215 protein-coding genes, 2 tRNA genes and 1 pseudogene (2 of these 218 running past the window's edge) are annotated in these 230686 nt (G+C 56.4%); 100 read left to right on the forward strand and 118 right to left on the reverse strand.

What is annotated here, in order from left to right:
• The 14 genes from ABGT65_RS03590 to ABGT65_RS03655 all read left to right on the forward strand — a co-directional run.
• Window positions 1-197 carry the 3' end of a hypothetical protein gene (locus ABGT65_RS03590; protein WP_346699806.1) on the forward strand. 1081 nt of this gene lie to the left of the window's left edge, so the window shows 197 of its 1278 coding nt (coding positions 1082-1278); its start codon lies off the left edge, out of view; its stop codon occupies window positions 195-197.
• Window positions 191-1153, forward strand: a complete 963-nt coding sequence (locus ABGT65_RS03595; protein WP_346699807.1) for a hypothetical protein — start codon at window positions 191-193, stop codon at window positions 1151-1153. The genes ABGT65_RS03590 and ABGT65_RS03595 overlap by 7 nt, the downstream gene beginning before the upstream one ends.
• Entirely contained in the window at window positions 1137-2033 is an 897-nt protein-coding gene (locus tag ABGT65_RS03600; protein ID WP_346699808.1) for an ATP-grasp fold amidoligase family protein, read from the forward strand. Before ABGT65_RS03595 ends, ABGT65_RS03600 begins: the two co-directional genes overlap by 17 nt.
• The gene (locus ABGT65_RS03605) at window positions 2005-3057 is read left to right on the forward strand and encodes a sugar-transfer associated ATP-grasp domain-containing protein (protein ID WP_346699810.1); all 1053 of its coding nucleotides are present in this window, start codon (window positions 2005-2007) and stop codon (window positions 3055-3057) included. The genes ABGT65_RS03600 and ABGT65_RS03605 overlap by 29 nt, the downstream gene beginning before the upstream one ends.
• Window positions 3029-4168 carry a glycosyltransferase gene (locus ABGT65_RS03610; protein ID WP_346699812.1) on the forward strand — a complete coding sequence of 380 codons (1140 nt, stop codon included), beginning with the start codon at window positions 3029-3031 and terminating at the stop codon, window positions 4166-4168. The genes ABGT65_RS03605 and ABGT65_RS03610 overlap by 29 nt, the downstream gene beginning before the upstream one ends.
• Window positions 4168-4785: a CatB-related O-acetyltransferase gene (locus ABGT65_RS03615; RefSeq protein WP_346699813.1), complete on the forward strand. Its 618-nt coding sequence runs from the start codon at window positions 4168-4170 to the stop codon at window positions 4783-4785. The genes ABGT65_RS03610 and ABGT65_RS03615 overlap by 1 nt, the downstream gene beginning before the upstream one ends.
• Window positions 4785-6011: a glycosyltransferase family 4 protein gene (locus tag ABGT65_RS03620; RefSeq protein WP_346699814.1), complete on the forward strand. Its 1227-nt coding sequence runs from the start codon at window positions 4785-4787 to the stop codon at window positions 6009-6011. The genes ABGT65_RS03615 and ABGT65_RS03620 overlap by 1 nt, the downstream gene beginning before the upstream one ends.
• 4 nt (window positions 6012-6015) lie before the next feature.
• A complete protein-coding gene (locus ABGT65_RS03625) occupies window positions 6016-7056 on the forward strand; it encodes a hypothetical protein (protein WP_346699816.1) in 1041 nt (346 codons plus the stop codon).
• 1 nt (window position 7057) lies between these two features.
• Window positions 7058-8092: an acyltransferase gene (locus ABGT65_RS03630; protein ID WP_346699818.1), complete on the forward strand. Its 1035-nt coding sequence runs from the start codon at window positions 7058-7060 to the stop codon at window positions 8090-8092.
• Between the two features lie 13 nt (window positions 8093-8105).
• A complete protein-coding gene (locus tag ABGT65_RS03635) occupies window positions 8106-9272 on the forward strand; it encodes an ATP-grasp domain-containing protein (protein WP_346699820.1) in 1167 nt (388 codons plus the stop codon).
• A gap of 204 nt (window positions 9273-9476) precedes the next feature.
• Entirely contained in the window at window positions 9477-10130 is a 654-nt protein-coding gene (locus ABGT65_RS03640; RefSeq protein WP_302581858.1) for a sugar transferase, read from the forward strand.
• A gap of 18 nt (window positions 10131-10148) precedes the next feature.
• On the forward strand, window positions 10149-10826 hold the full coding sequence (locus ABGT65_RS03645; protein WP_346699822.1) for a PIG-L family deacetylase: 678 nt from the start codon (window positions 10149-10151) through the stop codon (window positions 10824-10826).
• Between the two features lie 92 nt (window positions 10827-10918).
• Window positions 10919-11317 (forward strand): WbuC family cupin fold metalloprotein, encoded by a 399-nt coding sequence (locus tag ABGT65_RS03650; RefSeq protein ID WP_346699823.1) that lies wholly within the window; start codon window positions 10919-10921, stop codon window positions 11315-11317.
• Between the two features lie 210 nt (window positions 11318-11527).
• Window positions 11528-12523 carry a transposase gene (locus ABGT65_RS03655; RefSeq protein ID WP_149873922.1) on the forward strand — a complete coding sequence of 332 codons (996 nt, stop codon included), beginning with the start codon at window positions 11528-11530 and terminating at the stop codon, window positions 12521-12523.
• 219 nt (window positions 12524-12742) lie between these two features.
• On the opposite strand, the gene ABGT65_RS03660 is transcribed toward ABGT65_RS03655, so the two are convergent.
• On the reverse strand, window positions 12743-13798 hold the full coding sequence (locus tag ABGT65_RS03660; RefSeq protein WP_346699824.1) for an IS256 family transposase: 1056 nt from the start codon (window positions 13796-13798) through the stop codon (window positions 12743-12745).
• A gap of 276 nt (window positions 13799-14074) precedes the next feature.
• Here ABGT65_RS03660 and ABGT65_RS03665 point away from each other — a divergent pair, with 276 nt between their 5' ends.
• The 9 genes from ABGT65_RS03665 (at window position 14075) to ABGT65_RS03705 (ending at window position 25033) form a co-directional block, all read left to right on the forward strand.
• Window positions 14075-15211 carry a site-specific integrase gene (locus tag ABGT65_RS03665; RefSeq protein ID WP_346699826.1) on the forward strand — a complete coding sequence of 379 codons (1137 nt, stop codon included), beginning with the start codon at window positions 14075-14077 and terminating at the stop codon, window positions 15209-15211.
• 25 nt (window positions 15212-15236) lie between these two features.
• Window positions 15237-16394, forward strand: coding sequence for a tyrosine-type recombinase/integrase (locus ABGT65_RS03670; RefSeq protein WP_346699828.1), 1158 nt, complete (start codon window positions 15237-15239; stop codon window positions 16392-16394).
• 210 nt (window positions 16395-16604) lie between these two features.
• The gene (locus ABGT65_RS03675; RefSeq protein WP_117816661.1) at window positions 16605-16904 is read left to right on the forward strand and encodes a helix-turn-helix transcriptional regulator; all 300 of its coding nucleotides are present in this window, start codon (window positions 16605-16607) and stop codon (window positions 16902-16904) included.
• Window positions 16905-16926: 22 nt separating this feature from the next.
• Window positions 16927-19752 carry a type I restriction endonuclease subunit R gene (locus ABGT65_RS03680; protein ID WP_249052635.1) on the forward strand — a complete coding sequence of 942 codons (2826 nt, stop codon included), beginning with the start codon at window positions 16927-16929 and terminating at the stop codon, window positions 19750-19752.
• A 3-nt stretch (window positions 19753-19755) separates the two neighbouring features.
• The gene (locus ABGT65_RS03685) at window positions 19756-20298 is read left to right on the forward strand and encodes a hypothetical protein (protein WP_249052633.1); all 543 of its coding nucleotides are present in this window, start codon (window positions 19756-19758) and stop codon (window positions 20296-20298) included.
• A gap of 17 nt (window positions 20299-20315) precedes the next feature.
• Window positions 20316-21257, forward strand: a complete 942-nt coding sequence (locus ABGT65_RS03690) for a DUF4268 domain-containing protein (protein ID WP_087207622.1) — start codon at window positions 20316-20318, stop codon at window positions 21255-21257.
• A gap of 2 nt (window positions 21258-21259) precedes the next feature.
• Entirely contained in the window at window positions 21260-22810 is a 1551-nt protein-coding gene (locus tag ABGT65_RS03695) for a type I restriction-modification system subunit M (RefSeq protein ID WP_346699830.1), read from the forward strand.
• Between the two features lie 52 nt (window positions 22811-22862).
• On the forward strand, window positions 22863-23801 hold the full coding sequence (locus ABGT65_RS03700; RefSeq protein WP_346699832.1) for an ORF6N domain-containing protein: 939 nt from the start codon (window positions 22863-22865) through the stop codon (window positions 23799-23801).
• The gene (locus tag ABGT65_RS03705; RefSeq protein WP_346699834.1) at window positions 23801-25033 is read left to right on the forward strand and encodes a restriction endonuclease subunit S; all 1233 of its coding nucleotides are present in this window, start codon (window positions 23801-23803) and stop codon (window positions 25031-25033) included. The genes ABGT65_RS03700 and ABGT65_RS03705 overlap by 1 nt, the downstream gene beginning before the upstream one ends.
• Here ABGT65_RS03705 and ABGT65_RS03710 read toward each other — a convergent pair.
• Window positions 25026-25562, reverse strand: coding sequence for a restriction endonuclease subunit S (locus tag ABGT65_RS03710; protein WP_346699836.1), 537 nt, complete (start codon window positions 25560-25562; stop codon window positions 25026-25028). The two genes, ABGT65_RS03705 and ABGT65_RS03710, sit on opposite strands and share 8 nt — an antisense overlap.
• A gap of 97 nt (window positions 25563-25659) precedes the next feature.
• On the opposite strand from ABGT65_RS03710, the gene ABGT65_RS03715 reads away from it, so the two are divergent.
• On the forward strand, window positions 25660-26244 hold the full coding sequence (locus ABGT65_RS03715; RefSeq protein ID WP_346699838.1) for a restriction endonuclease subunit S: 585 nt from the start codon (window positions 25660-25662) through the stop codon (window positions 26242-26244).
• Here ABGT65_RS03715 and ABGT65_RS03720 read toward each other — a convergent pair.
• Window positions 26237-27409, reverse strand: a complete 1173-nt coding sequence (locus ABGT65_RS03720; RefSeq protein ID WP_346699839.1) for a restriction endonuclease subunit S — start codon at window positions 27407-27409, stop codon at window positions 26237-26239. The two genes, ABGT65_RS03715 and ABGT65_RS03720, sit on opposite strands and share 8 nt — an antisense overlap.
• A gap of 99 nt (window positions 27410-27508) precedes the next feature.
• Between ABGT65_RS03720 and ABGT65_RS03725 the strand changes: the two genes are divergently transcribed.
• Window positions 27509-28435 carry a tyrosine-type recombinase/integrase gene (locus ABGT65_RS03725; RefSeq protein ID WP_177609160.1) on the forward strand — a complete coding sequence of 309 codons (927 nt, stop codon included), beginning with the start codon at window positions 27509-27511 and terminating at the stop codon, window positions 28433-28435.
• A gap of 9 nt (window positions 28436-28444) precedes the next feature.
• Here the strand turns inward: ABGT65_RS03725 and ABGT65_RS03730 are convergent, their stop codons facing one another.
• The 6 genes from ABGT65_RS03730 to ABGT65_RS03755 form a co-directional block, all read right to left on the reverse strand.
• Window positions 28445-28981, reverse strand: coding sequence for a hypothetical protein (locus tag ABGT65_RS03730; protein WP_177609158.1), 537 nt, complete (start codon window positions 28979-28981; stop codon window positions 28445-28447).
• A gap of 22 nt (window positions 28982-29003) precedes the next feature.
• Entirely contained in the window at window positions 29004-30263 is a 1260-nt protein-coding gene (locus ABGT65_RS03735; protein WP_177609156.1) for a relaxase, read from the reverse strand.
• The gene (locus ABGT65_RS03740; RefSeq protein ID WP_177609154.1) at window positions 30260-30709 is read right to left on the reverse strand and encodes a plasmid mobilization protein; all 450 of its coding nucleotides are present in this window, start codon (window positions 30707-30709) and stop codon (window positions 30260-30262) included. The genes ABGT65_RS03735 and ABGT65_RS03740 overlap by 4 nt, the downstream gene beginning before the upstream one ends.
• Window positions 30710-31001: 292 nt before the next feature.
• A complete protein-coding gene (locus ABGT65_RS03745; protein WP_177609152.1) occupies window positions 31002-31436 on the reverse strand; it encodes a hypothetical protein in 435 nt (144 codons plus the stop codon).
• Between the two features lie 255 nt (window positions 31437-31691).
• Entirely contained in the window at window positions 31692-32183 is a 492-nt protein-coding gene (locus tag ABGT65_RS03750; RefSeq protein WP_177609150.1) for a hypothetical protein, read from the reverse strand.
• 27 nt (window positions 32184-32210) lie between these two features.
• Window positions 32211-32543, reverse strand: a complete 333-nt coding sequence (locus tag ABGT65_RS03755) for a helix-turn-helix domain-containing protein (RefSeq protein WP_177609148.1) — start codon at window positions 32541-32543, stop codon at window positions 32211-32213.
• A gap of 879 nt (window positions 32544-33422) precedes the next feature.
• Between ABGT65_RS03755 and istA the strand changes: the two genes are divergently transcribed.
• The 3 genes from istA (at window position 33423) to ABGT65_RS03770 (ending at window position 36693) form a co-directional block, all read left to right on the forward strand.
• Window positions 33423-34997 (forward strand): IS21 family transposase, encoded by a 1575-nt coding sequence (istA, locus tag ABGT65_RS03760; RefSeq protein ID WP_346699841.1) that lies wholly within the window; start codon window positions 33423-33425, stop codon window positions 34995-34997.
• A gap of 20 nt (window positions 34998-35017) precedes the next feature.
• Window positions 35018-35737 (forward strand): IS21-like element helper ATPase IstB, encoded by a 720-nt coding sequence (gene istB / locus ABGT65_RS03765; protein WP_346699843.1) that lies wholly within the window; start codon window positions 35018-35020, stop codon window positions 35735-35737.
• A gap of 581 nt (window positions 35738-36318) precedes the next feature.
• Window positions 36319-36693, forward strand: a complete 375-nt coding sequence (locus tag ABGT65_RS03770) for a hypothetical protein (RefSeq protein ID WP_346699845.1) — start codon at window positions 36319-36321, stop codon at window positions 36691-36693.
• 283 nt (window positions 36694-36976) lie between these two features.
• Here ABGT65_RS03770 and ABGT65_RS03775 read toward each other — a convergent pair.
• From ABGT65_RS03775 to ABGT65_RS03805, 7 genes are all read right to left on the reverse strand, one after another.
• Window positions 36977-37064, reverse strand: a tRNA-Ser gene (locus ABGT65_RS03775).
• 224 nt (window positions 37065-37288) lie between these two features.
• A complete protein-coding gene (locus ABGT65_RS03780; protein WP_346699846.1) occupies window positions 37289-37903 on the reverse strand; it encodes a flavodoxin family protein in 615 nt (204 codons plus the stop codon).
• A gap of 364 nt (window positions 37904-38267) precedes the next feature.
• Window positions 38268-38498: a hypothetical protein gene (locus ABGT65_RS03785; protein WP_346699848.1), complete on the reverse strand. Its 231-nt coding sequence runs from the start codon at window positions 38496-38498 to the stop codon at window positions 38268-38270.
• A gap of 104 nt (window positions 38499-38602) precedes the next feature.
• A complete protein-coding gene (locus ABGT65_RS03790) occupies window positions 38603-39070 on the reverse strand; it encodes a hypothetical protein (protein WP_346699850.1) in 468 nt (155 codons plus the stop codon).
• A gap of 1 nt (window position 39071) precedes the next feature.
• Window positions 39072-39593, reverse strand: a complete 522-nt coding sequence (locus tag ABGT65_RS03795; protein ID WP_346699852.1) for a hypothetical protein — start codon at window positions 39591-39593, stop codon at window positions 39072-39074.
• Window positions 39590-40306: a bifunctional demethylmenaquinone methyltransferase/2-methoxy-6-polyprenyl-1,4-benzoquinol methylase UbiE gene (gene ubiE / locus ABGT65_RS03800; RefSeq protein WP_346699853.1), complete on the reverse strand. Its 717-nt coding sequence runs from the start codon at window positions 40304-40306 to the stop codon at window positions 39590-39592. Before ubiE ends, ABGT65_RS03795 begins: the two co-directional genes overlap by 4 nt.
• Window positions 40303-41547 (reverse strand): FtsX-like permease family protein, encoded by a 1245-nt coding sequence (locus ABGT65_RS03805; protein ID WP_346699855.1) that lies wholly within the window; start codon window positions 41545-41547, stop codon window positions 40303-40305. The genes ubiE and ABGT65_RS03805 overlap by 4 nt, the downstream gene beginning before the upstream one ends.
• Window positions 41548-41623: 76 nt before the next feature.
• Here ABGT65_RS03805 and ABGT65_RS03810 point away from each other — a divergent pair, with 76 nt between their 5' ends.
• The 5 genes from ABGT65_RS03810 to ABGT65_RS03830 are packed head-to-tail and all read left to right on the forward strand — an operon-like array spanning window position 41624 to window position 46937.
• Window positions 41624-42373 carry an SDR family NAD(P)-dependent oxidoreductase gene (locus tag ABGT65_RS03810; RefSeq protein ID WP_346699856.1) on the forward strand — a complete coding sequence of 250 codons (750 nt, stop codon included), beginning with the start codon at window positions 41624-41626 and terminating at the stop codon, window positions 42371-42373.
• Window positions 42374-42385: 12 nt separating this feature from the next.
• A complete protein-coding gene (locus ABGT65_RS03815) occupies window positions 42386-43147 on the forward strand; it encodes a zinc metallopeptidase (protein ID WP_346699858.1) in 762 nt (253 codons plus the stop codon).
• A gap of 7 nt (window positions 43148-43154) precedes the next feature.
• Entirely contained in the window at window positions 43155-44756 is a 1602-nt protein-coding gene (locus ABGT65_RS03820; protein ID WP_346699859.1) for a hypothetical protein, read from the forward strand.
• Window positions 44753-46258 (forward strand): MBOAT family protein, encoded by a 1506-nt coding sequence (locus tag ABGT65_RS03825; protein WP_346699861.1) that lies wholly within the window; start codon window positions 44753-44755, stop codon window positions 46256-46258. The genes ABGT65_RS03820 and ABGT65_RS03825 overlap by 4 nt, the downstream gene beginning before the upstream one ends.
• A gap of 7 nt (window positions 46259-46265) precedes the next feature.
• Window positions 46266-46937, forward strand: a complete 672-nt coding sequence (locus ABGT65_RS03830; protein ID WP_346699863.1) for a phosphatase PAP2 family protein — start codon at window positions 46266-46268, stop codon at window positions 46935-46937.
• 102 nt (window positions 46938-47039) lie between these two features.
• Here the strand turns inward: ABGT65_RS03830 and ABGT65_RS03835 are convergent, their stop codons facing one another.
• On the reverse strand, window positions 47040-49205 hold the full coding sequence (locus tag ABGT65_RS03835; protein WP_346699865.1) for a DNA/RNA non-specific endonuclease: 2166 nt from the start codon (window positions 49203-49205) through the stop codon (window positions 47040-47042).
• Between the two features lie 153 nt (window positions 49206-49358).
• Here ABGT65_RS03835 and lysS point away from each other — a divergent pair, with 153 nt between their 5' ends.
• The 3 genes from lysS to ABGT65_RS03850 all read left to right on the forward strand — a co-directional run bounded on the left by lysS (window position 49359) and on the right by ABGT65_RS03850 (window position 52946).
• Window positions 49359-51083: a lysine--tRNA ligase gene (gene lysS / locus ABGT65_RS03840; RefSeq protein ID WP_346699866.1), complete on the forward strand. Its 1725-nt coding sequence runs from the start codon at window positions 49359-49361 to the stop codon at window positions 51081-51083.
• Between the two features lie 381 nt (window positions 51084-51464).
• Window positions 51465-52223, forward strand: coding sequence for a triose-phosphate isomerase (tpiA, locus tag ABGT65_RS03845; protein WP_346703050.1), 759 nt, complete (start codon window positions 51465-51467; stop codon window positions 52221-52223).
• A 258-nt stretch (window positions 52224-52481) separates the two neighbouring features.
• On the forward strand, window positions 52482-52946 hold the full coding sequence (locus tag ABGT65_RS03850; RefSeq protein ID WP_346699868.1) for a MaoC family dehydratase: 465 nt from the start codon (window positions 52482-52484) through the stop codon (window positions 52944-52946).
• A gap of 102 nt (window positions 52947-53048) precedes the next feature.
• Here the strand turns inward: ABGT65_RS03850 and ABGT65_RS03855 are convergent, their stop codons facing one another.
• The 36 genes from ABGT65_RS03855 to rpsL all read right to left on the reverse strand — a co-directional run bounded on the left by ABGT65_RS03855 (window position 53049) and on the right by rpsL (window position 73175).
• Window positions 53049-53489, reverse strand: coding sequence for a PepSY-like domain-containing protein (locus ABGT65_RS03855; RefSeq protein WP_346699870.1), 441 nt, complete (start codon window positions 53487-53489; stop codon window positions 53049-53051).
• A gap of 174 nt (window positions 53490-53663) precedes the next feature.
• Entirely contained in the window at window positions 53664-53957 is a 294-nt protein-coding gene (locus ABGT65_RS03860) for a hypothetical protein (RefSeq protein WP_346699871.1), read from the reverse strand.
• A 139-nt stretch (window positions 53958-54096) separates the two neighbouring features.
• The gene (rplQ, locus tag ABGT65_RS03865) at window positions 54097-54693 is read right to left on the reverse strand and encodes a 50S ribosomal protein L17 (RefSeq protein ID WP_346699873.1); all 597 of its coding nucleotides are present in this window, start codon (window positions 54691-54693) and stop codon (window positions 54097-54099) included.
• Between the two features lie 4 nt (window positions 54694-54697).
• Window positions 54698-55690, reverse strand: a complete 993-nt coding sequence (locus ABGT65_RS03870; protein WP_346699875.1) for a DNA-directed RNA polymerase subunit alpha — start codon at window positions 55688-55690, stop codon at window positions 54698-54700.
• Between the two features lie 21 nt (window positions 55691-55711).
• Complete coding sequence (gene rpsD / locus ABGT65_RS03875) at window positions 55712-56320, reverse strand: 30S ribosomal protein S4 (protein ID WP_346699877.1); 609 nt, start codon at window positions 56318-56320, stop codon at window positions 55712-55714.
• Window positions 56321-56374: 54 nt separating this feature from the next.
• A complete protein-coding gene (gene rpsK / locus ABGT65_RS03880; RefSeq protein ID WP_022307380.1) occupies window positions 56375-56764 on the reverse strand; it encodes a 30S ribosomal protein S11 in 390 nt (129 codons plus the stop codon).
• Between the two features lie 13 nt (window positions 56765-56777).
• Window positions 56778-57158: a 30S ribosomal protein S13 gene (rpsM, locus tag ABGT65_RS03885; RefSeq protein WP_087263403.1), complete on the reverse strand. Its 381-nt coding sequence runs from the start codon at window positions 57156-57158 to the stop codon at window positions 56778-56780.
• Between the two features lie 31 nt (window positions 57159-57189).
• The gene (gene ykgO / locus ABGT65_RS03890) at window positions 57190-57306 is read right to left on the reverse strand and encodes a type B 50S ribosomal protein L36 (RefSeq protein WP_010262443.1); all 117 of its coding nucleotides are present in this window, start codon (window positions 57304-57306) and stop codon (window positions 57190-57192) included.
• Window positions 57307-57322: 16 nt separating this feature from the next.
• Window positions 57323-57541, reverse strand: coding sequence for a translation initiation factor IF-1 (gene infA / locus ABGT65_RS03895; protein WP_009597667.1), 219 nt, complete (start codon window positions 57539-57541; stop codon window positions 57323-57325).
• A 6-nt stretch (window positions 57542-57547) separates the two neighbouring features.
• Complete coding sequence (gene map, locus ABGT65_RS03900) at window positions 57548-58324, reverse strand: type I methionyl aminopeptidase (protein WP_346699879.1); 777 nt, start codon at window positions 58322-58324, stop codon at window positions 57548-57550.
• A gap of 34 nt (window positions 58325-58358) precedes the next feature.
• The gene (gene secY / locus ABGT65_RS03905) at window positions 58359-59735 is read right to left on the reverse strand and encodes a preprotein translocase subunit SecY (RefSeq protein ID WP_346699880.1); all 1377 of its coding nucleotides are present in this window, start codon (window positions 59733-59735) and stop codon (window positions 58359-58361) included.
• 21 nt (window positions 59736-59756) lie between these two features.
• Complete coding sequence (rplO, locus tag ABGT65_RS03910; protein WP_087263400.1) at window positions 59757-60203, reverse strand: 50S ribosomal protein L15; 447 nt, start codon at window positions 60201-60203, stop codon at window positions 59757-59759.
• A 28-nt stretch (window positions 60204-60231) separates the two neighbouring features.
• Window positions 60232-60417, reverse strand: coding sequence for a 50S ribosomal protein L30 (rpmD, locus tag ABGT65_RS03915; protein ID WP_087311265.1), 186 nt, complete (start codon window positions 60415-60417; stop codon window positions 60232-60234).
• 11 nt (window positions 60418-60428) lie between these two features.
• Window positions 60429-60947: a 30S ribosomal protein S5 gene (gene rpsE / locus ABGT65_RS03920; protein WP_346699883.1), complete on the reverse strand. Its 519-nt coding sequence runs from the start codon at window positions 60945-60947 to the stop codon at window positions 60429-60431.
• Between the two features lie 6 nt (window positions 60948-60953).
• Window positions 60954-61316 (reverse strand): 50S ribosomal protein L18, encoded by a 363-nt coding sequence (gene rplR / locus ABGT65_RS03925; protein ID WP_346699885.1) that lies wholly within the window; start codon window positions 61314-61316, stop codon window positions 60954-60956.
• Window positions 61317-61332: 16 nt separating this feature from the next.
• On the reverse strand, window positions 61333-61920 hold the full coding sequence (gene rplF, locus ABGT65_RS03930; protein WP_087263396.1) for a 50S ribosomal protein L6: 588 nt from the start codon (window positions 61918-61920) through the stop codon (window positions 61333-61335).
• 18 nt (window positions 61921-61938) lie between these two features.
• Entirely contained in the window at window positions 61939-62337 is a 399-nt protein-coding gene (rpsH, locus tag ABGT65_RS03935; protein WP_346699888.1) for a 30S ribosomal protein S8, read from the reverse strand.
• Between the two features lie 467 nt (window positions 62338-62804).
• On the reverse strand, window positions 62805-63101 hold the full coding sequence (locus ABGT65_RS03940; RefSeq protein ID WP_346699890.1) for a hypothetical protein: 297 nt from the start codon (window positions 63099-63101) through the stop codon (window positions 62805-62807).
• A gap of 54 nt (window positions 63102-63155) precedes the next feature.
• Window positions 63156-63452: a 30S ribosomal protein S14 gene (gene rpsN, locus ABGT65_RS03945; protein ID WP_162612048.1), complete on the reverse strand. Its 297-nt coding sequence runs from the start codon at window positions 63450-63452 to the stop codon at window positions 63156-63158.
• A gap of 3 nt (window positions 63453-63455) precedes the next feature.
• Entirely contained in the window at window positions 63456-64013 is a 558-nt protein-coding gene (gene rplE, locus ABGT65_RS03950) for a 50S ribosomal protein L5 (RefSeq protein WP_346699892.1), read from the reverse strand.
• Entirely contained in the window at window positions 64013-64330 is a 318-nt protein-coding gene (gene rplX / locus ABGT65_RS03955) for a 50S ribosomal protein L24 (RefSeq protein ID WP_346699893.1), read from the reverse strand. Before rplX ends, rplE begins: the two co-directional genes overlap by 1 nt.
• Before the next feature lie 20 nt (window positions 64331-64350).
• Window positions 64351-64716 carry a 50S ribosomal protein L14 gene (rplN, locus tag ABGT65_RS03960; RefSeq protein ID WP_018696462.1) on the reverse strand — a complete coding sequence of 122 codons (366 nt, stop codon included), beginning with the start codon at window positions 64714-64716 and terminating at the stop codon, window positions 64351-64353.
• A gap of 2 nt (window positions 64717-64718) precedes the next feature.
• Window positions 64719-64973, reverse strand: coding sequence for a 30S ribosomal protein S17 (gene rpsQ / locus ABGT65_RS03965; protein ID WP_009597655.1), 255 nt, complete (start codon window positions 64971-64973; stop codon window positions 64719-64721).
• An 8-nt stretch (window positions 64974-64981) separates the two neighbouring features.
• Complete coding sequence (gene rpmC / locus ABGT65_RS03970) at window positions 64982-65173, reverse strand: 50S ribosomal protein L29 (RefSeq protein ID WP_346699895.1); 192 nt, start codon at window positions 65171-65173, stop codon at window positions 64982-64984.
• Window positions 65174-65185: 12 nt separating this feature from the next.
• Window positions 65186-65614, reverse strand: a complete 429-nt coding sequence (rplP, locus tag ABGT65_RS03975; protein ID WP_087263390.1) for a 50S ribosomal protein L16 — start codon at window positions 65612-65614, stop codon at window positions 65186-65188.
• A 27-nt stretch (window positions 65615-65641) separates the two neighbouring features.
• A complete protein-coding gene (gene rpsC / locus ABGT65_RS03980) occupies window positions 65642-66406 on the reverse strand; it encodes a 30S ribosomal protein S3 (RefSeq protein WP_346699897.1) in 765 nt (254 codons plus the stop codon).
• Between the two features lie 5 nt (window positions 66407-66411).
• Window positions 66412-66822, reverse strand: coding sequence for a 50S ribosomal protein L22 (gene rplV, locus ABGT65_RS03985; protein WP_346699899.1), 411 nt, complete (start codon window positions 66820-66822; stop codon window positions 66412-66414).
• Between the two features lie 7 nt (window positions 66823-66829).
• Complete coding sequence (rpsS, locus tag ABGT65_RS03990) at window positions 66830-67099, reverse strand: 30S ribosomal protein S19 (protein WP_009597568.1); 270 nt, start codon at window positions 67097-67099, stop codon at window positions 66830-66832.
• 16 nt (window positions 67100-67115) lie between these two features.
• Entirely contained in the window at window positions 67116-67940 is an 825-nt protein-coding gene (rplB, locus tag ABGT65_RS03995) for a 50S ribosomal protein L2 (protein WP_346699902.1), read from the reverse strand.
• Window positions 67941-67945: 5 nt separating this feature from the next.
• Window positions 67946-68236, reverse strand: a complete 291-nt coding sequence (gene rplW / locus ABGT65_RS04000) for a 50S ribosomal protein L23 (protein ID WP_087263386.1) — start codon at window positions 68234-68236, stop codon at window positions 67946-67948.
• A gap of 14 nt (window positions 68237-68250) precedes the next feature.
• Complete coding sequence (gene rplD, locus ABGT65_RS04005) at window positions 68251-68877, reverse strand: 50S ribosomal protein L4 (protein ID WP_346699903.1); 627 nt, start codon at window positions 68875-68877, stop codon at window positions 68251-68253.
• 1 nt (window position 68878) lies between these two features.
• Window positions 68879-69493, reverse strand: a complete 615-nt coding sequence (gene rplC / locus ABGT65_RS04010) for a 50S ribosomal protein L3 (protein WP_346699905.1) — start codon at window positions 69491-69493, stop codon at window positions 68879-68881.
• Between the two features lie 333 nt (window positions 69494-69826).
• Window positions 69827-70132 carry a 30S ribosomal protein S10 gene (rpsJ, locus tag ABGT65_RS04015; RefSeq protein WP_004329464.1) on the reverse strand — a complete coding sequence of 102 codons (306 nt, stop codon included), beginning with the start codon at window positions 70130-70132 and terminating at the stop codon, window positions 69827-69829.
• Window positions 70133-70143: 11 nt separating this feature from the next.
• Window positions 70144-72258: an elongation factor G gene (gene fusA, locus ABGT65_RS04020; RefSeq protein WP_346699906.1), complete on the reverse strand. Its 2115-nt coding sequence runs from the start codon at window positions 72256-72258 to the stop codon at window positions 70144-70146.
• Between the two features lie 15 nt (window positions 72259-72273).
• Window positions 72274-72750 (reverse strand): 30S ribosomal protein S7, encoded by a 477-nt coding sequence (gene rpsG / locus ABGT65_RS04025; RefSeq protein WP_346699908.1) that lies wholly within the window; start codon window positions 72748-72750, stop codon window positions 72274-72276.
• 44 nt (window positions 72751-72794) lie between these two features.
• Window positions 72795-73175 carry a 30S ribosomal protein S12 gene (gene rpsL, locus ABGT65_RS04030; RefSeq protein WP_346703051.1) on the reverse strand — a complete coding sequence of 127 codons (381 nt, stop codon included), beginning with the start codon at window positions 73173-73175 and terminating at the stop codon, window positions 72795-72797.
• 505 nt (window positions 73176-73680) lie between these two features.
• Here rpsL and ABGT65_RS04035 point away from each other — a divergent pair.
• The 9 genes from ABGT65_RS04035 to ABGT65_RS04075 all read left to right on the forward strand — a co-directional run bounded on the left by ABGT65_RS04035 (window position 73681) and on the right by ABGT65_RS04075 (window position 83543).
• On the forward strand, window positions 73681-74271 hold the full coding sequence (locus tag ABGT65_RS04035) for a leucine-rich repeat domain-containing protein (protein WP_346699910.1): 591 nt from the start codon (window positions 73681-73683) through the stop codon (window positions 74269-74271).
• 310 nt (window positions 74272-74581) lie between these two features.
• A complete protein-coding gene (leuS, locus tag ABGT65_RS04040) occupies window positions 74582-77338 on the forward strand; it encodes a leucine--tRNA ligase (RefSeq protein ID WP_346699912.1) in 2757 nt (918 codons plus the stop codon).
• Window positions 77339-77640: 302 nt separating this feature from the next.
• Window positions 77641-78483, forward strand: a complete 843-nt coding sequence (locus tag ABGT65_RS04045; RefSeq protein WP_346703052.1) for an alpha/beta hydrolase — start codon at window positions 77641-77643, stop codon at window positions 78481-78483.
• Between the two features lie 126 nt (window positions 78484-78609).
• On the forward strand, window positions 78610-79695 hold the full coding sequence (gene prfA, locus ABGT65_RS04050; RefSeq protein ID WP_346699914.1) for a peptide chain release factor 1: 1086 nt from the start codon (window positions 78610-78612) through the stop codon (window positions 79693-79695).
• A 60-nt stretch (window positions 79696-79755) separates the two neighbouring features.
• The gene (locus ABGT65_RS04055) at window positions 79756-80310 is read left to right on the forward strand and encodes an energy transducer TonB (protein ID WP_346699915.1); all 555 of its coding nucleotides are present in this window, start codon (window positions 79756-79758) and stop codon (window positions 80308-80310) included.
• Between the two features lie 50 nt (window positions 80311-80360).
• On the forward strand, window positions 80361-81272 hold the full coding sequence (menA, locus tag ABGT65_RS04060) for a 1,4-dihydroxy-2-naphthoate octaprenyltransferase (RefSeq protein WP_346699917.1): 912 nt from the start codon (window positions 80361-80363) through the stop codon (window positions 81270-81272).
• Window positions 81272-82534 (forward strand): exodeoxyribonuclease VII large subunit, encoded by a 1263-nt coding sequence (xseA, locus tag ABGT65_RS04065; RefSeq protein WP_346699919.1) that lies wholly within the window; start codon window positions 81272-81274, stop codon window positions 82532-82534. The genes menA and xseA overlap by 1 nt, the downstream gene beginning before the upstream one ends.
• Window positions 82535-82572: 38 nt before the next feature.
• On the forward strand, window positions 82573-82773 hold the full coding sequence (gene xseB / locus ABGT65_RS04070; protein ID WP_346699920.1) for an exodeoxyribonuclease VII small subunit: 201 nt from the start codon (window positions 82573-82575) through the stop codon (window positions 82771-82773).
• On the forward strand, window positions 82770-83543 hold the full coding sequence (locus ABGT65_RS04075) for a methyltransferase domain-containing protein (protein WP_346699921.1): 774 nt from the start codon (window positions 82770-82772) through the stop codon (window positions 83541-83543). Before xseB ends, ABGT65_RS04075 begins: the two co-directional genes overlap by 4 nt.
• 86 nt (window positions 83544-83629) lie before the next feature.
• Here ABGT65_RS04075 and ABGT65_RS04080 read toward each other — a convergent pair whose 3' ends face one another.
• On the reverse strand, window positions 83630-84286 hold the full coding sequence (locus ABGT65_RS04080; protein WP_346699923.1) for a hemolysin III family protein: 657 nt from the start codon (window positions 84284-84286) through the stop codon (window positions 83630-83632).
• Between the two features lie 81 nt (window positions 84287-84367).
• Here ABGT65_RS04080 and ABGT65_RS04085 point away from each other — a divergent pair, with 81 nt between their 5' ends.
• The 11 genes from ABGT65_RS04085 to ABGT65_RS04135 all read left to right on the forward strand — a co-directional run bounded on the left by ABGT65_RS04085 (window position 84368) and on the right by ABGT65_RS04135 (window position 96589).
• Entirely contained in the window at window positions 84368-86569 is a 2202-nt protein-coding gene (locus ABGT65_RS04085; RefSeq protein WP_346699924.1) for a RelA/SpoT family protein, read from the forward strand.
• A 37-nt stretch (window positions 86570-86606) separates the two neighbouring features.
• Window positions 86607-87227, forward strand: coding sequence for a GNAT family N-acetyltransferase (locus tag ABGT65_RS04090; RefSeq protein ID WP_346699926.1), 621 nt, complete (start codon window positions 86607-86609; stop codon window positions 87225-87227).
• 23 nt (window positions 87228-87250) lie between these two features.
• A complete protein-coding gene (gene argG, locus ABGT65_RS04095; protein ID WP_346699928.1) occupies window positions 87251-88465 on the forward strand; it encodes an argininosuccinate synthase in 1215 nt (404 codons plus the stop codon).
• Entirely contained in the window at window positions 88462-89424 is a 963-nt protein-coding gene (gene argC / locus ABGT65_RS04100; protein WP_346699930.1) for an N-acetyl-gamma-glutamyl-phosphate reductase, read from the forward strand. The genes argG and argC overlap by 4 nt, the downstream gene beginning before the upstream one ends.
• Before the next feature lie 51 nt (window positions 89425-89475).
• Entirely contained in the window at window positions 89476-90606 is a 1131-nt protein-coding gene (locus ABGT65_RS04105; RefSeq protein WP_346699932.1) for an aminotransferase class III-fold pyridoxal phosphate-dependent enzyme, read from the forward strand.
• Between the two features lie 94 nt (window positions 90607-90700).
• Complete coding sequence (locus ABGT65_RS04110; protein WP_346699933.1) at window positions 90701-91657, forward strand: N-acetylornithine carbamoyltransferase; 957 nt, start codon at window positions 90701-90703, stop codon at window positions 91655-91657.
• Window positions 91654-92427, forward strand: a complete 774-nt coding sequence (argB, locus tag ABGT65_RS04115; RefSeq protein ID WP_346699935.1) for an acetylglutamate kinase — start codon at window positions 91654-91656, stop codon at window positions 92425-92427. Before ABGT65_RS04110 ends, argB begins: the two co-directional genes overlap by 4 nt.
• A 53-nt stretch (window positions 92428-92480) precedes the next feature.
• Window positions 92481-93545 carry a M20 family metallo-hydrolase gene (locus tag ABGT65_RS04120; protein WP_346699937.1) on the forward strand — a complete coding sequence of 355 codons (1065 nt, stop codon included), beginning with the start codon at window positions 92481-92483 and terminating at the stop codon, window positions 93543-93545.
• A complete protein-coding gene (argH, locus tag ABGT65_RS04125; RefSeq protein WP_346699939.1) occupies window positions 93542-94870 on the forward strand; it encodes an argininosuccinate lyase in 1329 nt (442 codons plus the stop codon). The genes ABGT65_RS04120 and argH overlap by 4 nt, the downstream gene beginning before the upstream one ends.
• Window positions 94867-95022, forward strand: coding sequence for a 3,4-dihydroxy-2-butanone-4-phosphate synthase (locus tag ABGT65_RS04130; RefSeq protein ID WP_346699941.1), 156 nt, complete (start codon window positions 94867-94869; stop codon window positions 95020-95022). The genes argH and ABGT65_RS04130 overlap by 4 nt, the downstream gene beginning before the upstream one ends.
• Window positions 95023-95479: 457 nt before the next feature.
• Window positions 95480-96589, forward strand: a complete 1110-nt coding sequence (locus ABGT65_RS04135; protein WP_346699942.1) for a hypothetical protein — start codon at window positions 95480-95482, stop codon at window positions 96587-96589.
• 73 nt (window positions 96590-96662) lie between these two features.
• On the opposite strand, the gene efp is transcribed toward ABGT65_RS04135, so the two are convergent.
• Together efp and ABGT65_RS04145 are read right to left on the reverse strand one after the other, a co-directional pair.
• Window positions 96663-97229: an elongation factor P gene (gene efp, locus ABGT65_RS04140; RefSeq protein WP_346699944.1), complete on the reverse strand. Its 567-nt coding sequence runs from the start codon at window positions 97227-97229 to the stop codon at window positions 96663-96665.
• Between the two features lie 105 nt (window positions 97230-97334).
• On the reverse strand, window positions 97335-97943 hold the full coding sequence (locus tag ABGT65_RS04145; RefSeq protein ID WP_346699946.1) for a polysaccharide deacetylase family protein: 609 nt from the start codon (window positions 97941-97943) through the stop codon (window positions 97335-97337).
• Window positions 97944-98019: 76 nt separating this feature from the next.
• Between ABGT65_RS04145 and ABGT65_RS04150 the strand changes: the two genes are divergently transcribed.
• From ABGT65_RS04150 to cls, 3 genes are all read left to right on the forward strand, one after another.
• Complete coding sequence (locus ABGT65_RS04150; protein ID WP_346699948.1) at window positions 98020-99033, forward strand: DUF4837 family protein; 1014 nt, start codon at window positions 98020-98022, stop codon at window positions 99031-99033.
• Between the two features lie 27 nt (window positions 99034-99060).
• Entirely contained in the window at window positions 99061-99249 is a 189-nt protein-coding gene (locus ABGT65_RS04155) for a hypothetical protein (RefSeq protein ID WP_346699949.1), read from the forward strand.
• Between the two features lie 66 nt (window positions 99250-99315).
• Window positions 99316-100731 carry a cardiolipin synthase gene (cls, locus tag ABGT65_RS04160; RefSeq protein WP_346699951.1) on the forward strand — a complete coding sequence of 472 codons (1416 nt, stop codon included), beginning with the start codon at window positions 99316-99318 and terminating at the stop codon, window positions 100729-100731.
• A 110-nt stretch (window positions 100732-100841) separates the two neighbouring features.
• Here cls and ABGT65_RS04165 read toward each other — a convergent pair whose 3' ends face one another.
• The 3 genes from ABGT65_RS04165 to surE all read right to left on the reverse strand — a co-directional run bounded on the left by ABGT65_RS04165 (window position 100842) and on the right by surE (window position 103330).
• On the reverse strand, window positions 100842-101477 hold the full coding sequence (locus tag ABGT65_RS04165; protein WP_346699953.1) for a response regulator transcription factor: 636 nt from the start codon (window positions 101475-101477) through the stop codon (window positions 100842-100844).
• A gap of 1 nt (window position 101478) precedes the next feature.
• Complete coding sequence (locus ABGT65_RS04170; protein WP_346699955.1) at window positions 101479-102456, reverse strand: ATP-binding protein; 978 nt, start codon at window positions 102454-102456, stop codon at window positions 101479-101481.
• 67 nt (window positions 102457-102523) lie between these two features.
• On the reverse strand, window positions 102524-103330 hold the full coding sequence (gene surE, locus ABGT65_RS04175) for a 5'/3'-nucleotidase SurE (RefSeq protein WP_346699957.1): 807 nt from the start codon (window positions 103328-103330) through the stop codon (window positions 102524-102526).
• Window positions 103331-104012: 682 nt separating this feature from the next.
• On the opposite strand from surE, the gene rplS reads away from it, so the two are divergent.
• Entirely contained in the window at window positions 104013-104393 is a 381-nt protein-coding gene (rplS, locus tag ABGT65_RS04180; RefSeq protein ID WP_346699958.1) for a 50S ribosomal protein L19, read from the forward strand.
• Between the two features lie 218 nt (window positions 104394-104611).
• Here the strand turns inward: rplS and ABGT65_RS04185 are convergent, their stop codons facing one another.
• Window positions 104612-105901, reverse strand: a complete 1290-nt coding sequence (locus ABGT65_RS04185; RefSeq protein WP_346699960.1) for an MFS transporter — start codon at window positions 105899-105901, stop codon at window positions 104612-104614.
• A 33-nt stretch (window positions 105902-105934) separates the two neighbouring features.
• Window positions 105935-106924, reverse strand: a complete 990-nt coding sequence (locus ABGT65_RS04190) for a polyprenyl synthetase family protein (protein WP_346699962.1) — start codon at window positions 106922-106924, stop codon at window positions 105935-105937.
• Window positions 106925-107011: 87 nt separating this feature from the next.
• Between ABGT65_RS04190 and ABGT65_RS04195 the strand changes: the two genes are divergently transcribed.
• The 10 genes from ABGT65_RS04195 to ABGT65_RS04240 all read left to right on the forward strand — a co-directional run bounded on the left by ABGT65_RS04195 (window position 107012) and on the right by ABGT65_RS04240 (window position 119449).
• Window positions 107012-109543 carry a YfhO family protein gene (locus ABGT65_RS04195; protein ID WP_346699964.1) on the forward strand — a complete coding sequence of 844 codons (2532 nt, stop codon included), beginning with the start codon at window positions 107012-107014 and terminating at the stop codon, window positions 109541-109543.
• Entirely contained in the window at window positions 109533-110414 is an 882-nt protein-coding gene (locus ABGT65_RS04200) for a permease-like cell division protein FtsX (RefSeq protein ID WP_346699966.1), read from the forward strand. The genes ABGT65_RS04195 and ABGT65_RS04200 overlap by 11 nt, the downstream gene beginning before the upstream one ends.
• Window positions 110415-110672 (forward strand): DUF3098 domain-containing protein, encoded by a 258-nt coding sequence (locus tag ABGT65_RS04205; RefSeq protein ID WP_346699968.1) that lies wholly within the window; start codon window positions 110415-110417, stop codon window positions 110670-110672.
• Window positions 110673-110691: 19 nt separating this feature from the next.
• Window positions 110692-111483 carry an undecaprenyl-diphosphate phosphatase gene (locus tag ABGT65_RS04210; RefSeq protein WP_346699969.1) on the forward strand — a complete coding sequence of 264 codons (792 nt, stop codon included), beginning with the start codon at window positions 110692-110694 and terminating at the stop codon, window positions 111481-111483.
• Entirely contained in the window at window positions 111483-112199 is a 717-nt protein-coding gene (gene truB / locus ABGT65_RS04215; protein WP_346699971.1) for a tRNA pseudouridine(55) synthase TruB, read from the forward strand. Before ABGT65_RS04210 ends, truB begins: the two co-directional genes overlap by 1 nt.
• A 62-nt stretch (window positions 112200-112261) precedes the next feature.
• Window positions 112262-113311 (forward strand): tRNA preQ1(34) S-adenosylmethionine ribosyltransferase-isomerase QueA, encoded by a 1050-nt coding sequence (queA, locus tag ABGT65_RS04220; RefSeq protein WP_346699973.1) that lies wholly within the window; start codon window positions 112262-112264, stop codon window positions 113309-113311.
• Window positions 113312-113350: 39 nt separating this feature from the next.
• Entirely contained in the window at window positions 113351-114157 is an 807-nt protein-coding gene (locus ABGT65_RS04225) for a glycogen/starch synthase (protein ID WP_346699974.1), read from the forward strand.
• Window positions 114141-115862: a DUF4270 family protein gene (locus ABGT65_RS04230; RefSeq protein WP_346699976.1), complete on the forward strand. Its 1722-nt coding sequence runs from the start codon at window positions 114141-114143 to the stop codon at window positions 115860-115862. The genes ABGT65_RS04225 and ABGT65_RS04230 overlap by 17 nt, the downstream gene beginning before the upstream one ends.
• A 73-nt stretch (window positions 115863-115935) precedes the next feature.
• Entirely contained in the window at window positions 115936-118233 is a 2298-nt protein-coding gene (gene topA, locus ABGT65_RS04235; RefSeq protein WP_346699977.1) for a type I DNA topoisomerase, read from the forward strand.
• Window positions 118234-118252: 19 nt separating this feature from the next.
• Window positions 118253-119449 (forward strand): C1 family peptidase, encoded by a 1197-nt coding sequence (locus ABGT65_RS04240; RefSeq protein WP_346699978.1) that lies wholly within the window; start codon window positions 118253-118255, stop codon window positions 119447-119449.
• A 452-nt stretch (window positions 119450-119901) separates the two neighbouring features.
• Here the strand turns inward: ABGT65_RS04240 and ABGT65_RS04245 are convergent, their stop codons facing one another.
• The 22 genes from ABGT65_RS04245 to ABGT65_RS04350 all read right to left on the reverse strand — a co-directional run bounded on the left by ABGT65_RS04245 (window position 119902) and on the right by ABGT65_RS04350 (window position 145636).
• Window positions 119902-120483, reverse strand: a complete 582-nt coding sequence (locus ABGT65_RS04245) for a 4'-phosphopantetheinyl transferase superfamily protein (protein WP_346699980.1) — start codon at window positions 120481-120483, stop codon at window positions 119902-119904.
• A 170-nt stretch (window positions 120484-120653) separates the two neighbouring features.
• The gene (gene gldE / locus ABGT65_RS04250) at window positions 120654-121934 is read right to left on the reverse strand and encodes a gliding motility-associated protein GldE (RefSeq protein ID WP_346699981.1); all 1281 of its coding nucleotides are present in this window, start codon (window positions 121932-121934) and stop codon (window positions 120654-120656) included.
• A gap of 17 nt (window positions 121935-121951) precedes the next feature.
• A complete protein-coding gene (gene ftsZ, locus ABGT65_RS04255; RefSeq protein ID WP_346699982.1) occupies window positions 121952-123283 on the reverse strand; it encodes a cell division protein FtsZ in 1332 nt (443 codons plus the stop codon).
• Window positions 123284-123465: 182 nt separating this feature from the next.
• A complete protein-coding gene (gene ftsA / locus ABGT65_RS04260; protein WP_346699984.1) occupies window positions 123466-124968 on the reverse strand; it encodes a cell division protein FtsA in 1503 nt (500 codons plus the stop codon).
• 12 nt (window positions 124969-124980) lie between these two features.
• The gene (locus ABGT65_RS04265; RefSeq protein ID WP_346699986.1) at window positions 124981-126078 is read right to left on the reverse strand and encodes a hypothetical protein; all 1098 of its coding nucleotides are present in this window, start codon (window positions 126076-126078) and stop codon (window positions 124981-124983) included.
• Window positions 126079-126107: 29 nt separating this feature from the next.
• Window positions 126108-127490 (reverse strand): UDP-N-acetylmuramate--L-alanine ligase, encoded by a 1383-nt coding sequence (gene murC / locus ABGT65_RS04270; protein WP_346699988.1) that lies wholly within the window; start codon window positions 127488-127490, stop codon window positions 126108-126110.
• Window positions 127490-128590: an undecaprenyldiphospho-muramoylpentapeptide beta-N-acetylglucosaminyltransferase gene (gene murG, locus ABGT65_RS04275; protein WP_346699990.1), complete on the reverse strand. Its 1101-nt coding sequence runs from the start codon at window positions 128588-128590 to the stop codon at window positions 127490-127492. The genes murC and murG overlap by 1 nt, the downstream gene beginning before the upstream one ends.
• Window positions 128591-128686: 96 nt before the next feature.
• Complete coding sequence (locus tag ABGT65_RS04280) at window positions 128687-130228, reverse strand: YifB family Mg chelatase-like AAA ATPase (protein WP_346699992.1); 1542 nt, start codon at window positions 130226-130228, stop codon at window positions 128687-128689.
• Between the two features lie 43 nt (window positions 130229-130271).
• Window positions 130272-131861, reverse strand: a complete 1590-nt coding sequence (gene dnaB, locus ABGT65_RS04285) for a replicative DNA helicase (RefSeq protein WP_346699994.1) — start codon at window positions 131859-131861, stop codon at window positions 130272-130274.
• Window positions 131862-131994: 133 nt separating this feature from the next.
• Window positions 131995-132717, reverse strand: coding sequence for a phosphoribosyltransferase family protein (locus ABGT65_RS04290; protein ID WP_346699996.1), 723 nt, complete (start codon window positions 132715-132717; stop codon window positions 131995-131997).
• On the reverse strand, window positions 132701-134959 hold the full coding sequence (gene priA, locus ABGT65_RS04295) for a primosomal protein N' (protein WP_346699998.1): 2259 nt from the start codon (window positions 134957-134959) through the stop codon (window positions 132701-132703). Before priA ends, ABGT65_RS04290 begins: the two co-directional genes overlap by 17 nt.
• Window positions 134959-135855: a YitT family protein gene (locus tag ABGT65_RS04300; protein WP_346700000.1), complete on the reverse strand. Its 897-nt coding sequence runs from the start codon at window positions 135853-135855 to the stop codon at window positions 134959-134961. Before ABGT65_RS04300 ends, priA begins: the two co-directional genes overlap by 1 nt.
• 109 nt (window positions 135856-135964) lie before the next feature.
• On the reverse strand, window positions 135965-136921 hold the full coding sequence (locus ABGT65_RS04305; protein ID WP_346700002.1) for a TIGR01212 family radical SAM protein: 957 nt from the start codon (window positions 136919-136921) through the stop codon (window positions 135965-135967).
• Window positions 136922-136931: 10 nt separating this feature from the next.
• The gene (locus ABGT65_RS04310) at window positions 136932-138410 is read right to left on the reverse strand and encodes a DNA/RNA non-specific endonuclease (RefSeq protein ID WP_346700003.1); all 1479 of its coding nucleotides are present in this window, start codon (window positions 138408-138410) and stop codon (window positions 136932-136934) included.
• A gap of 69 nt (window positions 138411-138479) precedes the next feature.
• The gene (locus ABGT65_RS04315) at window positions 138480-139397 is read right to left on the reverse strand and encodes a DNA/RNA non-specific endonuclease (RefSeq protein WP_346700005.1); all 918 of its coding nucleotides are present in this window, start codon (window positions 139395-139397) and stop codon (window positions 138480-138482) included.
• Between the two features lie 5 nt (window positions 139398-139402).
• Window positions 139403-139855: a D-aminoacyl-tRNA deacylase gene (dtd, locus tag ABGT65_RS04320; protein ID WP_346700006.1), complete on the reverse strand. Its 453-nt coding sequence runs from the start codon at window positions 139853-139855 to the stop codon at window positions 139403-139405.
• Window positions 139856-139876: 21 nt separating this feature from the next.
• Window positions 139877-140563 (reverse strand): RNA pseudouridine synthase, encoded by a 687-nt coding sequence (locus ABGT65_RS04325; protein ID WP_346700008.1) that lies wholly within the window; start codon window positions 140561-140563, stop codon window positions 139877-139879.
• A 6-nt stretch (window positions 140564-140569) separates the two neighbouring features.
• Window positions 140570-141025 carry a cytidine deaminase gene (locus tag ABGT65_RS04330; RefSeq protein WP_346700010.1) on the reverse strand — a complete coding sequence of 152 codons (456 nt, stop codon included), beginning with the start codon at window positions 141023-141025 and terminating at the stop codon, window positions 140570-140572.
• Between the two features lie 278 nt (window positions 141026-141303).
• Window positions 141304-141993, reverse strand: coding sequence for an SIMPL domain-containing protein (locus ABGT65_RS04335; RefSeq protein ID WP_346700012.1), 690 nt, complete (start codon window positions 141991-141993; stop codon window positions 141304-141306).
• A 210-nt stretch (window positions 141994-142203) separates the two neighbouring features.
• Window positions 142204-143613 (reverse strand): 23S rRNA (uracil(1939)-C(5))-methyltransferase RlmD, encoded by a 1410-nt coding sequence (gene rlmD / locus ABGT65_RS04340; RefSeq protein WP_346700014.1) that lies wholly within the window; start codon window positions 143611-143613, stop codon window positions 142204-142206.
• A 37-nt stretch (window positions 143614-143650) separates the two neighbouring features.
• Window positions 143651-144784, reverse strand: a complete 1134-nt coding sequence (locus tag ABGT65_RS04345) for a hypothetical protein (RefSeq protein ID WP_346700016.1) — start codon at window positions 144782-144784, stop codon at window positions 143651-143653.
• Window positions 144785-144811: 27 nt separating this feature from the next.
• Complete coding sequence (locus tag ABGT65_RS04350) at window positions 144812-145636, reverse strand: alpha/beta hydrolase (protein ID WP_346700018.1); 825 nt, start codon at window positions 145634-145636, stop codon at window positions 144812-144814.
• Window positions 145637-145816: 180 nt separating this feature from the next.
• Between ABGT65_RS04350 and ABGT65_RS04355 the strand changes: the two genes are divergently transcribed.
• From ABGT65_RS04355 to ABGT65_RS04390, 8 genes are all read left to right on the forward strand, one after another.
• Window positions 145817-146485, forward strand: a complete 669-nt coding sequence (locus ABGT65_RS04355; RefSeq protein WP_346700020.1) for an MBL fold metallo-hydrolase — start codon at window positions 145817-145819, stop codon at window positions 146483-146485.
• Complete coding sequence (locus ABGT65_RS04360; RefSeq protein WP_346700022.1) at window positions 146485-147216, forward strand: FkbM family methyltransferase; 732 nt, start codon at window positions 146485-146487, stop codon at window positions 147214-147216. Before ABGT65_RS04355 ends, ABGT65_RS04360 begins: the two co-directional genes overlap by 1 nt.
• On the forward strand, window positions 147206-147883 hold the full coding sequence (gene trmD, locus ABGT65_RS04365) for a tRNA (guanosine(37)-N1)-methyltransferase TrmD (protein ID WP_346700024.1): 678 nt from the start codon (window positions 147206-147208) through the stop codon (window positions 147881-147883). Before ABGT65_RS04360 ends, trmD begins: the two co-directional genes overlap by 11 nt.
• A gap of 155 nt (window positions 147884-148038) precedes the next feature.
• Complete coding sequence (gene lpxB / locus ABGT65_RS04370) at window positions 148039-149175, forward strand: lipid-A-disaccharide synthase (protein ID WP_346700026.1); 1137 nt, start codon at window positions 148039-148041, stop codon at window positions 149173-149175.
• On the forward strand, window positions 149172-149804 hold the full coding sequence (locus ABGT65_RS04375; RefSeq protein ID WP_346700028.1) for a fumarylacetoacetate hydrolase family protein: 633 nt from the start codon (window positions 149172-149174) through the stop codon (window positions 149802-149804). Before lpxB ends, ABGT65_RS04375 begins: the two co-directional genes overlap by 4 nt.
• 77 nt (window positions 149805-149881) lie before the next feature.
• The gene (locus ABGT65_RS04380) at window positions 149882-150478 is read left to right on the forward strand and encodes a Maf family nucleotide pyrophosphatase (protein ID WP_346700029.1); all 597 of its coding nucleotides are present in this window, start codon (window positions 149882-149884) and stop codon (window positions 150476-150478) included.
• A complete protein-coding gene (locus ABGT65_RS04385) occupies window positions 150475-152448 on the forward strand; it encodes a S46 family peptidase (RefSeq protein WP_346700031.1) in 1974 nt (657 codons plus the stop codon). The genes ABGT65_RS04380 and ABGT65_RS04385 overlap by 4 nt, the downstream gene beginning before the upstream one ends.
• Before the next feature lie 252 nt (window positions 152449-152700).
• Window positions 152701-152789 (forward strand) — tRNA-Leu (locus ABGT65_RS04390).
• A gap of 243 nt (window positions 152790-153032) precedes the next feature.
• Here ABGT65_RS04390 and ABGT65_RS04395 read toward each other — a convergent pair.
• The 4 genes from ABGT65_RS04395 to ABGT65_RS04410 form a co-directional block, all read right to left on the reverse strand.
• Window positions 153033-153212 (reverse strand): hypothetical protein, encoded by a 180-nt coding sequence (locus tag ABGT65_RS04395; protein WP_346700033.1) that lies wholly within the window; start codon window positions 153210-153212, stop codon window positions 153033-153035.
• Window positions 153213-153215: 3 nt separating this feature from the next.
• Window positions 153216-153431, reverse strand: a complete 216-nt coding sequence (locus ABGT65_RS04400) for a hypothetical protein (RefSeq protein ID WP_346700034.1) — start codon at window positions 153429-153431, stop codon at window positions 153216-153218.
• Between the two features lie 3 nt (window positions 153432-153434).
• Window positions 153435-153752: an SH3 beta-barrel fold-containing protein gene (locus ABGT65_RS04405; RefSeq protein ID WP_346700035.1), complete on the reverse strand. Its 318-nt coding sequence runs from the start codon at window positions 153750-153752 to the stop codon at window positions 153435-153437.
• Between the two features lie 113 nt (window positions 153753-153865).
• A complete protein-coding gene (locus ABGT65_RS04410; RefSeq protein WP_346700037.1) occupies window positions 153866-154159 on the reverse strand; it encodes a hypothetical protein in 294 nt (97 codons plus the stop codon).
• 156 nt (window positions 154160-154315) lie between these two features.
• Between ABGT65_RS04410 and ABGT65_RS04415 the strand changes: the two genes are divergently transcribed.
• Together ABGT65_RS04415 and ABGT65_RS04420 are read left to right on the forward strand one after the other, a co-directional pair.
• Window positions 154316-154567 carry a helix-turn-helix transcriptional regulator gene (locus ABGT65_RS04415; RefSeq protein ID WP_346700038.1) on the forward strand — a complete coding sequence of 84 codons (252 nt, stop codon included), beginning with the start codon at window positions 154316-154318 and terminating at the stop codon, window positions 154565-154567.
• Between the two features lie 19 nt (window positions 154568-154586).
• A complete protein-coding gene (locus ABGT65_RS04420) occupies window positions 154587-155168 on the forward strand; it encodes an ORF6N domain-containing protein (protein WP_346700040.1) in 582 nt (193 codons plus the stop codon).
• 50 nt (window positions 155169-155218) lie between these two features.
• Here ABGT65_RS04420 and ABGT65_RS04425 read toward each other — a convergent pair whose 3' ends face one another.
• The 10 genes from ABGT65_RS04425 to ABGT65_RS04470 all read right to left on the reverse strand — a co-directional run bounded on the left by ABGT65_RS04425 (window position 155219) and on the right by ABGT65_RS04470 (window position 165571).
• Window positions 155219-155605 carry a terminase small subunit gene (locus ABGT65_RS04425; protein WP_346700042.1) on the reverse strand — a complete coding sequence of 129 codons (387 nt, stop codon included), beginning with the start codon at window positions 155603-155605 and terminating at the stop codon, window positions 155219-155221.
• 106 nt (window positions 155606-155711) lie between these two features.
• A complete protein-coding gene (locus ABGT65_RS04430; protein WP_346700044.1) occupies window positions 155712-156365 on the reverse strand; it encodes a hypothetical protein in 654 nt (217 codons plus the stop codon).
• A 122-nt stretch (window positions 156366-156487) separates the two neighbouring features.
• Window positions 156488-157504 carry an AAA family ATPase gene (locus ABGT65_RS04435; RefSeq protein ID WP_346700045.1) on the reverse strand — a complete coding sequence of 339 codons (1017 nt, stop codon included), beginning with the start codon at window positions 157502-157504 and terminating at the stop codon, window positions 156488-156490.
• Window positions 157504-157929 (reverse strand): hypothetical protein, encoded by a 426-nt coding sequence (locus ABGT65_RS04440; RefSeq protein WP_346700047.1) that lies wholly within the window; start codon window positions 157927-157929, stop codon window positions 157504-157506. Before ABGT65_RS04440 ends, ABGT65_RS04435 begins: the two co-directional genes overlap by 1 nt.
• Window positions 157907-158386 (reverse strand): hypothetical protein, encoded by a 480-nt coding sequence (locus ABGT65_RS04445; protein WP_346700049.1) that lies wholly within the window; start codon window positions 158384-158386, stop codon window positions 157907-157909. Before ABGT65_RS04445 ends, ABGT65_RS04440 begins: the two co-directional genes overlap by 23 nt.
• Before the next feature lie 35 nt (window positions 158387-158421).
• Entirely contained in the window at window positions 158422-158739 is a 318-nt protein-coding gene (locus ABGT65_RS04450; protein ID WP_346700051.1) for a helix-turn-helix domain-containing protein, read from the reverse strand.
• Between the two features lie 11 nt (window positions 158740-158750).
• Complete coding sequence (locus ABGT65_RS04455; protein ID WP_346700053.1) at window positions 158751-159062, reverse strand: helix-turn-helix domain-containing protein; 312 nt, start codon at window positions 159060-159062, stop codon at window positions 158751-158753.
• 244 nt (window positions 159063-159306) lie between these two features.
• A complete protein-coding gene (locus ABGT65_RS04460; RefSeq protein ID WP_346700055.1) occupies window positions 159307-160632 on the reverse strand; it encodes a phage integrase SAM-like domain-containing protein in 1326 nt (441 codons plus the stop codon).
• A 347-nt stretch (window positions 160633-160979) separates the two neighbouring features.
• Window positions 160980-161309 carry a DUF5131 family protein gene (locus ABGT65_RS04465; RefSeq protein ID WP_346700056.1) on the reverse strand — a complete coding sequence of 110 codons (330 nt, stop codon included), beginning with the start codon at window positions 161307-161309 and terminating at the stop codon, window positions 160980-160982.
• Window positions 161310-161596: 287 nt separating this feature from the next.
• Window positions 161597-165571 carry a response regulator gene (locus tag ABGT65_RS04470; RefSeq protein WP_346700057.1) on the reverse strand — a complete coding sequence of 1325 codons (3975 nt, stop codon included), beginning with the start codon at window positions 165569-165571 and terminating at the stop codon, window positions 161597-161599.
• Between the two features lie 224 nt (window positions 165572-165795).
• Here ABGT65_RS04470 and ABGT65_RS04475 point away from each other — a divergent pair, with 224 nt between their 5' ends.
• The 8 genes from ABGT65_RS04475 (at window position 165796) to ABGT65_RS04510 (ending at window position 178356) form a co-directional block, all read left to right on the forward strand.
• Window positions 165796-166941 carry a glycoside hydrolase family 130 protein gene (locus ABGT65_RS04475; RefSeq protein ID WP_300255417.1) on the forward strand — a complete coding sequence of 382 codons (1146 nt, stop codon included), beginning with the start codon at window positions 165796-165798 and terminating at the stop codon, window positions 166939-166941.
• Window positions 166938-167804 carry an endonuclease/exonuclease/phosphatase family protein gene (locus ABGT65_RS04480; protein ID WP_346700059.1) on the forward strand — a complete coding sequence of 289 codons (867 nt, stop codon included), beginning with the start codon at window positions 166938-166940 and terminating at the stop codon, window positions 167802-167804. Before ABGT65_RS04475 ends, ABGT65_RS04480 begins: the two co-directional genes overlap by 4 nt.
• Window positions 167805-167902: 98 nt before the next feature.
• Window positions 167903-171196: a TonB-dependent receptor gene (locus ABGT65_RS04485; protein WP_087259919.1), complete on the forward strand. Its 3294-nt coding sequence runs from the start codon at window positions 167903-167905 to the stop codon at window positions 171194-171196.
• Window positions 171197-171206: 10 nt separating this feature from the next.
• On the forward strand, window positions 171207-172964 hold the full coding sequence (locus ABGT65_RS04490; protein WP_346700061.1) for a RagB/SusD family nutrient uptake outer membrane protein: 1758 nt from the start codon (window positions 171207-171209) through the stop codon (window positions 172962-172964).
• Window positions 172965-173005: 41 nt separating this feature from the next.
• Window positions 173006-173866, forward strand: coding sequence for an endonuclease/exonuclease/phosphatase family protein (locus ABGT65_RS04495; protein WP_346700063.1), 861 nt, complete (start codon window positions 173006-173008; stop codon window positions 173864-173866).
• Between the two features lie 25 nt (window positions 173867-173891).
• Window positions 173892-176147, forward strand: coding sequence for a DUF5689 domain-containing protein (locus ABGT65_RS04500; RefSeq protein ID WP_346700065.1), 2256 nt, complete (start codon window positions 173892-173894; stop codon window positions 176145-176147).
• 68 nt (window positions 176148-176215) lie between these two features.
• On the forward strand, window positions 176216-177583 hold the full coding sequence (locus ABGT65_RS04505; protein ID WP_087260495.1) for an MFS transporter: 1368 nt from the start codon (window positions 176216-176218) through the stop codon (window positions 177581-177583).
• 5 nt (window positions 177584-177588) lie between these two features.
• Window positions 177589-178356: an endonuclease/exonuclease/phosphatase family protein gene (locus ABGT65_RS04510; protein ID WP_087259927.1), complete on the forward strand. Its 768-nt coding sequence runs from the start codon at window positions 177589-177591 to the stop codon at window positions 178354-178356.
• A gap of 28 nt (window positions 178357-178384) precedes the next feature.
• Here ABGT65_RS04510 and ABGT65_RS04515 read toward each other — a convergent pair whose 3' ends face one another.
• The 14 genes and pseudogenes from ABGT65_RS04515 to ABGT65_RS04580 all read right to left on the reverse strand — a co-directional run bounded on the left by ABGT65_RS04515 (window position 178385) and on the right by ABGT65_RS04580 (window position 199803).
• On the reverse strand, window positions 178385-179155 hold the full coding sequence (locus ABGT65_RS04515) for a hypothetical protein (RefSeq protein ID WP_346700067.1): 771 nt from the start codon (window positions 179153-179155) through the stop codon (window positions 178385-178387).
• A gap of 24 nt (window positions 179156-179179) precedes the next feature.
• On the reverse strand, window positions 179180-180136 hold the full coding sequence (locus ABGT65_RS04520; RefSeq protein WP_346700069.1) for a plasmid mobilization protein: 957 nt from the start codon (window positions 180134-180136) through the stop codon (window positions 179180-179182).
• Window positions 180137-180239: 103 nt separating this feature from the next.
• Window positions 180240-181271: a toprim domain-containing protein gene (locus ABGT65_RS04525; protein WP_346700071.1), complete on the reverse strand. Its 1032-nt coding sequence runs from the start codon at window positions 181269-181271 to the stop codon at window positions 180240-180242.
• Window positions 181272-181452: 181 nt separating this feature from the next.
• A pseudogene (locus tag ABGT65_RS04530) lies at window positions 181453-182742 on the reverse strand (DUF5906 domain-containing protein).
• The gene (locus tag ABGT65_RS04535; protein ID WP_087260500.1) at window positions 182732-183037 is read right to left on the reverse strand and encodes a helix-turn-helix domain-containing protein; all 306 of its coding nucleotides are present in this window, start codon (window positions 183035-183037) and stop codon (window positions 182732-182734) included. The pseudogene ABGT65_RS04530 and the gene ABGT65_RS04535 overlap by 11 nt, the downstream one beginning before the upstream one ends.
• Before the next feature lie 220 nt (window positions 183038-183257).
• A complete protein-coding gene (locus ABGT65_RS04540; RefSeq protein WP_346700073.1) occupies window positions 183258-184010 on the reverse strand; it encodes a hypothetical protein in 753 nt (250 codons plus the stop codon).
• Between the two features lie 36 nt (window positions 184011-184046).
• The gene (locus ABGT65_RS04545; RefSeq protein WP_346700075.1) at window positions 184047-185450 is read right to left on the reverse strand and encodes a site-specific integrase; all 1404 of its coding nucleotides are present in this window, start codon (window positions 185448-185450) and stop codon (window positions 184047-184049) included.
• Between the two features lie 413 nt (window positions 185451-185863).
• Window positions 185864-187102 (reverse strand): hypothetical protein, encoded by a 1239-nt coding sequence (locus ABGT65_RS04550; RefSeq protein WP_346700077.1) that lies wholly within the window; start codon window positions 187100-187102, stop codon window positions 185864-185866.
• Window positions 187103-187144: 42 nt separating this feature from the next.
• Complete coding sequence (locus tag ABGT65_RS04555) at window positions 187145-189778, reverse strand: TonB-dependent receptor domain-containing protein (protein ID WP_346700079.1); 2634 nt, start codon at window positions 189776-189778, stop codon at window positions 187145-187147.
• A gap of 455 nt (window positions 189779-190233) precedes the next feature.
• Window positions 190234-191658: a D-xylose transporter XylE gene (gene xylE, locus ABGT65_RS04560; protein ID WP_346700081.1), complete on the reverse strand. Its 1425-nt coding sequence runs from the start codon at window positions 191656-191658 to the stop codon at window positions 190234-190236.
• Window positions 191659-191803: 145 nt separating this feature from the next.
• Window positions 191804-193117, reverse strand: coding sequence for a xylose isomerase (gene xylA / locus ABGT65_RS04565; protein WP_346700083.1), 1314 nt, complete (start codon window positions 193115-193117; stop codon window positions 191804-191806).
• Window positions 193118-193128: 11 nt separating this feature from the next.
• Window positions 193129-194625 (reverse strand): FGGY family carbohydrate kinase, encoded by a 1497-nt coding sequence (locus ABGT65_RS04570; protein WP_346700085.1) that lies wholly within the window; start codon window positions 194623-194625, stop codon window positions 193129-193131.
• Window positions 194626-194665: 40 nt separating this feature from the next.
• Window positions 194666-195412: an NrtR DNA-binding winged helix domain-containing protein gene (locus ABGT65_RS04575; protein WP_346700086.1), complete on the reverse strand. Its 747-nt coding sequence runs from the start codon at window positions 195410-195412 to the stop codon at window positions 194666-194668.
• Between the two features lie 368 nt (window positions 195413-195780).
• Window positions 195781-199803, reverse strand: coding sequence for a two-component regulator propeller domain-containing protein (locus tag ABGT65_RS04580; RefSeq protein WP_346700088.1), 4023 nt, complete (start codon window positions 199801-199803; stop codon window positions 195781-195783).
• Window positions 199804-199979: 176 nt separating this feature from the next.
• Between ABGT65_RS04580 and ABGT65_RS04585 the strand changes: the two genes are divergently transcribed.
• From ABGT65_RS04585 to ABGT65_RS04635, 11 genes are all read left to right on the forward strand, one after another.
• Window positions 199980-203126 (forward strand): TonB-dependent receptor, encoded by a 3147-nt coding sequence (locus tag ABGT65_RS04585; protein WP_346700089.1) that lies wholly within the window; start codon window positions 199980-199982, stop codon window positions 203124-203126.
• Between the two features lie 13 nt (window positions 203127-203139).
• Window positions 203140-204798 (forward strand): RagB/SusD family nutrient uptake outer membrane protein, encoded by a 1659-nt coding sequence (locus ABGT65_RS04590; protein ID WP_346700091.1) that lies wholly within the window; start codon window positions 203140-203142, stop codon window positions 204796-204798.
• 34 nt (window positions 204799-204832) lie between these two features.
• On the forward strand, window positions 204833-205990 hold the full coding sequence (locus tag ABGT65_RS04595; RefSeq protein ID WP_346700092.1) for a SusE domain-containing protein: 1158 nt from the start codon (window positions 204833-204835) through the stop codon (window positions 205988-205990).
• Between the two features lie 11 nt (window positions 205991-206001).
• Window positions 206002-207258, forward strand: coding sequence for a glycoside hydrolase family 76 protein (locus tag ABGT65_RS04600; RefSeq protein ID WP_346700093.1), 1257 nt, complete (start codon window positions 206002-206004; stop codon window positions 207256-207258).
• 13 nt (window positions 207259-207271) lie between these two features.
• A complete protein-coding gene (locus ABGT65_RS04605) occupies window positions 207272-208447 on the forward strand; it encodes a SusE domain-containing protein (RefSeq protein ID WP_346700095.1) in 1176 nt (391 codons plus the stop codon).
• 8 nt (window positions 208448-208455) lie between these two features.
• Window positions 208456-209874, forward strand: coding sequence for a glycoside hydrolase family 125 protein (locus tag ABGT65_RS04610; protein ID WP_346700097.1), 1419 nt, complete (start codon window positions 208456-208458; stop codon window positions 209872-209874).
• 59 nt (window positions 209875-209933) lie between these two features.
• Complete coding sequence (locus ABGT65_RS04615; RefSeq protein WP_346700099.1) at window positions 209934-212261, forward strand: SusE domain-containing protein; 2328 nt, start codon at window positions 209934-209936, stop codon at window positions 212259-212261.
• Entirely contained in the window at window positions 212254-214011 is a 1758-nt protein-coding gene (locus tag ABGT65_RS04620; protein ID WP_346700101.1) for a family 43 glycosylhydrolase, read from the forward strand. The genes ABGT65_RS04615 and ABGT65_RS04620 overlap by 8 nt, the downstream gene beginning before the upstream one ends.
• A 150-nt stretch (window positions 214012-214161) precedes the next feature.
• Window positions 214162-216165 (forward strand): glycoside hydrolase family 97 protein, encoded by a 2004-nt coding sequence (locus ABGT65_RS04625; protein ID WP_346700103.1) that lies wholly within the window; start codon window positions 214162-214164, stop codon window positions 216163-216165.
• The gene (locus ABGT65_RS04630) at window positions 216162-217859 is read left to right on the forward strand and encodes an arylsulfatase (protein WP_346700105.1); all 1698 of its coding nucleotides are present in this window, start codon (window positions 216162-216164) and stop codon (window positions 217857-217859) included. Before ABGT65_RS04625 ends, ABGT65_RS04630 begins: the two co-directional genes overlap by 4 nt.
• A gap of 5 nt (window positions 217860-217864) precedes the next feature.
• On the forward strand, window positions 217865-220387 hold the full coding sequence (locus ABGT65_RS04635; protein ID WP_346700107.1) for a glutaminase domain-containing protein: 2523 nt from the start codon (window positions 217865-217867) through the stop codon (window positions 220385-220387).
• A 77-nt stretch (window positions 220388-220464) separates the two neighbouring features.
• Here ABGT65_RS04635 and ABGT65_RS04640 read toward each other — a convergent pair whose 3' ends face one another.
• On the reverse strand, window positions 220465-222237 hold the full coding sequence (locus ABGT65_RS04640; protein ID WP_346703053.1) for a sugar-binding domain-containing protein: 1773 nt from the start codon (window positions 222235-222237) through the stop codon (window positions 220465-220467).
• Window positions 222238-222567: 330 nt separating this feature from the next.
• Between ABGT65_RS04640 and ABGT65_RS04645 the strand changes: the two genes are divergently transcribed.
• Window positions 222568-223137 carry a GNAT family N-acetyltransferase gene (locus ABGT65_RS04645; protein ID WP_346700109.1) on the forward strand — a complete coding sequence of 190 codons (570 nt, stop codon included), beginning with the start codon at window positions 222568-222570 and terminating at the stop codon, window positions 223135-223137.
• A 132-nt stretch (window positions 223138-223269) separates the two neighbouring features.
• On the opposite strand, the gene ABGT65_RS04650 is transcribed toward ABGT65_RS04645, so the two are convergent.
• From ABGT65_RS04650 to ABGT65_RS04675, 6 genes are all read right to left on the reverse strand, one after another.
• Window positions 223270-224355 (reverse strand): YeiH family protein, encoded by a 1086-nt coding sequence (locus tag ABGT65_RS04650; protein ID WP_346700111.1) that lies wholly within the window; start codon window positions 224353-224355, stop codon window positions 223270-223272.
• Between the two features lie 103 nt (window positions 224356-224458).
• Window positions 224459-225346 carry a LysR family transcriptional regulator gene (locus tag ABGT65_RS04655; protein ID WP_346700113.1) on the reverse strand — a complete coding sequence of 296 codons (888 nt, stop codon included), beginning with the start codon at window positions 225344-225346 and terminating at the stop codon, window positions 224459-224461.
• A gap of 5 nt (window positions 225347-225351) precedes the next feature.
• The gene (locus tag ABGT65_RS04660) at window positions 225352-226383 is read right to left on the reverse strand and encodes a DHH family phosphoesterase (protein ID WP_346700115.1); all 1032 of its coding nucleotides are present in this window, start codon (window positions 226381-226383) and stop codon (window positions 225352-225354) included.
• 180 nt (window positions 226384-226563) lie between these two features.
• Window positions 226564-227217, reverse strand: a complete 654-nt coding sequence (gene nth / locus ABGT65_RS04665) for an endonuclease III (protein WP_346700117.1) — start codon at window positions 227215-227217, stop codon at window positions 226564-226566.
• Window positions 227214-228194 carry a glycosyltransferase gene (locus ABGT65_RS04670; RefSeq protein WP_346700119.1) on the reverse strand — a complete coding sequence of 327 codons (981 nt, stop codon included), beginning with the start codon at window positions 228192-228194 and terminating at the stop codon, window positions 227214-227216. Before ABGT65_RS04670 ends, nth begins: the two co-directional genes overlap by 4 nt.
• A 5-nt stretch (window positions 228195-228199) precedes the next feature.
• Window positions 228200-230686, reverse strand: the 3' portion of a protein-coding gene (locus ABGT65_RS04675) for a UvrD-helicase domain-containing protein (RefSeq protein ID WP_346700121.1). It continues 150 nt past the right edge of the window; 2487 of the gene's 2637 nt are visible here — the last part of the coding sequence; the start codon falls outside the window, past its right edge; it ends in the stop codon at window positions 228200-228202.

Genomic DNA, 230686 nt, shown 5'->3' on the forward strand with positions numbered 1-230686 from the left:
CAAAATTGACCAGTGCTGCTTTACGTATGTTTCGAACTAGCAGAGACTTGAGTTCTGGAATCGTATTTATAATCTTAGCGAATATGCTATTGTTCATGTTTGCGAATAACAACTATTTGTCATCTGTATTCTATTCTTTTATGTTCATCTTTCCATACTGGTTTTTTAAGAAATATAAACATATTCGGAAATGGTAGATTTACTGTATAAATTATATTCTATCTTTTGCAATGATAGCAATATCTTAGAAAAGACAAAGATTAATTCGGTCTTTAGATATATTATTCGAAGATGTGCGAATATACTAGTACCTTTTTGGTATAAAATGACAACTAACAATCCTCATTTTAAAATAAATCCTACTCTGAAAACTGAAGGCAGAATAATAGCCTCTCTTACAACATTTCCGGCTCGCATTGATAACATATGGATTGTTATTGAAAGCATTTTAAGGCAATCTCAGAAACCTGATATGTTGTTTCTTTGGTTATCCAAAGAGCAGTTTTCATCAATCGATGTATTGCCGAATCGGTTGAAGGCCCTTCAAAATCGCGGCCTTCAGATTCAATTATGTGATGATGATTTGCGATCTCATAAGAAATATTATTATGTATTAAGAGACTATCCTCACGATCATTTGTTTACGTTTGATGATGATTTGATATATCCAACCAATACAATATCATCTGTCATGTCAGCTTCAACAATATATCCAGATTGCATTGTAGGTAGGTATTCTAATCAGATAGAACTAGACAAAACAGGCAATGTACATTTTACTCGCAATAGAAAACGAGACATTGCATTTCAACCATCATGGACGACGTTCATTGGGAGCGGAGGTGGAACATTATTTCCAGCTGGATTCTTACCTGAAATAGCTAAGGATAAAAATACCTTTATGGCTATCTGCAAAACAGCAGATGATGTATGGTTAAATACCATGTGTCGCTTTTCTGGTCATAAAGTCATTGCAATCATGAACAAATGTCCATTGCTTGAAATAATCAATAAGAATAATTCAACACTTACAAGCATAAATGTTGGATATGAGAACTATCGACAGCAAATGACCGTAAGAGAATTCTGCATCGCCAATGGCAAAGATCCATTTGAACCCTTAATAAATAACAAGTATGGAATCATTGAATAAGTTTATATCGAGAATTGTATCAAAATTATCTCCAAGGATGCACTTCTGCTTAGCATATTATCACCATCGGCACAAATGGCCTAATCTGAACAAGCCGAAAGATCTTTCAGAGCTATGGATCAAGAGATTGCTTGATGGTCGCATCAACCAATATTATCAACTTGCAGATAAATATTTAGTTCGTGAATATGTGAAACAATGTGGGTGTGCTGACATATTAACTGGTCTGGTTAAATGTTATTCCACAAGCGATGAACTTGTCTATTCAGAATTACCTCAAAAATTTGCACTCAAGGCAAATTGGGGAGCAGGAATGAATCTAATCTGCACTGACAAATCTCAATATACAGAAAATGATCTTCGTAATCAAATTGGCCAATGGCTTGCATCACCAAAATTCGCGTTTTCAGAACGCCATTATAATTTGATTTCAAGAAAAGTTATATGTGAAGAATTTATAGATGATGGCACAGGGGGCTTCCCTATAGATTATAAGTTTATCTGTCTCAATGGAGAAATCAAGGCAATTCTCGTTTGCAATGATCGTGAATCCGGCCATGCTGATTATATCCCTTACGATATCAACTGGAAGCCGTTGTTTGATTACTGTATAGCAACACACAAAGAAAGCGAATTAGTAAGCCGACCTGCCAATCTGACACAAATGCTTGAATGTGCGAAAAAACTGGCATCAGGAATAGATATGATCAGAGTTGACCTCTATTCAAATGGGAGCAGAATCTGGTTTGGCGAAATGACGCTTACTCCAGATGGCTGTATTTTCCGCAGATGGACACAGAAAGCTATAGATGAAATGGGGGCATATTACAGAACACATAAAATTCCGACACATGAAACTAAGCATCAAGCAACTAATTAAGTCAAATTATTTGGGGAAACAAATATACTGGTATTATAGATTAAAACGAGATTCCAAAATAGTCTTCAAGAATTTTGGAATTAGGGCTAATTTTGCCGTAGAATTTAAGAAGATAAGAGCAGCTCACTCACTTTTCGGATGGCTTCCTGATGAGTTCTACTTATATCATTATGAATCCTTGTCAAATGCAGAACGCCAAGCCTTTATTTGTGAAGACGAGCATGTTGTTGTTGCTGATTTTTTGAATACAGCAGAAGCAAGAACAATTCTCGGCGACAAATGGAATACATATAAAGAATTTTGCACATTCTTCGATCGAAAAGCATGCTGCATTACCAACAAACCTCAGGAGAAAGAGGAATGGGACACTCTTTACGACCTTTTCGACACATATGGCAAATTAATAATTAAGCCTCTTGATGGTTCTTTTGGAAAAGGAATTCAAATTGTAGAATGCACCTCTGACAAAAAGTCATTAAAGCAGAGGTTACAGACCTATTACCCTAAAGGATTCATCGCAGAAGAAATTATCAAGCAAGACGAGCGCATGGCTGTATTACATGAAAAATCAGTCAACACATTACGAATCCATACCATTTGTTTTGATGGGGATGTAACCATATTCCACCCATACATACGTATTGGTAGAAAGAATAACATTGTTGATAATGCCGGTAGTGGAGGAGTCTTCACGTCTTGCGATCCCGAAACTGGTGAAATATTAACTGTGGTCGATGAATTCGGCAATACATACACCAACCATCCAGACACAGGGTTTCCTTTAGTCGGCTTCAAGGTTCCTTGCTGGAACAAAGCTTTCCAAACAGCAAAAGAATTGGCTCTACACAATCCTAATATTCATTATGCAGGTTGGGACTTAGCCCTTACAAAAGGGACATGGGTATTGATAGAAGGGAACCCTCGTGCGCAATTTCTTTTCCAGATTTCAGAGCAGAAAGGATTCCGTCAAGAATTTCATAATATCCTAAATAAATATGGTAAAGTCTACAAAACAAGGTACTAGTACGCATAAAATCTGTGTTATATATAATACAGCTCCTCGCTACAGAGAGGCTGTATTCCGCGCAATTGACAAAGAATATGATTGCGATTGGTACTTTGGTAAAACAAAGTCAGATATCAAGGAAATGGATACGTCATTACTAAAGAATGTGACGTATTACAAAACATACGGTAATCCCCAGAAATGGTATTGGAAGCGCAATTATTTGCGACTGCTTTTCAGAAGAGACTACAAGAATTATTTAATTCTTCCCGAAACGCGTTCTATCAGCGATTGGATCTTTTTTATATTAGCATACACTTTTTTTAGAAAAAAACATTTCTACCTATGGACCCACGGATGGTACGGTAAAGAGTCTGGATATGAGGCAAAGATGAAACTCTGGCTATATCGCAATGCATCAGGTACATTTGTGTATGGTGATCGCGCCAAAATGTTACTAATCGAACAAGGTATTCCTCAGGAGAAACTCTTTGTCATCCACAACTCTCTAGACTATGACATTCAAAAAGTTCTTCGTGAAAATATTAAAACGTCGAGTATCTACAATGATCATTTCCAGAACAGTTCTCCCACTATCATTTTCATTGGCCGTTTAACCAAGGTAAAGAAACTTGACATGATAGTGGATGCTCTTGCTCGTCTTCGCAACAAAGGAGAAAAGTACAATATGGTATTTGTGGGAGATGGTAGCGAAAGCGATAACCTAAAAGTAAAAGTCAAAAGCCTTGATTTGAATGATCAAGTTTGGTTTTACGGCGCTAGTTATGATGAAAAGACCAATGCAGAACTCATCTATAATGCAGACCTTTGTGTTTCTCCAGGCAATGTCGGATTAACTGCAATGCACGCTTTAATCTTTGGATGTCCCGTCATTACTCATAATTGTTTTGAATGGCAGATGCCTGAATATGAAGCCATTCATGCAGGCGAAACCGGCGATTTTTTTAAAATGGATGATATAGATGATTTGATTGCTACTATCAGCAAATGGTTTGCAGTGAAATCTGACAAACGAGAAGAAGTTCGCAATGCTTGTTTCAAAGAGATAGACACCAACTGGAATCCATATTACCAGATGGACATAATCAAGAAAAATATCAAGTTCTAATGACTCTAAGTTATTTATATGCTAGGTTCTTCAAAAAAATACTGCGTGGAAAGTCGATCCTGAACAGTCAGATAGATAAGACTGCCAAGATCTACTCCGGCACGGAGTTCTACGATTCTTCCATAGGTCGTTATTCATATATCGGTTATGATAGTGAAGTTCATTCATGCGATATTGGTTCCTTCTGTAGTATAGCCAACGGCTTTGTAGTAGGAGGTGCAAAGCATCCGTTAAATTGGGTTAGCACCTCACCAGTCTTTTACAATGTAGGTGGTGGAACCGGAGTTCATCTTGGTGATCTTAATATCGAACCTCTCAAGCGTACAACTATTGGCCATGATGTATGGATTGGCAATCGAGTAACCATCATGCAAGGTGTAACTATTGGAACAGGGGCAGCTATTGGAGCTGGAACAATCGTCACGAAAGATGTACCTCCCTATGCAATAGTGGCAGGTTGCCCCGCAAAAGTAATTAGATACCGCTTTGACGTTGTAACGATTGAGAAATTGCTGAAATCGAAATGGTGGGAGTTGGATGACATGACCCTAAAAACGTTGTCTGGGCTGGTATCTACCCCTGAAGAGTTCTTGAAGAATTTAGATAAAATAGCATAATGAAGATACTGATAGTGTCGCAATACTATAATCCCGAGCAGTTCCAGATTAATGATATTGCACCGGAATTAGTGAAGCGAGGACACGAGGTTACTGTACTTTGTGGCGTGCCGAACTACCCCAAAGGAGTGGCATTCACTGGCTATGAGAATGAAGAAAGCAGAGTAAATAAAGAGAAAGAATACCAAAAGCTGACGGGAGTACGAGTGGTACATGTGGATCAGACACCAAGAGGTAACGGATCTCTGAAACTAATCAGAAATTATATTTCTTTCGCATTGTCCAGTAAGAAAAAAGTGAAAGAGATGATAGCTGATGGAGAGAAATACGATGTTATTCTTGGCTACCAGTTGAGTCCTATCACCTCGATGTTTGCAACTCTGGAATACAAAAAGTTAGCGGGTACACCAGTGGTATTCTATACATTAGACCTGTGGCCTGTATCTGCTGAAGGAATGCTCAAGAGCAAAAAGAACCCACTGATGTGGCCAATAAACAAGATAAGTCGAAAATTGTATCAAGCCGCTGATCGAATATTGGTAACATCTCGCCCGTTTATCGACTATTTACACAAAGTGAACGGTGTACCGATGGAACGAATGGCATATCTGCCACAACATGCTGATATGGCTATGCTGGATATGGACATGACGGCTGATAATAACGGAGTGGCAGATTTCATGTTTGCCGGAAACATAGGCAAAGGGCAACGAGCCGATGTAATCATCAAGGCAGCAAAGATTCTTGGCAAACGCAAAGACTATAAGATCCATATGGTAGGCGATGGTCGGATGCGAGAGGAATTAGAGCAAATTGTACGAACAGAAGGATTAGAAGAGAATGTAGTCTTCTACGGTAATCAGAAGCGTAATGAGATGCCTAAATTCTACAAAATGGCAGACGTGTTACTTATCACCCTCCGTGGTAACAACGAGGTTGGCGACACCATCCCGGGCAAAATGCAAATGTATATGACCACAGGCAAAACAATCCTTGGAGCCATCAACGGTGGAGCTAAAGAGGTCATCAGAGAGGCGCACTGTGGCAGTTGTGTGCCGGCCGGAGACTATGAAGGATTAGCCAGGCTGATGCAGACCTACATTGAAAATCCACGAGACTTTGACCAATGCGGCACAAATGCACGTGAATATTTCAAAAAACATTTCACTTTGGAGCATTACATGAATGGTCTCGAACGTGAATTACAAAGTGTCATCAAGAACTAAAATCATGATACAGTTCAAGAAACTGATGAATGGCCGAGCGTTGTATCAGGAACCAGATAAAATATGGGTAGCCAAGGGCAGGCATTTCTTTGCAGTGGATTACGATGGCAGGCGTATGAGTCGCGTATTCACGGTGCCTGGGGGACTAAAGGACCGTTTGATGACTTGTGGCCGCATTCTGACCCAAGGCACGCGCAACGATATTCGCATCCTGCTCCCTCTGAAAAACGACAACATATTGATTGCGGCAAAGAGAAAGGTACTCATCTTCTCACCTTCTGGCAAAGTAGTGAATATATGGACAGACTTCCAAGGCAACAAACCGGGACATCAAGGTGCGTGTGTAACACCTGACGGTACGGTTTTTTTCACCGAATACCTGCTCAATCCAAAACGGGACCACGCAATCCGTCTTTGGCGTTCAAAAGACCACGGCATGACTTGGCAGATTGTAAAAGAGTTTATTCCAGGAGACATTCGGCATCTTCATTTCATAAAGTGGGATGTATATGCAAAATGTCTGTGGATGGGGACGGGCGATTATGGTGAGGGCGGATGCGAGAACCGTTTATATCAGAGCAAGGATAATGGTGAAACTTGGCGTATGGTCGGTCAAGGTAGCCAGGACTGGAGAGCAATTGGAGTCTGTATGACCGAAAATGCACTTACCTGGGGAACAGATGCCGGAAGTTGTCCGGACACTGTACATTTCGTGCGCTTGGACCGTAAAACTGAGCGTCTGGAGGTTTTGGAAGACATGGAAGGTCCTTGCCATGGCATGGCCTCGTTTGCAGACGGTCGTACCTTCTACTCGACAGGAGTTGAGGGCGGAGAGAATGAAAAAGACAACATCGCTCGCATGAAGATGCTGAGGCCAGACGGTAAGTTGCAAACTGTGTGGGAGTGCAAAAAAGACTGCCTCCCACTCATCATACAGTATGGTGTAATGCGCTTCCCGCTGGGAACGGACAACTGCAAACGTGTGGTATTTACAACAATGGGGCTTTCTGGAGGACATGGCGAAGCAATCATAATGGAGAAATAACATGGCTAATAATAAAAATAATAAATTAATGGCTCTACTGTCGGTCTGGGGCATTATTTTGGTTCTCATAGGGCACAGTGGGTTTGAAGAATCAGAAATACAGCAAAAATTACATGTACTGCATGGATGGATATATAGTTTCCACATGCCGCTGTTCTTTATGATTTCTGGGTATCTATTTTCGTTGACAAACAAAAACTTTACAGGAATCAAGACCGGAAAGTTCTTACAGAAAAAAATCACGAGACTCATAGTACCATACCTGACTTTAGGTACAATATTATGGGGCATCAAGTATACTTTCTCTGGGTTTTCGCACGCTACGAGAGATTTTTCGACTGGAACGTTCCTAAAAATGTTCATTGCCCCCGGATGTGATGGTAGCACAATGGGCTACTTATGGTATGTATTTACGCTATTTATGATATTTTCAGTCGTAGTGGTACTGAACAAGATACATATTGACATGAAAAAGTCAGGATGGTGTATCGGAGTGATGTTGGTCTTCTGGTTGATGTGGGGACTTTTCCCAAAAATTATATGGGTGAATTGGAGTATAGTCTGTCGTGATTTACCATTCTTCGTCGCTGGAATATTGTTGCATAAATATGAGCCTAAAATTCTGACCTTGATAAACAAGGGGGGGGGAAAGTGTAATTTAATCATATTAAGCAGCTTTAGCATATGCTTGCAATTCTTCGACCTCCCTGTTGGCACTACAATAAATTATATTTTCAAAGCCTTTGTCGGTTTGATAATGAGCATACAGTTGTGCTCGATGTTGCTTAAATACAAGTGGGTGGAAAGATACCTATTGCCTTTGGGGCAATATACCTATAGTATATATTTGCTTTCATGGTTTGGGCACTATGCCGCCAAGATATTATTAGTAAATGTATTACACATGCATTGGGGAATCGTAATGCTCGGAATGTTTATTGGCGGGTTGCTATTACCTCTCATAATTTGCAGGATAGTGGATAAGTCAGACTGGCTCAGCAAACAAAAATGGCTGAGAATAGTGATAGGATATTAAGAAAAAACAAAGAATGAAGAAAGTATTGATTTTGGATGGTGGTGCTGCTCATGCCATGGCCATTGCCGAATGCCTACAGAAGACAGGGTATTGGGTAGCCGTAATGTGCGATGAGAAGACGGAGTATGGCTACCATACGAAATTTGCGAACGAACGTTTCCTTGGCATTGGCAGTCACAAGCCGGAGTATGCAGAATACATGTTGGCATTTCTGAAGGAACATCATTTCGATGTGCTGATACCTACGTCTGATAAGTCGGCAGAATTTATGAGTTTCCACAAAGAGAAACTGCAAAAAATAACAGGGATACTGATGCCTGACCGTCAAGTGTTTGAGATGGGGTACAACAAAAACAATCTGATGACCGTGTGCAAAGAGAATGGTTTTCCACATCCATTTACAATAGATTTGGCAAAGGTCGGAGGATTGGAGGTAAAAGAGCTCAAAGAATTTCCTTACCCTGGACTCTTAAAACCGAACCTGACCAGTGGAGGTCGGGGAATGACATTGGTGAACTCCCTGGAAGAATTAACGGCTGTTTACCCCGCAATTCATGAGCAGTATGGAGAGTGCCATCTGCAACAGTTTATAAAGTCTGGCGGTAAGCAGGTGAAAGTACAAGTAATGACCGACACTGATGGCGAACCAAGGTACACAAGCGTAATTTGGAAGCAGCGATACTATCCAGTAAATGGAGGTTCAAGCTGTTGCAACGTAACTATCGACAACCCAGAAATAGCGGATATATGCTGTCGTGTACTGAAAGCTATTGGATGGATAGGATTTGCAGATTTTGACTTGATAGAAAACCCCGATACTGGGGAGTTGCTGATCATGGAAATCAATCCTCGTATTCCAGCTTGTGTGCGTTCTGCTTTCAAAAGCGGCATGGACTATGCTACAATGATAGCAGATGCTACAATAGGCTTACCGCTACGGGAGTACCAGTATGAGAGCGGCAAACGTTTGCGCCACTTAGGCTTTGATGTTTTGTGGTTTTTGAAATCACCAAACCGTTTTAAAACCAAGCCATCCTGGTTTAAATTCTTTGGTAAGAACTTGTATTATCAAGATTGGATATGTGGCGATTTTCCTGCATTCTTTTGGGGAACCTGGGGAAATTTTAAGAAACAGATGAATCCGGAGTTCAGGAAAGCAAAGTCTGGAGTAAAGATGTAATAAGTCTTTTTCCGAAAAACTTAAGACCGGACATTGGTCTACCAATATCATACTCCTCAGAAACCTGCGCGTACAATTCTGCATATCATAAACATACGCAGGAAAGAGGACTAAATCAAGTGCAGACCTTGCACAAGATACATCCCACAACAACCATCCCTTCTTTATTATAATCAAACTGGTTAATTAGACACAAGAAAGATTATGATATACCGATTCTTTAAGCGTCTGTTTGACGTGATTTGTGCCTTTATTGGCATTGTGGGCACCTCGCCTATCTGGATTATTTCAATTATCCTGACTGAAATCAGTGATCCCGGACCGTTATTTTACTTCGCCAATCGCGTGGGAAAGGATAATAAGAGATTCAAAATGTGGAAATTTCGGTCTATGCGTGTAGCACGTGGTGCAAATGAAGCGTCTCTCCGACCAGAACAGGATCGCATTTTTTGGTGGGGAAAAATTATGCGCAGACTGAAGATTGACGAGCTGCCTCAACTTATCAATATCTTGAACGGAACCATGTCCATAGTAGGCCCGCGACCTGCAGCTGTCGATCAGGTAGAGATCACCCGTGGCGGAGAGAATGCGATTGCAGCAACAGTTCCTTGTGGACTCACCAGCCAGTCCAGCCTTTGGGATTACATCTATGGCGATCAGTTTCCCGACGAAAATGAATATAATGACAAAGTGCTGCCAATTCGCCTGAAGTTGGATGTGTATTACGTAAAGCACGCATCTTTCTTCGGTGACATCCGCCTTATTTGGTGGACCGTGCTTGCAATTTTATATACAGCATGCGGTAAATACCCTCAATGGATGCATGATAAGTTGGTTGAATACTCTAAAACCGTATAACACTAAATATAAAAAACGATGAAATACTTACTTGTCGTGGCTCATCCCGATGATGAGACGCTCGGTGCAGGAGCTTCGATGTGGAAATGGTCACATCAAGGCAATACCGTGGACGTATGTATCATGTGCACAGAAGCAAAGGCTCGCGCGTTCCGTCCTTCAGACGAAGAACTCGGCGACGACACAAATGAGTCTAATAAATTTCTGGGGGTAAATAAAATTTATGAGGGGACGTTTCCGAATATTGAGATGAACACAGTTCCTCATCTTAAGTTAGTGCAGTTTATTGAAGCTGCCATTAAGGAAAGCGAGCCGGATATCATCATTACACATCATCCAGCAGACACGAACAATGATCATCTGCAGGCCTCAATGGCCTGCCAAGAGGCAATTCGTCTCTTCCAACGTCGGCCAGAAGTAAAGCGCGTGAAAGAGTTTTGGTATATGGAGGTTCCGTCATGTTCGGAATGGAAAATAAATAACGCCATGAACTCTTTTAATCCCAACTGCTATGTAGAGACGGGAAAAGATGGCATTGAAGCTAAGATTAAGGCACTTTCAATGTATCGTGGCGTAATGCGTCCGTATCCACACCCTCGTTCCGCCGAGTTTATAACGGGACTTGCCGCCTATCGTGGCGGGCAATGGGGGCTCAACTACGCTGAAGCTTTTGAAGTTGTTTTACGGGCCTATTAGTTGCCTTCCGGGAAATTCCCAACAGGCTTTCTAACTTCCCATAAAACAATAACAACCATAGATTTATCAACCTTAGATCTATGCATTGAGATATGACTCATATAAAACTCGATAACAAATTTTTTGACTGCATCCAGGAGCAGGCAGAAAACTCTCCTCGTCGCAGGATGAATTATGATCTGAGAACTTCAGCCGAGGATTCTTCCCAAAGAATGATCAATGTCTTGATGTCTGACACAGTCATTCCGATCCACCGGCATACGGACACATCTGAGACAGTGGTCATCTGCCGCGGCGCGATCAGAGAGGAGTTCTACGATGATCAGGGACATAAGACAGAGGAATTTATTCTTCGCGCCGGCGGAGAATGCCCTGCGATCCAAGTGCCCAAAGGAGTGTTTCACACTACGGTCTGCCTGGAGGATGGCAGCGTCATCTTCGAAGCCAAGGACGGAGCCTATAAGCCAATCTCACCCGAGGACGTTTTATAGATCCAAACTCACCCGCGTTATACGGCCCGGAAGAATGATCTTTCGGGCCGTATTCATATTCCATATCCAACACCCCCGCAAAACGGTAGTGTTTCAAGGTAATGATGCCAAAAGTGGTTGGTGGTATAAAATGTAACCGACATAATATTTGGTAGTTATAAGGATAAAATAGAGATTAGTAGAAACGGGTTTCTACTAATCTCTATTTTTATGTCAAAAAAACGAAAAATACGCTGTCCTCATTGTGGCTTTTTAGAGACAATAAAATGGGGTACTCGTAGCGGTTGCAGCCGCTATTATTGTAAGAATTGTGGCAGCTATTTTACGGATCGTCGAGACTGGATTTCCGATAAAAACAAGTTTATATGGTTCGCGCGTTGGGTTCGCGGTAAACAGCGTATTTGTGACCTTGCGAGTGAGAGCGGATACAGCGAACGCACCCTAAAAAGATACTTCTATCGGCTCTTGCCCCAGTGCCCTTTATGGCAGATACAGCGACGCGAGAAGGTAAATCTTCTGATCGACGGCACCTACTTCTCAAATAAGATTTGTCTGGTTGTATATCGGGATCACAACATCAAGATGACCCTCCTCTATCGCATAACCAGGAGTGAAACGCTGCGGGATTTGAAAGCAGACCTAACGGCTATACGCGATGTCGGCATTCAAATTGAGAGTGTCACCTGTGATGGATCTCCCAATATCATAAAAGCGGTGCGGGAAGTGTGTCCGGAGGCGATCTTGCAGCGTTGTACGGTACATGTAGCGCGAGAGATAGAGACGTGGATTACACGCAAACCACAGACCGTAGCGGCACAGGAACTCCTCGAACTGGTGCACTTGTTAAATGGAGTACAAACACATGATGAGGCACAGTTATGGATACGGGCTTTTATTGACTGGTATCGGCGACACGAACCATTTATCAATGAAAAAACCGTAGATGAGCTGTCGGGAAGATGGTGGTTTACGCATAAGATGCTGCATCGAAGTGTCTCGCATATCAAGCGTGCCATACCCGATCTGTTTTCATACACGCGATACCCTAATGTACCTAAATCTTCAAATTCTATTGAGTCGTTCTTCGGTCACTTGAAGGATAATTTAAGAATCCATCGTGGACTCTCGGAACAACATTTTAAGGACTTTGTAAAGTGGTATCTTTTCCTGAACAGCAATGATGGAATTATTAAGAAACGCAAATGACCAGAATCGTACAATTCTGGTCATTTGATCCAATACGACACCAACCACTTTTGGCATCATTACCTGTTTCAAAAAGTGTGTCTGTGCAGGCGCCTTGGTAGTGTTTCAAAAAGTGTGTCTGTGCAGGCGCCTTCAGATTCTTCAGATATGCAAATATAGCGATTCTTGATTTAGAACAACACGCCGCGGCGTGTTGTTCATATTTTTGTGTTATAGTCTTCACTCGGGGAATAATTCCCGATCCAGGTCGATCCGCGGCACCGGCCTCAGGTAGGACTTCTTATCCATGGCCGTTTTACCCATCAGCAGCAGTACCGACTCCTCGCTGGGCATGGCTCCCCGCATGCGTGTAACCCGTCGAAAATCCTTCTGCAGACGCTCGATCCAGTTCGTCGTGTAGATCATCGACTGAATCCTTGCCTCGTAATTCAGATAGGTGAAGTAGGCTTTGTAGGCTGGGTCTTCGCCCCGTCGTCGAAAACTGCGATAATCCTGACCCCATTTCTCACAGAGCGCCTGCCATTGTTCCCAGGCTCTCTCCACCGTATAGCTGCGATCCCCCGTACGGAAGACCTGTCGCAGATCCTCGGCCAGCTCGCCCTTGTCGCCGTTGCGCACGCAGCTCAGCAGATTGCGTTTCAGGTGCGTCGTACAGCGTTGTAGCGGGGTTCCGGGAAAGACCGCACTGATGACATCCTCCAGACCCTTCAGCCCGTCGGCACACACCAGGCCGATCTTCCGAACGCCTCGTTCCTGCAGCTCTGTGAGCATCTCGCCCCAGCCCAGGGCGCTCTCCGTGGGCTTGTTGAAGATCCCCAGCACTTCACGCCGCTTGTCTTCACGCACAGCTAGCACCACATAGAAAGCTTCTGTTTCTACGCTCCGCTTGCGGTGGATCTTCATGTGTACGCAATCGATGAAGACGATCGGATAATAAGCCTCCAGAGAGCGCGTGAGCCATTGCGAAACATCTTCACGAAGGTAGTCCAGCATCCGCGAAATACTCGCCTTGCTGTAGTGCTCGCCATAGATATCCTGGAATACCTCGCCGACCTGTTCCTGCGTAAGACCTTTCGTATACAGCGTTCCGGCAAGGCGTTCGCATTCATCCTCCTGATGGCGCAGGATCGCCAGAATCCGGGGATGAAAATTCCCGTAGCGATCTCGAGGTATCCGGAACGTCAGCGTTCGGCCATGACCGTAACTATGCCCCGGGCTGGCGATTTCGGAGCAAAGGCCCCCAGAAAACCGATGATTATTTCGGAGTAAAACCACCCAATTATTACAGATGGGTAAAAACATAGGAAACCAAATATAACAAAATCGGCTAAATCACACTGATTTATAGTTAGTTATGAATAAAGTCCGATTTTTGATTAGACCGTTATATTTGCCTAAATTGAGATATTTTCGCGCGCTTTTTGTCCCGTTTTTGTCCCTTTTGGATTTATCTTTGCGAAGTGCATAAGTGACTGATAAACAATATAGTAACAAATCCAAGAATCGGATAATACAGAAAATAAAATGGGACGAAAGAAGAAAGAAATCAAAATGAAAGAGCCTGTCCGCATACGCGAGAAGAGGCTCAACGACGGCAATGTAAGTCTGTATCTCGACATGTATTACATGGGTGCAAGGAAAAAGGAGGGGCTGAAGCTCTACCTCGTTCCGGAAGTGAACGCTGCCGCCAAATTACAGAACCGGAATACGCTCAAGCTTGCCGAGCAAATCAAGGCGGAGCGTATTCTCGACATTCAGCAACATGGACTTGTAAATTGGGAGAGCGTGAAAAAGGGGCGGATGACGCTTGCCACATGGGTGGAGAAGTACACGAAAGATGAGAACGGCCTTACTCCTGCAAGCATGAGGTCGAAACGGAACGCGCAGGCAAGGGTGGAACAATACCTATTATATATAGGGAAGCCCAATCTTGCATTGAAAGAGGTGGACAAGGATTTCTGTAAGGGCTTCATCGCCTTCTTAAAGACCTGTACGTTCAATAACGGGAAAAAGACATTGGGCAGCACCACCTGCCGTATCTTCATGAATCGTTTAGCTGCCGCCTTGAACATGGCTGTCCGTGAGGGGCTGATTGACAACAACCCGTTCAAGCTGTTGGACGCAAAGGAGAAACCGCAAAAGAAAAGCGCCATGCGCGAGTTTCTGACCATAGAGGAACTGCGGACGCTGATTGCCACGCCGTGCCGCTATGAGATTGTAAAAAAGGCTTTCCTGTTTTCTTGTTTTACAGGCTTGCGGTACAGCGACATGATGGCATTGAAGTGGAACGAGATACACAAGGCGGCTGACGGTAAGACGCTCTACATCGAGCATGAGCAGGTAAAGACCAAGAACATGGTGACGATACCGCTTTCCAACGAGGCCTTGAAATGGATGCCAAGAAAGTCGAAAGGGGACGAAAGAGTGTTCCACCAACTCCGTATCACCTCTACCACGGTTGAAGTGGTGTTGGGCGAATGGATGCAGGAGGCCGGAATACAGAAGCACATCACCTATCATTGCTCACGGCATACGGCGGCAACCCTGTTGCTAACCCTCGGCGCAGACCTCTATACAGTGAGCAAGATTCTCGGACACCGGAGCATAAGGATGACGGAAGTCTATGCCAAGATAGTGGACAAAAAGAAAATCGAGACGATGAACCTCGTGAACAATATGTTTGTATAACTTAAAAATAAAAAGGAAGAATTTTATGAAAGTAGAAATCAAAGCAAGAATGTTGACAGCCGGAAACCGTAGCCTTTATTTGGAGTATTACGAAACCGGCTTCCGCAAGAGGGAGAACCTGCACCTGTACCTTATCCCCGATGACGCTCCCAATGCAAGAAAACTCAACGAACAAACCTTGCGAAAGGCACAGGAGATACAGGCACAGCGCATCCTTACACCTCCGTCTTTCGAGAAGAAGGAAAAGAGGGAAGAAAACGAACAGAACAAGACCATGACTTGGCTTGGGTGGTGCGATGACTATGTGCGTTGTGCCATGACAGATGGAAACTGTAAAAAAATGATACAACATAAGGATGTTGTGCGCAGGCGGATTGAAGCCTATTTGAAACGTGCAAAGAAAACGGATGTCTTGCTGAAAGATGTGGACAGGGATTTGGTAAGCGGCCTGTTCGGGTATATGCGAAGTTATCGTAACCGTAAGCAAATAAGGACGAATGGCGGCAGGCTGGCCGCTTATACCCTCGTGCTGTTCGAAGAGACAGTAAAGGCCATTTTCAACAAGGCGGTGCGTGACGGTCTGATTGCGTACAACCCTATTCAAGACTTATCCAAAGAAGAACGCTTTCATGCGCCGGACAAGCACCGTGAATACCTGACGGCTGACGAACTGAAACGTTTTCTCTCGGTAGAACCGCAAACCTTTATGGAAGAAGTCGTGCAAAGGGCTTTCGGCTTTTCCTGCATGACGGGGCTTCGGCTCGGTGATATGCAACGGTTGCGCTGGAGCGACATCAAGGACGTAAACGGCGTGCTGATGGTTTCCCTTATCCAACACAAGACCAAGAGGCCTGTCGCCGTGCCGCTTAACGCTTTAGCCATCTCGCTACTTCCTCCAAGACCTGAGGATGGCAAGGATGGTATTATTTTCCCGTTGGTGAAGAAACCAGATAACGTGGCAAAGTACGTGCGCCGCATAAAGAACAAGGCAGGGATAGAAAAAGACTTCACTTACCACAGCAGCCGTCATTCGGCGGCAACACTGGCGATAACGGCAGGAGCAGAGCTATACTCTGTCAGCAAGATTTTGGGTCATGGCAGCATCGCATCCACGCAAGTTTACGCAAAGGTAAATATGGAGAAAAAGGTTGAAGCGATGAACCTGACAAACGGTGTGTTCTAACTTGAATGATAGTTCAAACAAGGGGTGTTGAAATGACATCCCCCTATGTTTGAAGTGGAAGTTGTTTAGGGGGCGCTAAATCAACGCCCCCCTATAATTATTCAAATTTATGGAGAAGAAAAACATTTTTGCAAAAACACAACTCGTTGGTTGTGCTTTCTTGAATATTTGTATTACCTTTGCATTCAGACAAGATAAGGTAATCTTTCAATGAATACAACGACAGATAAAATGCCTTGTATGGCTTTGGAAGCTGTAAGGCAGGAAACTGATGTGAAACAGGATAAAAAGGATTGGGCGGAATATTCGCAGTTGATTGCCACCGCCATGTCAAAACGGATGACGGAACTCGGTTTGACGCAACAGATGCTTGCCGAAAAGATGAACTGCACCCAGCAATACATATCCAAAGTGCTGAAAGGCAAAAAGAATATGTCGTTGGAAACCATCTGTAAGATAGAAAACGCATTGGGCATTGAGATTATCAGAAGTCTGAACGATAATAAGTAACACAAAAAGGCAGAACAGGAATATGTCTATACAAAGTGAAGCGGCATTGGAAGCCGGACTTATCGCCACGCTCCAGCAAATGGACTATGAATATGTCCAGATTGCCGAGGAAGAGAATCTTCAAGCCAATTTCAAGCGGCAGTTGGAGATACACAACCATAAGCGGTTGGCAGAGCATGGCCGTACCGAATTTACGGATGAGGAATTTGACAAGATACTCATCTACCTTGAAGGAGGCACCCGCTTTGAAAAAGCGAAGAAGCTCCGCGACCTTTATCCGCTTGACACGGCGGACGGTAAACGCATCTGGGTGGAGTTCCTTAACCGCCAACAGTGGTGTCAGAACGAATTTCAGGTTTCCAACCAAATTACGGTGGAAGGACGTAAGAAATGCCGTTATGATGTGACCATTCTTATAAACGGTCTGCCTTTGGTACAGATTGAATTGAAACGCCGGGGCGTAGAGTTAAGGGTAGCATACGACCAAATCCAACGTTATCACAAAACTTCTTATCATGGTTTGTTTGACTATATCCAACTGTTTGTTATTTCCAACGGTGTCAACACACGCTATTTCGCCAACAATCCCAACGGTGGTTATAAGTTCACGTTCAACTGGACGGATGCGGCCAATGTGCCGTTCAATGAATTGGATAAGTTCGCAGCCGCATTTTTAGAGAAATGTACGCTCGGCAAAATCATAGGCAAATACATTGTGCTGCATGAGGGTGACAAGTGCCTGATGGTGCTTCGTCCGTACCAATTCTATGCCGTGGAGAAAATTTTGGATAAGGTAAAGAACTCCAACGACAACGGCTATATATGGCATACAACAGGAGCCGGAAAGACATTGACTTCATTCAAGGCGGCACAGCTTGTTGCGGAGTTGGATGATGTGGATAAGGTGATGTTCGTGGTTGACCGCCACGACCTTGACACCCAAACCCAATCGGAATATGAAGCCTTTGAACCGGGTGCAGTGGATGGCACGGACAATACGGACGAATTGGTGAAACGCTTGCACAGCAACTCCAAGATAATTATCACCACCATACAAAAGCTCAATGCCGCAGTCAGCAAGACATGGTACAGCAACAAAATTGAAGCCATACGCCACTCACGTATCGTGATGATATTCGATGAGTGCCACAGAAGTCACTTCGGGGAAAGTCACAAGCGGATAATGAAGTTCTTTGACAACGCCCAAGTGTTCGGCTTCACTGGTACTCCCATCTTCACGGAAAATGCCGTTGACGGGCATACCACCAAAGAGATATTCGGTAACTGCCTACACCAATACCTTATCAAGGATGCCATAGCCGATGAAAATGTTTTGGGCTTCCTTGTGGAGTATTATCACGGAAGCGAAGAAGTGGAAAAGGGCAATGCCAACCGCATGGAGGAGATAGCCAAATTCATCCTTAATAATTTCAATAAGTCAACCTTTGACGGTGAATTTGATGCGTTGTTTGCCGTGCAGTCCGTACCGATGCTTATCCGTTATTATAAGATATTCAAGTCCTTGAAGCCGAAAATCCGTATCGGTGCAGTGTTTACATACGCTGCCAACAGCAGCCAGGACGATGAACAGACGGGGATGAATACGGGGCAGTATGTCAGCGAGAGCACAGGCGAGGCGGACGAATTGCAAGCTATCATGGATGACTACAATGAAATGTTCGGCACAGCGTTCACGACCGAGAATTTCCGTGCTTACTATGATGACATCAACCTGCGCATGAAAAAGAAGAAAGCGGACATGAAGCCGCTTGACCTCTGCCTTGTCGTGGGTATGTTCCTTACGGGTTTTGACAGCAAGAAACTCAACACGCTCTATGTGGATAAGAATTTGGAGTATCACGGATTGCTGCAAGCATTCAGCCGAACCAACCGTGTACTGAATGAGAAAAAACGTTTCGGGAAGATTATATGTTTCCGTGATTTGAAAAACAATGTAGATACGGCCATCAGGCTTTTCAGTAACTCCAACAATCCCGAAGAAATAGTACGACCTCCGTTTGAGGACGTGAAAAAGGAATACCAGCAGTTGGCAACTGACTTCTTGCAGAAATACCCCGAGCCAAGCAGCATAGACCTGTTGCAGAGTGAAAAGGACAAGAAAGACTTTGTACTGGCTTTCCGCGACATCATCCGCAAGCACGCCGAGATTCAGATATACGAGGACTACAGCGATGATGCGGACGACCTCGGCATGACCGAACAGCAGTTCATGGACTTCCGAAGCAAGTACCTTGACATTCACGATACGTTTGTTCCATCGGATATACCTTCACCCTCTCCAAACGGCGGCGATGAAACGCCAAGCGATGAACGGTTGGAAGATGTGGATTTCTGCCTTGAACTCCTGCACAGCGACATTATCAATGTGGCGTATATCCTCGAACTGATTGCCAATCTTGACCCGTACAGCACGGACTATGCAGAGAGGCGCAAGAACATCATTGACACGATGATAAAGGATGCCGAAATGCGTAACAAGGCGAAACTCATTGACGGTTTCATTCAAAAGAACGTGGACGAGGATAAGGAGAACTTCATGATGCAGCGGCAAAAGGCGGACGGTACAAGTGAACTGGAAGAACGATTGAATAACTATATCACGACCGAGCGCGAAAAGGCCGTGAACTCTTTGGCACAGGACGAGGGACTTTCTTCTGATGTACTCGACCATTACTTGAAAGAATATGACTACCTGCAAAAAGAGCAGCCGGAAATCATACAAAAGGCTCTCAAAGAGAAGCACCTCGGACTGATTAAGACACGAAAGGCTTTGACAAGGATAATGGATAGGTTGCGCAGTATTATCAGAACTTTTAGTTGGGATTAAATTATGGACGAAAATGTTTTTCTTGTAAAGTGGTATGGCCCATTTGCTACTTCAGAGGAAGAAAGATTATGGGAAAAAGAACAATCATTCAAGTGCTCTTTATATTTACTACATGGCAAATTAAAATACGCAAAGTCACGTGAAGTCTATTATTGCGGGGAATCCACACGGAACGTATATAAAAGACTTTGTGATAAAGGGCACCATATCGCCGAGATAAAAGAGCGTTTGAACTCAATTTATGTAGGTCGTATATCCAACATCAAACATCCTACAAGAAGCCAAATAATGTTAGTAGAAAAGACTATTACAGCATATTTGGCTGAAGAGCTTGGAGAGCAGAATCTACTTAATGCAACAAATTTCTATTATTCAAGCCAAAATGTATATGTAATTAACGAGTGGTGGAAAATAGATGGTGTATCCATGTGGGCACGTCAACCCATAAATGCACCATCCCATATTGTGCCAGATGTAATATGCTCTCATTGTACGGAGAACAAAGATATAGAGCTGTATGGTTGTAAGAAAATGAAACGGTTGTAACCAATAAAATCTCAACAATGAAGTTAGGCAAATTAGAACAAGTAACAGACCTCCGCTCTGTTTGGAAGCACGAAGCTAAGGATTTCACTCCTTGGCTGGCCAAAGAAGAAAATTTAGAGATTCTTAGTGAAGCGGTGGGCATAGATATAGTTGTCGAAGAACAGGAATCCAATGTAGGCGATTTTAGTGTTGACCTGTACGCTACAGAGGAAGGGACAGGGCGGCGAATTATCATAGAGAACCAACTGGAAGAAACTAATCACGACCATTTGGGTAAGATTATTACGTATGCTTCGGGTAAAGATGCGGAGGTGATTATTTGGATTGTCAAGAAAGCACGTGACGAGCATAAACAAGCCATAGAATGGCTGAATCAACATACAGATGACAAATTTGAGTTTTTCCTAATAGAGATTGAATTATGGAAAATCAACGATTCTGAACCAGCTCCTAAGTTCAATATCGTAGAACGCCCCAATAATTGGGCAAAGGCTATGAAAAAGACTGCTGGACTTTCGGAAACTGAAAGTCTGCAACTCGCTTTTTGGGAACAATTCAACAATGAAGCTCCCAAATATTCTGCTTTTATGAAGAATTTCAAATTACGAAAGCCGCAAGCTCAACATTGGTATGACCTTGGGATGGGGTCATCCGCATATCATCTTTGCATGACATTGAATACTAAAAATAACAGTCTATCTGCAGGATTGTATGTTCACGAAGACAAAGAAATTATTGCAAAATTCAAGGCTAATGAAGAACTTGTCACCAAGATTTTAGGTATATCAGACCAAAATGAAATCGAATGGCGTTTGAATGATAACAAAAAGTCAAGTCGTTTCTTAGTCCTTCATTCTATGGGAGATATGAATGACAAAGATAATTGGAATAGAGGCTGTGCATGGCTTTGTGACATGTGCATAAGAATAAAACAAGTAGTTAAAGAGATACTAAAATAGATATGAGCGAAGAATTACAACAGAAACTCCGTGACCAACTTTGGGAAGTGGCCAATAAGTTGCGCGGTAATATGTCGGCCAGTGATTTCATGTATTTCACTTTGGGCTTCATCTTCTACAAATACCTTTCGGAGAAGATAGAGGCATACGCCAACAATGCTTTGGTGGATGATGAAGTGTCATTCAAAGAATTGTGGACTATGGAGGGCGAGGATGCCGCCGAACTGCAAGAGGAACTGAAAAAGCAATGCTTGGAGGGTGTCGGCTACTTTATCGAACCGACTTACCTTTTCTCATCGGTGATAGACCGGATAAAGAAGAAAGAGAACATATTGCCCATCCTTGAACGCTCGTTGAAGCGGATTGAGGACAGCACATTGGGGCATGACAGTGAGGAAGATTTCGGTGGTCTGTTCTCTGATATAGACCTTGCTTCACCCAAGCTGGGCAAGACGGCTGATGACAAAAATACCCTCGTCAGCAATGTACTGTTGGCATTGGATGATATAAAGTTTGGCGTGGAAGCCTCGAATGAGATAGATATTCTTGGCGATGCCTACGAGTATATGATTGGCCAGTTCGCTGCTGGAGCCGGAAAGAAAGCCGGGGAGTTCTATACTCCGCAAGAGGTCAGTCAGATATTGGCAGAAATCGTGTCTATCGGTCATGCGCGGCTTCGCAATGTGTACGACCCGACTTGCGGTAGCGGCTCGTTGCTTCTTCGTGCGGCAAAGGTCGGTCACGCGGTGGATATTTACGGACAAGAGAAGAATCCGACCACTTACAACCTTGCCCGGATGAATATGCTGCTGCACGGCATCAAGTTCAGCAACTTCAAGATTGAGAACGGTGATACATTAGAATGGGATGCCTTTGGCGATACGCAGTTTGACGCGGTTGTGGCAAATCCTCCTTTCTCTGCAGAATGGAGTGCCGCAGACAAGTTCAATAACGATGACCGTTTTAGCAAGGCCGGACGGCTCGCGCCGAAAAAAACAGCCGACTACGCCTTTATCCTCCACATGATTTACCACTTGAATGAGGGTGGCACGATGGCTTGCGTAGCTCCGCATGGTGTATTGTTCCGTGGCAATGCAGAGGGTGTAATCCGCCGTTTCCTCATAGAGAAGAAGAACTATATAGATGCTATTATCGGTTTGCCAGCCAACATCTTCTATGGTACAAGCATACCAACCTGCATCCTTGTGATGAAGAAGTGCCGTAAGGAGGATGACAATATCCTGTTCATTGATGCCAGCAAGGAGTTTGAGAAAGTCAAAACCCAAAACAAGCTTCGTCCGCAACACATCCAAAAGATAGTCGAAACCTATCGTGACCGTAAGGAAATAGAAAAGTACAGTCACCTTGCCACGCTGCAAGAGATAGCCGACAACGATTATAACCTGAACATCCCTCGTTACGTTGATACGTTTGAGGAAGAAGAACCGATTGACATCAAGGCAGTAATGGCGGAAATCAAAGAATTAGAGACTAAACGTGCCGAGTTGGATAAGGAGATTGACGTATATCTGAAAGAGTTGGGAATTGTATAATTCTGAATGTGTAATTTGAAGTCGCAAATTGCGACATCAAGGTTTATAAGCTATGGCGAAAGACAGGGAAAAGATAGAGGGTAAGGCAAGCGAACAGGTCGCAAATTGCGGCCAGTTACCAGAGGTTATTGACATAAAGCCGATGATTCGGGTAATCAGAGGCCAACAAGTCATAATTGACAGGGATTTGGCTCTGTTATACGGTGTGGAAACCAGAGTGTTGAACCAAGCTGTAAAACGAAACAGTGAGCGATTCCCAGATGACTTCATGTTTCAACTCAGCAAAGAGGACGTTGAAATCTTGAAATCACAAAATGTGACTTCAAGTTGGGGCGGCGACAGAAGATTGCCTTACGCATTTACAGAACAAGGTATTGCCATGCTTAGCTCTGTCTTGAAATCACAAACTGCCGTAGATGTGAATATCCGCATTATGCGAGCCTTTGTGTCCATGCGCCGTTTCATTGCCACTAATGCTCAACTGTTCCAGCGGCTTGAAACGATAGAATACCATCAACTGGAAATGAAACAGCATCAAGAGGTAACGGACAAGCGCATTGACGAGGTTTTCAAGCGACTTGACGCAAACATTCCACCCATACAAGGCATATTCTATGATGGACAAGTGTTTGACGCTTACCGTTTCGTGTCTGATTTGATGCGAAAGGCCAAACGTTCAATCGTGCTTATTGATAACTATGTGGATGACACCGTGCTTACCTTGCTTGACAAGAGGGAGAACGGAGTGACGGCAACCATCTACACACAACGTATCAGTAGCCAGTTTCAGTTGGATGTTGACCGTCACAATGCCCAATATCCACTCATAGAGATAAAGCTATTTAATAAAGCGCATGACCGCTTCTTGCTTGTGGACGATGAGGTTTACCACATAGGAGCATCCATCAAAGATTTGGGTAAAAAGTGGTTTGGCTTTACCCTAATGCGTGACATCACGGCAACCGAACTTATCAACAAAATTAAAGAGTAATGACTATGGCAGACAATAAAGATAAGAAAGTCCTTAATGTTCCGGCTTTGCGATTTCCGGAGTTTACGGATGAATGGAAAGAAGTACTTTTTGCAAGTAATCTTGAAAGATTGGAGAATGGAGCGACCTATAACACAAATGATAAAGATGGCGTTCCGATGTCCCGTATAGAAACAATATCAACAGGACGTATAGACTATACAAAAGTTGGTCATTGTTCTACTCCTCAAAAAATAGAACATTATATAATGCGATATGGTGACATTCTTTTTAGCCATATCAATAGCCTAAAGCATATAGGAAAGACCGCATATTATAGTGCAGAAGAACCTTTATATCATGGGATGAATTTGTTATTATTTCGTTGTAAGAACAATGTCGATTCTAAATTTTTCTTTTTCCTCATAAATAATACCCATTTCATACGTAAATGTCAAATTTTAGCAAAACAAGCCGTAAATCAAGCAAGTATTAGTACCTCCGATTTGAAGAAGATAAAAGTATATATCCCCGATATAAATGAACAATCAAAAATACAGAAATTCCTTTCTCTGATTGAAAAACGTATTGAGCTGCAAAACAAAATCATTGAGAAATACGAATCCTTAATTCAGGCGATATGCGATACCTTGATTGAACAAGAAACGCAGCAAGTCACATTATCTTTTAGTGACTTTGGGCAATCATATTCAGGGTTATCAGGAAAAAGCGCAGATGATTTTGGTGAAGGTTATCCGTTCATAACATACATGAATGTCTATCAGAATCAAATCATTGATTTAACAGATGTGGGGCTTGTAAAAATCAATGAAACAGAACAACAGTCTGTTGTTCGTTATGGCGATATTCTTCTTACGTTATCTTCTGAAACGCCGGAAGAAGTTGGAATGGGTGCAGTGTATTTGGGAGAAACTTATCCTTTGTATCTGAATAGTTTCTGCTTTGGTATTCATATAACCGATGAATCCAAGATATATCCTCCATTTTTGGCTTATTATGTTTCATCACAATCATTTAGAAAAGCCGTGTATCCATTGGCACAGGGCAGCACACGCTTTAATTTGCAGAAAAGTGACTTTATGAAGAAAAAGTTTTCTTTTCCAGTGATAGAAAAGCAACACAAAATATACTCAATCCTCAAAATCTATTCCGACAAACTAATTGTTGAAAAACTGATAATGAGATTGCTTTGTAATCAAAAGTGTTATCTGTTACGCCAGTTGTTTATATGAACATCTGACGTAACAGATACTCTTTCTCTTTGGTGTATGATTGTAACAAATTTTTCTCTATCTCAATCTTTGCTTGGATAGTTTTCAAGATTCCAGCTATAGTGTTGGCCTCACTTTTTGAAATAGGAAGAGGAACGGAATTTTCCAAAAATCTTCCATTGGTTATGTTTATAGTGTTCTTTGCACCTTTTTGTATGAGCGGATGAAGATAGTTGAAAGCATTACTTGGTTGCATAAAATAGAAATGCAAAATTACGCCTACACTATCACTTGCAGGAATATAAACTCCATACAAAGGTGAAACAGCTACATCTTCTCGAATATCGCTACGCTTTATTATACCATACGGGAAATCACCAGTCGGACTTTTCGTATAAACAATATCTCCGTATTTGACAATATTATAGTGACTTGTCTGTTTCGCTGCAAAAGAACGTCCAAGATATTCAATTTGATTTACAACCCCTTGGCTGACAGACACAGAACAAATGGTTCTTCCATCAACATTCTTCTCATTCCGCTCTTGCAAAACCTTACATAGGTCTATTCTTCGCCACGTACCCTTGCTTATCCCATCCATCTTTGCCTTATAAATAATCGCCTGAATTAAGGATGATAATACGGCAATGTCAGCCCTTGCAGATAAACTCTATTCATCTACGAAAGGCGAAACTTATTCTTTTCGACAGCTCTTTGATGTGGTTAATGAGAGGAACAAGAAACTTACATACTCCAATGTTTTATCAGCCAGTCAAGAATTGGGGATGATTGAACGGAGCGATATAAACATAGACATTAAATTTGAGCAAGATAGCATCAGTAAATATAAGATTGTCCGCAGAGGTGATTATGTAGTTCATCTTCGCTCATTTCAAGGTGGTTTTGCTTTTTCAGATAGAACTGGAATATGCAGTCCTGCATATACAATCCTGCGCCCCCATGATATGGTAGTATATGGTTATCTTTCCTATTTTTTTACGTCAAAACCATTTATAAAGTCACTCAAACTTGTTACATACGGTATTCGTGACGGACGTTCAATCAATGTAGAAGAATGGTTGGATATGACGGTAACACTTCCAACAAAACGTGAACAGTCACACATTCTTGCAATCATAAATGCAATAGATAACAAATTGCACAATGAAAATCAGATACATAATTATATGTTTCGACAAAGGACATACTTGCTGAAAACGATGTTTATATAAACATATTGCGTAATAAATAGTTTCGTTGCATCACCAGACTTTGCATAATGCGTTGTTCACAAGACAATTTTAAGGATAACGAGTTGAGAATTTTCGCTATACGTTTTTGCTCGTCTATATTAGGTATGCGGTGAGTTGTATTAAAAAAATCAATCACAGAAATGTTAAGTAATCCATGATTCCTTGCACCTTCACCTGCTATATCAGCAACACCTTTATACCATTTCTTGGATTCAAAGTAATGTGCAAGAAAGTCTGCATCTACCTTGCTTGAATCAGGTCGAAAACAGATATACAAAGGGGATAATACGCCTTTATCATACCGTTCCAATCGTTTTATTGCACCCCATGTGTAATCACCCGAATAACTTTTATTATAGGCAAAATCCCCTTTCTGTAAAAGATAATATCCTTCCAAATTTTCACTTGCAACAGTCTTATTGAAGAAATCTTCTTGGTTGACAAGTCCATATTGCGCCGCAATAGTCAAAACTTGTCTGCATTGTCTACCTATATTTTTAGTTTGAATCCTTTGGCATATATCAGAAAGTTTAACCAATTTCCACTCCTTGCTGTATGGTGATAACCTTTTAGCAGGCATTGATTCTTTGGGAGTACAGAATAGAGTTTCTGCAATGGCTGACTTTAATTTCTTCAAATCCTCAATGATTTTGTTCTGAGTTGAAATACGGTCATCTATTAACTGTAATAAAGTTGCAATTTTAATTTGCTCATCTTGCGCTGGTTTATATATTGGCATATCAAAAAACACGTCATCTTTAATGCTTACTCGGTCAAATCTAACCCCAGAATCACCATGAGAATATACATATGAATGCCAAGCAGAACTCTTAAAACGGTAATAAAGGAATTTGGGAAATATGTTATGTACAGAAAAACAGAGGTATAAGGGTGATATTATTCCAGCATCTTCCCCCTCATAGATATTAACAGGACCAAATGGAGCTGCGGTTGATTTTCTTGGATTATAAACAAAGTCACCATTACATATAACATAATACCCATCTGTATTTTCCGTATTTGCAATTTCTCTATCGAAGTAATTACCTTGCGGAACAAGACCTAAGTTTGCAGAATTACACAAAACATTCTTAACTATATTCCCTTTGTTTTTCTTCGTAATCTTTGTAGCGAAATCACTCAATCTCAATTTTTCCCATTCACCGCTAAACTCCGGGAATCGCAAAGCCGGAACATCGCACACTATATTTCTCTAATTATAAGAACCAATTATTTAGAAATCATGATTCATAAAACAGTTAGAGAAATTGCGGCGGCTTGGAAAGAATACAAGCGTCCTTATGTGAAGCAGTCCACAATGGCAGCTTATGTGTTAATCTTGGAGAACCACGTTCTTCCTTACTTCGGGGATGGTGATTCGCTCCACGAACAGGAGGTGCAGGCTTTCGTCTTGCAAAAGTTGGAACGTGGTTTGAGTGTCAAAACAGTCAAGGACATTCTGATTGTCCTTAAAATGGTGATGAAATTCGGGGTCAAAAATGAGTGGATGACCTATTATGAATGGGATATAAAGTATCCCACGACCTCCACCAACAAGGAACTGGAAGTGCTGTCTGTCGCCAATCATAGAAAGATACTAAACTACATCCAAAGCCACTTCACTTTTACCGGGCTTGGCATCTATATCAGTCTTAGTACCGGGCTGCGCATCGGAGAAATTTGCGCATTGAAATGGAGCGACATCAATGTAGCAGACGGCACAATAACAGTAAGTCGCACGATTGAGCGCATCTATATCATTGAGGGAGAGAAAAAGCATACAGAACTTATCATCAACACGCCTAAAACCAAAAACTCCTGCCGCGAAATTCCTATGAGCAAGGAATTGTTGGCTATGATTAAACCGTTGAAAAAGGTGGTCAATGAAGATTTCTATGTGCTTACCAACGATGAACGTCCCACAGAGCCACGCACGTATCGCAACTATTACAATGGCTTGATGGTAAAGCTCGACATCCCCAAACTGAAATATCACGGTCTGCGTCACAGCTTCGCCACCCGTTGTATTGAAGCCGGATGCGACTATAAAACTGTCAGTGTATTGTTAGGCCACTCCAATATTTCGACCACGCTCAACCTTTATGTTCATCCCAATATGGAACAGAAGAAGCGTTGCATTTCCAAAATGTTCAAATCATTGGGAAAGTAGAAGTTGTATTCATCTTCTGAATACAGCCCATAGAATTACGGCAAGATAGCTGATGAGCAAAACTATCACCACAAATATGAGCCAACGGTTGGAAAGCCAAATGCCTTCATTGCTTTGGAGGCGTTTGGCCATTTTATTGCTGTGCTTCTCCAACAGCTCTTCTTCGGCCTTGATGTGTTTGGCTGTGCATTGATGCACTTTCGCCAGTTCATCGGTGCCAATTTTGGCATGGATGACGGTGTGCTGTTCCGCCTTGACAATGGCACGGTTGATGCCGTCCACGATATTGTCCGCACTGTCCTTTGCCGCAAGCAAGGCATTGAAAGCCGTCCGTTCCCGTTGGACGGTATGCTTCAAGCTGCCGTGTATGCCGTGCAGTTCTTCCTTTAGCGCATTGATTTCTTTCAGCAAATTACGAAGTTCAATCAGTTGGCAGTTGACTTCCTGAAGCAGTCCGTCAAGTTCCCGTTTGTCCTGCTCCAGTTCATCTTCGGATGTATAATTGGCAAGCCTCTCACGTAGAGCCGCCGTATCGGGTTGTTTCATTGCGTTGCTGTTTTTAGGTTTGTCATTTCCGTTTTATTCCGCCTTTGGGATGTCTGCCGATTCTGTTTGAAGCGGCTTGCGCACATCTACGGGCAAATTCTATCTCATCCTCTTTTGGGTCGCGTCCCCATTTCAAGTCTGACTGCGAACCGCCGCCACCTCCGCCCGATGTCACATCATAGGGAGAAGTTATAAGAGTGAAGTAAGCCATCGCCAAGTTCTGCAAGTCCTGCCAGTTGGCCAGTTCCCGGTAGTCGAACTCGTCATTGAAAAAGTCAAGCACCTTGTCCGGGAGATAACGCTTGTAGGTCTTGCCGTCATGCTCAAACTCCGTAGGCTGACGATTCGGTTTATAAGTGGTATAGTTCTCGAATATCAGGTTACTTTGGTATATAACAGGCTGTGGCTTTTGTTGCGTACCAATGGGAATGGACGGCTTCGATGTCGCTACAACAGGCTGTTTGGTTGCCGGACGGACTTGTTGCGCCTTACCTTGATGCAGTTTTTCCCATGTTTGCCTGATACGGGATGCAGTCAGGTTGCGCCCCTTTCCAAGTTCCGATGCCTTGAACTTCGTGTTGCCTTTGAGAAGCACATAACCACGTATGACATCTTTCTTGTCCTTGCGCAGATACAAGTCGTAGCCTTTGGCGGCAAGCCTTTCTTGGTAGCCGTCCCAAGACCACTTGTCAAGCTCGCGCAAGACTTCCATGCAGTCGGCACTGACTTTCGGGATGTTGGTTTCATGGATGTGCTGCGCCGTAGTCCATCCCCTTTGTCGGGCTATCATTTCAGCCGCCCGTTGTGCGCGCAGGTGTATGGCGTGGTCGTTGTTGATGTTCCCGTCCTCGTCCACACGGCTGACGATGGCATGAAGATGGGGTATGCCGCTGTCGGATTCCTCATGCAACCATACAGACGATTTGCTGCCCGATATGTTCGTCCGTGCGGAAACTATCTTGCCGTCCTTGTTGCGGATTTCCTGCATGTCGAAAGCGGCGGCGAAGTCCTGCCACAGTTGCCGCCAATCCTCCAAAGTGAAGTTTTCGGTATTCTCCATCGCCGGGCTTATCTCCATGCGGATGACATTGTTCTTGATATTCGGATGGTTCATCGTGGCAAACTTCATTTCCGTAAAAATACCTGTCGCATCCATACCCTGCGGCATGAAGTTGTCGCAGATACGGGTAATCCTTTCTGGATGCTTCTTGTTCCTTGACTCACCCGACACATAGAGCATCGCCCTGATGCCGTGGGCTACGGCCTTTGCCTTGGCTATCATGCTCCGTCCTCCTTAGCATTTTCGTTTGTTGTTCCTGCCGGATAACTGTTGGCCGTCTGTGCGGACTGCAAGAAGTCGGTGACACGGTTTGTGACAAATGCCACTTTCTCGTACCAGTCAAGCATGATAGGCTGCTGGCGGAAAAGGCGTATCTTCTCGTTGTCGGTCAGTCCGTGCAGGGCGTTGGCGAAGTTCACCATGTCAGTCCTGCAAGCCGCAAGTTGCCGCAATCCGTCCAAATCCTTGTCGGAAAGCCTTTGCCGTGGCTTGTAGCCGAGTGCCCTCGCACGGATGAAATTGCTGCGTGTCATGCCGCACTGGTCAGCGGTACTTTTGATTTGTGCAAGCTCCTGTTCCGTGACTTTGGTGACCACCACCTTGTCACGCCTTACAACAGGCTTCTCCTGCCCGGATTGCTGTTTGGAAGTATCTTCTTCGTATGCCATAAACAAAGTTCTTAGAATGGTTGTAAAAACGGTTTCTATAAAAGGGATGGTGCGAGCCTGCGAGCGGCACGGACAACGGTCTGCCAAGCCGTTGCGAGGGCGTCGTGGTAATACCGTCCGAAGGCGGTAATACCTCGGCATATCTCGCAACTGAACGCTACCGCTCCATGCCAATCCAACCCTCCGCTTGCCACAGCCAGTACAGACTAGTGCCAGTAGGAGTGCCGGAGAATGGAACAACAGAAAGCGTTTGTTTGTACTATACCGTTGTCGGCTCGGCTTCTGACGGCTCTTATTCTTCTCTCTGTTCGTGGATGGATGGGGCGGCTATGCGGCCATTCTCCGCTATTTCCCATTGCAGTAGGCACGGAAAGCTCATCACGGACGCTACCCTTGAACGGCAGGTGTCGATAAGCCCCATGCCCGTAAGCGTGGCAAGCAGGTTGCGTATGCGTTTCCTGCCCATGTTCCATTGCGATGAAAGCTGTTCCTCGGAATACTGCGCCTGACCTGCGGAAAGCATGAGCGGTCTGTGGAAGCCATTGGCAACACCGTCCGTTAAAGCCATCCTCGCCAACAGGTCGCCGAACAATGCGAAGTTGCCTATTTCCCTGCCGTTGTCATCGGTCGTTGTTCCGCACAGCCATTGCATCGCATGGTCGGAAAAACTGAAAGAGAATGATGCAATTCCTGACGGGTACATGAACCTGTATGTTTCCTTGTCCATAAAATCTATGACTTTATAAATGTGATACTGTTTTTATTTGAATGGAATGAAGCCATGCAGGTATCTGTATAGAAATACCGACTTGCTTTTTGTTGTACCCTGCACGGCTTGAAATAGTTGAATTGCGTATAAGTAGAAAGGTATTTGGTGAAAGCCACGCATCAGCCGGTCAATAAGCCCTGTCCCGAAATAAGGGAAGAAAATAAACTGCATGGACAGACACCTAACATACTCCTTTCCAGCTTTAGCACACGGTCACTTGTTTGCTCCGTTGCTGTTAGCGTTGCCCGAAAACGGTTGTCCGGGTGCAGGCCGCTTGTCAAGGCTCGACACGGCACGGCTGATATCCGTCGCGTTCACCGCAATGGAAAGCAATGCCTTGTTGACAGTTACCAACTGCCGCTTGTCGCAAAACTCCGCCACACGCTCCAGCAATCCGAACGCACGGTTCAACCGATGTCCCTGTATGTTGTCCGCTGTCAACCTGTCGTTGTCCGTGCCGCTGTTTAGATAGCGGTTGAGCGCAAGGCGGTCATCCGCCGAAATGCTTTCTGCCGTTGCCTTGCCGTCAGCGATGACTATGCTCACGCGCAGTGCATCCGCTTCGTAGATACCAACACTCTCCAAGAATGTGCGGATTGCCTGTACGTCCTTGCCGCTAACTTCACGCTTACGGCTCTCGTTCTTCTTTACGGTCGGAACAGACGAAGCTGCTTCGGACTGTTCCATGTTCTTGTTCATTTCCATAATACAGTTTTAATGTGAATAAAAAGTTCATTGTCTTTCGTTCATTTCCTGAATCTTGGCAGCCGCTTCCTCCTTGATTTCGTCAACTGACTTTGATTTTGCGCCATGCACCCATTCAATCAGTTTCTTTTTCTCAAAGAAAATGAGTTTGCCCGCAGGCTTGAAGTACGGCAGTTGGTTCAAGTGCGTCATCTTATATAGGGTGCTTTTGGCAATGCCGAGAAAGTTAGCCGCTTCCTCTAAGTTCAGTACTTCCTTGGCCGCATAGCAAAGGTTTTCCAGTCGGTTCACCCGTTCCTGAAGCTCAGCAATCTTGCGCTCCTGTTCGAGATTCATTTTTGATGTCTTGTTTTCTGTCATGATGTTGTATTTTATGAGTTTGTTAATCAATTTCGACCACAAATGTATATGGTTTGATTTGTAGAATTGCAAGTCAAATGATTGATTTATAATCATTTATCATATTGAAAATCAGCATTTTCCGCTCATTGTACAACTCTGAATATGTCGCTTTGTCCGGCTATGTAGCCATGCGGTATTTTTTGCCAACTTACTGATTGGACACACATTCAGCATTGCTGATAATGGCAGGTGGGTTGTACATTTGTCCAAGACAGTGTGCAACGGCAGAAATGCCATAGTGTACAAATGACATAAAACAGATTTTAACAGACCTTTGGAATAAGCAACATAAGTCTGTGTGTGAGGCATTTGCTGTATCTTCCTGAAAATGCCCGTGTGATATAAATGGTTGATTGACAACATATTTATAAGAAATTGCTTGCTTTTCACGGGACAAAATCGTACCTTTGCAGAGGAAAGAGAAGTCCATGACAAGGGATGCCGGACTTGAAGCGTTCTTGATTTTATTTTCCTGTGGTTTTGTCCCGTTTTTGTCCCGTCCGGGATTTGTCTCACGGAATAATATCTTGCAAATAGCTGGTTTACAGAAGGTTGCAAGTGAAAGAAAGCGTAAAAATACGCTAACCACCAGTAACCACCAAAAAGGACCCTATTATAAATAAAAAAGGCATGGAACTCGGCTCGCGGGCTTCAATTTTTCGGAGCATTGCCACCCAGTTGTCCTGACGAGGTCAGGAATAGCCCCGGCCGCCCATCCTTTTCGGAGCAAATGCACCCAGTCTGAGAGATGAACAGACTGGCCATCAATGTCTTTCGGAGCATTGCCACCCACCAGGATCTGTATCTTTGCACCTCAATGATAAAATTGAGGGAAATATGGCAGGCAAACGAACAGAGATGAGCAAGATCAAACAAATACTATTACTTCACAAGGACGGCATGTCCAACCGGAAGATTGGGGAACGGCTTGGTCTTTACAAAGAAACGGTGAACAAATATGTCAATGCGGCGAAGTCAGACAGCAAGAGCATCGAAGAACTCATAAAGATGGACGAGCCAGAACTCCAGCACCGTTTCAGTGCAGGAAATGCCGCCTACACGGACAAGCGCTTTGATGCGCTGCAGGAAGATCTGGAGTACTATGTCAGGGAGTTGGAAAGGCGGCATGTCACCATGTACCTTCTATGGGAAGAATACCGGCAGAAACATCCGGACGGTTATGGATACACTCAGTTCTGTTACCATCTGAACCAGCACAAGGCCTCGGCAGCCCCTGAAGTGTCATTGCCGAAGAGCAACTTCAGGGAAGGTGGCAACGAGCTCTTCATCGACTTGGCAGGAGACACGATGTCGTATGTGGATCTTGATACGGGGGAAGAAGTCAAATGCCAGATCTTCGTTGCATGCCTCCCGGCATCAGACTATGGCTATGCGATGGCCGTACCAAGCCAGAAGGTGGAAGACTTCCTCCATGCGCTCTCCAGCTGTCTCAGACATATAGGAGGCGTCCCCAGGATACTTGTCACAGACAATCTGAAATCTTCTGTCGCAAGGCCTGACAGATATATGCCGGAGCTGAATGTGATAATGGAGGACTTCGCCAATCATTACGGCTGCGTAACGATACCGGCACGTTCCGGACATCCGAAGGACAAAGCCCTGGTAGAAGATCAGGTACAGATCGTCTACAGACGGGTATATGCACCTTTGCGCAATAAAATGTTCCACTCAATCCGGGAGCTGAACATGGCAATAGCCGAAAAGATGAAACAGCATAACCAGAAACGGATGCAGAGACTGCCTTTCACCAGGGAGGAACGGTTCCTGTCACTGGACAAGCCAAGACTCCGGGAGCTGCCGGAAAAGGACTTTGAGATCATATACAGGACAGAGCTTCTTGTACAGAACAGCAGTCACATCTATATGGGCAGGGACAAGGTATATTACTCTGTCCCGTATCATCTTACAGGCAAGAAAGTGAAGGTCATCTACACACGCTCCCTGGTAAAGGTCTTCTCTCCGGAAGGGGAACGTGTAGCCGTACACATGAGATGCACTGTCCCCGGACGCTACTGCACAGTGGAAGCCCACATGCCATCATATTACAACGACTATGTGAATCTGTCACCCCAGAAGTATATCGACCGTGCGGCAGCAGTGTCAGAGACACTGGCCACCGTCATCAGAAAGATCTTCGGAAACAACCCCTATACAGTTCCGGAGCAGTACTATAAATCATGTGACGGGCTGTTCCATCTCCAGCGGACCACAAACCCGGAACTCTTCGAAAAGGCATGCAGGGCTGCGATAGAGTTCGACGCATGCCGCTATCCCTTCATCAAAAACCTCATCGAAAGCAAATGCGCCGGTCTGGACAATGATGAAGAATCCACTCTGTTCCCCGAAGCACATGCAAACATAAGAGGCAAAGAATACTTTGCCGACAAATAACCCACTAATACAAACAAATCATGAACGATCAAATCTATCAGGACTTGAAAAGTCTTCACCTTAGCGGCATGGCCCAAAGCTGGATGCTGCTCCATGAAACCCGCAAACTTGGAGAACTGACACTGCAGGACGGAATGGCCGTGCTTATCCAGGCCGAACATGACCAGAGAACAAACAACAGGACCGCCAGACTGCTCTCTCAGGCAAGGTTCCGCTACAATGCCTCAATTGAGGAACTTGCCTTCAATACGGCTCAAGGAAGAGACAAAAACCAGATCCTGTCACTGGCAACATGCGAATACATAAAACAAGGCGCATCTGTACTTGTGACAGGCCCGGCCGGAGTCGGGAAAAGCTTCATCGCTTCCGCTTTGGGATATCAGGCCTGCTTCGCCGGATACAAGGTCAGATATGCCAATATGCAGAAACTCCTGGAGGATATGCATATGGCAAGAATAGAATCCAAGGCTGCCCGGTTCTTTGACAAGATGGCTGCACTTGACCTGCTTATCATCGATGACTTCGGAATGAAGATACTTGACGGACAGCAGTTGCTTGACTTTATGGAGCTTATAGAAGACAGGCACGGGAGAAAGTCGACAATCATAGCCAGCCAACTTCCTGTCAAGAACTGGTATGATATACTTGCTAAGAATCCGACAATAGCGGATGCCATACTCGACAGAGTAGTCAAATCTGCATATAGAATAGATCTCAACGGAGTGAGTATGAGAAAATAGATATATCTTTGCCATATATCCAGAGATACAGGTAATCTTAGTGGGTGGTTATGACTGAAATCCCTGGGTGGCTATCGACCGAAATACGCAGTCCAGGTCCGATCTCCGACCCTCCGGCCTCGAAAAGAATCATTTACAGACATTTTTTACAATAAAAAGAGTTGCATGCATATTATATTTTATATATTTGCAATATATAATACTCTTTTAAATATATAAAATATGTTTTTCAACCCTAAACTTCAAGATTCCAATTGCTGAAATGTACAGGAATCCGCATTTTTGTTCATGAGATAATCCAGGGCGGCAGCGATAGCGATGCCAGCAGCCATGACGGCAGAGGCAGGGATGGCAGCGATTGTGGCGGCAGCGATAGTAGCAGCGGCCGCGGACAGTGGTAATGGCGATCATAGAGACAGAGACAGAGGCGACAGAGATAATGGCCGCGGCGGCCCCATGATTCCACCCGGCGGCATGGTCGCGGCAGAAGAATCCGCAACCGTCGGACCGTCCGGCACAAGCGCTGTTTGAACCCGGAAATCTCTTACGGCAGAGCATACGAACCCTCAAACACCAACATCATGTACGTTCCCGATCATCTGAAATGGCGGATACTTCTGGCTCAGGAGCTGAAACGGTTCTATTTCGAGCGAGAAAATGCCCATCGCAACTGCAAGCGTATCTTCGAACTTTACGGCCGCTACCTGTTAGGCACAACCTATGACACGTTTTTAAGCTATCTCAACCAGTTGAAATACGAGATCGGCAACCTCAAGCTGCCACCCTACATTATCGCGGCGATCGGCCTGCTCGAACCGCTGCGGATTGCCAGCGAACGCCTCCGTTACCGGAAGATGAACGGTTCCTGGAGTTTGCTGGAGATTGTCGAGGAGACCCTGGCGGTACTTCGGGAACGAACGGGTTCATCGCGGAACTACCCGAACCGCATCGCCTGATGACACCCCCGTAATGGCATCCCATAATGCCATCCCCGTAATACCGTCTCCGTAATGGCACCCCGAATGGTACCCCCGTAATGGCACCTCCGCAATGCAGCCCGCCCCATCGACGGAATGACAACCCGCGGTTAGCGGCCCCGCATCGTCACCCTCCCATCTCCCATCTTTTCCTGCCTCCACAAAGGGAAGAGCGTATAAACCGAATTCACCCCTGCCACAAAACCTTGTGACAGGGGTGAAATGCGAATTCCGAGACCTCAGCGGCCGGGTTCCGGATCAGCGGAAAGAAGGGGATTCGAACCCCTGAAACCCTTTTGAGGTTTACTCGCTTTCCAGGCGGGCCAGTTCAACCACTCCTGCATCTTTCCGTAAGGTGCTGCAAAAGTACGCAATATTTCCGGAATCTGCAAATGACGGCGATTTTTTCTGCACCAAAAGCCCGGGGAGAGACGCAGCATCCACCGAGCCGGTCCTCCACCAACCAACGGGCGCCTGCCCGGCCGCTGCCGTCTCCTGCATCCGGAAGCGGCCGCTCCTCTCCCTGCAATCCGGCACAGCACCGGCCGCCTGCACCTCTCCCTGCAATCCGAAGCTACCGGATATAGCTCGTCACGATGCGCGGTTCGGGTTCGGGGCGTTTTTCCGACGCCGTCAGCCCGGCCTTCAGCACCCGGGCCATGTTCCGTCCGAGGACCCGCATGATCTGCAAACCCTCCAGATCCTGCGCCGCCTCGCCGGGCTGACGCCCGTGCACACTGTTCCAGTACTGCGACGAGACGACCGGCATGTTCGAGATCGTGAAATATTTGTTCAGCCGGTCGAATGCGGCACTGGCGCCCCCGCGGCGGCACACCACAACCGCAGCTGCGGGTTTGTAGGCCAGCCGGTCCGTGCAGGAGACGAACAAGCGGTCGAGCAGGGCACACAGCGAACCGTTGGGCCCGGCAAAGTAGACCGGCGACCCAACGATGAGGCCATCGGCCTGGGCGAGTTTCTCCCGGACCAGCATATAGAGGTCGTCCTCGAATGCACAGCAGCCGGTCTGGGAACAGGACCAGCAGGCGATACATCCGGGAACGGGTCTGGTACCCAGCGGAATGATTTCGGTTTCGATGCCCTCGGCTTCGAGCGTGCGGGCCACTTCTCGCAACGCGATGAAGGTATTCCCCTCACGATGCGGACTTCCATTGATCAGCAAGACTTTCATGGGTTCAATCAGATAAGGTAACCACAGCGTTCCGGACGACATACGACGACAGGGTTTCTCTCCCGGCCCGACGCCCGAAAGCGCCGTCCGACGTACACTCCGCCCGGAAGGCAGAACAAAGATACAAAATCCGCCGCAAATTCCGAAATCGGAATTCCGTCCCCACGCCGGGCAGTCGGATTGGGGGGGGGTGCAACCTGCAACAATCTGCGTCCCGGAGCACGGATCATCGGATTGAACGAAGGAGTGCGCGGCCCCCCTGTTTCCGCTCCGCACAGAAAAAGACAGCCCGAACAAATCGGGCTGTCTTTTTCTGGCGGGAAGATTCCGCATCGGAACCACCTCCGGTCCGCGCCTCCGCAAATTATTTCGCAGCTTCAGCGGTCTCGGTGCAAGCATTGCAAGCGGCAGCCGAATCGCACTTCTCGGCGCAGCAGGCGGCGTTCGAGTCGCACTTCCCGCAAGCGGCAGCCTCAACGGTAGCGGCAGCTTCGGTAGCAGCGGCCTCAGCGGCAGCCTTCTTGTTGTTGTTTCCACAGCAGCCTACCATAGCGACGGCAGCCAGAACGATGACAAAAGAGAAAATCTTTTTCATAGCGTCAAACGTTTAATTATTAATAATTCTTATAAACATCGCAAAGATAGATATTCGCGGGAAAAAAGCAAAGAAAAACGGGGATTTTCAAAAACGGAAGGAATTTATTCCAAAAGGTCCGCGACGGAGATCACCTCGTTCTTGAGGAATGCCTTCGGGAATGTTGCCGACACCCTACCTTTCAGGATAATAGCCTCTTCGGTCGTGAGGCAGTTTCCGACCGAAACCGAGAACCAGGGGCTTTCATAAACCATGTATACCTTGATCCCGGGGAATGTCTCCTCGAAGAGTTCCTTGGCGGCGATCGCCCCGCTCCGGGCATCGGGGCCGTTGTCAAAGAAGATGCAGACGCGGTGTCCCTTGTAGGAGAGGCGTTGAGCGGCCTGCGCGGCCTGAGCGACGGCCCGTGCGGCATCGCCGTGTTCGGAGACGAGCACCCGGGCCGGGTCAAAGAATGCGGAACCGGCCGTCGGCCGGGCCAGCCGCTGCTTGAAGGCATCGAGCGACTGCGCGTGGGTCCCGGAAGCCGCCGCAAGGAGTATCCAGGTAAGGATCAGCGGGATGAATCTCATTTTATTTCAGATAATTTTCGACATCCTGAATCGACAGTCCAAAGGTATTCAAAAAATCGGACAACGGCATCTTTTCACGCGAAAATTTCACGGGAGCAGGTCCCCCGCGCCCCTCGACGGCACACGAGACGAACACCTGCCCGAACTCTCCGGCTCTGGCCTTCCGGGCCAGCAGATAGATCGCCAGTGGGTCGGAGATCTGCAGCCGCCAGCGGGTTGCGAAGCTCTGGAGCGTGCGCCGGGGCACCGTCACGGGATCGCGCAACACGACGGTTCCGACGCGGGAGTTGCCGTAATAGATTCCGATTTCGGCCGACGAGAGGGTGAGATTGTATCCCGAGCCGTTGTCGATGCGCACAACCACCTCGGCACCGGTCAGCCCCTGCCGTTCGACCTTCTCCACCCCGAGGAAGCGGACCTTGTCGGCAGCCTTCTCCACGGCCCGGCGACAGGAACCGGCCGACAGGGCCACAGCGAGGATCATCAGCGCCGGCAACCACTTTTGCACCTTCATCTTCATCATCGTTCTCCGGTATAAATTTGGGCAATTCCGCAGCTTTGGCTCCGGGCCCTGCAGTTTTTGAATCCGGCGGCCTCCAGCCGACGGAGGAACTCCGCGGGGAGCGGGAACTCCCCGACCGAAGCGGGGAGATACTCGTAGGCTTTGCGGTCATGCGAGACCATGCCCCCGATGCGTGGCAGGATCCGATAGGAGTAGAATTCGTAGACGGCGCGGAACAGCGGGTTCGCGGGTCTCGAAAACTCCAGGATCACGACCTTTCCACCGGGTTTGACGACCCGAGCCAGCTCGCGGAGCCCGAGATCGAGGTCGCCGAAGTTGCGCACGCCGAAAGCCACGGTGGCCACATCGACGGAGGCCGGGGCCAGATCGAGGTGTTCGGCATCCCCGTGGTCGAGGACGATCCGTCCGTCGAGCCCCCGGACCTCGACCTTGCGGCGTGCAACGTCGAGCATCCGCTCCGAGAGGTCCACGGCAAGGATCTGCACATCCTTGATCCGGCGGGCCATGGCGATGGCCAGGTCTCCGGTTCCGGTCGCCACATCGAGGATCCGGCGGGGTTTCGCCCGGCGCACGATCCTCACGACGTGGCGGCGCCACAGGCGGTCGATGCTCATCGAGAGCGTATGGTTGAGCAGGTCGTATTTCGGCGCGATATGGTCGAACATCTCGCGGACCTCCTCCTTCTTGGTTTGATCGGTATTGTAGGGTTTCATTCGTAACGGATGGTTTCTTCGGGTTTGACATGGGCGACGACGGCCGTCGGGATCACCAGCAGGGCGACGATGGCGGCGACGAATCCGACATTGAGCGCCAGCCACCAGCCCCAGTCGAGCGCCACGGGGACTTCGGAGAGGAGATAGCCTTCCGAGTCGAGTTTGACCAGGTGGGTCCAGTGCTGGATCAGGCAGAGGCCGACGCCGACGATATTTCCCCAGCAGAGGCCGCGCAGGGTAACGAACGCGGCCCTCCAGAGGAAGATGCGGCGGATCTCGCCGTTGCGCATTCCGAGGGCCTTCAGGAGTCCGATCATGCGCGTGCGTTCGAGGACGAGGATCAGCAGCGCCGAGGTCATGTTGAAGAAAGCCACGACGAGCATGATGACGATGATGACCGCGGCATTCACGTCATGGGCCTTGAGCCAGTCGAAGATGTTGGCGTAGCGCTCCGTGACGCTCTCCACGGCGAGGTTTTCCGTACCGTCGCCCTCGTCGTAGAGGAGTGTGCGGCCGAGCGTGCGGGCGAACGCCTCGGCCTCATCGAGCGATCGGGTGCGGATCTCGTATCCGGAGATTTCGTCGGGGGACCAGTCAGCGAGGCGCTGTACGTTGCGGATGTCGGTTATGACCAGCGCACGGTCCATCTCTTCCATGCCGGAGTCGAAGATTCCGGCAATCTTGAAACGGTCGCGGCGGGGCATTTCGCCAGATTCGACGAAGAGCATCTCGACCTTGTCGCCGACGCCCAGCTGCAGGCGGTCGGCCAGGACGCGGGCGAGGAGGATGTCCTTCGTGCGGATGGAGTCCCCCACGCGGGGCAGTTCACCGTCGACGAGCCATTCGCGGAGGCTGGACCAGTCGTACCCGGCCTCGACCCCCTTGAGGAGGACCTCGCCCACGGCCTCCGGGGTGCGGACGATCCCGCCCTTGACGGCATAGGGATCCATGCGGACGAACCCGTCGGTTTCGCGGATCAGGTTTTCGAGGTGTCCGTTCCGATGCACGGGTTGCGAATCGAGAGCCTCGACGCCGCGGATATCGGTCACGGCGACATGGGCGGCCAAACCCTCCATCTTGCGGGCGACCTCGCGCTTGAATCCGATGACGACGGCCAGCGCCAGGATCATCACCGCGACACCGATGGCGACCGATCCCACGGCAATGCGCTCCATGACCCCGGGTTTGTTTTCCGGAGTCGGCAGCGCCATGCGGCGAGCGATGAAGAAGGCCAGATTCACGAGCGCACTATTTTGTCGGAAATTTATGCAAAGAAACACATAAATTTCGTATTTTTGCCCGAAATACGGGAATTTCATGAAAAAACAGGCACTCATCACGGGTGCGACCTCGGGTATCGGGCGCGCCACGGCGTTGCGGCTTTCGGCCGCGGGCTATGCGGTTATCGCCACGGGACGGCGCGCCGAACGGTTGGCCACGCTGAAGGCCGGGATCGAAGCCGCCGGGGGCAGCTGCACGACGCTTGTCTTCGACGTGCGCTCCGAGGAGGAGGTGCGCCGCCACCTGGAGCCGCTCGAACGGGTGGACCTGCTGGTCAACAACGCGGGTCTGGCGGCCGGGCTGGAGCACATCGACCGCGGCGACACGCGCGACTGGGACGCCATGATCGACACCAACGTCAAGGGGCTGCTCTACGTCACGCGGGTGATCGCCCCGAAGATGGTCGCAGCGGGCAGCGGGCATATCATCAATCTCGGCTCGATCGCCGGCACGGAACCCTACGAAAACGGGGCGGTCTACTGCGCGTCGAAACACGCCGTGCACGCCATTTCGCAGTCGATGCGCGCCGACCTGCTCGCCTCGGGGATCAAGGTCACGGAGATCCGCCCGGGGATGGTCGAGACGGAGTTCTCGGAGGTGCGCTTCCACGGCGACCGGGCACGTGCCGCGGCGGTCTACGAAGGGGTCGAACCCCTCACCGGCGCGGATATTGCGGAAGCAATCGCATGGGTCGCACAATTACCGGCGCACATGAACGTTAATGATATGGTATTGATGCCGAGCCGACAGGCCGGTTCGTACTATACGTACCGCAAAAAACAATAAACACATACGACCATGTATCAACCCCTTATCGTCCTGCTTCAGGCAGGTTACTACACAGAGTCGCACGCCGCGCGCTACGACGCCGCGACGATGGGCATGTTCTTTCTGATCATCGCCATCGGCGTGATCGGATTTCTGGTGCAGGCACGCCTGCAGTCGGTTTTCAAGAAGTATTCGAGAGTCCAGTTTCCGGGCGGCCTGACGGGCGCCGAGGTCGCCGAGAAGATGTTGCGCGACAACAACATCCACAACGTGAAGGTGACGCACGTCGGCGGGCAGCTCACGGACCACTTCAACCCGCAGACGATGACCGTGAACCTGAGCGACTCGGTCTATTCGTCGACGAGCGTGGCCGCGGCGGCCGTCGCGGCCCACGAGTGCGGCCATGCCGTGCAGCACGCCCGGGGCTATGCGCCGCTGGTACTCCGTTCGCAGTTGGTTCCGGTGGTGCAGTTCGCCTCGTCGGCCGCGACATGGGTGATCATCCTCGGGCTGGTGATCCTCGCCACGACGCAGAACGAGGTGCTCTGCTGGATCGGCGTGGGTCTGATCGCCATGTCGGCGCTCTTCTCGATCGTGACGCTCCCCGTAGAGTACAACGCCTCGGCGCGGGCTCTGGAATGGTTGCAGGCGAGCCGCACGATGCAGGGCATCCAGCTCACGCAGGCCAGGGAGGCCCTTTCGTGGGCGGCCCGGACCTACCTGGTGGCCGCATTGAGCGCCATCGCCTCGGTTCTCTACTACGTCTTCCTGATTCTCGGGCGACGCGACTGACACACGAATGGAGACCCCGGAAAAAGACTATACCCATCGCACCTGGCTGGCGGCCGCGGCACTCATTGCAGTGCTCGTGGCCGTAAGTTTCATTCCCCCGCAGAGCATCGGGGGGATCAGCCTGCGGCGTGCGAACATCCTCTCGGACCTGGTGACGTTCGACGATTCGGCCGCAGAGGAGGTGTCGGAGAGCCCGGAGCTTTACGACGAGGAGGAGTTCCGGATCGACCTTGCGGAGGTGGCTTCGCGCATCGAGGCGGACACGACGCCGCGGGAGGTCCCCACCTGCTACGAATGGCGGCTTCCGGCGGAATTCGCCCCCTACGAGATGCGGGAGCCGGACTCGGCACGATGGGTGGAGACGCTGACGCCGATCGAGGATTACAGCGACAGCGGCCTGCTGCGGGCCTTCTGCGACACGCTGCTGACGGCCCGGCGCCCGGTGCGGATCGCCTTCCTCGGGGACTCGTTCGTCGAGGGCGACATCCTGACGGCGGACCTGCGTGAACGGCTCCAGGCAGCCTTCGGCGGGCGTCCCGGCGGCGGGACGGGCTTCGCACCCATGGCCTCGCCGCTGACGGCCTTCCGGCGCACGGTGAAGACCCAGGCGAAAGGCTGGACGACCTACAACATCATGCAGCGCAAGGCGGCTCCGGAGTTTCTCCGCGAGCACTTCTATGTCTCGGGCTGGGTGAGCCAGCCCGCCGCCGGTGCCTCGACCCGCTGGGAGAATACCGACTACCGCAAGGGGCTGGACGGCGTGACCGACGCCCGGATCCTCTTCCTCTCGCCGCACGACAGCCGCGTGGAGGTGACGCTGAACGACACGCTGCGCCGGGAATTCGCCGTGGCGGGCGACGCCTCGGTGCGCCAAATCGCCGTCACGGCCCCGCACATCCATTCGCTGGGCTTCCGGGTCCTCTCCGGGACGGATCGCTTCATCGGCTACGGGGCCATTTTCGAGGGGCGCGGCGTCGTGGTGGACAACTACTCGGTGCGCAGCAACAACGGCCAGGCGATGTTCTGGACCAACCCGTCGGTGAACGCCCGGATCCACTCGTTCGCCCCCTACGACCTGGTGATCCTCCAGTACGGGCTGAACATCATGCAGGCCGGCGTGAAGAGCTACCGCGGCTATGCGTCGCAGATCGAAAAGATGGTGGCCTACGTGCGCCAGTGCTTCCCGGGGGCTGCGGTGCTGGTGCTGGGCGTGAGCGACCGCTCGGTGAAGACCGACGCGGGCTTCGAACCGATGGACGCCATCCCCTACATGCTGGAGAGCCAGCGCGCGGCGGCCCGGAATACGGGCGCGGCGTTCTGGCCCACGAGCGACGCGATGCGGGCCCAGGGCGGCATGGCGGAGTTCGTGCGGAACGGCTGGGCCGGAAAGGACTACACGCACATCAACTACGCCGGCGGGCGCCGCGTGGCATGGGCGCTGTTCGACGCCCTGAATGCCGAAGCGTGCCGGGCCTATGCCGAGCGCCGGGCGGCGGAACTCCGCCGTGCGGAGGCTGCCGAGGTGATGGACTCCCTGCAACGGGCGCGGATCGAGCAGGCCCTGCTCCCGGCCGCCGGACCCGAAACCCATAACCTGCCACGCCCATGACACTCCCCGCCACAGACGGATTCTGGGAAAAACTGCAGGCGCTCCTGACCTACGACGCCACCTCGCCGCTGATCTTCAGCAGCGGGCTTTTCCTGTTTCTGTTTGCGGGATTTCTGCTCATCTACAGTGCATTCCGGCGGGCCCCGATGGCGCGTATTGTCTACGTGGTGCTCTTCTCGCTCTACTTCTACTACAAGTCGAGCGGCATCTACTTCCTGCTGCTGATCTTTGCCGCGGCGAGCGATTTTCTGATTGCCAGGGGCATCCACCATGCCGAACGGCGCCGGACGAAACGGTGGCTCGTGGTGCTGAGCGTGGCGGTGAACCTCGGAATGCTGGGCTACTTCAAGTACACGAACTTCCTGATCGACATCTCGAACCAGCTCTTCGGACAGGGGTTCCTGCAGTTCCAGAACATCTTCCTGCCGGTGGGCATCTCGTTCTTCGTCTTCCAGTCGATGAGCTACACGATCGACGTCTACCGGGGTCAGCTGAAGCCGCTCACCAACTGGCTGGACTACCTCTTCTACCTGTCGTTCTTCCCGCAGCTGGTCGCCGGGCCGATCGTGCGGGCACGGGACTTCATCCCGCAGATCCGCCAGAACCCGATCCGCATCACGCGCGAAATGTTCGGAACGGGGGTCTTCCTGATCCTCACGGGCCTCTTCAAAAAGGCGATCATCTCGGACTATATCTCGCTGAACTTCGTCGACCGCGTCTTCGACGAGCCGCTGCTCTACTCGGGCTTCGAGTGCCTGATGGGCATCTACGGCTACGCGCTGCAGATCTACTGCGACTTCTCGGGCTATTCGGACATGGCCATCGGCATTGCGCTGCTGCTGGGCTTCCGCTTCCCGAAGAACTTCGACGCCCCGTACAAGTCGGCGACGATCACCGAATTCTGGCGGCGCTGGCACATCTCGCTCTCGTCGTGGCTACGCGACTACCTCTACATCTCGCTGGGCGGCAACCGCAAGGGTCGCCTGCGCACCTACTGGAACCTGCTCCTCACGATGCTGCTGGGCGGGCTGTGGCACGGTGCGGCGATACGTTTCATCCTCTGGGGCGGGCTGCACGGCGTGGCGCTGGCGCTGCACAAGCTCTGGATGAGCGTCGTGCCGGGGGCCAAGGCCCTGGGGTCGCAGATGCACTGGTGGAGCCGTGCGGCGGGGATCTTCGTGACCTTCAACCTGGTCTGCTTCGGCTGGCTGATGTTCCGGGCCGAATCGATGCAGACGGTCTCGCTGATGCTGCACCAGATCTTCGAGAACTTCAACGCCGCGATGATCCCGCAGGTCATGGCGGGCTACGCCGGGGTCTTCGCGCTGATCGCCGCGGGTTACGTGCTGCACCTGCTGCCGGGACGAGTCGACGCCGCGGCGCAGCAATTGGTGGTCCGGGCGCCGCTGGTCATGCAGGTGCTAATGGCCGCCGTGATGATCTGGTGCGTCATGCAGATCAAATCGAGCGACATACAGCCCTTCATCTACTTCCAATTTTAAATGACCGATGCAGAACCTTGACCGGCAACTCTTTCTGGCACTGAACTTCGACGGCGGACCGACGTGGGACCGTGTGATGCTCACGCTCTCGGGCACGACGATGTGGATCCCGCTCTACGTGCTGATTCTCTGGCTCGTATGGCGACAGGCCGGATGGCGGGGAATGGTGTGGTTTCTGGTGCTGATGGCGGCGGCCGTGGCGCTGGCCGACATGATCGCGGGAATCTTCAAGCACAACGGCCTGTTAGGGGGCCTGCTGCCCGATTTCGAACCGCGCTGGCGACCGATGTTCACCCCCTCGCTCGAAGGGCTTGACATCGCACCCGACTCGCTGCGCGTGCTGCGGCGCCTCTCCCCCGAGGCATTGGCCGCAGCGGGCTATTCGGGCGACTGGGCGGTGCACGTCCCCGTCGAAGCGGTCAGCGGCCGCTACGGCAGCGTCTCGGCACACGCTGCTACGATCGTGACGCTGGCGCTCTTTGCGGCCCGGGTAATCCGCCGGCGGTGGTTTTCGATACTGGTTACGCTCTGTGCCCTCATGATCTGCTACTCGCGCATCTATCTCGGCAAGCACTTCCCGATGGACCTCGTCTGGGGCGCGCTGGTCGGCGCGACCCTGGGGTGGGCGGTCTGCATCGCCTACCGCCGCCTGACCAAAGGAAAACAGGCGGACAAGTAACCGTGCCGCCTCGGCCGGAACAGGCGGACGATCCCAAAGCATACGAAGAGAGGGAGCGCTATTGTGCGCTCCCTCTCTTTTTGACCGGCCCTCCGGTGAGGATCAGAATCCCCAGTCGGCAGGGTTGCACTGCTGCTTGACCTCTTCGGGCACGTCGGGGAAGAAGGTGAAGCCGGTCTGCTGCTCGATCTCGGAGACTGGAACGGCAATCTCCCGCAAAACGGTCCGGGCGCTCGAAGCATCGAGTTGAGTGAAGGTATTCAACCAGAATCCGACACACTGCAACTCGTCGGCCGAACACTCCTGGATGGGTTTGCCGGTATTTCCGCTGCGGGTGCGCAGCAGCACTTTGTACTGATGGGTGGGCATCACGCAGAGTTTCTGGTTCGGATCGGGAGTCGGCTGGTCGTAGTTCGATGAATCGTAATCGGTCCAGTCGTCGTGCTGATAGTAGCATCCGGCCACCACGAAGAGTGTATCGGCCACGATGTTCATATTGGTCGAGTTGTCATCGGCCGTGATGTCGTTATTCCGGTTACCGGTTCCCGAGATCAACGCTTCGATGTAGCCCCAAACCTCGCCAAAGGTACTGCCCGAAGTGTTGGGCTGCGGAGCGACGTTGGTCGGATAGAAGGTCTGTCGGTTGATCTCCGTATCGGGACCGCCCCGTTCGCGCGACATGCAGAGGTGGCCCTTGGTCCAACTGCCGGAAAGTCCCAGGCTGGACAGGGTGTTCGTTGACCAATATTGGTAGGGATCGCTGCCGTTCGGGCCGTCGGACTGATAGATCTTCGACTGATAGCTTGCATCGAGCGCCGGATCGGGAGCCCACGGATCGGGCGAAGTACGATCGAAACCACCCTCGCCGTAGACCGCATGCATCGGATAGGCGACCCAAATGGGGTTGTGGCGGCGCGTATCGTAGCAGTAGGAGTAGTTGCGGACCACCTTGTTGCTGCGGACCGAGCGGGTCCAGTGGGTATAGAAGGCGTAATCGCCCGAGATCGTCGCCCGGTCGGAAGTGGGAGCCACCCAGTTTCTGGGCAGCTCGGCCCAGCGGTACTCCTTGCCGGACGCACCGAAGTCGATCTGCTGACCGCCGCCTCCGGCCGTCAGGACAATATCGTCGAAATTCAGCCCGTACTGGCGGTCCACACCCGTCGGAACCAGCCGGATGCTGAGTTGCGAGGCGGGCTCCGCAAGGGTAAAGCCCACCGAGGTTTTTGCCCAGGTATTATAGACCGATGCTCCGGTATAGACGAGCGGCTTCCAGACCGTCCCGTCGGCACTGACTTCCAGAGTCATGTCTCCGGCCGGGAAGATCGTTCCGAAAGAGAGCGTATAATCGGTCTGCCCGGCGGGAAGCGTAATATGCCGAATCTCGAAATAATCCGTCTCAGGATTCTCATACATACGGGCATAACTGCCGCCCGAAGCTCCGGCATACTTCCCGGCGCTTCCATAAGGGCTCGCAATCTGCACGTTGTAAAGGGAGTAGGAAACAGTCGACGCACCCGTACCGGTTTGGGTCTTCCACGCTTCATTCTGATTGGCCCAGACCCAGTCGGAGCGCTCCGGACCAAAATCGAGGCTGAAGAGCGTCTCGCCGGAACTTTCGGCACTCCGCAAGATCGTCACCGTGGCTTTTTTAACGGTCGAGCCCTCTCCGGCCGTAACGGTCAGCGTCGAGGTTCCGACCGGAGCCGCCGTGACGGTGATCGTCCCGTTGCCGCTCCCGGCCGCAGGGCTGAAGGCCAGGCCCGGATCGGATGCCGTCACCGTCCACGACGCATTCGAAGTCACGGTGATCCGGTTGGTCCCCGCGGCATCGAAAGTCAGCGTTTGGGGCGCGACCGAAAGGGTCGCCGCATCCGGTTCGGCAGCGGGCCGCGTCACCGTGGCATAGGTCGGGACGGACTTTCCCGAAACGGGTTTCACACCGAACTGGAGGGTCTCTCCCTCAGGCATCTCGGTCACGCAGAAGGAGCCGTTGCCCGATCCGGTCGCCGGGGAGACGGAAACGCCCGCAACGTCCGGGGTCCAGTAGACCTGCCACGCCGTGTTGGCCATGACCTGAACCGTATTCTTCGCAGGGTCCGATTCATCGAAAGTAAACGTCACGGGCTGAACGGCCGCATAGAGGTCGTCGTCCGCAGAGTCGTCACCACACGCCGTGAAGAGCGACAATACGGCAGCCGGAACTCCCAAAAACAACATTGGGAACCTCCGGATGCCGGACAGAAAACGCAGAGAGAGAATTTGTTTCATAACACGAATTTAGTTAGATGAGAGGGTTAAATATAAAAACATTTTGTGAATAAACAAAATCGTCCAAGAATTGAAACGCCTGCCGGGTTGCGATTTTGCGTGTTTTTCACTATTTTTGCGGGGATATACCACGAAACATCAAAAACTGACGACATGGCAATCGAACTCAGCGAACAGGAACAGCTTCGCAGACAGTCGCTCAAGGCCTTGCGCGACCTGGGCATCGAACCCTACCCCGCCGCCCGCTACGAGGTGACGGCCACGGCGCGCGAGATCGCCGAGGGTTACGACGACAACGCGAAGAACTTCCAGGAGGTCCGCATCGCGGGCCGCATCATGTCGCGCCGCATCATGGGCAGCGCCTCGTTCTTCGAGCTGCAGGACCACACGGGCCGCATCCAGGTCTACATCCGCCGCGACGACATCTGCCCCGAAGGGGACCCGACGCTCTACAATACGGTCTTCAAGAAACTCCTCGACATCGGCGACTTCATCGGGGTCGAAGGGTTTGCATTCCGCACCAACACCGGCGAACTCTCCGTACACTGCAAGCACTTCACCGTGCTGTCCAAGTCGATCCGCCCGCTACCCGTCGTCAAGGAGAAGGACGGCAAGACCTTCGACGCCTTCACCGACCCGGAGGTGCGCTACCGCCAGCGCTATCTCGACCTGATCGTCAACCCGCAGGTCAAGGAGACCTTCGTCAAGCGCGCGAAGATCATCTCGACGATGCGCGAGTTCTTCAACTCGAAGGGCTATGTCGAGGTCGAGACGCCGATCCTGCAGCCCATTCCGGGCGGAGCCTCGGCGCGTCCCTTCATCACGCACCACAACTCGCTCGACATCGACCTCTACCTGCGCATCGCCACGGAGCTCTACCTCAAAAAGCTGATCGTCGGCGGATTCGACGGTGTCTACGAGCTGGGCAAGAACTTCCGCAACGAGGGCATGGACCGCACGCACAACCCCGAGTTCACCTGCATGGAGATCTACGTCGCCTACAAGGACTACCGCTGGATGATGGAGTTCACCGAGCAGTTGCTCGAACGGATCTCGATGGCCGTGAACGGCACCACGGAGCTGACGATCGACGGACGGCAGATCTCGTTCAAGGCGCCGTTCCGCCGCCTGACGATGACCGACGCCATCCGCGAGAAGACCGGCTACGACATCACGGGCCAGACGGAAGAGCAGCTGCGCGAAGCCTGCAAACGGCTCAACGTCGAGATCGACGACACGATGGGCAAGGGCAAGCTCATCGACGCCATCTTCGGTCAATACTGCGAGGAGGAGCTCATCCAGCCGACATTCGTCTGCGACTACCCGATCGAGATGTCGCCGCTGTGCAAGCGCCACCGCGACAACAAGGAGCTCACGGAGCGTTTCGAGCTCTTCGTCAACGGCAAGGAGCTCTGCAACGCCTACTCGGAGCTCAACGACCCGATCGACCAGCTGGAGCGCTTCCAGGAGCAGCTGCGCCTCTCGGAGAAGGGCGACGACGAGGCGATGTTCATCGACATGGACTTCGTCCGCGCACTGGAATACGGCATGCCGACCTGCTCGGGCATGGGCATGGGCATCGACCGTCTGACGATGTTCATGACGGGTCAGAGCTCGATTCAGGACGTGCTCTTCTTCCCGCAGATGCGCCCCGAGAAGAAGCCCGTGAACGATCCCGTCGAGGCCTACACCGCCATCGGGGTTCCCGAGGAGTGGGTTCCGGTGATCCAGAAGATGGGCTACCTGACGGTCGACTCGCTGCGCAAGCTCGCCCCGGGCAAGTTCTTCAACGACCTCTGCGGCTTCAACAAGAAGAACAAACTCGGCCTGAAGGCCCCCTCGATGGAGGAGGTCAAGGCGTGGTGCACGAAGGAATAGGATCCCGGAGCGATGAAAGGCAGCGAAAACACACCGGTCCGCCAGCAGCCCATCGGGCTCATGCCCGGGAGCCTCGCGGCCTTCGCCCTGTGCGGACTGACGATGAGCGGACTGCTGCCCGGCATCATCTGGAAACTGGTCTCCATCCTCCTCTGCGGAATGATCTGGTGGCAGGCCTCGCTCAACGTGATGGCCAAAATGGCCCGCCGCCAACGGATCATCTACCTGGCGCTGTGTTGTGCCGGAGTGCTCCTCATGCCGCTCGTCGGGGCCGAAGAGCTGGCACGCCTGGAGCACTTCGCACTGAAATTCACCGGAGTTTTCCTCTGGGCACTGATTATTGCAATTATCTACAACATTATTTATAAAAACAAACCGAAAATGAGAAAGAAAATCGTTGCCGGCAATTGGAAGATGAATACGCTTCCCGCCGAAGGAGTCGAACTGGCAAAAGGCGTCGTTGCAGGACGCGGCGAGGTATGCTCGTGCGTGAACTTCATCGTCTGCCCGCCGTTCACCCACCTTGCGATGGTTGCCGAGGCCCTGAAGGGCTCGGACGTCGAACTCGGAGCCCAGAACTGCGCCGCCGAGGCCAAGGGTGCCTACACGGGTGAGGTCGCCGCACAGATGATCGCCGCCCTGGGTTGCAAGTACGTGATCCTCGGACACTCGGAGCGCCGCCAGTACTACGGCGAGACGTCGGAGACGCTCAACAAGAAGATGGCCCAGGCCTATGCCAACAACCTGACGCCGATCTACTGCGTGGGCGAAAACCTCGATGAGCGCGAGGCCGGCAAGCACTTCGACGTGGTGAAGGCCCAGATCGAAGAGGTCGTCTACAACCTCTCGGAGGAGCAGTTCAGGAATCTCGTGATCGCCTACGAACCCGTCTGGGCCATCGGTACGGGCAAGACCGCCACGGCCGACCAGGCTCAGGAGATCCACGCCTACATCCGCAAGGTGCTGGCCGACAAGTTCGGAGCCGCCGCTGCCGAGTGCCCGATCCTCTACGGAGGTTCGTGCAAGCCCTCGAACGCTGCCGAAATCTTCGCCAAGGAGGATGTCGACGGCGGTCTGATCGGCGGTGCCGCCCTGAAGGCCGAGGATTTCCTCGCTATCGGCAAGGGATTTCAGAAATAGGAATCTCCGTCAAGCAAGTCCCGGAGCGGTAGAGAGCCGCACCGGAATTTCGAAAAAAGCGGGCCCGAACGGTTCGGGCCCGCTTTTTCATGCGAATGCGGAACCGGACGGGCACTCCGGAACCCCCGACGCCCCGGATTTTCGGCCGTTCGGCTCAAAGCAGGGAAATCCGAGGAAATTCAGGAGACGAAAACTGGATGTGGAAGCAAAAATTTTTGCTATCTTTACAGAAGATACCGGAAACCAACAACCATACCCATGAGCAAACTGATCATCCACGATTTCGACGATTTCGCCCGCTACACGGGCCAGGAACTGGGCGTATCGGACTACCTGAAGATCACCCAGGAGCAGATCAACCTCTTTGCGGACGCCACGCTCGACCACCAGTGGATCCACGTGGATCCCGAACGGGCCCGGACCGAAAGCCCCTACAAGACAACCATCGCCCACGGCTATCTGACCCTCTCGCTGCTGCCCTACCTCTGGGGGCAGGTCGTAGAGGTCGAGAACGTGAAGATGCTGGTCAATTACGGCATCGAAAAACTGCGTTTCAACCAGGCGGTTACGGTCGGCAGCGAAGTGCGCCTGCGGGCCACGCTCCTCTCGCTGACCAACCTGCGCGGCATCGCCAAGGCCGAAATCAAGGTCGCCTTGGAGATCCGCGACTGCCCCAAGACGGCCATGGATGCCACGGTAGTTTTCCTCTACCACTTCAAGTAACGCCCGGAACCGCCTCCCGGCAACGGACAAAAAGCCGGGCCCGTCTTGAAACGGGTCCGGCTTTTTCATCCCCGTTCGGTATCGGGGCGCAGTCGCACGGGATCAGTCGTCAATATCGATCACCCGGAAATCCTTGTCGAATTCGATTTCGATGCCGTTCGAAAGCTCGATCTCCCAGGTATAGGAGTTGCGTTCGATCTTCTTGATGAATTGGTTCGGGAAGCTGCTCTTGGCTACGTAAGCGCTGATCTGCGTCGGGACGATCGAGGCCGGAACGGCCGCATACTTGCGTACCACGGAGGACCACTCGCCATTCGAACGGAACTCGACCTCGGTGCGGTCGGTATAGGTCACCTCATACTCCGAGCCGACCAGTTTGGGGTCCTCGACGGCATAGGCGAGGGTCAGATCGGCAAAATGGGTCTTCAGAAAGGTCTGGGCCGGAGCGGGCAGCTGTTCGAGCGTAATCGGGCGGTCGTTGTCAGCCAGCGAAACGGTAATTCCGGCAAAGAGAAGAGCGACGGTAACAAAAATCTTTTTCATAATCGTAATTTTTAATTGTTAAACGTTTTCGGTTTTATTTTACGATACAAAGATCGGGGGCAATTCTGAACGGAATCTAAAATTGCACCCTCCCGCGCGTTTTTTTCGCAAAAAGTTCTCGAGATTCCGGCTTCCGGACCCCATTTCCCGGATTTCGGTCCTTTCGACGCATTGTTACGGTTCCGATCGCAGGGCTTCAATCCGCTCCACGGAGAGCGTCGGATCCCAGCGGCACGGAATCCCATATACCGCCTCCACCATCCGGAGATACGTCTCGATCGGCTCCAACTCCATTGCATTTCGCAGCGAATCGACCGCCGGCGGTGTCTGTTGCGAAAGTCGGATGACCTCGGCGCGAACCGCCTGATCACGATCATGAACCACACGCAGCAGCGAATCCAGGTTCCGGGCCGGAAGATGGAGGCTCCAACCGAGGAGTCCCGTCCACAAAAGCAACATGCATTTCATCATCAGCAGCATTTAAGGTTAGTCATTCGAACGAAAAACCCCCGAAAGGAGGTCTGTCTGAGCATACCTTCTTCGGGGATTTCGGGGCACAGGTCGGAGTGGGAGACCTTGGACTCCCCCCCCCTCCACCTATGTGGAATTACATCTTCTTACCCACGTTGGTCTTCTTGGCAGCCTTCGGAGCGGCAGCCTTGGCGGCCGTAGCCTTCGGGGACTTCGGAGCCGCAGTCTTCTTGGCCGGAGCCTTCTTGGCCTCGCCCTCGACTACCGTAGCATCCTCGACAGCGTCGGTCTTCTTCGCAGCGCTCTTGCGCGAACGGCGCGTCTTGGGTTTCGCCTCAGCGGCGGCTGTCGGCGTGATACCGAGCGTGTAGGCCTCGTTGAAGTCCACGAACTCGATGATGCACATGTCGGCGGCATCGCCCAGCCGGAAGCCGGTCTTCAGGATACGGGTATAACCGCCCGGACGCTCGGCAATCTTCGGGGCGATCGTGCGGAACAGCTCCGTCACGGCCTCCTTCTGCTTCAGGTACGAGAATACGACGCGGCGCGAGTGGGTCGTGTCCTCCTTCGACTTGGTCACCAGAGGCTCCACGAACTGCCGAACGGCCTTTGCCTTCGCAACGGTGGTTTCGATGCGTTTGTGCAGAATCAGCGACGAAGCCATGTTCGAAAGCATCGCCTTGCGGTGTCCTGCCTGACGGCCGAGGTGGTTGAAATTCTTATTGTGTCTCATTTAATTAATCTTTGTCAAGTTTGTAGATTGATACGTCCATTCCGAACTTCAGGTTCAGAGAGGCCAGCAGCTCGTCGAGCTCCGTAAGCGACTTCTTGCCGAAGTTGCGGAACTTCAGCAGGTCGTTGCGGTTCAACTTCACCAGATCGCCCACCGTGTCGACATCGGCAGCCTTCAGGCAGTTCAGGGCGCGGACGCTCAGATCCTGATCCGAAAGCTTCGTCTTCAGCAGTTGGCGCATGTGAAGCACATCCTCGTCGAACTCTTCAGCACCGCTCGTGTCCTCCATGTTGACGGTGATCTTCTCGTCGGAGAAGAGCATGAAGTGCTGGATGAGAATCTTCGCGGCCTCCTTGAGCGCCTCTTTGGGGTGAATCGACCCGTCGGTAGTAATTTCCAAATTCAGCTTCTCGTAGTCGGTCTTCTGCTCGACGCGGTAGTTCTCGATCGAGTACTTCACGTTCTTGATCGGCGTGAAGATCGAGTCGATCGGGAGCGTCCCGAACTCGCAGTCGGCGGGCGTGTTCTCCTCGGCGGGGACATAACCCCGGCCCTTGCCGATCGTAAGCGTCATCTGCATCTTCGTCCCCGGGGCCAGGTGGCAGATCACCAGATCCGGATTGAGGACCTTGAAGAACGACAGGTAATTCGAGATATATCCGGCAGTCAGCTCCGTCACACCCGCAACGTTAATGGACACTTTTTCGGCATCCTGGTTGTCGACTGTGCGGATAAAGCGAACCTGTTTGAGATTGAGGATGATGTTCAACATGTCCTCCATCACACCGGGGATAGCGGCGAACTCGTGGTCGACACCGGCTACCTTGACAGTCGTGATCGCATAGCCTTCGAGCGAGGAGAGCAGGATACGACGCAAAGCGTTACCGACAGTCATCCCGAATCCGGGCTCCAGCGGTCGGAATTCGAACTTCCCGAACGACGAAGTGGATTCGAGCATGATAACCTTCTCAGGTTTCTGGAATGCTAATATTGCCATAATGCGTGAATTGTTTGATTACTACTTCGAGTACAACTCGACGATAAGCTGCTCCTTGATGTTTTCCGGAATCTCCTCACGCTCGGGACGCTGGAGGAATTTGCCGCTCATCGTGGCGTTGTCCCACTCCAGCCAGGCGTAGCGGCTCTTCGACGAACCGGCCAGGGAGGTCGTAATCACTTCGAGGCTCTTCGACTTCTCGCGAACCGACACGATGTCACCCGCACGCAGCGAGTACGACGGAATGTTGACGACCTTTCCGTTGACACAGATGTGGCAGTGCGAAACAAGCTGACGGGCTGCAGCGCGCGTCGGGGCGATACCCAAGCGGTAAACCACGTTGTCCAGACGGCATTCGAGCAGTTTCAGCAGGTTTTCACCCGTGATACCGCCCATACGGGCTGCCTGTTCGTACGTGCGCGAGAACTGCTTCTCCAGCAGACCGTAGGTATATTTGGCCTTCTGCTTCTCGCTCAACTGCGTGCCGTACTCCGACACTTTTTTGCGCTTGCGCGCCAGACCGTGCTGTCCGGGGGGAACATTGCGCTTTTCGAGCACCTTGTCCGCACCATAGATAGCCTCGCCGAACCTGCGGGCGATTTTCGATTTAGGTCCTATGTATTTTCCCATTTTAGTGACGATTTTAATAACTTGAAAACATTTCCTTCACCAAACCGGCGGCGCTTATACACGGCGGCGGTTGGGAGCACGGCAGCCGTTGTGCGGCAGCGGGGTGACGTCGATGATCTCCATCACCTCGATCCCCGCACCGTGGATGGTGCGCACGGCCGACTCACGGCCGGCACCCGGACCCTTGACATAAACCTTCACCTTGCGCAGGCCCATGTCGTAAGCGACCTTCGCGCAATCGGCGGCCGACGTCTGGGCGGCATACGGCGTATTCTTCTTCGAACCACGGAAACCCATCTTACCGGCCGACGACCAGCTGATGACATCGCCCACCTCGTTGGTGATGGTGATGATTACGTTGTTGAAAGTGGAGTGTACATAGGCGTTACCCACGGCACCGACCTTAACAACCTTCTTCTTGACTGTTCCAGTTTTCTTTGCCATAATTCTCTAAAGATTACTTCGTTGCCTTTTTCTTGTTTGCGACGGTCTTCTTGCGGCCCTTGCGGGTACGCGCGTTGTTCTTGGTCGACTGGCCGCGGACCGGAAGGCCCAGACGGTGACGGATCCCGCGATAGCAGCCGATATCCATCAGGCGCTTGATATTCAACTGAACCATCGAGCGGCATTCGCCCTCGACCTTGATGCCCATTTCGGCGATCTGCGAACGGATGGCGCCGACCTGATCGTCGGACCAGTCCTGAACTTTGACGTCGTAGCTGATGCCTGCGGCGTCGAGAATCTTGCGAGCCGTCGAGCGACCGATCCCGTAGATATAGGTCAGGCCGATCTCGCCTCTTTTGTTTTTCGGTAAATCTACACCGACAATACGTGCCATATTGAAATTTTCTCTTTTTTAACTTGTTAAACTAACCCTGGCGCATTTTGAACTTGGGATTCTTCTTGCAAATCACGTACAGTTTGCCTTTACGCTTTACAATCTTGCAATCCTCGCTTCTCTTCTTGATGGATGCTTTAACTTTCATTTTTCAAGCGTTCTAATTATTTGTACCGGAAAGAGATACGTCCTTTCGTAAGGTCGTAGGGCGTCATCTCCACTTTGACCTTATCCCCGGGCAGGATCTTGATGTAGTGCATCCGCATCTTGCCGGAGATATGAGCGGTAAGCACGTGACCGTTGTCCAGTTCGACGCGGAACATCGCGTTCGAAAGGGCTTCGATAATCGTGCCGTCACGTTCGATAGCTGCTTGTTTTGCCATAGAGTTTCAGTTGTTAATTGCCTGTTCGATGATACTGAAGTCCGTAAGGACATCCGGTCCGGACTTGCGGACCGCCACGGCGAACTCGTAATGAGCCGCGGGTTTGCGGTCGCGGGTGCGGACCGTCCAGCCATCCCGTTCGAACACCACCGCCTTGGTCCCCATGTTGATCATGGGTTCGATGCAGATGACCATGCCCTCCTTGAGCAGAGGTCCTCTGCCGCGTGCGCCGTAATTGGGGACACCGGGGTCTTCGTGCATTTTCCGACCCAGTCCGTGTCCTTCGAGTTCGCGCACCACGCCGTAGCCGAAGCTTTCGGCGTACTCCTGCACGGCCGCCGACACGTCGCCCACGCGATTGCCGGCCTTGGCCTGTGCCGTACCTTTATAAAGAGCCTCTTTGGTGACCTCCATGAGCTGTCGTACATCCTCCGACACCTCGCCAACGGCGAACGTATACGCCGAATCACCAACAAACCCCTTCATAAACGTACCGCAATCGACCGAAACGATGTCGCCCTCCTTGAGGACGCATTTCGAGGATGGGATACCGTGAACTACCTGTTCGTTAACCGATATGCATAACGAAGCGGGAAATCCCTGATATCCGAGGAAAGCGGGAACTGCTCCGTGCGCGCGGATGAACTCCTCGGCGATACGGTCCAATTCCAGGGTCGTGACCCCCGGGCGGATGTGACGACCCACTTCCGCCAGGGTCTGCGACACCAGAATATTGTTTTCGCGGAGCAGTTCGATCTCCTCGTCTGTTTTCAAATAGATCATTTATCCTTCGCTAAAAACTCCTTCGGAAAAACTCCTAATGACGACCCTGGATACGTCCGGTCTTCATCAGACCGTCGTAGTGGCGCATCAGCAGGTAGCTCTCGATCTGCTTCAGAGTGTCGAGCACCACGCCGACCATGATCAACAGCGATGTTCCGCCGTAGAAGTAGGCGAACGACTGCTGGATGCCGAGGAACTTCATGGCCAGCGCCGGCAGGATTGCCACAATGGCCAGGAAGAACGATCCCGGGAGCGTGATGCGCGTCATGATGGTATCGATGTAGTTCACGGTCTGCTTGCCGGGTTTCACGCCCGGGATAAAGCCACCGTTTCGCTTCATGTCATCGGCCATCATTTGAGGGTTGATGATGATCGCCGTGTAGAAATAGGTGAAGGCGATCACCAGCACTGCCAGCGTAAAGTTGTACCAGAAGCCGGTCATCGAGCTGAAGGCAGCGGCGAAGGCCGTTCCGGAGAACAGCGCGGGGATGAACATCAGCGCCTGGGCAAAGATGATCGGCATGACGTTGGCCGCATTCATCTTCAGGGGGATGTACTGACGCACTCCGCCGTACTGTTTGTTACCGACGATACGCTTGGCATACTGTACAGGGACCTTGCGGACGGCCTGTACCAGGGCTATCGTTGCCATGAAGACAAGGAACAGGAGCACCAGCTCGAGGATCAGCATGATGGCGCTGCCCGAAGCCGTCTGGAAACGGGCGTTGATCTCGGCAAGCAGCGCGTGCGGGAGTTGTGCCACGATACCGATCATGATGATCAGCGAGATACCGTTGCCGATACCCTTGTCAGTGATCTTCTCTCCGAGCCACATGATGAACATGGTGCCGGCGATGAGGATCGTCGTCGCATAGGCAATGAAGCCGAACGTGTTGCCGTAGACGAACGCACCCGGAACCTGGTGATAGAGGTTCGCGATGTAGGCCGGGCCCTGGAGGATCAGCACGCCGATCGTCAGGAAACGGGTCCACTGGTTCATCTTGCGGCGGCCGCTCTCACCCTCCTTCTGCATTTTCTGGAAATACGGAATCATCATACCCATCAGCTGGATGATGATCGAAGCGGTGATGTACGGCATGACTCCGAGTGCAAAGATCGCCGCATTGCCGAATGCGCCGCCGGAGAATACGTTCAACAGACCCAGCAGTCCGTTGCCTTCCAGCTGGCTGGCATACGCCGATCCATCGCCCAGGGCGTTGGGGTTGATACCCGGAATCACGACGAAACTGCCCAAGCGGTATACAAGCAGCAACCCGATCGTGTACAGGACACGTTTGCGGAGCTCCTCGATCTTGTAGATGTTCTTGAGCGTTTCAACTAATTTCTTGTTGGTCGCCAGAAGAGCGATGACCACTATAAAGACGATACCAACAACGAGATACTGGTTCATAATTTTCGGGTTCTAAGGTTCCTACAGTTTTTCAACGCTGCCGCCGGCGGCCGTGATGGCAGCCTCGGCGCTCTTCGAGAAAGCGTGGGCCTTGACGGCGAGGGCTTTCGTAAGGGCGCCGTTCCCGAGGATCTTCACCTTGTCGTTCGACGAGATGAAGCCTGCGGCGATAAGCGTTTCGACCGTAATCTCCGAGAGCTGCTTCTTGGCAGCCAGGTCCTCCAGGGCGCCCAGGTTGATGGCCTTGAACTCCACACGCTTGAGGTTCGTGAAACCGAACTTCGGAAGGCGGCGCTGCAGCGGCATCTGACCGCCCTCGAAACCGAGTTTGCGCGAGTAGCCCGAACGCGACTGCGCACCCTTGTGACCACGGGTGGCGGTTCCGCCGTGACCCGAACCGGCACCGCGACCGATTCGTTTGTCGTGGTGCGTTGAACCCTTTGCAGGTTTGAGATTATTGAGTTCCATGTTGCTTAAAAATCGTTAGCCGTTAAACTTATTGCGCTACGACCTCGACCTTGACGAGGTGTTTCACGCGCTCGATCATCCCCTTGATGATCACCGAGTCGTCGTGCTCGACGCTGGCGTTGATCCGCTTCAGGCCCAGGGCGTCGAGGTTCTTGCACTGACGCTCGGTGGCACCGATGCGGCTTTTGATCTGGGTGATTTTCAATCTTGCCATTTCCTGAAGAATTAACCGTTAAACACCTGGTCCATCGAGATACCGCGCAGGCGGGCGATGCTGGCGGCGTCGCGCAGCTCGCAGAGGGCCCCGATGGTAGCCTTGACGAGGTTGTGGGGGTTCGACGAGCCCTTGCTCTTGGCCAGCACGTTCTTCACGCCCACCGACTCAAGCACGGCACGCATGGCACCTCCGGCAATGATACCCGTACCGGGGGCGGCCGGACGAATCATCACCAGCGAACCGTCGTAACGGAACTCCTGCTTGTGAGGGATCGTACCGTTGATAATGGGGATCTTGATCAGATTTTTCTTGGCATCCTCGACGCCCTTGGCGATGGCGGCCTGCACTTCCGAAGCCTTACCCAGACCGTAACCTACGACGCCATCCTCGTTACCTACGACAACGATGGCCGAGAAGCTGAAGGTACGACCTCCCTTGGTCACCTTCGTAACGCGCTGGATGCTGACGAGACGGTCCTTGAGTTCGAGATCGCTCGTGCGAACTTTCTTTATGTTGGTATTTGCCATGATCGATTAGAATTTAAGACCGCCTTCGCGTGCAGCTTCGGCCAACTGTTTTACTCTTCCGTGATAGAGGTATCCGTTACGGTCGAAAGCCACGGCCGAGATGCCTTTTGCGGCGGCACGTTCGGCTGCGAGTTTGCCGACCAGGGCAGCCACTTCGCACTTGGTTTTACCGGCTGCGGCTGCGGCGACCTCCTTGTCCAGCGACGAGGCCGTAGCGAGGGTAACCCCGGCCTGGTCATCGATAAACTGCACATAGATCTGCTTGTTGCTGCGGAATACAGTCATACGAGGCTGCTCGGGCGTACCGCTGACGATTTTGCGGATACGCATCTTGATCCGCTCTCTTCTTTCTATCTTGTTCAGTGACATAATTTCAGACGATTAACTATTTTGCACCTGCGGACTTACCGGCCTTGCGACGCAGTTGTTCTCCGACGAACTTGATACCCTTGCCCTTGTAGGGTTCCGGCTTGCGCAGCGAGCGCAGTTTGGCAGCGACCTGACCGATGAGCTGCTTGTCGATGGACTTGAGCGTCACGATCGGGTTACCCTTCTTTTCGGTAACGGCCGTAGCGGTCACCTCTTTCGGAAGGAGGAAGTGGGTATCGTGCGAATAGCCGAGGCTCATTTCGAGGACCTGGCCCTTGACTTCGGCCTTGAAGCCGACGCCGACGAGTTCCTGTTTGATTTCGTAGCCCTTCGAGACACCGATGACCATGTTGTTGATCAGGGCCCGGTAGAGGCCGTGAAGCGACCGGTGGCGCGGCTGGTTCGTCGGACGGGTCACGAGCACGGCCGGGATTTCCTTACCGGTGTGGGGATCCGTGTGCGTGCCGACCTCTACCTTGATATCCGAGTCCACCTTCTGACTCAGCGTTCCAAGCGGCCCTTTCACGCTTACCGTATTGTCGGGAGCGACCTCGACGGTTACTCCGGCAGGCAAGTTTACAGGTAATTTACCAATTCTTGACATTGCGTTGATTTTTAATTATTAGTAGATGTAGCACAGCACCTCGCCGCCGACGTTTTCCTTACGTGCCTTGGCGTCGGTCATGATGCCTTTGGAAGTCGAGAGGATGGCGATACCCAGACCGTTCAGGACGCGGGGCATGTCCGAAACCGACGCATAACGGCGAAGACCCGGGCGGCTGACGCGCTTGAGGTCCTTGATGGCGTTGGATTTCGTGGCGGCATCCCACTTCAGCGCGATCTTGATCGAAGGATGGCCCTTCTCATCGGTGTCGAACTTGTAGGCGAGGATGTAGCCCTGCTCGTAGAGGATCTTGGTGATCTCCTGCTTAATTTTTGAACCGGGAGCTTCAACCACCTTGTGGTTGGCTTTCACCGCGTTTCTAATTCTGGTCAGAAAGTCCGCAATAGGATCAGTCATAACGAATAGAAGTTAAAAATTAAAGTTTTTATTTAATAATACTTTGGTTTTCAAAGCGTTGCGCCGATTCTTCAAGACAATTTGCAGAAGCGCCGACGCCTGTTCACCCGCGCATACGAGCGCCCAAAGCGCGCAAATATACGCATTATTTCTCAAACGGCCAAGATGATCGCCTGATTTTTAGCGATTTTCGGGGTCATGCGGAAATACGGAAATGTTAGCACACAACGGTTGCTAACATGACTCCGTACAGAAACTCCCGTAACGACACCCCAAAACCGGTCTCCGACACCCCGCCGGAAGCCGTTCCGGCCTCTTCTCCGACGGGATACCCGATTCCGGCCTCGTGGTCCGAGAAATCTGTAACCCAGTGTCCGACTTTTCGGTACGCCCCACATATCGGGAAGTTACCGCTTGCGGCGGCACTTTCCCCGATACTGTGACGTATCTACGCGGGTCGTACACCCCTATCGGCCCCGGTTCCTCCGCGACTTGCGCCGCACAGGCTCTTCACCTTCCGGATTCCGGAACCACCTTTTATCCCTTTTCAACTCGCGCGGCGGGTTCGAAATCGCGCAGGTTCCGGGATCTCCCCATCCTCTGCTCTCGATCTCTCCTCTCTCGCGGATTCCGGGATCTCCCCATCTTCCGCTCTCGATCTCTCCTCTCTCGCGGATTTCGGGATCTCCCCATCCTCCGCTCTCGATCTTCTCTCTCTCGCGGATTCCAGGATCTCTCCCATCCTCCGCTCTCGATCTCTCCACTCTCGCGGATTCCGGGATCTCTCCCATCCACCCCCCCCCTCGCGGGCTCCGGGACTACCAGCTGGCCTTCGTAACGCCCGGGATCAACCCCTTGGAAGCCATCTCGCGGAACTGAATACGGCTGATGCCGAACAGGCGGATGTATCCTTTGGGACGGCCCGTGATCTTGCAACGGTTGTGCTGGCGGATGGGATTCGAGTTGCGCGGCAGCTTCGACAGGGCCTGCCATGCCTCCTCATGGTCCATTTCGCCGCTCTTCACCTTCGCAGCGATCTCGTCACGCTTGTGCTGATAGCGCTTGGCGAGTTTCGCACGCTTCACCTCGCGGGCTTTCATCGATTCTTTTGCCATAGCTTAGTTCTTTTTAGCGTTCTTGAAAGGAAGTCCGAATTCGCGCAACAGGGCATAGGCCTCTTCGTCGGTCTTGGCCGTGGTCACGAAGGTGATCTCCATACCGAAGATCTTGGTGATCTTGTCGATGTCGATCTCCGGGAAGATGATCTGTTCGGTGATGCCGAGGGTGTAGTTACCCTTGCCGTCGAACTTCTCGTTGATACCCTTGAAGTCGCGGATACGCGGCAGAGCCACGGCGATCAGACGCTCCAGGAACTCGTACATCTTGTTGTCGCGCAGCGTGACACGCACGCCGATAGGCATTCCCTTGCGGAGCTTGAAGTTCGAGATGTCCTTCCGCGAACGGGTCTGCACGGCCTTCTGACCGGCAATCTGGGTCAACTCGGCTTCGGCCACGTCGATGAGTTTCTTGTCGGCAACGGCCTGGCCCATTCCCTGATTAATGACGATCTTGGTGAGCTTCGGGCACTGCATGACGCTCGTGTAACCGAACTCTTTCATAAGGACAGGCTTGATCTGCTCCTTATACTGGGTCTTGAGTGTAGGTACGTAAGCCATTATTTGATCTCCTCCCCTGATTTTTTAGCGTAACGAACTAATTTACCTTTGGAGTCGAGTTTGCGACCGACCTTGGTGGGTTTGCCCGACTTGGGGTCGATGAGCATGAGGTTCGACACATGGATCGGGGCCTCTTTCTCGACGATGCCGCCCTGGGGGTTCTTGGCGTTGGGCTTGGTAGCCTTCTTGCAGAGGTTGACCCCTTCGACGATGGCGCGCTGCTTGGAAACCTCGACCTTCAGGACTTTGCCCTGCTGGCCTTTGGAGTCACCGGCAATGACCTGTACCTGATCCCCTTTCTTAATATGCAATTTCATATCCGACAGAGTTTTTATGATTACAAAACTTCGGGTGCGAGGGAGATGATCTTCATGTACTGGTCACGCAGCTCGCGGGCTACGGGGCCGAAGATGCGGGTTCCGCGCATTTCACCCTGGTTGTTAAGCAGCACCACGGCGTTGTCGTCGAAACGAATGTACGAACCGTTGGCACGTCTGATTTCCTTCGTGGTGCGGACCACGACCGCCTTCGACACGGCACCCTTCTTGACGTCGCCCGAAGGGGTGGCGCTCTTGACAGCTACCACGATTTTGTCGCCGATCGATGCGTAGCGACGCTTCGTACCGCCGAGCACGCGGATGCAGAGAACCTCCTTGGCACCGCTGTTGTCGGCTACTACGAGTCTACTTTCCTGTTGTATCATAACTACTTGGCTCTTTCAATGATTTGTACTAATCTCCAACGCTTCGTCTTGCTGAGCGGGCGGGTCTCCATGATCCGCACGGTATCGCCCTCCTTGCAGGTCTCATCCAGCGATTCGGCGACGAACTTGGTGGTCTTGTTGACGAACTTGCCGTAGATAGGATGCTTGACCTTGCGTGCAACGGCAACCACAATGGTCTTCTCCATCTTGTTGCTGACAACCACACCGATACGCTCTTTTCTAAGATTTCTTTCCATGGTTCTACTTATTTAGCGTTTTTTTGACGCAGAATCGTCAGCATACGAGCTATATCTCTGCGGTTTTTCTTGATGATCGACGGGTTTTCGACGGGGGACACGGCATGCTGCACCTTCAGCTTGGCAAGCTGTACCTTTTCGGTCTCGATGCGCTCCTGCAGGTCCTTGATCGAAATATCCTTGATTTCTGCACTTTTCATGTTGTGTCTCCCTTAAATTGTGGTTTCGACGTAGTCACGCCGTACGATGAACTTGGTAGTGATGGGCAGTTTCTGGGCTCCCAGGCGGAGAGCCTCCTGCGCTACGGCCAGGGGCACCCCTTCGGCCTCGAAGAGAATACGGCCCGGCGTCACGGGGGCTACGAATCCTTCGGGATTACCCTTACCCTTACCCATACGCACCTCGGCGGGCTTCTTCGTAATGGGTTTGTCGGGGAAGATGCGGATCCAGAGCTGACCCTCACGTTTCATATAACGGGTGATGGCCTGACGAGCCGCCTCGATCTGCCGACCGGTGATCCAGGTGGACTCCAGCGCCTTGATTGCGAACGATCCGTATGCAAGTTGGTTACCTCTTTGAGCGAGACCTTTCATACGGCCTTTCTGCATTCTTCTAAATTTGGTCTTTTTCGGCTGTAACATGTTAGTTCTGCTTTAAAAAGGTCCTACTTACTGATTGTTGTTGCGACGGTCGCCCCCGCGGCGTCCACGGCGGTCGCCGCGGCGGTCCCCGCGACGGTCACGACGCTCGCCGCGCTCTCCCGACGGAGCCTGGGCCGAAGCGCTTGCGATTTCGAACAGGTCACGCTTGCCGTAGACGATACCCTGGCAGATCCACACCTTGACACCGAGGATACCCACTTTCGTGAGGGCTTCGGTCAGGCAGTAGTCAATATCTGCGCGGAAGGTATGCAGCGGAATACGTCCCTCCTTGACGGTTTCGGTACGGGCCATTTCGGCTCCGCCCACACGGCCGGCAACCTGGACCTTGATACCTTCGGCGCCCATGCGCATGGTCGAAGCGACGGCGGTCTTCACGGCGCGGCGGAACGAGACACGGCCCTCCAGCTGGCGGGCGATGTTCTGGCCCACGATCACGGCGTCGACCTCGGGACGCTTCACTTCGAAGATGTTGATCTGGATCTCCTTGCCGGTGAGCTTCTTGAGCTCCTCCTTCAGTTTGTCGACCTCCTGGCCGCCCTTGCCGATGATGATACCCGGGCGGGCCGTCGAGATCGTAACCGTCACGAGTTTGAGCGTACGCTCGATGATGATCTTCGAGATCGACGCCTTGGCCAGACGGACGTTCAGGTACTTGCGGATCTTGGCGTCTTCCACGAGCTTGTCGGAGAAGTCCTTGCCGCCGAACCAGTTGGAATCCCAACCGCGGATGATCCCAAGACGATTTGCTATCGGATTAACTTTCTGTCCCATCTGTTTTACTTGTTTTCTACGGTTACCATTTTGTCAACAACGATCGTTACGTGGTTCGAACGCTTGCGGATCCGGTGAGCGCGGCCCCGGGGGGCAGCCTGGATACGCTTGAGCATACGGCCACCGTCTACGAATACCTCCTTGACGCAGAGTTTCGTATCTTCGAGACGCTCGTTTTCGTTCTTGGCCTCCCAGTTGGCGATAGCCGACTTGAGGAGTTTCTCCATGCGGATCGAGGCCTCCTTCTTGGAATAACGCAGGATGCCCAGCGCCTTGTTGATCTCCACACCGCGGATGATGTCGGCCACCAGGCGCATCTTGCGGGGCGAGGTCGGGCAGTCACGCATGATGGCGATTGCCTTCTGCTTCTTTTCGGCCTTCAGTTTTTCGGCCATATTTGCTTTTCTTGCACCCATTTTCTACCTATTTTTTCTTGTTACCGGCATGACCGCGGAAGTTGCGGGTGGGAGCGAACTCCCCGAGTTTGTGTCCTACCATGTTCTCAGTCACGTAGACCGGAATGAATTTGTTTCCGTTGTGGACAGCGATCGTCTGGCCGACGAAGTCGGGAGAGATCATGCTTGCACGCGACCATGTCTTGATTACCGACTTCTTGTTTCCCTCGGCCTGGGCTACGACCTTAGCCTCAAGTTTGGGGTCGATAAACGGTCCTTTTTTCAGTGAACGACTCATTATGTACTCTTTTTAATTATTTTTTCTTCTTGGAAATAATGAACTTCGAGGTCGTCTTCTTGGGATTACGGGTCTTGTAACCCTTGGCAAGCAGACCCTTGCGCGAACGGGGGTGACCACCCGAAGCACGGCCTTCGCCACCACCCATCGGGTGATCGACGGGGTTCATGACGACACCGCGGTTGCGGGGACGGCGGCCGAGCCAACGCTCACGACCGGCCTTGCCCGACTGCTCGAGGCTGTGGTCGAGGTTCGAAACCACGCCTACCGTTGCGCGGCAAGTTACGAGTACCATACGAGTCTCGCCCGAAGGCAGCTTGATGATGGCGAATTTGCCCTCACGAGCCAGCAGCTGGGCGTAGGAACCGGCCGAACGGGCCATTGCGGCGCCCTGACCGGGGTAGAGTTCGATGTTGTGGATGACGGTTCCCAGGGGGATCTCGCTCAGGAAAAGCGTGTTGCCGACCTCCGGAGCGACGCCTGCGCCGCTCATGACGGTCTGACCCACCTGAAGTCCGTTGGGTGCGATGATGTAGCTCTTCTCACCGTCGGCGTAGACCAGCAGGGCGATACGTGCCGTGCGGTTCGGGTCGTACTCGATCGATTTTACAGTTGCAGCGATGCCGTCCTTCGTGCGTTTGAAGTCGACGTTACGATACATCTGCTTGTGGCCGCCGCCGATGTAGCGGACGGTCATCTTACCGGCGTTGTTACGGCCGCCCGTGCTCTTTTTGGGGCTGAGGAGCGACTTCTCCGGCGTCGACTTGGTGATCTCGTCGAACGTGCCGATAATCTTATGTCTCGTACCTGCGGTTACAGGTTTAAATTTTCTTACTGCCATCTTCGTTAGATATTACTGTAAAAATCGATCTTGTCTCCATCCTTCAAGGTGACGATCGCCTTCTTGAAGTTGTTCGCGCGACCTTCGAGCAGCCCGGCCTTCGTATAGCGGCTCTTGAGTTTGCCCATGTAGTTCACGGTGTTGACATCCGTCACCACGACGTTGTACATCTGCTCGACGGCATTGCGGATTTGCAGTTTGTTAGCCCTCACGTCAACGATAAAACCGTAGCGATTCAACTTTTCGCCCTGAATCGTCATTTTCTCGGTCAAAACGGGCTTAATAATAATGTTCATTGTAACTTGCGTTTTTAAGCTAACATCGTGTTCAATACATTCTCGGCGCCCTCGACCATGACGATTGCCGAAGCGTTCATCACATCGTACGTGCAGACGTTCTGTGCGAGCACGGGCTTCACGTAGGGAAGGTTGCGGCACGAGAGCTGCAGGTTGACGTTCGATTCGGGCAGGACGAGCAGCACCTTCTTGTCGTCGACCTTCAGGGCCTGGGCCAGGGCGGCTACCGACTTGGTCTTGGGGGCATCCAGCGAGATGGCCTCCACGACGCTGATCACGCCGGCCTGTGCCTTGTAGGTGAGCGCGCTGCGGCGGGCGAGCTGCTTGAGCTTCTTGTTGAGTTTGAAGCTGTAGTCGCGGGGCTGGGGACCGAATACGCGGCCGCCGCCCGGGAAGAGGGGCGAAAGGATGCTGCCGCAACGGGCACCGCCGGTACCCTTCTGACGCTTCAACTTGCGCGTCGAGCCGGCAACTTCGTTACGCTGCTTTGCCTTGTGCGTACCCTGACGCTGATCGGCCAGGTACTGCTTCACGTCGAGATAGATGGCGTGGTCATTAGCCTCCACGCCGAAAACGGCATCCGAAAGGACTACCTTGCGACCCGTTTCTTGACCCTGGGTGTTCAATACAGCTAATTCCATACTACTTCTCAATCGTTAAATAAGCACCTTTGGCTCCCGGAATCGAACCCTTCACGAGGATGAGGTTGCTCTCGGGAATCACTTTCAAAACTTTCAGGTTCAGCACCTTAACCTGCTCGCCGCCCATTTGTCCGGGGAGACGTTTCCCCTTGAACACGCGCGAAGGATAGGACGAAGCGCCCAGCGAACCGGGTTTGCGCTGACGGTTGTGCTGGCCGTGGGTCTGGCCGCCGACGCCGCCGAAGCCGTGGCGTTTCACAACGCCCTGGAAGCCTCTACCTTTCGAGATCCCGGTCACGTCGACCCAGTCTTCCTCCGAGAAGAGATCTACGGTCAGCGTGTCGCCGAGTGCCACTTCGGGCATCCCCTTGAACTCCGCCAACTTGCGTTTCGGGGTCGTGCCGGCTTTCTTGAAGTGACCTAACAAACTGCTGGTGGTGTGCTTTTCACTTTTCTCGTCATAGGCAATCTGAACCGCCTCGTAAGCATCCTTCTCGACGGTTTTGATTTGCGTAACAACGCACGGACCAGCCTCAATGACAGTGCATGGTATATTCTTACCCTCGGCACTGTAAACGGAAGTCATTCCGATTTTCTTTCCAATAAGTCCTGACATTTGTTGTCAATTGTTTGTTATAAATGTGTAAAGTGAAGTTTTCTTCCAACCAAGGGTCTCCGCGGAGGCCATTTTCGGGAGGGTATCCGACCGGCCCGAATGCCGGCCGGATACCTCCGAAACGGTTTGGTGCAGGGATCGTCCGGTCCGGATCTCAGCGTGCGGGTCCTCTTTCAAGCCCTGACCGCACCTGAAAGGGGATTCTCTCGCTCCCTCTCTCTCGCCCCCTCTTCCGGCCTTCTTCCGGCCTTCTTCCAGCCTTCTCTTCCGGCCTTCTTCCAGCCTTCCGACCTTCTCCGTCCGGCCCCCCTCCTCGGCCTTACGGCCGCAGGATCAGACCTTGATCTCGACCTCGACGCCCGAAGGAAGTTCGAGTTTCATCAGCGCGTCGATCGTCTTGGGGGTCGACGAGTAGATGTCGAGGATCCGCTTGAAGGTGCAGAGCTGGAACTGCTCGCGGGCCTTCTTGTTGACGAACGTCGAGCGGTTGACCGTAAAAATCTGCTTGTGCGTGGGCAGGGGCACCGGGCCGCTGACAACGGCTCCCGTACTCTTCACGGTCTTGACGATCTTTTCGGCCGACTTGTCGACCAGATTGTGATCGAACGACTTTAACTTGATTCTAATCTTCTGATTCATATCGCGTTTTCTTATTCTAAATCCTTACGTTTACCGCTTGCTTTCTCGATGATCTCCTTGGCGAGGTTTGCAGGTACCTCCTCGAAGTGCGAGAACTCCATCGACGAAGTTGCACGACCCGACGAGATAGTACGCAGCACGGTGACATAGCCGAACATCTCGGCCAGCGGCACCTTGGCCTTCACCACGCGGGCGGTACCCTTGGTCTCCATACCGGTGATCTGACCGCGGCGTTTGTTCAGGTCGCCGATGATGTCGCCCATGTTCTCCTCGGGGGTAACGACCTCCACGGACATCACGGGTTCGAGGATCACCGAACCGGCCTTCGGAGCGGCGTTGCGGTAACCGTTGCGGGCAGCGATTTCGAACGACAGCTGGTCGGAGTCGACGGGGTGGAACGAACCGTCAAGCAGCGTGATCTTCATCGAGTCCATCGGGTATCCGGCGAGGGCACCGTTGGCCATGGCCGACTCGAAGCCCTTCTGAACCGAGGGGATGAACTCCTTGGGGATATTTCCGCCCTTGACCTGATCGACGAACTCCAGGCCCATCTTGCCGTCGTCGGCGGGACCGATTTCGAAGATGATGTCGGCGAACTTACCGCGACCTCCGGTCTGCTTCTTGAATACCTCACGGTGCTGAACCGTCTTGGTGAGCGACTCCTTGTAGTTGACCTGGGGAGCGCCCTGGTTGATCTCGACGCCGAACTCGCGGCGCAGACGGTCGACGATGATGTCGAGGTGCAACTCGCCCATACCGCTGATGACGGTCTGACCCGAATCCTCGTCGGTATGGACCGTAAAGGTGGGGTCCTCCTCGGCCAGCTTCGCCAGAGCGATGCCCAGCTTGTCGAGGTCCTTCTGGGTCTTGGGCTCAACGGCCAGGCCGATCACCGGCTCGGGGAAGGTCATCTGCTCCAGGACGATCGGGGCGTTCTCGGCGCAGAGCGTATCGCCCGTGCGGATCTCCTTGAAACCTACGGCAGCGCAGATGTCTCCGGCACCGACGGTCTCCAGCGGATTCTGCTTGTTGGCGTGCATCTGGTAGATACGGCTGATGCGCTCGCGCTTGCCGCTGCGGGCGTTGAGCACGTAGGAACCGGCATCGAGCTTGCCCGAGTAGACGCGGACGAAAGCCAGACGCCCTACGAAGGGGTCGGTAGCGATCTTGAAGGCCAGGCCGCAGAAGGGATCCTCCTCCGTAGCGTGGCGCACCTCTTCCTGGTCGGTCTTGGGGTTGATACCCGTCACGGCGGGCACGTCCAGCGGCGAGGGCAGGAAGGCCATCACATAGTCGAGCAGCTTCTGCACGCCCTTGTTGTGGAACGACGAGCCGCAGAGCATCGGCACGAGCTGCATGGAGATCGTAGCCTTGCGGATAGCGGCGAGCAGTTCGTCGGGGGTGATCGAATCGGGGTCCTCGAAGAACTTCTCCATCAACGCGTCATCGGTGGAGGCAACCTCCTCGATGAGTTTGGCACGCCACTCGGCAGCCTCGGCCTTCATCGACTCGGGGATCTCGCGGATCTCGAAGTTGTCGCGGACGGTCTTGTCGTCGAAGTAGTAGATCGCGTTATTATATATAAGGTCTACCAGCCCCTCGAACTTGTCCTCGGCACCGATCGGCAGAACGACCGGAAGGGCCGTAGCTCCGAAGTGCTCCTTGATCTGGGCGCACACCGAGAGGAAGTCGGCACCCGTGCGGTCCATCTTGTTGACGTAACCGATACGGGGGACGTTGTACTTGTCGGCCTGACGCCATACGGTCTCCGACTGGGGCTCGACGCCGCCGACGGCACAGAACGTGGCGATTGCACCGTCCAGGACGCGCAGCGAGCGCTCCACCTCGACCGTAAAGTCGACGTGTCCCGGGGTGTCGATCAGGTTGATCTGGTACTGATGACCTTTGTACTGCCAGAAGGCAGTCGTTGCGGCCGAGGTGATGGTGATACCGCGCTCCTGTTCCTGGACCATCCAGTCCATGGTGGCGCCGCCCTCGTGCACCTCGCCGATCTTGTGGGTTTTACCCGTATAGAAAAGAATTCGCTCGGACGTAGTGGTCTTACCGGCATCGATGTGGGCCATGATACCGATATTTCGAGTATAATGTAAGTCTCTGGTTGCCATCTTTCGGTCCTGTGTTTAGAATCTGAAGTGAGCGAATGCCTTGTTGGCCTCGGCCATGCGGTGCATCTCCTCCTTGCGTTTGAAGGCGGCACCTTGCTGGTTGTAGGCGTCTACGATTTCAGCAGCGAGCTTGTCAGCCATGGTTTTGCCGGCGCGCTTGCGCGAATAGAGGACAAGGTTTTTCATGGAAATAGAAATCTTGCGCTCCGGACGAACCTCCATAGGAACCTGGAACGTTGCGCCTCCGATACGCTTCGATTTCACTTCGACTTGGGGCGTGATGTTCTCCAGGGCCTGTTTCCAGATTTCCAGCGGAGATTTATCAGCATCCTTCATCTTCTTGCCGACGATTTCCAGCGAGTCGTAGAAAATCGTGTAGGCAATACTCTTCTTACCATCCAGCATAAGGTTGTTCACGAAACGGGTCACGGCCACGTCTCCGAACTTCGGATCCGGAAGTAGAATTCGCTTTCTTGGCTTAGCTTTTCTCATTGCTATTTACTGTCTAAAAAAATGTTTCTCGGGTGAGTTTCGGGTTATTTGCCTGCCTTGGGGCGCTTGGCACCGTACTTGGAACGACGCTGGCGACGGCCGTCGACACCTGCGGAGTCGAGGGCACCGCGCACGAGGTGGTAACGAACACCGGGGAGGTCCTTGACACGACCGCCACGAACCAGAACGATGGAGTGCTCCTGGAGGTTGTGGCCTTCTCCGGGGATGTAGGCGTTGACCTCCTTGCCGTTGGTCAGGCGCACACGAGCCACCTTACGCATAGCCGAGTTAGGCTTCTTGGGGGTCGTGGTGTACACACGGGTGCAGACGCCACGGCGCTGGGGACAAGCGGCCAGGGCGGGGGACTTGGATTTGTCCTCCATAGCGACGCGGCCGTTTCTCACTAACTGTTGAATAGTTGGCATTGTAAAACTGTCCTTTAATTTGTTTAAAAATCTATTTCCATTGTCCAAAATGGACTGCAAAGGTACGCATTTTTTTGGAAATACAATATATAAGCCCATCTTTTTTGGCCTTTTTTCAGGAATTTGCGCCTTTTGCAATTCTTTTTACTGATCGTTTTTATAAAACTATATGAAATTACTTATATATATTCCCGTAATCCCCTGTTCATCATCCGCTTATACGCTGCGCGCGAAATCCCGTGAACAGAGCCCGGCAAACCGGGGAAATCACACGCCATCCGCATCCAAACCGCCGGAAATCTTGCAGAATCCAGCCGAAAAACCTATATTTGTCAACAACAAACACTCCGACACATCCGCAAAGAAAACCCTAATAGCTCAACTTCATGAAAAACACAATCTTACTGCTATCCCTGGCCGTGCTGGCCACAGGGTGCGACAGGGGGGGGGAGACGCTGACCCTCAACCCGTAACGTTCGAAAACACGGTTTTCGAAAACTATTGTGTGAGCCAGTACGACGCCAACGGCGACGGAGTGCTCACGACCGACGAAGCCGCCTCGGTGAAAGAGTTGACCCTCGACGCCAACACGGACAAAACACTCTCGGGCCTCAACTCGCTGGCCGGAATCGAGTATTTCACCGGACTGGAGGTGCTCTCCTGTACCATGTGCGATTTCACATCGATCGATTTGAGCCGCAATACCCGCCTGCAGAGTTTGAGTTTGATGTACGGGAAACTGGAATCGCTCGACGTGAGCCAGCTTTCCGAACTGGAGACCCTCAACTGCAACAACAACGCTCTGACTTCAATCGACCTGTCCCACAACCCGGCGCTGCGATTCCTCTACGTACAGGGCAACCAGCTCACGGCACTCGACGTAAGCCATAATCCGGAGCTCGAATACCTCTATGTCAGCATGATACCGAACTTCACCAACCTGATCGAGACCCTCGACGTGACGAAAAATCCGAAACTCACGCAACTCTACGCCATCAATATGACCTCTCTGAAGGAGTTGCGCATGTTGCAGGCCCACAAGGACGCCAACATCTTGATGTCGGTCCCCGAAACGACCCAGATCATTTACGAATAGTCCGAATCCCGGCCCGCTCTCCGCATAACGGTCCGGGAACGGAAATACGAGACGCAGCCTGACGGGGCTGCGCCTCTTTTTTACGATCAGCAGCCTTCCGGCTGCGGGCGTCCCTCCCCTGCCGCACCCGCAGCCGGGAGCCCGCCAACGGGATTCCGACGACACGGCCTTTTCCGGGCCGTGTCGTTTTTCCGCCCCTTCCGAAGAGCCGCCCGGCCCTCGGGCCATACAAAGAATCCCCGAAAAGGGTTCAATCTGAAAAACTTTTCGTATTTTTGCCTGCAAAATCGAAAAACAATCAAAATCAGATATGGAGTACAATTTCAAGGAGATCGAGCCGAAGTGGCAGCAGCGTTGGCGCGAACGGAAGACCTACAAGGTCGAGACGGACCCCTCGCGTCCGAAATTCTATGTCCTGGACATGTTTCCCTACCCGTCGGGGGCGGGGCTTCACGTCGGCCACCCGCTGGGCTACATCGCCTCGGACATCTATTCGCGCTACAAGCGGCTCAAGGGCTTCAACGTCCTGCACCCGATGGGTTACGACGCCTTCGGGCTTCCGGCCGAGCAGTATGCCATCCAGACGGGTCAGCACCCGGCCGTGACGACCGAACAGAACATCGACCGCTACCGCGAGCAGCTGGACAAGATCGGTTTTTCGTTCGACTGGGACCGCGAGGTGCGCACGTGCGACCCCGCCTATTACAAGTGGACGCAGTGGGCCTTCCTCGAAATGTTCTCCCACTACTATGACAACCACCGGCAGCAGGCGCGGCCCATCGAGGAGTTGCAGGCCGCCTTTGCGAAATCGGGCACCGAAGGGATCGACGCAGCCTGCACCCAGGAGCTTCACTTCACGGCCGACGAGTGGAACTCGTGGGATGAGAAGCGCCGCGAACAGGTGCTGCAGAACTACCGCCTGGCGTTCCGCGCCGACACGATGGTCAACTGGTGTCCGAAACTCGGAACGGTGCTGGCCAACGACGAGGTGCACGACGGGCTTTCGGTGCGCGGCGGCTATCCGGTCGAGCAGAAGCGCATGAAGCAGTGGCTGCTGCGCGTGACGGCCTATGCCCAGAGGATGCTGGACGGGCTCGACAAGCTGCAGTGGAGCGACTCGCTGAAGGAGATCCAGCGCAACTGGATCGGCCGTTCGGAAGGCGCCCAGGTCTTCTTCGACATCCAGGGCTCCGAGAAAAAGCTGGAGATCTTCACGACGCGTCCCGACACAATCTTCGGCGTGACGTTCATGGTCATCGCCCCCGAGCACGAGTGGGTCGACGAGCTGACGACCCCGGAAAACCGGGCCGCCGTCGAAGAATACATCCAGCAGACGAAGAAGCGCTCGGAGCGCGACCGCATCGCCGACACGAAGCGCGTGAGCGGCGTGGCGACGGGCTCCTGTGCCATCAATCCCTTCACTGGCAAGGCGATTCCGATCTACATTTCGGACTACGTACTGGCGGGTTACGGAACGGGGGCCATCATGGCCGTTCCGGCGCACGACTCGCGCGACTACGCCTTTGCGCGCCACTTCGGGCTGGAGATCATCCCGGTGGTCGAGGGCGGCGACCTTTCGAAGGAGTCCTATGACGCCAAATCGGGCAAAGTAATCAACTCGGATTTCCTCAACGGCATGGATGTAAAGGAGGCGATCCGGGTGATGTTCGACGAAGTCGAGCGACGCGGATTGGGCAAGAGGCTCGTGAACTACCGTCTCCGGGACGCCATTTTCTCGCGCCAGCGCTACTGGGGCGAGCCCTTCCCGATCTACTACAAGGACGACACGGCCTACCCGCTGCCGATGGACAAGCTCCCGCTGGAGCTGCCTCCGATCGAGAATTTCGGACCCACGGAGCAGGGTGAACCGCCCCTGGCCCGCGTGAAGGGGTGGCAGACGCCCGAAGGCTATCCCTACGAACTGTCGACCATGCCCGGATTCGCCGGATCGTCGGCCTACTACCTGCGCTACATGGACCCGCACAACGACCGGGCGCTCGTGAGCCGCGAGGCCGATGAGTACTGGCGCAGCGTCGACCTCTACGTCGGCGGCATCGAGCACGCCACGGGCCACCTGATGTACTCGCGGTTCTGGAACATGTTCCTCTACGATCTGGGCTACGTCTGCGAGGAGGAGCCCTTCAAGAAGCTCGTCAACCAGGGCATGATTCAGGGGCGTTCGAACTTCGTCTACCGGGTCGTAGGAACGAACAAGTTCGTCTCGCTCGGGCTGCGCGACCGGTATGAGACGCAGGAGATCCACGTCGACGTGAACATCGTGAAGAACGACCTGCTCGACCTCGACGCCTTCCGGGCGTGGCGTCCGGAGTTCCACGACGCGGAGTTCATCCTCGAAGATGGCAAGTACGTCTGCGGCTGGGCCATCGAAAAGATGTCGAAGTCGATGTACAACGTCGTGAACCCCGACTACATCGTCGAGACCTACGGCGCCGACACGCTGCGCATGTACGAGATGTTCCTCGGGCCGCTGGAACAGTCCAAACCGTGGGACACGAACGGCATCGACGGCGTGCACAAGTTCCTGCGGCGCTTCTGGCGGCTCTTCTATGACCGCGACGGGCGTTTCTGCGTCACGGACGAGAAGGCCACCGAGAAGGAGTTGCGCACGCTGCACAAAACGATCAAGAAGGTGACCGAAGATATCGAAAACTTCTCGTTCAACACCTCGGTGGCCGCCTTCATGATCTGCCTCAACGAGTTGGGCGACTGCTCGAAACGCGAAGTGCTCGAACCGCTGACGGTGCTGATCGCCCCCTTTGCGCCGCACATTGCCGAGGAGCTGTGGGAGGCCCTGGGCAAGGGCGGCTCGGTATGCGACGCGCAGTATCCGGTTTACGACGAGAAGCACCTCGTGCAGAATTCGTTCGAGTATCCGGTTTCGGTCAACGGCAAACTGCGCTTCAAGAAGGAGTACGCCACGTCGATGACCCCGGCGGAGATTCAGACGGATGTCGTCACGGCTCCCGAGGCGCAGAAGTGGATCGAAGGCAAAACCCCGAAGAAGGTGATCGTCGTCCCGGGCAAGATTATAAATATCGTGATTTGAATCCGGGGGGGGGTGACGGTCGGTTGAGAAGGTTCCGACCGCCGCCACCCGCCGCCTGCGGCGCCGTATTCAAATCTGACCCACCCCCGCCTCAGGCAGGGGCTTTATGGAGGCCGTTTTCGGGGAGTCCGGAACGTTGAATTACCCGGAAGCGGGAGCCGCAACGCCAAATTCACATTCTCCGGAAGCAACACGGGAACCCGAACCTCTCGAAAACCTCAAAACCAATACATAACCCCACATATCCCGAAAAACTGCCCAACATGAACCGAACCATTCTATTCACCGCCTTTTTTCTGCTTATGACCACCACCGTATCGGCACAGGACTATGGACAGGCTGCCACGGTCCGCATCTGGGACAACGCCACGGCGCCCCATAGCAACGGCATCACCTCGCCCGAACAGGAACCGGAACCCTACCGGATTGCCAACACCTCGACGGCGGAACTCTTCCTCTATCCGGCCGATACGACCCGGACGCCCGGTACGGGGCTGGGAGTGGTGATCTGCCCCGGCGGGGGCTATGCCCGCCTGGCCATCGACCACGAGGGATTCCAGGTAGCGCAATGGCTGGCAGCGAACGGCATTACGGCTGCCGTCCTGAAATACCGGATGCCGAACGGACATCCGGAGGTCCCGCTCGAAGATGCCGAACAGGCGCTGCGGATGCTGCGGGGCGATGTCCCGGGCGCCGAAATCTGCCGCTGCGCCAAGGTGGGGATCATGGGGTTCTCGGCCGGAGGCCATCTGGCGGCCTATGCCTCGACGATGGGCTCGGCCAAGCCCGACTTTTCGATCCTCTTCTACCCGGTCATCACGGCAAACCCGGGGCATCAGGGATCGTTCAACAACCTGATCGGTGCAGAAAACCGCACGGCGGAGAACGACGCCCGCTACTCGCTGGAGAATCAGGTGACGGCACAGACGCCCCCGGCCCTGCTGCTGCTTTCGGACGACGACAAGTCGGTGCCTCCGGTGAGCAGCACCCGCTACTACAACGCACTGAAGGATAAGGGGATCGCAGCCTCGATGCACATCTACCCGACGGGGGGCCACGGCTGGGGATTTCGTGACAATTTCCGCTACAAGGCCCGGTGGCAGGAGGCCCTGCTCGACTGGCTGGAACGTTTCCGGCAGGAGTAGCTTCCGAGCCTGCAACCGTACCACACGGCGGGCCGCTCCGCAAGGGCGTGCCCGCCGTGTGATTTTTGACCGGGGCCTTGCCGTTTCCCGATTATTCCGTATCTTTGTTCCCAAAATACAACATTCATGGCAGACAACACCATACTGACCCGTCTCGACGGGCTGAAGCTCAAGTACGAGGAGATCGGGCAGAAGCTCACAGACCCCGAAGTGATCGCCGACGTCAAGCAGTTCGTGCAGCTCAACAAGGAGTACAAGGAGCTCGAACCCATCATCGAGACCTCGGAGCGCTACCGCACGGCCCTCGCGAACCTCGCCGAGGCCAAGGACACCTACGCCAACGACAAGGACGAGGAGATGCGCGAAATGGCGCGTGAAATGATCACCGAACTGGAACCCCAGATCGCACAACTGGAGGAGGAGATCAAACTGCTGCTGATCCCCAAGGACCCGCAGGATTCGAAGAACGCCATCGTGGAGATCCGCGGCGGTACGGGCGGCGACGAGGCCGCGATCTTCGCCGGAGACCTCCTGCGCATGTACACCAAGTACATCGAGTCGAAGGGCTGGAAATACGAAATCACCTCCTCGTCCGAGGGTGCCGCAGGCGGCTACAAGGAGGTCGTCATGAAGGTTACCGGGCAGAACGTCTACGGAACGCTCAAGTACGAGTCGGGCGTGCACCGCGTGCAGCGCGTGCCGCAGACCGAAACCCAGGGCCGCGTCCACACCTCGGCCGCATCGGTTGCGGTGCTGCCCGAAGCCGAGGAGTTCGATGTCGAGATCTCGATGAACGACATCCGCAAGGATATCTTCTGCGCCTCGGGACCCGGCGGGCAGTCGGTCAACACGACCTATTCGGCCATCCGCCTTACGCACATCCCCACAGGTATCGTCGTGCAGTGCCAGGACCAGAAGTCGCAGCTGAAGAACTTCGACAAGGCCTTCGAGGAGCTCCGCACGCGGGTCTTCAACCTCGAATACTCGAAATACCTCGACGAAATCGCCTCGAAACGCAAGACGATGGTCTCGACGGGCGACCGCTCGGCCAAGATCCGCACCTACAACTACCCGCAGGGGCGCATCACCGACCACCGCATCAACTACACGATCTACAACCTCGCGGCCTTCATGGACGGCGACATCCAGGACTGCATCGACCACCTGATCGTCGCGGAAAATGCCGAGCGCCTGAAGGAGAGCGAACTCTGATCCCGCCCGGCGGGCAATATTCCGGGGCGCAGGGACGTTTTACAGGAAATTTCCGGTATGATGAAACGACTGACCATGCTGCTGTTGCTGGCGGGCGTGCTCGTTGCGGGCACGGCCGGAGCTGCCGTGCCGAAACCCCGGCCGCTCTACATCGTCAACGGCAAGGTGATGGATGAGATCCAGCAAATCCCGCCCGAAGAGATCGAACGGGTCGAGACGCTTCCGGCCGACGAGGAGACCATCGCCCGCTACGGAGAACGCGCCGCGCACGGCGTGATCCTCATCACGCTGCGCTACGACGAACCGGCCTCGTTCCCGGCCGATACGACCTTCGGAAGCTACATCGCCCGGCAGGTCCGCTGGGAAGACAACGATCCCGTTGCGCGGGTTGTCCTGCGCTATACGGTCACACCGGAGGGCATCGTCCGGATCGACGAAACGCTGGAATCCACAGACAACCGGCTCAAACGCCGGGTCCTGAAAGCCGTGGAGGAGTCCCCGCGCTGGCAGCCGGCCCTGAAGAACGGGCGCCCGATCTCCAGCGAAGGGGTCCTGAGCATCCAGCTGCCCGAAGGACGGCGGATGCCGCGGCAGGTGGAGCTGGTCTACCGCTGACGGAGGGGGGGGGCATTTCACCTATCCATCACCTTAAAAACCGGATACTTATGAAGACCAACTCCTTTGCAGCCTGGACCGTGGCAGTCCGCCCCTACAGCCTGGGCAATGCCGTCATCCTGATCCTTGTGGGGTCAGCCCTCGCCTGGACCGACGGATCGTTCCACTGGCTTCCGGCCCTGCTGTGCCTCGTGTTCGCCTTGCTGATGCAGTGCACGGCCAACCTGGTCAACGACCTGTGGGACTTCCTCAAGGGCGCCGACCAACCCGACCGGCTGGGGCCCGACCGCGCCTTCGCCAAGGGGTATATCACCCTCAACGCCATGAAGGCCGGAATTGCCGCCTTCACCGTCGCGGCATGCGCCGCCGGAATCGGCATCCTCGGCTGGGCCCTGCGCCACGACATGCTGGCCTGGGGCGGCTGGGAACTCGTCGCCGTCGGTGCCGCCTGCATCCTCTTCGCCTACTTCTACACCGCGGGACCGTGGCCCCTGGCCTATCACGGACTGGGTGACGTGGCCGTCATCCTCTTCTTCGGCCTCGTACCCGTCGGGGTTACCTACTACGTCCAGACCGGCATGTGGAACTGGGAGACGATCGTCACGGCCCTGGCCTGCGGACTGGTGATCGACACCATGCTCATGGTCAACAACTTCCGCGACCGCGAGGAGGATGCCCGCTGCGGAAAACGCACCGTGGTCGTCTGCCTCGGAGCGAAATTCGGAAGCTGGAGCTACTTCGGGCTCGGAGCCGCCGCCGCGGTGCTGTGCCTGTCGCTGCTGGCCGGAGGCCGCACCTGGGCCGCGCTGCTGCCGCTCCTCTACCTCGCAGGGCACATCGCCACCTGGCGCAAGATGGTCCGCATCGACCACGGCGACCAACTCAACATCTGTCTCGGCGAGACGGCCCGGAACATCATGCTCTTCGGGGCGCTCCTGACAATTGGAATTCTGCTCGGCTGATGGCTGAAAATCCACATATTACCCTGCGGGAACTCCAGCGCCGCGTGAAGTCGGTGCTCGAAGGCTCCTTCGCCCTGCCCCTCTGGGTGAGTGCCGAGATCTCCGACATCAAGGTCAACTACTCGGGCCACTGCTATCTGGAACTCGTCGAAAAGGCCGAAAAGGGTGGCGACAACGGAGTCCCAACGGCCCAGGCCCGCGCCGTAATCTGGAAATCACACTTTCCCCGCATCGCCGCATATTTCGAGGCCGAAACAGGCCAGCGGCTCGCCCCGGGGTTGAAGATCCTGGCCAAAGTACTGGTCTCGTACCACGAATTGTACGGTTTCTCGCTGCAGATCACCGACGTGGACCCTTCGTTCACGCTGGGCGATCTGGAGCGTCAGCGACAGCAAACCATTGCGCAGCTGCAGCAGGACGGTGTCTGGGAGATGAACCGCGGAGTGCCGATGCCGACGGTCGTGCAGCGCGTGGCCGTCGTGTCGAGCGCCCAGGCCGCCGGGTATCAGGACTTCTGCAAGGAGCTGGCAAAGAGCCCCTACCGGTTCGAGGTGGAGCTCTTCGACGCCTTCATGCAGGGCGAGGCGGCCGAAGGGTCGATCATCGATGCCCTGTGCCGTGTGGCCGACCGGCTGGAGGAGTTCGACGCCGTGGTGATCATCCGCGGCGGCGGCTCGCGCAGCGACCTGAACTGTTTCAACGCCTACCGCATCTGCTCCTACGTGGCCCAGTTCCCCCTGCCGGTCATCACCGGCATCGGGCACGACAAGGATACGAGCGTCGCCGATATGGTGGCCCATACCGCCCTGAAGACCCCGACGGCCGTGGCCGGATGGCTCGTCGAACGGATGGACCGCATCTGCGGGTGGCTCGACGCCGCCGCGCTGCAGTTGCACGACGGCGTGCTGCGCCTGTCCCGCACGCAGCAGGTGCGGCTCGAAGAGCTGGCGGGCGACGTGCGGCACCTTTCGCTCGGGCTGCTCCGGCAGCGCGGACTTGAGTTGGGGAGTCGCGAGGAGGTTTTCCGGCAGGCCGTCGGGAGTTTCCTCCGTCAGCAGAGGCAGCAGCTTGCCGCAACGGGCGAACTGGTCGAGAGCCGTTCGCCGCGGCACATCCTTCGCATGGGATTTGCCGTGGTGCGCAGCGGCGACCGGGCCGTAACGTCGGTCCGGCAAGTGGCGGCCGGCGAACGGCTCACGATCAATGTCGCCGACGGGCGCTTCTCCGCCGAGGTAAAGGCCGAAAAGAGATCCGAAAAATAATACAAACCCAGAGCCGGGTCGGCCCGGCCCCAAAGATTATGGCAAAGAAACAACAGCAGGAACCGAGTTACACCGAGGCGATTGCCGAGATCGAACGCATTCTCGGCCGCTTCCGCAGCGAAGAGATGGATGTGGACAGCCTCGCCGCCGAAGTCCGGCGCGCCACGGAACTCATCGCCGTCTGCAAGGCCAAACTCCAAAAGGCCGAAGAGGAGGTGAACAAAATTCTCGAAGCATGAAAAGGCTGATTCGCTGGGCCCTGAACCACATCCCGCGGCCCGTGCTGCAGCGCATGGCCTCATGGACCGTGCCCGTCATGGGATTGTTCTACCGCGGGCGCGGCGTGGAGTGTCCCCTCTGCGGTTCGAAATACCGGAAATTCCTCCCCTACGGGTATGTGCGGTCGCGCGCCAACGCCCTCTGTCCGAAGTGTCTGTCGCTGGAGCGCCACCGGCTGCTGTGGCTCTATCTGACACGCGAAACCGATCTGTTGACCGCCTTCCCGCGCACGCTGCACATTGCTCCCGAGGTGTGTATCATGCGTCACCTGAAGTCCCACTTCAAGTCCCGGCCCGGGCAGTACCTGACGGCCGATCTGGAAAGCCCGCTGGCCGACCTCCATTTCGACGTGCAGCAGATTCCGCTGGAGGACAACTCCGTGGATGTCGTGCTCTGCAACCACATCCTCGAACACGTCGCCGATGACCGCAAGGCGCTGCGCGAGTTGCACCGCATCCTCAAACCCGGCGGCTGGGGAATCCTCCTCTCACCCGTCGACCGCGACTACGAGCAGACCTTCGAGGACGATTCGATCGTCGATCCCGACGAACGCACCCGCATCTTCGGGCAATACGACCACCGGCGCATCTACGGGCAGGATTACATCGACCGCCTGCGCGAAGCGGGTTTCGAGGCCGCCGACATCGACTACGCCGCCGCGCTCCCCGAAGCGGAGCGGCTCCGCTACGCCCTCCCCGAAGACCATATCTACGTGGTGTACAAATACTGACGTCGCGACCTCCGCACGAAAAAGCCTCCCCGCACCCGCAAGGTCCGGAGAGGCTTTTTCGTGGGTGTTTGCCGCGTTCAACAGAGTCAGTAGAGATAGAAGACGATTCCGATGAAGTGGCACACCACCGCCAGGTTGATCAGCAGGTGCCAAACCATGTGGTGGTACCGGAACCCCTTGCGCGCGTAGAACCACGCTCCCAGCGTATAGAGCACCCCGCCCGCCGCAATCAGCCACAGCAGCTGCGTCGAGGCGTGACGGATGAACAACGGCAGGAAAAAGAGGATCGTCCAGCCCATCACCAGGTAGATCGTCAGGCTCACGGCCGGAATTGAACGCCGCGACAACGACTTGTAGAAGATCCCGAAAACCACCATCGCCCATTGCAGGATCGTGATGAAAAGGCCCTGCCAGCCTCCGATCACCGACAACGCAATCGGCGTATAGCTCCCCGCAATGGCCACGTAGATGAAAATGTGATCCAGGATGTGGAACACCTCCTTGTGCCGCGAGGCCGGATTCATCGAGTGGTAGAGTGTCGACGCCAGGAACATCAGGAAGATCGAAATCACGAATACCGAAACCGAAACCGAGGCCAGAACCCCCTCGGAATCGTGAACATAGGCCCACACCGCAGCAAACGGCAGCGACAACAGCGACAAAAACGACATCACCCCGTGAGACACCGAATTGGCAACCTCCTCGCCCAAAGTCGGAATGTAATTCTTCTTTTTTCTCTCCATAACGCAACCATTTGATTCAACGTGCCAAATTTATAATTTTTTTCATTATCTTTGCCAACAATAGGTATACGGTTAGGTAAAATGGACTTTTCGCGCTACGAAAATCTCCGCTCTCTCGTGCGGACGAACTTCTCGGAGCAGACCCAGCGTCTGGTCGATGAAGCGCTCGAATATGCCGAAGCAAAACTCGGCAGTCTCGTGCGCTACGACGGTGCACCCCTGATCGATCACGGTGTCGCCGTAGCCGAAATCGTCATCTCCGAAATCGGACTCGGAAGAAATTCGACCCTCTCGTCGATCCTCCACGACGTCGTCCGCATCGCCCACAAGCAACTCCCCGCAGAGGAGTTCCTCGCCCTGACCGCCGACATTCAGAACCGGTTCGGAGAACAGGTCGTCGGAATCACCATGGGGCTCTCGAACATCTCCGAACTCCGCCTCAAGGTCGCCAAGGAGCAGGCCGACAACTTCCGCGACCTGATCGTCAGCTACTCCGAGGATCCCCGCGTGATCCTCATCAAACTCGCCGACCGCCTCGAAGTCATGCGCTCGCTTGACATCTTCCCCCGCGAAAAGTGGCGCAAGAAGAGCTGGGAGTCCATGAACCTATATGCCCAAATCGCACACAAGCTGGGCCTATACTCGATCAAGAGCGAACTGGAGGATATAGCCCTGAAATATCTCGAACCGAAGGATTACGAACATATCGTCACCAAACTCGAAGAGAGCGCCGACGAACGCCGCGCCTTCATCGCACGCTTCCTCGTGCCCATCGAGCAGCGGCTCAACCAGCTCGGCATCCACTACCACATCAAGAGCCGCACCAAGTCGATCTTCTCCATCTGGAACAAGATGCAGAAGCAGCACGTACCCTTCGAGGGCGTCTACGACATCTTCGCCATCCGCATCATCATCGACTGCCCCCGCGAGCAGGAAAAACAGCTCTGCTGGACCGCCTACTCCGTGGTCACGGACTTCTACACGCCCAATCCGAACCGGATGCGCGACTGGATCTCGATCCCCAAGTCGAACGGATACGAGTCGCTCCATACGACCGTCTCGGCCGAGGGCCGATGGGTCGAGGTGCAGATCCGAACCGAACGCATGGATGCCGTCGCCGAACGCGGTATCGCCGCACACTGGCGCTACAAGGGCGTCGCACAGGGGGCACAGACCAGCGAACAGTGGCTGAGCCGCCTGCGCGAGCTGATGGAGGACACCACCCACTCGCTGGCGCAGCGTTTCGATGCCAAACCCGCCTCGGGCGAGATCTTCGTATTCACCCCCAACGGCGACCTGCGGAAACTCCCCGAAGGGGCCACGCTCCTCGACTTCGCATTCGATATTCATACGAACCTCGGCTCGACCTGCGTCGGCGGAAAGGTCAACAACCGCGCCGTCTCGATCCGCGAGCAACTCAAGAACGGGGACATCGTCGAGATTCAGACCCAGAAGAACCAGACCCCGAAGTCCGACTGGCTGAATGTCGTCGTCACCTCCAAGGCCCGCAACAAGATCAAGTCGTTCCTCCGCGAAGAGCAGGCCAAGCATACCCGCATGGGCCGCGAAGAGCTGGAGCGGAAACTCAAAAACTGGAAGATGGCCATCTCGATCGACGAGGCCGTGGCCTATCTCGCCCGTCACTTCAAACTCCGGCTCGGAAGCGACGTGTACGGGCTGATCGCCACCCAGAAACTCGACTTCGGGACCATCAAGGAGCTGCTCTCCCGCCACCTCTCCGGAGAAGCCGCCGAGGAGCGGCGCGCCGCGGCCGCCGAGGTCGAACGACAGAAGGCCGCTCAACACGCCGCTCAGGAGAAGGCCGCGCCGCAGGATGCCCTGATCATCGACGACGACATCTCGAAGATCCAGTACAAGCTGGCCAAGTGCTGCAACCCCATCAAGGGCGACGACGTCTTCGGGTTCGTGACGATCAACTCCGGAATCACCATTCACCGCTGCGACTGCCCCAATGCCAAGCGAATGTGCGAAAACTATCCCTATCGGGTGGTCGAAGCCCGCTGGCGGCAGTCTGCCGAAGGGGCCTTCCGCGTCTCGATCCGCATCGTCGCCGCCGACACCACCGGCATGGCAAACCACATCACCGAGGTCATCATCCGCGACCTGAAACTCAACATCCGCTCGATCAACTTCGCCGCGGCAGGAAACGGGTGCATCGCCGGAACCGTCGCCGTCGAGGTCCCCGGATCGGCCGTCGTCGATACGCTCATCCACCAGATCATGCGCATCAAGGGCGTACAGCGCGCCTACCGCATCAACTGATTCGAAAACAACTTTTTACCCACACTATCATCGATCAATGAATAACAACTCAATCAGCGTCGTTTTTGCCGACTCGTCGCACGCGCACTACGCTCCGCGTATCTGCCAGCTGATCTACGAGTCCGCATTGCAGCGGGGAACGGGTATCGCCAAGCGGTCCCCGGAGTACATCGCTGCAAAAATGACCGGTGGCAAGGCCGTCGTGGCGCTGGACGGTGAAAAACTGGTCGGGTTCAGCTACATCGAGTGCTGGGGGCATGGCGACTTCGTCGCAACCTCCGGCCTGATCGTCGACCCCGAGTACCGGCACATGGGACTCGCGGAGCAGATCAAACGACGAACCTTCGAACTGGCCCGACGACGATTCCCGTATGCCAAGTTATTCAGTATCACTACGTCGCTCCCCGTCATGAAACTCAATTCACGCATGGGATACGTCCCCGTCACCTTCTCCGAACTGACCGAGGACGAGGAGTTCTGGAAGGGTTGCGAAGGCTGCTGCAACTACGACATCCTCCAGCGAAACAACCGTCGCATGTGTCTCTGCACCGGAATGCTCTACGACCCTGCCAAGGAGCCGCCTCAGAAGCACTCCCGTTTCGCCCCCTACGTCATGTTCCTCAAGAACAAAATCAAAAAAATCTTCCATCTGAAATAAAAATAAAAATACGATATAAAGCCATGGATACCAAGAAAAAAGTCGTGCTGGCGTTCAGCGGTGGGCTGGACACCTCGTTCTGTGTGAAATACCTCTCCGAGGAGAAGGGTTACGATGTCTACACGGCCATCGCCAATACCGGAGGCTTCTCCAAACCCGAACTCGAACGCATCGAGAAGCGTGCCATGGAGCTCGGGGCCGTCAAGCACGCCACACTCGACATCGAACAGGAGTACTACGAGAAGAGCATCCGCTACATGGTCTTCGGGAACATCCTCCGAAACGGGACCTATCCCATCTCGGTGAGCTCCGAGCGCATCTTCCAGGCCATCGCCATCATCGAGTACGCCAAGCAGATCGGGGCCGATGCCGTGGCGCACGGTTCGACCGGCGCCGGAAACGACCAGGTACGTTTCGACCTGACGTTCCAGATCCTCGCTCCCGGGATCGAGATCATCACCCCGACCCGCGACATGACCCTCACGCGCGAATACGAAATCGACTACCTGCGCAAGCACGGCATTACGGCCGACTACAAGAAGATGGAATACTCGATCAACAAGGGCCTCTGGGGCACCTCGATCGGCGGCAAGGAGACACTCCATTCGGAGCAGACGCTCCCCGAAGAGGCCTACCCCAGCCAGATCACGGCCGAAGGTGAGGAGCATCTCAAACTCTCGTTCGAAAAGGGCGAGCTGTGCGCCGTGAACGGGAAGCCCTACGCCGACAGGGTCGAGGCCATCCGTGCCGTCGAGGCCATCGGTTCGAAGTTCGGAATCGGGCGCGACATGCACATCGGCGACACGATCATCGGCATCAAGGGCCGCGTCGGATTCGAGGCCGCCGCCCCGATACTCATCATCGCCGCACACAAGATGCTCGAAAAGCACACCCTCACCAAGTGGCAGATCTACTGGAAGGATCAGGTCGCCACGTGGTACGGCATGTTCCTCCACGAGGCCCAGTATCTCGAACCCGTCATGCGCGACATCGAGGCCATGCTCCTCTCCTCGCAGCGCAACGTCACGGGGACCGTCGAGCTGATCCTCCGCCCGCGGAACTACACGCTCGTCGGCGTCGAGTCGTCGTATGATCTCATGAAGACCGACTTCGGCGAGTACGGAGAGGTCAACAAGGCCTGGACCGCCGACGACGTGAAGGGTTTCACGAAGATCCTCGGCAACCAGATCAAGATCTACTACAACGTCCAGAAACGCAACGAAAAACCGGAAAAATGATCCGCGCGGGAATCATCGGAGGAGCCGGATATACGGCCGGAGAACTGATCCGCCTGCTGGTGAACCACCCGCAGGTCGAGATCGCCTTCGTACACAGCACCTCCAACGCCGGGAACCTCCTCACGGAGGTCCACGGCGGGTTGGAGGGCGAGACGTCGATGCGCTTCTGCGAGGCGTATGACCTCGCGGCGGCCGATGTCGTCTTCCTCTGCTCGGCACACGGGCAGAGCAAAGGCTGGCTCGCGGAGCAGCAGCTGCCCGAAGGGTTGCGCATCATCGACTTGGCGCAGGATTTCCGCGACGAGTCCGAAGGGTTCGTTTACGGGTTGCCGGAGATGAACCGCGAGCGCATCCGACAGGCAAGGCGGGTCGCCAACCCCGGCTGTTTCGCTACGGCCATTCAGCTGGCGCTGCTGCCGCTGGCCGCCGCAGGGCTGCTGCAGGACGAAGTGCACGTCACGGCCGTCACGGGGTCGACCGGCGCCGGCGTGAAGCCCTCGGCCACGACCCATTTCAGCTGGCGGTCGGACAACCTCTCCGTCTACAAGGCCTTCTCGCACCAGCATCTCCTGGAGATCGGCCGCAACATCCGCCTGCTGGAGCCCGCGTTCGACCGCGAGATCAACTTCGTACCCATGCGCGGCGACTTCACCCGCGGCATCCTGGCCAGCGTCTACACGACGTGTGAACTCGACGAAGAAGCGGCCCGGAAACTCTACGCAGACTACTACGCCGAAGCCGCCTTCACCCATGTTGCGGAGCGCGGGGTCGATCTCAAACAGGTTGTCAATACCAACAAGGCCTTGGTCCATGCGGCCAGGCACGGATCGAAGCTGCACATCGTTTCGGTGATCGACAACCTGCTGAAAGGAGCCTCGGGCCAGGCCGTGCAGAACATGAACCTGATGTTCGGGTTCGACGAGAAAGAGGGGCTGCGGCTCAAGGCCTCCGCATTTTAACAAGCAGAGAGCCGTTCCGTCGCGGGACGGCAAAACAAAAAAAACGGATCCATGGAACTTTTCAACGTATATTCACTCTACCCGATCGAACCCGTGCGGGGAAAGGGGTGCTTCGTCTACGACGAGGCCGGAACCGAGTACCTCGACCTCTACGGCGGACACGCCGTCATCTCGATCGGACACACGCAGCCCGACTACGTGAAGGCCGTTTCGGAACAGGTCGGAAGGCTCGGGTTTTACTCCAATTCGGTCATAAACTCGCTGCAGGTCGAGCTGGCACAGCGGCTCGGACGCGTGTCGGGGTACGACGACTACAGGCTCTTCCTCTGCAACTCCGGCGCCGAGGCCAACGAAAACGCCCTGAAACTCGCCTCCTTCCATACGGGGCGCAGCAAGGTCCTGGCCGTCGAACGCGCCTTCCACGGACGCACCTCCGGAGCCGTGGCCGTCACGGACAATCCCGCCATCTCGGCACCCTTCAACCGCACGCCCAACGTCGAGTTCACCCCGCTGAACGACCTCGAAACGGCCCGCACGAAACTCGCCACACGTGAGTATGCCGCCGTCATCGTCGAGGGCATCCAGGGCGTGTCGGGCATCCACTGTCCCACGGACGAATTCCTCCGCGGATTGCGCGAGGCGGCCTCCGAGACCGGCACGCAGCTCATCCTCGACGAGATTCAGTCGGGATACGGACGCACGGGGCGCTTCTTCGCCCATCAGCAGGCCGGGATTCGCCCCGACCTGATTACCACCGCCAAAGGCATGGCCAACGGTTTCCCGATCGGCGGCGTGTTGATCGCCCCCCACTTCGAGGCACGGCCCGGGATGCTCGGAACCACCTTCGGAGGCAACCACCTCGCCTGCGCCGCGGCGATCGCCGTCCTAAAAGTCATCGAGCGTGAAGGGCTCGTCGAAAATGCCGCCTCGGTCGGGCAATACCTCCTCGATGAACTGCACGCCATGGAGGGGCTGAAGGAGGTGCGCGGGCGCGGTCTGATGATCGGCATCGAGATCGAAGGCTCGGGATCGGAACTCCGCAAGCGGCTCCTCTTCGAGAAGCACATCTTCACCGGAGGCGCCGGAGCCTCCGTCGTCCGGCTGCTCCCCGCGCTGTGTCTCTCGCGCGAACTCGCCACGCGCTTCCTCGAAGCATTCCGCGACACGCTGCGAAACAAATAACCCGTTCGGGGCGGGCTCCGGGGTGCGGCGGCGGAAGTCGCCGCAGCCTCGGAGCCCCGGCAAAGACCCCGGCACCCCAAAACATGCACAAGAAATGAAAAAATTCACCTGCGTACAGGATATCGGCGACCTCAAGACTGCCGTCGCCGAAGCCTTCGAAATCAAACGCAACCGCTTCCAGTTCACCGGGCTGGGCCGCAACAAAACCCTGCTGATGCTCTTCTTCAATTCGAGCCTCCGCACCCGCCTCTCGACCCAGAAGGCCGCCATGAACCTCGGCATGAACGTCATGGTCCTCGACGTCAACCAGGGCGCCTGGAAACTCGAAACCCAGCGCGGCGTCGTGATGGACGGCGACAAGGCCGAACACCTGCTCGAAGCCATCCCCGTCATGGGCTCCTACTGCGACGTGATCGGCGTGCGATCCTTCGCCCGTTTCCAGGACAAGGCCGAAGATTACGAGGAGCGCGTCCTGGAGCAGTTCATCCGCTACTCGGGACGTCCGGTCTTCTCGATGGAGGCCGCAACCCGGCACCCGCTGCAGAGCTTCGCCGACCTGATCACCATCGAGGAGTACAGGACCACGGAGCGTCCGAAGGTCGTCATGACCTGGGCCCCCCATCCCAACGCCCTGCCGCAGGCCGTGCCCAACTCCTTCGCCGAGTGGATGAATGCCGCCGGGTATGACTTCGTCATCACCCATCCCGAAGGCTATGAGCTCGATCCGAAGTTCGTCGGCGGCGCCCGCGTCGAGTATGACCAGCGCAAGGCCCTCGAAGGCGCCGATTTCGTCTACGCCAAGAACTGGGCCGCCTACACCGATCCCAACTACGGAAAGGTCCTCTCGCGCGACCGTGCATGGACGGTCGATTCCGAGAAGATGGCGCTGACGAACAACGCCTGGTTCATGCACTGTCTGCCCGTGCGGCGCAACATGATCGTCACGGACGAGGTGATCGAATCGCCCCGCTCGCTGGTGATCCCCGAGGCCGCCAACCGCGAAATCGCGGCTCAGGTCGTACTCAAACGCTTGCTGGAAGGACTGGAATGATGGAAAAGATCACGGTAATGAAGATCGGCGGGAACGTCATCGACAATCCCGAAGCCCTGAAGGCCTTCCTCGCGGAGTTCACCGCGGTCGAGGGCCCCAAGATCCTCGTCCACGGAGGCGGAAAACTCGCCACGCGGCTCGCTGAACGCCTCGAACTCAAGGTTCAGATGGTCGACGGCCGGAGGATCACCGACAAGGGGACCCTCGACGTCGTGACGATGGTCTACGCCGGGCTCGTCAACAAACAGGTCGTCGCCGGGCTGCAGGCTGTCGGCTGCAACGCCATCGGGTTGTCCGGGGCCGACGGAAATGCCGTCACCGCACACCGAAGGGCACCGCAGCCGATCGACTACGGATTTGTCGGCGACATCGACCGCGTCGATGCGGAGTTGCTCGCGCGGCTGCTGGAAGGCGGGCTGGTGCCCGTCTTCTCGGCCATCATGCACGACGGCCACGGCACGCTGCTCAACTGCAACGCCGACAGCGTCGCTTCGGCCGTGGCGCTCGGCGTCGCAGCCGTCGCCCCCACCGATCTGGTCTTCTGCTTCGAGAAGGCCGGCGTATTGCGCGATCCCGAGGACGAAGCGTCGGTGATCCCCGAGATCACGGCTGCAAGCTACGCCCCGCTCAAGTCCGACGGGACGGTCAGCAAGGGAATGATTCCCAAGATCGAAAACGCACTGAAGGCCGTCGAGCAGGGCGTGCGGAGCGTCACGATCCGCAGTTCCGCCCACCTGGACAACGGCATCGGAACCGTCATCCGCAGGTAAAACCCGGGCTGCCCGATGGAATCCGGATGTTTGACCCCTTTCCCCCGAAAAGCATGAAGCCGAAAACCGCAGAAGCCGTCGCGTTGTTGCAGGCGTTGATCGCAACGCCGTCGCTGTCGCGCGACGAAGCCCGCACGGGCGACCTCCTCTTCGCCTTCCTCGCGGAGCACGGAGCCGCGCCCGAACGGCTGCACAACAACGTCTGGGCCCGGGCCGAAGGATTCGATCCCGCGCGGCCGACCCTGCTGCTCAATTCGCACCACGACACCGTGCGCCCCGCGGCCTCCTACACCCGCGATCCGTTCACACCGTCGATCGAGGAGGGATGTCTGTACGGGCTCGGAAGCAACGATGCCGGGGCTTCGGTCGTCGCACTCGCCGAGACCTTTCTCACGTTCCGCCGCCGCAAACTCCCCTTCAATCTCGTCGTCGCCCTCTCGGCCGAGGAGGAGTGCATGGGCGAGCACGGGATGCGGGCGCTGCTGCCCGCTCTGGGGAAGATCGACATGGCGCTCGTCGGCGAGCCTACCGGGATGCAGGCCGCAACCGGTGAGCGCGGGCTGGTCGTCCTCGACTGCACGGCCCGCGGCAAAAGCGGGCACGCCGCCCGAAATGAAGGGGTCAATGCCCTCTACATCGCCGCGGACGACATCGCCCGGCTGCGCGGATTCCGCTTCGAACGCGAATCGGCGCTGTTGGGACCCATCGGTATCGCCGTGACGCAGATCGAGGCCGGGACACAACACAACGTCGTGCCCGACGTCTGCCGTTTCGTCGTCGATGTCCGAACCACCGACGCCTACTCGAACGAAGAGACGGTCGAGATCCTCCGCGGAGCGTTGCAATCCGAAGTCGTGCCCCGCTCGACCCGCATCCGCGCCGCCGCCGTCGGAGACGACCATCCCCTCGTCCGCGCCGCAACGGCCGTCGGCCGGAGCACCTTCGTCTCGCCGACGACCTCCGACCGCACGCTGATGCCCTTCCCGTCGCTCAAGATGGGTCCCGGCGAATCGGCCCGATCCCATGCCGCCGACGAGTTCATCCGCATCGACGAGATCGACCGGGCAATCGCCATCTACGAAAAATACATCGAACAGTTAGCACTTCTATACGCATGAGCACCACCAAACTTTGGGACAAGGGTTTCGAACCCGACAAGATGATCGAAGAGTACACCGTCGGCAACGACCGCAACCTGGACCTGCAGCTCGCCCGCTACGACGTCCAAGGCTCGCTGGCCCATATCGCCATGCTCGAAAAAATCGGACTGCTGACCGCCGAAGAGCTCCGCACGCTGACCGCCGGACTGCAGGAGATTGCCGCCGAGATCGAGGCCGGGCGTTTCGAAATCGAACCCGACACGGAGGATGTCCACTCGCAGGTCGAGCTGATGCTTACCCGGCGGCTGGGCGACGCCGGAAAGAAGATCCATTCGGGCCGCTCGCGTAACGATCAGGTGCTGGTCGACCTGAAACTCTTCCTGCGCGACGAACTCCGGCAGGTCGCCGCCGAGGTCAAGGCCCTGTTCGACCGGCTGCAGGAGTTGAGCGAACGATACAGGGAGGTGCTCATGCCCGGGTACACCCATCTCCAGATCGCCATGCCCTCGTCGTTCGGGCTGTGGTTCGGGGCCTATGCCGAAACGCTCGTCGATGACATGCGCCTCCTCGCCGCAGCCTGGCACATCGCCAACCAGAACCCGCTCGGGTCAGCCGCCGGGTACGGTTCGTCGTTCCCCCTCGACCGCACGATGACGACCCGTCTGTTGGGCTTCGAAACGCTCCACTACAACGTCGTCGCCGCCCAGATGAGCCGCGGAAAGAGCGAACGCGCCGCAGCAGCTGCCATCGCCGCCGTCGCCGCCACCGTCGGACGGCTGGCCATGGACGCCTGTCTCTTCATGAGCCAGAACTTCGGGTTCATCTCCCTGCCCGACGAACTGACGACCGGTTCGAGCATCATGCCCCACAAGAAGAATCCCGACGTCTTCGAGATCATGCGCGGACGCTGCAACCGACTGCAGTCCGTCCCGAACGAAATTGCCCTGCTGACCGCCAATCTCCCGGTCGGATACCACCGCGATCTGCAACTCATGAAGGACATTCTCTTCCCGGCCCTCACCGAAATCCGCCGCACGCTCCGCATGTGCGACTTCATGCTGGCTCACGTGCGCGTCAACGAGCATATTCTCGATGACCGCAAGTACGACTACCTCTTCACCGTGGAGGATGTCAACCGCCTCGTCCTCCAGGGCGTGCCCTTCCGCGAGGCATACCGCCAGGTCGGCATGGCCGTCCAGCGCGGCGAGTACCGCCCCACGCGCGAGGTTCATCACACCCACGAGGGAAGCATCGGGAACCTCTGCACCGCGGAGATCCGCCGCAAGATGGAGACCGTCATGCAGGAGTTTGAGACCCCGGGGATGCAGGAGGAGTTGTCATGAAAAGAGTGGACGGGGTGGAGCCCTGTGCCGTGTTGTGCGAGTTGATGAACCCCGACGGCACGATGGTCCGGCGGCCCGAAATCGAGGCATTCGGGCATTGGCACCGTTGTCCCGTCGTTTCGGTCGCCGACCTCATCCGCGCTGTCGCATGACAGAAGCCGGGAAGTAAAAAAGAAAGAAAATCGTCCGTTCCTGCACCACGGAGATCCATTGCAAAGAAAGTCCTCATACAAGCCCTTTCCCGAACGGGAAAATCTGTATCGGGCAGGTAAAAGAGTCACAAGACAGCGCGGCATATCCAAATTATTTTACCTATCTTTGCAAACAGGGATTTCTCTTCAGAAGAAATCCAAGATTCGAAAATGAATTAGAGACATATAGACATATCGTTTACAAGGCGTTAGCTTTCATTCTTGTTCTTGAAACTTCGACACTTTCAGAGCAACCAAGAGTAAAGCGGGAACGCCCACGAGAACGTGGGCTTTACTCGTTTATTTGGTTGCAAGGTAGTCGAAGACCTCAAGAACAGATAAAAGTACTGTCCCACGTCTTTTTTTATCGTATTCAGTCCTGCAGGGGCAGGCGGGACAAATTAACAACTAATCCGACATGAAGAAATTTCTGTTTTTGGGATGGCTCCTCGCCGCAGCATCGCTGACCGCCTGCGACAAGGACAACGAACAAAACGGTGACGGGCCCTGTCCCGTCACCGACATCGAACTCCCGCAATCAAGCGAACAAACGCCAATCGTGCCCGGCAGCACAATCGAAATCCGCGGAAACGGATTCGAAGACGACTGCGAAATCTGGCTCTTCGAAGAGACCCGGACCGCAGCATCCGCAGGGGTAAAGGCCGAAATCCTCGAAGTCTCCGCTTCCATCGTCCGGTTCACGGCTCCCGATCTCTCCGGAGCCCAAAGCATCGAACTTCGGCAAAATAACGGCGCATGGAGAATCGGCACACTGGTATTTCCCGAAGAAGAGGAGGAGACGCCGGTCGAGATCCTCCCCCGCCGGATCTCACACATCAAAATCACCTATCCGGACGACTTATCCTTCGTCCAGCAGTTCGCCTACGACGAACAGGGCCGCATTGCCTCCATCACGGAGACGGACCAGCAATACGCCTATCCCGGAACCACGGCCCAGGATGAAGTGACAAATTTCGCATATGAAAGCGACCGCATCGTCATCACCGAACCCTCCGGCGCACAGTCGATCCTCACATTGGTCGACAACAGAACCACTGCCATTACCGGCGTTGCTCACAATGATCACTACACCGACGACTACGCCTTCTCCTATGATGTAAATGGCTACATCGCCACCAGCACCTGGACCCAGAATCCCGACAAAACCTACTCTGCAAAAAGCATCTACACCGTCGTAAACGGATGTATGACTCAAGTCCGGGAAGATGAAGATTCCGAGGAGTGGTACGGAGGCAATGCTTCCTACACAAACAACCCCGAACAGACAAACAACCTCAACATCGACCTGTTCGGCATCAGCGACTTCATCACCACGACCGATCTCGACCGGATCTATCTGGTCGGCGCCGGAGGAAATCGGCTGAAAAAACTCCCCTCCACGATCGATTACGGGGAGAACGGAATTGACACCTATCGCTATACGATGGAGGGCGAATACATCTCGAAAATCGAAATCGACGAGGACGGTGAACCTCTCACGATACTGGAAATCTTCTACGAGGATTGACAGTCCGAATCCGACCGCAAAAAAGGGCCCCGAAAATTCGGGGCCCTTTTTCATGGATGACGGGGTTCGCGGACTACTTGATGCGCTCGTAGTATTCGCGTGTGCGCGTGTCCACGCGGATCTTGTCACCCGTGTTGATGAACAGCGGCACGCGGATCGTCGCTCCCGTATTCACCGTCGCAGGCTTCAGCGAGTTCGTCGACGCCGTGTCACCCTTCACGCCCGGCTCCGTATAGGTTACCTCCATGTCCACGATCGGGGGAAGCTCCGCCGAAAGAACCGTCTCCTTCTCCGTGTGGAACATCACCTCGACAATCTGACCGTCGGCCATCAGGTCGTAGTTGTTGATCAGGTTCTTGTCGATGTTGATCTCCTCGAACGTCTCCGTGTGCATGAAGTGCATACCCAGGTCATCCTCGTAGGTGAACTGGTACGGACGCCGCTCCACGCGAACCGGCTCGATCTTCACGCCCGCCGAGAACGTGTTCTCCAATACGCGGCCGTTCTCCAGGTTCTTCAGTTTCGTGCGCACGAAAGCGGGACCCTTGCCCGGCTTCACATGCTGAAAGTCGATGATCTGGAACGTCTTCCCGTCCAGCTCGATGCACATGCCGATCTTGATGTCTGCGGTTGTTGCCATAGTATCTGTTTTTTTAAGTGTTCTTCGCGGCCGCAAAGGTAACAAAAACTTCCCGAATTTCCTAATCCCCGGACCACGCAACGTTTCCCGCCCTATCCGGCTGGGCTACAATTCGATCGACTTGCACCGAAGGCCCAACTGACGGATCTTCTCCAACGTCCGGGGAAGCGCGTAGCGCATGTTCCGGAAAGCCTTCTCGCTGTCGTGGAAAACGACGATGGCGCCCGGAGCCAGGTATTTCGTCACGTTCTTCAGGCACGTCCGGGGAGACAACTGCCGGTTGTAGTCCCGGGAGATGATGTCCCACATCACCAGCTTGTAGCGCTGGCCCAGCAGACGCGCCTGCGCCGGCGTAATCTGCGCGTAGGGAGGCCGGAACAACTCCGTATGGAGCAGGTCGTTCGCAAAATCGACATCCTCCGTATAGCGCTCCAGGCTCATCCCCCAACCCTTCTGGTGCGAATAGGTGTGGTTACCCACCTTGTGCCCCGCATCCAGGATCCGCCGGTAAAGGTCCGGGTACATCTCCACGTTCTTGCCCAGCACGAAGAACGTGGCCTTCGCGTCGTACTTCTCCAGCGTCGAGAGAATCCACTCCGTAATACCCGGCGTGGGCCCGTCGTCAAAGGTCAGGAAAACCCCGTCCGGGTCGTCGATCTCCCAGATCAGGTCCGGCATCAGGCGCCGGATGAGTTTCGGTGGTTTCAAGCGCATACGCCCGCAAAATTAATCATTTTCCGTGCCTTTTGGAAAAATAGTTGTATATTTGTAAATATTCAATTCTTACTCCATGACCATGAAAACGCTTTGCCGTGGCATATTCGCCCTGATGATCGCCGCCGCTGTGGCCGGATGCGACGCTTTCCATACCCTCAACAAGAAAAAAACCGCTCAGGGGCGACCCTACGAGCTCATCGTCGTATGCCCGCAGATGGAGTGGAACGGAGAACTCGGGGACTCCCTGCGCGCCGTCTTCACGGCCCCGGTCCCCTATCTGAACCAGGTCGAACCCCTCTTCGATGTCCTCCGGGTCACCGAACGCGGGTTCAAGGACATGATCGCAGACCATCGCAATATCCTCAAGATCGTCGTTGACCCCGAGGTCCGGCAGGCGGAAGCGGCCGTCGAGTACAATGTCACTTCCGAACCCCAGATCGTCGTCACGCTCCAGGGACCCGATGACAAGGCCGTCGTCGGATACCTCTCCCAAAACCGCGACAACCTGCTCCACGTCCTCGAACAGGCCGAACGCGACCGGGACGTCCAGACGTACACCTCGTTCAACAACCCCGGAATCGAAGCCGCCATCCGGGAACTCTTCGGCATGGAGATCAAGGTCCCCAAAGGGTACGTTCTCGCCAAACAGACCGACGATTTCCTCTGGGCCCGATATGAATACCCCACGGCAAGCCAGGGATTCTTCGTATACTCCTATCCCTACGAAGGCCCCGAGTCCCTCTCGCTCGATGCCCTGATCAAGGCCCGGAACAGGTTCGCTGCCCTGATTCCCGGACCCTCCGACGGCTCCTACATGATCACATCCGACGCTTTCGAACCCGGCTATCGGCTCTTCCGCCTCGAAGGACGGCTCTGGTGCGAACTCCGCGGCTTCTGGGACGTGGAGGGTGACTTCATGGGCGGTCCATTCGTCAGCTACACGACCGTCGATACCGAAACCAACCGCATATTCACCCTCGACGGTTATGTTTACGCCCCCGACCTCAACAAACCCCGCAAGCGGAATTACATCCGGGGCATAGAGCATCTGCTCTACACGATCCATTTCCCCGAGCAGCAAAAATAACCGCAGAAGGGGGGGGGCCGGAAGAGGATGAGGGAGAGGAAGAGAGGAAGAGAGGAAGAGAGAGGCAAGAGAAGCGAGAAAAGAAGAGAGGGCAAGAGAGGGCAGGAGAGGGAAGATAGAAGCAAGAGAAGCAAGAAAAGAAGAGAGGGGCAGGGAGGGAAGGAGAGGGCCGGCAGAGAAGCAGAGAGAGAAAAGGCTGAGGAGCTGAAAAAGTAGGCCGCAAAAACAGACACGAATCCCGCCCCGAGAAACAGTCGATAAAAACGGCAGCCGTAACACCGTATGCAGCAAATTCTGACATACATCTTCATTGCACTCTACTCGGTGACGATCCTCAGCGTCATTCTGGTCATCATTACCGAAAACCGGAACCCGCTGAAGACCCTCCCCTGGATTATCGTGCTCATCTTCGCACCCGTGGTCGGACTCCTCTTTTACTTCTTCTTCGGGCAGAACCTCTCCAAACAACGGATCATATCCCGAAGAACCCGGAAACGAATCACCATGCACCTCGCCGAATCCGACGAATCCGGACACCCCGAAATCCCGGAAACCTGGAAACCCCTCGCCAAACTCCTCAAAAGCACAATCCACGCCGTACCCCTGTACGGCAGCCGAATTACCCCCTATACCGACGGAGCAGCCAAAATGGAGGCTCTGCTCGATGAAATCAAACTCGCACGACACCATATACACCTCCAATACTACATCTTCTGCGACGATGATACCGGGAAGCTGCTGCGCGACGTCCTCGTCGAAAAGGCCCGGAAAGGCGTACGGATCCGGATCCTCTACGACGATGTCGGATGCAGCGGCGTCAAAAAGGCATTCTTCGATTCCATGAGAAACGTGGGTATCGAAGTCCACGCCTTCCTCCATGTCCGTTTCCCTCGCTTCACCAGCAAAATCAATTACCGGAACCACCGCAAAATCGCCGTTATCGACGGCCGGGTGGGATTCATCGGCGGAATGAACATCGCTGACCGATATGTCCACGGACCCGGATGGGGTACCTGGAAAGACTCCCACTTCCGAATCGAAGGAAACGGAGTCGCCGGACTTCAGGCTTCGTTCCTCAGCGACTGGTCCGCAACCACCAAACACCGCATCACGGGACCCGAATACTATCCCCTGGCCAAACGATATACGGACGGAATCCTTCAGATCGTCCCGAGCGGGCCCTTCGGAAAGTGGAGAACACTCCTCCAGGGGGACAGCTACGCCATCGAGAACGCCAGAAAACGGGTCTGGATACAAACCCCCTACTACCTCCCCTCCGACGTCCTCAACTCCGCACTCCAGGCTGCCGCACTCGCCGGAATCGACGTGAGAATCATGCTCCCCGCACGCTCCGATTCGCGCGTCGTAGACCTCGCATCGCACTCCTTTCTCGACGACATGATGAAAGCCGGAGCGAAGATCCTCTTCTACACCCCGGGATTCCTCCACGCCAAACTCCTGATCATCGACGACGTCCTGACCATAATCGGTTCCGCAAACATGGATTTCCGAAGTTTCGAGCACAATTTCGAGGTCAACGCCTTCGTCTACGACGCCGATTTCAATGCGCAAATGTCCCGCATATTCACCGACGACACCGCCCGGTCCCACGCCCTGACACCCGCCGAATGGTTCAACCGCCCCCGGTCGCGACGATGGGCGGAATCCCTGATGCGCGTATTCTCGCCCCTGCTGTAACCCGAAGAAAAAGAGAGCAGAAGGAGAGGGGGGGGCGGAAAATGGAAAATGGAAAATGGAGAATCGGGGGAGGGATAATGGGGGAAATGGATGGGTAAACCGCAGGCGGATCAGAGCTCCACGATGCCGTGGCGGATCGCATAGACCACCAGCGAGGCCGTATTCTTGCAACCCGTCTTTTCAAGGATATTCGCACGGTGCTTGTCCACCGTCCGCTTCGAGATGAAGAGCGAATCGGCAATCTCCTGATTCGACAAACCCTGGCAAACGGCAACCAGAATCTCCCGCTCCCGCGACGAAAGCGGTTCGTCCGGGACATCCTCACGCGTGCGCATGCGCCCCGTCAGTGACGAGAGCAGCTGCGGCGAAAAGTAACTCCCTCCCGCCATCACCGTATCGATCGCCTCCAGCACATCGCCGATATCCGAATCCTTCAGCAGGAAACCTTTCGCCCCGGCCTTCACCATCCGCGAATAGTAGCTCTCCTCACCGAACATCGACAGCGTGATGATCCGCAACTCCGGACGCCGGGCCAGGGCCCGCTCCGTGGTCTGTGCGCCGTCGAGCCCCGGCATGGCGAAATCCATGAAGACGATATCCGCCTCCACGGCATCCAGCATTCCCAGAAACTCCTCGCCGCTTCCCGCTTCGCCTACAACCCGGCACTCCCCGCAATGCTCCAGCAAACCCCGCAGGCCGTTGCGGAAGAGCGAATGGTCGTCGACAAGGATGATCCGCCGTTCCATATCAGCGGCGGCGTTTACGGTTGCGCTTTGCAGGGGCCGGCTCCTGCTGTGTGTTCACGCGGATCGCAGCCCGCATCCCCTTGCCCTTCGACGAGGTGATGTCGAACGTCCCGCCCAGCGAATTGATCCGCGAAGCGATGTTCGAAAGGCCCATTCCGCAGTCCATCATCGCCTGCGGGTTGAAGCCCCGGCCGTTGTCCGAATAGTCCAGCGCCAGCTCCGGACCGTTCTGAGACAGCGACAGGTTCACCTCCGTACAGGCCGCGTGTTTGAGCGAATTGTTGATCAGCTCGCAGATCACCCGGTAGAGGATCACCTCGATATCCGTATCGTAGCGCTCGCCCCGCAGGTTCGTCGTGAAGCGGATCTTCACGTCGTGCATCGCCGCACTCTTGTCGATGAAGTTCTGCACGCCGCGCGCCAGTCCGAAGTCGTTCAGCACGTGCGGCGACAGGTTGTTCGAGATCTCGCGCAGCGAACGGATCGCCTCGTCGATCACGTAGGTCGTATTGGCGATGATCTCTCGCTGCTCGGCGTTGTGCTCCTCGCGCGAAAGGGCCGTCAGCGACATCTTCGCGGACGACAGCAGCGGCCCCAGGCCGTCGTGGAGCTCCTTCGAGAAGCGCGAGCGCGCCTTCTCCTCCGTACGCAGCACCGCCGTCAGGATCCGTTTGTTCAGCAGCGACCGCTGGCGGTTCAGCCGCTCGATATACTTGAAGAGTTTGTGCGCATACATCACGCCGATCGACAGGCAGACCGAAATCACGATGCCCAGGTAGGCGAACCACCACCGAGCAATCACCTCGACGCCCGACTCTACGAGCAACTGGATCAGGCGCTCCACCGAAAGCAGCGAAAAGCCCACGATGAAGAGAATCCACACCGAATTGTACTTCGTGGTGCGCACCAGCCGCAACGCATAGCCCGTAGCTACGCACTGGATAACGATCGAAATGACTAACAGGATCTTGATCAGCATAGAGCGGTGTTTTTTCTGTTTTTACAAAGATACGAAACTGCGGCCAATCAACCGCACGATTCCGCCGCTATTTTCGAGAGGCAGGGTCCGAATCGCACGCCGAAGGAAAGGACCGGCGCAGATTCCGCAACTGCCCATAGTCCGTCAGGTCGGTCTGAACAGGGACCACCGCCACGTATTTGTTCCGAAGCGCCCACTCGTCGGTATCCTCCGCGTCGGGTTCGCTGTTGACAAAGGCGCCCGTGAGCCAGAAATACTCCCGACCGCGCGGATCTTCGTGCCGGTAGAACTCCTCCCGCCAGAATCCCCGGTTCTGGCGGCACAGACGGATGCCCCGCAGCTCCTCGGGACGACCCGCGGGGACATTCACGTTCAGGCACAGCGGCAACTCGACCGGACCGGAGAGCAACGCCTCGACGACCTGCGTCCCGTAGTGCACCGCGGCCTCGAAATCCGCATCCGCACCGTGGTCGTCCAGAGAAAGGCCCACCGCCGGACAGCCGTAAAAACTCCCCTCGATGGCCGCACCCATCGTCCCCGAATAGAGGATGTTCACCGCCGAGTTCGAGCCGTGGTTGATCCCCGAAATCATCAGGTCGACACGCTTCTCGCGCAGCAGGTAGTCGAAAGCCATCTTCACGCAGTCCACCGGCGTTCCCGAAAAGGAGTAGACATCGACCCCTTCTTCCTCGCGGACCTTTCGCAAATAGAGCGGGTTATACATCGTAATGGCCTGGCTCATGCCGCTCTGAGGCGTCTCCGGAGCCACACCGACAACCCGGCCGAAGCGCCGGGCTACTTCAATGGCGGCGGCAAAACCTTTCGAGGCGTAGCCGTCGTCGTTCGTCACCAATATCAATCGTTCGTTCTTCATCGTTCCGGTTTTTCGGCAGAGTGCGCTTCGGAACGGAATCGGAGGGTCGTTCGGGCATCCCGAAGGGGGTTCCGCAGTGCACAACGCAAGCAAAGGTACGAATAAATCTCTCTTTTTTCACGCATAATTTGCATCATATCGTTTTTTCTCTTTATCTTTGCACTCCCCATCAGGGCGTATATCGACCTCTTTCATTGGGCGGTACGGCAAACGCGGGGGGGGGCCGTGAAACGGGGGGGGGTGAAGACCGAACTCCGGAAGCGGGAGGGGTGAAAGCCAAACTCCGACGGGCGAGAGGGCAAACTCCGAGAGGAGGAGAACCGAACTCCGGCAGCGGGAGGGGTGAAAACCAAACTCCAACCGGGCGAGAAGGCAAACTCCGAGAGGAGGAGAACCGAACTCCGGCAGCGGGAGGGGTGAAAACCAAACTCCAACCGGGCGAGAAGGCAAACTCCGAGAGGAGGAGAACCGAACTCCGGCAGCGGGAGGGGTGAAAACCAAACTCCAACCGGGCGAGAAGGCAAACTCCGAGAGGAGGAGAACCGAACTCCGGCAGGAGCGGGCAAGAGCCAAACTCCGACGCAAAGGTCCCCCGATTCGCAGGATTATCGGAAAAAATCCGGTATGGTAGTCCGACTGCAGCGGGAATGTCGAGTGCGAAACTTAAAAATTTGTTGCAACAATGAACAAAGACGCAATCATCAAGCTCGTAAACGAGCAGATGTGGCCCAAGACGGATGCCGATGTTCCGTCGTTCAAGGCCGGTGACACCATCACCGTATCCTACCGAATCATCGAGGGTAACAAGGAGCGCGTACAGAGCTTCCGCGGCGTGGTGATCCAGATCAAGGGTTCGGGAAAAACCAAGATGTTCACCATCCGCAAGATCTCCAACGGTGTAGGCGTAGAGCGTATCTTCCCCCTCTACTCCCCCCACATCGACAAGATCGAGGTCAACAAGATCGGTGTCGTTCGCCGCGCCCGCATCTACTACCTCCGCAACCTGACCGGTAAGAAGGCACGCATCAAGGAGAAGCGTATGACCCGTTCGGAGGAGAAATAATCCCCCGCGCGTCGAAGAAAAAAGGATGTCACCCCAAAGTGGCATCCTTTTTTCATGCGGCACAACATCCCGGCCCCTCTCCGGCCGGAACCGCGGACTAACATTCCGCCCCGTCCGGCCAACAGCTCCATCCGCTCTGCCCCCCTCCCTACTCACGAAAAAAAACGGGGCGGAGACCCCAAGTCCCCGCCCCCGCATGTCGGAATCAAACCGGAAAACTAATCCACCGGAATGTCCTTGTTCACGTTCTTCGAGCCAATCAGCGCATAGTAAAGCATATACGCCAAACCGGCAATGATCACCCAGTAACTGGTCAGATAATTCGATACGTCGGCCACATAGCCCTGGATCAGCGGAAGAATACCGCCGCCGCAAACCATCATCATGAAGATACCCGAACCCATCGAGGTGTACTTGCCGATACCCTCGACTGCCAGGTTGAAGATGCTGCCCCACATCACCGACGTGCAGAGTCCGCACAGCGTGATGAACATGATGCCGATCGGAACCTCAATCATCGCAAAGCCCGTACCCGTGAAGACCGGCATACGGCCCGTAATCGTCGTCGGAGCAAAAATACCCAACAGAATGAAGATGATTGCGGCTACGCAGACAACGGACAGCTGAACCCGGCTCGAAACCTTCGCGCCGATCATTCCGCCGATCAAACGCCCGCACATCATCAGGAACCAGTAGGTCCCGACCAGCGAGCCGGCGGCAGCGGCAGCCATACCCATACCGCTCGTTGCGGCATCCGGAGCGGCCGTCAGGAACAGGTTCATGAAGTTCGGAATACCGACCTCGACGCCCACATAGATGAAGATCGCTACCGTACCCAGCACGAAGTGGCGGAACGACAGCGCACTGTGCTTGTCCTTCTTCTCCGATTTCGCCTCCTGGATCGCATACGGCTCCGGAATGTTGACGGCCAGCAGCACCACAAAGACCAACGCAAAGATACCCATGGCGATGAAGAGCGCGGGAGCGGCGTCGCTGATCGTCGCATTGGCCGCATTACCCATCAGGTAGCCCACCAGGATCGGAACGATCGTCGCGGAAATCGAGTTCAGTGATCCGCCGAACTGGATCAGCTGGTTACCCTTCTTGCCGCCGCCCCCAAGCGTATTCAGCATCGGGTTCACGACCGTGTTCAGCATACACATCGAGAAACCCGAAATGAAGGCTCCGGCAAGATAGACTCCGAAACTCCCCGCCTCGCCGGCCAGGAACTGGATACCGACGCCGATAAAGCCTACTGCGATGGCGACCAGCGCCGTCTTCTTGTAGCCGATGCGTTTCAGCATCAGACCCGCGGGAAGTCCCATGAAGGCATAGGCGATGAAGTTGGCGGCATTGCCCAGCTGCGACATCCAGTTCGCCACCGAGAACTGGTTCTTCACGATTACGCCCAGCGGGTTCGTAAGGCCCGTCACGAACGAGATCATCGCAAACAGCGCGAACATCATGATGATGGGCAACGTGTAGTTTTTCTTTTGCGTTTGTTCCATTAGTTTTATAAATATTAGGTTAATGAGTTCGAGTTATCGGTCCCTCTCCGCAATATACGCGCAGAGGTTCACCAGCGCCGAACGGTACTCCGAATCCCCGTAGTCCGAAAGCATCGCTGCAGCTCGGGCTATATAGTCCTGCATCACCTCCCCGGCATACGTCAGGCCCCCCTCCGCCTCAACCGTCGAGCGGAGGTACTCCACGGCGGAATCATCCTCGTAACAGCGCGAAAGCCGCTCGACCAGTTCGTTCCGGCGGCTCTCCGGTAGACGCTCCAGCACACTCAGCAGGGGCAGCGTGATCTTCCCTTCCCGAAGATCATTGCACGCCGGTTTCCCCGTCCGGGCCGTCGGCGTGTAGTCCAGGATGTCGTCCCGGATCTGGAAAGCCATCCCTACGGCCTCACCGAAACGGCGCATCGTCGTCACCTTGTCGCGCGTCGCGCCAACGGCCAAAGCGCCCGCCGAAGCACTCACGCCCAGCAGGCACGCAGTCTTCTTGTAGATGATATCGAAGTAAGATTGACGTGTCATCGTCCGGTTGGCAGCACACTCGTCCTGCAAAACCTCTCCCTCACACAGTGCAGCCATCGATCCGCAAATGTGCGTCACCAGGTCGAACTGCCCGCTCTGAAGCCCGATATTCATGTTCCGGGCCAGAATGTAGTCCCCCAGGATCACGGCCTTGTGCGACTGCCACCGCGCATTCACCGAGGCACGGCCCCGTCGCGTATCGGCTTCGTCGATCACATCGTCGTGGATCAGCGACGCTACGTGGATCATCTCAACCAGCATCGCAGCCAGGCACGCGCGCCGACCTGTCGAGGCCCCCTTCACCGAGGCGTTCATCGCCGCGGAAAGCATCACCAGCGTCGGCCGGATCCCTTTCCCGCGCGACGACAGCGCATAACGCAACATGTCGGACAACAACTCTCCCTCCGCCGTAAACTGGCGATCGACGAACTCGCCGAATGCTGACAACTCCGTTGTGACGGGCTTGCGAATCTCTTCAAGTGTAATCATAATCGCAAAGATAGTCATTTTTCCCTTTCAAGGCACGGACTATCCCGCTTTTTTCGTACCTTTGGCCTTCGGTAAAGAGCAGGTAAAATGGATTTTCTCAAAGCAACCCTTGCGAAAACAGCCCCCGCCCTCGTCGCAATCGCGGTATTCTTCATCGCGGCGGCCGTCTATTTCGCACCCCAGTTCCGCGGCGAAGTACTCCCGCAGCACGACGTCATCCAGTACCGCGGAATGTCCAGCGACATCTACGAATCAAGAGAACAGTCCGGCGAAGATCCGCAATGGACCGGACGAATGTTCGGAGGCATGCCTGCCTATCTGATCAACATCCAATACCCCGCGATGTTCGTGAAAAACTACGTCGGGAAGATCGTAACCTGGATCGACACCCCCGCAGCATTCCTCTTTTTCGCCATGCTCGCATTCTGGATCATGCTCCTCATCGGGAAGGTAAACCCATGGGTCGGCATCATCCCGGCGCTCGCATACGGATTCTCCACCTACTTCCTGCTGATCATCGCCGCCGGACACATCACCAAAATGTGGGCCCTGGTCTACGCCCCCTTGATGATGGGCGGTGCGTGGATGACCCTCCGCCGCAACGTCTGGGCCGGAATGGCGCTCACGGCACTCGCCACATCCCTCGAAATCGGGGCAAACCACCCGCAGATCACCTACTATTTCCTCCTGGCCATGGCCGCTCTCTGGGTCAGCGAGGCCGTTTTCGCAATCCGCGAGAAGCGGATCAGGGAGTTCGCCCGACGCACCGCAGCCCTCGCCGCGGCCGGAATCCTCGCCGTGGGATCCAACTTCGCACCCCTCTGGTACACCGCACAGCACTCCCTCGAGACCATCCGGGGCGGTTCGGAGCTCGCCGAAGCCTCCGAAGCCTCCGAACAAGGCGGACTCGACCTCGATTACGCAACGGCCTGGAGCTACGGAAAAACCGAAAGTTTCAACCTGCTGATTCCCGACTTCATGGGGCGCGACTCCGCAACCGGACTCCCCGCCGACGGCCAGACCGCCGCAGAACTCACCGATATCGGACGCCAGCTCGGAGCCCCGTCGCTCGCCGGCTGGGCCCGCCAGCTGCCCGCCTACTGGGGCACCCAACCCTATACCGGAGGCCCGACCTATCTCGGGGCCGCAGCCATCTTCCTCGCCCTGCTCGGATGCATCTGGGCACAGGGCCGGAACAAATGGTGGATCATCGCCGTCTGCGTGCTGACGATGCTCCTCGCCTGGGGCCGCAACTTCATGGGATTCACCGAACTGGCATTCCGGATCCTGCCCGGATACAACAAGTTCCGGACCGTCTCGATGACCCTCGTCGTCGTACAGTGGGCCGTGCCCCTGCTCGGCGCATTCGCCCTCGTGCGGCTCTGGAAAGAGGGGATACCCCGTGAACGGCTCCGGAAAGGGATCGCCTGGGCCGCCGGAATCTCCGGAGGGCTCTGTCTGTTGTTCGCCGTGGCCGGCGGCGCCCTCTTCGACTTCGGGCGCGCAGCAAGTGCCGAACAGATGACCGAAACCTTCCGGCAGCTCTTCGCTGCAAACGGCCTCCAATCCTACATCGACCGCGGCATGGATGTCGAGTGGGGCGAAGCCGTCGCCCGGGCCGTCGCCGCAGACCGCTGCGACATGATGCAAGCCGATGCCTGGCGCTCGCTCCTCATGATTCTCCTCTCCGCGGCGCTGGTCCTCCTGTGGGGACTCCGCAAAATCGGACGAGGCGTGGCCGTGGCTGCAATCGCCGCCGTCATGATCCTGGACCTCGTGCCCGTGGACCGGAGGTTTCTCTCCGCCGAAAACTTCGTGTCTCCCCGCCGCACGCAAGTCACCCCCTCGGCCGCCGACCTCGCCATCCTCGAAGACAAGGAACCCGGATATCGCGTGCTCAACCTCACCGTCAGCCCATTCAACGACGCCACAACCTCCTATTTCCACCGCTCCGTCGGCGGTTATCACGGAGCCAAGCTCGCCCGCTATCAGGACCTCATCGACCGCTATATGAGCGATCCGTACAATCCGGACCCCGCCGTGCTCGACATGCTCAACACCCGCTACGTCATCGTCGCCGGTGAGGACGGACAACCCCAAGCCCAGCGCCGCACGACGGCGTTCGGGGCCGCTTGGTTCGTCGATTCGCTCGCCGGGGCCGCTTCCCCGCGCGAGGAGATCGAACGCCTCGGACAGGTCAACCTCCGCACAACGGCCGTCGTGGCCGCGGATCGGGCCGAAAAGAGCGCTCTGAATCCGATGCCCCGCGACATCTGCAACCCGGCCCGCATCGAACTCACGGAATACAGGCCCAATTACCTCAAATACCGTTACAACAGCCCCGAAGAGGCCGTGGCGGTCTTCTCCGAAATCTTCTACGACAAGGGTTGGACCGCATACGTCGACGGCAAGGAGACCCCCTGTTTCCGCGCCGACTACGTACTGAGAGCCATGGAGCTCCCGGCCGGAGAACACGTCGTCGAATGGAGGTTCCGGGCCCCCGGATGGAGGGCCGTCGAAGCCGTCACAGGAGTCTGCTCCGCATTGATCCTCCTTGGAACCCTGGCCTCAATCCTCTTCGCCCTGCGCAAGAAAAAAACATCATGCCATGAAGGATGACAAAAGGCTCAAACGAAAGGTCCGCAACTCCTACATCGTATCGACCGTCAGCATCTCCCTCGTCCTGTTCCTTCTCGGATCGGTCGGATACCTGATGACCGCCGCGCTGAAGGTCGCACACTCGCTCCAGGAGAGTATCACCGTTACCGTGGAGCTGAACAGCGAAATCTCCGACAACCGGCGCGCCGAAATCGAAAAACAACTCGCCGAAGAGATCATCGTCTCCTCGATCCGCTTCTCGTCCCGGACCGAAAAGGCCGAAGATGAAGAGTTCCGCAAAATGTTCGGCGCCGAATTCGAGGAGGTCCTCCAGGAGAACCCGCTGCTCGACTCCTTCGAACTCACCCTTTCGGCCGCGTCTGAAGACCAGGAGCTCCTCGACGATTTCATCACCGCCGTGGAGCGAATACCCGGCATCGAACACGTATCCTACCCGGCCCGCATGGCGCAGCGGCTGCACGCGACGGTAAACAAGATCCGCCTCGTGCTGATCCTCTTCGGCGGTGCCCTGCTCGTCATCTCCCTCATCCTGCTGAGCAACACCATCCGGCTGGCCATCTTCTCGAAACGCTATCTGATCAACACCATGAAGCTCGTCGGTGCTACCAAGTGGTTCATCATGAAGCCCTTCCTCGGAAGCAGCATCACCCAGGGAATCATCGCCGGAGCCGCCGCCGCCATGCTCTTCTGCCTGGCCGTTTACGGGCTCAACGAGGCCGTCCCCGAACTGACAACCTTCGCCGAGATCCGCAAAATCACGATCATCCTCGGCGCAATGATCGGCGGAGGCGTCGTCATATCCGGACTCTTCACCTTCGCGGCGCTCAACAAATTCGTAAACATGAAGTCTAACAAGATATACCTCTATTAAATGGAAAAAAAACAGCCCCAGAAAACCGACCAGCCCGAAAACCCCAGGATGCCGCTCTCTCGCAAAAACTACATCCTCCTGGCAATCGGGTTCGCCGTCATCCTCCTCGGATTCATCCTCATGGCCGGAGGCGGCAGCGACTCCCCCGACGAGTTCAACTACGCCATGTTCTCCTGGCGCAGGATCACGCTCGCACCTATCCTCGTGATCGGTGGCTTCGCATTCGAAATCTACGCCATTCTGAAACGTTTCAACTAAACCAAACCAACTCGTCACGATGGATACATTACAGGCCATTCTGTTAGGCATCGTACAGGGAATCACCGAATTCCTCCCCGTTTCGAGCAGCGGGCACCTCCAGATCGCCAAGGAACTCCTCGGCGTACAGCTCGAAGAAAACCTCACCTTCGATGTCGCACTCCATGCCGCAACCGTCCTGAGTACGATCGTCGTGCTCTGGAGCGAAATCCGAAGGCTCCTCAAGGGGCTCTTCTCCCGACACTTCAACGAAGAGCAGGCATACATCCTCAAAATCGTCGTCTCGATGATCCCCATCGGGATCGTCGGCCTCCTGCTCAAGGAGCAGCTCAACGCCCTGCTCGACGCCCCCTGCATCCTCGCGGTCGTCGGCGCCATGCTGCTCCTGACCGCAGCCCTGCTCGCATTCGCCTACTACGCAAAACCCCGGCAGAAGGAGAACATCTCCTACCGCGACGCCTTCATCATCGGCCTGGCACAGGCCTGCGCCGCCATGCCCGGGCTCTCCCGGTCCGGCTCGACCATCGCGACGGGGCTCCTCCTCGGGAACAAAAAGGCCGCCGTCGCCCAGTTCTCCTTCCTGATGGTCCTCGTCCCCATTCTCGGCGAAACACTCCTCGAAGCCGTGAAGGGTGAACTCACGGCCGGAGTCGGGACCGTACCCCTGATCGCCGGGGCTGCCGCATCGTTCATCACGGGGTGTCTGGCCTGCAAGTTCATGCTCGAAATCGTCAAACGCGGACGCCTGATCTGGTTCGCCGTCTACTGCGCGCTGGCCGGAACCGTCTCCATCGCAAGCTACCTCTTCTGATGAGCGAAGACAAGGAACTCCGCGGCATCAATTTCGAGGAGGGGTACATCGCCGTCCTGGACAAACCCCTGAGGTGGACCTCCACCGATGTCGTGCGCAAGATCAAGTTCTCGCTCCGGAAACTCGGGTACCGACGCATCAAGGTCGGGCACGCCGGGACCCTCGACCCCCTGGCTACGGGCATCCTGCTCGTCTGCATCGGACGCGCAACCAAGATGGTCGACGCCCTCCAGGCCGAGGAGAAGGAGTACGTCGCCGACATCATGCTCGGGGCTACGACCCCCAGCTACGACCTCGAACACGAAATCGACCGGACCTATCCCTGGGAGCACATCACCCGCGATGCCGTCGAAAAAGCCCTGGCGGAGCTCACCGGCGAACGGCTCCAGACCCCGCCCGTCTACTCCGCCAAGAAGATCGACGGCACACGCGCCTATGAACTCGCCCGGGCCGGAGAGGAGGTTGCCGTCAGGCAGGCGCTTATCCATATCTACGAGATGGAGCTCCTCGAATGCGAACTCCCCCGGCTGAAGATCCGCGTGCGGTGCAGCAAGGGAACCTACATCCGCTCGCTCGCAAACGAAATCGGAACCGCACTCCACAGCGGGGCCCATCTGACCGGGCTCCGCAGGACCCGAAGCGGCGGCTTTACCCTCGAAAATGCCTGGAATCTCGACGATTTCCTGGAAAATTTACAAAATCTTGAAACAAAATGACACTTTTTACGTATAGAAAATAATCTGTCTTATTTTCTGAACGTTAAAAAAGCGTTGCACCTATGAAGTTATCGCAATACGGATACGATTTTGCCCCCGAAATGCTGGCCAAATATCCCGCCGAAAGCCGGGACGAATCCCGCCTGATGGTCATCAACCGCGCAAAAGGGTCCATCGAACACCGCATTTTCAAGGACATCATCGAATATTTCGACGAAAAAGACCTCTTCGTTTTCAACGATACAAAGGTCTTCCCCGCACGACTCTACGGAAACAAGGAGAAAACAGGCGCCGAAATCGAAATATTCCTCCTCCGCGAACTCAACCGCGACCTCCGGCTCTGGGACGTACTCGTAGACCCCGCACGGAAAATCCGGATCGGGAACAAACTCTACTTCGGAGACGACGACCTGCTCGTCGCCGAAGTCATCGACAACACCACATCCCGCGGCCGAACCCTCCGGTTCCTCTTCGACGGCTCCTACGAGGAGTTCAAACAGGCTCTCTTCTCCCTCGGCGAAACCCCGCTCCCAAAATGGGTCCGCGAAAAGGTCGAACCCGAAGATGCCGAACGATACCAGACCATCTTCGCCCGGCACGAAGGCGCCGTCGCCGCCCCTACAGCCGGAATGCACTTCTCGAAACACCTCATGAAACGAATGGAAATCAAGGGTATCGACAGCGCATTCGTCACCCTGCACGTCGGACTCGGCAACTTCCGAACCGTCGACGTCGAGGACCTCTCCAAACACAAGATGGATTCCGAACAGTTCTTCGTGACCGAAGAGGCCGCCGCCGCCGTAAACTCCGCCAAAGAACAGGGTCATCAGGTCGTCGCGATCGGAACCACCGTCATGAGGACCCTCGAAACCGCAGTCTCCACGAACGGCATGATCAAACCCATGGAGGGCTGGACAAACAAGTTCATATTCGCACCCTACGACTTCACCGTCGCAAACGCCATGGTCACCAACTTCCACCTCCCCTACTCCACGCAACTGATGATGGTCGCCGCTTTCGGCGGTTACGAAACCGTCATGAATGCGTACAAGGTCGCCCGGGAGCAGGGATACCGCTTCGGCACTTACGGCGACGCCATGCTGATTCTTTAATTTTTTTTCGTATCTTTGCAAGGAGAAACCCCCAGAAAAATGGCAAACAAGATTCTGTACGTGTGTCAGGAAATAACGCCCTATCTTCCCGAAACGGAAGAGTCGCGGCTCTGCCGCTCCCTGATACAGGCGATGCAGGAACGGGGAAACGAGATCAGAACCTTCATGCCCCGATACGGCTGCATCAATGAACGCAGGCACCAACTGCACGAAGTCATCAGACTCTCCGGCATGAACCTCATCATCGACGACAACGACCACCAACTCATCATCAAGGTCGCGTCGATCCCCGCCGCCCGCGTACAGATCTACTTCATCGACAACGACGACTACTTTTCCAGAAAGGCCGTGCTCACGGAGACCAACGGCGCCTACTTCCCCGACAATGACGAACGTGCCATCTTCTTCGCGCGAGGGGTCCTCGAAACCGTCAAGAAACTCCGATGGACCCCCTCCATCGTCCATTGCCACGGGTGGTTCTCGGCCGTCGTCCCCGTATACCTCAAGCACGTATTCGCCGACGACCCCGTCTTCCGCGATGCCAAGGTCGTCGTCTCGCTATACAACGAGGCGTTCCCGGAACCGCTCGACCCGGGATTCCGCGACAAAATCGAAGGCGAGGGCGTCAAGGACAAAAATCTCGGCTTACTCGACCTCCCTTCATACGAAAATCTCTGCCGATTCGTTATGCATTATGCCGACGGAGTGGTTGCCGCATCCCCGGATGTCGACCCTAAGGTCATCGAGTGGGCCCGGAAATCCGAAAAACCCATCCTCGAATACCAAAACCCGGAAGCCGACGACTTTTTCGATAATTACAACCGATTCTATGAAGCGATTCAATAACTTCCGCCCTTCCGCAATCCGGAACCTGATCGGTGCCGTACTCGCTGTGCTGGCGCTCGGAAGTTGTACCACGGTAGACGATACGCTCGGCGGAAACCTGATCCCCGACAACCAGCAAATGAGAGCCGGATTCATCTCCATCGACGGACTCAACCCCAGAAAATACGTCGAAACCAGACTCTTCAAAACCGATTCGATCGTCAGCTCCAACATTTCATACGGCTATTTCGGATCGCAGCTGAACGATACCCTCGGAGAACGAAAGGCCGGATTCCTCTCGCAGATGGTCAGCTATTACGCCGTGCCCGAAGGCTACTTCGGATACATGCCCATCTTCGACTCCGCACAGCTCCTGCTCAGTATCACCGCTTTCGGCGCCGATACCCTCACCGAGCAGCACTTCGCCGTATACGAGATCCTCAGCAACGACTACATCACCAACCGGGAGAGCAGCGATACGACCTTCTATCTCGGATTCCGGCCCGACAAACAGACCGTCAATACCGACGAGGAACCCCTCTTCCGCTTTACGCTCGGCGGCGAAGGGAAATACCCCTCGACGACAACCGCCGTCACCATGACCCCCACCGAAGCCGGCAAAAACTACATCATGCGGCTGATGCTCCAGGAGGGCACCTACAAGGACAAATACTCGATCTATTCGACCGACAGCCTGGAGTATTTCATCGAGGAGTTCCCCGGACTCTACATCACCCCCGACCCCGCATACCCCGTAACCAAGGAGGGTTCCAATTCGGGGACGATCTACGCCACGTCGCTCGATGCTTCGGGTCTCTCGATCTACGGCCGGAACCGCGTCGAAAGCGACCCCTCGCTTATCCAGGATACCATCGGAATGGTCCTCTACTTCTATGACTCCTATGCCGAACACGGCAATGTCTCGGTAAACACCATCCAGCACGACTATTCGAAAATATCCGTTGCGGAACTCGCCTTCAACGCCGAAACCGACGCCCAGGAGCCCGCCAGCGACGAAGAGGATACCCGAAAGCCCGTCACGCAGTTCCGCGTCGAGGGGCTCGGCGGCGCCATCACCGAGATGACCTTCACCCCCGGGTTCTTCGCAACACTCGAAGAGAAAATCGCCGAGGAGAACGCCAAGGACGGAAAGGATTTCCAAACCCTCGCCTTCAGCCAGGCCCGCATGTCGGTCTACTTCTCCGGCAGCAGCTACGACTGGGGAGAGATCGACCCGAACCCCGGCGACGGTGAGACGGGATCCCCGCTCATGTCGCTCATCAAAGAGATGGATGCCGCACCCAGCCGGTTGGGACTTTACACCAATTACAAGAGCCTGACCCCGATTTCCGACTACGCCTACACCTACGAGCAGAACTACAGCACGACGCTCGCGTACGGAGGATATGTCAACCGAAGCCGCGGATGCTACGTCATCAACATCACGGGATACCTCCAGCAACTCTGGAACAACTACATCAAGGCCAAAAAGGCTGCAGGCGTGGAGTATCCCGATCCGGCCGACACCGACTCCTTCGACGAACGGTATGACGCCTGGGAAAAGGCGATCGACTGGGACGGTATCAGTTACCGGAAGGTATACATCGGGCCCGAAGCATACAGCCTCTACACCAATTCGTTCGGGGTCTTCCAGGGCGCTTCAACCGACGAGAAGAGCCTCGATTGCCCGATCCGTTTCGACCTGGCATACAACCTCATCAAGTAAACCCTCGAAAAAAACGTTTGGCGGAACCTAAGTGTAATGCTTAGGTTTTCGCATTTCAAGACATCAAAGACAAATGCAGGACAATTTAGTGATCGTCGAGTCCCCGGCAAAGGCCAAAACCATCGAGAAGTTCCTCGGAAAGGATTTCGTCGTGAAATCCAGCTTCGGACACATCCGTGACCTGGTAAAAAAGGACCTCGGAATCAATATCGAACAGGGATTCAAACCCATCTACGAAATCCCCGCGGACAAGAAAAAGGTCGTCGACGAACTCTCCAAACTCGCCAAATCGAAAACCGTATGGCTCGCATCCGATGAAGACCGCGAAGGGGAAGCCATCGCATGGCACCTCACCGAAGTCCTGGACCTCCCCGTCGAGCAGACCAAACGGATCGTATTCCACGAAATCACAAAACGGGCCATCCTCGAAGCCATCGAAAAACCCCGGACCGTCAACATGGACCTCGTAAACGCCCAGCAGGCCCGCCGCATCCTCGACCGGCTGGTCGGATTCGAACTCTCGCCCGTGCTCTGGAAGAAGGTCAAACCCTCGCTCTCCGCAGGGCGCGTGCAGTCCGTCGCCGTGCGGCTGATCGTCGAACGCGAACGCGAAATCATCGCATTCCGATCGGTCCCCTATTTCCGGGTCGTAGCCCAGTTCCATGCCGCGGATGACCCCGACAAAGCGCTCTTCAAGGCCGAACTCCCGACCCGGTTCGAGACCGTCGAGCAGGCCGAAGCATTCCTCCGCTCCTGCATCGGAGCCACCTTCACCGTCGCCCGGGCCGAGGAGAAACCCGCACAGCGCTATCCCGCCCCGCCGTTTACCACCTCCACGCTCCAGCAGGAGGCCGGTCGAAAACTCGGCATGTCCGTATCGCGTACCATGTCCGTCGCCCAGCGCCTCTACGAGCAGGGTCTGATCACCTACATGCGTACCGACTCCGTGAACCTCTCGCAGCAGGCCCTCGCCCAGTGCAAGGAGGAGATCATCAAGCTGTACGGCGAGAAATACTCCCGCTGGTTCAACTACAAGACCAAAACCAAAGGGGCCCAGGAGGCACACGAGGCCATCCGTCCCTCGTACATCGACAGGCAGGAGATCGACGGGACTGCCGAGGAGAAGCGGCTCTACGACCTGATCTGGAAACGCACCGTCGCCTCGCAGATGGTCTGCGCCGAGCTCGACCGGACCACGATCGCCATCGACATGTCGGGTTCCGACCAGCAGTTCGTCGCCCAGGGGGAGGTGGTCCGTTTCGACGGGTTCCTGCGCCTCTACTCCGAGTCCACGGACGACGATCAGGCCGCCGAAAGCGGAGAGGCCCGGCTGCCCAAACTCAAGACCGGAGACCTCCTCCAGGCCGATAAGATTACCGCCACGGAGCGTTTCACATCCGCTCCGGCACGCTACAACGAAGCCTCGCTCGTCAAACGGCTCGAAGAGTTGGGAATCGGACGCCCTTCGACCTATGCTCCGACCATCACCACGATCATCAACCGCGGGTATGTCGTCAAGCAGAACAGGGAGGGGCAGAAACGATCCTACACCCAACTGACGCTCAAGGGCGAAAAGATCGCCCGCGAAGCCCTCTCGGAAAACTACGGGAAGGAGAAGAGCCGACTCTCCCCGACCGATATAGGCATGGTGGTCAACGACTACCTCGAAGAGCAGTTCGCACCGATCATCGACTACAACTTCACGGCCAACGTCGAGAAGGAGTTCGACCGCATCGCCGAAGGTGACATCACCTGGGAGAAGATGATCGGAGACTTCTACGGACCTTTCCACAAGATGGTCGACAACGCCATCTCGACCCAGAGTTCCAAGCCCCGTGAAAACCGGATCCTCGGCAATGACCCCAAGACCGGACACGTCGTCAAGGCGCGTATCGGCCGCTACGGCCCAATGGTCGAGATCGAAGGCGCCGAAGGCGAGAAGAGCCGCTTCGCATCGCTCAAGAAGGGCCAGCTCATCGAGTCCATCACGCTGGAGGAGGCTCTCGAACTCTTCGCGCTGCCCCGCGAGGTCGGAGAACTCGACGGCGAAAAACTCGTCGTAGGACTCGGCAAGTACGGACCGTATGTCCGCTACGGGAAGTCGTTCGCCTCGCTGGCCAAGGGCGACGACCCCTACACGCTGACCCGCGAACGCGCCGTGGAGATCGTCCGCGAACACCAGGCCGCAGTCGCTGCGGCCAACACCCCGCTGAAAAGCTTCGCCGAAGATCCCGACATGCTCGTCAAAAACGGCCGATACGGCGCCTACATCGCCTACAAGGGCAAGAACTACCGGATTCCCAAAGGTACAAAACCCGAGGAACTCACACTGGAGGCGTGTCTGAAGATCGTCGCCGGATCGAAAAAGTAAACCCTAAAACCGTGATACGATGAAAAAACTGCTTCTCTGCACCCTGGCGCTCTGCCTTGCTCTCGGAGCCGCCGCCCAGAACCCCGATTCGGTCGAAGGATACCGCTTCACCGACGGGAAGATTATCCGCACGACACCCGTCAAGAACCAGAACCGAAGCGGCACCTGCTGGTGCTACTCCACGATGACGATGCTCGAAAGCGAGATCCTACGTGCCGGAGGTCCCGAAATGCACCTCTCTGAAATGTGGATCGTCCGACACTCCTTCATGGACAAGGCCGTGAAGTACGTCCGGCTCCACGGAGAACTCAACTTCGCAGAAGGCGGAGCCTCGCATGACGTCACCGAAGGAATCAAGCAGCACGGAATCGTCCCCTTCGAGGTCTATCCCGGACTCAACTACGGAACCGACAAGCCCGACTTCCATGAACTCTCGGCCGTGCTGAAGGCCTATCTCGATGCCGTGATTCAGGCTTCCGGAGGCTCGAAAACGCTCTCGACGGCCTGGAAACGCGGGTTCAACGCGATTCTCGACGAATATTTCGGCCCCTGCCCCGAAACATTCACCTACGAAGGAAAGGAGTACACGCCCCAGTCGTTCGCCGAATCCCTCCCGATCAAGATGGATGACTATGTGGACCTCTCCTCCTTCACCCACCACCCCTTCTACGAGCAGTTCATCATCGAGGTCCCCGACAACTGGATGTGGGCAACGGTCTGGAACGTCCCGCTGGATGAACTGATGCAGACCATCGACTACGCCCTGGAGAACGGATACACCGTTGCCTGGGGTACGGATGTCAGCGAGAAGGGATTCAGCCGCACGAAGGCCATCGGAATCATCCCCGAGGCCGACCTCGAAGGAATGAGCGGTACCGAGGCCGAAAAGTGGGGTAAACTTACCGCCCGGGAGAAGGAGGCCGCCCTCTACAAGTTCGACAAACCCGGTAAAGAGCGCAAAATCGACCAGCAGATGCGCCAGAAGGCCTTCGACAACTACGAAACTACGGACGATCACGGAATGGTCATCGTCGGCACCGCAACCGATCAGGCCGGAAACCAATATTTCAAGGTGCAGAACTCCTGGGACGTACTCCCGCCCTATGACGGGTTCTGGTACTTCTCCCGCCCGTTCGTCGAGTACAAAACCATGTCCATCATGGTCAACAAGAACGCCGTGCCCAAGGAGATCCGCAAAAAACTCGGCTGGAAATAGGTCCGAGTCACACAATCCCACCCATACGGAGAGAGCCCGGCTCATACGAGCCGGGCTCTCTCCGTTTATTGAAGTTTCGGTTTTAAGTTCTTGTTTATGGGAGATTTACATCGTCCGATATTTCATGCTCTCTCCCAACATAATCAGAGCGGTGCGTACCCACTCTCCAATCTTTGCCTTCATAGTAAATAATTTTAAATAAATATTAAAATATTTTATCATTTAAGACGCGGCAAAGGTAAGCGCCCTAAACCAAACTTCCAAATATTTTATTAAGATTTTTTACGAAATATGTAAAATTTTTGAAGAAATACACCGGTAATGCCCCTCCAAGCAGGTCGGACAAGACCCGAAAACAGCCCATAAAATCCATGTATTCAACAACATGTATATATGCAAGTCCTGAAAGGAAGAGCGGGGCCCAAATGAAGGGAGGGGCCGAATTTCTGCAATCAAAGAGTATGCACAACCAGAAAACCGTCCCTGCAACCGGCCGAAAGAGAAACCGGCGGCTCGCATGATATACGTCCGGTGAGATGTCCGGCGGCAAGATCCGCAGACAGGATCCGGAGATCCTCCCGGAAATCGAGATGCCGACCTCCGGCATATTTATAGAGGGTCTCCTTCGCACACCAGGCAAAGCCCGGCCAGCGAGGATCGTCGGCAAGAACCGCTTCGGAAGGGGTCAGAAAGCGACTCGCGGCCCGGGTGAAATCCCGGTCGGCCGGTTCGATGTCCACGGCACAACGCTTCGGCGAAAGGAACACAGCCACACGACCCGGACAATGCGATACGGAGACAAAAGCCTCCCCGTCCGGAAGAACCGGAGCCCCCTCTTCATCGTAGGAGATCCGGATAGCGCGCCCCAACTCCCGGCGGACGATCGCCCGCCAGGTCAGAAATTCCCGACGGCGGCGTTCGCTGCCGAACGTCCCGGCGCGCTGCCGCTCCTCGGGCGTCGCCCAGGCATTTGCCGCAGCGATGGTCATCGGCGGTTCGATCAGCAGGCGGGGAGTCAGCAACAGGGTGTTCATGGCAGCGCGTCAGAAAAAAAGATCAAACAATAAGGGGCAAAAAACAGGGGAACAGGAACAGGAACAGGAAACAGGAACAGGAAACAGGAACAGGAAACAGGAACAGGAACAGGAAACAGGAAACGCCCGGAAATTGACGGTGGCAGGAGCCCAAACAGCCGGAAAAGAGATTACGGCAGATCGACGCGGATCTTGTCGATCCGATGATCCTCCATCTCCTGGACCGTGAAACGCAGATCGTGCGCCGTAAACGTATCGCCCTTGCGCGGAAAATCCCGCTTCAACTCCAGCATCAGCCCAGCCAAAGTCTCGGCCTCACCCTTCACGTCCGAAAAGGTCCCTTCGTCCAATTCCAGGACTCGTTCGAAATCGCCGATATGGGTCTTCCCTCCGAACAGGTAACTCTTGGCATCCAGGCGCGTATAGAAATTCTCCTCGTTGTCGCTCTCGTCCGAAATCTCCCCCACGATCTCCTCGATGATGTCCTCCAGCGACACCAGACCCAATGTCGAGCCATATTCGTCGACCACGATCGCCATGTGCACCTTGTTCGTCTGGAAGTCCGCCAGCAGGTCGTTGATCTTCTTGTGCTCCGGAACGAAATAGGGCTTGCGCATCAACTGCTGCCAGGCAAAATCATCCCCGTTGTTGATATACGGAAGCAGGTCTTTCACGTAGAGCGTCCCCCGGATGTTGTCCAGATCCTCCTCGTAAACCGGAATCCGCGAAAAACCAGACTCGATGATCGTCCGCTTCACATGCTCGTAGCTGTCCGTAATGTCCAGCGCCGTCATGTCCACCCGCGGCTTCATGATCTCCTGCACCTCGGTATTCACGAAATTCACGATCCCCGAAAGCATCACGTGCTCCTCCGGGCTCGAACTCTGCGTCATGTCCACCGCATCGGCCAGCTCGTCGAGCGAAATCTCGCTCTTGTGCGCCGCCTTCTCGCTGATGCGGTTGCTCGTGCGGACCAGAATGTACGACAACGGGTAGAAAATCCACCGCAGAACCAGCAACGGACGCGCAACCAACAGTGCAAACCGGACCGGAATCGTCTGTGCCAGCACCTTCGGCATGATCTCCCCGAAAAGCAGCAGCAGGAACGTCACAAGAACCGTCTTGAAGAGGAATTCGAAACGCAGAAAGGTAAACAGCGTGTCGATGATCCGCGACGTGAGGATGACAATACAGATATTCACCAGGTTGTTGACCACCAGAATCGTCGCCAACAGCAGGTCGACATTCGCCAACAACCGGAGCACGGCATTCGCACGACCGCTGCGGCTCCCCTGCAAACGCCGGATATCATTGTGCGAAAGCGAGAAAAACGACGTCTCAGCTCCCGACACCAACGCCGAAACGCACAACAGAAAAAGCGTCACCACACAAAGCACGATGACATGCGGCGTAAAGCCATGGAATGCAATCCAGGAGTGAGTCTCTTCCAAATCGTAAGTCTATTGGGTTAGTCGAACAGGGAACCGCCCTTCGGCGTCCCGTGTTGCTGCGGCGTATCCACAGGATCCTCCTTCAGCACCTCCTTGCGTCCCCCCGGCATCTGGACGATGAACTTCGAATTCCGCGTCTGGTAGGCCGGGCGTGCAAGCAGTGCCTCGATATTCCCGTAACGGGTCGGTTTCGCACCCAGCATCACCTGCTCCGGAAGCCGCTGCGCCGGTTTCGCGGCGACAGGCTTGATCGGCTCCAGAACGGGAGGCGTCGTCACTCTCTCCGCCGCCGGAACCGGCTCGACAATCCGCGAAACCGGGATCACCGGTCTCTTCCCGCCGGACGGAGCGTCGCCCTCGAAACCCGTCGCCACCACAACCAGTTCGATTGCGTTGCCCAACTGCGGCTTCTCGCTCGTTCCCCAGATGATATTCGCATTGTGGATCACACCCTGCTCGTCCTGCACGCTCGCATGGGCCTGGATATACTCCAGAATCTGAACGACCTCCTCGTACATCAGCCCGTCGGCATTCGAAACCGAGATGTTCAGCAGGATGTTCTTCGCCCCTGAAATCAGGTTGTGATCCAGCAGCGGCGACCGCAGCGACGCCTCCGCAACCGCTTCGGCCCGGTTGTCGCCCTCGGCCGTGGCAACGGCCATGTGTGCCCGGCCGCTGTCACGCATCACCTTCGAGACATCCGCGAAGTCCACGTTTACCAGATCGCTCTCCACCGTGATGATCTCGGCGATGCCCTTGGCCGCCGAAGCCAGGATGTCGTCGGCCTTTCCGAAGGCCTGCTTCAACGACAGGCGGCCGTAGATCTCCAGGATATTCTCGTTGTTGATGATCAACAGCGAGTCGGTATTCTGACGCAGCTCCTCGATGCCCCGGAAGGCCTGCTCATAGCGGATCTTGCCCTCGACGGCCAGCGGAGAGGTCACGATCGCAACCGTCAGCAGGCCCATCTCCCTGGCCAGTTTCGCAATCACAGGCGAAGCGCCCGTTCCGGTTCCGCCGCCCATGCCCGCCGTGATGAACAACATCTTCGTCCCGGCCTCCTCCAGCGCCTGCCGGATCTCCGGCAGCGTCTCCACTGCAGCCCGCCGTCCGTTCTCGGGGTCATTGCCCGCCCCCAGGCCCTCCGAGCCCAGGCGGATCTTCTGCTCCACGGGGCTCTTGTCCAGCGCCTGCTGGTCGGTATTGCACACCATGAACGTCACACCCCGGATCCCGAGGTTCCACATGTGGTTCACGGCGTTCCCACCGGCTCCGCCCACACCCACGACCATGATGATCGAGCCGGTCGTGCGCGGAACCTTGATTTCCGACATCAATTCGTCCGTCATATCTGAATCTTCTTTTTTTATCAAAACATCAATCGGGTCCCCCGAAGGCACCCTTGCAAACCGGGACCGCGCCCCCGCATGAAGCCCGGCCCGCATTTCCTTCTCCCGCGTCCCTTCTTTCTCTCGCCTCCCCTTTCTACTCTCGCCCCTCTTTCCTCTCTCGCCCCGCCCCTCGGTTTCGGCTAAATCTCTTCGTCCTCGGCGGCCGAGAAACTCTTGTTGATCTTGTCGAAGGTCTTCTGGAAGATCGATCCCCAGTCGCGTTTGCGCCGGGGTTCCTCCCGCGGCTCCTCATGCGGCTCTTCCGGGATCGGAGGTTCGGGAGCTGCCGTCTGCGGATCCGGTTTCACGGGTTCCGGCGCCGGGGGTACGGGTTGTACCGGACGCGGCGATACCGGACGGAACGTATTCGAGGCCGGAGGCGTCGGCGTATAAGGCTGGCGGACCGTTGCCGTCGGAGCCGGAGTCGGAGATGCTGCAGCCGCAGCGGACGAAGAGGCCGACGGGGTCGAAGGTCGTTCGATCACGGCACAGCCTCCGAGTTCCGCACCGCGGAGCAGGATGCCCACGACCGTCGAATAAGACGGATCGGCGACTCGCTCCTTTGAAGCCTCCGTAATCCCGGTCTCGGGAACCGCAACCCGGACATCCAGTCCCGTCACGCGGCGGAAGAGTTCGTCCAGATCCTTCAGTTTCGCCGAGCCGCCCGTCAGCACGATGCCGTAGGCCAGCCGCTCGGCATAGCCCGAATCCTTGATCTCCTGCTGCACGAATTCCACGATGTCCGTGGCACGCGCCTCGATCACCGTCGCCAGGTTCCGCAACAGGATATCCTTCGCCTCGCGGGCCGTGCGGCCGTTGACGCGGATCAGTTTGTCTTCCGGGGCCAGTTCGGCAACTGCCGAACCGTATTTCTGTTTCAGGCTCTCGACATGTTTCTCCGGGACGCTCATCGTCCGGATGTCCCGGTTGATGGCCGAAGCACCCATCGGGATCGTGGCCACATAGCGGACCACGTTGCGGCAGTAGACCGTCACGTCCGTCACGCCCGCACCGACATCCACCACTGCGACACCCTCCTCCTTCTCATCGGGAAGAAGGATCGCTTCGGGAGTCGCCATCGCGTCGGGCACCACGCCCAGCATCCGGATGCCGAGGCGCTTCAATGCCATGTCGAGGCGCTGCATCGGCGTCTTCTGGCACAGGATGAAGTTGAACGTCGACGAGAGTTTCTTGCCGAACGACCCCACGGGATTCCGGACCTCCTGGCTGTCATCGACCATATAGTTCTGCGGCACCCGCTCCATGATCGTCTCGTCGTCCGGGGCCTGCACGTTCCGCATCCGGTCGAACAGCGCATCCACATCCTTCTGGTTGACTCCGTTCTGGGGATCGTAAACGAAAACATGATCCGTATGCCGGGCACAGCGCACGAACTCCCCGGATATTCCCGCATAGGCCTCCGTAATCCGGATCCCGAGCTGCTGCTCCGTCTCCGAAACCGCATCCCGGATGGCATGGCTCACCAGTTCGATGTTCTCGATCCGACCCGCATGGACCCCTTCCACGGGTTTCGCGACCACGCTCACGACCTCCAGCAGGCCTTCCGGGGTCCTCTCCCCGACGGCTACAACCACCGACGAGCTCCCCAGATCTACGGCTACGGTATAATTCTTTCTTTCCACGGTATAATCCTTTTACTTCTTGCAGACCACCTGATTCCTGTATCTGATGTCGATCGTACGGTACGTCCCCCATCCCAAAGTCGAAAGGCCGTTGCGATAGAACCGCAACAGTTTGTCGAACTTCAAGTCCACCTCCTCCAGGCGCCCGAAGAGAATCGTAAAACCTCCGCTGCGCGGCGTCAGATTCACCTCCAAAGCTCCGCTGGGGGTCGTATAAGCGGCAATCTGCACAACCTCCGACCTCCAGAAATCGTCCTCTTCGACAGTCTCTACAAAGGTAAGGAGTTTCATGAAATCTTCGTAGCTTTTCTCCAACTTTTTTTGTTTCACGCGCTCCGCCTCCTGCTGCGAAGCAATCCGGTCGAGTTCCGCCGTGAGCTGCCGGCTCCGATACCGGTAGCGGCGCCGTTCCTCGGCCTTTTCGTCCCGCAGCGCCTTGACCCTTTTGTCGAACATCTCCGCGCTCTCGCCCTTCCACCACCGACGCTTGATTCGCTTGCGGCGGAACTCCCGGTAGGCCCGGTCATTGGCCTGCTCGCGCCGGTAAACCGGGTATTTCGTACGTTCAAGCTCCGCAATCCGCTCGTCGAACTCCTGCTTGCGACGGTCGATGTACGCCCGTACGTCCCCCGTATAGTCCGCCGGGAACGGCGGACGGTAGCTCCCCGTAACCACCGGAACGTAGAGCGACGACGCCCGCGGAGCCCCGAAGACATAACCTTCACGGGTCACATAGGCATTCCGCCCGTCGGTCAGCAGCCGCAGCAGCGGTTCCCGCGGCGTGATCCGAAGGTGCAGCTCGCCTCCGCCGCGGATGTAGGCCGCCACCTCCTCCACGAAGCCGTTCCGGGCGATCAGGCGTTCGAGCCCCGTCAGGTCCACCTCCCCGACTGCCGTGCCGACCGTGCCGATCCCGCTCTGCGAAATCCAACGACGGGCCTGCGCACCCGTCACCAGGTAGCCCTGCGAGGTGCTGTCCACGATCTCGATCTCCAGGCTCCGGACCCGCTGCGCCGAGCGGTCACGACGCGCCGAAAGGCCCGCCCACAGGATATAGGCGGCCACGGCGGCCCACAAAAGGCCCAGAATCGCAGATCGGAGCAGACGCATCGGCTATCAAACAGAAATCGGTTAAACGATCAACCCTTCTTTTTCAGCACCTCGGCAAGCCCTTCGCAGCAGGCATCGATATTCCCCGCCCCGAAGCTGATCACCACGTCGGTATCCATCCCGGCAACCGTGGCGGCCAACTCCTCGCGCGGAACAATCCGGCACGGAACCGTCACCCGCCCGGCAATGATCTCCGAGGTGATGCCCTCGATGGGCTCCTCACGCGCCGGGTAAATCGGAAGCAGGACCACCTCGTCGGCGTGCGACAGCGCTTCGGCAAACTCCGTGCAGAGGTCCCGTGTACGGGTGTAGAGATGCGGCTGGAACAACGCCGTGATCCGGCGTCCGGGGAACATCTGCCGCACGGAAGTCAGCGTAGCGGCCAGTTCGCGCGGATGGTGCGCATAGTCGTCCATATAGACCTGCTTCGGCGTATTGACGTAGAACTCGAAACGCCGTTTCACCCCCGAGAACGAAGACAGCGCCTCGCGCACCCGATCGGCATCCAACTCCTGATCCTCGAACTGCGCCGCGCACCATACCGCAGCCAACGCGCCCACCGAATTCTCGATGTTCACCCACCCCGGAATGCCGAGCGTGCAACCCTCGATCACACCCGACGGCGTGACGATGTCGTAGCGATAGTGACCGCCGCCGACCAGCTCGACGTTCCGCGCGTAGAAGTCGCACGGCGTATCGTAGGCATAGCGGTAGACCGTGATCTCCGAGTTGTCGATCTCCAGGTCGAGGCCCTGCTTGATGACGAGGTAACCGTCGGGGCGGATCTGGCGGATAAACTGCACAAAGGCCTCCTTGACGGCCTCGTGCGTGCCATAGATGTCGAGGTGGTCGGCATCCGCCGAGGTCACCACCGCCACGTCGGGATACAGCCGCAGGAACGAACGGTCGAACTCGTCGGCCTCGACCGCCAGCCGTTTGCCGTCGCCCAGCACGAGGTTGCCGCCGAAATTCTTCGAGATACCCCCGAGGAAGGCCGAGCCGCCGCCCGTCAGCACGCGGTCGAGCCACGCCACAAGGGTCGAAGTGGTGGTCTTGCCGTGCGTCCCCGCCACGGCCAACACGTATTTCCCCTCGGAGAGGTGGCCCAGCATCTGCGAACGCTTCTCGATGCGGAAACCATGCTCCCGGAAGTAGCAATACTCGCCGTGATCCTGCGGCACGGCAGGCGTATAGACCACGATCGTGCGGGCCGGATCGAGAAACTCCGCGGGAATCTGTCGGATATCGTCCTCGTAGTGGATGGCCGCGCCCTCGGCCGCCAAGGCGTCGGTCAGCGCCGTGCGCGTGCGGTCGTAACCGGCAACCCGGCACCCCTCATGCAGAAAATAACGGGCCAGGGCACTCATGCCGATGCCCCCGATCCCCAGAAAATAGACACACTTCCGTTCCATCACGCCATCACTTTTGCCAGTTCATTTACAATATCTTCCGCCGCATGGGGCTTCGCCAGCAGCTCCAGGTTGCGGCTCATGGCGGACCGACGCCCGGGATCCTCCAGCAGCGCCTGTGCCTGCGCCATCGCCCGGGTGCGGCACTCCGCATCCGCAACCACTACCGCGGCACCCTTCGCCTCCAGGGCCCGGGCATTCTTCGTCTGGTGGTCTTCAGCCACGTTCGGCGACGGGACGAAAACAACCGGCTTGGCCACCAGGCACAACTCCGAAACCGTCCCGGCCCCGCTGCGCGAAACCACCACGTCCGCCGCCGCATAGGCATAGTCCATGCGGTCGATGAAGGCCCCCTGCCAGACGTGCGGCGCCGGGTGTGCCGCCAGGAAGGCCTGCATCTCCCGTTCGTAATACCTGCCTGTCTGCCAGATCACCTGCACCGGGGCCTCGCCGCCCGAGTCCAGAATCCACTGCTTCATCATCTCGTTCAGCGACCGCGTGCCGAGCGAGCCCCCGACCACCAGCACCGTCGGGAGTTCGGCCGACAGCCCGTAGTATTTCAGCGCTTCGGCCCGGTCGGCGCCCTCCTTCGAGAAGCGGCCCCGCAGTGGATTGCCCGTCAACGTGATCCGATCCGCCGGGAAGAAGCGTTCCATTCCCTCGTAGGCCGTGCAGATGCGTTTGGCACGCTTGCCCAGGATCTTGTTCGTCACCCCGGCGTAGGAGTTCTGCTCCTGGATCACCGTCGGCACGCCCATCCGCTGCGCCGCCCACAGCACCGGAGCACTCGCATAGCCCCCGAAGCCCACCACCACGTCGGCCCCGAAGTCGCGGATCACACGACGCGCCATCCGGATGCTCTTCAGCACCTTGAACGGCACCAGCAAGTTGCGCCACTCCAACCGCCGCTGCAGCCCCGCAATCGGAAGCCCCACGATCCGGTAGCCCAGCGCCGGGACCTTCTCCATCTCCATCTTGCCCTCGGCGCCGACGAACAACAGCTCGACGTCATCGCCGAAGCGGCGCTTCAACGCCTCGGCAACCGCCACGGCCGGGTAGATATGGCCGCCCGTGCCGCCGCCCGAAAGAATGATTTTTTTCATATTACGCTCTTTTTCCAATACTTGATCACATCCCCAATGACCCCGCTCCGAACTGCGCCGGAATCAGCACCCCCCCCACTCAGAACGCCGCGAAAATCAGCGGCCCCACGTGCCGCGGTCCAGCGAACGGTAGCCGATCGCTTCGGCGATGTCCTCCGCCGCAATCTCCGCACGGCCCGCCAGGTCGGCAATCGTCCGCGCCACCTTCAGGATCCGGTCGTAGGCCCGTGCCGAGAGCGACAGCCGCTCCATGGCCCGTTCCAGCAGCGCCGCCGAAGCCGCATCCAGCCGACAGCAGCTCCGCAGCAGCGAACTCCCCATCATCGAGTTGGTATGCACCCCTTCCACATCGCGGAACCGCGCAGCCTGGATCTCCCGGGCCCGGATCACCCGTTCGCGGATCGCCGAACTCGGTTCACCCGGGGCTGCCGAGGTCAGTTCGGAGGGCTGCACCGGCGTCACCTCCACCTGCAGGTCGATCCGGTCCAGCAGCGGACCCGAAATACGCCCCATATAACGGTGCACCGCCCCCGGAGAGCACGTACACTCCTTCGCCGGGTGGTTGTAATAGCCGCACGGACAGGGGTTCATCGCCGCCACGAGCGTAAAGTTCGCCGGGTATTCCACGCTGTATTTCGCGCGCGAAACCACGATCCGTTTCTCCTCTAACGGCTGCCGAAGCACTTCGAGGACGTTCCGCCCGAATTCGGGCAGCTCGTCGAGGAACAGCACCCCGTTGTGCGCCAGCGACACCTCGCCCGGACGCGGCGACTGCCCGCCGCCGATCAGCGCCACCTGCGACGTGAGGTGGTGCGGGGCCCGGAACGGCCGCAGCGTCATCAGTCCCCCGGCAAAGGCCGTCTTCCCGGCCACGGAGTGGATTTTGGTCGTTTCGAGCGCCTCCTCGCGCGTCAGCGGCGGAAGGATCGTCGGAAGGCGCCGCGCCAGCATCGTCTTGCCCGAGCCCGGAGCCCCGATCATCAGCACGTTGTGGCCGCCCGCCGCCGCGATCTCCAGCGCCCGCTTCACGTGCGTCTGGCCCTTCACGTCGGCAAAATCCTCCCCATAGCACATCCGCTCCGGAGCAAAGGGGTCCCCGACCGGAGGTGTCGCCGGAGCGATCGTCCGTTCGCCGTTCAGGCACTCCGCAACCTCGCGCAGCGTCCCGGCGCCCAGCACCTCGATCCCCTCGACCACCGCCGCCTCCCCGGCATTCTCCACCGGGAGAATCAGACGCCGCAACCCCGCCTGACGCGCCGCAATGGCGATCGGCAGGATGCCGCGCACGGGTTTCAGCGACCCGTCGAGCGACAACTCCCCGACGAACATCGTGTCGGAAACCGCCCCGGCATCGACCCGCTCCATCGCCGCGAGGATCCCCACCGCAATCGGCAGGTCGAAACCCGACCCCTCCTTGCGCAGATCCGCCGGGGCCAGGCTCACAACCACCTTCCGCCCCGACATCCGCTCGCCCGAGTTCTCGAATGCCGCACGGATCCGCTGCTCGCTCTCCTTCACGGCGTTGTCCGGGAGTCCGACAAGGTACAGGCCCAGACCGCCGCCCGTGATGTTGACCTCGACGGTCACCTTCACGGCGTCGATACCCAACAGGGCTCCGGCATACGTGCGAACGAACATGGTTGTCTCTTTTTTATCGTGGTTTCAAAATCCGCGGCAGGCGTCAGAACGGCGGCTCCTCGTCGAGATGCGCCGAGTGATTCAGATCGAACTCCCCGCCCACGGCGCCGTTCAGGGCACTGCCGCCCCCAAAGCCGCCCGGAAGGTTGTTCGAACCGCTCGCATAGTCGTCATAGGCCTGCTGACTCTCCGCGGCGTCCGACGGCGGAAGCATCGAATCCTCCAGGTCCGTAAAGCGCGCCTGCTCCTTCAGGAAGCGAAGGGGCACGTCGCACACCGCACCGTTGCGGTGCTTCGCCAGGATAATCTCGGCCATACCCGCCGTCGGCATTCCGTTCTCGTCCTGATTGATGCCGTAATACTCCGGGCGGTGGATGAACGCCACGATGTCGGCGTCCTGCTCGATGGCGCCAGACTCGCGGAGGTCCGACAGCTGCGGACGCTTCGATCCGCCGCGCATCTCCGTCGCACGGCTCAACTGCGAAAGCGCAATCACCGGAACGTTCAGCTCCTTGGCAATCGCCTTCAAGGTCCGCGAGATGAAGGCCACCTCCTGTTCACGGTTGCCCTTCGTATCCTGATTGCCGGTCATCAGCTGCAGGTAGTCGATGATGATGATCTTGATGTCGTTGTGGATCTTCAGACGCCGCGCCTTCGAACGGAATTCGAAGACCGAAAGCGCCGGCGTATCGTCGATGTAGAGCGGTGCCGCGCCCAGCGGTTTGGTCGCCGACTCCAGGTGGCGCCACTGCTCGGGAGTCAGACGACCCGACTTCACGTCGTTGCCCGAAAGGCCCGTCTCGGCGATGATCAGTCGCATCATCAGCTGCACGGCCGACATTTCGAGCGAGAAAAACGCAACCCCCTGCTCATAGTTGACCGCCATGTTCCGCGCCATCGAGAGCACGAAGGCCGTCTTACCCATCGAAGGACGCGCCGCCACGATGATCAGGTCCGACAACTGCCAACCCAGCGTCACCCGGTCCAGCGCCGTGAAGCCCGACGGCACCCCGCTGTACGTGCTGGAGTTCTTCGACGCCTCCTCGATCTGCATCAGTGCGCGCGCCAGGATCTCCTTCGACGACTGCACCGAACGCTTCACATGGCCTTCGGCCACCTTGAAGATCTCACCCTCGGCAAAACCGATCAGGTCCGTCACGTCGATCGACTCGTCGTACGAGCGTTTCTGGATCTCCGTCGCCGAACGGATCAGCTCCCGCTGGACGTATTTCTGCGCGATGATCTTCGCATGGAACTCCACGTTCGCCGCCGAGCCCACCTTCTGGGTCAGCTGCGCCAGGTACGAAGCCCCGCCCACCTTCTTCAACTCCTTTTTCGTTTTCAGGCGCTCGGTCACGGTATAGAGGTCGATGGGCTTCAGCTCCATCGACAACTCCTCGATCGCCTTGTAGATCAGGCGGTGCTCCTCGGTGTAGAACGCCTCCGGGGTGACGAACTCCTGCACCGCGATGATGCTGTCCTTCTCCAGCATCAGTGCGCCGAGCACCGCCTCCTCCAACTCGACAGCCTGCGGCGGGACGTTTCCAGCACCCTCCGTCAAAGCGTCGTAGGCCTCGCGGTTGCGCGCGTAGGACCTGCCCCGCGGACCCGTATTGTCATATTCCTTTGCCATGAATTTTTTCCTCGGTTCGGACCTCAAAAATACGGATTCGGTCCGACATATCAAAAAGGTGCACTCGGAAAAGTAAAAGATTTTCCATTTTCCGAAGACCGGACCGACAGACAGAGAGGCAAATTAATAAAAATCAATGCTTTACACCCAGCTCACGCTGCGAGACCGCCAGCGCCGCCAGACTGATCCTGCAGTCGGGGACCGACCGCAGAATCTCGTCGGCACACGACAGCAGCGTCGCGCCGGTAGTCATCACGTCGTCGACCAGCAGCAGGTGACGCCCCGCCAGCCGTTCGGGATGCCGAACCGCAAAGGCCCCTTCGACATTCCCGGCCCGTTCGCGGTGCGATTTCCGGGCCTGGCTCGCCGTGTTGCGCCGCCGATAGACGCTCCGCCGCTCGACCGGTACGCCCAGTTGGGCCGCAATCCCTTCGGCAATGTACTCCGACTGGTTGTAACCCCTCCGGCACCGCTTGAACGGATGCAGCGGAAGCGGGACCACACACTCCACATCGGCATAAAGCCCGCTCTCGGAGAGATAGCGCCCGTACCATTCGCCCATCTCCCGCGCCGTGCGCCACGAACCCCGGTACTTGAATCCGTGGATCAACTGCCGCCAGCCGCTGCCGTGAACGAAGAAGAGAAAGCCCGAAGCCTGCACGACGGGAACCATGCCCCAGCATTTGCGCACCACGGGATTGTCCGCCTCACGCCAGTAGCCCGTCAGGGGTGCCGTGGCCCGGCAATAGGTGCAGAGCATCCGCTCGCCCGCCGCCAGCGGCTCCCCGCACACCGCACAGCGCGCCGGAAAAAACAGCGACGACACGTCGCGCAACAATTCACTGAGGATCGACATCCACGACGACGGTTATGGCCTTCCAGGCCGGATTTTCGGAAAAGCGTTTCAACTCGGACACGAGCAGCTCGCGGGCCCGGGCCGACGAAGCCCCGCTCTCGATCTTCAGCAGCAGGCCCGCCAGGTATTCGCCCCGGATGCGGTCCACGGGGGGCGTCATCGGGCCCAGCACGCGCCGCCCGAAACGCTCCCGCAGCCGCACAGCCAGCGCCGTGATGCCGTTGCGCAGCGTCGTCGGATCGCGGTGGCGCAGCATCAGCGACGTCAAACGCGCGTAAGGCGGGTAGAAGAAGGCCCTACGCTCGGCAAGCTGCTGACGCGCCATCCCTTCGTAGTCGCCCTCCACGACCTGACGGAGCACCGGATTGCCCGGCTCGCCGGTCTGGATCACCACCTCGCCCCCGTCATCCCGCCGACCGGCACGCCCCGCCACCTGCATCATCAGCTGGAAGGCCCGTTCCGCAGCCCGGAAATCGGGATTATGCAGCAGGTTGTCCGCATTGAGGATCCCCACGAGCGAGACCCCCGCAAAGTCGAAACCCTTGGTAATCATCTGCGTACCCACAAGGATGTCGGTACGGTGCGCCGCAAAGTCGGCTACGATGGCGTTGAAGGCCGTCTCCGACGTGACGCTGTCCCGGTCCAGCCGCGCAACCCGCGCCCCGGGAAAGATTCGCGCAATCTCCTCCTCGATCTTCTCCGTGCCGAAACCCATCGGAACCACATCCGTCACGCGGCACGACGGGCATTTCACCGGAACATCCTCCGTATGGCCGCAGTAGTGGCAGACGAGCTTCCGGCCGCCCTTGTGGTAGGTCAGCGTTACGTTGCAGTTCGGGCACCGCGCCGTCCACCCGCATTCCGTACACTCGACATAGGGAGAAAAACCCCGCCTGTTCTGGAACAGCATCACCTGCCCGTCCCGGTCGAGTGTCTCCCCGATCTTGTCCAGCAGCAACTTGTTGAAGTGCGCGTGGCGTTCGCCCCGGCGGGCCGCACGCAGCGTATCCGACAGGTAGATCCGCGGCGGGCGCGCCGCACCGTAGCGTTCGGTCAGCTCCGCACGCCCGTACTTCCCCGAGGCGGCGTTCGACCACGTCTCCAGCGACGGCGTGGCGCTCCCGAGCAGCGTGCGGCCCCCGGTCAGGCGCGCCAGCACCACGGCGCAGTCCCGGGCATTGTAGCGCGGAGCCGGATCCGTCTGCTTGTAGCTCGCATCGTGCTCCTCGTCGACCACCACCAGCTGCAGGTGCTTCAGCGGCAGGAAGATCGACGACCGGACCCCCACGACGAATTCACCCCCCGAAGAGCGGCTCAGCCGAAGATAGGTCTCCGTGCGGCGGCGATTCGTGAGTTTCGAATGGTAGGACGTCACCCGGCTCCCGAAGATCCGCTCCATACGCTCGATCAGCTGGGCCGTCAACGCGATCTCCGGGACCAGCAGCAGCACGTCGCCGCCCCGCGACAAGGTCTCCGCAATCAGATGGATATAGATTTCGGTCTTCCCCGAACCCGTGATGCCCTGCAGCAGCGCCGTGCTCTTTCCCGCCACAAACTGCTCCCGCAAGGCGTCGAGCGCCGCCCGCTGGTGGGGCGTCAGCTCCGGCAGGCGGAAGGCCGAACCGCCGTATTCGACCGTGCGTTCGTGCTCCGTCGTCACGATCAGCCCCTTGCGCTCCAGCGTCCGCAGCACCCCGTAGTCGGCCCGCAGCAGGCGACGGGCAATCTCACCCGTCGCAATGCGCTCCCCGTCACCCGCCGCGGCGATCTCCAGCAATGCCTCGTACTGTTTCGGGGCCCGGCGTTCGAGGCGTTCGCACGTCTCGTGGAACGCCGTCTCGTCCCACAGTTCCCGCGCCAGCGAAACATAGCACTCCTTCCGGGGCCGGAACTCCTCCTCCGAAAAAGCCTCCTCCGTATCGCCCGAGGGTTTCATCAGCCGAGGCAGCGCCACACGCATCACCTCCCCGGCACTGCACAGGTAATACGACGCCATCCACTCCCACAGCGACCGCTGCGCCGCCGAGAGCAAAGGAGAATCGTAAAGAATACGTTGTATGGATTTGATCCGCGGGAAGTCGGGGCGCCGGTCATGCAGCCGCCACACGATCCCCGTATAGAACTTGCGCGGCCCGAACTGAACCGCGACGGCCTGACCCTCCGTCACCGGCATCCCCTCGGGGACCGCAAACGTATAGGCCGGCTGCGCCAGCGGCAGGACTATGTCGGCATAGCGAGGCATCAGCCCTTGTTGATCGCCTGGAAACCCTTGCCGTAGACGCCCATCACCGAACCCACCGTCATGAAGGCATCCGGGTCGATCGTCTTGACGAATTTCAGGATCATCGCCGTCTCACGCTTCCGGCAAACCACCATCACGATCTTCGACCGCTCCTTCGAGTACCACCCCTGCGAGTCGATGAGCGTCACACCCCGATGGATGTTCTGCGCAATGGCGTCCGCCATCTTCTCGTAGTCGTGTGTCACGATCAGCACCTGGCTCGACTGCTGGTTCCCCGCCATGATCATGTCCACCGTGTAGCCCACCACGGCCGTCAGCACGTAACCGTAGATCACCGCACTGATGCCCTTGCCCACGAGCAGCGACGAGGCGATGATCACGAAATCCGAATAGATCAGGATCTTGCCGTAGCTGATCGTCCGGTACTTGTTGATGATCATCGCCACGATATCCGTACCGCCCGTCGAGCCGCCCTGCGTGAAGCACAACGCAATACCCGTTCCGGCCAGGATACCGCCCATGACGATCGAAAGCAGGTTGTCCACGCCGAGGAAGTTCCCTTCCGGAAGCACACCCTGCCAGAAGTTCATCCCCACGGAGATCACCAGCACGCAAAAGATCGTCTTGACCCCGAAGTTCCACCCCACGATGAACCCCGCAACGAGCAGCAGCACGGCATTGATGAAGAAAACCATCGTACCGATCTGCACGTGCATCCCGAGGTTTTCCAGCGCCGTGCACAGCACCAGCGAAAGACCCGCTGCTCCGCCGCCCATACCGTTGGCCGGCAACACGCAGCCGATCCACCCGAACGAGTACATCATCATGCCGAAGAACATCAGGAAATACTCCTTGACGATCTTCCACACGGAATTCGGAGTAATAGCGTGTTTCATAAGGGAACTGTTCTATTCAATATGCACGACAGAACGACAAGCCGTCGGCGTGAAGCTCAATTCTCGGGCCATTTGCTCACGGGATGGAATGTTGTTGCCTGCCGAGGTTTTATCCGTCTACAAATGTAGTAAAAATTTCGCCTTGATACGCATTCCGCCGCTCCAATCTTTTTTCCAGCATCGACAGCAGCTGTTCGTTGCGCACCAGGCCCCAGTTGCGGCCGTAATGGTAGCGCGGCGGAGCCTCCGAGGCGAAGCGTTCGACCACCAGATCCGGACGCAGGCGCCGCAGGATTTCCACGAAGAGGTCGAGGTACTCGTCGAGTGTCCAGAAACGGAAACGATCCGGGTGCGCGTCGTACTCCGCGGCCATCGCCGTCCCGCGGAAGACCTGCAGCTGGTGGAACTTCACGGTCGTGAGCGGCAGGGCGTTGATCCGCGCCGTCTGACCGAGCAGCATCGCGTCCGTCTCGCCCGGAAGCCCGAGGATGAAGTGCCCGCCCACGGCAAGGCCCCGCTCGGCAGTCATCCGCACGGCCTGCTCCGCCGCAGCGAAGTCATGGCCCCGGTTCACGGCCCGCAGCGTCGCGTCCCGGGTCGACTCGATGCCGTACTCCACGGCCACATAGCGGTCACGCGCCAACCTGGCCAGGTAGTCGAGCGTCTCTTCGTCGACGCAGTCCGGGCGTGTGCCGACGACGATCCCCACGACATCCGGATGCCGCAGCGCTTCGCCGTAGACCGCTTTCAGGCGTTCCAGCGGTGCGTAGGTGTTCGAATAGGACTGGAAGTAGACCAGGTAGTGCCGCGCCGTGCGGTAGCGGTTGCGGTGGAACTCGATTCCCTCGTCGATCTGCTGCGTGATGCTCTTCGCCGGGGTACAGTACGACGGCGTGAAGGCTCCGTTGATGCAGAACGTACACCCGCCCCGCCCGACCGTTCCGTCGCGGTTCGGGCAGGTGAAGCCCGCATCCACCGAGAGCTTCTGCACCCGATCCCCGAACAGCCGGCGGAAGTAACCCGCATAGGAGTTGAACCGCCGTTCGTCGCCCCACGGATAGGCCATCGCCACGCGCTTACAGACCCCAGTCCGAGGGGTTGTAGGTATCCTTCGGGGCGTTCGGAACGTTCGCAAAGAAGGTAAAGCCCGTCATCTCCTCCAATTTCTCAATCGAAATCATCATTGACTCATTCGGATCGGTATATTTCTGGCTGCTGTTATGACGAACGATAAAGGCCACACATTCCAACTCGTCCCGTGAACAGTTAACAACCCATTTTCCCGTATTCCCTTTCTTCGTACGCAACAATGCCTTATAATAATGGGTCGGAATAACCGTTCCACTCGCTTTCGTATTCGTATTCTCCCAATAACACCCCACGACCTGATAAAGTGTATCTGCACACCACAGGCCATCCACATATTCTTCCAAATTGTTCCAAACCCCCTGACCCTCATTGAAGCCCGATTGAAGTTGAGGTGCGATATTCGAGAGATAAAACACCTGTTGGTTTGTGGCGACGCTCACTGTTCGGTCACTCGATCCAAGTAAATGCCCCCGGGTATAACCGGTTCGTTTTTCAATCTGACTGCAACCAAGACCCGCAAGAACCGGGTCCTGCTTATAGGCATCATTGCGTCCGGATTTACCTTTGTAACTGCTGTGCATCGGAGCTGCAACCCAAACCGGGCACTCATATTCTTTGCTGTAACATACGGAAAAATTACGAATCTTTCCAGCATCCGCCCGCATATGGTAGGCATAGTAATAATCGCCCGGCTTATTCACCTCCACCGGCAGTTCCGCCCAGCCCGGATACTTCGTCAGACCGCCCGTTGGATCGCCGCCGCCCTGCGAGACCGAGGTCGTGAAGCGTTCCGTCGCACTCGCATAGCTCTCGCCTTCCCACTCCGCACAAAGCCGGAATTCATACGTCGTCGAAGCACTCAGACCCGTCAGCGTCACGGTCTTGGTCCCCGAACCCGAAGCCACGGATTTCTGCGTATAACTTTGCTCCGAACTCTTCCGGTACTCGAACCGGAGCGTATACTCCGAGGTCGGCCGCTCGAACGTGAAGCCGCAGCTCAATGTCGCCGCCGACGCCGTGACGTTCAAGGCCGAAGGGGTTCCGAAGGTCGGGCGCTCCGGATCGGGATCCGGGAGCGTTGCGCTCTGCTCCGTCCGGAACGCACTCCCGGCACTCTGCATCCGGCCCGTTCCCAGATCCGCATAGGCATAAACCACGTAAAAGGTCTCCTCCTGCAGTCCGCTCAGCGTCGCGCTCAACGTCGAACCGTCGACCGAACTCGCCGGAACCGTCTCGAAGGCTCCCATGCCTTCGTCGCTCACCACAGCATAGAGAAAACCCGCATTCGAACCGGTCAATACGCCCGGGCCGAACTTCGTGGCACAACGCAACTCAACCGTCGTACCCACCACCGTGCTCTCCGGCGTCGAGAACCATTCACTGCCTCCCGTATCCGAATCCCCGGAATCACACGACACGAAAAAGGCCGTCAAACCGACCATCAAAAGGGTAAAAATTCGCTTCATAAACTTTTACTAATTTTCATAAAGGCAAAAGGCATCCTCGCCGGTGCCCCACCCGTATCTATCGCTGTTTTATCGAAATTCCCACGCCGTTTTATCAAAAATCTCCTTCGGGGCATGCGGCACATGCACGAAGAAGGTCATCCCGGTCTTCTCCTCGATCTCCGCCACCGAGGTCATGTTCTGCGAAGGCTTCCCGCTCGGATAGGCCCGGTTCTCGAACCAGAAACCCACACACTGCAGTTCGTCGGCCGAAAGATCCTGCACCTTCCTGCCCGTATTGCCCGCCTTCGAGCGCAGCAGCACCCGGAAAAAGTGGCTCGGGACCGTGCATTTCCGGCCGCTCTTATCGGTCACTTCATTCGTGGCATGTACGCCATATACCCCGGAAACCACATAAAGCGTATCGGCGCAGATATTCTTCCAGCAATCTTCCTCAAGCGACGACCACACCCCGCTGTTGAAACTGTTCTGCCACTGAGGCGCTACATTCGTCACGTAAAAGGTCTGGGCATTCGCCGCATAACTCACCGTGCGGTCGCTCGACGCCAGCAGGTGACCCTTCGAATAGCCCGGTTGCGGCTGGTACGAGCCCTTGGTCAGGGCCGGCTGGATCGACTGCGGCAGTTCCGGATCGTAGTCCCAGGCATCCGACCGGCTCTGGTCGCCCTTGTAGCATTCGTGAAGCGGGAAGGCTGACCAAAAAGTGATCCGGTTCCCCGCACTGTAACAGATCGAGTAGTTCCGGCCCCCGGGAAGCCCCGAGCAGAAGTGCGCCGCATAATAGAGGTCCTCCGAGTCGTTGTCCACCGCCGGCAACTCCGCCCAGCCCGTATGGACCGACAGGTCGTAACGTTCAAAAACGGGCGGCTGATCCGACCCCGAACCCGGCCCGGATCCCGGGTCAATACCTTTTGAATCGTCACCTCCGCAGGCGACCAGACAGGCGACAAGGCACCCTGCCATCCATGCGATCGTCTTCGTCTTCATACTCGTCACTCTTTGTTTTTGGAATCGATCCAGATCGTCACCGGACCGTCGTTAATCAAGGCTACCTGCATGTCGGCGCCGAATTCGCCCGTCGCCACGGGACGCCCCGTCAATTCCCCGACCCGCGCCGCAAACCGTTCGTACAACGGTCGCGAAACAGCCTCCGGAGCCGCTTTGACATAGCTCGGGCGGTTCCCCTTGCGCGTCGAGGCCATCAGCGTGAACTGGCTCACGACCAGCACCTCGCCCCCGGTCTGCACGACGTCGAGATTCATCACCCCCTGTTCGTCGTCGAAGATCCGCAGCCGGACGAGTTTCCCCGCCAGGTATTCCAGGTCCTCCTCGCCGTCGTCGTGACCCACGCCGACCAGCACCAGCAATCCCTTCCCGATCCGCGAACGGAGCACGCCGCCGATCGTTACCGAAGCCTCTTTCACCCGTTGTACAAGCAGTCGCATCGCCCTTCCTTCCGGTTTTCGCTACAGATTTTCAAAAACGGCCCACAGATTGTCGTCCGACGGAACCGGAGCCGTGACCGAGACCGGTTCGTGGCGAACCGGATGGTCGAACTCCACACGCCGCGAATGGAGCGAGATCCCGCCCCCGGGTTGCGAACGCCGCGCCCCGTACTTCAGGTCCCCGCGGATCGGGCAGCCGATTTTCGACAGTTGCGCCCGGATCTGGTGGTGGCGTCCCGTCAGCAACTCGACCTCCACAAGCGTATAGTTCTTTCCACGGCCCCGCGTCTCATAGCGCAGCCGCGCCTCCTTGGCATCCCCCTTCGGGGCATCACAGGCCCGCGAGCGGTTCGTGCGGCCGTCGCGCAGGATGTAGTGCCGCAGTTCGCCCCGCTCGGGGTCGGGGGTCGCCTCGGTCAGTGCCCAGTAGACCTTGTGGATCCGCCCCTCGCGCAGCATCCCGTTCAGCCGCGTCAGCGCCTTCGAGGTCTTGGCGAAGAGCACCGCACCGCTCACCGGGCGGTCGATGCGGTGCACCACACCGAGGAAAACATCTCCGGGTTTGGCGTCCCGCACCTTGATGAAGGCCTTGATCTGATCCTCCAAGGCGCTCTCGCCCGAAGGATCCGGCTGCACAAGGTCCCCGACATGCTTGTTCACGACGAGCAGATGGTTGTCCTCGTAGAGGATATCGTCCGGAGTGAACATCGCCGTTTACAGAATAAAGGTAAAGGGCAGGAGTTTTTCCGCCGTGTCGACAACCGAGGCCGTATCGCCGCCGCTCATGATGATGCGGATCGGGCTCCCCTGACGGCGTTCCGTGTCCACCAGCACCTGGCGGCACTGCCCGCAGGGGTAGCATTCGCGCTCCGAAGGCTCCGAAGCAATGGCCAGCGATTCGATCGGGTCGTCGGCATGATTGGCCGCGGCATGGAAGAGCAGCGTCCGTTCGGCGCAAAGCCCCGCCGGGAAGACCTCGCTCTCGATGTTGCTGCCGTGGAGGATGCGGCCGCTGCGCAGCCGCGCCGCAGCCCCTACCCGGAATTTCGAATAGGGGGCCTGAGCCCGCGCCGTGGCCTGCCCGGCCTCGGCGACCAACAGGCGGTCCGCTTCGGGAAGTTCCGACAGCGCCGCATAGTATTCGTAATCGAAACGGAACTGCTTTTTCATAACCCCTTCCTTTTTCAGGAAAAAACTCCCATAAATAAAAAATGGGAAGTGAACGACAAAATTAGTAAATATTTCCGATTCCCGCAACAGATATTTCCCAAACTTCTTTCCGGAGCCGTACAGCAAGTCTTCCACCCCAAAAATCCCCGGGCGGAAATGCAGGGACATCCCTTCCCTCGAAAAATTCCCGGATCGAAACGCGCCGCGGCACGTCCCGATCCGGGATTTTCCTGTTTCCAAAAAACAATTGCGTCGAAAACCGCCGACCGACCGTCTGTCTACTCCAGCACGAACTTCGCCTGCACGTTATACTCCAGGCGGATGGTCTTGAACTCCAGCGGCTCCTCCTCGGCCGCCGCCTCGGCAGCCCCGTAGGCCTTCGCGCTGCGCATCAGCACCGCATTGTCGTACATCACCGGCATGACGTTGCTGTTCGAATCGTAGATGTAGAAGCACTTGCCCACCGTCTGACCGATCGCCTCGGCCAGCGTCGCGGCATTCGCCCGGGCGTTGCGGATCGCCTCCACTCGCACCTGCTCCTTGTATGCGTCGATCTTCGAGTGCGAGACCTTCAGGATCGAGACGTCCGAGATCCCCAGGTTGTCCAGCGCCTGCCAGGCCCGCGCCACTTCGGCCGACGTTCCCAACTGCAACTGGTATTTGGCCGTCGCTACCGAGGTCTTCTTCTTGAAGAATTCGCTCGACAGGTTCGCCACCTTGAGCTGCTTCTCCACGTCGACGCCCAGCTTCTTCAGCGCAGCAATCATGTCGCGCTGCTGGCTCTCGACCGAAATCTTCCCCTTCGAATCGCGTTCGTTGATGATGATCTGCAGATAGAACTCGTCGGGCGTGATCTCCTTCTCGGCCCGGCCGTTGACCTGTACGTAACTCGGGAATGCCTCCTGGATCTGTGCTGCGGCCGGGAGCGCTGCCAGCGCCACGACGGCCATCAAAATCAGTCGTTTCATGATATATCAGTTTTTCAGTGAACAAAACTCCCGTTTGAGAAACGGTTTTGTATAAGAAACGGAGGATTCCCGAAAATACTGCATCGCCTCCGGAAAATAACCGCCACGACGATCGGCAGGGCCGCTCCCCCTGCCGTCTTCTGCCGTCTTCTGCCGCCCCTGCCGCCCCTGACGCCCCTGCCGCCCCTGACGCCGCTCTTCGCCGCCGGGTCAGCGCCGCACGAGTTTCACCACATTCTCCACGTGGTGCGTATGTGGGAACATGTCCACCGGCTGCACCGCCTCCACACGGTAGGCATCGTTGAGCAGTGCCAGGTCGCGGGCCTGCGTCGCCGGGTTGCAGCTCACGTAGACGATCCGCTCCGGCGCGGCACGCAGGATCACGTCGATCACCGGCTCGTCCACACCCGCACGCGGCGGATCGAGGATGATGACATCCGGATGTCCGTTCGCCGCCACGAAGGCGTCGTCCAGCACCGCCTTCATGTCCCCGGCGTAGAATGTCGTATTGCGGATACCGTTCAGTTCGGAGTTGACCTTCGCGTCGGCAATCGCCTCCGGAACGTACTCGATGCCCACGACCCGCGCACAGCGTGCGGCGCAGAAGTTGGCAATCGTCCCCGTACCGGTATAGAGGTCGTAGAGCGTGTCGCCCGGGTGCAGGTCGGCGAAGCGCCGCGCCACCTTGTAGAGTTCGTAGGCCTGCGCCGAATTGGTCTGGTAGAAGGATTTCGGACCCACCTTGAAGCGGAGCCCCTCCATCTGCTTGATAATATGGTCCTTGCCGCGGTAGCACACCGCATCGAGGTCCCCGACCGAGTCGTTGAGTTTCGTATTGACGACGTAGAAGAGCGACGTGATCTGCGGGAAACACGCCGCCAGATGGTCGAGCAGCGCCTCGCGCCGCGGACGGTCCTCCGCGCCGAAAACCACGATCACCATCACTTCGCCCGTCGAGGCCGTGCGGATGATCAGGTTGCGCATCAGCCCCGTATGTTCGCGGGCGTTGTGGAACGTATAGCCGTGTTCGAGGCAGAAACGTTTGGTTTCGAGCCGGATGGCGTTCGACGGCTCGGGCTGCAGCCAGCACTTGCGGATGTCGAGCACCTTGTCGAACATGTTCGGAATGTGGAATCCCACGGCCGGCGAGGCGTCGAGATCGGCGCCGCTCTCGACCTCCTCGCGCGTCAGCCAGCGGCGATCGGCGAAGGTAAACTCCAGCTTGTTGCGGTAGAAGCGCGTCCCGGCCGACCCCAGGCAGGGGGCAATCTCCGGCAGTTCGAGCTTCCCGATGCGCGTCAGCTGGTCACGCACCTGCGCCGTCTTGAACCGCAGCTGCTCCTCATAGGGGAGGTTCTGCCACTTGCACCCTCCGCACACGCCGAAGTGTTCGCAGAAGGGCTCCTCGCGCAGCGGCGAGCGTTTCACGTAATTCACGACGTAGCCCTCCATGAAGCGGCGCCGCTTGACACGGATCTGCACGTCCACCACGTCGCCCGGGACGGTCATCGGCACGAAAACCACCACGTCGTTCCAACGCCCCATGGCCTTGCCCTCGGCCGCCAGGGTCGTGATTTCAAGCCCCTCGATCAGGGGATAGTTCGCTTTCTTTCTTGCCATCGGTTTTTCTGATTCGGGTTGCAAAGGTAACAAAAAATCATTCGCCCGCCCGCTTTTTCATCCGCACCCGCGCCCGCACACCGCCCAGCCAGAAGCCCAGTGCAAAAGGGCCTCCGACCAGCACCGCCACCGCCAGCACGAAATAGAACAGCAGCTGCCCAATAACGCCCGGCACGGCATCGAGCGTCGTGCGAACCAGATCGTCGCCCGCAGCCCGCAGCTGTTCGACCAGCGCCTCGCGCTCCCGCGAAACGTAGTATTGCAGCTCCGTGCGCTGGCGGTCGAGGTCGCCAAAGGCGTGGTCCACCGAGGCTTCCATCGTCGAGATGAGCTGCGTCGCCCGGGCGTTCAGCTCCGCCAGCATCCGGTCCGAAATCTCCGGCAGGTGCTCGGCAACCGCCACCATCCGCGTGAAGTTACGCTCCAGCGAATCGAGCTGCATGCCGATCTGCAGATGCAGGCTGTCCTGCGCAAGCCGCATCTCGAAGATATCCTTCGACCAGCTCACGCTGTTCGAAAGCTGCTGCGTCTGCCCGCTTACCCGGTCGTTCACATCGGCCAGCACCTCGGCGATCGACCCCGTGGCATAGGCATGTTCGACACCGTTCGCCTGCAGGTACTCCAGCCACGCCAGGGTCGTATTGTCGCTTTCGGCACCCTCCGAAACGGGATTTTCCGACAGATAGGACGCTACGAAACGCTCCATCAGCGGGTAACGCTCCCCCGAGAGCGCCTGCCGGGCGAGTTGTCCGATCCGGTGGTCGAGGTGTGCGGCCGTCTCCCGCGCGATGGGGCTCTGCGCCCCGAACAGCAGCGAATCGGGTGTCGAGGCAAAGTAGCGGTCCATCCGCCGGCAGAGGATCCACAGGTCGGCCAGCGCCACATCGGGGATGCCCTGCATGGCGGCCGTCAGACCGGACTGCGTGGCGCGAAGCTTCCACCGAACGGCCGACACCCGCACGCCGAGATCCGGCGACGACGCCACGATCGAATCGGCCGCCCGGGCCACCTCGCCCGAAAAATCGTAGTAGAAGGCCCGCGTCAGGGTCCGCACGTTCATCTGCTCCTTCGACAAGGGATCGCCCGTCGAGACGGAGACCTTCAGCAGCGAGCACCCCGCCAGCAACAATACGACCCCAAGCGTCGCAAAGACTTTCATTCCCTTTTTCATGATTTTCGCTTTCCGTTCCGCACGCAATTATCGATCCAGGCTCTCCACCCGTTCGCGGATATAACGCACCGCCACGCAGTGCCCCGCCTGGGGCATGTTTCCATGGTCGAAACCGTCGAACTCGCGGAGCTGCACGTCGGGATGACCCACCACCTGCATCATCCGCCAGAAGTAGGCGTTCTCCTCATAGCGGCCCAGCATCTCCAGCTCGCGGTCGCCCGAAAGCAGCAGCATCGGAGGAGAGTCCGCCCGCACGTGGTTCAGCGGAGCCAGGTCGTCGACCAGCGGCTGCGTATCCGGAAGCCCCAGCTCGGCCCGCCGCGCAAAGTGCGTCACCACCTGCCCGCTGTAGGGGATCAGCGCCGCAAAAACCTCGTCGGGGTCCAGTCCGTAGGGCTGCAGCCAGCGTTTGTCAAGGCCGATCATCGAGGTGAGGTAACCCCCGGCGGAGTGTCCCGCCACGAAGATCAGACGCGGATCGCCGCCGTAGTCGGCAATGTGGCGGACCACCCACGCCGCAGCCGCCGCGGCATCCTCCACGCACTGCGAGACCTTCACGTGCGGAACCAGCCGGTAATCCACCCCCGCTACGGCAAAGCCCTGGTTGCAGAGCGCCGCCGGGATTTCGCGCCGCCCGGCCGTCAGCCCCCCGCCGTGAAACCAGATCACCGTAGCAAAACCCGGACGGTCGGTCGGGTAGTAGAGGTCGAGGCGGCACAGCGAATCGGCCGATGCCGGGTCCGCGGCATCGCGGTAGGCGATCGCCCGTTCCGTGCGGTAGCCGCCGCCCTGCGCCCGGAGCGTCGGGCAGCTGAGAAGCATGACGGCAAAAACAAGCAGCAAACGTTTCATGGTTCGTCGGGTTTTGAGGGATAAAGGTAGGCAAAATCCCGCAAAAAACGTTATCTTTGCGGAAAATAGAGCGCTCCCCGGCCAAGACGCCCCGGAAACGGAACCCCGCAGCCCCGCAACCGTGCGTATCCCCCGATTTCCGCCGTCCCGCCCGGGCTGCGACCGCAAAACACAAGAACCATGAAGATTGCCTGTCTGCCGTTCAACCCCATACAGGAGAACACCTACGTCCTCTGGGACGAAACCAGTGAATGCATCGTCATCGACGCCGGGAACTCCAACCCCCGCGAGGATGCCGCCCTGGACAACTTCATCGTCCAGCACGGGCTCAAACCCGTGCTGGCGGCCAATACCCACGGACATTTCGACCACACGCTCGGCGTCGAACACCTCAAGCAGCGCTACGCCATCCCCTTCGCCCTCTCGTCCAAGGACCAGTTTCTGCTCGACAACGCCGCCACGAGCGGTTCGGTCTTCGGCGTGAAGACCGGCGCCATGCCCTCCGTCGACCTGGATCTGGACCAAATGTCCGAAATCCGCTTCGGGAACTCCCTCCTGCAGATCCTCCGCACCCCGGGCCACTCGCCCGGACATGTCGTCTTCTACAACCCCGAATCGAAATCCCTCTTCTCGGGCGACACCCTCTTCCGTGAATCGATCGGACGAACGGACCTCCCCGGCGGCGACTATTCGTGGATCATGCGCTCGATCCTCGACGTGATCGTCCCCCTCGGCGAGGAGGTCCACGTCTATCCCGGCCACGGTCCCGAATCGACCATCGGCCACGAACTCCTCTACAACCCCTTCATCGTCGAGGTCCTCAACGAGGAGGTCAATTACCGCGGCTGATGAAATCTCTGATCCATAAACTTCTCTACCGCACACTCCCGCTCGAAGGTTACCTCCGCGCCGTGAGCAGCCTCTTCTTCCTCTGGCAGCGCCTCGGAATCGGACGCTACGCCCCCGCCACGGAGTATGTCTACCACCTCCCGCGGCTCGTCCGGCCCGGTGACACGTGCATCGACATCGGCGCAAACCTCGGGTACTATGCCCGCACGATCTCCCGCCTGGCCGGGGTCGAAGGCCGCGTCTTCGCCGTGGAGCCCGTCGCGCCGGTCCGCAAGGTCCTCGCCCGCAACCTCCGCCGCTGTCCCAACGTCGAGATCCTCCCCTGCGCCCTCGGCGCCGAGGAGCGCGACATCGTCATGGGAAACGACTCGGCCCGCAAAACCGGATACCTCGGCACCGGGCAGAACTTCGTCAACGACACCGGAACGGCCACCGACGTGACCTTCACCGCCCGGATGCGGCGCGGCAGCGAACTCTTCGCCTCGCTCCCGCGGCTGGATTTCATCAAGTGCGACATCGAGGGGTATGAGCTGGTCGTCATGCGCGAGATGCGCCCCCTGCTCGAACGCTTCCGCCCCACGGTTTTGATCGAAACCGGCGGCGAAAACCGCCCCGAAATCATCCGCCTCTTCACCGAACTGGGGTACGAGGGTTTCACGCTCGAGCACGGGCAGGAGGTTCCCCTCACCCCCGCAGCAACCAAAGACATCATTTTCAGACATGCGCATTGACATCATATCCTCGGTCCCCGAACTGATGACCTCGCCCCTGAACGAGTCGATCCTCCGCCGCGCCCAGGAGAAGGGTTTCGTAGAAATTGTCGTACACAATCTCCACGACTACGCGCACGACCGCCGCAAAACCACCGACGACTATCCCTTCGGCGGCGAGGCCGGCATGGTCATGAAGTGCGAGCCGGTCTTCGAACTCGTCGAAAAACTCCAGGCGGAGCGCTCCTACGACGAGATCATCTACACCTCGCCCGACGGCGTGCGCTACGACCAGCACGAGGCAAACCGCCTCTCGACGCTCGAAAACATCATCATCCTCTGCGGGCACTACAAGGGCATCGACCACCGCATCCGCGAGCATCTCGTCACGCGCGAGATCTCGATCGGCGACTACGTCCTCACGGGCGGCGAACTGGCCGCCTGCATCATCGCCGATTCGGTCGTGCGGCTCATCCCCGGGGCGATCGGCGACGAGGCCTCGGCCCTGACGGACTCGTTCCAGGACAATCTGCTCGCACCGCCGGTCTACACCCGTCCGGCGGAGTTCCGCGGGTGGCGGGTTCCCGACGTGCTGCTGTCGGGCAACTTTGCCGAGATCGAGAAGTGGCAGGACGAGCAGGCCTTCGAGCGCACCCGACGACTGCGCCCCGATCTGCTCGAAAAATAGGGGGGGGGAGCGTCCGGCGATGGATTCCCGGTCAAGCCGGGAATGACGCAAAGCAAAACGGAAACGACATAAGATGCCCGAGAACAACATAAGGATGGCAGGAACAGCACAAGACAGAGCAGCAATGGCTTGGAAACATACGACATGAAAACCTTATGAAATACTACCTTATTGCCGGGGAGCCTTCGGGCGACCTCCACGGCGCAAACCTTATCCGCGGCCTCCGGAAGGCCGACCCCGAAGCGCAGTTCCGCTTCTGGGGCGGTGACCTGATGGCCGACGCCGGCGGCAAGGCCAACCTGCGAAAGCACTACCGCGAAACGTCGTTCTTCGGTGTCGTCCAGGTCCTCCGCAACCTGGGCACCATCCGCCGCCAGATGCGCGAGTGTCAGGACGACATCGCGGCTTTCGCCCCCGACGTCGTGATCCTCGTCGACTACCCCGGATTCAACATGAAGATCGCACGCTGGGCTCACCAACGCGGTCTGCGCACCTTCTATTATATCGCCCCGAAGGTCTGGGCCTCGCGCGAAGGCCGCATCAAGGGCATTCGGCGTTACGTCGACCGGCTCTTCGTCATCTTTCCCTTCGAGTGCGACTACTTCCCGAAGCACGGGATCAAACCCATTTTCGAGGGGAATCCCCTGGTCGATGCCCTCGAAGCCCGGCGGGGAACGCTCCCCGCGCCGGAGGAGTTCCGGCGCCGGAACGGGCTCGACGGGCGTCCGGTCATCGCCCTGCTGGCCGGAAGCCGCCGCTCGGAGATCCGCAAGAACATGCCCCTCATGGCTCGGCTCGCGGAGCGCTTCCCCGGGCATCAGTTCGTCGTCGCCGGGGTGCCCTGGCTCGACCGCGCGCTCTACGAGGAGCACATCGCCGGAAGCCCGATCCGTTTCGTCTGCAACCAGACCTACGAAACCCTCGCCGCGGCCGAAGCCGCCGTCGTGGCGTCGGGAACCGCCACGCTCGAAACCGCCCTGTTAGGGATTCCCGAGGTGGTCGTATATCGGCTCGCGCCCCTCGAATACTACGGAATGCCGCTCGCCGTGCGATGCCCGTGGGTCTCGCTCGTCAACCTCAACCTCCGCCGCGAAGCCGTGGCCGAGGTGCTCCAGTCGAATCTCGACATCACGCGCGCCGAACGCGAACTGCGCGCCATCCTCCCCGGCGGCGAACGCCGCGAAAGGATGCTCGCCGATTTCGAGGAGCTGCGCTCCGTCATCGGCGGCCCCGGGGCCAGCGACCGTTTCGCCGCACGCATGGTCGAACTGCTCAAAAAACACGAATCATGAAGATCATCTGCATCGGACGCAACTACCGCGCCCACGCCGCCGAACTCCACCACGATACGGGGCTCGCAGAAAGCGGCGCGGAACCCGTCTGGTTCATGAAGCCCGACACCGCACTGCTGCGCAACAACGATCCCTTCTACATCCCGCACTTCTCGCAGGAGGTGCATTACGAGTGTGAGCTGGTCGTGCGCATCAACCGCGTCGGGCGGGCCATCTCCGAGCGCTTCGCGCACCGCTACTACGACGAGGTGGGGCTCGGAATCGACTTCACGGCCCGCGACCTCCAGCGGCAGGCCATTGCCGAAGGGCTTCCCTGGGAGCGCGCGAAGGCCTTCGACCACTCGGCGGCCCTCTCGCCGCAGTTCCTCCCGCTGGCCGAGCTGGGCGGCGACGTGCAGAAACTCCGTTTCGCACTCGACATCAACGGAGAACGCCGTCAGACGGGCGATGCCGCCGAAATGATCTTCGGCGTCGACCGCCTGATTGCCGCCGTCTCGCAGTATGTCACCCTCCGCATGGGCGACCTGCTCTTCACCGGAACCCCCGCCGGTGTCGGGCCTGTCCGCCCCGGCGACAACCTCCGCGCCTCGCTCGAAGGACACGAACTGCTCAACTTCGACATCCGATAACCAGAAGGAGGAATCGGCAATCCGACAGGATGCCCGGTCCTCCCCGAAAAACGAAACAATCCACACTGTTCCGAAACATGTTGCTGCACGAAAAACTCAAAGACTACCGGCTGTTGCTGGCCTCGCAGTCGCCCCGCCGCCGGGAGCTTATCGCCGGGTGCGGGCTCCCCTATGAACTGGCCCCGAAATACGACTGCGAAGAGTGGTATCCCGCAGAAATGGCCGCCGAAGAGGTCCCCGTCTACCTCTCGCAACTCAAAAGCAAGGTCTATCCCGGAGCGCTCGCCCCGAACGACATCCTGCTGACGGCCGACACCGTCGTGGTCCTCAACGGCGAGGTCCTCGGGAAACCCCGCGACCGCGAGGATGCCGTCGAGATGCTCCACCGGCTCTCCGGACACCGGCACACGGTCGTCTCCGGCATCACCTTCCGGACAACGGAGCGGATGCACTCCTTCGAGGCCCGGACGAGCGTCTGGTTCCGCACGCTGACCGACGAGGAGACCGCCTACTACGTCGACACCTTCCGCCCCTTCGACAAGGCCGGAGCCTACGGCATCCAGGAGTGGATCGGATACGCCGCCATCCAGCGCATCGAAGGATCCTTCTACAACGTCATGGGACTCCCCATTCAGAAACTGTACACCGAACTGGACAAATTCCTTACACGATGAAAAAACAGACCCTGCTGACCCTTTTCGCCCTCCTCTGCCTCTGGCCCGCCGCCGCGGACGAGGGCATGTGGCTCCCGAGCCTCATCTCCGAACGCATCGACGACATGCGTGCCAAAGGTTTCCGCCTCACGGCTGAAGATATCTATTCGATCAACCGCGCCTCGATGAAGGATGCCGTGGTGCTCTTCGGAGGAGGCTGCACCGGAGAACTCGTCTCCGCGGAAGGGCTGCTGCTGACGAACCACCACTGCGGTTACGACGCCATCCAGCGCCATTCGACCGTCGAGCACGACTATCTCACCCACGGTTTCTGGGCCCGCTCGCGCACCGAAGAGCTCCCGAACAAGGGTCTCAACGTCCGCTTCCTGGTCCGCATGGAGGAGGTCACCGACCGCATCGCCGCCGGCGAGAGCCCCGCAGAGATCATCGCACGCGCCGAGGCCGAAGGCATCGGGTACAAGGCCGCCATCGAACAGATGTACTACGGCGACCAGCAGTTCCTCTTCATTTACGAACAGTTCGACGACGTGCGGCTGGTTGCTGCGCCGCCCTCGTCGATCGGCAAATTCGGCGGAGACACCGACAACTGGATCTGGCCCCGCCACACGGGCGACTTCTCGATCTTCCGCATCTATGCGTCGAAGGAGAACAAACCCGCGGCCTACTCGCCCGACAATGTCCCCTACCGTCCGAAGAAGCACTTCACGATCTCGACCCGGGGATTCCGCGAGGGCGACTTCACGATGATCTACGGATTCCCGGGCAATACCCAGGAGTATATCCTCTCGGATGCCGCAGCCTACATCGCCGAACGCTCCGATCCGGCCAAGATCGCCATCCGCGACGGACGCCTCGACATCATCACCCGCGCCCAGGAGAGCGACCCCGCACTGCGCATCCACTACGCCGCCAAACACGCCTCGATCGCCAATGCCTGGAAAAAGTGGCAGGGCGAGGTGTTGGGGCTGAACCGGATGAAGACCATCGCCGCCAAGCAGGAGCAGGAACAGGCCTTTGCCCGCGAAAATCCCCGCGGGGCGGAGCTTCTGCGCGAAATGAAGGCCGAATACCGCCGGATCACAGATCCCTACTTCGCCCGCGAAATCATCGCCGAGACCCTCCGCGCCCTGCCTGCGAAATACTCGGCCGAAGAGCGTGCCGAAGCCGTATTCCCGGCCCGGCGGGAGACCGAGCGATCGCTGTTCCGCTGGCTCTTCGGGGAGTATGCCCGGCGTTGTCCGGCAGAGTACCAGGTTCCGGCATTCCTCGACGGTGTGGCCGCAAACGGCTCGCCCGAAGCCTTCGCCGAGAAGGTGTTCGAGGAGGTGTGGGCCGGTGGCGAAACGCCCCTCTCCGACTCGCTGCGAAGCGGTTCGAAGCGGATGCTCGACCACATCACATGGCTGTTGGGGACAGACCGGCTGCGCAACCTCACGAGCAAACGGCTCAACACACTTTACCGGGAGTATGTCCATGAATTGCGGCGGACGTGGCCCGAACATCCTTACTATCCCGATGCGAATCTGACGCTGCGGGTGGCCTACGGCGCAATCGCCGGTTACGAATATGCCGACGGCGAATACCACAAACCGCAGACGACCCTCGACGGCATCATCGCCAAGGACAATCCCGAGATTTACGACTACGACATCCCGCAATCGCTGCGCGACCTCTATGCTTCGAAGGAGTACGGGCGCTGGGGTGTGGAGATCGACGGACGCCGCACGGTGCCGGTCTGCTTCCTCGCGTCGAACCACACCACGGGCGGGAACTCCGGATCGCCGGTCCTGAATGCCGACGGCGAGTTGATCGGCATCAATTTCGACCGCACGTGGCGCTCGACGATGAGCGACATTGCCTTCGACCCTTCGATCTGCCGCAACATCGCCGTGGATATCCGCTACGTATTGTTCGTGGTGGATCGCATCGGCGGGGCCGGGTATCTGCTCAAGGAGATGCGGATCAAATAGACCTCCGCAGCCATTGTCTGAAGCGGGGCGCGTTTCCGGAAGCTACAAAGCGCGGGGATGCGCCCGTTTCCACGAAAGGGCCGGAGAGCTCCGGAGAGTTTGCGGAAAGGGCATTCCGCCCGGGTTTGCCCGGATCTCTTCTGCCAGGAATCTCCGAATCCGGAAAAAATCGGAGTTTTCCCGGGAAAAATTTTGCAAATCGTAAAATAGTGTCTATATTTGCAGGCCCGGAAGATATTCGGGGCGTGCAATGCCCAGGTGGTGAAATTGGTAGACACGCTACTTTGAGGGGGTAGTGAACAATTGCGTTCGTGCAAGTTCGAGTCTTGTCCTGGGCACCAAAGAAGAAAATCGCAGCTGACAATCAATCAGTTGCGATTTTTTATTCCTGCCCTGCGCCACATTTGCACCACTCACGCCACACCCAACACCAGCATAACCAAACAACAAGAGTACGGGAATCCGTTCTTCGCACGCGCGCGTAAGGATGTCATAAAACTCGCGCCCGTTTCCTCTCTTGACTACGAACAAACGACCGGAGCCCGTTGAGGATCCCGGTCGCCAAAAGGTTTACCGTTCTTGCGTCAGTTGTCGAAAGTGTAGCATCTGTTCACCACAGGGTCGAACGTCGAAAATTCGCCGTCCCTCGCCCACTCCCGGAGAGTATATCGGCCCCTCGGCAAATACCGGGCCCGCCGGATGGCCTCGGCCTCCGTGGAGAACTGCCCCAGCGTGTAGCCGTCGATGGTGAGTTCGTAGATCATGGCTTATATCTTCTCAAAAAACCGAATCCGGAACTTGTTGAGGCGCTCGATCATCCATTTCTCCCGATCGGGCACAACCGGGTATCTGCTCGGATCCACATAGTCCCGACAAATACGCATAAGGGTGATAAAGGCGATTTCATCGAGCCCCATTCCCTGTTGGGTATTCTTGGCAATCTCCAACAGTTGGCCGATCTGCTTTGCTGTTAACTCTTTCATGACTCAATATACTGTTATAAGGTTTTCCACTTTGAACGACCGCCAACCGGCAGCCTCGATGTCGTAATACTTGACCGTGCGACCATCGTCCGGACGTCCGGTGCCCCTGATCGTGGCCGCGATGTCCCGCAACGTTCCGCAGGCCCGGCGCAGCGTGCCGTCGGCCTTTTCGTAGGCAAACCGAACGATACCGGCCCGCATCCGAAGGGTAAGACGGTAAAGGCTCCACGCCGTCGAAAGACATACGGAAAAGGTTTTGCCCGTTATGCGGAACAGCGCCCAGGCACGACGCATGATGTCCGATAAATCGTTTCGTTTCATGGTTATTTTCATTTGGGGCTCTCTGTGACCCCGGCGGCCGGATTACCGCCGGGGGCTTCGTCGCGTGGTGTGACAGCACCTATCCGAGGAAGGTAAGAGAGCCGATTTATTTGTTAGTTCAACAGCACCTGCAAAGCGTCGGCAAGTTCGGGATATTCGTTGCCCTCTTCATCCCATACGGCCTCGACGGTCGTCTGCTCGCTGACCAGTTCGGGGACCATTTCCCACATCCCGCAGTAGCAGTCACCGCCCCGGACGGCACGATATTCGGCCTCGTAGTTGACAAAGGCAATATATCCGTTGTGGATGATCTCGAAACCTTCGCTTTCGCCGTCGCATCTGAAGGTGACGTAATCGGCGATCTGCTTGGCGAAGTGCTGAATCTCGGTACGGGTGGCGGGTGTCATGGTTGTAAACATTTTGTTTTCTTTTGACAATGCAAAGTAAACAATAATTATTCATACTTGCAAATATTTTGACAACTTTTTATTATCACTAAATATAATTTTGCAAACAACAAGTTTAATTCATATATTTGTCTCCACAAACAAAATGTTTACATTATGGATAATGAGTTCAGAATAGCGGAAATCCTCAAAGAACGAGGCATGACGCAGACAGATTTAGCAGGACAAATAGGTATTTCCCGTGTTGGTTTATCAAAAGCAATCAATGGGAACACAACAATAACCACGCTCCGCAAGATTGCCGCTGCCCTGGGGGTAACGGTTCCGGAGCTGTTCGCCCCGCAGCCGACGGACACGATCACCTGCCCGCATTGCGGCAAGCCGATCAGAATAGAGAAGGGAGAATAACCTCAACCACACCGACGCTATGGAACTGCAAACCATCCAAAGCAAGATTTACGAAATACGGGGTCAGCGCGTCATGCTAGACCGAGATTTGGCCGAGTTGTACCAAGTTACAACGAGCGCACTGAACCAGGCCGTAAAACGAAACATAAAACGATTTCCGCCCGACTTCATGTTTCAGCTTACCCATCAGGAATTTGCAAACTTGAAATCACAAATTGTGACATCAAGTTGGGGCGGAGTTCGTAAAATGCCCTATGCCTTTACGGAGCAGGGCGTAGCAATGTTGTCCGGATTGCTAAACAGCGACATTGCCATAAACGCAAATATCGCCATTATGCGGGCATTCGTGGCGATGCGCAACTACATAACTACAACCACACAGATAACGGCAGAATTGGCCGAAATTAGGGCAAAGTTGGCATTGTTGGAGCGAGCCGATGAAGACAATGCCGAGGCCGTGAATGATCTGTCGGAGGATATGCGCCGGGAACTCGACAACATCTACCAGGCAATCGCCGCCCTGTCGGTCAAAACTCCGTCCATTGACACACCCCGCAGGCCGATCGGATACAAACAGACACCCCCGGAAGAGACGAAATAGCAATCGCACCGGCAAACAAGAACAGCCACCCGTCGAGGTGGCTGTCTCTGTTATTCCCGGATCGTCTGTTTCCCGATGGACTGAATGATGGAGGCGGCGGCCTCGTCAATCGTCACGGTAACAACCGGACCTGGCGGCTGAAGGTTCTGCCCGTTGGTCGTGATGTCCTTGCGGTCGGCCAGGCGGAGAACCCGCGCGACAATGCTCGAATCATATACCCCGACCAAAGCACCATCGAGCTGGTCGGCCTCGATAGCCTCTCGGATGAAGGTCAGCAGCTCCGAAAATTCCGGTTTTGCTTCGTAGTTGTAGAAACTCTCCCTGCTTATTTCCGCGAACCGGCAAAAGCCCGTAAGGGTCAGCGGACGTTCACACGGGACCGATATGGTCTGTCCGGCCGACACTTTGCTGACATAGATAGGCTTGCCTTGGCCCATTTCCTGTACTCCTTGAAGACCTTCTCGAAGCGTTCGGGAGTGAATTTCCGAGGCCGCCCGATCTTGCGGGCGGTTCCCACTGTCTTTTGTTCTTTCCTGTTCATAGTCATTTGTACTTTTTACGTCCCAGTTTGCTGATATTGTCCTGCACCTGCACTTTCCGCTGGCCTTTGTTGATGTCAACCACCGAAACCACTGGTGCCGGCATATCGAGCAAAGCCTCCTTAAGCATCGCCCGCATCCCTCGCATTCCGTCACCTCGCTGGGGCAGGTTGGAGACGTTGATGGCGTTTCCGCCGCTGGACACGTTCATGGCCGAGAGCATCGCGCCCCACTCATTCACCGCGGCGGCGGTCATGACGGCCTCGCCGTTGGACAACATAGCGGGAACGCTGTCCGACGTACCGGTTCCGGGGCCGGTAACAAGACCGCCGGAAGCCGTAACGGAGAAGATGCACATCCGACCGTCATGCGCCACGACTCGGAGGCTGTTCCGATGATCTGTCCAAAGATTTGCATTCCTGGCCGGGACCTTGATTTGCCGAATAGCTTCTTTCGTACCGTCCGGCATCTGCCGATAGACAATCACCGACAACCGGTCAGCCCTTCGGAAAGGAACTATTCGGGCGACGCCCGACTTCGGGGATTTGGTGTAATAGAGCGACACGACGTATCCGCCCAGTCGGATCTGCCAATCTTCAGCGCCTCCGGCTTCAATCTGTTCCCGAATGCTGGGTTCGGGGTAAAATTCCTGTTTCATAAGTAAAGTTTAGTTTATATAACAAAATGTTTGGGGCGGGTGGGGTAACAAGGTAACACCCCTATATAGGGGGTTGTTACCTGTTACTCTCCTCCCACAACCCCGTAATGTAACCATAGATATTAGAAAGGTTCATCGTGCAACTCGGATTGTGAAACCTCAATTTGCGACCCTAACAGATAGTAACCCCCGACCTGATTCTTTACGATTATTCCGGCCCTAACTGCACGGGATATCTTCATCTTTGCGCTACCCTCTTTCACATTTGCTTGCTTAACAAGCAGACTAACCAGTTCCGAATGCGCATAAACCCTTCCGACCTCCATGACATCTGCAAAAACATTCTCTTTCGGTTGAGGTGCAGGAATACTGCACAATTCAGGCAATACATCCGCATTGATACGGAAGGCGAACTCCATGAACGGTTCGTTACGACAGTATTGGGGCGATACGACCGAGGTGTCACCGTCAGCCTTCACCAACATTACCGTCTCCGACTTACGCAGCAGAGCCGATCCAAGATGCCCTCTTGCTTTATCCCCGCCCGGGTTGCTATGAAGCACGCAAAGAATGTGGTTATCGTACTCCGAACTCCAGCGCATCAACTCGCACGTCAAGGCCTCGGATTCATGCAAATCGTTCGGATCGTTGCAAAGGTCGGCTACGCCGTCGAGAATCAGCAGATCGGGCTTGTACCGCCGCAGGATTTCTCCCGTAGCGTCCTTGCGCTGGTCGGGAGTCAGTTCCCGCAAAGCCACCACAACAAGCTGGTCATGATTGCGGTTAGTCGGCAGGCCGATGCTGCGCAGAATGCGCCGTGCGACCTTATGCACGTGTGCCCTGCTCTGTTCTGTGTCAACATACACTACCTTGCCCGTAGCCGGAGTGTCAAATCCGAGAAAATCCGATGAGGAGAGGAATCCCGAGGCCACAGCTGCGGTCAAGAAGGTCTTTCTACTCTTGGCCAGTCCTACAACAGTGGATATATTACCCCGTGAGGCAATCAAATTACCCCAAATTCGGACGATCGGCTGCGGATCGGGTACTTGCTCGGACAGATCGATAATAAACGACGATACGTCTATTTTCGACGTCTCCGGTTTGGTCATTATTACGTCATCCACAAATCCCATATCCATCAGACTTTAAAACGATCTAACCCTTCGATAATATGATGAAATGACATCTTGGCAACCGACCGATCTGTAAGAATGCAGCGACCAATATCGAGCAACTCATAAAGTCCGGGTTGCGGATCGCCGAGTTTAGTAGAGTACACCAAATCCGCCAAATCGACCCGTTCGATCTGTGGTCTGTCGGTAAGTCTCATGCCTACGATTAAAACATCTGCCCGATCTTCCACGTACAGAGCTTTATATAGCGTATCTCGCAGCAATATGAGCAGTTGATTGTCCACACGGCTGTCGGCAAGATCTACACAGTGCTCCAAAGCCACAATCTGTTCTGTCAGCTTTTTAATAACATAGGGTTTTGCGTCGGGCCGCTGTCGATAACGTGCCAGTTCCTGCTGCTTGGACAACTTAATAGTTTCGAGATTCTCCATAAGTCATTTCGTCTTTGAATGTATCGTCGAGCCACTCGACGAATGTGTTGAAATCTTTGGCTATAAAATAAAGGCCTCCGGCTCGTTCAACGGCAGACTGATAGCATCTTTGCGCTTCACTTTGCCGATCGGTACCAATTTTCACCTCGACTTTTACAGCACGTCCAAAAACGACCGCAGAAATATCGGCGCTTCCGGTTGTCGAGGTCGATTTTCCCCATCTCAATGATCCAACCTGCCGAATACATCCGGCCACATTATAGGTGCGACGCGTGTCAATCGGTCTGCCCATCGTATTGATTCGTTCAGCCTGATGTCCTTTGAGCTGCAGGTAGCGGATAATACATCGGGTAAGTCCGTTTGCGGTGTCGTCTCTGTGCCTGGTGGGAACTACTGCCGACTCCGGGATTGTTGGATGCTCCAGGCGGTATGCCTCCAGCTCCAGGCGCTCCAGCATCCGAACTGAAGGACTCTTAATGTAGCGGGGTCTGGTCAGCATGACGCATCCCCTCCGTGGATAAAGTATCTTTTGAACCGCTGCAAATTACTACCGTGGCGGGCCCTTTCGTGGACCCATACATCCGACACGTCGATCCCCATATTCCGCAGGTAGCGGATCGTGCTCCTCGGATCGGGGATATTCAACCGCTCGGCAATGTCGAATGTAGCCAGTTTGCCGCCGCACATCAGCAGCGAAAAAACGCTAAATTCATTGTTATTCAGGTAAAATTCCTTACCTTTGTACTGCACTCGGGATAATGCCCCTGCACGTCTGCCTCGGACGTCGGGGGCTTGCTGCTTCTGGTCCATACCTCCGGCGATTATTGATTCAACATATCGCTGCCCAGTATTTTTTTTATTTCGCTCAATCGGTAGCGGCGCTTACCTCCGATCGATACGGGCACCAGATAACCCCGCTTCCGCCAACGCCACAAGGTCGAGGCGTCAATCGAGAGCAATTCACATACCTGCTTAATTGACAGGTAGCGTTCCTCCCTCTCTTCAACAACTTGCGCTTCCAGTTCCTTTTTAACATCGGCAAGAACCTCTCGGTGAAATTCAACAAGGTCTTCCAACTTAATGGCTACGGTAAAATTGTTACCCAAAGCCATCATTTCATTGATTGATCCCATAAGGACTTTTGTTTTAGGATACATCTTCGCATCCGGTTTATAAATTTGGCTGGTGAGATGGACCACAATTCAATAGGCGCTTTGTCATTCCGTCGAGATTTTGGCCTGCATCATCACAAGCATCTGGCACAAAGATGAGATCGGGCATTTTAGATTCCAAGAAATCGCAATATTTTTTTTCGTGATTTTTCTGCAAAAATAAGGCGGGATTATTCCCGCCTATTGTAAATTATTGACCATTACGCTATTCCAGCATTTTCACCAATTCATTTTTCATCTCCTCGTCAATCTCACGGTATCGGGCGAACGCCTTGCTGCCTTCCTTATGGCCTGATAAGGCCCCGACCAGGTTGGGGTCTTTGACCTGCTTGTATAAATTGCCGACAAATGCCCGGCGGGCCAGGTGCGAGGATGCAACCTCCCAAATAGGCCGCTGTTCGCCCTCTCGAGTTAGCGGATTGAGTATCGTAACCCTACGCTTCAACCCGGCAGCAAGGAATATCCGCTTTATTGCCTTGTTGTATTGCTGCTCCGCCATCAAAGGGAATAACGGAGGTCCGGCGTAATCGGCATATTTGGCCAATATCTCCCGGGCAATAGCATTCAACGGAACCCGAACCGTCACCGGGTGGCCGTCTTTCGTCTTGCGGGGAATATACTCGACCGCCCCGTCGATGATGTTTTCACGGGTCAGTTTATAGAGATCACCCACCCGACATCCTATTAAGCATTGAAAAACGAAAACATCCCGTTGAACAGCCAACTGAGGATGCCGGGAGAGGTTCGTGCGGTAGATTTTATTCCGCTCGTCAATCGAAATATAATAGGGTGTTCCATACACACACTCCTCGATGTGGTGATTTCTAAACGGGTTGTTAGTTGTTTTGCCAACGTCATTTGCCCAGATAAAGAACGTCCGTAGTTTCGTAAGTATTCCGTTGATCGTATTCTGTCCCCTCGGTTGGGGTGTCCGGCTCTCGGGAACCGCTTCATAGATTTCGGGATACTGCTCGCAGAAGGTGTGCTCATTGCGTAGAAACTCCTCAAAATCTCCCAGCACCTGCGGCGTTACGGTATCCAGGTCAAGGGTAAACCGACGATCTACGGTGCGACGAGCATACAGTTCATAGCGTTTCAACGCCCGAATAACGACCTGAATAGCCCGAACCCGCCAGTCCGACAGTTTGCGTTTCTCGATAAACTCCTCATATGCCTCGAAAAAGGTCTGCCGGGGCTGCTCGACAATATAGCGATCGGGATGCAGCCGTTTGTCGATTTCCTGATCCAGCAATTCAGAGGTTAGACCCTCTTTGTCAGATACTGCGTTATATATCTCCAGCATCATGTTTTTACGATCCGCCACGGCCTTATTGAAGGCCGCACGCTTCTCCGCATCATACAATACCTTTGCTTTGATTTCCTGCCGGGTGGCGTCCCAGTCGGAAGGATTGACCTCCAACTCCGAGGCGTGGAACAGTTGAATGTTCCGCCCATCCCGAAGCCGGAAGCGAACGGTTGCCCGTTCAATTCGCTTTTTCGATACCCGTATAAATGCCGTAACCGATGCCATATCTCCGAACTGCTAATCCGTGGTGCAAATCCAAAATATTGCACCACATTTATGCCATACAATAAAATCATATGCAATAATACGCAATTCAGTTGACAAATACAAATTATTGATTATCTTTGTTATATAGCAACAAATATCCGATTTTCAACAGATTGCGCGCATCCCCAAAATTGCATATTTCAAATATTGTCCTGGGCACTGGAAACCGCGTTAGAGTCATTTCTAACGCGGTTTTAATTTTTTCGCGTCCGCACTGTGTCCGCATTTTCTAACAACATCCGGCTCACACATAAAATCGTATGAGAAAATAGACGAGTTCCCGCGATAGGGAATTCGTCTAATATTTATTTTTTTATTGTCGGCATATTCTGAATAACGACTCCTTGCAATAATTTTCCATTAACCTTTTTATTGCTTTTAACCCCATCTGCACTCCATGTTCCCCATTGCTTAAAGAAAAATGGAATATGATTAGTTTCGGTCTGTCGCTTAATGTTTAAGACCCATTCTTCTTTCATAGAACGGGCCTGAACCCCACTTTCACCTCCGACAATAACCCAATTTATTCCCTTAAGATCCAATTCACCCAAATCTTCGAGAAACGGCTCACATGAAATGAATCGAATTGGAGCTTTCAAATGTCGTATATAATCCAAAAGATTAGGCGGTTTCATTTTTAGATGGGATGAAGGAACGAAAAGCAACTGTGCTATTTTCGGCAGATTGCAATGAACCTCTAACTTCAAATAACTGGAGCAAAAAGTAATAAATTGTCAAAAAAGCAAGGGATATTTTTATTGTAGACTTTGTCACGTTACTATTCTGTATAAATTTTACTGTTTTTTGCAATTCGGTTTCGGATACAAGGTAAATCGCTTAATTTTGTTAATGATAACAAATTAAGCGACCTTTTGATTCTAAAAGTTCCTATCGAGTTATTGAAAAACAAAAAACTATAGATTTATTTGCAATTAGCTTTCCTATATTCTTTGGGGGATAACCCGAATCGAGCTGCAAACTCCTTATAAAAATAAGATTTGCTGCTGAACCCCGATTTGTACATGATTTCCTGTACGGTCAACTGTGTTGTACGGAGAAGTTTAGAAGCGCGATCCAAACGGACCATCCGGATATATTCTCCAGGCGTTTTCCCCGTGAGTTCTTTCAATTTTTCATAAAGCGAAGTTTTTCCGATGCCGATGAAATCGGAAATGGCCGTCGGATTGAGTGATTCGTCATCGATGTTATTCTCGATGAAAACGACGATTTCGTGCAACATCCGTTCATCTTCATGGTGAAGCGTAATTCCTTCGCGCACGGTCACGTCCGAACGTGCCGAATTGAAATACTCTTTCAATACTGTGCGTTTGTGTAATAATTGTTCGACTGTCGCTAAAATATGACGGGGATGGAACGGTTTGGTGATGTAAGCGTCGGCGCCGTGTTCTACTGCTACTATGCGATCTTCAATGGACAGTTTTGCTGAAACGCTTACGATCGGGATATGAGCCGTGCGTTCATCAGAACGGATGCGGTCAATCAACCCAATTCCGTCGAGTCTGGGCATGACAATGTCGCACAAGACTAAGTCGGGCAGGTTTTGCCGTAGCATTTCGAGTCCGTTGTTACCGTCATTGGCCGTCAGTACGGTGTAATGTGGAGCCAGAATATCGCGGAATAGTTCACGAACATTATAATCGTCCTCTACGACCAATACCGTAAACCGCGTTTGTTCGATCTGCATTTTCGGCACATGGAGGACGACTGCTTCCTGTGTCGGTTGTACAGACGTTACATCGGAAAGCGGCATGGGAGGAACGATGACTTGGAACTCAACATATTCATTTAACCGGCTCTCCACTGAAATCCGTCCGCCGAGCAGTTCGGTAAGCCCCTTGGTAAGATTTAGCCCGATTCCCGTACTTATGGCATAGCGTTGTTGGGTATGTTCGAAAATCCGGAACCTGTTGAATACCTCGGCACACTGCTTTTCTGTAAGACCCCGTCCGGAATTACGTACACGGAACCGAATGGAGCCGTCCGGTTGCATATTGAGCCAGATTCGGATATATCCTTTTTCCGGCGTATATTTGAATGCATTGGAAAGAAGATTGAAAATGATCTTTTCCAGTGCATTCCGGTCCGTTGTAAAAGGCTCTATCCGACCGATATGCACCGATAGTTCGATTCTGCTTTCACCTGCTATCTCCGTATAATTGTCTACGATGGAATTGAGCATGGAACTCAAATTGATAGATTCTGCACGGAGAACCGTATGTCCGGAATCTGCCTTACGGAACTCCATCAATTCATTGAGCAACTGCTGCATTCGATCAGCATTATTTTTGATGAGGTGCACGTACCGTTTTGCATAGTTATCCAGTTCCACTCGTTCGAGTAACTGCTGTGCGGGACCGTAAATCAGGGTCAACGGCGTGAAGAACTCGTGAGCAATGTTCTCGAAGAAGTTGAGTTGTGATTCGTGCATCTTTTGTTGCTGCCGTTTTTCGATATGCTCCAACAAAAGTTGCCGGTTCAGCCGGATTCTGTTGCGAATGACTGAATAGACGATAGCTGTGATAAGTGCCGACAAAACGAAATAAGCGAAAATAGCCCACCCGCTGAACCACCATGGATGCCCCACATGCAGTTCGAACATGGACGTTGACTTACTCCACACACGGTCTCCGTTTGTATAGCGCACCTCGAGCTGGTAACGCCCCGGCGGCAGTCGGGTGATGGAAACGGTGGGGTTGCTTCCATTGTAGATCCATGCATCTGAAAAATCGGCGATTCGATATGCGAATACGCAGTTTTCATTGTTGATCAAATCACCGACACAAAATGTTAACGATACATGGGCTTCGTTGTAGGTTAAGTTCAGCACGTTCGTTTTCACCCGATCATAAACATTCAACTCCTTGTTGTTGATCCGCAAGCCGGCAAGCCTGATTTCAGGCTCAAAATTACGCAGGCGCATCTCTTCCGGATTGAAATAGCTGAAACCTGCCACACCCCCGAAAAAGACATCCATTTCATTATCTCGGAAATAGGCTCCATCCGAAAACTCATCGTTTTGCAAACCATTGCGAGATGTGTACTGAATTGCCTTGCCGGAAAGCCGATCAATGCAAATTATGCCGTTGCCTGTACTAATCCATAAATTACCGGCCAAATCTTCCACGATACCGTGAACCGCCGGATCTCCCAGTTCATTTTCACCCGGGAATCCCGTGATCCGCATCTGTCCATCTTTTTCCGTCAACCGATTCAATCCGTAACTGGTTCCGGCCCACAACCCGTCGTCTGCTCCTTGGATCAGCGAAAGAATGTCTCTATTTTTTTCTCCTGCGCTCTCTGCCGGGTCATCGGTATTTTCGAATCGCTCCCAACGGGTGTCAAACCGCACGACACCGCCACCGCGGGTCCCGAGCCAAAGTATATTGGGATCGGTGCCGCGGACGATGGAATAAATAATGTTGCTGCCCAGAGCTGCATGGGCTCCCGAAGCTTTGTACTGCCGGATGTCGCGGGCGACGTATCCTTTCCCTGGGTGGTATTCCACGCGAATGCGGATTAAGCCCGAACCCGAGGTCCCGGCCCACAGGAGCGAGTCGCCATGACTGAAAGCGAGGCTGTATATCGACTTGACAGAAAAATCGTCCGCCGGAAGGTACAATCGGCTCGGAATATCTTTCCCGCGCAGCAAATAGTTGATGCCCTTGCCTTCTGTCCCGATGAAGATATCTCCGCGGCTGTTCTTGCGCATACTGTAAACGGTATTGGAGATCAGTCCCTGTGCCGTGGTAATCTCTCCTGTAATCATTCGTGTGCGTTTGTCGAACAATTTGATCCCTTCGCCTTTCGTTCCTACCAGTATCGTACCATCGTCCCGTCGGGCAAAACAACGGACCGGATAGGCGGTATGAACCGTTCGGAAAGGTGAGGTATATTCGAAAATCTTCAACAGCCCCCGCCCGTCGGTTCCTACCCAAACGATCTCCTGAGATCCGGCATAGAGCGAAAACACTGCCGTTCGGGAAGGAAACGCATCGATGGACTCGGTACGCCTCGTATGCAGATTGTAACGGACGAGTCGGTCTCCGTTTCGATCCGTGAGAAAAAGCGATCCGTTTCGATAAGCGATTCGCCCGACCTGCGGCAATCCGGTTTCGATCGACAGCCGCTCTCGCGTACGAAGATCTACCGCTTCCAATGTCTTTCCGTAATTTATTACCAGCATATTCCCGGCCAAGGCCATGTCCGACACCGGACGTTCCGTTTCCAAGGGGGACTCCTCTGTGAGAACGGGAATCTTACCGCTCTCGTCGAACAGCAATCGGTAGCACCGGATCTCCCGCGATTCGGTTAGCAGATAGATGCGATCGGTATCGTCGAGCAGCATGGATAGCACCGCAGAATCGCCTCCGCGGACCGGAACGAACTGTGATTCTTTTTCTTCTGCCCGATAAAGATAGAATCCCTGCTGTTTCACACAGACCAGCATCTCCTGCCGGGAGGTTCTTCCCATCAGGCATGATAATGTCCCTTTCGGCGAAATGTTTTCGTACCCGGGGCGATAGTTGGTGAAAAGTTGCGTTCGTTCATCCCAGCGGCTCACACAATCGTTCGTCACTACCCATATCGTAAGCGAATCCTGTTCAATAATTTGCCGGACAACATTGTTGCCGATGCTTCCTGGGGAATTCCGCTTATGTCGGTAGATCCGGAATGTCCGTCCGTCGTAGACATTCAGCCCGTCCCAGGTTCCTACCCAAAGCCGGTGGCGTGAATCTTCGCAGAAACAGTTTACGGAATTGTTCGATAATCCGTTCTCATTGGACAATCGTTCGAGCATATATTGTTCCCCCGCATGAGAGGCCAAGCCCGTCAGGCAAAATGTCAGAATGAGTAACGGATATTTCAGCTGTTTCATATTGCTAAGATAACAAGCCGGACCGGGAAAACAAAATTTTGCCTCCCGGGAAAATCGAGACAGAACTTTTTTCGGAACAGAGAGGACCTTTTTCAAAAGCGTAGAATACGCTTTCTGAAGAATAGAGAACTATGTTGTCCCGACGGTTGTCTATTTTTGCAAAACCTAAATTAACCATTATGAGGAAATCATTCAATGTCATTTTGCTCCTAATGGCCGGGATCATGGTTTCCGGCTGCGGAGGTGCGGGGCGTTCCGGAACGGAAAGCGCCGCAGGCGGAAATAGGTTGCCGGAATGGGCCTTGGGCGGATTCGTACGTCCCGCAGAGGTTAATCCCGTTATCCAGCCTGATCCGCGAGTCAAATTTTTCTGTCCGATGCGCAGGGATTCTGTCGGATGGATGGAAAGCGATACTTTCAATCCGGCGGCGACCGTCAAGGACGGAAAGATCTGCGTACTTTTCCGTGCCGAGGATAATTCGGCGACGGGTATCGGCAAACGCACTTCGCGCATAGGTTTGGCGCAAAGCGAGGACGGCGTGACGATGGAACTCCGGCATGATCCGGTACTTTTCCCGACAGAGGATGCCTTGAAGTCGTACGATTGGCCGGGCGGATGTGAAGATCCGCGCATTGCCGTAACCGAAGATGGCACCTACGTAATGCTTTACACATCGTGGAACCGCCGGATTCCGCGTCTCTGTGTGGCTACGTCACGAGATTTGGTGAATTGGACGAAGCACGGCTACGCTTTTCAGAAAGCTTACTCAGGGCGTTTCCGCGACTTGAAGAGCAAATCGGGATCGATCGTAACCAAACTCGACGGCGATAAACTCGTCATCTCGCGCGTAAACGGTAAATATCTAATGTATTGGGGTGAACGGATGATCAATATTGCCACGTCGGATGACTTGATCAACTGGACTCCGGAATTGGATGAAAACGGAGAACTGAAAGGTGTGGTCTATCCGCGGAATGGCTATTTCGATAGTGCGCTGACCGAATGCGGTCCTCCGGCTGTGCTGACCGATAAAGGCATCCTTTTGCTTTATAACGGTAAGAACCGGGCTGACGCCCACCGCGACATGCGTTATCCGGCAGGGACTTATTCCGCAGGACAGCTTCTGTTCGACTCGGAGGATCCGGGAAAGGTACTCGGGCGTCTTGACGTGCCGTTCTTCCGTCCGGTGGATGATTTCGAGAAGAGCGGGCAGTATAAAGACGGTACGGTCTTCATTGAAGGATTGGTTTATTACAAATCCAAATGGTATCTTTACTACGGCTGTGCCGACTCATACGTCGGGGTTGCCGTCTACGATCCGGAGGTCGAGACGCCCGGAGATTCCGTCCCAGAAACGACCGAGGTATGAAACGGATACTTGGACTATTTCTGTTATTGGCATCGGGAATGTTCGCCGAAGCACAAACTCTCACCGTAGCCAGTTACAACCTCCGAAACGCCAACCCGAAAGATGCGGCTCAGGGAAACGGATGGGCGCAACGCTGCCCCGTAATCGCCGATCTCGTCCGTTTCCACGATTTCGACATTTTCGGTGCGCAGGAGGTGCTTCATGGCCAACTGCTGGACCTGCTTGCGGTTTTGCCCGATTATGATTATATCGGTGTGGGACGTGACGACGGCGTTGAAAAAGGCGAATACGCTCCGATCCTCTACAAGCGCGACCGGTTCCGGCTCCTTGACTCGGGACACTTTTGGCTGGCTGAAGATTCCACCCGGCCTGTCAAAGGCTGGGACGCTGCTTACGTACGCATTTGCACTTGGGGCCGGTTTCTCGACAGGAAAAGCCGCAAACGGTTCTGGTTTTTCACGTTGCATACCGATCACAAAGGTCAGCGTTCACAGATAGAAAGCTGTCGGTTGGTATTGGACAAGATCCGGGAGATGTGCCGCGGTGAACGTGTCGTTCTCACGGGAGATTTCAACGTGGGCGAAACGAGTGACTGCCATGCTCTGCTGTGTGAATCCGGAATACTTGGCGACGCTTACGATGCGGCGCCGATCAGGCTGGCAACCACTGGCACGGAAAATTGGTTCGATCCCGATGTGAAGACTTTCCGGCGTATCGATCACGTTTTCATAACACCCGGTTTCCGGCCGTTGCGCTACGGCATTCTGACCGATACTTATCGAGTTCCTACTGACACGGCGGGAAAATACCGGGCACACACGCCTTCGGATCATTTTCCTGTCGTCGTGGAACTGGACTATTGAGTATTGGCAGAAATGGCCTCGAAATGTCGTGGCGGGACTTATCTTTTGCTCGGTACGCCATTTCGGATCAATTCGTAAATCTACTAACTGAATAAATTATGAAACATTTTCAAAACTATCGGCTGTTCCGGCCGCTCGTCGGAGCGATACTGCTCTTGATATCGTTCTTTTCGGTTAGTCCGGTCGCCGCACAGACCTCACAGTCTGTTGTATCGGTCTCCGGTCGAGTAACCGACACTTCGGGACAGCCGATCCCCGGTGCCAGTGTCATTGTGAAAGGCACGACCATCGGCGTTACTACAACGGACAACGGTTCGTTTTCCCTGCACAATGTTGCGACAGGGGCCACGGTCGTTGTTTCGTTCATAGGTTATGCCGACCAAGAGTTCAGCGTACTTGCCTCGAAAGACGTTTACGATGTCGTATTAGCCGAGGATGATACCCTAATCGACGATGTGGTCGTCGTAGGTTACGGCACCCAGAAAAAAGCGAATCTGACCGGCGCAGTAGCACAGGTGACGTCGAAAGAGTTGGAAAATCGCCCGGTCGCCAATCTCGGACAGGCTTTGCAGGGTATGGTTCCCAATCTCAACGTGACGGTTTCTTCGGGCAAGCCCGGTGCAGGAGCCAGTTTCCAGATTCGCGGCACGGGTTCGCCCAACGGCGGCAGTCCGCTGATTCTTGTCGATGGCGTGGAGAGTTATCCCGACCGCATCAACGCCAACGACATCGAAACGATTTCCGTGCTGAAAGATGCGGCCTCGGCTGCCATCTACGGTGCAAAAGCCGCTTTCGGCGTGATTCTGATCACCACGAAGAGCGGCAGCCGGAATCAGAAAGCAACGGTATCCTACGATGGCTATTTCGCTTTCTCGGCACCGACGACCTCTACCGATTACGAGACTCGCGGCTATTATTCGGCCGGCATCGCCGATTTTTTCATGGAATCGGGTCGCGGCGTACGTTATACCAATTACACCCCGGCCGACTATCAGGCCATGTGGGAACGGCGTAACGACAAGACAGAACATCCCGATCGTCCGTGGGTCATCATCGACAACCGCTTTGGACGCGAAAACTACGTCTACTTAGCCAACTTCGACTGGTACAACTACCTCTACGACATGAGCCGTCCCACGACCGATCACAATATCAGCATTTCGGGAGGCAGTGACAAGATGTCTTATCTCGTCAGCGGACGATATTATTCGCAGGAAGGAGTACAGAAACTCGGAGACGACGGCTATAAATCGTACAATATCCGTTCGAACCTTTCATTCGAGGTTCGCCCGTGGCTTGAAATTAAGAATTCCACACGTATGTTTAGCGGCCGCTATACTTATTCGGGAGTGGAGAGCGAATCGACCAACTGGCGCCGTCCGGGAATGCACTGTCTGGCCAGTTTCGTCCCGATGAATCCCGACGGAACGTCTGTGGCTTATACTTCTCTGACTTACTCTTCGACGCACTTCCCGTCGGACGGATGGGTCGCTATGATGCAACAGGGAGGTACCGGAGGCCACAATCTGACTCAGGAAATGGCCACCAAATTCGATTTCATCTTCAAAATTCATAAAAATCTGACGGCACAGGCCGATTTCGGTTATAAGAAAGGGTACCTGCGCAATGACTACCGGGAGATGGATGTACAGTATTCGAAATACCCGGGTGAGGTGGAGACGATGACAACCAATTACTCCGACTCCTATCGGGAGGTAGTCTACGATCAGAATTTCTATACGGCGAATGCTTTCGCCACCTACAAAAACGATTGGAACGGACACAACTTGGAGGTGATCGGAGGTTTCAACTACGAGACACGCCGCCATCGAGATCTGAAAGTTACACGTGAAGATCTGCTGACTAAGGAACTCTCGGATTTTAATCTCGCTGTGGGTGAAATTCCCGAACTTACCGGAGGCCGCGACGAACGTGCAACCGTAGGCATCTTCTATCGAGCAGCCTACAACTATAAAGGACGCTATTTATTCGAGATAGACGGTCGTTATGACGGATCGTCGAAGTTCCCTCGCGGGGATCGCTTCGGATTCTTTCCTTCGTTTTCGCTGGGGTACAGGATCAGCGAAGAGAAATTTTTCGAGCCTGTCCGCAGCGTAATCGACAACCTTAAAATTCGGGCCTCTTACGGTACGCTGGGGAATCAGGATGTAGGATCGTACGATTACATACAGAGCATTAACACGCAAAAAGTAATGGGCAACTACACGTTCGACAAGGTCAGCGGGGGCGCTTATGCCTATGCAGACGATCCGGTAGCGGGCAATCTCACCTGGGAGAAAGTGGTCCACAAGAATATCGGTATTGATTTGAATATGCTGCGTTCGCGCTTGAACCTTACGTTCGATGCTTATATCCGCGATGTAAAAGGCATCCTGACTCAAGGAAAATCGCTGCCGTCGATTTATGGTGCTGATGAGCCTATGGTCAATGCCAATGACATCCGTACCAAAGGATGGGAACTGGCACTCGGCTGGCGGGATTCGTTCAAGGTCGCCGGACGTCCTTTCCATTACGCTGTGACGGCGACCTTGGCTGATTATACGGCCAAGTACACCAAAGTGGATAACCCTTCGGGAATTTTGAGCGACCCCTATGTAGGCAAAGAGGTGGGCGAAATATGGGGATACCGTATAGATGGTTTGTTCCGGACGACCGCCGAAGCCCAGGAATATGCCTCCCGGATCGATCTGACCGAAGTCTGCTACGACTATTTTCGCACTGATGCGGGCGAATACGGACAAGGAATTCAAGCCGGCGATATGAAATATCTCGATCTGAACGGCGACAATGCCGTAAATGAGGGGGCAGGTACGCTCGATAATCCGGGTGACCGTGTGAAAATCGGAAACAGCACCCCTCGTTATACCTATGGTCTGAACCTGTCATTCGAATGGTGCGGATTCGACATTTCGACCTTCTTTCAGGGCGTAGGACGTCAAGACTGGTATCCTGCCAACGACAACATCAAATTCTGGGGTCCCTATGTCCGTCCGTTCGCATCGTTCATTCCACGCAATTTCATGTCCGATGTTTGGAGTGAAGAGAATCCCGACGCCTATTTCCCCCGCGCTCGTGCTTATTCGGCCCGCGATTCCAAGCACTCAATGCGCAACGTCAACGATCGTTACCTGCAAAATCTGGCTTATTGTCGCCTGAAAAATCTCACTATTGGGTATAGTTTGCCCGAACGATGGATATCAAAAGTAGGACTTTCGAAATGCCGCATCTATTTCAGCGGTGAAAATCTGTTCTACTTTACGAAATTGCACAGCGATTTTATCGATCCGGAGCAAGCGACTACCAACAGCGGAAATTCGGACGCCTATCCGTGGTACAAAACCTTTGCTTTCGGCGTCAACCTGACATTCTAAACATACGACCATGAAACATACGATCATCAATGCGTTGTTCCTCTCCGCAGCTATAGCCTGTATATCGTGCGAGGACATGCTCGACTATCAGCCAAAAGACCGTCTCTCCCCGGATACCTATTTCAAGACGGAGACCGACTGCGAACTTTGGACAAACAATTACTACACCGTCTTCCCGTCCGCCGAGGGTATTTATAGCGAGCCTTACGATGTTATCGTGCGCGATGTGCTGGCCGACGAAATATCGGGAGTGCGCAAGCCCATGCCGACCGACGGTAACTGGAACTGGGAAAAGTTGCGTGAAATGAATTTCTTCCTTTCACGTGTATCACAAATCGAGGATGAGTCCGTACGACTTGAATACGAGGGTCTGACCCGCTTTTTCCGGGCCTATTTCTACTTCGAGAAGGTCAAACGCTACGGCGATGTACCATGGGTGGACCGTCCGCTGGGTTCGGATGAAGAAGAACTGTACAAAGGGCGCGATTCGCGCGAGTTGGTTATGGAGAAAGTAATGGAGGATGTGGATTTCGCCATCGCCAATCTGCCCGAGGTGCAGAATGTCTACCGCGTAACCCGATGGACGGCTCGCGCTTTGAAGTCGCGTATCGCGTTATTCGAAGGGACATTCCGGAAATATCACGGGCTCGACGGATATGAAGAGTTTCTTCAGGCGTGCGTCAATGCTTCGGAGCCTTTCTTGACCGGGCCTTATTCGATTTACACGAGTGGCAGCACGCCTTATCAGGATCTTTTCACATCTCAGGATGCCATTGAGACAGAGATTATTTTGGCGCGGGCCTATACGTCGGCCATCAGCGGTATGACGCACGATGTCAACGGACACCTTACGGGTGCGACGATGGGACGTCCCGGCATGACGCGCAACGTGGTCAACATGTACCTCATGCGCGACGGATCACGCTACACGGATCAGGAGAACTATGCTATCAAGACATTTGTCGAAGAGTGCAAGAACCGCGATTTGCGCATGGCGCAGACACTCCGCACTCCGGGGTACAAACGAATCGGCGGCAGCAAGGAACTGGCTCCGGACCTTTCGCGCTCGACGACCGGATATCAACTTATCAAATATCTCACCGAAGAGAAATATGACGCAAACAAAGCCTCGACCAACGATATGCCTCTTTTCCGGTTGGCGGAGGTGCTGCTGAACTATGCCGAAGCCAAGGCCGAACTGGGAACGTTGAAACAGGCGGACCTTGATAATACGATCCGGCCGTTGCGTGCTCGTGCCGGGTTACCCGACCTCGACATGGAAGAAGCGAATGCGAATCCTGATCCTTATCTCTCCTCACCCGAAACGGGATATGCCAACGTGACCGGAGACAACAAGGGGGTCATTCTGGAAATCCGCCGCGAGCGGACGCTCGAAACTCCGATGGAGGGACTTCGTTACTGGGACATTATGCGTTGGAAAGAAGGCAAACGTTTCGAGAAGCCTATCGAAGGGCTTTACTTTCCCGGTACGGGTGAGTACGATCTTGACGGGAACGGGTCGGTTGACGTTTGCATATACGATACCGAGAAGGCTCCGGGAAACAGCGCCGACGTACTTTACCTTAAATTAGGGACGGATATCGTTCTGAGCGGAGGAACGAGCGGCAATGTTTTGGCTCATAGTACACAGCAACGTACCTGGAACGAAGAGCGCGATTATCTTTACCCCATTCCGACCGATGATCGGGTGCTTACGCAGGGGGCTATTTCACAGAATCCCGGATGGAATGACGGACTGCCTTTTTAATCTAAAAACGAATCGAAATGAAAACATTGAAAACGATAGCCTTGTTATTCTGCTTGGCAGCAGGTGCATCCGCCTGCCACGATCTGGAAGGGGACAATTCCGATTTTGATCTCGGATTTGCCTCCGGGAATGGCGGTTCAAATCCTTATGTCGATGGTTACGACCGGCTGGACAACTCCCTGCGCCTGGCAACCTACAATACTCATCGCTGCGAAGGGCCTATTACACAGGATCCGGACTATGATCGGGCGCACTACGACATGACGGCCAAGGTCATCAGCCTTGTGGCACCCGATGCCATTGCCCTTCAGGAACTGGATGAAAATACCTCTTGGCATCGTGTCTCGCAGATTGAGGAACTGGCGAAACGTACGGGAATGCATGCCACGTTCGGTCGTGCCATCGACCAGCGGGGAGGGCAGTACGGCAACGGGATTCTCTCGCGCGAAGAGCCTCTCTCGACCGATATACTTTCCCTGCCAAACCCCGCTCAAACCGAAGCCCGCATCGCTCTGGTAGCCGAATTCGAGCGTTTCGTCTTCATCGCCACGCACTTCTGTCACAAATCGGAGGTTAACCGTACGGAGGCTGCCAGGGAGCTGAATGAATATGCCGCAGAACACTTCCAGACGTCGGACAAGCCAGTCTATCTGGCTGGAGACCTGAATCTGAACAGGACGACGTCGGATGCTTTCATTGAACTGCTCAAAAGCTGGAAAATCATCTCCTCGAATGACTACACGATGTCTACGGGAAACACCCGCATCGACTACGTTTTGGTTTACACAGGCAATCAGGCTTCTTATGAAGTACTCGGAGCAGCCGTTCCGACTTTCTCGGAGATCGATGTCTATACCGTCTCGGACCACCTGCCTGTTTTCGTAGACCTCAAGAAAGAGTAAATGCCCAATTAAAGACTGTGTTGTTATGAACAAGATATTTTCAAATGCCCGGCGGTTTTTCGCACTGCTTTTCATACCGGTATTGGCCGCAGCATGCGTAAATCAAGATGTCGATCTTCCGAATGCGTCGCTTCGGGCCGATAAGACGCAGATTGCCGCCCCTGCCATGGAGTCGGATTTCACGGTCGCTCTTAAAGCCAACTGCAATTGGCAGGTCGTCATCGAAGACGAAGACGCTCAATGGCTTTCCATTTCCCCGAAAACAGGTCTGGGAAATGCCGACATTGTTCTTTCGCTTATGCCCAATACCTCGACTGTTCGAGACGCGGAAGTGACGATTCGCTCTACCGACGATCCGTCGCAAACTCTGACGGTTTTCGTGAAGCAGTCCGCTCACGGCTCCTATCTGACGATTGCTGAACTGCGCTCGTTGGCTTCGAACCTGACGGTCGGAACTCCCGAATATACCATTACGGAGGACAAAAAGATCTGCGCAATAGTCAATACGGCTGCCATTGGAGCAAACCTGCCTGGCGGAGTTTTCGGCATACAAGATGCCAAAGAACCCGGTTCGGGCATCCTCGTCCGCACGGAAGAGCTTTCGTGGAACGACTTCGGTGAAGAATTGGAAATTCCGGTTAAGGGTGCCGTGCTGACGCGCGATGAGAACGGAATACTCGAATTGCAACCCGCGGCCGATGCTGCCATAGTGCGGACCGAAACCTCGAATGTGCAACTCAGTCCGGTTGTCATCTCCCATGCCGATTATGCTGCCAATACCTACGAATCGATGTACGTCGCCTTAGAGACCGTGCAAGTTGTAGCTACGGAGTTGACCGCTACGATGGATGGGAGCGTGGAATTCCAGGATGAAGACAATGAACGTTACGCGGTTTACACATGGTCGGGTGCGGCGTTCGTCGGAGCCGCCGTGCCGACGGGTAGTGGCCGGCTGGCAGGTATTGCCTCCCTGGTGAAAGGCGAAGAGGTACTCTTGCCCGTCACCGCGGAAGATTTCGCTCTTTCGGGAAACCGTTTCGGCGCCGCTTCGGGTATCCGACTGCCATATATCTTCTCGTTCAAGGCCAAAGGGACCTCGGATGCCGATGGCATGTACTATAATACGATGCGGATGTCTGACGGATCGACATGGACGAATTTCCTTTCGGCACCGCCGGCCAAACAGATTGTGGAGCCGAACGACGGATCGGGTGTCACGATGACCTTTTACAGGAGCAAGGCTTCGTCGAATGGTAATGAAAACAACGGGGTGCGGTTTAGGATTAATGCCGATGGGCTCGACAACATCTTCTCGCTCCAGCTGTGGGGTACCGGAAAGCCCTATCCCTATGTATTGTTAACCTATCCGATTGCAGAAACGGTTTCCGGGACGTTGTGGCTTTCATGCAGCGTTACGGGATCGAATTATGCCCCGCGCAACTATACCGTGCAAAGTTCGACCGACAACACGCTATGGGAAACATGCGGCGATTTGCTGATTCCTTCGGGCAAGCGTAACGTTCCGCATTTCTTCTCTGTGCCGGTGACACTGCACGAAACGCTTAGAAAAGGCTCTACGCTTTATATCCGCATCATGCAAAAAGAGGACATCCGCATAGGCGGCGATACGAATGCTACGGAAGGCGGCGAAGGTCGTCTGCACGCTGCGATAGTACTCGACCGGCCTTCATCCGATGTGACGACTTTCCCCGCCGGAGCAATTTATACCGAAGGTTTCGATCGGATCTACGGTGGTGTAGATTACTTGCTGGGAAGTGATAAACTGGTCAATATGAACGTCTTCTCGGGCGATGACATTTCGGATTGGGACGAAGCGGAAAAAGGCGGCTTGACCGGAGAGAACGTGAGTGCCCGTCCGGGTTACGTCCAGATCGGCCATGCACCGTTCCAGGCAACGCTGCCCAATGCCCTTTCCTGCCAAGTCGGTCAGTTGACCACTCCTGCTCTCTCGGCGTTGACCGAAGCGACGGATATCGAGGTGACGCTGAAAGCAATGGCCTATAAGACAGGGTCGATGATGGCCGATGCCAAAGACAAGGAGGGTGATATGACCAGCTTCAAGGTCGAAGTGATCGGTGGCGGCACAATCGACGGTGAAACTTCAAAGGTGATATCGGGTATGAACTATCAGAGTTTCTCGGATTTCCGATTCCTGGTGAACGGAGCGACCTCCGCCACGCAATTGCGTTTCACGAGCGAAGCAGCCGAAGGCGGCTTTACGCGCTGGTTCCTCGATGATATATGTGTCGTAAAGCGTTAAGATAAAACGAATAAGCCTGCACTGGAAACAACTTTCCGGTGCAGGCTTATTTTCATAAACAGATATTCATGCCGATTTTTTCCTACTTTCGCAAAAGCGCGCCTTCGGCACCGTTCACGGGCGACGACGCAGCACGCATGAAACTCTACAAAAAGCTCCGTTTCCAGAGCTTCATCGCCGGCACGGTCGGTTACAGCCTCTATTACGTCTGCCGTACGAGCCTCAATGTGGTCAAGAAGCCGATCCTCGAAAGCGGGGCGCTCGACGCCACGCAGCTGGGCATCATCGGCTCGGCGCTGCTGTTCGCCTACGCCATCGGCAAGTTCGTCAACGGATTCCTCTCCGACCACAGCAACATCAAGCGTTTCATGGCCGCGGGACTGTGCGTTTCGGCCGTCGCCAACCTGCTGGTCGGGGCGCTGGGCTTCGCCAATGGCGGGGGCATGGTCGGCAATATGACGCTTTTCATCGCCTTCGCCGTGATGTGGGGCGTCAACGGATGGTCGCAGTCGATGGGCGCGCCCCCGGCGATCATCGCCCTGTCGCGCTGGTATCCCCTGAGCAAGCGCGGCACCTACTACGGATTCTTCAGCGCCAGCCACAACCTCGGCGAGTTCCTTTCGTTCCTCTTCGTCGGGGCCGTCGTCGGCATCTTCGGCTGGCAGTGGGGCTTCGTCGGGTCGTCGGTGGCCGGGGTGTTGGGCGTGCTGGTGATCGTTTTCCTGTTGCACGACACCCCCGAATCGAAGGGCCTGCCTCCGATCGAGGTGCTGACCGGCGAGGAGTCCCCCGAGCAAAGCCACGACCACGGGTCCACCTCCGAACTCCAGCGTTCGGTCATCCGCAACCCCTTCGTCTGGGTGCTGGCGTTGTCGAGCGCCTTCATGTACGTCTCGCGCTACGCCATCAACGGCTGGGGCGTGCTGTTCCTGCAAGAGGTCAAGGGATATTCGCTGGCCACGGCCACGCAGGTCATCTCGGTCAACGCCCTGCTGGGGATCGTCGGAACGGTCTTTTCGGGATGGCTGTCCGACACGCTGTTCCACGGCCGCCGCAACGTGCTGGCTTTCGGCTTCGGCGTGCTGAACACCGTCGCCCTGTGCCTGTTCCTCTACTCGGGCGACAGCATGTTCGTCAACCTGTTGAGCATGGTGTTATTCGGCATGGCCATCGGGGTGCTGATCTGCTTCCTCGGCGGACTGATGGCCATCGACATCGTACCGCGTGAGGCCACGGGTGCCGCACTGGGTATCGTCGGAATGGCCAGCTACGTCGGCGCCGGGTTGCAGGACATCGTCAGCGGCTGGCTCATCAACTCGGGCAAGACGGTTACGGACGGTGTCACGACCTACGATTTCGACACGGCCACCATTTTCTGGATCGCGGCTTCGGCGCTGTCGTTCATTCTCGCACTTTTCGTTTCGAAGAAAAAGTAATATAGATGAAAAAAATTCTTTTTATACTATTTTGGGCCATAATTGCAAACGGCTGTTCTCAGAAGGAGATTGTCCTGAGGACAATGACCTATAATACTTATAGCGGGCGTAATGCCGGAATCGAAGCTATTGCCGATGCAATTCGCCGCAACAATCCGGATTTGGTAGCTTTGCAGGAAGTTGAACGTTTTACTGAACTAAATCCCGGCGACACACCAGCCATATTGGCCGAGATGACGGGCTTGAAATACCATGCCTTCATCCATGCACTCGACATTCGTTCCGGAGGAGATTATGGGAATGTCATCCTCTCGAAATACCCGATTCTGGAAGAGCGTAGTTTCAGATTGGGAATACCGGGACGAGATTACATGAGGTCTTTTGGATATGTCCGGATTCGTAAACAGGGACATGACATCTGTTTTGCCACGACGCATCTTGATCACAAAGCCGATGATTCTTTGCGGATAGCGCAAATTAGAGAAATACTTCGCTTAACGGAGCATATCAATATCCCGATTATTTTGGGCGGAGATATGAATGCCCGACCGGAGGAGGCTCCGATTCAATTATTGGCATCCAAGTTTAACGTGGGCAACTCTTGCTCGGAGCTGACGACCGACGATGACGGTGGAAAAACGATTGACTATTTGATGTATACTCCCGAGTCTGCTTTTGAAGTAATTTCTCATGAGGTAGATTATGCAGCCGCAAAAGCTTCGGATCATTATCCTGTTTTGGTAACTTTCAAATTGGCCTCTTTTTTTAACTGACACGGTAGGAATATTATTCGTAATAACATTATTCTCCTCTTAATCTCTTCACATCGTCGAGCAGTCTTTTTGCTTTGCGCTCCTTAACGGTCGCCCGCTCTAATTGTTTGGCTCGATGCCTTACGGCTTCCTCGTATCGTTCGACTTGGTTTCGGACGGTATCGTGTATGGCTGTGTATTGCTCATCCCGGAATACCGTTTCCAACTCCGTCAACTCCTTTTCGCCGATTTTCCCGCACATCTTCACGTAACGGTATTTCAGATCGTTGGCAGCCAACTGCCGATTATTCTCCGAAATTCGGTAGATGAATGCGGCTTGCAGGAAAATACCTCCCAGCATGGCGAACATCGTCAGAAATGTTTTCGAGGATTTAAGATCGAGCGTATAGATGTGGCGGTGTTCCTGCACAGGCAGGTTTTCGGGCATTGCCGCTGCTTCGACGGCTTGCCCTACCTGCTCGATCAATGTATGTGTCTGCCTGTTCTCCTTGTCGATCACCTCCAGTCTCCCAGCTAACTGTTGCAGCAGCATGTCGTATTTGTTAACGATCTCCCGTTCCTGCTCGGTTTTTATTCCGGGCAAGGCTGTATACCGTTGCAGGTGTTCGAGCAGTTGCGTAATCTGTTCCTGCGAAAGTTCCGCGGCCTCTATCAGTCGCTCGATCCGTTCCAGCTGCGTATTCTCCAAACCTGCGTTTCCTGCGCCGCCTGCTTTGGCGTTTTTGATGGCTTTGACAAGCGTTTCCTTGAGGTCTTCGTACATTTCGATCGAGAGGTCGATCTTATTTTCGTCGTTCATGGTTTTTGAGATTTTCTAATTCGGCTACAGTTTTATTTTGGCTCTTCTTTTCTGTTCTTCGAGTCTGCGGCGGTGCTCCATCGCAGCTATTGCCATCGCCTCGGCCGCAGCGTTGAGCAGCGCCGTGATTCGTGCTATATGCTCTTCGGGACTTTCTCCCGGCTTGCGCTGCAACTGCTCGGCGGACACTCCGACGGGCGAACCGGCCGGCGGCAGCGGAATACCCCCAGCCTTTTCGAGGTTTACCGATAGTGGCTCTTCGCGTGTACTGCCGCCGCCCATGCCACCGAACAGCCCTGCAAATGCCGAACGGTAATTGCCTGCCGCCGCCGAGAGGTTCCCGAAGAGCGTGGCCCGGTGTTGGGTTTGTTGTTGAATATGGTTGAACCGGTTGTCGAGTTTCGTAAAGCTAAATGCCCGGTCGATCTTCGATCCGGAAAACTCGAAACCGTTTTTCGAGAAGAGGACACCCTGCCTGCGGTCGGTCGAGCCGCAATACTTGTAGTGAACGCCGATGCCCTGTTCCTTTAATTTACCTTCCAACTCGTTCCAATTCTTGCATTTGGGCAGACAGCCTTTGATCGCATCGTGGATTTCGTATCTGGTCTTGTCGGGTTCGCGCAGCCGCTCCCGCTGTACGTCGTCCTTTCCCGGCGCGAGATATAGCCCGTGTTTCTCGATCAGCTCCCGGCATACCTTGGCATTGGCCAGCCGGGTCAGCTGGTTCAGATTCCGGGCGACGCCTTTCAGCTGGGCCATGAAATCCAGTTGTTCGCGGGTGATCCGCGCCGTTACCGTTCCTCGGTCGATCAGCTGGCGCAGCACTTCGGCAGGCGGTTGCCCTGCCTCGCGGCAAAGGGCCGAAAAGCGGAGTTTCCGTTCGGGACTGAGCCGGGTGCTGACGACATATCTGCGGATGCGGCCGATGCCGACTTTCGGGCGCCCGCCCTGTTTGCTGTATGTTTTCTTCGGTGTTTCCATGATAAGTGGTGTGTAAGCATTTTTTTGTTCAGACCAGCGGGATTTTACGGCGGCCACCGGGTAAGGCGGAGTTTTCGTCTACGAAAACACAACCTTGCCTTTCTTAAATCTTTACCCCTTTCCGACGCGGTGGTTCAATTTCCTCCGTTTCCGCTTTCAGGGCTTGCAGATTATTCCGAAGAGCCTGAACAGCCTTTGTTTCGGGAGCGTTCTTCTGTGTCGAAGGCTTTTGTGTTCGGCCTTTTATGCGGGCGATCAGATAGTCGTTTACGTCCTTGTGTCCGCTGTAAAAATGCCTTTGGTCGATTACCTCGCTGCGGGGGCAAAGACGGATCAGATCGGAGGTCGTTTTACGCCCGGCTTCATCGTTGTCAAAGAAGGCGTGGATCACCGGATGCCGGCTAAGAAACGGTACGGCTTTGGGCAGGTTGACGACCGAGTTCAGAACCGCGGCGTCGATGCGCAGTCGTTCGGGATGTTTCAGCGAGAGATAAGCGAGGAAATCCATAAATCCCTCGAAAGCGATTACCGTATCGGAACGGTTGTCGATGGTGGTGATATGTTTGGGCGAGGAGCCGCCTTTGAACCGCTCGGAGCGCAGCTCCCAACCTTCTGCATCGTTGCGGAAACCGACGGCGAAAAAGGCGCGGTCGTTTACCTCGTAGCGAACCTCCCGGCAGTAGCCTGCGGCAATCCTCTGTGCAATGCCGCGCGAGGCGAGATAACCGATCAGTGCCGGATGACGGAGCGGGGCATCGGAGAGGATGCGGAGCGCGGGGACGGCAGCCAGACGCATGACCGGCGATACCCCACCGACGGCTGGACGTTCGTAAATACCTGATGAAAGAGAAGTAGACTCGGCTTGCCTTATCTCACCGCTCGAAAGGATACGGATGGCGGCGTAACGGTCGCACCGCTCCAACCGCATCACGAGGGTAAGTAATGTGCCGCCTTCACCCAGTCCGAAGTCGTACCAGAGATTCCGCACGTAGTCCACCTTGAAACTCGGCGTGCGCTCTTCTCGTAGGGGTGAAAGATACATGCCGTAGCCGTTGCGTTCGTATTTGGGCTGAATACCTCGTTGGGAGAGAAAATCACGAATGGAAATCCGGTTGTTGTATGGTATGGTAGTCATTTTTCCGTAAGTTTGTTGAGAAAACAGTTAAAATTCAGTGAAAGAAAAGGTTGGCGTCTTACAACTCTCTTACACGGCATCCGGCGCTGTAAGTCCGTAAGAACCCGTAAGACTTTGTAAGAGGATTTGTAAGAAATGTAAGATTTGAAAATAAGAAAGCTACCTTCTTTTTTCAACATTCTTACATCGCTGCATCGTTCAGCAATCCGCCGAGCTGTTCCCGCGTGACGGTATAGATCCGTGCCGTCTTGCTGTCCTGCCGCTGCGTTTCGCCGTTATAGGTGATCGTATAGCGTTGGTAATAGGTCGGAGGTGTGGGACGTAGCTGCCAATTTTCGGCAAGAATCCGCCGCACAGTGGGATGATCCGAGCGGATGCCGCGTATCTCCAGCATATTGACCATATCACTCACGTCAAACCGATACTCCGCAAGGTTCTCGGCCTCCATAATGTCGCGGATGATCGACAGCATTTCGGTTTCGGTCTTGCTGCGGTTGTAGTGGATGATCCGCCGCAGGGCCTCCGTTGTCAGGAGCCGCGGGGAGAACCACAGGCGGCTCTCCTCCCGGGTCGAGAGCGTGCGTTGTTGCAGAAAGAACAGCAGTCCCGGGATTTCAGTCTGCATCCGGGCAAGCAGCTGCTGATCATCGTGCGTCAACGGCGGGATACGCCGCACCCAGTAGCGGGTCTCCGCCGCCTCGATCAGCACGGGATTGCGTTCGTTGTTGGAGCACAGCACGAACTTTCCGAAGAACTCCACCTCCCGGCGGTCGCGCCCCTTTGCCTCGGCCTTGTAGCTGCGGGCCGTCGAGAGGTTCTTGATCCGTTCGGAGTCTTCGCGGCGGTTGAGCAGCACCTCGTCCACACAGATCAGCAGCTTGCCCGCCCAGTCGTCGTTGAACTGCGAGCGGAACCGACGCCAAACCGAGAGTAATCGAATTTATTCGAATTACCGAGGTGCGAAGGAGGAAGGCACAGCCAAATCCTCGTTGGTATTGAAGGTGACATTCCCGCCGAAGATCAGTTTCAGAAGATTCAGAAAGGTGGTCTTGCCCGTATTGCGCTCGCTGGAGACCAGCAGCAGAACAGGCAGACGCTGCAGGGGCCGCAGGTAGAGCAGTTGCAGATAGTCATACCCCATCTCGATCTGCTCGCCGAAGATGTGCGACAGAAAGTCGCGGATGTGCGGAAAATCCCCTTCGGCCGGCTGGAAGGGAATCGGTTCGTAGCGGTTCAGGAAACCGTGGATCTCCCGCCGGTAGTTCGTATGGTCGGGAACCGTGCAGAATCCATCGTACTTCGGGATACGTGCCAGGTAATCCTTCCCGAAATCCTGGCGCAGGGTCTCGACATTCCACGCCAGGAGGGTCTCGATGCTCCGGCCGCTGCTCAGCGGCTGCTGAACCCGTTTGTAGATGGTTGTCCCCACGCGAAGATAGGCCGCGCCGGTCTCCTTCCGTTTAGCGGTCATGGCGGCCTCCTTTCAGGATTTGTTGCACATCCGCCACACGATAACGACGCTGCCCGCCATACTCCACGGGAACAAGATAGCCGCTCTTTGCCCAGCGCCAAAGCGTAGAGGAGTCGACACCCAACAAGGCAATGGTCTGCTTGCGCGTGTACAATTCGCCCGTTTGCGGCAAGGCTGGCGAGACCAAGGGTGACGGGGCGACGGCAGTCAACTCCCGATGCCATTGCCGGAGATCCTCCAGACGGACGGTGACATGCACGTCACCGCCCATTTCATACAATTGTTTCAGGTCCATAACTCGATCTTTTATCGAACCCAACAGCAGGTTCGGCAGCGAATATAGCTGGTGCTTCCCCTGCACCTGTTTTTGCAATCAAATCACCGCCGTTGCACCGGAAAACAATTTCAGAAAGAGCTATTTTTCAAGCTATTGCAATCGCATACAAGCCAAACAAAAAAATCCCTGCACCTCATCGGTGCAGGGAATAGGGAATATCGACAGAAAAATTCCGCTCCTATTGTTGGATATGCTCCTTCAGATTATCCACTAAACGGATACCGTAACCGCCATCCGTCGCCCGGAGTTTGGCCCGCAAGGTCTTCGTATTGTATTTGCCCAACGATTCGAATCCCAAATTCAACCACTCGGCCAATTCGCTCTGGTCATAAAACTGGTTGCGCGCCCCCTTGAAGGCATTCCACACATTCCATCCATAGTGGCACAAATCCCCGTAACCGATCCGATCGCCCCGGAGCCGGACCTGAGGGACCGACGCCGGAATCGCTGCCATGCAGGCCAAATAAAGCAGCCGACGCCGTAAAATCAACCGATTCGACTCATCAAGGGCTTCACCCAGGATTTGATCTGTATAGATGTAGACCGTTGAAAGTGCATTTTCGAGAATTTGTGTCTCCGGGGCCGGATCGCCGGGAATCACATCGGATATCGCGACGGTCGGATCCAAGCTCTTTTCATCAGTCACCTCGACTGCGGGTTCCGGCTTCTCTTCCACGATAGAAATCTCATCCGATTTGGGCCACTCACAACGAAAACGGCGGAAGAAAAGCTCCGAGAGATCCGCCGAAGTACCTATACTGAAATAGTAGAGTCCTGCCACGCAAAGCCCCGCGGGAACAAGCAACACAAGCGCCATCCAGAATGGGAAGCCCCGCGAAACCATGACGCAGAACAACACAATAAGAAAAAAGACAAGGACACTCGCCACAATCAAACGAAGCCCTCGATGAAAATATTGATCGGAATTCATCGCAGCCTTGATTCTGTTCTTTTACAAATATACGATTTATTCCAACGCGCTCACAGCCTCGCGTTTGATATCCATATCAATATCGCGATAACGGGCAAAGGCTCTACTGCCGTCCTTATGCCCCGACATCGCCCCCACGATCGCCGGATCCTTCACGCTTTTATAGACATTCCCTATGAATGTCCGGCGTGCCATGTGCGACGATGCGAGGTCGCAGATCGGAACCTGGATATTCTGCCGCGTCCGTTGGTCGATCGTCGTCACCTTACGCGTAAGGCCCGCTTTGCGAAACGCCGCCTTGATATAAACATTGTATTTCTGCTCCGAGATAAACGGGAACAACGTCCCTCGGGTTTCATCCAAATATTTACGGATCAACGCCTTCGCCGCATCGATCAACGGCACCGAGACCGTCACCACCCGGTCGTCGCGGGTTTTGCGGGGAACATATTCAATGCAGTCCCCGATGATATTGGCATAGGTCATCTTGTAAAGGTCGCTCACCCGGCAGCCGATCATGCACTGAAAGACAAAGATATCGCGTTGCGTCTCCAGCTGCTTGTCATCCCCCATGTCCGCCTCGGCCAACTGTTTACGTTCCTCGGTCGTAATATAGACCGGAGTGCCGTAAACGATCTCCGCGATTTTATACTGCTTGAACGGATCGTTGGTGGTGAATCCGCTGTCATTCAACCAGACATAGAAAGACCGCAGCCGAATCAACATATCCGAAACGTAGTTCATACCGCGCTCCTTCGGTCGTCCCGGAATCACCAGTTCGCCCGCAGCATTAAGGTACGGAGCGCGCTTCATCGGCAGATTCTTCCTCACTTTCGGCCGCGCATACGGGACTTCGTCGTACAGCTCCGGATGCTCGTCGAAGATCTCGGGCTCTTTCATCAGGAACGATCCGAAATCATCGAGCGTCATCGGCGTAACGGTATGTACGTCCAACACAAAACGACGGCTCGACAGTCTGCGATACAGTTCATAGCGCTTCAGCGTCCGCACCAGCACCTTGAAATGTTTGACCCGGGACTCGGACAGTTTGTGAGCCGCAAGGTACTCCTCCGTCAACGAGAAAAAGTCGCGTTTCTTCTCCTCAACGGGATTGGTTGCCTTCGGGCGCAACGTCCGACGAATCAACTTTTCAAGCCACTCCCGCGTAACGGTCGATTTATCATCGGTTGCCTCAATCGTATGCTCGATCACGTCGACCAGCTCTTTCAGTTTCGCCCGCTTGGACAGCAGAGCGTTCCGCTCCTCGCCCGGTATATTCGGAATATTGATGTCGTTCTTCTTGCCCCAACGTTTGCGGTCGATCCAGATGCCCGACGGTACACGTACACGCAATTCGCGGGAAACATAGACACGGAAATTAACTTGCGATTCTCCCGCACTGTTCTCCCCTTGCACCAAAACATATGTAACTTTTGCCATACATCCTCATTTTATGCTCTACATAAGGTATGATTTATATTCGAATACAGCAATACTTTCATGTCCGCACCGTGTCCGCATTTACGGAAAACACCTAAAATGGAAAAGGTCAATATTTACTCGTATGAATTTAAAACACTATAAAGCAAATAGTTATAAAATAATCTAAAATCCAACCATTCGCATCTTTTTGCACGAATTGATTCCTGTCCTGGGCACTGGAAACCGCGTTAAACGAAAGTTTGACGCGGTTTGTTATTATCCGGGCCGCATCTGTCCGCATCACAATAAATATTGACAAGGACCGGGCGGCCGTTAACCTGTTTTACGGGCTCCTCCCGGAAGAGTCAGAAACAAACGACCGGGCCGCCTCAAAGGCTGCCCGGTCGTCATGATTCGGCAGAAAAACGTACCTACTTTGTCCAGCCGGCCGTCCAGTCGTTGTCCGCAGGGACCGCCCCCTTGTAGGCCGCAGCCGTAAAGAAACTGTCGGTGAGCGTCTTGCCGCCACTGATCGTTCCGACATATTGGCCGGTCAGTGCATTCACATAATCGACCGCATTCCCGGCAGCAGCGATAAAGTCGTCGTTCGTATAGATGCCCTCTTTCGAATCGAGCACCGTGCTCATCGAGACGTATTCCAGTTTGGAAGGATTCTGCGCCTTCGAGAAGGAGTTCTCCGTCTCCGTGGTCTCCACGGTAATGCACTTCGCCTTGCCCGTCACAATGGCATTGTAGAGTTCCACTTCGGTACCGGCACGCAGCCGCACACCATGCGTGCCCGTTTCGGAGTCGTTGCCCACAAGCGTTACGTTTGCCAGCACAGGATGCGCTACGGGAGTAGCCGCCGCATTGTTCCCGTTGTTATCGCACTCCATCAGGCAGTCGCAGTCGTAACCGAGCGTCGACTCCGCCTCCTGGTAAGCCACCAGGAACTGACCCTTGCCGTCCCATCCTTCGGTCCAGTCGAACGAATCGTCGGAACAGCTCGTTACAACCAGGTGCTTCACATTGACCGAGCCTCCGAAGAACTCGAAGCCATCGTCCGAGCCCTTGTAAGCCTGCAGGTATTCGACCGTCGTACCATTGCCCACACCGTAGAACGAAACACCATTGGCCTCGTGCTCCTCGTCAAGGGTAAAACCCGTATATTCGAGACGGATATATCGCAGCGTTCCCGAATTGTCGGCATCGTCACTGCCACCATAAGGGGCGTTGCCGATCTCCGACAGAACTCCCGTACCGGCATTCGTATGTGCACGTCCGCAGATGTGGATGCCGCCCCAGGCTCCGGCCTCCTTCAACTCGGAGGTCATCACAATGGGGTTCGAAACCGTACCCTGCGCGTCGATCCTGGCACCCTGTTCGATAAGGATGTAGTCGGGGATCTCATCGTAGACAGCCTCCAGTTGGACTCCCGGCTCGATGCGCAACGTGGCTCCCGCCTTGACATGCAAACCGCCGCTCAATTTGTAGTTTGCGCCTTCGGTAAGCGTCGCATCGGCGGTAATGTTGCCCGTAAGGGTCGTCCCCGCGGCGAGATCGCCGCTCAACCCCGGATCGGGCGTGTCGTCGTTTCCGTTGTCGCAAGACACCGACATCATCGAGCAGGCAAGAACTGCCGCTGCCAGAAATTTCCAGTTCGTTTTCATCACTTTCAGTTTTTTTGAATGGATTGTCCTTTTATAATTGTGTCAGAATTTCAGATTCAAACCCACCTCGAAATTCGTTCCCCGACAGTAACGTTCCACTTCGATCGTACGGCCCGTCTGAGGCACCTCCTGTTCGAAAATCATTGCGCGGTTGAGCAGGTCGACGAATTGCAGTTTCACCTCGACGCGGCGGCTGAACCGGCAGGCAGCCGTGAAGTTCAGCGTATGTACGGGCCGCTGTGTGACGTCACCCAGTCCCGAAATGCCTACCGCGTGGATACGCGGGCCTTGAAGGTTGTAAAGCAGGGCCAGATTCAGCTGCCGCTCCCCGCCGAGTCGGGGCGACCACGTCAGATCGGCATTCACCAGGTAGGGCGAAGCACCCTGCAGAGCCCGCTCCTTGTTGGTATAGACACCCCCTTCGGGCAGCGTAACGTTGGTGTACATGTAAGTGGCATTCACGCCGAGCCGCAGCGTCCGGACCAGCACCTTGCGGAGCTCGATCTCCACACCGGCAGCCAGGCCGTTGTCGGCGTTGCGGAACGTATGGACCGCCGCACCGCCCGAAAGCATCTGTATGCGCTCGATCGGTTCGTCGAGGTATTTGTAATAACCGGCCACGGAGAGCATGTCCCCCTGACGGTTGTGGTACTCGTAGCGCAGGTCGAGGTTGTAGTTGTAACTGTTCAGCAACGCTTCGTTACCGCGCAGCTGCACCGATCCGTAGGACTCCTGATAGAGGAACGGCGCCATCTCGACGAACGACGGGCGGGTGATGGTGCGTGAAAGCGAAAGGCGAAGCTGGTGTTCGTCCGTGCAATTGTAGCGGAGATTCAGCGCCGGAAAGAGGTCGTTGCAGTCGATGTCGCGCCGTTCGCGGAGGCTCTGGTCGTTGTAGTAGCGCACCCACTGCCGCGAAGACTCGTAGCGTACGCCGGCATTGATAAGCAGTGACGGAAGCGGATTCAGATCGACAGAAACGTATCCCGCCACAATGCGATTGCCGGCCTCGTAGCTATCCTTGGGCTGTTTCTGGCGGTTGATTACGAGCGAACCGTTGGAGACGTTTTCGAAATTGAGATAGTCGTTCGGCGAATAGATATCCGTAATCTCGGGGTGCAGATCCGAAATATCGTAGTAGAAACGCGTCCCGGTATAGTCGCGGCTCTTGTCCTTCCACGAAACACCGGCCGTCAGCTTGTGACCCGTTCCGAAAGTCCAGTCCGCGGCGGCATGGCCATTCCACTCGCGCTCGTCAAGCGTGCCGAAGTAACGCATGGTCTCCTGCTGGTTGAGATCGAAGAGGCTCAACGTCCCGTCATCGTGTTTGAGGTACATCACCTGGCGACGGTCGGGTTCGTCGGACGAAGTGGTAGAATAAGAACCGCTCCAACGCAGATTCCAACGCTCACCGAAAACGTGGCGGCCGTAGAGCTGATGCGTCATCAGCCGGTAAACGTGCATCACGTCATTGCTCCCGATGAGCTCGTGGTCCTCCTGATCATATCCCTCTCGCCGGGAGTAGGTATCCGTGGCATTGCGGGCATAAAAGAAAGTGTAACCGAGGCGGTCGGCATCGCGCAAAGTCGTACTGAGGCTCGCCAGAGCCGCCATTTTCAGTCCACTCATGTAACTGTCGTATTCATATTCGTCGGTCGTACGCCCGGTCGCTTCGAGCAGGCGGAACTCGGCATTGTCCAGCGTCTGCTGCTCGTTGCTCAGGCCCCCCGAGGCCAGTAGACTCACCGTCTGGCGCCCCACACGGAAGTCTCGCCCCCAGGCAAGGTTGCCTCCGAAGGTCGGCAGCGCCGTATGCTTCGACACCCCGAAATCCGTATCGAAGATATCCTTCGTCTTCACGTACTGCCGGAAGTCCGACAGCGAACCCGACAGGGCTTGCGGGTCAACCGTCGGCTGGGTAAACAGCGAACGGTGATCCATGCGATAGAAGCCGCGCCCGACGGTATTGAAGGCCCCGCCGGTATGGAAATCCACCGAAAAGAAGTTCTCACCGGTATTTTCCCTGGTATTGATGTCGATGTGCGCTCCCGAGTAGTCGGCATAGGAACTCACCTCGTAGACCTTGCTCACGGTGATGTTCTTCACGGTCGACGAAGGAAAAATATCGAGTGGTATGAGTTTATTGTCGGGATTGGGCGAAGCAATGGGCTGTCCGTTGAGTGTGGTGATGCTGTACCGGTCGCCCAGCCCCCGAACGATGAGTTGCCCGGCCGAGGCGATGGAGATGCCCGCCATCTTGCGGACACCCTCCTGTACGTTGGAGATCCCTTTGAGCGACATCTCCTTGGCGCCCATATTCTCGATTGCGACGTTCGACGCGATGCGTTCGGTTTGCAGAGCGCGTTCCGATTCAAGATTCTTGCGGGCCGTCACCGTCACCGAGGCCAGCATCTGATTGTCGGATTCCAGTTCGACAAGTGCTTCGGGCATCCCTTCCGCAACCGTCACCTCCATGCGGCGCGATTGATAGGAAATATAGGAGACAACCACCGCACAAACGCCTGGATCCAGATCCAATTCGAAGCGCCCCGCGGCATCGGTCGTCGTTCCACGGGTTGAACCCTCGACAATGAGCGTGGCTCCGGCAAGCGCCTCGCGGGTTGTCTTGTCAACGACCTTTCCGCGAAAGGGAATCGCTCCGAGCGCATAATGCATACTGCTTAAAAACAAGAACGCGGTAAGAACAATTTTCCTCAATAACATCCGTAATTTCTATTTCTTCATGATTTCCGGATGCAAAATTGAAGTGCGGGTATTACAACGATGTGTAGACGGCGTGATATTCCCTTGACATGACTGCGGCTACCCGTCACTACCCGGTCTCACGATCCGGCTGCAACGATTCGAAACCGCCAAATAGACGCTGCCCAAGGGGATAGATCCGACGGGACCAGATGGCAGCGAGAACCTCGCCAACGGGATGTACACGATGGCAACCCTGATCTGCGCAACACCGTCTCGAAGGACCGCGGCCGCCAAGCCGAATACTACTGTATCCGCTGCTCGCTCGGCACCAAAGTCCGTTCTGGAACCCGAAAGGAACTGCCGTCATACGAAAAGAGAGGCTTCGGATTGTCCGAAGCCTCTCTTTTCAGGAAAACCGGAGATCCTTACCGGACGGAACCCCGCCACAGAGCCGACATCTCTTCGAGGGTCTTACCCTTGGTTTCGGGCACCATCTTCCAGACAAAGAGGGCCGAGAGGAACGACATCAGGGCATAAATACAATAGGTACCCCCGACACTCCAGACACTCAGAGACGGGAAGGTCGCCGAAATCAGGAAGTTCGAAATCCACTGTGCCGCCACAGCAATCGCCACGGCCTGCGAGCGGATCGTGTTGGGGAAGATCTCCGAGATGAGCACCCAGCAGATCGGGCCCCACGACATCATGAACGACGCCGTGTAGAGAATGATGAAAATCAGGGCCACAATACCGATCGAATCGGAAAACGACAGCGCCGCAAGGGCCGCCATGCCGATCATCATACCCGTCGAACCGATGATCAGGAGCAGCTTGCGGCCCACCCGGTCAACTGTGAAGATCGCCACAACGGTAAAGAGGATGTTGACGATGCCCATCACCACCGTCTGCAGCATCGAGGCGTCGCCCGTAGCCCCCATGTTTTCGAAGATGCGCGGCGCGTAGTAGAGCACGACATTGATGCCAATGGCCTGCTGGAAGAACGACAACAGCACGCCGATGACGATAACCGCCGAGCCGTAGGCAAAGAGGCGCTCGCGCTTCTCGTGCACCGAGGCGCGGATCTCATCGAGGATCGTCTGCGCCTCGGCCGTACCGTTAATGCGTTCGAGTACCGCAAAGGCCTTCGTATCGTTGCCCCGCAGGACCAGGAAGCGCGGTGTTTCGGGCACCAGCAGGATTAGCAGCAGGAATGCACCCGCAGGGAAGGCCTCCGAGAAGAACATCCGACGCCAGCCGATCTCCACCATCGCTGTCTGGATCGCCTCGGTCGTCTCGCCGAGGTTATTGCGAATCAGGTAGTTGACAAAATAGACTACCAACATGCCGAAGATAATGGCGAACTGGTTGCACGAAACAAGCGTTCCGCGGATCTTCGCCGGAGAGATTTCGGCAATATACATCGGGCAGACGGCCGAGGCGAGACCCACGCCGATGCCTCCGATGATGCGGTAAAAATTAAACGAAACGAGCAGTGGAAGCGAGGCTTCACCGTAGGGCAGGATGCCGCTCTCGGGCCACCACGATCCCACAGCCGAGACAAAGAAAAGAACGGCCGCCGTAACGAGCGAACGTTTCCGTCCGAGGCGCGAGGCCAGCACTCCGGAGATGGCGCCGCCGATGACACAGCCGATCAGGGCGCTGGAGGCCGTAAAGCCGTGCAACCACGAGGTATAGGTGAAATCGGTTGCCGTACGGAAGAAATAGTCGAGAGCCTGTTCGGCGCCCGAGATCACCGCCGTGTCGTAACCGAAGAGCAAACCGCCGATGACCGCCACCAGGACGATCGAGAAAAGATACACGCGGCTGCCGGTTGTTTGGGTTGAGGTCATGGTTCAGGTTTTAGGGATGTCGTGCGCTCTCCACGTCGGGCCTCCCCGCCGAGGGGCGGGGAGAATCCGATGCAGGAAGGGCCTCGGATGCCTTTCGGGAGCCTGCCCGTCGGGCAACCGAACGGCCGCAACGCAGGAGATTGGTTTAGATATACATATTGATCAGCGCCTCGTAGAGCTCCTGACGGCCACTCCGCTGCACGGGCTCGTGCGTGCGGGCATAATCGGCCACCTGCTCCAAAGTAAGCTTTCCCTCCTCAAAGGCCTTGCCTTCGCCCGAGTCGTAGGAGGCGTAGCGCTCCCAGACCATCATCTCGTAGGGCGAGTTGTCGAGGATGTCGACCGCAATCAGCAACGCGCGCGCCATGGTATCCATTCCCGAAATGTGGGCAATGAAGATGTCCTCAAGGTCGGTGGAGTTGCGGCGCGTCTTGGCGTCGAAGTTCGTGCCGCCGCCCTGCAGGCCGCCGCCGCGCAGGATTACCAGCATGGCCTGTACCAGCTCGTAGAGGTCGATCGGGAACTGGTCCGTGTCCCAGCCGTTCTGGTAGTCACCGCGGTTGGCGTCGATCGACCCGAGCATCCCGGCATCAACGGCACATTGCAGCTCGTGTTCGAACGTATGGCCGGCGAGCGTGGCGTGGTTCACCTCGATGTTGACCTTGAAGTCTTTGTCGAGGCCGTGGGCACGCAGGAATCCGATCACCGTCTCCGTATCGACGTCGTACTGGTGCTTCATCGGCTCCATGGGCTTCGGCTCGATGAGAAACGTCCCCTTGAAGCCCTTCGCACGGGCGTAGTCGCGCGCCATGCGCAGCATCGTGGCCATGTGCTCCTTCTCACGCTTCATGTCGGTGTTCAGCAGCGACATGTAGCCCTCGCGGCCGCCCCAGAAGACGTAGCAGTCGCCGCCCAGCTCGATCGTCGCGTCGATGGCGTTCTTGATCTGCAGCATCGCACGGGCCGCAGCGTCGAAATCGGGGTTCGTCGAGGCGCCGTTCATGTAGCGGGCGTGCCCGAAGACGTTGGCCGTACCCCACAGCAGTTTGATCCCCGTCTCGGCCTGCTTCTGCTTGGCATAGGCCACGATCTCTTTCAGGTTCTTTTCATACTCCTCGGCCGTGGCGGCTTCGTCCACCAGGTCCACGTCGTGGAAGCAGTAGTACTCGATGCCCATCTTCTGCATGAACTCGAAGCCGGCATCCATCTTCGCCCGGGCACGCTCCAGCGGGCAGGCCGCCTCGTTCCACGGGAACTTCTTCGTACCGCCGCCAAACTGGTCGCCGCCCTCGGCGCAGAGCGTATGCCACCACGCCATCGAGAAGCGGAACCAATCCTTCATCTTACGGCCGCGCACGACACGCTCCGGATCGTAATAGTGAAATGCCATCGGGTTTTTCGAATCCTTGCCCTCGAAAGGAATCTTCCCGACCGTCGGGAAATAACTTTTCGTTGCCATTTTTCGTGTTTTTATTTGGTTGTCTGTTCGTTGAGTTTCGATTCGACGGCCGCCACCCATGCGTGGTAGGTTGCCTCCAGCACATCGCGGTCAGCCTCGACAGGTTCTACCGTCCTCACGCACCGAAGCGATGCGAAAGCCTCCTCGCGCGTGCGGTAGTACCCGGCGCCAAGGGCTGCGCCGCGCGCCGCACCCAGTGCCCCATCCGTATTGAAGATCTCGATGCGCGCACCGATCAGCGAGGCCAGCGTCTGCCGGAAGAGCGGCGAAAGAAACAGATTCGCGGCACCGACCCGGATGACCTTCGGCACAAGCCCCAGCCCGCGCATGATGTCAATGCCGTAGCGGAACGAGCAAGCGACCCCCTCCTGCACAGCCCGCAGCACATGGGCCGTCGAATGGCGGTTCAAGTCAAGGTTCAGGATCGCGGCTCCCGTCGTGCGGTTGCCGAGCACTCGCTCGGCGCCGTTTCCAAAGGGCAACACCACGATGCCGTCCGCCCCCACGGGAGCCGTTGCTGCCAGGTGGTTCATCTCCCCGTAGTCGAGCGTCTGTTGTATGACGTGACGGCGCATCCACGAATTCATGATCCCCGTACCGTTGATGCAGAGCAGAATGCCATAGCGAGGGTGTTCGGGGGTATGGTTGACGTGCACGAAGGTGTTGACACGCGACTGCGGATCAGCCTTCGGCATATCCGTCACGCCATAGACCACGCCGCTCGTGCCGCCCGTCGCGGCCACCTCGCCCGCCTCCAGCACGTTGAGCGAAAAGGCGTTGTTCGGCTGGTCGCCCGCGCGGTAGGAGATCGGAGTCCCGGCCGGAATGCCTAACAACCGTTCTGTCGCGGCATCAATCTCACACTGCACGCCGATCGACGGTCCCGCTTCAGGGATCAGCTCATGCGGAATACCATAGTAATCGGCCACGAAATCCGCACGCCGCTCCTCCTTAAAGTCCCAGAGAATCTGCTCCGAAAGGCCACTGACACTCGTCGATATTTTGCCCGAAAGGCGGCAGGCGATGTAGTCGCCCGGCAACAGGAACTTGTCGATACGCGCGAAGAGTTCGGGTTCGTGGCACTTGACCCAAGCCAGTTTCGAGGCCGTGAAGTTGCCCGGCGAGTTGAGCGTATGGCGCAGGCAGAAATCACGCCCGATCGCCTCCAGCGCCTCGGCTCCGAGTCCCACGGCCCGCGAGTCGCACCAGATGATCGACTTGCGAAGCGAATGCCCCGCACGGTCGAGGCAGACCAGTCCGTGCATTTGGTAGGTGATACCCACCGACACCACCTCGCGCAGCGGATGTGCGGCGCCGATCTGCCGGATTCCCTCGCAAACATAGTGCCACCACATCTCCGGGTCCTGCTCGGCCCAGCCCGCCTGTTGCGCCTCGATGGACATCTCCTGGGTGGGATTGGAGACCGACGCCACGCATTCGCCCGTCGCGATGTCCAGCAACGACACCTTGACCGATGACGAGCCGATGTCTATTCCCAAACTTTTCATGATTTTTTCCTTTTCGTTGTTTCCCGCAAGTCGTGCGGCCTCAATATTTCCAATTGTTGATAAATCCCAACTTCAACTTCTCCCTGACGGCTTTCTTGTAGGCATTCTTATTAAATGTATAGTATTGCGCCGGTTTGTGGGCTACGCCCTGCTCCTTCTCGGCCGTCGGGGTCAGAAAACCCGATGAGAGGATCTTTTTCCGGAAATTGCGGTTATCGATCTCGATGCCCAGCACGGCACTGTAAAGATTCTGAAGGGACCGTATCGTGAACTTCCGAGGCAGCAGCTCGAAGGCTACAGGCGACTGAAGCATCTCACGGCAAAGATGCCGCAGAGCCGACGAAAGGATCTGTTTGTGATCCATGGCCAATCGCTGAATCGAATCCACGTCAACCCACTGCGCTCCTTTGGCCGTGGTATAGGCGATGGTTCGATGATCGAGTTTCACCAGCGCATAATAGCCTACTGTCACAACCCGCTCGCTGTGAATCCCATGATAACGATTGATCCACTCCAGTTCTTCACCGCAGACACGCTGCGGGTCGGAGAAAATATCCATCTGTTTCAGATAGACGTTCTTGAGACCCGTGGCCTCCTCCAGGACACGATAAGCCGCCTCGGGAAGCGTCTCGTTTTCGAGGATCATCGCACCGGGCAGTTTCAAAGGGTCGAGATGCGTGTCGGGCTTGTAGTAGCGCCGTTCGATCAGCAGGACTTTGAGCGTCTTGCCGTTGAAGCCGAAGACGGCGCAGTCCACCGACAGCGACTGGTTCATCTGGACGGTCATGGTTGGTAGCGATTTCAGGTAACGTTTGTAAAGTTACCCATTCATCATCGGGATTGCAAACTTATCGTATTTTATACGCTAAGAATCCTTCAACAAACCCCCGAAAACCCTTTAGAAAGGCGATTCACAGGGCAACGAGTTAGGTACGGGATTACGCTAACCTTTTCGGAGCACCGAGACGCAGGGAGGCAGATGCAGGCGCCGACACCGGAAAGCCGGAAATACCGGAAAAACGTCGAAAACACCAAGATCCCCGATGCCCCGGCCGTATGATCCCGACACACACAAAACGGGCGTCCCCGAAACGGAATGCCCGAAACCCGCAGAATAACAAGCGGGAGGGAAGAAGGAAAGGCTCTCGATGAAACTTATGTCTGTTCCGGGGTCTCCGGAACCTCTTCGATCTTCCGGCTCCGGTAATTCTTCGGCGTACAGCCGTACTTCGCCGAAAAATTCTTGAAAAAGGTCCCCCGGTTGGTAAAGCCAGACTTGTAGATGATCTCGTCCACCGAAAGCTTCGTCTTCGTCAGCAGATGCTCCGCATAGGCCAGCCGATACTCCCGGATGATGCTGCTCGGGGTCACGTTCACGATCCCTTCGAGCCGGTGGTAGAGATTCCGAAGGCTGATCCCCATCTGCCGCGCAATCGTCGCCGTCGTCATGCTGCTGTCCGCAAGGTTCTCCTGGATGATCTTGAACATCCGCTCCAGAAACTGCTTGTCCTCACTGTGCAACATCTTCCCGTCACTGAACTCATAGACGCTGATCGACGAACTGTAATACTCCCGCAACGAACTTACCCGGTTGAGACTCTGACGAACCGTAAATTTCAGGGTCTTCACGTTGATCGGCAGCGAGAGAACCGCATCCGCATACTCCCCGACCGGAGAATCCGCTTGCTGCAGGCTCGTAATCAGAATGACGGGAATCTTCACCGTCATCCGGTCCCGCTTGACCGACGACATCAGCCGCTCCAGATCCGCCTTCATCGGGATGTTCTCGCAAAGGATAATGTCCGGATACCCCGCCTGCGTCTCCTCGACGAACTTCTCCGGCTTGCGGAACGTGCGGATGTTGTACTCCTCGGAGAACATCTCCGCCAGCGAGTTGATGATCCCCGCGTCGGAACCGATCACGAACATCGTCGGACGGTTACCCCCGGCATCGAACTGACGGATCCGCTCCTTCTCGACCATCAGGATGTGGCTGTTCAGCAGGTACTCCTCGGAAAACGCCCCGTAAGGCTCCATGTCCGAACCCGTGTCGGTGACGCTGAGCGACGGCAGCTCGATCTCGAACGCAAACCGGTCGCCCCGATCCCGGAAACGCATCACACCGCCCAGGCTCGTCACGTAGTTGAAGCAGACGACCAGACGCATCTCGTCCTGGAACGAATCCCCGCCCTCGCTGCGGCGCTGGAAATACTCCATCATGTCGTAACGGTCCGTCAACAGGCCGAACGCCTCCTCGTCGATCCAGCTCCCCCCGACCTCCAGCCGAATGACAAGACGCTCCCCCTCGGAAGCGATGTCAAGCCCGATCCTGCCCTTCTGCGCCACGTGCAGGAAGGCGTTGGCCATCGCCATGTCCACCACCTCCGAAACCCGCTTCGGGTCGCTCGTCCACAGAAGCTCCCCCGGAACCCGGAGCTCGAACGAAATCCCGCGCTCCTCGGCCAATGAGACGTAACTCTTCGCAATCTCCGTCACATACTCCGTCACGGAGAAGATCTTCACGCTGAGATTCCCCGACTCGCTCGACTCCCGGAAATCGTGCAGCATGTGGATGATGTTCGACAGCTTGTCGCTCTGCTGAAGCACCTTCCGCAATCGCTGACGGATGTAATCGTCCGAATGCCCGTAGTCGAGCAACTGCTGGCAGGGAACCGAAACCATGAAGACCGGAGCCGCCATCTGCTGGGCCAGATTCTCCATCAGGTGGAGTTTCGAATCGAGGATCTCCTCCTTGCGCCGGGCCTCGATACGCTCTAAAGCCGCAGCCCGCTTCCGCTGCCGGCGCCGGTAGAGGTAATAACCCGCCCCAGCCGCGAAAAGCAGGGAAAACAGCACGTAAAGGCACTTCGCAAAGAGCGTCGCAAACCACGGAGCCCGGATCACCACCGTCAGCGTCCGTTCCGGGCTCGTATCCCCCGTGACGGTGTTCCGGTAGCGCACGTGCAGCCGGTAGCGTCCCGGATGGGGCTTCGCAAACTGGATCTCCGAAGAGGATTCGAGCCAGCGGCCCTCCAACTCTTCGGTAGTGTACAGATAGACGTAATTGCTGCCGTTGATGTAGTCCAGGGCGATCACTTCCACGCCGTAAAGCCGCTCGTGGGGCCGGATGACCAACTCTCCGTCGTCATTCACCGCATCCTCGAACGGAATCAGCCGGTCGTTGATCCGCACGTAGCGGAAAAGCAGCTCGGGATAGAACGGCTCCGCCCTGTAGCGGGTCTGCTCCATCACCACAAAACCGTTCGTACCCCCGAAAAACAACATATTGCCCTTCGCATCCTTGAAGGCCGCACCGTCGCTGTACTCGATGGTGTTGACCCCGTAGGAGTATCCGTACTTCACCTGCGAGGAGGTCGCCGGGTCGTAGCGCACAAGACCGCTGTTGGTCGTCAGGTAGAGCTTCCGGTCGCTGTCCTCAAGAATCCCGTGCACGATATTCCGGATGGGCGTCTCGTGCACCGTCCCGTCATCCCCGAGCAGCAACAGCCCCCAGCTCGTGCCGATCCACAGCCGCCCGTCCTCCGAACGGAGGATCGACCACACGTCGTTGGCGATCTCGGCCCGCGAATCGTCGAAGGTCGTCACCGTACAGGAGTCGCTCTGCGGAAAGTAGTGGATCAAACCCCCGCCCCGATTCCCGATCCAGAGCGTATGGTCCACATCCTCGAAGAGCGTGAAGAAGAAGTTCTTGTTCTCCAGCGCCCGGCCGAAATCGAGTTTCTTCCACTCCCGGACGTAGGGAACCCCGTCCCGGTCGCCGAGCAACAGCCGGAAAACCCCGCAGCCCACCGTGGCGACCCAAAGCGTATCCCGATGGCTCTCCCGGATGGCATGGATGTAGCGGAGATCCGGCGGGAGATCCCCGCCCAGGGTCCGCACCGCACCGCCCGAAAGCGACCGGTAATTGATCCCGAATCCCTCGGAGCCGATCCACACCAAGCCCCGCTCACTCTCCTCCAGGGCGAAGACCGCATGGTCCGAAAGCCCCGAATCCGGGCCGTTGATCTGCTCGAAATCCGTCGGCTTGCGGGACGTGGAGAAGTTCGGAATCTGGACGATACCCTCGCCCTTCGTCGCAAACCACAGCGTCCCCCGCGAATCGAGCAACAGGCTCCGGACCGGCTTGGAGAGGTTGTAGGGCAGTTTGTCGAACGTGTACGAATGGAACGAAACCTCGTCGTCGGCATACATGAAAAGCCCCTGCCCGTCGCTCCCGATCCAGACGATATCCTGCTTCTCATCCTTGAGCAGGCTGAAAACCCCGCAGTTGATATCCAGACGCTCGGTCTCGTATTTGCGGGCATTCTCCGGCGTGAAACAGAGCCGCGTCACCCCGTCGAACAGAAACGACACCAGAAAGTCGTCGCCGTAGCGGATCGCCGCGGAGACCTTCCCGTAGCGCTCGATCTCCCCGCTGAGGTCCGTGATGTATTCGAGCACCTCGTTCTGCGGATCGAAGGTATAGAGAATACCCCGGGTGTCGATCACCAAAACCGAATCCCGGTCGGCAAAGGCATAGTTCAATGCAAGCGGCTGCACGCATTCCAGCGAATCGAGCCGGCACGGCTCGCCCGGATAACGGGGCAAAAAAGCCGTCCGGTAGATCCCGTCCGTGCGGAAAAGGTAAACCGAATCCCCCGACCCCGTCCAGGAGGTGATATAGGTGTCGAAGGAGAACGGCTCCGGAATCGGCCGGAACGACGCATCCTCCTCGCAATAGCCGTAAAATCCCCCGCCCTGGGTCAGCACGATCGTCTCCGAGCGGTTGCGCGTGAGCAGAAAGTAGATCCCCTGGAACTCCCGGTGCTGCTCGACGACCTTGTTGTGGTACATCAGATCGAGCCCGTAGTTGGTCCGAAGCCAGCTGTAATGGTCCTGCGTCGGGTGGATCTTCTCGATCAGGTTCCCAGAAAGCGGAAGCATCCCGCTCCCGGCCAACGGGTAGCAGGCCATCTGCTGCCCGTCCCAGAAGTTGAGGCCCTCGCAGGTTCCCAGCCAAATGTAACCGTCCGCATCCTGGTCCAGACACAGAATGGAGTTGTTGCTGATCCCCTCGCGGCTGGAGATCATCCGCAGATTCCCCGCTCCGGCAAGCAGGGGTGTGCCCGTCAGCAGCGTAACCGCACACACGACCCGGAAAAAGGACCCGATATGCATAATTCGTACTATATTTGCCCCGAAATTAAGATTTTTTCACCACAAATCATCATAAAAGTACATCTTTGTACTTAAATGGCACAAAATCGTACTCGCAGTAATACTTTAATAAATACCTTTGCTTGCGATATTGGTACACCCAACAAGCAACCTTTATTACTAATAACCACTTATGTATGATTAAGAAATCGACTTTTAGCACTTTTGCGCGCTATTCGCTCGCATTGCTGTGGTGTCTGGTCGTTTCCGGCATCTGCGGGGCCTCAGCGCAATCCGCGACCAAGTCGGTAAACGGCAAAATCGTGGACGAAAAGGGCCAACCCCTCGTCGGGGTCTCCGTCATCGTCGAAGGCACCGTAAACGGTACCGCTACCGGAGCCGACGGTACCTATCTGCTCAAGGGAGTCAAGGACTCCGACAAACTCCAGTTCATCTACCTCGGGTATAAAACCGTCGTACAGGAGGTCGGGACCAAAACCGAAATCTCCGTGACCATGACCGAGGATACGAGCTATCTCGACGAGGTCGTCGTGATCGGTTACGGTACCACCACCCGCCGGCACATCACCTCGGCCATCTCAACCGTCAACCGCGAGGACCTTGCCGACCGTCCCGTCGCCAACATCCAGCAGGCCCTCCAGGGTACGGCCGCAAACCTCATCATCCAGAACCGCAACTACGACCCTACGGGCGGCGATCAGATGAACATCTCGATCCGAGGCATCAACACCATGGGTAACAACTCGCCGCTGGTCGTTATCGACGGCGTGCCCCAGGCCGATGCCTCGCGGATGAACGACCTCAACCCCAACGACATCGAATCGGTGAACATCCTCAAGGACGCCGGATCCGCAGCCATCTACGGCGCCCGCTCCTCGAACGGTGTCATCCTGATCACCACCAAACAGGGACACAAGGAGACCGCTCCGACCATCTCCTTCAGCGCACAGCTGGGTGCCCAGGAGCCCCATATCCTCTTCGAACATGTACCCTCGTACAAAAACTCCATCCTGCGCAACGAAGCCCTGACCAATTCCGGCCGGAGCCCCATCTTCACCGCAGCCGAGATTCAGGACATGTACATCCACGGCGACAGCGAATCTTTCGTCGAGCAGGCCATGAAGAACGCCCTCCAGCAAAACTACAACGTCAGCGTCACGGGCGGTACCGAGCACTCGACCTACATGCTCTCGGCCGGGTACTTCGACCAGGAGTCCAACTACATCGGCCCCGATTACGGCAGACAGCGCTACAACGTCCGCTCGAACCTCTCGACCGAATGGGGACGGCTCAAGGTCAGTGCAAACCTCAGCTACACCCGCGCCGAGACCAAATCGCCGACGACCAGCGGATTCCTCTTCGCGAACCTCTCACGCTACCCGACCTACTACTTCTTCAGATCGATGGACGACAACGGCATCTTCTATGCAAACAATTATAAATGGGGAGGTTGCGGTGCCGAGCTCGCCGGACTTGTCGGGGGGGGGTACAACAAGTATGACAACGACTACCTCAACGGCATCTTCAATGCCGAATTCGAAATTATCAAGGGCCTGAAGATCCGCGGCGTGCTCAGCGCCGAATCGCGCACCGAACACCGCTTCTCCGACCACATGACCTACTACGTGGTCACCGACAACGGTGCAAACTGGTCCGACCCCTCGACCGCCGTACTCTCCGGAAGCACCACCACCCCCGCCGACGACTGGGTCGGAAGAGACACCTATCTCAACGGGCAGGTCTTGCTGGACTTCAACCGCACGTTCGCCGAGAAACACAACGTAACCGCACTGGTCGGCTGGTCGCAGGAGTCGAAAAAACACTACTCGATCAACGCCTCGAAGACATACCTCAACGACCTGAACCAGCCCGGCGAGGGTACCGTCACGAGCGACAGCGGCACATCGCTCTCCACGCAGGACAATACGCGGTCGGCCCTGCAATCCTACTTCGGCCGTATCGGCTACTCCTACGACGATAAATACTACGTCGAATTCACGGCCCGTTACGACATGTCGTCGAAATTCCTCAAGGAACGGAACGGAGGTTTCTTCCCGGCCGTGTCGGTCGGATGGCGCATCTCCCAGGAGGAGTTCATGGGCGACTACCACAACAAGATCGGAGACCTGAAGTTCCGCGCCTCGTACGGTATCAACGGCAACCAGCAGAATGTGGGTCTGTACGACTTCATGACGACCTACGGAATCTGGACCGATGCCTACGGATTCAACGGGAGCTCCGTCCCGGGCCTGATGTTCACGATGGGTAACGAAGCGCTCACCTGGGAACGCTCCAAGACCTTCAACGTAGGTCTGGACGCATCGTTCTTCCGCAATACGCTGAACATCAACTTTGACTATTTCTACAAACGAACCTCGGACATCCTGCTCGACGCCATCGTTCCGGGCGTCTTCGGCGCCAGCATCGCCAAGGAGAACCGCGGCGTCATGGACAACCAGGGTTGGGAGTTGACGATCAACTACGACCTCAACCACGGAGCCTGGAAACACCGTTTCTCGCTCAACCTCGCCGATTCGAAAAACGAGGTCGTCACCTACGGGACCCCGAACATTGCCTCGGTCGACGGCGTCACAGCCATCATCCAGGAGGGGCTCCCCCTGAACTCCTACTACGGATACAAGGTCGCCGGATACTTCTCCAATTACGAGGAGATTCAGAACGCCGCTATCCCCTCGACCGTAGACCGCTCGCAACTTCGGCCGGGTGACGTCCAGTACGTCGACATCAATGGAGACGGCGTCATCGACGAAGACGACCGAACCTATCTCGGATACGCATTCCCGCGCTACACGTACGGCTTCAGCTACAACGTCAGCTGGAAGGGTATCGACCTCGGCATCATGCTCCAGGGTGTGATGAAACGTACGCAGGCGATCCGCGGCGAGCTCGTACAGCCTTTCCACAGCGACTACGGTATGACCATGTACGAACACCAGCTCGACTACTGGACGCCCGAAAATACCGATGCCCGGTGGCCCCGTCTGGCCGCCAAAGACTCCACAAGCGATACGAACAACTGGGGGCAGCCCGGTTCGGAACTGAACATGGTGAACACCGCCTACCTGCGCGTCAAGAATATCCAGATCGGCTACACCCTGCCCGAAAAGTGGACCAAGAAGTTCGGGTGCAAGAGCCTGCGCATCTACCTCGATGCCCAGAACCCGCTGACGTTCACCAAATACGGTTTCTTCGACCCCGAATCCTCGGAGTTCGGAAGCAACATGTCAAAAAACGGAGCCAACTCCCTGCGCAACTATCCTACCCTACGCTACTGGGGCGGCGGTATCAACCTGACTTTCTAAAAACAACACTTCCATGAAAAAACACACCATATTCGCATTCCTGATGGCCGGACTGGTCGGTTGCGTAGGCATCGAACAGTATCCCACCAACTCGTATTCCGACGAAAACTTCTGGAAATACGAGGACAACTGCATGGCTGCCCTCTACCTCGCCTACAACCAATACTGGAATGCCGACATGTATTTCGGCAACAACATCCTCTCGGACGACGTCTACGGCAGCCGCCACTCCTCGAACTCGACCAATACGGTCACGGGACTCGCAACCACGAACGGCGGACGTTTCTCCGACGAATGGGACCAGTGCTACCAGGAGCTGCGGACGATCCACACCGGACTCGACAACCAGGACCGCATGAATCTCGACGAAAGCACGAAAAACCGGCTCGTCGCTGAACTGCGCCTGTTCCGCGCCTTCACCTACATGCGTCTGACGACCTGGTTCGGCGACGTGCCCTTCCTGACGACCAACCCCACGCTCCCCGAATCGAAGAACATTTCGCGTACGAGCGCCGACGAGATCAAGGCTTTCATCCACTCCGAACTCGAAGCCGTCTCGCACATCCTGCCCAAGAATACCGAAATCCCCACCGATGAGAACGGACGCGTCACCTGCGGTACGGCCGTAGCCCTCAACGCCCGCGCATACCTTCTGGACAACGACTTCGAAAACTGCGCCCGCGAGTGCGAAAAACTCATCAACAGCACCGAATACGGGACCTATGCCCTCGCATCGAACTATGCGGACCTCTTCGTCAACGGACACTACGGTCCGGAGTCGATCATGACCCTCGAATTCGCCTACGAGGGCGGCGTGGAGGACATCAGGCGCAGCTGGGATACCGGAACCCGCGTTCCCCAGTCGATCGGTTCGGGCGCAATCGTCTCCTTCTCCCCCACGCAGGAGCTCGTCGACTGCTTCCGCAAGACCGACGGATCGATTGCCGACGACACCGACTACGAAGACCGTGACCTGCGTTTCTACGCCACGATCGCCTACAACGGCTGCACGATCGAGATCCCCGAGGCCAAGGCCTGCAAGATCATCGGTTCGGAGGGCGTCGGGAAGGGTACCTACACCTGCTGGACAAACCCTGACGACGAGGCCGAAGCCCAAAAGAGCGACCCCGCCCTGACCGATTCCTACAATGGGACACAGGACCGTACGCTCACCGGATACTACAACATCAAGAACTACGTGGCCAATACAGTCGGCGCCGGAGGCGGCTCCTACAAGCCCCTCATGGAGATCCGTTACGCCGACGTGCTGCTCATGTACGCCGAGTCGATGTACGAAACCGGCCAGATGACCTCCGAAATCTGGGACGCCACGATCCGCCCGCTGCGCGAACGCGCCGGATTCGACGCAGACTACTGCGCATATCCCGGCGACAGCGAGGAGCTGCGTCAGACCATCCGCGACGAACGCCGCGCCGAACTCGCGCTCGAAGGACGCCGCTGCTTCGACATCCGCCGCTGGGCACTGCTCGACAACCCCTCGCTCAAGAGCACCGGAGCCGCCTATCTGACCTCCCGGGCAACGGGTGCCCCCTACCTCGACGACGGAAGCAACATCCAGTGCCCCTCGGCATACAACATGAAATACTGGTTCCCCATCCCCCAGAGCGAACGGGACATCAACCACAACCTCACGCAGAACCCCGGATGGTAAACCCGCATCGGAATTACGCTAATAACCTGAAATTATGAATACCCTATTGCGAAATATCACGATCATGGCCCTCGCGGCCACGCCGTTCGTCTCCGGATGTTCGGACGAGGGCAATGAGATCAACTACAACATCCAGACCGGGAACAAACTCTATCTCCCCGCCGAAAACGAGAGCATAGACCTCTCCCTGGGCAACGACGTGCGCTTCGAATGGAGCCCCTCGATCGCCGAAGACAACGGATTCGTATCCTACGAGCTCCTCTTCGACCGTGAAAACGGAGACTTCTCGCAGCCCCTCGCCGCCATGACCAGCCAGCTCACCGGTTCGCAGACCTATCTGAGCGTCTCGGCCAAGGACCTCAACACCGTGGCCCGGACCGCAGGCCTCGGAACCCGGGAAACCGGGAACCTCCGCTGGACCGTCCGCGCTTCGAAAGGAATCAACGGAAGCGTCTACACCGAATCGCGCCTGCTCTGCGTCACGACCATGAACTCCATGTCGCCGCTGCCCCAGCGCATCACGCTCCAGGGCGAAGCTACCGAGGACCCCCAGAACGGAATCGCAATGGCCGTCTCGGCAGGAATCGACAACGTGGCCGCTACGGAGGGAACCTTCGAAGCATTCACCCGGATCAAGGCCGGCAGCGACTTTACCGTCGTCGACGACCTGGGACGCTACTACAGCCTCAACGACGACGGAACGGTGACCGACTCCGAAACCCCCGTCAACAACCGTTTCGCCACCGAGGCCATCTACTGGATCAAGATCGATTTCGGCGTGATGACCTGGGAGTCGAACACCATCTCCAAGATCGAATACTACGCCGCAGCCTGGGCCGACAACCAGATGTCGACAGCCCGGGTCACCATGGACTACCAGGGCAAAGGAGTCTGGCTGCTCGCCGACTACGAGAACACCATCTCCGACAACTCGGCAAACGACTCGCGACACCGGTTCAATGCCACCCTCGGCGACGGATCCATGCTCTACCTCGGAACCCAGAGCTCGCTCGGATCCTCCTATACGACCGACTACCTCAAGGTGAACCTCTACACCTCGCTCGGAAATGCCGACTGGGACAACACCTACAACTTCCTCACGACAGATTGCGGCCGCGCATTCGACTGCTACCTCTATCTGAATGCAGACAACCCGGCCGGAACCTGGTGGCACGAATATAAATTCAAATAAAACCTGAAACTATGAAACTCTATAAATCCATGGGAACTCTGTTCGTATTCTCCATGCTCGCCCTCATCCCCGCGGGCTGTGAAGAGGACTACATGTCGATCACCAATCCGAAGACCGAACAAAAGGCAAATACCTACGCCAATTACGAAATCGACTGGGCCGATGCCGCCGATTCCGTATCGACGGCATTCATCGAGCGCTTCTACTGCAGCTCGAACCGAAACGGCGCCGACGGCGTATTCTCCTACAGCGAATACAACAACCAGAACAACAACGGAAACTGCTACTGGCAGCAGGCGCACGCCATGGCCGCGATGGTCGACTACTACAACCGTATCAAACTCACGGACCCCGACCAGGCCGCTCTCATCCGCAGCTACTTCAAACGCTGGTATGACAAGCGCGGCAACAACTACGAGGGAAACACCTCGTGGCGCGGATCTTCGGGATTCGGAAACGACTTCACGGACGATACGCTCTGGATCACCATCGCCCTGCTGCAGATGTACGACGCAACGGGGGATGAGACCTACTACAACGCCGCCAAGCAGACCTGGGACGAGTGCGTAAGGCCCCGCTTCGCGCTGAACGAATACGGCTGGCTGCCCTGGAAAATGACCAGCCTGGGGGCAAACAGCTGTACGAACGGCCCCGGTGCCATCGCCTCGGCCATGCTGGCCCAGTACGCCAAGGAGGCCGGGAACAGCGAGGAGTACAACCGCTATCTCGAAGAGTCGCAGACCTGTTTCGACCAGAACATCCATGCCATGAATGACGACGGAACGCTCGACAATCCCCCTCTGAGCTACACCCAGGGAACCTGCATGGAGGCCGGACGCCTGCTCTGGAAACTCACCGGAAATGAAGGATACATCAAAAAGGCCATCTCCGCAGCCCGCGGACAAATGACCGCCTCGTCGATGAACGAAACCTACGAAGGCGAAAAGATCATGCGCGACGAAGGAACCGACGAGAACAACTCGATCTTCCACGCCGTACTCTTCCACTGGGCCGCACGCATGGCCATCGACAAGGATATAGACGCCGTGGATCCCACCATCCGGCAGGAGCTGACCCGCTACGTGCTGCGCCACGCTTCCTACTACTGGACCATCGGAATCGACAAATCCGCGCTGGGTTGGGAGGACTCCTACTTCGGCGTCAAGTGCACCGAAGCCCGCGAACCCGGGACCGGAGGATCGCTCGGTGCCTATACGAGCGCCGCGCAGGCCATCGAATCCATGTGGATCATTGAAAGGAACCAATAAACCGATTTGAACCATGAAACGCATATTGTATCTATTCCTGACTGCCGTGCTCGCCGCTACCGCTGCGGCCTGCGATTCCGACGAGAAGGACAACGGTGCTGCCGAACTCTCCGCACCCCAGTTGTACTTCCCCAAAGACCAATACGCAATCGACATCACGACCGGACTCTCCGTCATCTTCGAATGGGAGAGTTCATCGGCCGGGAGCGTCGTCTATCAGGTTCTTTTCGACTCCGAAGAGGGGGACTTCTCCAATCCGGCCTATGTGGCCACGAGTGATTCCAACGGCTTCGAACCCTCGCTCGAACTCGAAACCACCACGCTCTCGACCATCGTATCGCTGTGCGGCGGGCTGCCCGGACAGACCACTTCCGTAAAATGGACCGTTCGCACGATTCAGGGGCTCAACCAGTATGTCGATGCCCAGAACGCCCAGACGATTCTGGTCACACTCCCCAATACGGTCGACCCGCTGCCGACAACCTTGTCGCTTCAGGGTTCCGCATCGGAAAATCAGGGTGAAATCAAATTCAATGCCGCCCTCCCGGTCGGAACAACCAAAGGCCAGCACATCGCCGATCGCGAAGAGGGGGCCATGGAGTGCTTCACAAAGCTCTCCGCCGGCAGCTTCTACGTCACGGACAACCTCGACCGTTACTATGCACTCGAAGAGGATGGAACCCTCCGCTGCACCTACACCGAAGCGACCGAAAACAGCGCTCCAGCCGAAGGAATCTACTGGATTTACATCAACTTCAACACGATGGAGTGGTCGATGAAGCGCATCGAAAAGGTCGAGTTCTGGAACCACCCCTGGTTCGGATCTGCAAGCCAGGAGGAGATGACCTATGCGGGCAACGGCGTCTGGGAGATTGTCGACTACGCCTGGGTAGTCACCAACGGCAGCGCAACGGACACCCGCTACTACTTCCTCGCAACCTACGACGACGGAAGCGTCGAGCGCTGGTCGTTCTGGGACGACGACTGCCGCAACAACGCAACCCCCGAGGCCGATCCCAAGTTCTACAACATCTACCGCTTCACGCACGGCACGCTCGGCGAGTGGGATCACACCTGGAAGACCAAAGAGGACAAAGAGGGTATCGACCAACTCGCCACGTTCCGCGTGCACATGAACAACACGGACAATACCGATTACTACCACGAACGCTCGTTCCGTGACAAATAAGCGATGCGATGAAGAGATTGCTGTTATCCCTTTCCGCCCTGCTGGGCGTCGGAGTGCTCGCGGCTCAGAACCATGAGTCGCAGCGTCCCGCGCCGCAGGACCGGCTGTTCGTCTCCGAGGCCGTCGAGCAGACCATTGCCGAGGTCCAGGGGATGCTTACCAATGCAAAACTGGCCTGGATGTTCGGCAACTGCTTCCCGAACACGCTCGACACCACCGTCCATTTCAAGGACAAGGGCGAGGACGGTCTCTACGACACGTTCGTCTATACGGGCGACATCCATGCCATGTGGCTCCGCGACTCCGGCGCCCAGGTCTGGCCCTACGTGCAGCTGACACCCCGCGACGAACACCTCCGCAACATGATTGCGGGGGTCATCGTCCGGCAGTTCAAGCTCATCAACACGGACCCCTACGCCAACGCCTTCAACGACGGGGCGACGGGAAGCCACTGGGAGTCGGACCAGACCGGAACGCCGATCCTCCCCGAAGTACACGAGCGCAAGTGGGAGATCGACTCCCACTGCTATCCCATCCGGCTGGCCTACCACTACTGGAAAACAACGGGCGATGAATCCGTCTTCGGAGAGATCTGGGTCAAGGCCGTGCGGAACATCCTCACGACGTTCCGCACCCAGCAGCGCAAGGAGAATCCCGGTCCCTACTACTTCCGTCGGACCACCGACCGCCAGCTGGATACCAAGTGCTGCGACGGGTGGGGCAATCCGGTCAACCCCGTGGGGCTGATCGTCTCCTCGTTCCGGCCCTCGGACGACGCCACGACCTTCGACTTCCTCGTCCCGTCGAACTTCTTCGCCGTGAGCTCGCTGCGCAAGGCCGCGGAGATCCTCCGCAAGGTCAACGGCGAAAAGGCCCTCGCCAAGGAGTGTCTTGCACTGGCCGACGAGGTGGAGGCGGCCCTGAAAAAGTACGCCGTCGTCGAGCACCCGGAGTTCGGCAAGATCTACGCCTTCGAGGTCGACGGCTTCGGAAACCGGTTCCTGATGGACGACGCCAACGTCCCGAGCCTGCTGGCCATGCCCTACTTAGGCGATGTCGAGCGCACGGACCCCATTTATGAAAATACCCGCCGCTTCGTCTGGAGCGAGGCAAACCCCTACTTCTTCCGCGGAACCGCCGGGGAGGGAATCGGCGGCCCGCACATCGGCTACGACATGGTCTGGCCCATGAGCATCATGATGAAGGCCTTCACGTCGACCGACGATGCCGAAATCAAGACCTGCATCGAGATGCTCATGACCACCGATGCCGGGACCGGATTCATGCACGAGTCCTTCCACAAGGACAACCCGCAGAAGTTTACCCGCGCCTGGTTCGCCTGGCAGAACACCCTCTTCGGCGAGTTGATCCTCAAACTCATCCACGACGGAAAACTCGACCTGCTCAACTCCATCACCGTGGAATAGCAGCCCCCGAGCCGCAAAAACCGAGATTCTGAAAAACAACCTATCAACAAACCCTGTCTATGAGACTTTACAAAAAACTGTTATATCTGTTTGCAGCCTCTGCGATGCTCGCTTCCTGCTCGTCGGACGATACGGATTCAGGCAACGGAGGTCCGGCCAACGTTCAAAAGCTGGAAACGCCGAAAAACGGCTTGAGCGTCAGTATGCTGCTGCTGGATCCCGACGAATTCGAGGGTCTGCGCTTCGAATGGCAGCCGGCAACAGGAGACGTAACCTACGAACTCGCTTTCGACAAGAACGGAGGCAGCTTCTCGGCTCCCGTGGCGAGCTTCGAAACCACAGAGAACAGCTACACGCTGCAACTGGAGGAGATCCAGGCCCTCTTCGACGAAAATGTCGACGAGGCCGGTGAGACGGCCGTCCTCGACTGGAGAGTCTACACCATCACGGATACCGGACGCACACCCTCGAACGAAACCCGCACCCTGACGCTTACGACCCGTGCGGAGGTTGTCGTCGAGACCCTCATCGCACCCGAAAATGATGCGGTTCTCAACCTGAAGGAGCTCACCGAGGATGTCGACTTCTCGTGGTCGGAACCCGTATGGCTCGGGGATGAGAAGCAGATCTCCTACACGCTGGTCATCGATCAGGCCGATGCGGACTTCTCGGAGCCGCTGCTGAGCATCGACGTGAACCCCACGGCCGAGGCCGCAGCCGCCACACAGGCCACCGTAACCCAGGAGCAGCTCGCCGAACTCTACAACGCTTCGGAGGCCGCAGCCACCGAGGATCCCTATTACCTGCAATGGGCCGTCTACGCCAAAATCGACCAGAACGTGAAGATCTCCGAGGAGATCCGGACCTTCTCGATCATCCCGCAGGTAAAACTCCCGGAATTCGCCGACGGCGACCCGCTCTACATCGAAGGCGAGGGTACCGAGGCCGGACAAAAGATGTCCTATATCACGGCGGATTCCTACAACCTGGCAATCGGTCAGGCCGGAGAGGTCGACGCCTTCAAGGACCAGGACTACAAATACGAAATCTTCACCCGGATCAAGGGCGGCAGCAAGTTCCTTTTCCGCTCGCAGCCCAGCAATACGATCTACACGCTCAGCGCCGACGGGACCCAGGTCCAGGCCATTGAAACCGAGGACCAGGCCCAGGCTCCCATCGCCGAAACCGGCATCTACCGCATCCGCTTCAACATCGCCACGGGATCGGCCTACGTCGCCGAAGTAACCCGCGTCGAGCATGTCTTCTGCTGGACTTCGCAGAAAACCGAACTCTCCTACGAAGGGAAAGGCATCTGGGTGGTCAACAAGATGGTAATCAATATCGACAGAGGGGGCGGCTCCGACGAACGCTACAAGTTCAATTTCGTCATCAACGGCGTGGACCAGCCCTACGGTCGCATGGAGAACAACGGAGAACGCCCCCACAGCGAGAAATATCCGTCGGTACCCGACAGCTACTGGTATCTGCAGCCGAGCCTGGTCAACCAGTGGGATCCCGCCTTCAAGTACTCCGACCAGTTGTGCGACCCCAACGACTGGAACCACTGGGCTGCCGACCTGCGGCTCTACATGAACGACGACAAGGGACACTATACCCATGAATTCGTCAACCCCGTCGAACTGACGGACTTCACCGACGGAGACCCGCTCTACATCGACGGCCAGGGTACCGAAGCCGGGCAGCAGATGGCCTACATTTCAGGCAGCTACTACAACCCGGGAATCGACAACGCCGGAGGTGAGGCCGATGCCTTCAAAGACGAAGACTACAAATACGAAATCTTCACCAAGATCGAGGGCAACAGCAAGTTCTACTTCCGCTCGCAGTTCAGCGATGCCCTCTACACCCTCTCGGCAGAGGGTACACAGGTCAAGCAGATCGAATCGACCGACGAAGCCGAGGCTCCCATCGCCGAAACCGGCATCTACCGCATCCGGTTCAATATCGCTACGGGCAATGCCTACATAGCCTCAATAGACAAGGTGTCCCACTTCTTCTGCTGGACCTCCGAGGAGACCGAAATGACCTACGAAGGCAAAGGCGTATGGGTGATCGACGACCTGAACATCAAACTCCAGAAAACCGACTGGGGCTTTGACGAGCGCTACAAGTTCAAGTTTATCATCGATGGCGAACAACAGTACTACGGGCGCATGGACAGCAACGGAGAACGTCCCAATGCCTCCACGGCGGCAAGCTACCGCTACGTGCAGCCGGGCGTAGGAGACCAGTGGGCGACCGCCTTCAAGTATTCCAACGAATTGTGCGACGGGAATGACCTCGATCGCTGGTACGCCGATCTCCGTCTCTACATGAATGTCGAGATGGACCACTATACCCATGAATTCACCAATGCTCATGAATAACGTGATGATCAGCACCTTCGCACTGCTTTGCGTCGGAATGCTGTCGGCCTGCGGCCAGTCGGACTCCGATCCGACTGGCCCGGACGGGTCGACGGGCGGGCCGACGGGCGGGAACAACCCCGTCGTCTCGACGCTGACCGCCCCCAAGGAGGGCCTTGCGGTCAACCTCGACGCGCTGAATTCGCTCACCTTCTGGTGGGAGGCCGCACAAGGCTCGTTCGACGCCTACGAACTGGTCTTCGACCGCAAGGGCGGCGACTTCTCCGATCCGGCCGCCGCATTCCGCACCGACGACAACCGGACCACGGAACTGACCCTCTCCTATCAGGAGCTGAAAAACGTCTACGACGCTACGCAGCAGAACGGGACGGCCTCGCTCGTCTGGAGCGTGAAGACCGTCGCCGGAGAGCAAAGCTACGCAGGCACGGCCCGGCGCTCGCTGACGGTGACCAACACCGTGGAGCCCTACATCGTCGAGGCGCTCTTCACCCCCGAGGATGGCGAACGGGCCGATCTGGTACTGCTCGGCGAATCGCTCCGCTTCAGTTGGTCGGCAGCCCGCAGCAACGGGCAGAAGACCCCCACGTACACCCTGTTGATCGACCGGCAGGACGGGGATTTCTCGGCCCCGCTGGCTACGTTCGACGCCGGGGAAGAGACCGAAATCTCGCTTACGAAGGAGCAGGTACAGGCGCTCTTCGACGACCATGCCGAGGAGGGCTCGCAGACCCTGCCGCTCGTATGGAGCGTGCGCAGCCAGGTTGAGGACAACACCTGGATGGCATCGGCAACGAACACGCTGACCATAACGACGCTGCCCGTCGCCTACCGGAATTCGATCTTCACGAAGTTCTCGCTGCCCGATCCCGACGTGATCCGCGCCGACGACGGCTACTTCTACCTCTACGCCACGGAGCACGACCGCAGCGATGCCAGGATGAGGAACGTCCCGATCATGCGGTCGTCCGACCTGATGACGTGGACGCGCGTCGGGGCGATGTTCACCGACCAGAACCATCCCCAGATCACCAACGGGAATGCCGGAATCTGGGCCCCCTCGATCAACCGCATCGGCGACAAGTACGTATGCTACTACTCCCAGCCGGGTGACAAGTACAAACACGCCATCGGGGTCGCCGTCGCCGACTCGCCCACGGGCCCGTTCGTGGATTACGGCAAGCTCATCGACAGCGACGAGCAGGGCGTAGACATCTCCATCGATGCCTACCTCTACCAGGAGGACGGACGCAACTACCTCTTCTGGGGCAGCTTCCGGAACATCAGCGTCCTCGAACTCACCGAAGACGGCCTGGCCATCAAGAACAAGGAGACCCAGAAACGCCGCGAAGTGGCCGGAGGTCAGTACGAAGCAACCGTCGTCGTGAAACGCGACGGCTGGTACTACCTGATCGTCTCCACGGGTGACTACTCCAAGGGCGGGACCTATCGGCTGGTCGTCGGGCGCTCGCAGAGCCTCTTCGGACCCTATGTCGACAAGGACGGGAACGACATGATGCAGGTCAACGACGAACTCGTCCTCCAGGGCAACGACACCTTCTCGTCGCCCGGACACTGCTCGCGCCTGATCACCGACGACAACGGGCAGGACTGGATCCTCTACCACGCCTATACGGAGGATCTGAATTACCGCACGCTGATGCTCGACCGCATCAACTGGGTCGACGGATGGCCCGTCTCGCCCGGACAGCAGCCCACCTCGGCTTCGGTCGACCGGCCCGTATTCCACTGAGAACTCCGGGCGGACTCTGAACAAACCTCCCGAAATGTAACTTTGTCCTGATATCGAGCGAGGCCCTCCCCGCGAGGGAGGGCCTTGTCCGATGTCGTACCACGAACCCAACGGCAAAAGCCCAAACCGCAAACACCAACTTGTTTCCCGATGAAAAAATTTCTCCTCTGTCTTGCTGCGGCTGCTGCAGCAATAGCGCTGATCTCCTGCGCGAACGACAATTCGGTCACCTCGCCCGACGGAAGAATCCGCACCACGGTTTCGATCGATGACGGCGGAGTCCCCGCCCTGCAGGTCGATGTCGACGGGAAAGCCCTGATCTCCGCATCGGAACTCGGACTCGAAGCCGACGGCCTGAATCTCGCTTCGGGATTCGCCGTCACGGGCGTGGCCCGCGACCGGCGTGACGAAATCTGGACGCAGCCCTGGGGCGAAAACAAGGTGATCCGCGACCGTCACGAAGAGATGGCCGTGACAATGCGCAACAGCGAAGGGGTTACGCTCGTGCTGCGGGTGCGGGCCTTCGACGACGGCATCGGATTCCGCTACGAGTACGACACGCCGGCCGATTCGCTGAGGCTGACCGACGAACACACCACCTTCCGGTTCGCGCAGAACGGACTCTCGTGGAGCATCGACGGGAATTACGACACCTACGAGCTCCCCTACCGCGAGCAGCCCGTCTCGGCCGTCGAACGCGCCAACACCCCCTTCACATTCCGCTGCGGCGGCCTCTACGGCTCGATCCATGAGGCGGCCCTCTACGACTATCCCGAAATGCACCTGCTGCGGCAGGATTCACTCGCATTCAAGGCCGAGCTGGCCCCGCTGCCCGACGGCGTGAAGGCCCGCCTCGCGGGATCGTTCACCACGCCGTGGCGCACGCTGCAGATCGCAGACCGGGCCGTCGGACTGATCAACTCGTCGCTGATCCTCAACCTCAACGAACCCTCGAAGATCGCCGACACCTCGTGGATCCGACCCCAGAAATATGTCGGAGTCTGGTGGGGAATGCACCTCGGGACGCAGGTCTGGACCATGGGCCCGCGCCACGGTGCCACCACAGAAAACGCCATCCGACACATCGACTTCGCTGCTGCGAACGACATTCAGGGCGTGCTGTTCGAGGGCTGGAACCGCGGCTGGGAGGACTGGGGCGGAAACCAGCAGTTCGACTACGTGGAGCCCTATGCCGACTTCGACCTGGAGCGTATCGCCCGCTACGCCTCCGAAAAGGGCATCGAACTCTGGATGCACAACGAAACCGGCGGCAACATCCCCGACTACGAGGCCCACATGGAGCGGGCCATGCAGCGCTACGCCGAACTGGGCATCCACACCCTCAAGACGGGTTACGCCGGAGGTTTCAAGGGCGGATACTCCCACCACTCGCAGTACGGCGTGCAGCACTACCAGCGCGTCGTGGAGCTGGCCGCGAAGTACCGCATCATGCTCGACGTCCACGAACCGATCAAGGAGACCGGCATCCGCCGCACGTGGCCCAACATGATGACCCGCGAAGGGGCCCGCGGCATGGAGTGGAACGCCTGGTCCGAAGGCAACTCCGCGGAGTATCTCTGCACGCTGCCCTTCGTGCGGCTGCTGAGCGGGCCGATGGACTATACCCCCGGCATCTTCGACATCTACTACGACCGCGCCAAGGCCGACCCGGGCCGCATCCAGTGGAACGGAGACAACACCCACTGCTCGATCAAGACCACCCTGGCCCGCCAGATCGCAAACTGGGTGATCATCTATTCGCCGCTGCAGATGGCCGCCGACCTGATCGAGAACTACGAAGGGCATCCGGCCTTCCGGTTCTTCCGCGACTTCGACGCCGACTGCGACTGGTCCGAAGCCCTGCAGGGCGAGATCGGCGACTATATCGTCGTGGCTCGACGCGCCGGAGAGCGTTTCTTCCTCGGGGCCGGGACCAACGCCGAAGCCCGCACGCTGGAACAGCCCCTCGGATTCCTCAAGCCCGGCGTCACCTACACGGCCCGCATCTACGCCGACGACGTGAACTCCCCGTTGCGGACCGCCTACCGCATCGAAGAGCGCCGGGTTACGTCAGCCGACTCGCTGCGGATCGAAATGGCCGCCGACGGAGGCTGCGCCGTCACGTTCGAGCCGACCAACAAACCCAATGCATGAAACTGAACCGAATGATGATCCCGGCGGCCCTGCTGACCGCCGGGGCCTCCCACACCGACGCCAAACGTCCCGCCGACAAACGTCCCAATATTCTGGTGATCCTGTGTGACGATCTCGGATATTCGGACCTCGGCTGCTATGGCGGCGAAATACAAACCCCGAATCTCGACCGACTGGCCCGCGAAGGACTCCGTTTCACGAGATTCTACAACACAAGCCGCAGTTGCCCGACCCGGGCTTCGCTGCTCACGGGTCTCTACCCGCACCAGGCCGGAATCGGCCGCATGACCTTCAACGACCATCTGCCCGGTTACCGCGGAACCCTTTCGCGCAACGCCGTGACGATCGCCGAGGTGCTCCGCGATGCCGGCTACTCGACCTCGATGGTCGGAAAATGGCACGTCGCCGAGACTCCGCTCCGGAGCGACCAGCGCGACTGGCTCAACCACAAGGTCTTCCATGAGACCTTCTCCGACCTGTGCAACTACCCCGTCAACCGGGGTTTCGACTCCCACTACGGAACCATTTATGGCGTCGTGGACTATTTCGACCCGTTCAGCCTGGTCGAGGGGGAGGTCCCGATCCGCGAGGTGCCCGAAGGTTATTACATCACGCAGGCCCTTTCGGACCGGGCCGAACAGGAGATCCGGCAATATGCCGATTCGGAGAGACCCTTCTTCCTGTATCTGGCCTACACTGCACCCCACTGGCCGCTGCACGCCCTGCCCGAAGATATCGAAAAATACAAGGATACCTATACCGCAGGCTGGGAGAAGATCCGCGAAGCCCGCTACGAACGGCAACGGCAGGCAGGGCTCTTCGGCGACCAGCAGGATTTCCTCTCCGAACGGCAGTTCCACGACCGTTGGGAAGAGAATCCCACGGCTGAATGGGATGCCCGGGCCATGGCCGTCCATGCGGCAATGGTCGACCGTATGGATCAGGGAATCGGGCAGGTGATCCGCGCCCTCGAAGAGACCGGACAATTCGACAACACGCTGATCCTCTTCCTGTCCGACAACGGCTGCAGCAGCGAAGTCTGCCAAAACTATCCGCCGGGCGAGAACGACCGTCCGGATCGGACGCGCGACGGACGCGAGATGGTCTATCCCCGGCAGAAGGAGGTCCTCCCGGGACCCGAAACCACCTATGCCTCACTGGGGGCCGAATGGGCCAATGTCGCCAACACGCCGTTCCGCTACTGGAAAGCCAAATCCTACGAAGGAGGCATCTGCACCCCGATGATTGCCTGCTGGCCGAAGGGCATGGACCGACGGCTCAAGGGCAGCGTGACGGCCGAAACAGGACACGTCATGGATATTATGGCCACCTGCGTGGAACTCGCTCGTGCAACCTATCCCGAACGCTACAAGGGACATGAGATCATCCCGATGGAGGGTCTGAGCCTGGTGCCCGTCCTGCGCAATGGGCATCGGGAGGGCCACCGAGAAGGTATCGGATTCGAGCACTTCAACGAACGGGCCTATCTCTCGGCCGACGGCTGGAAGATCGTCCGACCCGGCGAACGCGCCCCGTGGGAACTCTATGACCTGAACAACGACCGCAGCGAACGCCGCAACCTCGCCGCCAAGTACCCTGAAAAGGTTGCCGAACTGGTCAAGGCCTACGAAGCCTGGGCCCGGCGCTGCCGGGTAGAACCCTATCCCGGACAAAAGATCAATCAAACCAAATAACTGACATGCAAATCACCCGGAAACTCCTTTTCATCGCCACTGCGGCGACCATGACGGCCTGCGGAAATGCAATCGAGCAGACCGACACCTCGCTTTCGACCGCCGTGCGGCCCTCCGCCGTACCGCTCGTCACCGTGGACCCCTACTTCTCGGTGTGGTCCGCCACCGACCGACTCAACGAATCGCCCACCCGGCACTGGACCGGCAAGGACCAGCCCCTGACCGGTGCAATCCGCGTCGACGGAACCACCTATCGGATCATCGGACTCGAAAACCCGAAACTCGAAACCATCCTCCCGACCATCGCCCTGGAGCCCTGGTCGGCACGCTACGTCATCGACCGCAAACCCGCCGGAGCCTGGACCTCGCCCGATTACGACGACTCCGCCTGGCAAACCGGCCCCGGAGCCTTCGGATCGCCCGAAATGCCCAAAATCGGGACCGAATGGCAGGGTGACAACCGCGACATCTGGGTGCGCCGCACCTTCCAGCTCGACCGCGATCTCTCGGCCGAGGATCTCCTCCTCGAATATTCGCACGACGACGTCTTCGAACTCTACGTCAACGGCGTCGAGGTCGCCAATACCGGCAACACCTGGGAGAGCTATATCCGCAAACCGCTCCCGGCCGAAGCCGCCGCCACGCTCAAACCCGGAACGGTCACCATCGCCGCACACTGCCACAACACCGTAGGCGGCGCCTACGTCGATTTCGGGCTCTTCCGCAAGATCCCCTACGAAGGTTTCGGACAGGTCGCCGAGCAGAAGTCCGTCAGCGTACTCCCCACCCGGACCGTCTACACGTTCCTCTGCGGAGGGGTCGAGGTCGAGGTGATCTTCACCGCACCGCTCCTGATGGACGACCTCGCCCTGCTCTCCCGGCCGGTGAACTACCTCACCTGGCAGGTCCGTGCCGTCGATGAGGCCGAGCATGACGTACAGCTCTACCTCGAAGCCACGCCGCAGTTTGCCGTCGACGACCTGAGCCAGCCCGTCGTCTCCGAAACCGGAAGCGGGGAAGGCATCGACTTCGTGCGCACGGGAACCGTCGAGCAGAACATCCTCGGCAAAAAGGGCGACAACGTCCGCATCGACTGGGGATACTTCTACCTCGCAACCCCTTCGGGCAAGGGTAAAATCGCCCTGGCAGACTACTACGACTCGAAGGAGGCCTTCACCGCCTCGGGAACCCTTCCCGAAGGAGCGCAGAGCATCCGGACCGAAAACATGCTCAAGGAGCCCGTCGCCCTGGCCTATGCCAATGACCTCGGAAAGGTCGGTGCGGATGCTGTCTGCGACTACGTCCTGCTCGGATACGACGACCTCTATTCGATCCAGTACTTCGGCGAGAACCTCCGACCCTACTGGAACCGCACGGGCGAAAACGACATCCGCCGCGAGCTGAAGGCCGCCGCAGATACCTACAACGCAACGCTCGACCGTTGCGAGACGTTCGACCGCGAGATGATGCAGGCCACGGAAGAGGCCGGCGGCCGCTCCTACGCCGAACTCTGCGCCCTGGCCTACCGGCAGGCCATCGCCGCCCACAAACTCGTGGAGTCGCCCCAGGGCGAGCTGCTGTGGCTCTCCAAGGAGAACTTCTCCAACGGTTCGATCGGAACCGTGGACATCTCCTATCCCTCGGCCCCGCTCTTCCTGCTCTACAACCCCGAACTTGTGAAGGGGATGCTCAACCACATCTTCTACTACAGCGAGAGCGGCAAGTGGACCAAGCCCTTCGCCGCGCACGACGTCGGGACCTATCCCCTGGCCAACGGACAGACCTACGGCGGCGACATGCCCGTCGAAGAGAGCGGCAACATGCTCGTACTGACGGCCGCCATCGCCGCCGTCGAGGGGAATGCCGAATACGCCCGGAAGCACTGGGAGACGTTGACCGTCTGGAAGGACTACCTGCTCGAACACGGGCTCGACCCCGCCAACCAGCTCTGCACGGACGACTTCGCAGGCCACTTCGCCCACAACACGAACCTCTCCATCAAGGCCATCATGGGCATCGCCTCCTACGGAATGCTGGCCGAAATGCTCGGCGACCAGGCCCTGGCCGACGAGTCGTTCGCCACGGCCCGCAAAATGGCCGCAAAATGGAAGGAGATGGCTGCCGACGGCGACCACTACCGCCTGACGTTCGACAAGCCCGGAACCTGGAGCCAGAAGTACAACCTCGTCTGGGACAAACTGCTCGGACTGGAGATTTTCGACCCCGAGATCGCCCGGACCGAACTCGCCTACTACCACACGAAGCAGAACACCTACGGACTCCCGCTCGACAACCGCCGGACCTATACCAAAACCGACTGGATCATGTGGACCGCCACCCTCTCGGACACGCCCGGCGAATTCGAACAGTTCATCGAGCCCGTCTACCGCTTCATGAACGAGACCACCGACCGCGTCCCGATGTCCGACTGGGTCTACACCGACACCCCGCGACAGGCGGGATTCCAGGCCCGTTCCGTCGTCGGAGGATACTTCATCAAGATGCTCGAAGGAAAACTCGACCGATAGGCGGCCCCTCCACCCGAAAACAGACGGCGGTCCGGAGAAATTCCGGACCGCCGTTTTACGGAAAGAAAAAGGTCTCCCTATTCGTCGAGCGAATGGCAGATCCGCGTGTTGATCGCCCGGATCCGCTCGGGCTCCACCTTCATCACCTTGCGGTCGTAGGTCATCAGTCCGTTGACCTCAATCTCCACGTCGGTCGTCTGCGTGTAGACCGCCGCCGAGAAGCCGTTCGGAATGAGTCTCGAAAGGATCTCCGCATAACGTTCGTATTCGTCGGTCACGGCCTTCGGGGAGTCGAAACGCACGTAGCCCCAGTTCCGGTCGGGCTCCCACAGGTGATCCTCCAGCACCAGACCGATACCGCCGTATTCGCCCAGCACCGTAGGCCGGTTGTGGTCGTAGAGGTAGAGCTCCGGAGCCGGATAGTTGTGCAGGTCGAGCAGATCGCCCGTCAGGTAGTGGTTGCCGCCGCTGGCCGGGTTCACCAGCCGCGTAGGATCGTAGGCCTTGGTCCACTCGGCGATCTCCACGGTCTTGAACTGTCCCCACGCCTCGTTGAAGGGCACCCATACACCGATCGAGGGGAACGAATAGAGGCAGTCGATGATCTCCCGCCACTCCTTGCGGTAATACTGCTCCGAAAGCGGCGAACGATGTTTCTCCTCTCCCGTGAAGTAATTCCTGCTCTGCCACTGCGGCATTCGGTCGGCCTGGTCGCCGCTCGGCATGTCCTGCCAGACGATCATTCCCAGGCGGTCACAATGCCAGTACCAGCGGGCCGGTTCCACCTTGATGTGCTTGCGGATCATGTTATAGCCCAACTCCTTGGTCTTCACCACATCGAAGGCCAGCGCCTCGTCCGTCGGTGCCGTATAGAGCCCGTCGGGCCACCAGCCCTGGTCCAGCGGTCCGAACTGGAACAGCGGGCGGTTGTTGAGCAGCAGGCGCATGACGCCCGAACGGTCGCGGCCCGTCGAGAACTTCCGCATCGCCGCATAGCTCCGAACCTCGTCCAGCGTGCGGCCGTTGCGCACCAGCGCAATGCTCATATCGTAAAGGAACGGCGAATCGGGGCTCCAGAGTTTCGGCTCCGGGAGGTGGAGTTCCGCCGGAGCGCCGCTCAGCGCCTCAGTCTCGGCAACCGCGGTCTCCCCGTCGAAGAGCCGGACCACCACTCGGTCACCGGGCTGCGCCCCGCAAAGGTCGGTCTCGACCCGGAAGAGTTTCCGATCGAGGTCGGGCGTCGTCTTCACGCCGCGCACATACTGCTGCGGGACCGCTTCGAGCCACACCGTCTGCCAGATACCCGTCACCGGCGTATACCAGATCCCCGCGGGGTTGTTGACCTGCTTGCCGCGCGGCTGGGGTCCTTCGTCCGTGGGATCCCAGACCCGGACCCGCAACGTGTTGTCACCCTTTTTCAGCGCTTCGGTGATGTCGAATTCGAAGGGGGTGAAGCCGCCCGTATGCGTCCCGACGCTCACGCCGTTGACCCACACGTCGGCCCGCCAGTCCACGGCCCCGAAGTGGAGCAGCACCCGCTTCCCGGACCATTTCGGCGAAACCGCGAACGTGCGTTCGTACCACAACTCCTGGCGGGCGCCCACCCGGCGTCCGACGCCCGAGAGCGACGACTCCGCGGCAAACGGAACCAGAATCTCACCCTCCCACGCCGCAGGCTGCTCACCCAACGGCAGGATGGCGTAGTTCCAGAGTCCGTTCAGATTCTGCCAATCGCCGCGCACCAGCTGCGGCCGCGGATATTCCGGCAATACGTGCTCTGGATCGAGCTGTTCGCTCCATACCGTACGGATCCGTTCGCCGGCCGGCTGCCACTGGGCCAGACCCGGCATCGCCGACAACAGAGCGGCGGCGGGAAAAAGCAGGCGCACGGCCCGCTTCAAATTGGGCATCAATTTGTCAATCATGTCGTTTCTAAGATTTCGATGAATAGTTTATTCTCGTACAAATTTACAACAAAACCGCGAAAAACGATAAAAATTTTCCCTCAAGAGATAGCACTTTTTGCTTTTTTCCGAGGATTTTGGCCCCTTCCGGCCGAAGTCCCGGCGAAAGAAAACAATCCCCGCAACCGGAGAAATGTGACTGATTCACGGAAAGGGGCGAAAAGCAGGTTGGAAGTTCCGAAAATTTCGTGTATCTTGTCGCAAAATCGAAAAAACATGTCGGAACCAAAACTGCAATTCATACCCTTCCGCTCCCGCCTCGACGAAGCGTGGACCGAAGCCTGGGAACTCTACGAAAACTCCTTCCCGGCCTGCGAACGCTGGAACGGAAACGATTACGACCGGGCCTTCAGGGACCCGCTCTTCGAGGCCGATGCCATCCGCTGCGACGGCCGTTTCGCCGGGATCCTCTTCCATTGGCGAGGCGACGGATTTCACTATGTCGAACACCTCGCCGTATCGCCCCTCCTGCGCGGACAGAACATCGGGTCCCGCGCCCTGGCGGCCTTCTGCGAAGGGCGCCGCGTCATCCTGGAGATCGACCCGCCCGAAGACGAGATCTCGATCCGGCGGCTCCACTTCTACGAACGGCTGGGATTCACCGCCAACCCCCACGAATACACCCATCCTTCGTTCCGGCGGCCTTTCCATCCTCACAGACTGGTGCTGATGAGCCGTCCCGGAGCGCTCTCCGACGACGAAGCCCGCCGCTTCGCCGACTTCATCCGCGAACGGGTCCTGCGCTACTCCGAGCACGAACATCCCGAGCTCCCGCGCATCGACTGAACCTCCCCGAACGAAAGGGCAAGATTTCGAAACGGCAGCGTGTCCGGGAAAACGCCGGGAAAACGCCACGAAAAAATGCGGTCCGCAGGTTTTCACCCACGGACCGCATTCGTCATGCCGGCCGTTTCCACCCTACAACACGCCCACCAGGTATTTCGTCAGGAAGTAACCTCCCACTACCAGCCACACGTAGAGCAATCCGGCCAGCACGAAGGGTTTGGCACCCGCCTGGCGGAACTTGTCGAGGCTCGTCTCCGTGCCGAGCGCCGTCATGGCCATCGTCAGCATGAAGGTGTCGATATACTCGATCGCGCCGTTGAGCGGGATCTCCCGCACGCTCGCCACCCCCAGCAGCGACTGCAGCAGCGAATTGAGGCAGATCACCGCGATAAACCCGAAGGCGAACCACGGAATCGTGATTCGGCTCTTCTCCGCCCGGGCGTCCTGTGCGGCGGCAACCTCCCGGCGGCGCCGTCCGGCCAGCGCGAAACTCATCACCACCAGCACCGGAGCCAGCATCATCACCCGGATCATCTTCGTAATGGTGGCCGTTGCGGCAATACCCAGCGAATCGGTCGGGTCCATGGCGTTGCCCGCCCCGGCGACATGCGCCACCTCGTGCAGCGTGCTGCCCGTATAGATCGCCACCTCGGTGTCGGTCATGCCGTCGAGCAGCCCCGCGCGATACATCACCGGGTAGAGGAACATCGAGAGCGTCCCGAAGATCACTACCGTCGAGACGGCAATCGCCGTCTTGTAGCCTTCGCACTTCACCACCGGTTCGGCACCCAGGACGGCGGCAGCTCCGCAGATGGCGCTGCCCGTGGAGGTCATCAGCGCCGTATCGCGGTCGATCTTCAGCAGACGCCCCAACAGCACGCCCCCCAGGATCGTGACCGTCACGACCACCAGGTCGACCACTACGGCCGGGATTCCCACGGCCGCAACCTGCGCCAGCGTCAGCCTGAAACCGTAGAGGATGATGCCCCAGCGCAGCACCTGTTTCGTACAGAACCTGATGCCCGGCACCCACGTCTCGGGGAGTTTGTTGCGCAGGCTGTTGGCGTAGAGCATTCCCAGCACGATGCCGACGATCAGCGGGCTGAACGAGAGCCGCCTGACGACGGGGATTTCGGCAATGTAGAAGGCTGCAAAAGAGAAGAGTGCGATCAGAAGAATACCGTGGAGCGTATTGGCCCGGTTGCCTTTTTCCAGCATATCAGAATAACTTTTTATTTTCCCGGCCGCAAAGATCGCACCTTTTCCCGAAATACGGAACAAAAAATCGTTATACGAAATAACCACAGGTTATAGCACAGCCTCAGAACCCGACCCGGACGAAATCCAGGAACTGACGCACCAGACGCGCCGGATGCGCCTCGTTGTGCACGAAGACAAAGTCCCGCAACAGGGTCAAGCCCTCCAGATCCACGATCCGCAGGGCCCCGCTGCGCAGTTCGTCGACCACCGAGAAGGCCGAAACGATCGCCATCGCGTCGCTGTGGCGCACGAAACCCTTGATCCCCTCCGTCGAACCGAGCCGCAGCACGACATTCAGCTGCGAAAGGCGGATTCCACGGTCGGCCAGCGCCGCGATGATCACCTCCAACGTTCCGGAACCGTTCTCGCGCAGCACCAGCGGGATCCGGCACAACGCTTCGGGCGTTACCGACTCCGTACGGGCGTACTTCCCGCCCGGGCGCGCCACCAGCACCAGTTCGTCGGCCCGGAACGGTGTGTAGTGAAGTCCCTGGCGGCGGCTGACGCTCTCGACCAGCCCCAAGTCGATGGCATGGTCGCCCAACGCCTGCTCGACCTGCCCGCTGTTGCCCGAGAGCAGCGAAACCCGCACTTTCGGAAAACGCGTCGTGAAACGCGCCAGAATCGGCGGCAGCAGGTACTGCGCAATGGTCGTACTGGCCCCGAGGCGCAGTTCGCCCTCGGTCTGGCCCGTGCAGAGGCTCATTTCGTACTCCAGGCGGCGGTAGTCGTCGGCCACACGTTCGGCCGATGCGAGCAGCGTGCGCCCCGCCTCGGTCAGCTCCAGACGGCTGCCCCGACGCGTAAACAATTGCACCCCATAGCGGGATTCCAGCTCTCCGACGTGTTTGCTGACGGCCGGTTGCGAGATGCAGAGCTGCTCGGCCGTGCGCGTGAAACTCAGCGTGCGCGCCGCCGTGATGAAGACCCGAAGCCGGAAATCGTCCATGATGCTCAGCCCAGATGCCCTTCGGCCGCGAACTCCGCAACGGAACGCACGTAATGGTCGATGGTCTCCTGCATCGAGACGAACGACTTCCCGCCCGCGGCGTTCTTGTGCCCGCCTCCGTTGAAGTATCTGCGGGCGAAGAGGTTCACATCCACATCGCCGCGCGAACGCAGCGACACACGGATGAACTTGCGGTGGGCCAGGAACATCGCCGACATCTTGACCTTCCTGATCGTCAGGGCATAGTTCACGAAACCCTCGCTGTCGCCCTGCTGGAACTGGAAACGGCGCATCTCACGCTCCAGCAGCGACATGTAGGCCACGGTCCCGTCCTGGATCAACTCCATCTTGCGGTTGATGGCGTAACCGAACAGCCGCGCACGGCCTTCGGTATAGGCGTTGTAGACGCGGTTGTGGATGTCGGGGATCCGGACCCCCTTCTCGACCAGCACCGCCACGGCCCGGAACAGCTCCGGCGTGAGGAACGAAAAGGCGAAGTTGCCCGTATCGGTCATCATCCCGACGTAGAGCAGTTCGCCCATGCGCTGCGTGATGGCATCCGTGCCGCACAGCGCCTCGACGATGCTGTAGACCAGGAAGCAGGTGCTCGACGAATCGGGGTGCGAAAAGGCCAGGTCGAAACCCTTGTCTGGCGACAGGTGGTGGTCGATCAGCACCCGCACGGCCGTCGTATTGGCCTCGATCGTCTCGCTGAGATTTTCGAGCCGCGAAACGGCATTGAAATCGAGGCAGAAGAAAATGTCGGCCTCGGAAACGGCACGAGCCGCACGCCCTTCGGTGTCGGTCTTGAAGACCACGACCTCCTCGATGCCGGGCATCCAGTCGAGGAAATAGGGGTATTTGTTCGGTACGATGCACGTCACCGCATGTCCCATTCCGCGGAGCACCTCGGCCCAGGCGAGGGAGGATCCGACGGCATCCCCGTCGGGATTGGTATGGGAGAGGATGACGATACGCTGTGCGGGGCGGGCAAGCAGTTCCCGCAGGCGTTCGATATGATCTTTCGACAATTCCATCGGCTGACTTCGCATTGGTGGACCCGGCAAAGATACAAAAAAAGAGGGAGATCGCAAACCGGCAGCCGGCAGGCCTCCGGCGAATGGTTCCCCGGGGATTCACGGGTCCTGGTCGCGGCGGCCGACACCGGAGTTCCGGCACCTTCCCCGGCGGCCGCATCCCCCCCTCTCTCGAAAAATTCAGGATCGCGGCGACCGGTGATCGGCGGCGTATTTGCGGCACCAGGTCGTCAGCCCGCACTCCGCGCACTTCGGGGAGCGCGCCGTGCAGACGTAGCGTCCGTGGAGGATCAGCCAATGGTGCGCGATGGGCAGCAGGTGTTTCGGAATGTTCTTTTCGAGCGTCAGTTCGGTCTGCAGCGGGGTCTTCGAGCGCGTCGTCAGGCCCAACCGCTCCGAAACCCGGAAGACATGCGTGTCGACCGGCATCACCTCCTTCTGCCACAGCACCGCCCCCAGCACGTTGGCCGTCTTGCGCCCGACGCCCGGCAGCGTCTGCAGCGCCTGCAGGTCGCTCGGCACCTCCCCGCCGAACTCCTCACAAAGCTTGCGGGCCATGGCGGCCAGATTCCGCGCCTTGTTGTTCGGGTAGGAGATGCTTCGGATGTAGGGGTAGATCTCCTCGGCCGTGGCCGCGGCCATCGCCTGCGGCGTCGGGAAGGCTTCGAACAGCGCCGGAGTGGTCATGTTGACCCGTTTGTCGGTACACTGTGCCGAGAGGGCCACCGCCACCAGCAGCTGATAGGGACTTTCGTAGTGCAACTCGCTCTCGGCTACTGGTTTATGCTCCTGAAACCAGGCGAGGATACCGTCGTAACGCTCTTTTGTTTTCATCGGTTCTTCCTGTTGTTTTTATCGCGGCGGAACAAGATTTTCTTGGCCAGCAGCCCGGGGCCTTCGGGGCAGAACAGCAGCCGCGGACAGCGGCGTACATCACGCCACCAACGCGCGAGATACTCCCCGACCCCGCCATTCCACGACAGCACCCACCACGCCACGGAAGCGCGCCGACGCTCCAGCCGGAAACGGTTGCGGCCCGTCCCGTAATGCGCCTCGAACCAGAGATCGATGTCGAGAATCGAATCGCTGAAGGCGATCTGCCGCTGATAGGCACGGCTGTGGCTCACGCTGTCGGGAAGCCGCCGGTGCACGGCCGTCGTGTCCGGGAGGAAGGCGATGCGGCTCCGGACCGAGAACCACAGCCACATCGGCGCATCGCCGGTCAGCCACTCGGGGTGCTCCTCGGGGCGCACCTCCGCATAGTAGCGGGCGATCAACTCGCGGCGCGCCAGCGTCGCGCAATTGCAGATCGTCAGGCTGTAGGACAAGTGGTCGAAATCGGTGTAATGGGCCGGGTAATCGGGCTCCGTGCGGTTCTCCGCGGCCCAGAAGCGTTCTGCCGCCGTATAGCACATCCCGCACCCCGGGTCGGCCTCCAGCACGTCGGCCTGTTTCTGCAGTTTCCGCGGGTCGCTCCACCAGTCGTCACCGTCGAGGTAGGCCACGTACTTCCCCCGGCACGCCTCGAACGTCCGCCGGTAGTTGACCCGCCAACCGACATTCTCCGCCGAGGTCACCAGCCGGATCCGGTCCGGATAGCGTGCCGCATAGTCTTCGCAGATCGACCGCGTGGCGTCGGTGCTGCAGTCCTCGCCCAGGACCAGCTCCACATCGAACGCGGTCTCCTGCGCCAGGACGCTCTCGATGGCCCGGGACAGGTAGGCTTCGTGGTTGTAGGTCGTCATGCAGACCGAGACCAGCGGGGTGGCCGACGTCTCTTGAGGGTTTATTCCAGGTCGCTGAGGGTTCATCGTCGTCAAAGTTTGGTCAGTTTGGCAAACTTCGCCAGCAGGGTCTTCTCGCCCGCATGGTCGAAGCGCACCACTAATTTATGATCCGTGGCGAGGGTCTCGATGCGTTCCACAATCCCGACACCGAACATCGGATGCTCGACCCGCTGTCCGACCGTGTATTCACTCGCAGAGAGGCTGCCGCTCCCGCCCGCCGGACGTACGCCGAGGCGCCGCATCCCTTCGGTCGAGGGGCGCAGGGGCTGCACCAGGGCCGGGTCCGGAGCCGTCGGGCGGAGCGACGTCCGCGAAGATTGGGGCTGGGAAGTACGCGGGAAACGCCGGGCCGGGCCCGATTCGCCGTCCGAAGGGGTTCCGAAACCGCCGCTGCGCGAGCCGGATCCCCCGTAGTTGCCGCCGCCGTAATTCCCGCGGCCGGACCCGGAAGCGCCGCCGTAATTCCCGCCGCGGCCGTAGGAGCCCGAACCGCCTCCGGATGCCGCGCCGCCGCGACCCCCGAAACCGTTCGACGGAGTGTTGCCGCCGAAGCGCGAGGTCTGCTGTTTCTGCTGGAAGCGGTAGTCGAAGCGGCGGCGCAACTCGTCGATGGCCGACGCGCCGTCGGCGCCCGGGCGCGGCATCCGCTCTTCACCCAGATCGACCTCCGTCTCGACATAACGCGGGTCGATCTCCCGCAGGAAGCAGCTCGGACGCGAAAACTCCATGTTGCCCCAGCGGAAGCGCATCTCGGCGTAGGAGATCGTCGCCGCAACCTTCGCACGGGTCAGCGCCACGTAGAACAGACGCCGCTCCTCCTCGATACCGTCGGGCGATTCGGCCGCCCGCTGCGAGGGAAAGAGGTTCTCCTCCAAACCCACGATATAGACATATTTGTATTCGAGCCCCTTGGCCGAATGGACCGTCATCAGCGTCACCTTGTTGCTGCTCTCGGGGTCGTCCTTGTCCATGTCCGACATCAGCATCATCCCCTGCAGCCACTCCTCGACGGTCGCCTCCTCCTCGGGCTGACGCTCGCCGTTGCGGATCTCGGCGTCACAGCGCTCCTTGAACTCCTGCATCGAGTTCAACAGCTCTTCGATATTGTCCAGCGCCGAGGCCGCCTCCGGGGTGTTCTCGGCCCGGTAGGCGGCAAGCAGCCCCGAGCGCGTGGCCACCTCCAGACCGAAATCGTAGAGACCCTTGTCGTTACGGGAGAGCGACAGCGAACGGATCATCGCCACGAACTCCGCGACCTTGCGCGCGATGGTCCGCTGCACGGGATCCGCTGCCGGTTCGGCCGTCAGCGCATCGACCGCCTCCCACATCGAGACGCCCCGCTGCCCGGCCAGGTCGGCGATCCGCTGCACGGTCGTGTTGCCAATCCCCCGCGCCGGGCAGTTGACGATCCGCCGGAACGCCTCGTCGTCGCGCGGGTTGATCACCAGCCGGATATAGGCCATCAGGTCCTTCACCTCCTTGTGGTCGTAGAACGACGAACCCTTGTAGATCCGGTAGGGGATGCCGCGCCGCCGGAGGTTGTCCTCCAGCACGGCCGACTGGTTGTTCGTGCGGTAGAGGATCACCGCCTCCGACCACTCGTCACCCGCCCCGCGCACCTTGTCGCGCAGGTCCGAAACCACCATCTCCGCCTCCTCCCGGTCCGTGTAGGCCTTCAGGATGCGGATCTTTTCGCCCCGGTCGCCCTCCGAGAAGCACTTCTTCTCCATGCGCTTCGAGTTGTGCTCGATCACCGAGTTGGCCGCCTCGACGATCGTCCGCGTCGAGCGGTAGTTCTGCTCCAGCTTGAAGACCTTCGCATCGGGGTAGTCGTTGCGGAACGAGAGGATGTTCTCGATCTTCGCGCCGCGGAACGAGTAGATCGACTGCGCATCGTCACCCACGACGCACACCTTCGAGTGGTGCTGCGACAACCGCCGGATGATGACGTACTGCGCATAGTTGGTGTCCTGATACTCGTCGACCAGAATATACTGAAACTGCTCCTGGTAGCGCGCCAGCACGTCGGGGCAGTCCCTGAGGAGGATGTTCGTCTGCAGCAGCAGGTCGTCGAAATCCATCGCGCCGTTGCGCTTGCAGCGCTGGCAGTAGATGTTGTAGATGTTCCCGAACTCGGGGATCTGCATCTGGCGGTCCTCGGTCGCCAGCGACGTGTTGGCCAGGTAGGCACCCGGCGTGATGAGCTTGTTCTTGGCCAGCGAGATCCGCGAGGCGATCGAGTTCGGCCTGTACTTCTCGTCCGGAAGGCTCAACTCCCGGATAATGGTCTTCAGCAGGTTGCGGCTGTCCGCCGAGTCGTAGATCGTGAACGACTCGGGGAATCCGATCCTTTCGGCATTCTCACGCAGGATGCGCGAAAAAACCGAGTGGAAGGTTCCCATGCGGATGTAGCGGCTGCGGTTGTCGGGCAGCATCCCGGCAATGCGCTCGCGCATCTGCTCGGCGGCCTTGTTCGTGAAGGTCAGCGCCAGAATGTTCCACGGCTTGACGCCCTG

This window comes from uncultured Alistipes sp. (assembly GCF_963931675.1).
Lineage (GTDB): Bacteria > Bacteroidota > Bacteroidia > Bacteroidales > Rikenellaceae > Alistipes.

What these genes read in the sequence shown, in the direction of transcription:
- ABGT65_RS03595 (WP_346699807.1), top strand. Translation starts at nt 191, where the DNA reads ATGGTAGATTTACTGTATAAATTATATTCTATCTTTTGCAATGATAGC.
- ABGT65_RS03600 (WP_346699808.1), top strand. Translation starts at nt 1,137, where the DNA reads ATGGAATCATTGAATAAGTTTATATCGAGAATTGTATCAAAATTATCT.
- ABGT65_RS03605 (WP_346699810.1), top strand. Translation starts at nt 2,005, where the DNA reads ATGAAACTAAGCATCAAGCAACTAATTAAGTCAAATTATTTGGGGAAA.
- ABGT65_RS03610 (WP_346699812.1), top strand. Translation starts at nt 3,029, where the DNA reads ATGGTAAAGTCTACAAAACAAGGTACTAGTACGCATAAAATCTGTGTT.
- ABGT65_RS03615 (WP_346699813.1), top strand. Translation starts at nt 4,168, where the DNA reads ATGACTCTAAGTTATTTATATGCTAGGTTCTTCAAAAAAATACTGCGT.
- ABGT65_RS03620 (WP_346699814.1), top strand. Translation starts at nt 4,785, where the DNA reads ATGAAGATACTGATAGTGTCGCAATACTATAATCCCGAGCAGTTCCAG.
- ABGT65_RS03625 (WP_346699816.1), top strand. Translation starts at nt 6,016, where the DNA reads ATGATACAGTTCAAGAAACTGATGAATGGCCGAGCGTTGTATCAGGAA.
- ABGT65_RS03630 (WP_346699818.1), top strand. Translation starts at nt 7,058, where the DNA reads ATGGCTAATAATAAAAATAATAAATTAATGGCTCTACTGTCGGTCTGG.
- ABGT65_RS03635 (WP_346699820.1), top strand. Translation starts at nt 8,106, where the DNA reads ATGAAGAAAGTATTGATTTTGGATGGTGGTGCTGCTCATGCCATGGCC.
- ABGT65_RS03640 (WP_302581858.1), top strand. Translation starts at nt 9,477, where the DNA reads ATGATATACCGATTCTTTAAGCGTCTGTTTGACGTGATTTGTGCCTTT.
- ABGT65_RS03645 (WP_346699822.1), top strand. Translation starts at nt 10,149, where the DNA reads ATGAAATACTTACTTGTCGTGGCTCATCCCGATGATGAGACGCTCGGT.
- ABGT65_RS03650 (WP_346699823.1), top strand. Translation starts at nt 10,919, where the DNA reads ATGACTCATATAAAACTCGATAACAAATTTTTTGACTGCATCCAGGAG.
- ABGT65_RS03655 (WP_149873922.1), top strand. Translation starts at nt 11,528, where the DNA reads ATGTCAAAAAAACGAAAAATACGCTGTCCTCATTGTGGCTTTTTAGAG.
- ABGT65_RS03665 (WP_346699826.1), top strand. Translation starts at nt 14,075, where the DNA reads ATGAAAGAGCCTGTCCGCATACGCGAGAAGAGGCTCAACGACGGCAAT.
- ABGT65_RS03670 (WP_346699828.1), top strand. Translation starts at nt 15,237, where the DNA reads ATGAAAGTAGAAATCAAAGCAAGAATGTTGACAGCCGGAAACCGTAGC.
- ABGT65_RS03675 (WP_117816661.1), top strand. Translation starts at nt 16,605, where the DNA reads ATGAATACAACGACAGATAAAATGCCTTGTATGGCTTTGGAAGCTGTA.
- ABGT65_RS03680 (WP_249052635.1), top strand. Translation starts at nt 16,927, where the DNA reads ATGTCTATACAAAGTGAAGCGGCATTGGAAGCCGGACTTATCGCCACG.
- ABGT65_RS03685 (WP_249052633.1), top strand. Translation starts at nt 19,756, where the DNA reads ATGGACGAAAATGTTTTTCTTGTAAAGTGGTATGGCCCATTTGCTACT.
- ABGT65_RS03690 (WP_087207622.1), top strand. Translation starts at nt 20,316, where the DNA reads ATGAAGTTAGGCAAATTAGAACAAGTAACAGACCTCCGCTCTGTTTGG.
- ABGT65_RS03695 (WP_346699830.1), top strand. Translation starts at nt 21,260, where the DNA reads ATGAGCGAAGAATTACAACAGAAACTCCGTGACCAACTTTGGGAAGTG.
- ABGT65_RS03700 (WP_346699832.1), top strand. Translation starts at nt 22,863, where the DNA reads ATGGCGAAAGACAGGGAAAAGATAGAGGGTAAGGCAAGCGAACAGGTC.
- ABGT65_RS03705 (WP_346699834.1), top strand. Translation starts at nt 23,801, where the DNA reads ATGACTATGGCAGACAATAAAGATAAGAAAGTCCTTAATGTTCCGGCT.
- ABGT65_RS03715 (WP_346699838.1), top strand. Translation starts at nt 25,660, where the DNA reads ATGTCAGCCCTTGCAGATAAACTCTATTCATCTACGAAAGGCGAAACT.
- ABGT65_RS03725 (WP_177609160.1), top strand. Translation starts at nt 27,509, where the DNA reads ATGATTCATAAAACAGTTAGAGAAATTGCGGCGGCTTGGAAAGAATAC.
- ABGT65_RS03730 (WP_177609158.1), bottom strand. Translation starts at nt 28,981, where the DNA reads ATGAAACAACCCGATACGGCGGCTCTACGTGAGAGGCTTGCCAATTAT.
- ABGT65_RS03735 (WP_177609156.1), bottom strand. Translation starts at nt 30,263, where the DNA reads ATGATAGCCAAGGCAAAGGCCGTAGCCCACGGCATCAGGGCGATGCTC.
- ABGT65_RS03740 (WP_177609154.1), bottom strand. Translation starts at nt 30,709, where the DNA reads ATGGCATACGAAGAAGATACTTCCAAACAGCAATCCGGGCAGGAGAAG.
- ABGT65_RS03745 (WP_177609152.1), bottom strand. Translation starts at nt 31,436, where the DNA reads ATGGACAAGGAAACATACAGGTTCATGTACCCGTCAGGAATTGCATCA.
- ABGT65_RS03750 (WP_177609150.1), bottom strand. Translation starts at nt 32,183, where the DNA reads ATGGAAATGAACAAGAACATGGAACAGTCCGAAGCAGCTTCGTCTGTT.
- ABGT65_RS03755 (WP_177609148.1), bottom strand. Translation starts at nt 32,543, where the DNA reads ATGACAGAAAACAAGACATCAAAAATGAATCTCGAACAGGAGCGCAAG.
- istA (WP_346699841.1), top strand. Translation starts at nt 33,423, where the DNA reads ATGGCAGGCAAACGAACAGAGATGAGCAAGATCAAACAAATACTATTA.
- istB (WP_346699843.1), top strand. Translation starts at nt 35,018, where the DNA reads ATGAACGATCAAATCTATCAGGACTTGAAAAGTCTTCACCTTAGCGGC.
- ABGT65_RS03770 (WP_346699845.1), top strand. Translation starts at nt 36,319, where the DNA reads ATGTACGTTCCCGATCATCTGAAATGGCGGATACTTCTGGCTCAGGAG.
- ABGT65_RS03780 (WP_346699846.1), bottom strand. Translation starts at nt 37,903, where the DNA reads ATGAAAGTCTTGCTGATCAATGGAAGTCCGCATCGTGAGGGGAATACC.
- ABGT65_RS03785 (WP_346699848.1), bottom strand. Translation starts at nt 38,498, where the DNA reads ATGAAAAAGATTTTCTCTTTTGTCATCGTTCTGGCTGCCGTCGCTATG.
- ABGT65_RS03790 (WP_346699850.1), bottom strand. Translation starts at nt 39,070, where the DNA reads ATGAGATTCATCCCGCTGATCCTTACCTGGATACTCCTTGCGGCGGCT.
- ABGT65_RS03795 (WP_346699852.1), bottom strand. Translation starts at nt 39,593, where the DNA reads ATGATGAAGATGAAGGTGCAAAAGTGGTTGCCGGCGCTGATGATCCTC.
- ubiE (WP_346699853.1), bottom strand. Translation starts at nt 40,306, where the DNA reads ATGAAACCCTACAATACCGATCAAACCAAGAAGGAGGAGGTCCGCGAG.
- ABGT65_RS03810 (WP_346699856.1), top strand. Translation starts at nt 41,624, where the DNA reads ATGAAAAAACAGGCACTCATCACGGGTGCGACCTCGGGTATCGGGCGC.
- ABGT65_RS03815 (WP_346699858.1), top strand. Translation starts at nt 42,386, where the DNA reads ATGTATCAACCCCTTATCGTCCTGCTTCAGGCAGGTTACTACACAGAG.
- ABGT65_RS03820 (WP_346699859.1), top strand. Translation starts at nt 43,155, where the DNA reads ATGGAGACCCCGGAAAAAGACTATACCCATCGCACCTGGCTGGCGGCC.
- ABGT65_RS03825 (WP_346699861.1), top strand. Translation starts at nt 44,753, where the DNA reads ATGACACTCCCCGCCACAGACGGATTCTGGGAAAAACTGCAGGCGCTC.
- ABGT65_RS03830 (WP_346699863.1), top strand. Translation starts at nt 46,266, where the DNA reads ATGCAGAACCTTGACCGGCAACTCTTTCTGGCACTGAACTTCGACGGC.
- ABGT65_RS03835 (WP_346699865.1), bottom strand. Translation starts at nt 49,205, where the DNA reads ATGAAACAAATTCTCTCTCTGCGTTTTCTGTCCGGCATCCGGAGGTTC.
- lysS (WP_346699866.1), top strand. Translation starts at nt 49,359, where the DNA reads ATGGCAATCGAACTCAGCGAACAGGAACAGCTTCGCAGACAGTCGCTC.
- tpiA (WP_346703050.1), top strand. Translation starts at nt 51,465, where the DNA reads ATGAGAAAGAAAATCGTTGCCGGCAATTGGAAGATGAATACGCTTCCC.
- ABGT65_RS03850 (WP_346699868.1), top strand. Translation starts at nt 52,482, where the DNA reads ATGAGCAAACTGATCATCCACGATTTCGACGATTTCGCCCGCTACACG.
- ABGT65_RS03855 (WP_346699870.1), bottom strand. Translation starts at nt 53,489, where the DNA reads ATGAAAAAGATTTTTGTTACCGTCGCTCTTCTCTTTGCCGGAATTACC.
- ABGT65_RS03860 (WP_346699871.1), bottom strand. Translation starts at nt 53,957, where the DNA reads ATGAAATGCATGTTGCTTTTGTGGACGGGACTCCTCGGTTGGAGCCTC.
- rplQ (WP_346699873.1), bottom strand. Translation starts at nt 54,693, where the DNA reads ATGAGACACAATAAGAATTTCAACCACCTCGGCCGTCAGGCAGGACAC.
- ABGT65_RS03870 (WP_346699875.1), bottom strand. Translation starts at nt 55,690, where the DNA reads ATGGCAATATTAGCATTCCAGAAACCTGAGAAGGTTATCATGCTCGAA.
- rpsD (WP_346699877.1), bottom strand. Translation starts at nt 56,320, where the DNA reads ATGGGAAAATACATAGGACCTAAATCGAAAATCGCCCGCAGGTTCGGC.
- rpsK (WP_022307380.1), bottom strand. Translation starts at nt 56,764, where the DNA reads ATGGCAAAGAAAACTGGAACAGTCAAGAAGAAGGTTGTTAAGGTCGGT.
- rpsM (WP_087263403.1), bottom strand. Translation starts at nt 57,158, where the DNA reads ATGGCACGTATTGTCGGTGTAGATTTACCGAAAAACAAAAGAGGCGAG.
- ykgO (WP_010262443.1), bottom strand. Translation starts at nt 57,306, where the DNA reads ATGAAAGTTAAAGCATCCATCAAGAAGAGAAGCGAGGATTGCAAGATT.
- infA (WP_009597667.1), bottom strand. Translation starts at nt 57,541, where the DNA reads ATGGCAAAACAAGCAGCTATCGAACGTGACGGCACGATTATCGAAGCC.
- map (WP_346699879.1), bottom strand. Translation starts at nt 58,324, where the DNA reads ATGATCTATTTGAAAACAGACGAGGAGATCGAACTGCTCCGCGAAAAC.
- secY (WP_346699880.1), bottom strand. Translation starts at nt 59,735, where the DNA reads ATGAACCAGTATCTCGTTGTTGGTATCGTCTTTATAGTGGTCATCGCT.
- rplO (WP_087263400.1), bottom strand. Translation starts at nt 60,203, where the DNA reads ATGGAACTCAATAATCTCAAACCTGCAAAGGGTTCAACGCACCACGAC.
- rpmD (WP_087311265.1), bottom strand. Translation starts at nt 60,417, where the DNA reads ATGGCAAGATTGAAAATCACCCAGATCAAAAGCCGCATCGGTGCCACC.
- rpsE (WP_346699883.1), bottom strand. Translation starts at nt 60,947, where the DNA reads ATGGCAAATACCAACATAAAGAAAGTTCGCACGAGCGATCTCGAACTC.
- rplR (WP_346699885.1), bottom strand. Translation starts at nt 61,316, where the DNA reads ATGTCACTGAACAAGATAGAAAGAAGAGAGCGGATCAAGATGCGTATC.
- rplF (WP_087263396.1), bottom strand. Translation starts at nt 61,920, where the DNA reads ATGTCAAGAATTGGTAAATTACCTGTAAACTTGCCTGCCGGAGTAACC.
- rpsH (WP_346699888.1), bottom strand. Translation starts at nt 62,337, where the DNA reads ATGACTGATCCTATTGCGGACTTTCTGACCAGAATTAGAAACGCGGTG.
- rpsN (WP_162612048.1), bottom strand. Translation starts at nt 63,452, where the DNA reads ATGGCAAAAGAATCGATGAAAGCCCGCGAGGTGAAGCGTGCGAAACTC.
- rplE (WP_346699892.1), bottom strand. Translation starts at nt 64,013, where the DNA reads ATGGCTTACGTACCTACACTCAAGACCCAGTATAAGGAGCAGATCAAG.
- rplX (WP_346699893.1), bottom strand. Translation starts at nt 64,330, where the DNA reads ATGAAATTGCATATTAAGAAAGGGGATCAGGTACAGGTCATTGCCGGT.
- rplN (WP_018696462.1), bottom strand. Translation starts at nt 64,716, where the DNA reads ATGATACAACAGGAAAGTAGACTCGTAGTAGCCGACAACAGCGGTGCC.
- rpsQ (WP_009597655.1), bottom strand. Translation starts at nt 64,973, where the DNA reads ATGGAAAGAAATCTTAGAAAAGAGCGTATCGGTGTGGTTGTCAGCAAC.
- rpmC (WP_346699895.1), bottom strand. Translation starts at nt 65,173, where the DNA reads ATGAAAAGTGCAGAAATCAAGGATATTTCGATCAAGGACCTGCAGGAG.
- rplP (WP_087263390.1), bottom strand. Translation starts at nt 65,614, where the DNA reads ATGTTACAGCCGAAAAAGACCAAATTTAGAAGAATGCAGAAAGGCCGT.
- rpsC (WP_346699897.1), bottom strand. Translation starts at nt 66,406, where the DNA reads ATGGGACAGAAAGTTAATCCGATAGCAAATCGTCTTGGGATCATCCGC.
- rplV (WP_346699899.1), bottom strand. Translation starts at nt 66,822, where the DNA reads ATGGGTGCAAGAAAAGCAAATATGGCCGAAAAACTGAAGGCCGAAAAG.
- rpsS (WP_009597568.1), bottom strand. Translation starts at nt 67,099, where the DNA reads ATGAGTCGTTCACTGAAAAAAGGACCGTTTATCGACCCCAAACTTGAG.
- rplB (WP_346699902.1), bottom strand. Translation starts at nt 67,940, where the DNA reads ATGGCAGTAAGAAAATTTAAACCTGTAACCGCAGGTACGAGACATAAG.
- rplW (WP_087263386.1), bottom strand. Translation starts at nt 68,236, where the DNA reads ATGAACATTATTATTAAGCCCGTTTTGACCGAGAAAATGACGATTCAG.
- rplD (WP_346699903.1), bottom strand. Translation starts at nt 68,877, where the DNA reads ATGGAATTAGCTGTATTGAACACCCAGGGTCAAGAAACGGGTCGCAAG.
- rplC (WP_346699905.1), bottom strand. Translation starts at nt 69,493, where the DNA reads ATGTCAGGACTTATTGGAAAGAAAATCGGAATGACTTCCGTTTACAGT.
- rpsJ (WP_004329464.1), bottom strand. Translation starts at nt 70,132, where the DNA reads ATGAATCAGAAGATTAGAATCAAGTTAAAGTCGTTCGATCACAATCTG.
- fusA (WP_346699906.1), bottom strand. Translation starts at nt 72,258, where the DNA reads ATGGCAACCAGAGACTTACATTATACTCGAAATATCGGTATCATGGCC.
- rpsG (WP_346699908.1), bottom strand. Translation starts at nt 72,750, where the DNA reads ATGAGAAAAGCTAAGCCAAGAAAGCGAATTCTACTTCCGGATCCGAAG.
- rpsL (WP_346703051.1), bottom strand. Translation starts at nt 73,175, where the DNA reads ATGCCAACTATTCAACAGTTAGTGAGAAACGGCCGCGTCGCTATGGAG.
- leuS (WP_346699912.1), top strand. Translation starts at nt 74,582, where the DNA reads ATGGAGTACAATTTCAAGGAGATCGAGCCGAAGTGGCAGCAGCGTTGG.
- ABGT65_RS04045 (WP_346703052.1), top strand. Translation starts at nt 77,641, where the DNA reads ATGACCACCACCGTATCGGCACAGGACTATGGACAGGCTGCCACGGTC.
- prfA (WP_346699914.1), top strand. Translation starts at nt 78,610, where the DNA reads ATGGCAGACAACACCATACTGACCCGTCTCGACGGGCTGAAGCTCAAG.
- ABGT65_RS04055 (WP_346699915.1), top strand. Translation starts at nt 79,756, where the DNA reads ATGAAACGACTGACCATGCTGCTGTTGCTGGCGGGCGTGCTCGTTGCG.
- menA (WP_346699917.1), top strand. Translation starts at nt 80,361, where the DNA reads ATGAAGACCAACTCCTTTGCAGCCTGGACCGTGGCAGTCCGCCCCTAC.
- xseA (WP_346699919.1), top strand. Translation starts at nt 81,272, where the DNA reads ATGGCTGAAAATCCACATATTACCCTGCGGGAACTCCAGCGCCGCGTG.
- xseB (WP_346699920.1), top strand. Translation starts at nt 82,573, where the DNA reads ATGGCAAAGAAACAACAGCAGGAACCGAGTTACACCGAGGCGATTGCC.
- ABGT65_RS04075 (WP_346699921.1), top strand. Translation starts at nt 82,770, where the DNA reads ATGAAAAGGCTGATTCGCTGGGCCCTGAACCACATCCCGCGGCCCGTG.
- ABGT65_RS04080 (WP_346699923.1), bottom strand. Translation starts at nt 84,286, where the DNA reads ATGGAGAGAAAAAAGAAGAATTACATTCCGACTTTGGGCGAGGAGGTT.
- ABGT65_RS04085 (WP_346699924.1), top strand. Translation starts at nt 84,368, where the DNA reads ATGGACTTTTCGCGCTACGAAAATCTCCGCTCTCTCGTGCGGACGAAC.
- ABGT65_RS04090 (WP_346699926.1), top strand. Translation starts at nt 86,607, where the DNA reads ATGAATAACAACTCAATCAGCGTCGTTTTTGCCGACTCGTCGCACGCG.
- argG (WP_346699928.1), top strand. Translation starts at nt 87,251, where the DNA reads ATGGATACCAAGAAAAAAGTCGTGCTGGCGTTCAGCGGTGGGCTGGAC.
- argC (WP_346699930.1), top strand. Translation starts at nt 88,462, where the DNA reads ATGATCCGCGCGGGAATCATCGGAGGAGCCGGATATACGGCCGGAGAA.
- ABGT65_RS04105 (WP_346699932.1), top strand. Translation starts at nt 89,476, where the DNA reads ATGGAACTTTTCAACGTATATTCACTCTACCCGATCGAACCCGTGCGG.
- ABGT65_RS04110 (WP_346699933.1), top strand. Translation starts at nt 90,701, where the DNA reads ATGAAAAAATTCACCTGCGTACAGGATATCGGCGACCTCAAGACTGCC.
- argB (WP_346699935.1), top strand. Translation starts at nt 91,654, where the DNA reads ATGATGGAAAAGATCACGGTAATGAAGATCGGCGGGAACGTCATCGAC.
- ABGT65_RS04120 (WP_346699937.1), top strand. Translation starts at nt 92,481, where the DNA reads ATGAAGCCGAAAACCGCAGAAGCCGTCGCGTTGTTGCAGGCGTTGATC.
- argH (WP_346699939.1), top strand. Translation starts at nt 93,542, where the DNA reads ATGAGCACCACCAAACTTTGGGACAAGGGTTTCGAACCCGACAAGATG.
- ABGT65_RS04130 (WP_346699941.1), top strand. Translation starts at nt 94,867, where the DNA reads ATGAAAAGAGTGGACGGGGTGGAGCCCTGTGCCGTGTTGTGCGAGTTG.
- ABGT65_RS04135 (WP_346699942.1), top strand. Translation starts at nt 95,480, where the DNA reads ATGAAGAAATTTCTGTTTTTGGGATGGCTCCTCGCCGCAGCATCGCTG.
- efp (WP_346699944.1), bottom strand. Translation starts at nt 97,229, where the DNA reads ATGGCAACAACCGCAGACATCAAGATCGGCATGTGCATCGAGCTGGAC.
- ABGT65_RS04145 (WP_346699946.1), bottom strand. Translation starts at nt 97,943, where the DNA reads ATGCGCTTGAAACCACCGAAACTCATCCGGCGCCTGATGCCGGACCTG.
- ABGT65_RS04150 (WP_346699948.1), top strand. Translation starts at nt 98,020, where the DNA reads ATGACCATGAAAACGCTTTGCCGTGGCATATTCGCCCTGATGATCGCC.
- ABGT65_RS04155 (WP_346699949.1), top strand. Translation starts at nt 99,061, where the DNA reads ATGAGGGAGAGGAAGAGAGGAAGAGAGGAAGAGAGAGGCAAGAGAAGC.
- cls (WP_346699951.1), top strand. Translation starts at nt 99,316, where the DNA reads ATGCAGCAAATTCTGACATACATCTTCATTGCACTCTACTCGGTGACG.
- ABGT65_RS04165 (WP_346699953.1), bottom strand. Translation starts at nt 101,477, where the DNA reads ATGGAACGGCGGATCATCCTTGTCGACGACCATTCGCTCTTCCGCAAC.
- ABGT65_RS04170 (WP_346699955.1), bottom strand. Translation starts at nt 102,456, where the DNA reads ATGCTGATCAAGATCCTGTTAGTCATTTCGATCGTTATCCAGTGCGTA.
- surE (WP_346699957.1), bottom strand. Translation starts at nt 103,330, where the DNA reads ATGAAGAACGAACGATTGATATTGGTGACGAACGACGACGGCTACGCC.
- rplS (WP_346699958.1), top strand. Translation starts at nt 104,013, where the DNA reads ATGAACAAAGACGCAATCATCAAGCTCGTAAACGAGCAGATGTGGCCC.
- ABGT65_RS04185 (WP_346699960.1), bottom strand. Translation starts at nt 105,901, where the DNA reads ATGGAACAAACGCAAAAGAAAAACTACACGTTGCCCATCATCATGATG.
- ABGT65_RS04190 (WP_346699962.1), bottom strand. Translation starts at nt 106,924, where the DNA reads ATGATTACACTTGAAGAGATTCGCAAGCCCGTCACAACGGAGTTGTCA.
- ABGT65_RS04195 (WP_346699964.1), top strand. Translation starts at nt 107,012, where the DNA reads ATGGATTTTCTCAAAGCAACCCTTGCGAAAACAGCCCCCGCCCTCGTC.
- ABGT65_RS04200 (WP_346699966.1), top strand. Translation starts at nt 109,533, where the DNA reads ATGAAGGATGACAAAAGGCTCAAACGAAAGGTCCGCAACTCCTACATC.
- ABGT65_RS04205 (WP_346699968.1), top strand. Translation starts at nt 110,415, where the DNA reads ATGGAAAAAAAACAGCCCCAGAAAACCGACCAGCCCGAAAACCCCAGG.
- ABGT65_RS04210 (WP_346699969.1), top strand. Translation starts at nt 110,692, where the DNA reads ATGGATACATTACAGGCCATTCTGTTAGGCATCGTACAGGGAATCACC.
- truB (WP_346699971.1), top strand. Translation starts at nt 111,483, where the DNA reads ATGAGCGAAGACAAGGAACTCCGCGGCATCAATTTCGAGGAGGGGTAC.
- queA (WP_346699973.1), top strand. Translation starts at nt 112,262, where the DNA reads ATGAAGTTATCGCAATACGGATACGATTTTGCCCCCGAAATGCTGGCC.
- ABGT65_RS04225 (WP_346699974.1), top strand. Translation starts at nt 113,351, where the DNA reads ATGGCAAACAAGATTCTGTACGTGTGTCAGGAAATAACGCCCTATCTT.
- ABGT65_RS04230 (WP_346699976.1), top strand. Translation starts at nt 114,141, where the DNA reads ATGAAGCGATTCAATAACTTCCGCCCTTCCGCAATCCGGAACCTGATC.
- topA (WP_346699977.1), top strand. Translation starts at nt 115,936, where the DNA reads ATGCAGGACAATTTAGTGATCGTCGAGTCCCCGGCAAAGGCCAAAACC.
- ABGT65_RS04240 (WP_346699978.1), top strand. Translation starts at nt 118,253, where the DNA reads ATGAAAAAACTGCTTCTCTGCACCCTGGCGCTCTGCCTTGCTCTCGGA.
- ABGT65_RS04245 (WP_346699980.1), bottom strand. Translation starts at nt 120,483, where the DNA reads ATGAACACCCTGTTGCTGACTCCCCGCCTGCTGATCGAACCGCCGATG.
- ftsZ (WP_346699982.1), bottom strand. Translation starts at nt 123,283, where the DNA reads ATGACGGACGAATTGATGTCGGAAATCAAGGTTCCGCGCACGACCGGC.
- ABGT65_RS04265 (WP_346699986.1), bottom strand. Translation starts at nt 126,078, where the DNA reads ATGCGTCTGCTCCGATCTGCGATTCTGGGCCTTTTGTGGGCCGCCGTG.
- murC (WP_346699988.1), bottom strand. Translation starts at nt 127,490, where the DNA reads ATGGAACGGAAGTGTGTCTATTTTCTGGGGATCGGGGGCATCGGCATG.
- murG (WP_346699990.1), bottom strand. Translation starts at nt 128,590, where the DNA reads ATGAAAAAAATCATTCTTTCGGGCGGCGGCACGGGCGGCCATATCTAC.
- ABGT65_RS04280 (WP_346699992.1), bottom strand. Translation starts at nt 130,228, where the DNA reads ATGTTCGTTCGCACGTATGCCGGAGCCCTGTTGGGTATCGACGCCGTG.
- dnaB (WP_346699994.1), bottom strand. Translation starts at nt 131,861, where the DNA reads ATGGCAAAGGAATATGACAATACGGGTCCGCGGGGCAGGTCCTACGCG.
- ABGT65_RS04290 (WP_346699996.1), bottom strand. Translation starts at nt 132,717, where the DNA reads ATGTCGATCCTCAGTGAATTGTTGCGCGACGTGTCGTCGCTGTTTTTT.
- priA (WP_346699998.1), bottom strand. Translation starts at nt 134,959, where the DNA reads ATGCCTCGCTATGCCGACATAGTCCTGCCGCTGGCGCAGCCGGCCTAT.
- ABGT65_RS04300 (WP_346700000.1), bottom strand. Translation starts at nt 135,855, where the DNA reads ATGAAACACGCTATTACTCCGAATTCCGTGTGGAAGATCGTCAAGGAG.
- ABGT65_RS04305 (WP_346700002.1), bottom strand. Translation starts at nt 136,921, where the DNA reads ATGGCCTATCCGTGGGGCGACGAACGGCGGTTCAACTCCTATGCGGGT.
- ABGT65_RS04310 (WP_346700003.1), bottom strand. Translation starts at nt 138,410, where the DNA reads ATGAAGCGAATTTTTACCCTTTTGATGGTCGGTTTGACGGCCTTTTTC.
- ABGT65_RS04315 (WP_346700005.1), bottom strand. Translation starts at nt 139,397, where the DNA reads ATGAAGACGAAGACGATCGCATGGATGGCAGGGTGCCTTGTCGCCTGT.
- dtd (WP_346700006.1), bottom strand. Translation starts at nt 139,855, where the DNA reads ATGCGACTGCTTGTACAACGGGTGAAAGAGGCTTCGGTAACGATCGGC.
- ABGT65_RS04325 (WP_346700008.1), bottom strand. Translation starts at nt 140,563, where the DNA reads ATGTTCACTCCGGACGATATCCTCTACGAGGACAACCATCTGCTCGTC.
- ABGT65_RS04330 (WP_346700010.1), bottom strand. Translation starts at nt 141,025, where the DNA reads ATGAAAAAGCAGTTCCGTTTCGATTACGAATACTATGCGGCGCTGTCG.
- ABGT65_RS04335 (WP_346700012.1), bottom strand. Translation starts at nt 141,993, where the DNA reads ATGAAACGACTGATTTTGATGGCCGTCGTGGCGCTGGCAGCGCTCCCG.
- rlmD (WP_346700014.1), bottom strand. Translation starts at nt 143,613, where the DNA reads ATGGCAAGAAAGAAAGCGAACTATCCCCTGATCGAGGGGCTTGAAATC.
- ABGT65_RS04345 (WP_346700016.1), bottom strand. Translation starts at nt 144,784, where the DNA reads ATGAAAAAGGGAATGAAAGTCTTTGCGACGCTTGGGGTCGTATTGTTG.
- ABGT65_RS04350 (WP_346700018.1), bottom strand. Translation starts at nt 145,636, where the DNA reads ATGAAACGTTTGCTGCTTGTTTTTGCCGTCATGCTTCTCAGCTGCCCG.
- ABGT65_RS04355 (WP_346700020.1), top strand. Translation starts at nt 145,817, where the DNA reads ATGAAGATTGCCTGTCTGCCGTTCAACCCCATACAGGAGAACACCTAC.
- ABGT65_RS04360 (WP_346700022.1), top strand. Translation starts at nt 146,485, where the DNA reads ATGAAATCTCTGATCCATAAACTTCTCTACCGCACACTCCCGCTCGAA.
- trmD (WP_346700024.1), top strand. Translation starts at nt 147,206, where the DNA reads ATGCGCATTGACATCATATCCTCGGTCCCCGAACTGATGACCTCGCCC.
- lpxB (WP_346700026.1), top strand. Translation starts at nt 148,039, where the DNA reads ATGAAATACTACCTTATTGCCGGGGAGCCTTCGGGCGACCTCCACGGC.
- ABGT65_RS04375 (WP_346700028.1), top strand. Translation starts at nt 149,172, where the DNA reads ATGAAGATCATCTGCATCGGACGCAACTACCGCGCCCACGCCGCCGAA.
- ABGT65_RS04380 (WP_346700029.1), top strand. Translation starts at nt 149,882, where the DNA reads ATGTTGCTGCACGAAAAACTCAAAGACTACCGGCTGTTGCTGGCCTCG.
- ABGT65_RS04385 (WP_346700031.1), top strand. Translation starts at nt 150,475, where the DNA reads ATGAAAAAACAGACCCTGCTGACCCTTTTCGCCCTCCTCTGCCTCTGG.
- ABGT65_RS04395 (WP_346700033.1), bottom strand. Translation starts at nt 153,212, where the DNA reads ATGATCTACGAACTCACCATCGACGGCTACACGCTGGGGCAGTTCTCC.
- ABGT65_RS04400 (WP_346700034.1), bottom strand. Translation starts at nt 153,431, where the DNA reads ATGAAAGAGTTAACAGCAAAGCAGATCGGCCAACTGTTGGAGATTGCC.
- ABGT65_RS04405 (WP_346700035.1), bottom strand. Translation starts at nt 153,752, where the DNA reads ATGAAACGAAACGATTTATCGGACATCATGCGTCGTGCCTGGGCGCTG.
- ABGT65_RS04410 (WP_346700037.1), bottom strand. Translation starts at nt 154,159, where the DNA reads ATGACACCCGCCACCCGTACCGAGATTCAGCACTTCGCCAAGCAGATC.
- ABGT65_RS04415 (WP_346700038.1), top strand. Translation starts at nt 154,316, where the DNA reads ATGGATAATGAGTTCAGAATAGCGGAAATCCTCAAAGAACGAGGCATG.
- ABGT65_RS04420 (WP_346700040.1), top strand. Translation starts at nt 154,587, where the DNA reads ATGGAACTGCAAACCATCCAAAGCAAGATTTACGAAATACGGGGTCAG.
- ABGT65_RS04425 (WP_346700042.1), bottom strand. Translation starts at nt 155,605, where the DNA reads ATGGGCCAAGGCAAGCCTATCTATGTCAGCAAAGTGTCGGCCGGACAG.
- ABGT65_RS04430 (WP_346700044.1), bottom strand. Translation starts at nt 156,365, where the DNA reads ATGAAACAGGAATTTTACCCCGAACCCAGCATTCGGGAACAGATTGAA.
- ABGT65_RS04435 (WP_346700045.1), bottom strand. Translation starts at nt 157,504, where the DNA reads ATGGATATGGGATTTGTGGATGACGTAATAATGACCAAACCGGAGACG.
- ABGT65_RS04440 (WP_346700047.1), bottom strand. Translation starts at nt 157,929, where the DNA reads ATGGAGAATCTCGAAACTATTAAGTTGTCCAAGCAGCAGGAACTGGCA.
- ABGT65_RS04445 (WP_346700049.1), bottom strand. Translation starts at nt 158,386, where the DNA reads ATGCTGGAGCGCCTGGAGCTGGAGGCATACCGCCTGGAGCATCCAACA.
- ABGT65_RS04450 (WP_346700051.1), bottom strand. Translation starts at nt 158,739, where the DNA reads ATGGACCAGAAGCAGCAAGCCCCCGACGTCCGAGGCAGACGTGCAGGG.
- ABGT65_RS04455 (WP_346700053.1), bottom strand. Translation starts at nt 159,062, where the DNA reads ATGGGATCAATCAATGAAATGATGGCTTTGGGTAACAATTTTACCGTA.
- ABGT65_RS04460 (WP_346700055.1), bottom strand. Translation starts at nt 160,632, where the DNA reads ATGGCATCGGTTACGGCATTTATACGGGTATCGAAAAAGCGAATTGAA.
- ABGT65_RS04465 (WP_346700056.1), bottom strand. Translation starts at nt 161,309, where the DNA reads ATGAAACCGCCTAATCTTTTGGATTATATACGACATTTGAAAGCTCCA.
- ABGT65_RS04470 (WP_346700057.1), bottom strand. Translation starts at nt 165,571, where the DNA reads ATGAAACAGCTGAAATATCCGTTACTCATTCTGACATTTTGCCTGACG.
- ABGT65_RS04475 (WP_300255417.1), top strand. Translation starts at nt 165,796, where the DNA reads ATGGTTTCCGGCTGCGGAGGTGCGGGGCGTTCCGGAACGGAAAGCGCC.
- ABGT65_RS04480 (WP_346700059.1), top strand. Translation starts at nt 166,938, where the DNA reads ATGAAACGGATACTTGGACTATTTCTGTTATTGGCATCGGGAATGTTC.
- ABGT65_RS04485 (WP_087259919.1), top strand. Translation starts at nt 167,903, where the DNA reads ATGAAACATTTTCAAAACTATCGGCTGTTCCGGCCGCTCGTCGGAGCG.
- ABGT65_RS04490 (WP_346700061.1), top strand. Translation starts at nt 171,207, where the DNA reads ATGAAACATACGATCATCAATGCGTTGTTCCTCTCCGCAGCTATAGCC.
- ABGT65_RS04500 (WP_346700065.1), top strand. Translation starts at nt 173,892, where the DNA reads ATGAACAAGATATTTTCAAATGCCCGGCGGTTTTTCGCACTGCTTTTC.
- ABGT65_RS04505 (WP_087260495.1), top strand. Translation starts at nt 176,216, where the DNA reads ATGCCGATTTTTTCCTACTTTCGCAAAAGCGCGCCTTCGGCACCGTTC.
- ABGT65_RS04510 (WP_087259927.1), top strand. Translation starts at nt 177,589, where the DNA reads ATGAAAAAAATTCTTTTTATACTATTTTGGGCCATAATTGCAAACGGC.
- ABGT65_RS04515 (WP_346700067.1), bottom strand. Translation starts at nt 179,155, where the DNA reads ATGAACGACGAAAATAAGATCGACCTCTCGATCGAAATGTACGAAGAC.
- ABGT65_RS04520 (WP_346700069.1), bottom strand. Translation starts at nt 180,136, where the DNA reads ATGGAAACACCGAAGAAAACATACAGCAAACAGGGCGGGCGCCCGAAA.
- ABGT65_RS04525 (WP_346700071.1), bottom strand. Translation starts at nt 181,271, where the DNA reads ATGACTACCATACCATACAACAACCGGATTTCCATTCGTGATTTTCTC.
- ABGT65_RS04535 (WP_087260500.1), bottom strand. Translation starts at nt 183,037, where the DNA reads ATGGACCTGAAACAATTGTATGAAATGGGCGGTGACGTGCATGTCACC.
- ABGT65_RS04540 (WP_346700073.1), bottom strand. Translation starts at nt 184,010, where the DNA reads ATGAATTCCGATCAATATTTTCATCGAGGGCTTCGTTTGATTGTGGCG.
- ABGT65_RS04545 (WP_346700075.1), bottom strand. Translation starts at nt 185,450, where the DNA reads ATGGCAAAAGTTACATATGTTTTGGTGCAAGGGGAGAACAGTGCGGGA.
- ABGT65_RS04550 (WP_346700077.1), bottom strand. Translation starts at nt 187,102, where the DNA reads ATGAAAACGAACTGGAAATTTCTGGCAGCGGCAGTTCTTGCCTGCTCG.
- ABGT65_RS04555 (WP_346700079.1), bottom strand. Translation starts at nt 189,778, where the DNA reads ATGCATTATGCGCTCGGAGCGATTCCCTTTCGCGGAAAGGTCGTTGAC.
- xylE (WP_346700081.1), bottom strand. Translation starts at nt 191,658, where the DNA reads ATGACCTCAACCCAAACAACCGGCAGCCGCGTGTATCTTTTCTCGATC.
- xylA (WP_346700083.1), bottom strand. Translation starts at nt 193,117, where the DNA reads ATGGCAACGAAAAGTTATTTCCCGACGGTCGGGAAGATTCCTTTCGAG.
- ABGT65_RS04570 (WP_346700085.1), bottom strand. Translation starts at nt 194,625, where the DNA reads ATGAAAAGTTTGGGAATAGACATCGGCTCGTCATCGGTCAAGGTGTCG.
- ABGT65_RS04575 (WP_346700086.1), bottom strand. Translation starts at nt 195,412, where the DNA reads ATGACCGTCCAGATGAACCAGTCGCTGTCGGTGGACTGCGCCGTCTTC.
- ABGT65_RS04580 (WP_346700088.1), bottom strand. Translation starts at nt 199,803, where the DNA reads ATGCATATCGGGTCCTTTTTCCGGGTCGTGTGTGCGGTTACGCTGCTG.
- ABGT65_RS04585 (WP_346700089.1), top strand. Translation starts at nt 199,980, where the DNA reads ATGATTAAGAAATCGACTTTTAGCACTTTTGCGCGCTATTCGCTCGCA.
- ABGT65_RS04590 (WP_346700091.1), top strand. Translation starts at nt 203,140, where the DNA reads ATGAAAAAACACACCATATTCGCATTCCTGATGGCCGGACTGGTCGGT.
- ABGT65_RS04595 (WP_346700092.1), top strand. Translation starts at nt 204,833, where the DNA reads ATGAATACCCTATTGCGAAATATCACGATCATGGCCCTCGCGGCCACG.
- ABGT65_RS04600 (WP_346700093.1), top strand. Translation starts at nt 206,002, where the DNA reads ATGAAACTCTATAAATCCATGGGAACTCTGTTCGTATTCTCCATGCTC.
- ABGT65_RS04605 (WP_346700095.1), top strand. Translation starts at nt 207,272, where the DNA reads ATGAAACGCATATTGTATCTATTCCTGACTGCCGTGCTCGCCGCTACC.
- ABGT65_RS04610 (WP_346700097.1), top strand. Translation starts at nt 208,456, where the DNA reads ATGAAGAGATTGCTGTTATCCCTTTCCGCCCTGCTGGGCGTCGGAGTG.
- ABGT65_RS04615 (WP_346700099.1), top strand. Translation starts at nt 209,934, where the DNA reads ATGAGACTTTACAAAAAACTGTTATATCTGTTTGCAGCCTCTGCGATG.
- ABGT65_RS04620 (WP_346700101.1), top strand. Translation starts at nt 212,254, where the DNA reads ATGAATAACGTGATGATCAGCACCTTCGCACTGCTTTGCGTCGGAATG.
- ABGT65_RS04625 (WP_346700103.1), top strand. Translation starts at nt 214,162, where the DNA reads ATGAAAAAATTTCTCCTCTGTCTTGCTGCGGCTGCTGCAGCAATAGCG.
- ABGT65_RS04630 (WP_346700105.1), top strand. Translation starts at nt 216,162, where the DNA reads ATGAAACTGAACCGAATGATGATCCCGGCGGCCCTGCTGACCGCCGGG.
- ABGT65_RS04635 (WP_346700107.1), top strand. Translation starts at nt 217,865, where the DNA reads ATGCAAATCACCCGGAAACTCCTTTTCATCGCCACTGCGGCGACCATG.
- ABGT65_RS04640 (WP_346703053.1), bottom strand. Translation starts at nt 222,237, where the DNA reads ATGCCGGGTCTGGCCCAGTGGCAGCCGGCCGGCGAACGGATCCGTACG.
- ABGT65_RS04645 (WP_346700109.1), top strand. Translation starts at nt 222,568, where the DNA reads ATGTCGGAACCAAAACTGCAATTCATACCCTTCCGCTCCCGCCTCGAC.
- ABGT65_RS04650 (WP_346700111.1), bottom strand. Translation starts at nt 224,355, where the DNA reads ATGCTGGAAAAAGGCAACCGGGCCAATACGCTCCACGGTATTCTTCTG.
- ABGT65_RS04655 (WP_346700113.1), bottom strand. Translation starts at nt 225,346, where the DNA reads ATGGACGATTTCCGGCTTCGGGTCTTCATCACGGCGGCGCGCACGCTG.
- ABGT65_RS04660 (WP_346700115.1), bottom strand. Translation starts at nt 226,383, where the DNA reads ATGGAATTGTCGAAAGATCATATCGAACGCCTGCGGGAACTGCTTGCC.
- nth (WP_346700117.1), bottom strand. Translation starts at nt 227,217, where the DNA reads ATGAAAACAAAAGAGCGTTACGACGGTATCCTCGCCTGGTTTCAGGAG.
- ABGT65_RS04670 (WP_346700119.1), bottom strand. Translation starts at nt 228,194, where the DNA reads ATGAACCCTCAGCGACCTGGAATAAACCCTCAAGAGACGTCGGCCACC.